Annotated in this window: 219 protein-coding genes, 1 tRNA gene and 3 riboswitches (1 of these 223 running past the window's edge); of the genes, 111 read left to right on the top strand and 109 right to left on the bottom strand. The window is 61.5% G+C overall.

Annotated elements, in window-relative coordinates; all coding sequences use genetic code 11:
- Positions 1 to 1276, top strand: partial view of an OmpA family protein gene (locus tag AMK02_RS12230; RefSeq protein WP_064803093.1) — the 3' portion only. 905 nt of this gene lie to the left of the window's left edge; 1276 of the gene's 2181 nt are visible here — the last part of the coding sequence; its start codon lies beyond the left edge, outside the window; its stop codon occupies positions 1274 to 1276.
- Between the two features lie 85 nt (positions 1277 to 1361).
- Here AMK02_RS12230 and AMK02_RS12225 read toward each other — a convergent pair whose 3' ends face one another.
- Both AMK02_RS12225 and AMK02_RS12220 read right to left on the bottom strand, forming a co-directional pair.
- Complete coding sequence (locus AMK02_RS12225; RefSeq protein WP_064803092.1) at positions 1362 to 2120, bottom strand: alpha/beta fold hydrolase; 759 nt, start codon at positions 2118 to 2120, stop codon at positions 1362 to 1364.
- A 54-nt stretch (positions 2121 to 2174) separates the two neighbouring features.
- On the bottom strand, positions 2175 to 3950 hold the full coding sequence (locus AMK02_RS12220) for a cytochrome c biogenesis protein DipZ (RefSeq protein ID WP_064803090.1): 1776 nt from the start codon (positions 3948 to 3950) through the stop codon (positions 2175 to 2177).
- A 356-nt stretch (positions 3951 to 4306) separates the two neighbouring features.
- Between AMK02_RS12220 and AMK02_RS12215 the strand changes: the two genes are divergently transcribed.
- The 5 genes from AMK02_RS12215 to maiA all read left to right on the top strand — a co-directional run bounded on the left by AMK02_RS12215 (position 4307) and on the right by maiA (position 8994).
- Positions 4307 to 5359, top strand: a complete 1053-nt coding sequence (locus tag AMK02_RS12215) for an alpha/beta fold hydrolase (protein ID WP_064803088.1) — start codon at positions 4307 to 4309, stop codon at positions 5357 to 5359.
- 113 nt (positions 5360 to 5472) lie between these two features.
- Positions 5473 to 6213, top strand: a complete 741-nt coding sequence (locus AMK02_RS12210) for a response regulator (RefSeq protein ID WP_064806182.1) — start codon at positions 5473 to 5475, stop codon at positions 6211 to 6213.
- Complete coding sequence (locus AMK02_RS12205; RefSeq protein WP_064803086.1) at positions 6210 to 7532, top strand: ATP-binding protein; 1323 nt, start codon at positions 6210 to 6212, stop codon at positions 7530 to 7532. The genes AMK02_RS12210 and AMK02_RS12205 overlap by 4 nt, the downstream gene beginning before the upstream one ends.
- A 178-nt stretch (positions 7533 to 7710) precedes the next feature.
- Complete coding sequence (locus tag AMK02_RS12200; RefSeq protein WP_064803084.1) at positions 7711 to 8127, top strand: organic hydroperoxide resistance protein; 417 nt, start codon at positions 7711 to 7713, stop codon at positions 8125 to 8127.
- 231 nt (positions 8128 to 8358) lie between these two features.
- Positions 8359 to 8994 (top strand): maleylacetoacetate isomerase, encoded by a 636-nt coding sequence (gene maiA, locus AMK02_RS12195; protein WP_064803082.1) that lies wholly within the window; start codon positions 8359 to 8361, stop codon positions 8992 to 8994.
- Positions 8995 to 9042: 48 nt separating this feature from the next.
- Here maiA and AMK02_RS12190 read toward each other — a convergent pair whose 3' ends face one another.
- Together AMK02_RS12190 and AMK02_RS12185 are read right to left on the bottom strand one after the other, a co-directional pair.
- A complete protein-coding gene (locus tag AMK02_RS12190) occupies positions 9043 to 10032 on the bottom strand; it encodes an aldo/keto reductase (protein ID WP_064803080.1) in 990 nt (329 codons plus the stop codon).
- Positions 10033 to 10045: 13 nt separating this feature from the next.
- Positions 10046 to 10441 carry a (R)-mandelonitrile lyase gene (locus AMK02_RS12185; protein ID WP_064803079.1) on the bottom strand — a complete coding sequence of 132 codons (396 nt, stop codon included), beginning with the start codon at positions 10439 to 10441 and terminating at the stop codon, positions 10046 to 10048.
- Between the two features lie 125 nt (positions 10442 to 10566).
- Between AMK02_RS12185 and AMK02_RS12180 the strand changes: the two genes are divergently transcribed.
- The gene (locus AMK02_RS12180) at positions 10567 to 11460 is read left to right on the top strand and encodes a LysR family transcriptional regulator (RefSeq protein ID WP_064803077.1); all 894 of its coding nucleotides are present in this window, start codon (positions 10567 to 10569) and stop codon (positions 11458 to 11460) included.
- A gap of 29 nt (positions 11461 to 11489) precedes the next feature.
- Here AMK02_RS12180 and mobB read toward each other — a convergent pair whose 3' ends face one another.
- Genes mobB through AMK02_RS12165 form a run of 3 tightly spaced genes read right to left on the bottom strand, consistent with a single transcriptional unit; the run spans position 11490 to position 13552 of the window.
- Positions 11490 to 12008: a molybdopterin-guanine dinucleotide biosynthesis protein B gene (gene mobB, locus AMK02_RS12175; RefSeq protein WP_064803075.1), complete on the bottom strand. Its 519-nt coding sequence runs from the start codon at positions 12006 to 12008 to the stop codon at positions 11490 to 11492.
- A complete protein-coding gene (mobA, locus tag AMK02_RS12170) occupies positions 12005 to 12634 on the bottom strand; it encodes a molybdenum cofactor guanylyltransferase MobA (protein ID WP_064806180.1) in 630 nt (209 codons plus the stop codon). The genes mobB and mobA overlap by 4 nt, the downstream gene beginning before the upstream one ends.
- A 9-nt stretch (positions 12635 to 12643) precedes the next feature.
- Positions 12644 to 13552 (bottom strand): DMT family transporter, encoded by a 909-nt coding sequence (locus AMK02_RS12165; protein WP_064803074.1) that lies wholly within the window; start codon positions 13550 to 13552, stop codon positions 12644 to 12646.
- Between the two features lie 86 nt (positions 13553 to 13638).
- Between AMK02_RS12165 and AMK02_RS12160 the strand changes: the two genes are divergently transcribed.
- Both AMK02_RS12160 and AMK02_RS12155 read left to right on the top strand, forming a co-directional pair.
- The gene (locus AMK02_RS12160) at positions 13639 to 13872 is read left to right on the top strand and encodes a hypothetical protein (RefSeq protein ID WP_064803072.1); all 234 of its coding nucleotides are present in this window, start codon (positions 13639 to 13641) and stop codon (positions 13870 to 13872) included.
- The gene (locus AMK02_RS12155) at positions 13869 to 14636 is read left to right on the top strand and encodes an SDR family oxidoreductase (protein WP_064803070.1); all 768 of its coding nucleotides are present in this window, start codon (positions 13869 to 13871) and stop codon (positions 14634 to 14636) included. The genes AMK02_RS12160 and AMK02_RS12155 overlap by 4 nt, the downstream gene beginning before the upstream one ends.
- Before the next feature lie 200 nt (positions 14637 to 14836).
- Here the strand turns inward: AMK02_RS12155 and AMK02_RS12150 are convergent, their stop codons facing one another.
- The 5 genes from AMK02_RS12150 to AMK02_RS12130 all read right to left on the bottom strand — a co-directional run bounded on the left by AMK02_RS12150 (position 14837) and on the right by AMK02_RS12130 (position 20208).
- On the bottom strand, positions 14837 to 15619 hold the full coding sequence (locus tag AMK02_RS12150; protein WP_064806178.1) for a glucose 1-dehydrogenase: 783 nt from the start codon (positions 15617 to 15619) through the stop codon (positions 14837 to 14839).
- 188 nt (positions 15620 to 15807) lie between these two features.
- The gene (locus tag AMK02_RS12145) at positions 15808 to 16596 is read right to left on the bottom strand and encodes an SDR family oxidoreductase (protein ID WP_064803068.1); all 789 of its coding nucleotides are present in this window, start codon (positions 16594 to 16596) and stop codon (positions 15808 to 15810) included.
- Between the two features lie 77 nt (positions 16597 to 16673).
- Positions 16674 to 18152 carry a sugar ABC transporter ATP-binding protein gene (locus AMK02_RS12140; RefSeq protein ID WP_064803066.1) on the bottom strand — a complete coding sequence of 493 codons (1479 nt, stop codon included), beginning with the start codon at positions 18150 to 18152 and terminating at the stop codon, positions 16674 to 16676.
- Between the two features lie 28 nt (positions 18153 to 18180).
- Complete coding sequence (locus AMK02_RS12135) at positions 18181 to 19110, bottom strand: sugar ABC transporter substrate-binding protein (protein ID WP_064803064.1); 930 nt, start codon at positions 19108 to 19110, stop codon at positions 18181 to 18183.
- A gap of 117 nt (positions 19111 to 19227) precedes the next feature.
- A complete protein-coding gene (locus AMK02_RS12130) occupies positions 19228 to 20208 on the bottom strand; it encodes an ABC transporter permease (RefSeq protein WP_064803062.1) in 981 nt (326 codons plus the stop codon).
- A gap of 211 nt (positions 20209 to 20419) precedes the next feature.
- On the opposite strand from AMK02_RS12130, the gene AMK02_RS12125 reads away from it, so the two are divergent.
- From AMK02_RS12125 to AMK02_RS12110, 4 genes are all read left to right on the top strand, one after another.
- A complete protein-coding gene (locus AMK02_RS12125; RefSeq protein WP_064806176.1) occupies positions 20420 to 21229 on the top strand; it encodes a transketolase in 810 nt (269 codons plus the stop codon).
- On the top strand, positions 21229 to 22185 hold the full coding sequence (locus AMK02_RS12120) for a transketolase family protein (protein ID WP_064803060.1): 957 nt from the start codon (positions 21229 to 21231) through the stop codon (positions 22183 to 22185). Before AMK02_RS12125 ends, AMK02_RS12120 begins: the two co-directional genes overlap by 1 nt.
- A gap of 64 nt (positions 22186 to 22249) precedes the next feature.
- On the top strand, positions 22250 to 23716 hold the full coding sequence (locus AMK02_RS12115; protein ID WP_064803057.1) for an FGGY family carbohydrate kinase: 1467 nt from the start codon (positions 22250 to 22252) through the stop codon (positions 23714 to 23716).
- A 21-nt stretch (positions 23717 to 23737) separates the two neighbouring features.
- Positions 23738 to 24688, top strand: a complete 951-nt coding sequence (locus tag AMK02_RS12110; RefSeq protein WP_064803055.1) for a sugar-binding transcriptional regulator — start codon at positions 23738 to 23740, stop codon at positions 24686 to 24688.
- Between the two features lie 196 nt (positions 24689 to 24884).
- Here AMK02_RS12110 and AMK02_RS12105 read toward each other — a convergent pair whose 3' ends face one another.
- The 3 genes from AMK02_RS12105 to AMK02_RS12095 are packed head-to-tail and all read right to left on the bottom strand — an operon-like array spanning position 24885 to position 27844.
- Entirely contained in the window at positions 24885 to 25637 is a 753-nt protein-coding gene (locus tag AMK02_RS12105) for an ABC transporter ATP-binding protein (RefSeq protein WP_064803053.1), read from the bottom strand.
- Positions 25631 to 26701, bottom strand: coding sequence for a FecCD family ABC transporter permease (locus tag AMK02_RS12100; protein ID WP_064803052.1), 1071 nt, complete (start codon positions 26699 to 26701; stop codon positions 25631 to 25633). Before AMK02_RS12100 ends, AMK02_RS12105 begins: the two co-directional genes overlap by 7 nt.
- Positions 26702 to 26707: 6 nt before the next feature.
- Positions 26708 to 27844 (bottom strand): ABC transporter substrate-binding protein, encoded by a 1137-nt coding sequence (locus tag AMK02_RS12095; protein ID WP_064803051.1) that lies wholly within the window; start codon positions 27842 to 27844, stop codon positions 26708 to 26710.
- Positions 27845 to 27959: 115 nt separating this feature from the next.
- On the opposite strand from AMK02_RS12095, the gene AMK02_RS12090 reads away from it, so the two are divergent.
- Positions 27960 to 28745, top strand: a complete 786-nt coding sequence (locus tag AMK02_RS12090) for a class I SAM-dependent methyltransferase (protein WP_064803050.1) — start codon at positions 27960 to 27962, stop codon at positions 28743 to 28745.
- A 183-nt stretch (positions 28746 to 28928) separates the two neighbouring features.
- Here the strand turns inward: AMK02_RS12090 and moaA are convergent, their stop codons facing one another.
- Positions 28929 to 29975 (bottom strand): GTP 3',8-cyclase MoaA, encoded by a 1047-nt coding sequence (gene moaA, locus AMK02_RS12085; RefSeq protein ID WP_064806174.1) that lies wholly within the window; start codon positions 29973 to 29975, stop codon positions 28929 to 28931.
- 181 nt (positions 29976 to 30156) lie between these two features.
- On the opposite strand from moaA, the gene AMK02_RS12080 reads away from it, so the two are divergent.
- A complete protein-coding gene (locus AMK02_RS12080) occupies positions 30157 to 30531 on the top strand; it encodes a gamma-butyrobetaine hydroxylase-like domain-containing protein (RefSeq protein WP_064803049.1) in 375 nt (124 codons plus the stop codon).
- 28 nt (positions 30532 to 30559) lie between these two features.
- Positions 30560 to 31750, top strand: a complete 1191-nt coding sequence (locus tag AMK02_RS12075; RefSeq protein ID WP_064806172.1) for a low temperature requirement protein A — start codon at positions 30560 to 30562, stop codon at positions 31748 to 31750.
- Here AMK02_RS12075 and AMK02_RS12070 read toward each other — a convergent pair whose 3' ends face one another.
- A complete protein-coding gene (locus AMK02_RS12070) occupies positions 31751 to 32218 on the bottom strand; it encodes a MarR family winged helix-turn-helix transcriptional regulator (RefSeq protein WP_064803048.1) in 468 nt (155 codons plus the stop codon). It lies immediately after the preceding gene.
- Positions 32219 to 32265: 47 nt separating this feature from the next.
- Between AMK02_RS12070 and AMK02_RS12065 the strand changes: the two genes are divergently transcribed.
- Together AMK02_RS12065 and AMK02_RS12060 are read left to right on the top strand one after the other, a co-directional pair.
- Positions 32266 to 33240 (top strand): alpha/beta hydrolase, encoded by a 975-nt coding sequence (locus AMK02_RS12065; protein ID WP_064803046.1) that lies wholly within the window; start codon positions 32266 to 32268, stop codon positions 33238 to 33240.
- Positions 33241 to 33276: 36 nt separating this feature from the next.
- A complete protein-coding gene (locus tag AMK02_RS12060; RefSeq protein ID WP_064803044.1) occupies positions 33277 to 33888 on the top strand; it encodes a pyridoxamine 5'-phosphate oxidase family protein in 612 nt (203 codons plus the stop codon).
- Positions 33889 to 34086: 198 nt separating this feature from the next.
- Here AMK02_RS12060 and AMK02_RS12055 read toward each other — a convergent pair whose 3' ends face one another.
- Positions 34087 to 35154: a GGDEF domain-containing protein gene (locus AMK02_RS12055; RefSeq protein WP_064803042.1), complete on the bottom strand. Its 1068-nt coding sequence runs from the start codon at positions 35152 to 35154 to the stop codon at positions 34087 to 34089.
- A gap of 349 nt (positions 35155 to 35503) precedes the next feature.
- On the opposite strand from AMK02_RS12055, the gene AMK02_RS31725 reads away from it, so the two are divergent.
- Positions 35504 to 35668: a hypothetical protein gene (locus AMK02_RS31725; protein ID WP_189636964.1), complete on the top strand. Its 165-nt coding sequence runs from the start codon at positions 35504 to 35506 to the stop codon at positions 35666 to 35668.
- A gap of 212 nt (positions 35669 to 35880) precedes the next feature.
- Here the strand turns inward: AMK02_RS31725 and AMK02_RS12050 are convergent, their stop codons facing one another.
- A complete protein-coding gene (locus tag AMK02_RS12050; RefSeq protein WP_064803040.1) occupies positions 35881 to 37488 on the bottom strand; it encodes a fumarate hydratase in 1608 nt (535 codons plus the stop codon).
- 246 nt (positions 37489 to 37734) lie between these two features.
- Here AMK02_RS12050 and AMK02_RS12045 point away from each other — a divergent pair, with 246 nt between their 5' ends.
- Entirely contained in the window at positions 37735 to 38562 is an 828-nt protein-coding gene (locus tag AMK02_RS12045) for a VCBS domain-containing protein (protein ID WP_064803038.1), read from the top strand.
- Between the two features lie 200 nt (positions 38563 to 38762).
- On the opposite strand, the gene fumC is transcribed toward AMK02_RS12045, so the two are convergent.
- Positions 38763 to 40154, bottom strand: coding sequence for a class II fumarate hydratase (gene fumC, locus AMK02_RS12040; protein WP_064803037.1), 1392 nt, complete (start codon positions 40152 to 40154; stop codon positions 38763 to 38765).
- On the opposite strand from fumC, the gene AMK02_RS31720 reads away from it, so the two are divergent.
- Together AMK02_RS31720 and AMK02_RS12035 are read left to right on the top strand one after the other, a co-directional pair.
- A complete protein-coding gene (locus AMK02_RS31720; protein WP_176439483.1) occupies positions 40153 to 40488 on the top strand; it encodes a hypothetical protein in 336 nt (111 codons plus the stop codon). The genes fumC and AMK02_RS31720 overlap by 2 nt on opposite strands.
- A gap of 68 nt (positions 40489 to 40556) precedes the next feature.
- Positions 40557 to 42458: a L,D-transpeptidase family protein gene (locus AMK02_RS12035; protein WP_064803035.1), complete on the top strand. Its 1902-nt coding sequence runs from the start codon at positions 40557 to 40559 to the stop codon at positions 42456 to 42458.
- Between the two features lie 306 nt (positions 42459 to 42764).
- Here AMK02_RS12035 and AMK02_RS12030 read toward each other — a convergent pair whose 3' ends face one another.
- Positions 42765 to 43469, bottom strand: coding sequence for an HAD family hydrolase (locus AMK02_RS12030; RefSeq protein ID WP_064803033.1), 705 nt, complete (start codon positions 43467 to 43469; stop codon positions 42765 to 42767).
- Positions 43470 to 43713: 244 nt separating this feature from the next.
- On the opposite strand from AMK02_RS12030, the gene rpiA reads away from it, so the two are divergent.
- The 3 genes from rpiA to AMK02_RS12015 all read left to right on the top strand — a co-directional run bounded on the left by rpiA (position 43714) and on the right by AMK02_RS12015 (position 45383).
- Positions 43714 to 44412, top strand: coding sequence for a ribose-5-phosphate isomerase RpiA (gene rpiA / locus AMK02_RS12025; protein ID WP_064803031.1), 699 nt, complete (start codon positions 43714 to 43716; stop codon positions 44410 to 44412).
- A 15-nt stretch (positions 44413 to 44427) separates the two neighbouring features.
- Positions 44428 to 45003 carry a DUF2059 domain-containing protein gene (locus AMK02_RS12020; RefSeq protein WP_064803025.1) on the top strand — a complete coding sequence of 192 codons (576 nt, stop codon included), beginning with the start codon at positions 44428 to 44430 and terminating at the stop codon, positions 45001 to 45003.
- Between the two features lie 95 nt (positions 45004 to 45098).
- A complete protein-coding gene (locus tag AMK02_RS12015; RefSeq protein WP_064803023.1) occupies positions 45099 to 45383 on the top strand; it encodes an acylphosphatase in 285 nt (94 codons plus the stop codon).
- A gap of 40 nt (positions 45384 to 45423) precedes the next feature.
- Here the strand turns inward: AMK02_RS12015 and AMK02_RS12010 are convergent, their stop codons facing one another.
- Positions 45424 to 45642, bottom strand: coding sequence for a hypothetical protein (locus AMK02_RS12010; protein WP_041678876.1), 219 nt, complete (start codon positions 45640 to 45642; stop codon positions 45424 to 45426).
- A gap of 203 nt (positions 45643 to 45845) precedes the next feature.
- Here AMK02_RS12010 and gor point away from each other — a divergent pair, with 203 nt between their 5' ends.
- Entirely contained in the window at positions 45846 to 47231 is a 1386-nt protein-coding gene (gene gor / locus AMK02_RS12005) for a glutathione-disulfide reductase (RefSeq protein WP_064806169.1), read from the top strand.
- A 6-nt stretch (positions 47232 to 47237) separates the two neighbouring features.
- Here gor and AMK02_RS12000 read toward each other — a convergent pair whose 3' ends face one another.
- Complete coding sequence (locus AMK02_RS12000) at positions 47238 to 48521, bottom strand: pilus assembly protein TadG-related protein (RefSeq protein WP_064803021.1); 1284 nt, start codon at positions 48519 to 48521, stop codon at positions 47238 to 47240.
- 188 nt (positions 48522 to 48709) lie between these two features.
- Here AMK02_RS12000 and AMK02_RS11995 point away from each other — a divergent pair, with 188 nt between their 5' ends.
- Entirely contained in the window at positions 48710 to 50083 is a 1374-nt protein-coding gene (locus tag AMK02_RS11995; protein WP_064803019.1) for a class II 3-deoxy-7-phosphoheptulonate synthase, read from the top strand.
- A 57-nt stretch (positions 50084 to 50140) separates the two neighbouring features.
- Here the strand turns inward: AMK02_RS11995 and AMK02_RS11990 are convergent, their stop codons facing one another.
- Positions 50141 to 51979, bottom strand: coding sequence for an ABC transporter ATP-binding protein (locus AMK02_RS11990; protein ID WP_064803018.1), 1839 nt, complete (start codon positions 51977 to 51979; stop codon positions 50141 to 50143).
- A 285-nt stretch (positions 51980 to 52264) separates the two neighbouring features.
- Between AMK02_RS11990 and AMK02_RS11985 the strand changes: the two genes are divergently transcribed.
- A complete protein-coding gene (locus tag AMK02_RS11985; RefSeq protein ID WP_064803016.1) occupies positions 52265 to 52666 on the top strand; it encodes a GFA family protein in 402 nt (133 codons plus the stop codon).
- Between the two features lie 17 nt (positions 52667 to 52683).
- On the opposite strand, the gene AMK02_RS11980 is transcribed toward AMK02_RS11985, so the two are convergent.
- On the bottom strand, positions 52684 to 53214 hold the full coding sequence (locus AMK02_RS11980; RefSeq protein WP_064803015.1) for a DUF1003 domain-containing protein: 531 nt from the start codon (positions 53212 to 53214) through the stop codon (positions 52684 to 52686).
- A gap of 189 nt (positions 53215 to 53403) precedes the next feature.
- On the opposite strand from AMK02_RS11980, the gene AMK02_RS11975 reads away from it, so the two are divergent.
- Together AMK02_RS11975 and AMK02_RS11970 are read left to right on the top strand one after the other, a co-directional pair.
- Positions 53404 to 55083 carry an NAD+ synthase gene (locus tag AMK02_RS11975; protein ID WP_064803013.1) on the top strand — a complete coding sequence of 560 codons (1680 nt, stop codon included), beginning with the start codon at positions 53404 to 53406 and terminating at the stop codon, positions 55081 to 55083.
- Between the two features lie 26 nt (positions 55084 to 55109).
- Positions 55110 to 55937, top strand: a complete 828-nt coding sequence (locus AMK02_RS11970) for a TolB family protein (protein WP_064803012.1) — start codon at positions 55110 to 55112, stop codon at positions 55935 to 55937.
- Here the strand turns inward: AMK02_RS11970 and AMK02_RS11965 are convergent.
- Positions 55934 to 56998: a 3-deoxy-7-phosphoheptulonate synthase gene (locus tag AMK02_RS11965; RefSeq protein WP_064803010.1), complete on the bottom strand. Its 1065-nt coding sequence runs from the start codon at positions 56996 to 56998 to the stop codon at positions 55934 to 55936. The two genes, AMK02_RS11970 and AMK02_RS11965, sit on opposite strands and share 4 nt — an antisense overlap.
- Positions 56999 to 57374: 376 nt before the next feature.
- Positions 57375 to 57560: riboswitch (cobalamin riboswitch) on the top strand.
- Between the two features lie 42 nt (positions 57561 to 57602).
- On the opposite strand from AMK02_RS11965, the gene bluB reads away from it, so the two are divergent.
- On the top strand, positions 57603 to 58292 hold the full coding sequence (gene bluB, locus AMK02_RS11960; RefSeq protein WP_064803008.1) for a 5,6-dimethylbenzimidazole synthase: 690 nt from the start codon (positions 57603 to 57605) through the stop codon (positions 58290 to 58292).
- A gap of 3 nt (positions 58293 to 58295) precedes the next feature.
- Here the strand turns inward: bluB and AMK02_RS11955 are convergent, their stop codons facing one another.
- Positions 58296 to 59393 carry a DUF2865 domain-containing protein gene (locus AMK02_RS11955; protein ID WP_064803006.1) on the bottom strand — a complete coding sequence of 366 codons (1098 nt, stop codon included), beginning with the start codon at positions 59391 to 59393 and terminating at the stop codon, positions 58296 to 58298.
- A gap of 281 nt (positions 59394 to 59674) precedes the next feature.
- Between AMK02_RS11955 and AMK02_RS11950 the strand changes: the two genes are divergently transcribed.
- The 4 genes from AMK02_RS11950 (at position 59675) to AMK02_RS11935 (ending at position 62420) form a co-directional block, all read left to right on the top strand.
- A complete protein-coding gene (locus AMK02_RS11950; RefSeq protein ID WP_064803004.1) occupies positions 59675 to 60037 on the top strand; it encodes a YciI family protein in 363 nt (120 codons plus the stop codon).
- On the top strand, positions 60034 to 61272 hold the full coding sequence (locus tag AMK02_RS11945; protein ID WP_064803002.1) for an RNA polymerase sigma factor: 1239 nt from the start codon (positions 60034 to 60036) through the stop codon (positions 61270 to 61272). Before AMK02_RS11950 ends, AMK02_RS11945 begins: the two co-directional genes overlap by 4 nt.
- A gap of 76 nt (positions 61273 to 61348) precedes the next feature.
- Positions 61349 to 61720: a VOC family protein gene (locus tag AMK02_RS11940; protein WP_082929660.1), complete on the top strand. Its 372-nt coding sequence runs from the start codon at positions 61349 to 61351 to the stop codon at positions 61718 to 61720.
- A 166-nt stretch (positions 61721 to 61886) separates the two neighbouring features.
- Positions 61887 to 62420 carry a ribonuclease H family protein gene (locus AMK02_RS11935; protein ID WP_064803000.1) on the top strand — a complete coding sequence of 178 codons (534 nt, stop codon included), beginning with the start codon at positions 61887 to 61889 and terminating at the stop codon, positions 62418 to 62420.
- Positions 62421 to 62511: 91 nt separating this feature from the next.
- Here AMK02_RS11935 and AMK02_RS11930 read toward each other — a convergent pair whose 3' ends face one another.
- The gene (locus AMK02_RS11930; protein WP_064802998.1) at positions 62512 to 64824 is read right to left on the bottom strand and encodes an NADP-dependent malic enzyme; all 2313 of its coding nucleotides are present in this window, start codon (positions 64822 to 64824) and stop codon (positions 62512 to 62514) included.
- A gap of 239 nt (positions 64825 to 65063) precedes the next feature.
- On the opposite strand from AMK02_RS11930, the gene AMK02_RS11925 reads away from it, so the two are divergent.
- Complete coding sequence (locus AMK02_RS11925) at positions 65064 to 66503, top strand: FAD-binding oxidoreductase (protein ID WP_064806165.1); 1440 nt, start codon at positions 65064 to 65066, stop codon at positions 66501 to 66503.
- A 176-nt stretch (positions 66504 to 66679) separates the two neighbouring features.
- On the opposite strand, the gene AMK02_RS11920 is transcribed toward AMK02_RS11925, so the two are convergent.
- A complete protein-coding gene (locus AMK02_RS11920) occupies positions 66680 to 67429 on the bottom strand; it encodes a histidine phosphatase family protein (protein WP_064802996.1) in 750 nt (249 codons plus the stop codon).
- Positions 67430 to 67613: 184 nt separating this feature from the next.
- Positions 67614 to 67946: a hypothetical protein gene (locus tag AMK02_RS11915; protein ID WP_064806163.1), complete on the bottom strand. Its 333-nt coding sequence runs from the start codon at positions 67944 to 67946 to the stop codon at positions 67614 to 67616.
- A 246-nt stretch (positions 67947 to 68192) separates the two neighbouring features.
- On the opposite strand from AMK02_RS11915, the gene AMK02_RS11910 reads away from it, so the two are divergent.
- Entirely contained in the window at positions 68193 to 69035 is an 843-nt protein-coding gene (locus AMK02_RS11910) for a UDP-2,3-diacylglucosamine diphosphatase (protein WP_064802994.1), read from the top strand.
- 164 nt (positions 69036 to 69199) lie between these two features.
- Positions 69200 to 70417 (top strand): MFS transporter, encoded by a 1218-nt coding sequence (locus AMK02_RS11905; RefSeq protein ID WP_064802993.1) that lies wholly within the window; start codon positions 69200 to 69202, stop codon positions 70415 to 70417.
- Here AMK02_RS11905 and dgcA read toward each other — a convergent pair.
- Entirely contained in the window at positions 70369 to 71352 is a 984-nt protein-coding gene (dgcA, locus tag AMK02_RS11900) for an N-acetyl-D-Glu racemase DgcA (RefSeq protein WP_064802991.1), read from the bottom strand. The genes AMK02_RS11905 and dgcA overlap by 49 nt on opposite strands.
- 100 nt (positions 71353 to 71452) lie before the next feature.
- On the opposite strand from dgcA, the gene AMK02_RS11895 reads away from it, so the two are divergent.
- The 4 genes from AMK02_RS11895 to AMK02_RS11880 are packed head-to-tail and all read left to right on the top strand — an operon-like array spanning position 71453 to position 75485.
- A complete protein-coding gene (locus AMK02_RS11895) occupies positions 71453 to 72622 on the top strand; it encodes an MlaE family lipid ABC transporter permease subunit (protein ID WP_189636963.1) in 1170 nt (389 codons plus the stop codon).
- A gap of 1 nt (position 72623) precedes the next feature.
- Positions 72624 to 73469 carry an ABC transporter ATP-binding protein gene (locus tag AMK02_RS11890; RefSeq protein ID WP_064802987.1) on the top strand — a complete coding sequence of 282 codons (846 nt, stop codon included), beginning with the start codon at positions 72624 to 72626 and terminating at the stop codon, positions 73467 to 73469.
- Positions 73470 to 73477: 8 nt separating this feature from the next.
- Positions 73478 to 74848 (top strand): MlaD family protein, encoded by a 1371-nt coding sequence (locus AMK02_RS11885; RefSeq protein WP_064802985.1) that lies wholly within the window; start codon positions 73478 to 73480, stop codon positions 74846 to 74848.
- Between the two features lie 25 nt (positions 74849 to 74873).
- Entirely contained in the window at positions 74874 to 75485 is a 612-nt protein-coding gene (locus AMK02_RS11880; protein ID WP_064802983.1) for an ABC-type transport auxiliary lipoprotein family protein, read from the top strand.
- Between the two features lie 125 nt (positions 75486 to 75610).
- Here the strand turns inward: AMK02_RS11880 and AMK02_RS11875 are convergent, their stop codons facing one another.
- Positions 75611 to 76486, bottom strand: coding sequence for a D-alanyl-D-alanine carboxypeptidase family protein (locus AMK02_RS11875; RefSeq protein ID WP_064802981.1), 876 nt, complete (start codon positions 76484 to 76486; stop codon positions 75611 to 75613).
- A gap of 369 nt (positions 76487 to 76855) precedes the next feature.
- Between AMK02_RS11875 and AMK02_RS11870 the strand changes: the two genes are divergently transcribed.
- On the top strand, positions 76856 to 77605 hold the full coding sequence (locus AMK02_RS11870; protein ID WP_064802979.1) for an aminoacyl--tRNA ligase-related protein: 750 nt from the start codon (positions 76856 to 76858) through the stop codon (positions 77603 to 77605).
- 81 nt (positions 77606 to 77686) lie between these two features.
- Here the strand turns inward: AMK02_RS11870 and AMK02_RS11865 are convergent, their stop codons facing one another.
- Positions 77687 to 78247 carry a cysteine hydrolase family protein gene (locus AMK02_RS11865; protein WP_064802977.1) on the bottom strand — a complete coding sequence of 187 codons (561 nt, stop codon included), beginning with the start codon at positions 78245 to 78247 and terminating at the stop codon, positions 77687 to 77689.
- A gap of 104 nt (positions 78248 to 78351) precedes the next feature.
- A complete protein-coding gene (locus AMK02_RS11860; protein ID WP_064802975.1) occupies positions 78352 to 85326 on the bottom strand; it encodes a hypothetical protein in 6975 nt (2324 codons plus the stop codon).
- 464 nt (positions 85327 to 85790) lie between these two features.
- On the opposite strand from AMK02_RS11860, the gene AMK02_RS11855 reads away from it, so the two are divergent.
- Complete coding sequence (locus AMK02_RS11855; protein WP_064802974.1) at positions 85791 to 86174, top strand: Hpt domain-containing protein; 384 nt, start codon at positions 85791 to 85793, stop codon at positions 86172 to 86174.
- A 206-nt stretch (positions 86175 to 86380) separates the two neighbouring features.
- Positions 86381 to 86701 (top strand): 2Fe-2S iron-sulfur cluster-binding protein, encoded by a 321-nt coding sequence (locus AMK02_RS11850; RefSeq protein WP_011425597.1) that lies wholly within the window; start codon positions 86381 to 86383, stop codon positions 86699 to 86701.
- A 357-nt stretch (positions 86702 to 87058) separates the two neighbouring features.
- On the opposite strand, the gene AMK02_RS11845 is transcribed toward AMK02_RS11850, so the two are convergent.
- Positions 87059 to 87685: a DUF922 domain-containing Zn-dependent protease gene (locus AMK02_RS11845; protein ID WP_064802972.1), complete on the bottom strand. Its 627-nt coding sequence runs from the start codon at positions 87683 to 87685 to the stop codon at positions 87059 to 87061.
- A gap of 102 nt (positions 87686 to 87787) precedes the next feature.
- On the opposite strand from AMK02_RS11845, the gene folP reads away from it, so the two are divergent.
- From folP to folK, 3 genes are read left to right on the top strand one after another with little or no spacing between them, the layout of a single operon-like run.
- Positions 87788 to 88657: a dihydropteroate synthase gene (folP, locus tag AMK02_RS11840; protein WP_064806161.1), complete on the top strand. Its 870-nt coding sequence runs from the start codon at positions 87788 to 87790 to the stop codon at positions 88655 to 88657.
- Positions 88654 to 89019: a dihydroneopterin aldolase gene (gene folB, locus AMK02_RS11835; RefSeq protein WP_008525873.1), complete on the top strand. Its 366-nt coding sequence runs from the start codon at positions 88654 to 88656 to the stop codon at positions 89017 to 89019. The genes folP and folB overlap by 4 nt, the downstream gene beginning before the upstream one ends.
- Positions 89012 to 89530 (top strand): 2-amino-4-hydroxy-6-hydroxymethyldihydropteridine diphosphokinase, encoded by a 519-nt coding sequence (gene folK / locus AMK02_RS11830; RefSeq protein ID WP_064802970.1) that lies wholly within the window; start codon positions 89012 to 89014, stop codon positions 89528 to 89530. The genes folB and folK overlap by 8 nt, the downstream gene beginning before the upstream one ends.
- A gap of 62 nt (positions 89531 to 89592) precedes the next feature.
- Here folK and AMK02_RS11825 read toward each other — a convergent pair whose 3' ends face one another.
- The 4 genes from AMK02_RS11825 to AMK02_RS11810 all read right to left on the bottom strand — a co-directional run bounded on the left by AMK02_RS11825 (position 89593) and on the right by AMK02_RS11810 (position 93475).
- Positions 89593 to 90144, bottom strand: coding sequence for a hypothetical protein (locus AMK02_RS11825; RefSeq protein ID WP_064802969.1), 552 nt, complete (start codon positions 90142 to 90144; stop codon positions 89593 to 89595).
- 209 nt (positions 90145 to 90353) lie between these two features.
- Complete coding sequence (locus AMK02_RS11820; protein ID WP_064802967.1) at positions 90354 to 91433, bottom strand: YcjF family protein; 1080 nt, start codon at positions 91431 to 91433, stop codon at positions 90354 to 90356.
- The gene (locus tag AMK02_RS11815) at positions 91430 to 92905 is read right to left on the bottom strand and encodes a YcjX family protein (protein ID WP_064802965.1); all 1476 of its coding nucleotides are present in this window, start codon (positions 92903 to 92905) and stop codon (positions 91430 to 91432) included. Before AMK02_RS11815 ends, AMK02_RS11820 begins: the two co-directional genes overlap by 4 nt.
- 75 nt (positions 92906 to 92980) lie before the next feature.
- Complete coding sequence (locus tag AMK02_RS11810) at positions 92981 to 93475, bottom strand: SixA phosphatase family protein (RefSeq protein WP_064802963.1); 495 nt, start codon at positions 93473 to 93475, stop codon at positions 92981 to 92983.
- Between the two features lie 275 nt (positions 93476 to 93750).
- On the opposite strand from AMK02_RS11810, the gene dksA reads away from it, so the two are divergent.
- Positions 93751 to 94170 (top strand): RNA polymerase-binding protein DksA, encoded by a 420-nt coding sequence (dksA, locus tag AMK02_RS11805; protein ID WP_008525884.1) that lies wholly within the window; start codon positions 93751 to 93753, stop codon positions 94168 to 94170.
- A gap of 90 nt (positions 94171 to 94260) precedes the next feature.
- Here the strand turns inward: dksA and AMK02_RS11800 are convergent, their stop codons facing one another.
- Positions 94261 to 94896 carry a DUF1062 domain-containing protein gene (locus AMK02_RS11800; RefSeq protein WP_064802961.1) on the bottom strand — a complete coding sequence of 212 codons (636 nt, stop codon included), beginning with the start codon at positions 94894 to 94896 and terminating at the stop codon, positions 94261 to 94263.
- A 403-nt stretch (positions 94897 to 95299) separates the two neighbouring features.
- On the bottom strand, positions 95300 to 96316 hold the full coding sequence (locus tag AMK02_RS11795) for a flagellar biosynthetic protein FliO (RefSeq protein ID WP_189636962.1): 1017 nt from the start codon (positions 96314 to 96316) through the stop codon (positions 95300 to 95302).
- 304 nt (positions 96317 to 96620) lie between these two features.
- Between AMK02_RS11795 and cckA the strand changes: the two genes are divergently transcribed.
- Positions 96621 to 99221, top strand: coding sequence for a cell cycle histidine kinase CckA (gene cckA / locus AMK02_RS11790; RefSeq protein WP_064802957.1), 2601 nt, complete (start codon positions 96621 to 96623; stop codon positions 99219 to 99221).
- 265 nt (positions 99222 to 99486) lie between these two features.
- On the opposite strand, the gene AMK02_RS11785 is transcribed toward cckA, so the two are convergent.
- Positions 99487 to 100413: a pseudouridine-5'-phosphate glycosidase gene (locus AMK02_RS11785; RefSeq protein ID WP_064806159.1), complete on the bottom strand. Its 927-nt coding sequence runs from the start codon at positions 100411 to 100413 to the stop codon at positions 99487 to 99489.
- Between the two features lie 88 nt (positions 100414 to 100501).
- On the bottom strand, positions 100502 to 101446 hold the full coding sequence (locus AMK02_RS11780) for a carbohydrate kinase family protein (RefSeq protein WP_064802955.1): 945 nt from the start codon (positions 101444 to 101446) through the stop codon (positions 100502 to 100504).
- Between the two features lie 229 nt (positions 101447 to 101675).
- Here AMK02_RS11780 and recA point away from each other — a divergent pair, with 229 nt between their 5' ends.
- A complete protein-coding gene (gene recA, locus AMK02_RS11775; RefSeq protein WP_011425583.1) occupies positions 101676 to 102764 on the top strand; it encodes a recombinase RecA in 1089 nt (362 codons plus the stop codon).
- 155 nt (positions 102765 to 102919) lie between these two features.
- Complete coding sequence (gene alaS, locus AMK02_RS11770; RefSeq protein ID WP_064802953.1) at positions 102920 to 105574, top strand: alanine--tRNA ligase; 2655 nt, start codon at positions 102920 to 102922, stop codon at positions 105572 to 105574.
- Between the two features lie 347 nt (positions 105575 to 105921).
- Here the strand turns inward: alaS and AMK02_RS11765 are convergent, their stop codons facing one another.
- The gene (locus AMK02_RS11765; protein ID WP_064802951.1) at positions 105922 to 106149 is read right to left on the bottom strand and encodes a hypothetical protein; all 228 of its coding nucleotides are present in this window, start codon (positions 106147 to 106149) and stop codon (positions 105922 to 105924) included.
- Between the two features lie 397 nt (positions 106150 to 106546).
- Here AMK02_RS11765 and AMK02_RS11760 point away from each other — a divergent pair, with 397 nt between their 5' ends.
- Positions 106547 to 107398: an AraC family transcriptional regulator gene (locus AMK02_RS11760; protein ID WP_064802944.1), complete on the top strand. Its 852-nt coding sequence runs from the start codon at positions 106547 to 106549 to the stop codon at positions 107396 to 107398.
- A 52-nt stretch (positions 107399 to 107450) separates the two neighbouring features.
- Here the strand turns inward: AMK02_RS11760 and AMK02_RS11755 are convergent, their stop codons facing one another.
- The 3 genes from AMK02_RS11755 to AMK02_RS11745 form a co-directional block, all read right to left on the bottom strand.
- The gene (locus AMK02_RS11755; RefSeq protein ID WP_064802942.1) at positions 107451 to 108077 is read right to left on the bottom strand and encodes a glutathione S-transferase family protein; all 627 of its coding nucleotides are present in this window, start codon (positions 108075 to 108077) and stop codon (positions 107451 to 107453) included.
- An 88-nt stretch (positions 108078 to 108165) separates the two neighbouring features.
- Positions 108166 to 108612 (bottom strand): GNAT family N-acetyltransferase, encoded by a 447-nt coding sequence (locus tag AMK02_RS11750; RefSeq protein ID WP_064802940.1) that lies wholly within the window; start codon positions 108610 to 108612, stop codon positions 108166 to 108168.
- Between the two features lie 70 nt (positions 108613 to 108682).
- Positions 108683 to 109894 (bottom strand): NADP-dependent isocitrate dehydrogenase, encoded by a 1212-nt coding sequence (locus AMK02_RS11745; protein ID WP_020921416.1) that lies wholly within the window; start codon positions 109892 to 109894, stop codon positions 108683 to 108685.
- Positions 109895 to 110086: 192 nt separating this feature from the next.
- On the opposite strand from AMK02_RS11745, the gene AMK02_RS11740 reads away from it, so the two are divergent.
- The 10 genes from AMK02_RS11740 (at position 110087) to AMK02_RS11695 (ending at position 120528) form a co-directional block, all read left to right on the top strand.
- The gene (locus AMK02_RS11740) at positions 110087 to 110629 is read left to right on the top strand and encodes a hypothetical protein (protein ID WP_064802938.1); all 543 of its coding nucleotides are present in this window, start codon (positions 110087 to 110089) and stop codon (positions 110627 to 110629) included.
- Between the two features lie 94 nt (positions 110630 to 110723).
- Complete coding sequence (locus AMK02_RS11735; protein WP_064802936.1) at positions 110724 to 112763, top strand: FUSC family protein; 2040 nt, start codon at positions 110724 to 110726, stop codon at positions 112761 to 112763.
- A gap of 4 nt (positions 112764 to 112767) precedes the next feature.
- Positions 112768 to 113598: an RNA methyltransferase gene (locus tag AMK02_RS11730; RefSeq protein WP_064802935.1), complete on the top strand. Its 831-nt coding sequence runs from the start codon at positions 112768 to 112770 to the stop codon at positions 113596 to 113598.
- Positions 113579 to 114379, top strand: coding sequence for a glutamate racemase (murI, locus tag AMK02_RS11725; protein ID WP_064802933.1), 801 nt, complete (start codon positions 113579 to 113581; stop codon positions 114377 to 114379). The genes AMK02_RS11730 and murI overlap by 20 nt, the downstream gene beginning before the upstream one ends.
- 128 nt (positions 114380 to 114507) lie before the next feature.
- On the top strand, positions 114508 to 116019 hold the full coding sequence (locus AMK02_RS11720; protein WP_064802927.1) for an ATP-binding protein: 1512 nt from the start codon (positions 114508 to 114510) through the stop codon (positions 116017 to 116019).
- A 224-nt stretch (positions 116020 to 116243) separates the two neighbouring features.
- Entirely contained in the window at positions 116244 to 116861 is a 618-nt protein-coding gene (gene rpsD / locus AMK02_RS11715) for a 30S ribosomal protein S4 (protein WP_064685423.1), read from the top strand.
- 72 nt (positions 116862 to 116933) lie between these two features.
- The gene (locus AMK02_RS11710; protein ID WP_064802925.1) at positions 116934 to 117863 is read left to right on the top strand and encodes a glutaminase; all 930 of its coding nucleotides are present in this window, start codon (positions 116934 to 116936) and stop codon (positions 117861 to 117863) included.
- A 58-nt stretch (positions 117864 to 117921) separates the two neighbouring features.
- Complete coding sequence (ttcA, locus tag AMK02_RS11705; RefSeq protein WP_064802923.1) at positions 117922 to 118794, top strand: tRNA 2-thiocytidine(32) synthetase TtcA; 873 nt, start codon at positions 117922 to 117924, stop codon at positions 118792 to 118794.
- Between the two features lie 48 nt (positions 118795 to 118842).
- Positions 118843 to 119670 carry an inositol monophosphatase family protein gene (locus AMK02_RS11700; protein WP_064802921.1) on the top strand — a complete coding sequence of 276 codons (828 nt, stop codon included), beginning with the start codon at positions 118843 to 118845 and terminating at the stop codon, positions 119668 to 119670.
- A 33-nt stretch (positions 119671 to 119703) separates the two neighbouring features.
- Positions 119704 to 120528 (top strand): inositol monophosphatase family protein, encoded by an 825-nt coding sequence (locus AMK02_RS11695; RefSeq protein ID WP_064802919.1) that lies wholly within the window; start codon positions 119704 to 119706, stop codon positions 120526 to 120528.
- A 43-nt stretch (positions 120529 to 120571) separates the two neighbouring features.
- Here AMK02_RS11695 and AMK02_RS11690 read toward each other — a convergent pair whose 3' ends face one another.
- From AMK02_RS11690 to AMK02_RS11670, 5 genes are all read right to left on the bottom strand, one after another.
- Positions 120572 to 121045 (bottom strand): GNAT family N-acetyltransferase, encoded by a 474-nt coding sequence (locus AMK02_RS11690; protein WP_064802917.1) that lies wholly within the window; start codon positions 121043 to 121045, stop codon positions 120572 to 120574.
- 34 nt (positions 121046 to 121079) lie between these two features.
- A complete protein-coding gene (locus AMK02_RS11685; RefSeq protein WP_064802915.1) occupies positions 121080 to 122360 on the bottom strand; it encodes a multidrug effflux MFS transporter in 1281 nt (426 codons plus the stop codon).
- Positions 122361 to 122395: 35 nt separating this feature from the next.
- Positions 122396 to 123601: a multidrug effflux MFS transporter gene (locus tag AMK02_RS11680; RefSeq protein ID WP_064806157.1), complete on the bottom strand. Its 1206-nt coding sequence runs from the start codon at positions 123599 to 123601 to the stop codon at positions 122396 to 122398.
- A 137-nt stretch (positions 123602 to 123738) separates the two neighbouring features.
- Entirely contained in the window at positions 123739 to 124074 is a 336-nt protein-coding gene (gene grxD / locus AMK02_RS11675) for a Grx4 family monothiol glutaredoxin (protein WP_009994514.1), read from the bottom strand.
- Between the two features lie 169 nt (positions 124075 to 124243).
- Positions 124244 to 124474, bottom strand: a complete 231-nt coding sequence (locus tag AMK02_RS11670; RefSeq protein ID WP_064802913.1) for a hypothetical protein — start codon at positions 124472 to 124474, stop codon at positions 124244 to 124246.
- A 163-nt stretch (positions 124475 to 124637) separates the two neighbouring features.
- Here AMK02_RS11670 and AMK02_RS11665 point away from each other — a divergent pair, with 163 nt between their 5' ends.
- Positions 124638 to 125828, top strand: coding sequence for a hypothetical protein (locus AMK02_RS11665; RefSeq protein ID WP_064802911.1), 1191 nt, complete (start codon positions 124638 to 124640; stop codon positions 125826 to 125828).
- Between the two features lie 90 nt (positions 125829 to 125918).
- Here the strand turns inward: AMK02_RS11665 and AMK02_RS11660 are convergent, their stop codons facing one another.
- Genes AMK02_RS11660 through AMK02_RS11645 form a run of 4 tightly spaced genes read right to left on the bottom strand, consistent with a single transcriptional unit; the run spans position 125919 to position 129082 of the window.
- A complete protein-coding gene (locus AMK02_RS11660; RefSeq protein WP_064802909.1) occupies positions 125919 to 126599 on the bottom strand; it encodes a transporter substrate-binding domain-containing protein in 681 nt (226 codons plus the stop codon).
- 13 nt (positions 126600 to 126612) lie between these two features.
- Positions 126613 to 127377, bottom strand: a complete 765-nt coding sequence (hpaI, locus tag AMK02_RS11655; RefSeq protein ID WP_064802906.1) for a 4-hydroxy-2-oxoheptanedioate aldolase — start codon at positions 127375 to 127377, stop codon at positions 126613 to 126615.
- Positions 127378 to 127384: 7 nt separating this feature from the next.
- The gene (hpaH, locus tag AMK02_RS11650; RefSeq protein WP_064802904.1) at positions 127385 to 128167 is read right to left on the bottom strand and encodes a 2-oxo-hept-4-ene-1,7-dioate hydratase; all 783 of its coding nucleotides are present in this window, start codon (positions 128165 to 128167) and stop codon (positions 127385 to 127387) included.
- Positions 128168 to 128188: 21 nt separating this feature from the next.
- Complete coding sequence (locus AMK02_RS11645) at positions 128189 to 129082, bottom strand: dioxygenase family protein (protein ID WP_064802902.1); 894 nt, start codon at positions 129080 to 129082, stop codon at positions 128189 to 128191.
- Between the two features lie 242 nt (positions 129083 to 129324).
- Between AMK02_RS11645 and AMK02_RS11640 the strand changes: the two genes are divergently transcribed.
- From AMK02_RS11640 to AMK02_RS11595, 10 genes are read left to right on the top strand one after another with little or no spacing between them, the layout of a single operon-like run.
- On the top strand, positions 129325 to 130059 hold the full coding sequence (locus AMK02_RS11640; protein ID WP_064802900.1) for a GntR family transcriptional regulator: 735 nt from the start codon (positions 129325 to 129327) through the stop codon (positions 130057 to 130059).
- The gene (locus AMK02_RS11635) at positions 130059 to 130880 is read left to right on the top strand and encodes a sugar phosphate isomerase/epimerase family protein (RefSeq protein WP_064802898.1); all 822 of its coding nucleotides are present in this window, start codon (positions 130059 to 130061) and stop codon (positions 130878 to 130880) included. The genes AMK02_RS11640 and AMK02_RS11635 overlap by 1 nt, the downstream gene beginning before the upstream one ends.
- A gap of 48 nt (positions 130881 to 130928) precedes the next feature.
- Entirely contained in the window at positions 130929 to 131597 is a 669-nt protein-coding gene (locus tag AMK02_RS11630; protein ID WP_064802896.1) for an amino acid ABC transporter permease, read from the top strand.
- 9 nt (positions 131598 to 131606) lie between these two features.
- On the top strand, positions 131607 to 132257 hold the full coding sequence (locus AMK02_RS11625; RefSeq protein WP_064802895.1) for an amino acid ABC transporter permease: 651 nt from the start codon (positions 131607 to 131609) through the stop codon (positions 132255 to 132257).
- A gap of 43 nt (positions 132258 to 132300) precedes the next feature.
- Complete coding sequence (locus AMK02_RS11620; RefSeq protein WP_082240298.1) at positions 132301 to 133125, top strand: transporter substrate-binding domain-containing protein; 825 nt, start codon at positions 132301 to 132303, stop codon at positions 133123 to 133125.
- A 7-nt stretch (positions 133126 to 133132) separates the two neighbouring features.
- Positions 133133 to 133906: an amino acid ABC transporter ATP-binding protein gene (locus AMK02_RS11615; protein ID WP_064802891.1), complete on the top strand. Its 774-nt coding sequence runs from the start codon at positions 133133 to 133135 to the stop codon at positions 133904 to 133906.
- An 18-nt stretch (positions 133907 to 133924) separates the two neighbouring features.
- Entirely contained in the window at positions 133925 to 134785 is an 861-nt protein-coding gene (locus AMK02_RS11610; RefSeq protein ID WP_064802889.1) for a shikimate dehydrogenase, read from the top strand.
- A 15-nt stretch (positions 134786 to 134800) separates the two neighbouring features.
- Positions 134801 to 135169, top strand: coding sequence for a 5-carboxymethyl-2-hydroxymuconate Delta-isomerase (locus AMK02_RS11605; RefSeq protein ID WP_064802887.1), 369 nt, complete (start codon positions 134801 to 134803; stop codon positions 135167 to 135169).
- 31 nt (positions 135170 to 135200) lie between these two features.
- Positions 135201 to 135650 (top strand): type II 3-dehydroquinate dehydratase, encoded by a 450-nt coding sequence (gene aroQ, locus AMK02_RS11600; protein ID WP_064802885.1) that lies wholly within the window; start codon positions 135201 to 135203, stop codon positions 135648 to 135650.
- A 2-nt stretch (positions 135651 to 135652) separates the two neighbouring features.
- Complete coding sequence (locus AMK02_RS11595; RefSeq protein WP_064802883.1) at positions 135653 to 136690, top strand: Gfo/Idh/MocA family protein; 1038 nt, start codon at positions 135653 to 135655, stop codon at positions 136688 to 136690.
- A 173-nt stretch (positions 136691 to 136863) separates the two neighbouring features.
- On the opposite strand, the gene AMK02_RS11590 is transcribed toward AMK02_RS11595, so the two are convergent.
- The 4 genes from AMK02_RS11590 to AMK02_RS11575 all read right to left on the bottom strand — a co-directional run bounded on the left by AMK02_RS11590 (position 136864) and on the right by AMK02_RS11575 (position 141640).
- Entirely contained in the window at positions 136864 to 137097 is a 234-nt protein-coding gene (locus AMK02_RS11590) for a BolA/IbaG family iron-sulfur metabolism protein (RefSeq protein ID WP_011425547.1), read from the bottom strand.
- Between the two features lie 19 nt (positions 137098 to 137116).
- Entirely contained in the window at positions 137117 to 139348 is a 2232-nt protein-coding gene (gene purL, locus AMK02_RS11585; protein WP_064802882.1) for a phosphoribosylformylglycinamidine synthase subunit PurL, read from the bottom strand.
- A 172-nt stretch (positions 139349 to 139520) separates the two neighbouring features.
- On the bottom strand, positions 139521 to 140099 hold the full coding sequence (locus AMK02_RS11580; protein WP_064802880.1) for an acyloxyacyl hydrolase: 579 nt from the start codon (positions 140097 to 140099) through the stop codon (positions 139521 to 139523).
- A 122-nt stretch (positions 140100 to 140221) separates the two neighbouring features.
- Complete coding sequence (locus AMK02_RS11575) at positions 140222 to 141640, bottom strand: aminotransferase-like domain-containing protein (RefSeq protein ID WP_064802878.1); 1419 nt, start codon at positions 141638 to 141640, stop codon at positions 140222 to 140224.
- 81 nt (positions 141641 to 141721) lie between these two features.
- Between AMK02_RS11575 and AMK02_RS11570 the strand changes: the two genes are divergently transcribed.
- Positions 141722 to 141976, top strand: a complete 255-nt coding sequence (locus tag AMK02_RS11570) for a DUF1127 domain-containing protein (protein ID WP_064802876.1) — start codon at positions 141722 to 141724, stop codon at positions 141974 to 141976.
- A 21-nt stretch (positions 141977 to 141997) separates the two neighbouring features.
- On the opposite strand, the gene AMK02_RS11565 is transcribed toward AMK02_RS11570, so the two are convergent.
- From AMK02_RS11565 to AMK02_RS11535, 7 genes are all read right to left on the bottom strand, one after another.
- Positions 141998 to 142396, bottom strand: coding sequence for a hypothetical protein (locus AMK02_RS11565; protein WP_064802874.1), 399 nt, complete (start codon positions 142394 to 142396; stop codon positions 141998 to 142000).
- Between the two features lie 90 nt (positions 142397 to 142486).
- Positions 142487 to 143158 (bottom strand): phosphoribosylformylglycinamidine synthase subunit PurQ, encoded by a 672-nt coding sequence (gene purQ, locus AMK02_RS11560; RefSeq protein WP_064802872.1) that lies wholly within the window; start codon positions 143156 to 143158, stop codon positions 142487 to 142489.
- The gene (locus AMK02_RS11555; RefSeq protein WP_064802870.1) at positions 143155 to 143709 is read right to left on the bottom strand and encodes an RNA 2'-phosphotransferase; all 555 of its coding nucleotides are present in this window, start codon (positions 143707 to 143709) and stop codon (positions 143155 to 143157) included. The genes purQ and AMK02_RS11555 overlap by 4 nt, the downstream gene beginning before the upstream one ends.
- A 48-nt stretch (positions 143710 to 143757) precedes the next feature.
- A complete protein-coding gene (gene purS / locus AMK02_RS11550; RefSeq protein ID WP_011425539.1) occupies positions 143758 to 144000 on the bottom strand; it encodes a phosphoribosylformylglycinamidine synthase subunit PurS in 243 nt (80 codons plus the stop codon).
- Between the two features lie 15 nt (positions 144001 to 144015).
- On the bottom strand, positions 144016 to 144780 hold the full coding sequence (purC, locus tag AMK02_RS11545) for a phosphoribosylaminoimidazolesuccinocarboxamide synthase (RefSeq protein ID WP_011425538.1): 765 nt from the start codon (positions 144778 to 144780) through the stop codon (positions 144016 to 144018).
- Between the two features lie 271 nt (positions 144781 to 145051).
- A complete protein-coding gene (locus tag AMK02_RS11540) occupies positions 145052 to 147349 on the bottom strand; it encodes a putative bifunctional diguanylate cyclase/phosphodiesterase (protein WP_064802869.1) in 2298 nt (765 codons plus the stop codon).
- Positions 147350 to 147443: 94 nt separating this feature from the next.
- Entirely contained in the window at positions 147444 to 147998 is a 555-nt protein-coding gene (locus tag AMK02_RS11535) for an RBBP9/YdeN family alpha/beta hydrolase (RefSeq protein ID WP_064802867.1), read from the bottom strand.
- Positions 147999 to 148170: 172 nt separating this feature from the next.
- On the opposite strand from AMK02_RS11535, the gene AMK02_RS11530 reads away from it, so the two are divergent.
- Both AMK02_RS11530 and AMK02_RS11525 read left to right on the top strand, forming a co-directional pair.
- Entirely contained in the window at positions 148171 to 148974 is an 804-nt protein-coding gene (locus tag AMK02_RS11530) for a DUF2189 domain-containing protein (protein ID WP_064802864.1), read from the top strand.
- A gap of 144 nt (positions 148975 to 149118) precedes the next feature.
- Positions 149119 to 149598 (top strand): low affinity iron permease family protein, encoded by a 480-nt coding sequence (locus tag AMK02_RS11525; RefSeq protein ID WP_064802862.1) that lies wholly within the window; start codon positions 149119 to 149121, stop codon positions 149596 to 149598.
- A gap of 508 nt (positions 149599 to 150106) precedes the next feature.
- On the opposite strand, the gene purB is transcribed toward AMK02_RS11525, so the two are convergent.
- From purB to AMK02_RS11495, 5 genes are all read right to left on the bottom strand, one after another.
- Positions 150107 to 151414: an adenylosuccinate lyase gene (purB, locus tag AMK02_RS11515; protein ID WP_004676261.1), complete on the bottom strand. Its 1308-nt coding sequence runs from the start codon at positions 151412 to 151414 to the stop codon at positions 150107 to 150109.
- A gap of 128 nt (positions 151415 to 151542) precedes the next feature.
- Positions 151543 to 152043 carry a hypothetical protein gene (locus tag AMK02_RS11510; protein ID WP_064802858.1) on the bottom strand — a complete coding sequence of 167 codons (501 nt, stop codon included), beginning with the start codon at positions 152041 to 152043 and terminating at the stop codon, positions 151543 to 151545.
- Between the two features lie 2 nt (positions 152044 to 152045).
- A complete protein-coding gene (locus tag AMK02_RS11505; RefSeq protein ID WP_064802856.1) occupies positions 152046 to 152771 on the bottom strand; it encodes a DUF2259 domain-containing protein in 726 nt (241 codons plus the stop codon).
- Entirely contained in the window at positions 152768 to 153445 is a 678-nt protein-coding gene (gene rpe / locus AMK02_RS11500; protein WP_064802854.1) for a ribulose-phosphate 3-epimerase, read from the bottom strand. Before rpe ends, AMK02_RS11505 begins: the two co-directional genes overlap by 4 nt.
- A gap of 63 nt (positions 153446 to 153508) precedes the next feature.
- Complete coding sequence (locus AMK02_RS11495; protein WP_064802852.1) at positions 153509 to 154591, bottom strand: ABC transporter substrate-binding protein; 1083 nt, start codon at positions 154589 to 154591, stop codon at positions 153509 to 153511.
- A 277-nt stretch (positions 154592 to 154868) separates the two neighbouring features.
- On the opposite strand from AMK02_RS11495, the gene AMK02_RS11490 reads away from it, so the two are divergent.
- Together AMK02_RS11490 and AMK02_RS11485 are read left to right on the top strand one after the other, a co-directional pair.
- Positions 154869 to 155363 carry a flavin reductase gene (locus AMK02_RS11490; RefSeq protein WP_064802850.1) on the top strand — a complete coding sequence of 165 codons (495 nt, stop codon included), beginning with the start codon at positions 154869 to 154871 and terminating at the stop codon, positions 155361 to 155363.
- 31 nt (positions 155364 to 155394) lie between these two features.
- A complete protein-coding gene (locus AMK02_RS11485) occupies positions 155395 to 155715 on the top strand; it encodes a TfoX/Sxy family protein (RefSeq protein ID WP_064802848.1) in 321 nt (106 codons plus the stop codon).
- 350 nt (positions 155716 to 156065) lie between these two features.
- Here AMK02_RS11485 and AMK02_RS11480 read toward each other — a convergent pair whose 3' ends face one another.
- The 5 genes from AMK02_RS11480 to AMK02_RS11460 form a co-directional block, all read right to left on the bottom strand.
- The gene (locus AMK02_RS11480; protein ID WP_064802846.1) at positions 156066 to 156488 is read right to left on the bottom strand and encodes an NUDIX domain-containing protein; all 423 of its coding nucleotides are present in this window, start codon (positions 156486 to 156488) and stop codon (positions 156066 to 156068) included.
- A 7-nt stretch (positions 156489 to 156495) separates the two neighbouring features.
- Entirely contained in the window at positions 156496 to 157995 is a 1500-nt protein-coding gene (locus AMK02_RS11475; protein ID WP_064802844.1) for a DEAD/DEAH box helicase, read from the bottom strand.
- Between the two features lie 157 nt (positions 157996 to 158152).
- Positions 158153 to 159466 (bottom strand): peptidoglycan DD-metalloendopeptidase family protein, encoded by a 1314-nt coding sequence (locus AMK02_RS11470; RefSeq protein ID WP_064802842.1) that lies wholly within the window; start codon positions 159464 to 159466, stop codon positions 158153 to 158155.
- A gap of 105 nt (positions 159467 to 159571) precedes the next feature.
- Positions 159572 to 160399 (bottom strand): ferritin-like domain-containing protein, encoded by an 828-nt coding sequence (locus AMK02_RS11465; RefSeq protein WP_064802840.1) that lies wholly within the window; start codon positions 160397 to 160399, stop codon positions 159572 to 159574.
- A complete protein-coding gene (locus AMK02_RS11460; protein WP_064802838.1) occupies positions 160396 to 160869 on the bottom strand; it encodes a peroxiredoxin in 474 nt (157 codons plus the stop codon). The genes AMK02_RS11465 and AMK02_RS11460 overlap by 4 nt, the downstream gene beginning before the upstream one ends.
- A 125-nt stretch (positions 160870 to 160994) precedes the next feature.
- On the opposite strand from AMK02_RS11460, the gene AMK02_RS11455 reads away from it, so the two are divergent.
- On the top strand, positions 160995 to 164393 hold the full coding sequence (locus AMK02_RS11455; protein ID WP_064802837.1) for a YhdP family protein: 3399 nt from the start codon (positions 160995 to 160997) through the stop codon (positions 164391 to 164393).
- Between the two features lie 12 nt (positions 164394 to 164405).
- Here AMK02_RS11455 and AMK02_RS11450 read toward each other — a convergent pair whose 3' ends face one another.
- The gene (locus AMK02_RS11450; protein ID WP_064802835.1) at positions 164406 to 166067 is read right to left on the bottom strand and encodes an alpha-amylase family protein; all 1662 of its coding nucleotides are present in this window, start codon (positions 166065 to 166067) and stop codon (positions 164406 to 164408) included.
- A 197-nt stretch (positions 166068 to 166264) separates the two neighbouring features.
- On the opposite strand from AMK02_RS11450, the gene AMK02_RS32115 reads away from it, so the two are divergent.
- Positions 166265 to 166546: a hypothetical protein gene (locus AMK02_RS32115; RefSeq protein ID WP_064802834.1), complete on the top strand. Its 282-nt coding sequence runs from the start codon at positions 166265 to 166267 to the stop codon at positions 166544 to 166546.
- Positions 166547 to 166881: 335 nt separating this feature from the next.
- Here the strand turns inward: AMK02_RS32115 and tyrS are convergent, their stop codons facing one another.
- Complete coding sequence (tyrS, locus tag AMK02_RS11440) at positions 166882 to 168138, bottom strand: tyrosine--tRNA ligase (protein WP_064802832.1); 1257 nt, start codon at positions 168136 to 168138, stop codon at positions 166882 to 166884.
- Between the two features lie 130 nt (positions 168139 to 168268).
- On the opposite strand from tyrS, the gene AMK02_RS11435 reads away from it, so the two are divergent.
- A complete protein-coding gene (locus AMK02_RS11435) occupies positions 168269 to 169381 on the top strand; it encodes an anhydro-N-acetylmuramic acid kinase (RefSeq protein WP_064802830.1) in 1113 nt (370 codons plus the stop codon).
- Positions 169378 to 169914: a GNAT family N-acetyltransferase gene (locus tag AMK02_RS11430; RefSeq protein ID WP_064802828.1), complete on the top strand. Its 537-nt coding sequence runs from the start codon at positions 169378 to 169380 to the stop codon at positions 169912 to 169914. Before AMK02_RS11435 ends, AMK02_RS11430 begins: the two co-directional genes overlap by 4 nt.
- A 33-nt stretch (positions 169915 to 169947) precedes the next feature.
- Here AMK02_RS11430 and AMK02_RS11425 read toward each other — a convergent pair whose 3' ends face one another.
- The gene (locus AMK02_RS11425) at positions 169948 to 170625 is read right to left on the bottom strand and encodes an alpha/beta hydrolase (RefSeq protein WP_064705075.1); all 678 of its coding nucleotides are present in this window, start codon (positions 170623 to 170625) and stop codon (positions 169948 to 169950) included.
- 217 nt (positions 170626 to 170842) lie between these two features.
- Here AMK02_RS11425 and AMK02_RS11420 point away from each other — a divergent pair, with 217 nt between their 5' ends.
- The 8 genes from AMK02_RS11420 to sufA all read left to right on the top strand — a co-directional run bounded on the left by AMK02_RS11420 (position 170843) and on the right by sufA (position 178122).
- On the top strand, positions 170843 to 172009 hold the full coding sequence (locus AMK02_RS11420; protein WP_064802826.1) for a cysteine desulfurase family protein: 1167 nt from the start codon (positions 170843 to 170845) through the stop codon (positions 172007 to 172009).
- Between the two features lie 144 nt (positions 172010 to 172153).
- A complete protein-coding gene (gene sufB / locus AMK02_RS11415) occupies positions 172154 to 173623 on the top strand; it encodes a Fe-S cluster assembly protein SufB (RefSeq protein WP_064802824.1) in 1470 nt (489 codons plus the stop codon).
- Between the two features lies 1 nt (position 173624).
- On the top strand, positions 173625 to 173858 hold the full coding sequence (locus tag AMK02_RS11410) for a hypothetical protein (protein WP_064802823.1): 234 nt from the start codon (positions 173625 to 173627) through the stop codon (positions 173856 to 173858).
- An 80-nt stretch (positions 173859 to 173938) separates the two neighbouring features.
- On the top strand, positions 173939 to 174694 hold the full coding sequence (sufC, locus tag AMK02_RS11405; protein ID WP_064802821.1) for a Fe-S cluster assembly ATPase SufC: 756 nt from the start codon (positions 173939 to 173941) through the stop codon (positions 174692 to 174694).
- Positions 174695 to 174718: 24 nt separating this feature from the next.
- Positions 174719 to 175993 (top strand): Fe-S cluster assembly protein SufD, encoded by a 1275-nt coding sequence (gene sufD / locus AMK02_RS11400; protein WP_064802819.1) that lies wholly within the window; start codon positions 174719 to 174721, stop codon positions 175991 to 175993.
- 13 nt (positions 175994 to 176006) lie between these two features.
- Positions 176007 to 177248 carry a cysteine desulfurase gene (locus tag AMK02_RS11395; RefSeq protein WP_064802817.1) on the top strand — a complete coding sequence of 414 codons (1242 nt, stop codon included), beginning with the start codon at positions 176007 to 176009 and terminating at the stop codon, positions 177246 to 177248.
- Positions 177249 to 177260: 12 nt separating this feature from the next.
- Positions 177261 to 177641, top strand: a complete 381-nt coding sequence (locus AMK02_RS11390) for an SUF system Fe-S cluster assembly protein (protein WP_064802814.1) — start codon at positions 177261 to 177263, stop codon at positions 177639 to 177641.
- Between the two features lie 88 nt (positions 177642 to 177729).
- A complete protein-coding gene (gene sufA / locus AMK02_RS11385) occupies positions 177730 to 178122 on the top strand; it encodes a Fe-S cluster assembly scaffold SufA (protein ID WP_064802812.1) in 393 nt (130 codons plus the stop codon).
- A 56-nt stretch (positions 178123 to 178178) separates the two neighbouring features.
- Here sufA and AMK02_RS11380 read toward each other — a convergent pair whose 3' ends face one another.
- The 5 genes from AMK02_RS11380 to gcvT all read right to left on the bottom strand — a co-directional run bounded on the left by AMK02_RS11380 (position 178179) and on the right by gcvT (position 184275).
- Positions 178179 to 178484 carry a flagellar basal body rod protein FlgC gene (locus tag AMK02_RS11380; protein ID WP_064802810.1) on the bottom strand — a complete coding sequence of 102 codons (306 nt, stop codon included), beginning with the start codon at positions 178482 to 178484 and terminating at the stop codon, positions 178179 to 178181.
- A 151-nt stretch (positions 178485 to 178635) separates the two neighbouring features.
- Positions 178636 to 179676: a glycoside hydrolase family 25 protein gene (locus tag AMK02_RS11375; protein WP_064802808.1), complete on the bottom strand. Its 1041-nt coding sequence runs from the start codon at positions 179674 to 179676 to the stop codon at positions 178636 to 178638.
- A 208-nt stretch (positions 179677 to 179884) separates the two neighbouring features.
- Positions 179885 to 182749 (bottom strand): aminomethyl-transferring glycine dehydrogenase, encoded by a 2865-nt coding sequence (gene gcvP, locus AMK02_RS11370; RefSeq protein ID WP_064802806.1) that lies wholly within the window; start codon positions 182747 to 182749, stop codon positions 179885 to 179887.
- Positions 182749 to 183111 carry a glycine cleavage system protein GcvH gene (gene gcvH, locus AMK02_RS11365; protein ID WP_064802805.1) on the bottom strand — a complete coding sequence of 121 codons (363 nt, stop codon included), beginning with the start codon at positions 183109 to 183111 and terminating at the stop codon, positions 182749 to 182751. Before gcvH ends, gcvP begins: the two co-directional genes overlap by 1 nt.
- Before the next feature lie 27 nt (positions 183112 to 183138).
- Positions 183139 to 184275, bottom strand: coding sequence for a glycine cleavage system aminomethyltransferase GcvT (gcvT, locus tag AMK02_RS11360; RefSeq protein WP_064802803.1), 1137 nt, complete (start codon positions 184273 to 184275; stop codon positions 183139 to 183141).
- A 75-nt stretch (positions 184276 to 184350) separates the two neighbouring features.
- Positions 184351 to 184431: riboswitch (glycine riboswitch) on the bottom strand.
- A riboswitch (glycine riboswitch) is annotated at positions 184432 to 184524 on the bottom strand.
- A gap of 158 nt (positions 184525 to 184682) precedes the next feature.
- Here gcvT and AMK02_RS11355 point away from each other — a divergent pair.
- Entirely contained in the window at positions 184683 to 185063 is a 381-nt protein-coding gene (locus tag AMK02_RS11355; protein ID WP_064802801.1) for a hypothetical protein, read from the top strand.
- Between the two features lie 73 nt (positions 185064 to 185136).
- Complete coding sequence (locus AMK02_RS11350) at positions 185137 to 186156, top strand: copper chaperone PCu(A)C (protein ID WP_064802799.1); 1020 nt, start codon at positions 185137 to 185139, stop codon at positions 186154 to 186156.
- Positions 186157 to 186218: 62 nt separating this feature from the next.
- Here the strand turns inward: AMK02_RS11350 and AMK02_RS11345 are convergent, their stop codons facing one another.
- A complete protein-coding gene (locus AMK02_RS11345) occupies positions 186219 to 186485 on the bottom strand; it encodes a hypothetical protein (protein ID WP_064802797.1) in 267 nt (88 codons plus the stop codon).
- 120 nt (positions 186486 to 186605) lie between these two features.
- Here AMK02_RS11345 and crcB point away from each other — a divergent pair, with 120 nt between their 5' ends.
- From crcB to AMK02_RS11310, 7 genes are all read left to right on the top strand, one after another.
- Positions 186606 to 186983 carry a fluoride efflux transporter CrcB gene (crcB, locus tag AMK02_RS11340; protein ID WP_064802795.1) on the top strand — a complete coding sequence of 126 codons (378 nt, stop codon included), beginning with the start codon at positions 186606 to 186608 and terminating at the stop codon, positions 186981 to 186983.
- An 87-nt stretch (positions 186984 to 187070) separates the two neighbouring features.
- A complete protein-coding gene (locus tag AMK02_RS11335; RefSeq protein WP_064802793.1) occupies positions 187071 to 188069 on the top strand; it encodes an RluA family pseudouridine synthase in 999 nt (332 codons plus the stop codon).
- Positions 188066 to 188719, top strand: a complete 654-nt coding sequence (locus AMK02_RS11330) for an HAD-IA family hydrolase (protein WP_064802791.1) — start codon at positions 188066 to 188068, stop codon at positions 188717 to 188719. The genes AMK02_RS11335 and AMK02_RS11330 overlap by 4 nt, the downstream gene beginning before the upstream one ends.
- Before the next feature lie 9 nt (positions 188720 to 188728).
- Positions 188729 to 189514 (top strand): ATP12 family chaperone protein, encoded by a 786-nt coding sequence (locus AMK02_RS11325; RefSeq protein ID WP_064802789.1) that lies wholly within the window; start codon positions 188729 to 188731, stop codon positions 189512 to 189514.
- Positions 189515 to 189581: 67 nt separating this feature from the next.
- Entirely contained in the window at positions 189582 to 190040 is a 459-nt protein-coding gene (locus AMK02_RS11320; protein ID WP_064802787.1) for a hypothetical protein, read from the top strand.
- 36 nt (positions 190041 to 190076) lie between these two features.
- Positions 190077 to 191609: an acyl-CoA carboxylase subunit beta gene (locus AMK02_RS11315; RefSeq protein WP_064802785.1), complete on the top strand. Its 1533-nt coding sequence runs from the start codon at positions 190077 to 190079 to the stop codon at positions 191607 to 191609.
- Between the two features lie 118 nt (positions 191610 to 191727).
- The gene (locus AMK02_RS11310) at positions 191728 to 192120 is read left to right on the top strand and encodes a DoxX family protein (protein WP_064802783.1); all 393 of its coding nucleotides are present in this window, start codon (positions 191728 to 191730) and stop codon (positions 192118 to 192120) included.
- A gap of 41 nt (positions 192121 to 192161) precedes the next feature.
- On the opposite strand, the gene sugE is transcribed toward AMK02_RS11310, so the two are convergent.
- From sugE to lipB, 8 genes are all read right to left on the bottom strand, one after another.
- Positions 192162 to 192476, bottom strand: coding sequence for a quaternary ammonium compound efflux SMR transporter SugE (sugE, locus tag AMK02_RS11305; protein WP_064802781.1), 315 nt, complete (start codon positions 192474 to 192476; stop codon positions 192162 to 192164).
- 154 nt (positions 192477 to 192630) lie between these two features.
- The gene (locus AMK02_RS11300) at positions 192631 to 193098 is read right to left on the bottom strand and encodes a YaiI/YqxD family protein (RefSeq protein WP_064802779.1); all 468 of its coding nucleotides are present in this window, start codon (positions 193096 to 193098) and stop codon (positions 192631 to 192633) included.
- Between the two features lie 10 nt (positions 193099 to 193108).
- The gene (locus AMK02_RS11295) at positions 193109 to 193582 is read right to left on the bottom strand and encodes a GNAT family N-acetyltransferase (RefSeq protein ID WP_064802777.1); all 474 of its coding nucleotides are present in this window, start codon (positions 193580 to 193582) and stop codon (positions 193109 to 193111) included.
- Positions 193582 to 194709 carry an S-(hydroxymethyl)glutathione dehydrogenase/class III alcohol dehydrogenase gene (locus tag AMK02_RS11290; protein ID WP_064802775.1) on the bottom strand — a complete coding sequence of 376 codons (1128 nt, stop codon included), beginning with the start codon at positions 194707 to 194709 and terminating at the stop codon, positions 193582 to 193584. Before AMK02_RS11290 ends, AMK02_RS11295 begins: the two co-directional genes overlap by 1 nt.
- Before the next feature lie 75 nt (positions 194710 to 194784).
- Positions 194785 to 196794, bottom strand: a complete 2010-nt coding sequence (locus tag AMK02_RS11285) for an acetyl-CoA carboxylase biotin carboxylase subunit (RefSeq protein ID WP_064802773.1) — start codon at positions 196792 to 196794, stop codon at positions 194785 to 194787.
- Between the two features lie 108 nt (positions 196795 to 196902).
- The gene (locus AMK02_RS11280; RefSeq protein WP_064802771.1) at positions 196903 to 197607 is read right to left on the bottom strand and encodes a hypothetical protein; all 705 of its coding nucleotides are present in this window, start codon (positions 197605 to 197607) and stop codon (positions 196903 to 196905) included.
- 97 nt (positions 197608 to 197704) lie between these two features.
- A complete protein-coding gene (locus AMK02_RS11275; RefSeq protein WP_064802769.1) occupies positions 197705 to 198625 on the bottom strand; it encodes a DMT family transporter in 921 nt (306 codons plus the stop codon).
- 80 nt (positions 198626 to 198705) lie between these two features.
- The gene (lipB, locus tag AMK02_RS11270) at positions 198706 to 199425 is read right to left on the bottom strand and encodes a lipoyl(octanoyl) transferase LipB (RefSeq protein ID WP_064802767.1); all 720 of its coding nucleotides are present in this window, start codon (positions 199423 to 199425) and stop codon (positions 198706 to 198708) included.
- A gap of 182 nt (positions 199426 to 199607) precedes the next feature.
- On the opposite strand from lipB, the gene AMK02_RS11265 reads away from it, so the two are divergent.
- Positions 199608 to 199692: transfer RNA gene (locus tag AMK02_RS11265), tRNA-Leu, on the top strand.
- Between the two features lie 181 nt (positions 199693 to 199873).
- Here the strand turns inward: AMK02_RS11265 and AMK02_RS11260 are convergent.
- The 3 genes from AMK02_RS11260 to AMK02_RS11250 form a co-directional block, all read right to left on the bottom strand.
- Complete coding sequence (locus tag AMK02_RS11260; protein WP_064802766.1) at positions 199874 to 200242, bottom strand: hypothetical protein; 369 nt, start codon at positions 200240 to 200242, stop codon at positions 199874 to 199876.
- A 303-nt stretch (positions 200243 to 200545) separates the two neighbouring features.
- Entirely contained in the window at positions 200546 to 201058 is a 513-nt protein-coding gene (locus tag AMK02_RS11255) for a BON domain-containing protein (RefSeq protein WP_064802764.1), read from the bottom strand.
- Between the two features lie 70 nt (positions 201059 to 201128).
- Positions 201129 to 201623, bottom strand: coding sequence for a peptide deformylase (locus AMK02_RS11250; RefSeq protein ID WP_064802762.1), 495 nt, complete (start codon positions 201621 to 201623; stop codon positions 201129 to 201131).
- Positions 201624 to 201864: 241 nt separating this feature from the next.
- Between AMK02_RS11250 and mgtE the strand changes: the two genes are divergently transcribed.
- Both mgtE and AMK02_RS11240 read left to right on the top strand, forming a co-directional pair.
- Positions 201865 to 203277, top strand: a complete 1413-nt coding sequence (gene mgtE, locus AMK02_RS11245; protein WP_064802760.1) for a magnesium transporter — start codon at positions 201865 to 201867, stop codon at positions 203275 to 203277.
- Positions 203278 to 203342: 65 nt separating this feature from the next.
- Positions 203343 to 203735, top strand: a complete 393-nt coding sequence (locus AMK02_RS11240) for a MerR family transcriptional regulator (protein ID WP_011425479.1) — start codon at positions 203343 to 203345, stop codon at positions 203733 to 203735.
- A 28-nt stretch (positions 203736 to 203763) separates the two neighbouring features.
- Here the strand turns inward: AMK02_RS11240 and AMK02_RS11235 are convergent, their stop codons facing one another.
- Positions 203764 to 204753 (bottom strand): heparan-alpha-glucosaminide N-acetyltransferase, encoded by a 990-nt coding sequence (locus AMK02_RS11235; RefSeq protein WP_064802758.1) that lies wholly within the window; start codon positions 204751 to 204753, stop codon positions 203764 to 203766.
- Complete coding sequence (locus AMK02_RS11230; protein ID WP_064802756.1) at positions 204753 to 205517, bottom strand: DUF599 domain-containing protein; 765 nt, start codon at positions 205515 to 205517, stop codon at positions 204753 to 204755. Before AMK02_RS11230 ends, AMK02_RS11235 begins: the two co-directional genes overlap by 1 nt.
- A gap of 267 nt (positions 205518 to 205784) precedes the next feature.
- Here AMK02_RS11230 and AMK02_RS11225 point away from each other — a divergent pair, with 267 nt between their 5' ends.
- Together AMK02_RS11225 and AMK02_RS11220 are read left to right on the top strand one after the other, a co-directional pair.
- Positions 205785 to 207188 (top strand): L-serine ammonia-lyase, encoded by a 1404-nt coding sequence (locus AMK02_RS11225; RefSeq protein WP_064802755.1) that lies wholly within the window; start codon positions 205785 to 205787, stop codon positions 207186 to 207188.
- 183 nt (positions 207189 to 207371) lie between these two features.
- Positions 207372 to 207809 carry a DUF1489 family protein gene (locus tag AMK02_RS11220; RefSeq protein ID WP_064802753.1) on the top strand — a complete coding sequence of 146 codons (438 nt, stop codon included), beginning with the start codon at positions 207372 to 207374 and terminating at the stop codon, positions 207807 to 207809.
- Positions 207810 to 207848: 39 nt separating this feature from the next.
- On the opposite strand, the gene AMK02_RS11215 is transcribed toward AMK02_RS11220, so the two are convergent.
- The 7 genes from AMK02_RS11215 to AMK02_RS11185 form a co-directional block, all read right to left on the bottom strand.
- Positions 207849 to 208124, bottom strand: coding sequence for a hypothetical protein (locus tag AMK02_RS11215; protein WP_064802751.1), 276 nt, complete (start codon positions 208122 to 208124; stop codon positions 207849 to 207851).
- A 112-nt stretch (positions 208125 to 208236) separates the two neighbouring features.
- Positions 208237 to 209763: a D-alanyl-D-alanine carboxypeptidase gene (locus tag AMK02_RS11210; protein ID WP_082929659.1), complete on the bottom strand. Its 1527-nt coding sequence runs from the start codon at positions 209761 to 209763 to the stop codon at positions 208237 to 208239.
- A gap of 140 nt (positions 209764 to 209903) precedes the next feature.
- Positions 209904 to 210650 (bottom strand): hypothetical protein, encoded by a 747-nt coding sequence (locus AMK02_RS11205; RefSeq protein ID WP_064802743.1) that lies wholly within the window; start codon positions 210648 to 210650, stop codon positions 209904 to 209906.
- A 258-nt stretch (positions 210651 to 210908) separates the two neighbouring features.
- Positions 210909 to 211514: a transglutaminase-like cysteine peptidase gene (locus AMK02_RS11200; RefSeq protein WP_064802741.1), complete on the bottom strand. Its 606-nt coding sequence runs from the start codon at positions 211512 to 211514 to the stop codon at positions 210909 to 210911.
- A gap of 352 nt (positions 211515 to 211866) precedes the next feature.
- Complete coding sequence (gene pip / locus AMK02_RS11195; RefSeq protein ID WP_064802740.1) at positions 211867 to 212838, bottom strand: prolyl aminopeptidase; 972 nt, start codon at positions 212836 to 212838, stop codon at positions 211867 to 211869.
- 357 nt (positions 212839 to 213195) lie between these two features.
- The gene (locus tag AMK02_RS11190) at positions 213196 to 213807 is read right to left on the bottom strand and encodes a PilZ domain-containing protein (RefSeq protein ID WP_064802738.1); all 612 of its coding nucleotides are present in this window, start codon (positions 213805 to 213807) and stop codon (positions 213196 to 213198) included.
- 124 nt (positions 213808 to 213931) lie between these two features.
- The gene (locus tag AMK02_RS11185) at positions 213932 to 214576 is read right to left on the bottom strand and encodes a PAS domain-containing protein (RefSeq protein ID WP_170965920.1); all 645 of its coding nucleotides are present in this window, start codon (positions 214574 to 214576) and stop codon (positions 213932 to 213934) included.
- Positions 214577 to 214836: 260 nt separating this feature from the next.
- On the opposite strand from AMK02_RS11185, the gene AMK02_RS11180 reads away from it, so the two are divergent.
- Together AMK02_RS11180 and AMK02_RS11175 are read left to right on the top strand one after the other, a co-directional pair.
- Positions 214837 to 215625 carry a rhomboid family intramembrane serine protease gene (locus AMK02_RS11180; RefSeq protein ID WP_064802735.1) on the top strand — a complete coding sequence of 263 codons (789 nt, stop codon included), beginning with the start codon at positions 214837 to 214839 and terminating at the stop codon, positions 215623 to 215625.
- Between the two features lie 95 nt (positions 215626 to 215720).
- The gene (locus AMK02_RS11175) at positions 215721 to 216155 is read left to right on the top strand and encodes a CBS domain-containing protein (RefSeq protein WP_064802733.1); all 435 of its coding nucleotides are present in this window, start codon (positions 215721 to 215723) and stop codon (positions 216153 to 216155) included.
- A gap of 50 nt (positions 216156 to 216205) precedes the next feature.
- Here AMK02_RS11175 and AMK02_RS11170 read toward each other — a convergent pair whose 3' ends face one another.
- The 3 genes from AMK02_RS11170 to folE all read right to left on the bottom strand — a co-directional run bounded on the left by AMK02_RS11170 (position 216206) and on the right by folE (position 218377).
- Positions 216206 to 217168: a patatin-like phospholipase family protein gene (locus AMK02_RS11170; RefSeq protein WP_011425465.1), complete on the bottom strand. Its 963-nt coding sequence runs from the start codon at positions 217166 to 217168 to the stop codon at positions 216206 to 216208.
- A 116-nt stretch (positions 217169 to 217284) separates the two neighbouring features.
- A complete protein-coding gene (hisI, locus tag AMK02_RS11165) occupies positions 217285 to 217737 on the bottom strand; it encodes a phosphoribosyl-AMP cyclohydrolase (RefSeq protein WP_064802731.1) in 453 nt (150 codons plus the stop codon).
- 25 nt (positions 217738 to 217762) lie between these two features.
- Entirely contained in the window at positions 217763 to 218377 is a 615-nt protein-coding gene (gene folE / locus AMK02_RS11160; protein ID WP_064802729.1) for a GTP cyclohydrolase I FolE, read from the bottom strand.
- Between the two features lie 309 nt (positions 218378 to 218686).
- On the opposite strand from folE, the gene AMK02_RS11155 reads away from it, so the two are divergent.
- The 4 genes from AMK02_RS11155 (at position 218687) to thrS (ending at position 222316) form a co-directional block, all read left to right on the top strand.
- Entirely contained in the window at positions 218687 to 219133 is a 447-nt protein-coding gene (locus AMK02_RS11155) for an iron-sulfur cluster assembly scaffold protein (RefSeq protein WP_064802727.1), read from the top strand.
- Positions 219134 to 219138: 5 nt separating this feature from the next.
- Positions 219139 to 219543: a membrane protein insertion efficiency factor YidD gene (gene yidD, locus AMK02_RS11150; RefSeq protein WP_064802725.1), complete on the top strand. Its 405-nt coding sequence runs from the start codon at positions 219139 to 219141 to the stop codon at positions 219541 to 219543.
- Positions 219544 to 219658: 115 nt separating this feature from the next.
- Positions 219659 to 220186, top strand: coding sequence for a DUF1697 domain-containing protein (locus AMK02_RS11145; RefSeq protein ID WP_064802723.1), 528 nt, complete (start codon positions 219659 to 219661; stop codon positions 220184 to 220186).
- Positions 220187 to 220309: 123 nt separating this feature from the next.
- Entirely contained in the window at positions 220310 to 222316 is a 2007-nt protein-coding gene (thrS, locus tag AMK02_RS11140) for a threonine--tRNA ligase (RefSeq protein ID WP_064802721.1), read from the top strand.
- The last annotated feature ends 250 nt before the right edge of the window (positions 222317 to 222566 follow it).

The raw sequence follows: 222566 nt of genomic DNA, 5'->3' as shown, positions 1-222566 counted from the left end.
CGAACAGCCCGCTGCGCCCGCCACCGACACGGCCCAGCCGCTGCCGGATGCCAGCGGCGGACAGCAGGTGGAGCAGGCTCTTCCTGCGCCGGAAAAGGTTTCTCCCGAGGAGCTGGAGCGCCGGAAAAAGATCGCCGCAGATCCGGCCAAGAGCAACGAGACCGTCGTGCTGCCGGTCGAGAACGGTGCCGCCGTGCTTGACAGCGACAAGGATGCCGATCGCAGCAAGGGGCGGGAAAGCCGCCGTGACCGCGACAAGCTTCGGGCCGAAAGCCAGGAGGTGAAGGTGCCGACCTCGGATGCGGATGCGCAGGCTCCTGCCGCCGCTGCGGCGCCGGCGATCAAGCTCGAGGCGGTCACCAGCGAGAAGGGCACGAGGCTTGACACCCGGCCGCAATTTGCCCGTCCCGAGGGAGCGCGCATCGATGATCAAACGGACGATAACCGGGTGATCATCCAGTACAACAATCAGGTGATCGTGCGTAGCGACGACGACAGAAGGTTCCTGCGCGACGGCGAACGGCCGATCTATGAAGAGCTCCCGGACAATCGCTATCGCGAGATCATCACCCGGCCGGAAGGCTATCGGATCGTCACCATCCGCAACCGCTACGGCGACATCATCCAGCGGTCGCGCGTCGATGCCCGCGGGCGCGAATACGTGCTCTACTACTCACCTGATCTCTACGAGGATCCTGATCGCGGCTATTTCGATGACCCGGGCGCTGATCTGCCGCCGATGCGGCTGCGTGTCCCGCTTAACGACTATATCATCGACACCAGCAGCGATCCTGACCGGGACTATTACGAATTCCTCAGCGAGCCGCCCGTCGAGCAGGTGGAACGTGTCTATTCACTGGACGAGGTGAGATATTCCGCCCGTATTCGCGATAAGGTGCGCCGTATCGACCTCGATACGATCACCTTCGCGACAGGCAGCGCCGAGATCCCGATGACCCAGGCGCGCACGTTGCGCAAGGTCGCCGACGCGATCAGCCAGGTGCTGAAGAAAGATCCGAGCGAGACCTTCCTGATCGAGGGCCATACGGATGCTGTCGGTTCCGACCAGAGCAACCTGGTTCTCTCTGACCAGCGGGCGGAATCGGTCGCCAATGTGCTCTCCGACGTCTATGGCATTCCGCCGGAAAACATGGCGACACAGGGCTACGGCGAACGTTACTTGAAGGTCAATACGTCAGGCCCCGAACAGGAAAACCGCCGCGTCACCATCCGCCGCGTCACTCCGCTGGTGCGTCCGGTGGCCGCCAACCAGTAGCTGCTTCCGCCCCTCCCTGGCGTCAGGGAGGGGCACTGACCTCCTCCGGCCGAGAGAAGGGGGAGTCGCCTTGTCTTACCCGTCTCTATCGGCCGGCTTTTGCAGCCGCCTTTTCGATGACGTCGGCGACTTTTTCCGGCTGGGATGCGAAGACGGCGTGGCTGCCCTTGATCTCGGTCACGTCGCTGCCGGCTCGTTTGGCCATGTCACGCTCCAGCTCGGGATTGATGGAGCGATCCTCCGTGGCGACGATCGACCAGCTCGGCTTCGTCCGCCATGCCGGCTCTCCGATCTTGGCCGAAAAGGCCTGCTTGGCGGCGAAGACCTGCGATCTTGCCAGGAAATCAGCTTCGGTTTTCGGCAGATCGGCCGCGAAAGCCGCTGCAAAGGCGCCGGGGTCGAGGTAAAGATATTTGCCGTCCTTCGTTTCCTTGATGTCCATACTGCCGGCCGGCTTCGAGCTGGCGAGGCTCAGCAGGCTTTCCCCCTTGTCGGGCTGGAAGGCGGCGACGTAGACGAGGGCCGCAACGCCTGGATTGTTGCCGGCTTCGGTGATGACCATGCCGCCATAGCTGTGGCCGACGAGCAGCGTCGGTCCTTCCTGGAGGTCGAGAATCCGCTTCGTCGCCGCCACGTCGTCGTCGAGCGAGGTGAGAGGCTCCTGGACGATGGTGACGTTGAAGCCGCGCTTTTCGAGGATCTCGGTCGCTTTGCGCCATCCCGAGCCATCGGCCAGGGCGCCGTGGACGATCACGATGTTCTTGACCGCGGCGGCCTCGGCCGCAAAGGCGATTCCGGCGGTGGCAAAGGCAAGGCTTGCGATGAAAGTCAGATGCTTGTTCATGGGGTCACTCCTTGTAGTTGATGTTGAAGGTCGGGATGCGAAATGGTTCTGGGTTCAGCCGAAGGTGAAGGCGTAGGCCTGGACGCCCGGATCGAGGAAGCGGATTTCGAAGGTGCGGGCGGCGACGGTGCCGGACTGGCGAACGAGTTGGTAAAGCCTCGTTGCGGTGACCGTACCGTTGCCATCGGCATCGATGTCGGAGCCATGATCGGCTCCAGGCGCTTTTCCATCGATTTGCACCTGGAAGCGGATCGGTTTGGCGTCGGCGCCGGGCCCGAGAACGAGATGCAGATCGCGGGCGCTGAAACGATAGGCGATGCCGCCGCCTGCCTGGTCGAGCGTTGCCTGATCCTTACCGATGGTCCAGGTGCCGGACAGGCCCCATGCGTTGATGCCGGGCTCGGCGATCGAATAGTTCTGCGAAGTATCGGCCTGCAGCCCTTCAGGCGAGACGAAATTTTCGGCCTGTGCGTAGCCTAGGTAGGTCTCGCCGGAGCCGATATCGGCGAGGTCGGGACCTGCTTCCACGCCCTTGGCATTAGGCACGACCGGTGCCGTTTCCGCCATCTGGCTGCCGGCTTCGCGCAGCAGATCCTGGATGGCTTTTTCGGTTCTGCCGTAATTGCCTTCGCCGAAATGGTGATAGCGGATCTGACCTTTGGAATCGATCAGATAGGCGGCAGGCCAGTAGCTGTTCTCGAAGGCGCGCCAGATTTTGTAGTCATTGTCGATCGCAACCGGATAGCCGATCCGAAAGTCGTCGACAGCCTTCTTGACGTTGTCGATCTTCCTCTCAAAGGCAAATTCCGGGGCGTGCACGCCGATGACGACGAGGCCCTGATCCGCATATTTTTCCGCCCAGGCCCTGACATAGGGAATGGTGCGAATGCAGTTGATGCAGGAATAGGTCCAGAAGTCGACGAGCACCACCTTGCCCCGCAGCTGCTCCTTGGTCAGGGGCTTCGAGTTCAGCCATTCGACCGCGCCGTCGAACGAAGGCGCATAAGCTTCGACCGGCAGATCACTGCGGAGAGGCTTCTTTCCATCGGCCGCTGGAATGGTCGTGTCGCTGCTCGCCGCCCCAGAGGGCGTGCCGCCGACCGGCTTGGCATGCAGCCTGTCCAGCACGGCCTGTTCCAGCGAGGCGGTGCTGGCATAGGAAAGGCGCGCCAGCAAGCTGGTGTCGAGACCGAACGCGATCACCGCCACACCCACCAACACCGCAGCGCCGACCGCCTGGCGAATTCGATCACCAATGCCGAGGGAGCGTTTCATCGCGGCGAAGATTTTATCGCCGACACGCAGGGCGACGGCAAGCGAAGTCGCAGCACCGGCTGCATAGGCGATCAAGAGCGCGGTTGTCTGCAGGTTGGCGCCCTGCAATGCCGCGCCGGTCAGCACGAGGCCGAGAATTGGTCCGGCGCAGGGCGCCCAGAGCAGGCCGGTGGCGACGCCGAGGATGAGCGCGCTCCTGACCGTCGGCGCAGTGCGTCCGCCGCCGCTGGCGTTCAGAAGATTGTTGCCGAAATCAACGATCGGGCGGGCAAGCGTACTTGCAAAGCGCTGAGACAGCAGGCTCACTCCAAACAGCGCGAGCAGGACGATCGCGGCGAGACGGCCATATTCATTGGCACGGATCGCCCAGCCGCCGCCGACCGCGGCGAGCGTGGCGACCAACGCGAAAGTGGCGGCCATGCCCGCCAGCATCGGCAGCGTGCTCTTGACGAAAGGCTGGCCGGCTCGGGCGAAGACGAAGGGGAGGATAGGGAGGATGCAAGGGCTGAGAATGGTCAGCACGCCTCCGAGATAGGCAATGATCAGAAGTGTCATCATCGTTTCCTTTGAACCGATTGATCGGGCTCTGGACGGCGATGGGCCTGAACCAGCAACGGCCGGGAGATAGCCGGGCGGAGGTATCTCCGATGTGTCTGGTTTGACGGGAAAATGTACCGAACTATTGCGCTGAGCGCGGGCGATACAAAAGAATACAAACTGCCTTCTCCGCGGAGGCGGCGGCGAAAACTGCGATAGCCCGCCGGATGCCCTGCTGAGGTGGCGCGTTTGTATCAGAATGTATCTCGGCAGGCGGAGGTTACACTCGCATTCAAAAACCGCAGCCTGTGACATATGGGCGATACAAGCCGAACGTCATCTGAGCGCCATGATCCATTCGACAGGAGAGACCGATGTCAGAGCAAATCAATCATCACCGCCGCCGTTTTTTCGGCATGACGGCAATCGCGCTTGCAGCCGTCGAATTCGGCGTGGCCGGCGCGGCCGCAGCCCAACAGCCGCAGTCTTCCAGCGCAGCGCTGCCTGACGTAAAGGCCGGGACCAATACGTCGTTTGAAGCGCTGAAGCAGCTCAAGACCGATGTGCTCGATATCGGTTATGCCGAGGCCGGAAAGGCCGATGCTCCGGTCGTGCTGCTGCTACACGGCTGGCCATATGACATCTATAGCTTTGTCGACGTCGCGCCGCTGCTTGCCTCCGCCGGCTACAGAGTGATCGTGCCTTATCTGCGTGGTTACGGCACGACCCGCTTCCTCGATGACAGGACACCGCGCAACGGCCAGCCTTCGGCGCTTGCCGCCGATATGATCGCCCTGCTCGATGCGCTCAAGATCGAAAAGGCTGTCGTTGCCGGTTACGACTGGGGCGGGCGGACTGCCAACATCATGGCTGCGCTGTGGCCCGAGCGCTGCAAGGCGATGGTCTCTGTCAGCGGTTACCTGATCGGCAGCCAGGAGGCCAATAAGAAGCCGCTGCCGCCCAAGGCTGAGCTTGCCTGGTGGTATCAGTTCTACTTTGCCACCGAACGCGGCCGCCTGGGCTATCAGAGCAACACGCACGATTTCGCAAAGCTCATCTGGCAGACGGCATCGCCGAAGTGGAATTTCGACGATGCGACTTTCGACAGATCCGCTGCCGCCTTCGACAATCCCGACCATGTCGAGATCGTCATCCACAATTACCGCTGGCGCCTGGGGCTTGTCGAAGGCGAGGCGAAGTATGATGCCTATGAGAAGAAGCTTGCCGCCTTGCCGATGATCTCGGTGCCGACGATCACGATGGAAGGCGATGCAAATGGTGCGCCGCATCCCGAGCCTTCGGCCTATGCCGGTAAATTTTCCGGCAGATACGAGCATCGCACGATCGGCGGCGGTATCGGCCACAACCTGCCGCAGGAGGCGCCGCAGGCCTTCGCCCAGGCGGTCATCGACGTCGATCGCTTCTGATCGGCAGCAGAGGCTCGTTGCTCGAACGGGCGGAATATGCGTAGGTCGCGTCTGGCGCTTCGACATGGTGAACGAGGCGGTGGCGCGGCCGCAATCGTTGAGGAATGGGCAATATGGATCATGTCGACCACATCCTGATCGTCGACGACGATCGTGAAATCCGCGAGCTGGTCTCGGGCTATCTGCAGAAGAATGGCCTCAGGACGAGCGTTGCGGCCGACGGGCGCCAGATGCGCAGCTTTCTGGAAGCCAATGCCGTCGACCTGATCGTGCTCGACATCATGATGCCGGGCGACGATGGGTTGGTGCTCTGCCGGGAACTGCGGGCCGGCCGGCACAAGGCAATCCCGATCCTGATGCTGACGGCCCGCACCGACGAGATGGACCGGATTCTCGGGCTGGAGATGGGCGCCGACGACTATCTTGCCAAGCCCTTTGCCGCGCGCGAGCTTCTTGCCCGCATCAAGGCGGTGCTGCGACGCACGCGCATGCTGCCGCCCAACCTGCAGATCAGCGAGGCGGGGCAATTGCTGACCTTTGGCGACTGGCGGCTCGATACGGTCGCCCGTCATCTTTTCGATAAGGACGGGACCGCGATTGCTCTGAGCGGCGCCGAATACCGCCTGCTTCGTGTCTTCATCGACCACCCGCAGCGCGTGCTCAATCGCGACCAGCTTCTGAGCCTGACGCAGGGCCGTGACGCCGAACTCTTCGACCGCTCGATCGATCTTCTCGTCAGCCGCCTGCGGCAGCGTCTCGGGGACGATGCGCGCGAGCCGACCTATATCAAGACGGTGCGCAGCGAAGGTTATGTCTTCTCTGTTCCGGTCGAAATTTCGGAGCCGCGCCGATGAGCGCGAGCATGTCTATCCTGTCGGGCCTGATGTGGCCGAGAACGCTGCGATCGCGGATCTTTCTCATCCTGCTGATCGGCCTGGCTTTCGCCTATGGGCTTTCCTTCAGCGTTCTCTACATGGAGCGCTACATGTCGGCCAAGGCGGTGATGCTGGGCACGCTGGAGAATGACGTCGCAACATCGATTGCGGTCCTCGACCGCCTTCCGGCAAGCGAGCGCGGCGACCTCCTGGACTGGCTGAGCCGCGGCAACTACCGTTTCGAACTTGGACCTGGCCTACGCGGTGTGCCCGACAGCTCCAGCAAGGCGAGGGAGATTGCAGGAAAGATAGAGGCGGCCGCTGGGCATCGCTTTCCGATCCGCGTCGAACGGATTCCGGGTGACGTGAACCGGCTGCAGGCGCATCTGACGCTGAGTGACGGCACTCCTCTGACGATCGATGTCACGCCGAGAGGCGTCATGCCGATCGCCGCATGGCTGCCCTATGTCTTCGCGATCCAGATGGCGCTGCTCGTTCTCTGCACCTGGTTTGCAGTCCGCCAGGCGATCCGGCCGCTCGGCGAGCTCGCCGCCGCCGCCGATGCGCTCGACCCAGATAAGGACGGTCAGGCTTTGAGTGAGGCCGGGCCGAGCGAGGTGGCGCATGCGGCAAGAGCATTCAATGCGATGCGGGAGAGGATCGCCCACTATCTCGAGGAACGGGTGCAGATATTGGCGGCGATCTCGCATGATCTTCAGACGCCGATCACCCGCATGCGGCTGCGCGCCGACATGGCGGAGGATTCACCCGAGAAGGACAAGCTGGTGTATGATCTCTCCGAGATCCAGCGCCTCGTCCAGGACGGCATCGCCTATGCGCGCAGCGCCCACGGCAGCGGGGAAAAGAACGCTCGCATCGACCTCGCATCGTTCATCGACAGCATAGCCTACGACTATCAGGACACTGGAAAGGCCGTGACCGTCGTCAGGCTGGTTGAAGGCGCCGCCTTCACCAGGCCGCACGCCCTTCGCCGCATCCTGTCGAATTTCATCGACAATGCCTTGAAGTTTGCCGGCGCCGCCGAGATCAGCGTCGAGCGCGGCGCCGACAATTCCGTCGTCATCAGCGTCATGGATCGCGGACCCGGCATTCCGGATGATATGCTCGAAGCCGCAATGCAGCCCTTCTTCCGGCTCGAGCAATCCCGTAACCGGGAGACGGGCGGCACAGGTCTCGGGCTGGCAATCGCCCAGCAGCTGACGGCGAAGATCGGCGGATCTCTGAGGCTCTACAATCGCTCGGGTGGCGGACTGGTGGCTGAAGTCACCATTCGGTGACGTCAAAATGTCGGAATGTTTTGTACGGGAAAATGTCATGGACGCCGGATGCTACCTTTTGTGACATTTCGGCCGTTTCCGGAAACATGCCGGATATATCGATCCGTCAAACCACACTCCGTCAACCCGGTCGCGTCGGCGGCCAGTCGCATGAAGCGACGCAACAAGGAGTGTTTCCATGATCAAGATCGACAAGGTTCTTTATACCGGCAGGACCCGCACAACCGGCGGGCGCGACGGCGCCTCGCAGAGCGATGACGGAGAGCTGGACATCAGGCTCTCGCCTCCCGGCAGCGCCCGCCCCGGCACCAATCCCGAACAGCTTTTCGCAGCCGGTTGGTCGGCCTGCTTCATCGGCGCGATCGGCATTGCCGCCGCCAAGTTGAAGGTCAAGGTGCCGGCAGAGACCGCCGTGAATGCAGAGGTCGATCTCGGCACGGCCGATGGCGACTATTTCCTGCAGGCCCGTCTCAAGGTCAGCCTGCCTGGCATCGAAGCGGATGTCGCAAAGGCGCTGATCGATGAGGCGCACCGGACATGCCCCTATTCGAAGGCCACACGCGGCAATATCCAGGTCGAATTGAGCGTTGCCTGACTGGCAGGAGCCGAAAGCAAAAGGGGCGAGGCCGGTCGTGGCCTCGCCGACGGAGGATTAAATGAGATTGATGATCATCTGCGCCTTGGGGGCGGCAGTGTTTGCCGCGCCTTGCATCTACGACATTCGCTCGCAGGAGCCTTCGCCGCTTGCAGGCCTCGTAAAAGCGGCATCGCCAACTTCTGCGGCGCAAGGGCGGCCATTCATCCGAGACCATCAGGGAGAAAGACAATGAAGCTCTATCAAAACGAAATCTCCTCGACGACGTCGCGCGTCAGGATCGCGCTGGCCCTGAAGGGGCTGACGGCCGAGGCCTTGCCGGTCACCATTCTTGGCGAGGAGGCCGAGAGCCGGCAGGCCGAATATCGCAAGATCAATCCGCAGGGGCTGGTGCCGGCCTTGCTGACGGATAGCGGCGTGCTCATCACCCAATCACTGGCGATCATCGAGTATCTCGACGAAATCAAGCCTGAGCCGCCGCTGTTGCCTCAAACGGCGGAGGGCAGGGCGCTGGCCCGCTCGATCGCGCTGGCGATCGCAGCCGAGATCCATGCGCTGCTGCCGCCGCGGATCGGGCTACATCTCAAGACCACCTTCAATGCCGATGCCGATGCGGTCGCCGCGTGGAGCCGTCACTGGGTCGACGAGGGAATGGCGGCTGTGGAGACGATGATTGCCGGCCGCCGGCAAGGCGCCTTCGCAGTCGGCGACCGGCCAAGCATTGCCGATATCTTCCTTTTTCCGCAAGCGATCAGCGCACGGCGCATGGGCTTCGATCTCGCCCGGTGCCCGAATATCGCGGGGATTGTGGCCAAGCTGGAGGGGGTACGGGCTTTCCAGGAGAACGCCCCGGCGCCGCGACGGTGATGCGGTCAATGAAAAAGCGGCCGTCAACGAAGGCGGCCGTTTCTCTTCTCAGCGGTTGACCCTTGCCTGCAGATGCGCGGGATACCGGTCGCCTTCCACCTTGATCTTGGCGAGCGCGCTTTCGATATTGGCAAGATCCTCAGCCGTCAATTCGACCTCGGCGGCCCGGATGTTTTCTTCCAGGCGATGCAGCTTGGTGGTGCCGGGGATCGGTACGATCCAAGGTTTTTGCGCCAGCAGCCAGGCTAGAGCGACCTGGGCCGAGGTGGCCTTCTTGTGCGCGGCGATTTCCGCGAGGAGATCGACGAGCGCCTGATTGGCTTTGCGCGCCTCGGTCGAAAAGCGCGGCACGATGTTGCGGAAGTCCTTGCTGTCGAAGGTGGTCGCTTCGTTGATTGCACCGGTAAGGAAACCCTTACCGAGCGGGCTGAACGGGACGAAGCCGATGCCGAGCTCTTCGAGTATCGGCAGGATATCCTGCTCGGGCTCGCGCCACCACAGCGAATATTCGCTCTGCAGCGCCGTCACCGGCTGGACGGCATGGGCGCGGCGGATCGTCTGCACGCCGGCCTCCGAGAGGCCGAAATGCTTCACCTTGCCTTCTGAAATCAGTGCCTTGACCGTGGCTGCAACATCTTCGATCGGAACATCGGGATCGACGCGATGCTGGTAGAACAGATCGATGACGTCAGTCTTCAAGCGCTTCAGCGCCTGATCGGCAACCGCGCGGATCTGCTCCGGCCGGCTGTTCATGCCGCTCTGGCCGCCGTTTGCATCGAAGTTGAAGCCGAATTTGGTGGCGACCACCACCTCGCTGCGGAAGGGAGCGAGCGCCTCTCCCAAAAGCTCTTCGTTCTTATAAGGTCCATAGGCCTCGGCGGTGTCGAAGAAGGTTACGCCGCGTTCGAACGCCTGTCGGATCAGCGCGATCGCTTCGCGCGTGTCGGTCGCAGGACCGTAGCCGTAGCTCAGTCCCATGCAGCCGAGACCAATGGCCGAGACCTCAAGCCCGCTCTTTCCCAGTTCACGAGTCTGCATAGGCGTTTCCTTTCTAAGCCTGATATTGGGCGTCGGTGACAGGTTCCATCCAGTCGACGACCTTGCCGTCGAGGTGTTCCTGGACGGCGATATGGGTCATCGCCGTCGTCGGTGCTGCGCCATGCCAGTGGCGCTCCCCCGGCGCGAAGCGGATGACGTCGCCGGGGCGGATTTCCTCGATGGGGCCGCCTTCGCGTTGGACGCGTCCGCAGCCCGATGTGACGACCAGCGTCTGGCCGAGCGGATGCGTGTGCCAGACGGTGCGCGCGCCAGGCTCGAAAGTGACGCTGGCGCCGGCGGCGCGGGCGGGCTCGATCGCCGCAAACAAAGGATCGATGCGCACGTTGCCTGTAAACCACTCAACAGGTCCCTTGGCCGAAGGCTGCGAGCCATTTCGCTTGATATCCATCTTGTCTTCCTTCCCTTATCGGAATGACGCCGTCCGGCGAACTTGCGGTGACAGGATAGTTAGCGCGTGTGCTTGGTTTCGATTAGATGGTATAAACGACAAGGACCCATGAGGGATTTTCATAAATGTCGCGCCCTGCCGTCAACGACCTTATCGCTTTCCTCGCCGTTGCCCGGGCGCAAAGCTTCACCAAGGCCGCGGGCAAGCTGGGTGTTTCACAATCAGCGCTCAGCCACACCATTCGCGGCCTTGAGGAGCGGCTGGGTCTGAGATTGCTGACACGGACGACGCGCAGCGTCTCGCCGACGGAGGCCGGCGAACGCCTGCTCGTCTCCATCGGGCCGCGGTTGGATGAGATCGAAAGCGAGCTGGCCGCATTGAGCGCTTTTCGGGAAAAGCCGGCGGGCACGATCCGCATCAATGCGGGCGAACACGCAGCCGATTTCGTCCTATGGCCAGTCCTGGAAAAGCTCCTGCCGAATTATCCCGACATTAATGTCGAGATCATCGTCGATTATGGCCTGACGGACATCGTTGCGGAACGTTACGATGCCGGCGTGCGGCTGGGGGAACAGGTGGCGAAAGATATGATTGCCGTCCGCATCGGCCCCGACATGCGCATGGCTGTGGTCGGCACGCCCGCCTATTTTGCCCACAGGCCGAAGCCGCTGATGCCGCAGGATCTGACCGATCATAATTGCATCAATCTGCGCCTCCCGACCTATGGCGGCGTTTATGCGTGGGAGTTCGAGAAGGACGGACGTGAGCTCAAGGTTCGAGTCGACGGGCAACTGGTCTTCAATAATATAGCGCTCCGGCTGAGCGCGGTTTCGGCGGGGATGGGACTTGCCTTTCTACCGGAGGACCTGGTCGAGGCGCCGCTGGCCGAGGGCCGGCTGGTGCGCGTCCTCGAGGACTGGTGTCCGCCGTTTCCGGGCTACCATCTCTACTATCCGAGCCGCCGGCATACCTCCCCGGCATTTGCTCTTGTCATCGATGCGCTTCGCTATAGAGGATAGATCTCGTCGCCGGCCGGATTCGAGACCCTCTATCGGATCTCCTCAAGCCCGACGGTCGCTGCGATGAAATCGGCGATGGCGCCTGTGTCGTCGAGATCGAAGACGGGCAGGAAGGTGTCCATGACGGCGTGATCGGCGGCGATCGCGCAGATATGAGGATCGCTCGGCGCCAGCGGCTCGCGATTGGCGGCTTCCAGGCGGCGGGCCTCGATCTTCGGGATCGGTTCGCGCTTGTAGCCTTCGATCAGGACGAGATCGCAGGGGGCGAGACGGGCGAGGATTTCTTCGAATGCAGGTTCTGGCGCGCCGCGCAGTTCGTGCATGATAGCGTAGCGGGTGCCGGAGACGATGGTGACCTCGTGGGCGCCGGCCTGGCGGTGGCGGTAGCTGTCGGCTCCGACCTTGTCGATGTCGAAATCATGATGCGCATGCTTGATCGTCGAGATCCGGTAGCCGCGGCGGGTGAATTCCGTCACCAGCCGGACGGCGAGCCCTGTTTTGCCCGAGTTCTTCCAGCCGGCGATGCCGAAGATTTTCGGTGCGGTCATGTGCGCAGGGCCTCCAGCCAGCGTTGCGCCTCGATGAGATCATCCGGCGTGTTGATGTTGAAGAAGGGGTCGAGCAGGCTGGCACGGGTCGGATGCAGTGGAAACGCCACTTCCGTAACGTCATGCCGCAACAGGAAGTCGCGCACGCGGCGTTTCTCGTCGGTAGCGATCCAGGCTTCCAGATCGGCCGCCAGTGTCACCGGCCAGAGACCGAAGACAGGATGACTGCGGCCCTCGGAGGCGGCAATGGCGATCTGCGGTGGGCGCTCCAGGGCTGCGGCCAGGCGGGCGACGAGATCGATGGGAAAGAACGGGCAATCCACAGAGACGGTGACGACGTGGGTAATCGCCGGAAGGCCGGCGCCGTAGACCATGGCCGCGTGGATGCCGGCCATCGGCCCGGCCTTGCCAGGAATGTGGTCGGGAATAGCAGGTACGTCCTCGGCGACTGCGTCGGCATTGACGGCAACGGAGCTGACCTGCTGCGAGAGACGGAGCAGTACATGGCGGAGCAGGCTGTCGGTTCCGAGCATCACCTCCGCCTTGTCGCGCCCCATGCGTTGCGAGCGGCCGCCGGCCAGCACGACGCCTGCGATTACGGATCTGTCGAGCGGGAATTCAGTCATCATCCTGCCTCAAACCGGTGAGCGCGGCGCCGATTCCTGCGCGATCGGGGGCACGCGGCGCGTGGCTTCACGATAGAACGTATAGAGGCCGGAAGCGATGACGATTGCGGCACCCAGGAGCGTCCAACTGTCGGGCACTTCGGCGAAGAAGAAAAAGCCCAGCAGCGAGGAGAAGATCAGGCTGGTATAGCGGAAGGGCGCGACGAAGGAAATTTCCCCGGTGCGCATGGCGAGGATGACCGATTGGTAGCCGACGAGCACCAGCACCGAGGCGAGCAGGAGATGTCCAAGGGAAGTGGCGCTGACTGGCTGCCAGCCGCCGAGTACGGGGATGAGAAGTGCGCCGAAGAAGGAGATGGAGGTCGCGGTGATGACGGTGATCATCAACGACGGAATCTCCGGATCGATCGAGCGGGTGGCGAGATCGCGGCCGGCCGTCGTCAGCACCGCGGCGACGCAGAGGAGCGCGGCGGGGGTGAAGCCTTCGGGGCCGGGGCGGATGATGATCATGACACCGAGGAGGCCGACGAGGATCGCCGACCAGCGCCGCCAGCCGACGGGCTCGTTGAAGAAGAGCGCGGCGCCAAAGGTGACGATCAGCGGCAGCGATTGCAGGATCGCCGAGGCATTGGCGATCGGCATCATGCCGAGTGCGGTGATATAGGTGACGGCGGAAAACATCTCGCAGATGATGCGCAGGATAATGATCGGCTGCAGCACGACGCGCGAGGAGCGCAGAGCGCCCATTTTCCTGGCGATGAGATAGACGAGCAGGCTGGTGAAGAGGCCGCGCAGGAACATGATCTCGCCGGCATTCATAGAGGCGACCACCGATTTGGAGAGGGCATCGCTCGCCGAAAAGCCGGCCATCGCCATGCTCATATAGATGGCGCCCTCAGTATTGCGTGACCGCGGCATGAAGAGATTCCCCTACCTGTGCGCCCCTTCTTAGTCGGGACGATACGTGAAGGGAATCGAATGAATGTCACACCCAGGATAAATCGATGGTGCGGCGCACAATGGTGCTGACGCAGCGCATGCGCGTCTGCGGAAACCGCGGCAACTTACCGTTTTATCTGATGAAACCGCTATTTCGGATCTGCCATACCGAGGGCACTGATCCGGCCAAAACCATCTGTCAGCGGCGGATTTTGTTTTTGCGCGCGGGAAACGGGTGGCTGCACCGTCAGATGTTTGAGATCTGGGATGTCTCAACAGCTGAGGAGAAACGGATATGACACTTCTTAATGGTAAAACCGCGATCGTCACCGGTGCAAGCTCGGGCATCGGCTGCGCGGCGGCGAAGGTTTTTGCACGGCAAGGCGCGAAGCTGGTGATCAACGGTCGGCGGCAGGATGCACTCGATGCCGTCGTCGCCGAAATCGAAGCAGAAGGCGGAGAGGCTGTCGCCGTTGCCGGCGATGTCAGGGACGAGGCGCTGCAGGCAAGACTGGCCGAAACGGCGGTCTCCCGTTTCGGCAAACTCGATATCGCCTTCAACAATGCGGGCGGTCTCGGCGAGATGGGGCCGGTTGCCGGATTGTCGCTGGAGGGTTGGCGCGAGACGATCGAGACCAATCTCACCGCCGCCTTCCTCGGCGCCAAACACCAGTCGGCGGCAATGGGAGAGGGCGGCGGTTCGCTGATCTTCACCTCCACCTTCGTCGGCTACACCGCCGGCATGCCCGGCATGGGGGCCTATGCGGCGAGCAAGGCCGGCTTGATCGGTCTCGTGCAGGTGCTGGCCGCCGAGCTCGCGTTGCGCAACATCCGCGTCAATGCCCTTCTGCCCGGCGGCACCGATACGCCCGCCAGCATCACCAACACGCCCGACGCGACGGCGGAACTGCTTGCCTTCGTCGAGGGATTGCATGCGCTGAAGCGCATGGCTCGGCCGGAAGAGATCGCCAATGCGGCGTTGTTTCTGGCGTCGGATCTATCGAGTTTCGTGACGGGGACGGCGATGCTGGCGGATGGTGGGGTTTCGATTAGCCGGACGTAGGACGGGTGAGGGGCCAGCGTATCTCGGAGGTAGAGCCACCCGCCCCCGTCCTTCGAGGCTCCGGCCTTTGGCCTCCACACCTCCAGGACGAGGGCTAATCGTGGATGTCGTGGACTGTGACCTCTCTCCAGCCTCATCCTTGCTGAGGTGCCCCGCAAAGGACGGGGCTGGCCACCATTGCGCCTGCGCTTGCGGAGGGCTCAGGACATGATCAACCCGCCATCGACATTGATCGTCTGGCCGGTGATGTAAGCGGCGTCGTCGCTGGCGAGGAAGGTGACCAGACCGGCGACGTCCTCGCCGGAGCCGGCGCGTTTCATCGGGATGCCTTCGACCCATTCCTTCATCAGTTCGCCGGGGGCATAGTTGCCGAGCAATTTGCCCCAGGCCTGGTCGTTATAGGCCCACATGTCGGTCTCGATGATGCCGGGGCAGAAGGCGTTGACGGTGATGTTTTCGGTGGCGACTTCCTTGGCCAGGCTCTGGGTGATGCCGACGACGCCCATTTTCGAGGCGGCGTAATGCGGCGTGTAGATGAAGCCGTCGCGTGCCTGGCCGGAGGCGGTGTTGATGATGCGGCCGCCGCGCTTGTGCTTGCGCATTCTTGCAATGGCCTCCTGGGCGCAGAGGAAGACGCCCTTGGTGTTGACGGCCATGACCTTGTCCCACTCGTTCTCCGTCAAGTTCTCGACGCGGGCGATGGTGATGACGCCGGCATTCTGGATCGAGACGTCGACCGTGCCGAATTCCTTTTCGGCCGCATCGTAGAGCGCGGTGACGCTCGCCTTGTCGGTGACATCGCCGATGAAGGAGAGCGCCTTGCCGCCTTCGGCCCTGATCCCTTCGGCAACGCCGTGGACCAGGTCTTCATTCGCCGAGACGACGAGATTGGCGCCCTCACGCGCAAAGCGCCTGGCGATCGCAGCGCCGATGCCGCGGCTGCCCCCGGTGATGACGACAGTCTTTTGATCAAAGCGTTTCATGCTCTTTCCTCGTATCCTGACATAAACAGCAAATCTCGGCGCAACCGCCCGTTCGATCGGCGCGAAGGGCGGGCAGACGACGATATCGCACGCCGTCATGCCCGTTACCCTCCGGCGCCTCGGTCTCAGCCAGGGAGGAGGCGAGACCGTTCATTTTCCAGTGGCCTGGCAATGAGCCTTCTTAGGCATCACCAGCAGCAGAAACCGCCATCGACGAGAAGATCGACGCCGGTCACGAAACTTGCCGCATTCGACAGCAGGAACACCGCCGGCCCTACCATCTCGTCGACCGTCGCCATGCGCTGCATCGGCGTCTGCTCTTCGAAGAGCTTGGTCTGGTGGACCATCTCCGCACGGGTGTTCATCGGCGTTGCCGTATATCCGGGGGAAATGGTGTTGACACGAATGCCACGGCCGACCCATTCCATCGCCAGTGACTTCGACATGTGGATGACGCCCGCCTTGGAGGCGTTGTAATGCGCCTGGCTCAGCCCGCGGTTGACGATCACACCGGACATGGAGGCGATGTTGACGATGGAGCCGCGTCCATTCTTCAGCATGGCGCGGGCCTCGGCCTGGCTGGACAGGAATATGCCCTTGAGGTTGATATCCATCAGCGTCTGATATTGATCCTCCTCCATCTCCTCTGCCGGATTGGCGTTGGCAATGCCCGCTGCATTGACCGCAAGCGTCAGTGCACCGAGATCGGCTTCGGTGCGTGCGACGGCATCTGCAAGGGAAGATTTGTTCGTGACGTCAGCCGCGATCTCGATCGAGCGGCGGCCGGCGGCGCGGATATGTTCGGCTGTCGTCGCCAGTCCGTCGTCGGTTCGGCGGTCGAGCAGGGCCACGTCGGCGCCGCATTGCGCGAGGCCGATGGCAATGCGCTGCCCGATGCCGCTCCCGGCGCCGGTAACGATGGCAACCTGGCCGCTGAGATCGAAAAGCTTCGGGGCATTCAGAGTGATGTCGGACACCGCTCTTCCTTTCTCTGTTGTTTTGTTTTCACGCAATTCCTGACGCAAAACCGCTGCACACTTTTGCTGGAATTGCTTTAGATGGTAGCCAGTTCCATGACCGAAACGTCATTGGCCTGGTCACGATCGAGGATCCCCGCCTGCTTGCCTTGCGCAAGCACGAGAATGCGATTGGAGACGCCGAGAACTTCCTCGAGGTCCGAGCTTACGACGATGACCGCCACGCCCTGTTTGGCAAGATTGACGATGATGTCGTAGATGCCGGCGCGGGCGCCGACGTCGATGCCTCTCGTCGGTTCGTCGAGCACGACAACCTTGGGATCGCGCATGAGCCACTTGGCGATCACGACCTTCTGCTGGTTGCCGCCGGATAGGTCCGAGGCATACTGCTCGGCACGGCCCTTGACACCGAACTTCGCCACCGCCTTTTCCGCAAAGGAGCGCTTGATGCGCGGCGTGATCCAGCCACGGCCCAGCTTGTCGAGATTAGCGTAGACAATGTTCTCGCTGATCCGGTGCCCGACGATCAGGCCCTGTTCCTTGCGGTCTTCCGGAACCATCACGATCCCCTTGGCGATCGCGTCCGCCGGGTCGTGCAGCCTGAGTTCCTCGCCTTCCAGCTTGATCGAACCGGCGCTGATCGGATCTGCTCCCGAAATCGCACGCACCAGTTCGGTGCGCCCGGCGCCGACCAATCCGGCGATGCCGAGAATTTCGCCGGCCCGCACCTCGAAGGTAACGTTGCGGAACGCGTTGTCCGGCGAGCTCAGGCCGGACACCTGAAGTACCGGGCGGTCTGTTGGAACGGGCAGGGTGGGGAACAAGCGGTCGAGCGGGCGTCCGACCATACTCTCGACAATCGTTCTCACCGGGGTCGCGCTGTCCGAGAATTCCTGCACCCGCTCGCCGTCGCGAAGAACGACGATGCGGTCGGTGATCTTCTTGATCTCTTCCATGCGGTGGGAAATGTAGACGATGCCGACGCCTTCCGAGCGAAGCTTGCGAACCTGTTCGAAGAGAGCCTCGGTCTCGGCGCCGCCAAGGGCGGCTGTCGGTTCATCGAGGATCAGCAGCTTTGCGTTGAGCGCCAGCGCCTTGGCGATCTCGATAAGTTGCTGATTTGCCGTGGAGAGGCCGGCGACCGTTCGCGTTGCAGGTATGTGAAGGTTCAAGCGAGCGAGCTGGTCCTGGGCCCGGCGAACCATCTGGGCACGGTCGATGGCGCCGTTCTTCATCGGCCAGCGTCCGATGAAGACGTTTTCGGCGATCGAGAGCTGCGGCAGAAGCTGCAGCTCCTGGTGGATCAGGACAACGCCCTTGTCGATCGCTTCCCTCGGGGTGGCCGGGGCGTAAGGTTGCCCCAGCCATGTCATCGATCCTTCGGAGGGCGTGCGGGATCCGGCAATGATGCCTGACAGCGTCGACTTGCCCGCTCCGTTTTCACCGAGAAGTGCAACCACTTCGCCCGGATAGACGTCCAGGCTGACATTCTTCAGAACCTGGAGCGGCCCATACCACTTGGATATGCCCCTCAGGGAAAGAACGGGATCAGTCATGGCACACCTCCTCAAGACCTCGGCTTCATCAGGGATGGTTGGCGATGAAGCCTGCAACGTTTTCCTTGGTGGTCAGCGTGGCATCCATGAGCTGGACCGGCGGTACTTTCTCTCCGGCGACAAGCTTGGCGGCATTTTCAACCGCGTCGCGGCCCATCTTCTGCGTCTGCTGAGTAGCCGTAACGTCGAAGACGCCCTTGCTGAGAGCTTCGAGCGCTGCGGTGTCGCCGTCGAAGCCCCCGACCACGATTTTCCCGGAAGGTTTCGCGACCTTGATTGCCTGGGCGGCGCCGAGTGCAAGAGCGTCAGCCTGAGCGAATACGATCGAGACGTCGGGGTTGGCCTGAAGCATGTTCTGCATGATCTGGAAGCCTTCATCCTGGCTCCAAATGTTGGAGTACTGCTCAGCGACGACCTTTACATCCGGGGAGGCCTTGAGAGATTGAGCGCAGCCCTTCGAGCGATCCACTTCCGGCGTCGTGCCCTTCTGGCCGTGGATGATGACCATCTTCCCCTTGCCGCCGGCTTCCTTCAGGATGTAGTCGCAGACAGCCTTGGCGGAGGCGACGGAATCCGTTGCAAGGAACGTATCGCCCGGCGCTCCTTCCGCATTGCGGTCAACGTTTACGACCGGGATGCCGGCGTTCTTCGCGAGCTTGACCGGAACGCTCGCCGCGGCCGCACCGGCCGGAATATAGATCAGCGCGTCGATTTTCTGGGTCAGAAGATCTTGGATCTGGTTGACCTGCGTCGGCCCGTCGCCCTTGGCGTCGACCGTAATGACTTCGATGCCGCGCTTCTTGGCTTCGGCCTCGACCGATTGCTTGATCTGGTTGAAGAAGTTTGCCTGAAGGTTGGCAACGGCGAGGCCCAGCTTCTTCAGTTCCGCCGCGTGTACGGGACCGAGCATAAGACCGAGCAGTGCGGCAGACGCGAGCATGGTGCGCGCTATTTTCATTGTATTTCCTCCGTTGTTTAATGGAACCCTCGGGTATGTCCTCCCCCTCGGGGTATAGATCCGTCCCGATTTTCCGGGGCGGAATTCCGGGTCCGCCAGTGCGGCGGATCCCGCTCGTCAGGCGCGACGCCGACGAATGGTCTCTGCGCCGACCGCAAGCACGATGACGATGCCGATGATCACCTGCTGAAGGAACGGCGAGACGTTGAGAAGGTTGAGACCGTTGCGCAGCACACCGATGATCAGAACGCCGATCAACGTTCCGCCGATGCCGCCGGCGCCGCCGGAGAGCGAGGTGCCGCCGATGACGACCGCAGCGATGGTGTCCAGTTCATAACCGAGACCACTGGACGGCTGGACGGAATCCAGCCGGGCGGCGAGCACGACGCCGGCAAGGCCTGCAAGGACGGCACTCATGACATAGACGCCGATCGTCACGAGCGGGACGTTGATGCCGGCGAGGCGCGCGACTTCGGAATTTCCGCCCACCGCATAGAGCATGCGGCCTTCGGAGCGGAAGTGCAGGAAAAGCCAGGCCGCCAGAACCACCGCCAGCATCAGAAAGACCGTGGCGGTCATGACGCCGAAATGGCGATCGATCGCCAGCATCATGAACCAGTCGGGGAAGCCGACGATCTGCTGGCCGTCGGTGATCATGTTTGCAACGCCGCGGGCAGCCGACATCATTGCCAGAGTGGCGATAAAGGCCGGAACCCTGAACTGCGTCACCAGCAGTCCGACAATCAGGCCCGATACCGCCGAGGCGATCAGCGCAAAGGCGATCCCGACGGGAAGCGGCAGGCCGGCGACGTTGGCTGTCCAGCCCATGACCATCATCGCCAAAGCGAGTGCCGAGCCGACGGAGAGATCGATGCCGCCGATCAGAATGACGAACGTCATTCCGACCGCCATGATGCCGAGAACGGTGATCTGGTCGAGGATGTTGAGCCCGTTTCGAACAGAAAGAAACGTGTCTGTGCTGACGCTCAGAAAGACGCACAGCACGAGCAATCCGACGAGCGGGCCGGTCGCTCCCTTGAGCTTGCTCAACCACGCACCGGACGAAAGCCTGTGTTCATTGATATCGAGCGCCACCATTGCTCCTCCCTCTGCGTAGGCCTGTATCCGATAATGGTTCAGGAGCGAATAATTATTCACTGCTGCTGGAAAATTCATTAACAACTTGCTTTCCAGCTGTCAACTAGATTTCGTTGACCGGATGTTTGTGATGCCGAGTACAAGGGGGTTGACTAATCGGCTTCTTATGCAAAAATATTGATTAGTGAATATTTATGCACACGAGGAATCGATGGATACGACAGAACTTGAGCGCATCGCCCGCGAGATCCGATTGCGCGATCTTCAGGCGGTCTTTGAAGCGGGCGCCGGCCATATTGGCGGGGAAATGTCGGTCATCGACATTTTGACGGCGCTCTATTTTCGTGTGCTGAATGTCTGGCCGGATCAGCCCAAGCATCCCGACCGCGACAGGTTCGTTCTTTCAAAGGGACATACGGCCTGCGCCCTGTATGTGACTCTCGCAAAACGGGGCTTCATTCCGGAGGAGGAGATTTCCACGTTCCTGCAGCCGCATTCGCGGCTGAACGGGCATCCGAATTGCAATAAGGTTCCGGGCGTCGAGACGAATACCGGGCCGCTCGGCCATGGTCTCCCGGTCGCAGTCGGAATGGCGAAAGCCGCCAAGCTCTCGGGCGCGAAATTTCACACCTACGTCGTCACCGGCGACGGTGAGATGCAGGAGGGCTCCAACTGGGAAGCGATCATGGCGGCAGCCCAATTCAAGCTCGACAACTTGACGCTGGTCATCGATCACAACAGGTTTCAGCAGGGCGCGGCGCTCGCCGAAACCAATGATCTCGCGCCGCTTCGTCCGAAGCTTGAAGCCTTCGATTGGGAAGTCACCGAGATCAACGGCAACACTATGAGTGAGATCGTTCCTGCTCTCGAACACCGGGGAACAAGACCGCATTGCATCGTTGCCCACACCAACAAGGGCCATGGGATCTCGTTCATGCAGGACCGGGTCGACTGGCACCATAAGGTGCCGAGCAAAGAGCAATACGAAATCGCATTGGCAGAATTGTCGGAGGCACTGTAATGAACGCGCCAATCAACCCACCCAAGCTCCACGATTGCCGCGACGCATTCGCCACCACGCTTGAGCGGCTGGCAACTGAAAACGAGAAGATCGTTGCTGTCTGCAACGACTCGGTCGGTTCTTCCAAGCTCGGCGGCTTCAAGTCGAAATTTCCCGAACGCCTCGTCAATGTCGGAATTGCAGAGCAGAACATGGTGGGCGTCGGAGCAGGCCTCGCCAACGGCGGACGTCTTCCATTCGTCTGCGCTGCCGCTCCGTTTCTGACGGGGCGGTCGCTGGAGCAGATCAAGGCCGACATTTCCTACTCGAATGCCAACGTCAAGCTGGTCGGCATCTCCTCCGGCATGGCCTATGGCGAACTCGGTCCGACCCATCACTCGATCGAAGACTTCGCCTGGACACGGGTCTTGCCCAATCTTCCGGTTATTGCGCCTTGCGACCGCATCGAAACCGCCGCTGCGGTTGCGTGGGCCGCGACTTATGACGGGCCCTGTTTCCTGCGCCTGTCACGGGTCGGCGTGCCCGACCTGCTTCCGGAAGGCCATAAATTCGAACTTGGCAAGGCAAATCTCCTTCGCCAGGGTTCCGACATCACCCTCATCGCCAACGGTACTTTGACGCATCGCATTCTGAAGGCTGCCGAAATCCTCGCTGAGCGCGGCGTCAGTGCCAGGGTGCTCAACCTTGCGACGGTTCGTCCCATCGATGAGGAGGCGATCATCGCCGCAGCCAGGGAAACCGGAGCGATCGTCACAGCCGAAGAGCATTCGATCTTTGGCGGGCTCGGCTCGGCGGTCGCCGAAGTGGTGGTCGACAATGCCCCGGTGCCGATGAAACGTCTCGGCGTTCCCGGCGTCTATGCCCCCACAGGTTCGGCAGAGTTCCTGCTCGACGAATTCGGGATGGCGCCGTCCGCAATCGCCGACGCCGCGCAGGCGCTGATCAAGCGGAAGTAACTGGGATCAAGACTGGCCGAACGCTTTTGCGGTTTCGGCCGTCGCCTGATCCGGGGAGGATAGAATGCGGGCAATTCTGGCAATCGACCAGGGCACGACCAATTCAAAGGCAGTTCTCGTTTCCGAAAAGGGAGAAATCGTCGGCAGAGGATCGGCGCCTGTCGGCATCTCCTATCCGAAGCCGGGCTGGGTCGAACAAGACCCGCGCCGGCTCTACGCCTCGGTCTGCGAAGCGGTTGATGCCTGCCTGAAGGCCGGCTCCGATGTTGTTATCGAGGCCGTGGCCATTTCCAACCAGCGCGAATCGGTCACCGCCTGGGACGCCGAAACGGGAGAGGCGCTTGGGCCGGTGGTCAGCTGGCAGTGCCGCCGAACGGCGCAGGATTGCGAACGTCTGATTGCCGAAGGCCGTCTTGACCGGGTGCAGGCGCTCACCGGCCTGCCATTGGACCCGATGTTTCCGGGTTCGAAATTCCGCTGGCTGCTCGACCGTATTCCGGCCGGGCGATCGGTGCGGCTCGGCACGATCGACAGCTGGCTCGTCCACTGCCTTACGGGTGGGCGCCGGCACGCCTGCGACGCCTCGAATGCCGGCAGGAGCCAGTTGTTCGATCTCAGGGAGCAGAGATGGAGCGAGGAACTCGGCGAGATCTTCGGCGTGGATATCGCGTTGCTGCCCGAGGTGCTCGACAGCTCCGCCGATTTCGGCAGAACGCAAGGATTGCCGGGGGTGCCGGATGGCACTCCGATCATGGCCGCGATCGGCGACAGCCACGCCGCCCTGTTCGGCCATGGGGCATTCAAGCCGAGCGACGGCAAGGTGACCTTCGGGACCGGCTCTTCGGTCATGACGACGCTTTCGCAATTCATTCCTCCACGCAACGGCGTCACGACCACAGTCGCATGGCGTATTGGGGGAAAGCCGACTTTCGCGTTCGAAGGCAATATTCTCGTTTGCGCCGCCAGTCTTCCCTGGATGGCCGATATTCTCGGCCTTGCGGATGTGGCGGCCCTCGTCGAGCTTGCGGCGAGCGCCGAGCCGGGCGGACCCGGCTTCGTGCCGGCATTCGTGGGGCTGGGGGCGCCTTACTGGAATGCCGATGCCCGCGCCCTGTTCTCCCAGATCAACTTTAATACGACACGTGCGCAAATGGCCCGGTCGGTGACCGATTCCATCGCTTTCCAGGTGCATGACGTGATCGCGGCCATGCGGACGCAGAACGGCGGCGAACTCGGCGCGCTCTATGTGGATGGCGGACCGAGCCAGAACCGCTTCCTGATGCAGTGTGTCTCGAACCTTATCGAACATCCCGTGATCCAATGCGAAGCACCCGAGGCATCGGCTTTGGGCGCTGCCTATCTGGCGGGGCTGTCACTCGGCTTGTGGAGCGATCTCGAAATTGTCGCGGCGTTGCCGCGAAACACGCAAACCATCGAGCCGCAACCCGTGGATCGTGGGGTGCTTCTCGATACTTGGAATGATGCGCTCGCCCGCTCGACGTGCCGCGAAACAAAGGCTAAAGGTGAATAAAAATTCAATCTGGGATTAGCGATGACTCGCCTCAACGAACTCCGCCTCATTTCAAGGGTCGCCCAGATGTACCACATAGAGGGACGGCGACAGGCGGAGATCGCAGAGCACCTTCGCCTGTCGCAGGCGACGGTGTCGCGCATGCTGAAGCGTGCCGAAGCTGAAGATATCGTGAGAACCAGCGTGATCCCGCCCGTCGGTACCTATAGCGAGCTCGAGGGCGCGCTTCGCGAAAAATACGGTCTGCCGGAGGCGATCGTCGTCGAGTGCACGGAAGACCGGGACGGCGCCATCATGGCCCGTATCGGCGAGGCGGCGGCACATCTCCTTGAGGTGACGCTTGCGCCGGGGGAGATCATCGGCGTTTCGAGCTGGAGCCAGACCATCTTCAAGATGGTCGAGAACATTCACCCGCAGAAGAGCGCTCAGGCGAAGTATGTCGTCCAGACCCTTGGCGGCATGGGCGATCCTTCCGTGCAGACGCATGCGACGCAGCTGACCACGCGGCTTGCACGGCTGACCGGGGCCGAGCCGAAACTGCTTCCCGTGCAGGGCGTGACGACGTCAAGGGAAGCAAAGCTTCTGATGCAGGCCGACCCGTTCGTCCGTGAGACGATGGACCTCTTCAGCAGCATAACGCTTGCAATCGTCGGCATCGGCGCCGTTGAACCGTCCGAACTTCTCGCACGCTCCGGCAATATCTTTTCCTCCCGCGAACTCTCCGATCTCGCTGAAGCAGGCGCCGTCGGCGATATCTCGCTTCGCTTCTTCGATAAGAACGGCAAACCAGTCAAGACGCCGCTGGACGACCGGGTCATAGGCTTGCCGCTCGAGGATCTGGAGCGGGTGGACCGGGTGATTGCCCTTGCCGGTGGGGCCAAGAAGACCGACGCGATTGCCGGCGCGCTCCGCGTCGGGGTGATCGATATGCTTGTGACCGACAAGTTTACCGCGCAGCGATTGATCGACTGACGGGCAGGGTGGAGTGCCCGCCTCGTCCTTCGAGGCTTCGCCCGATGGGCTACGAGGCCCTCTTGGCGTGACGGCATGCCCATCCACTCTCATCCTGAAATAGGCATCCCCGTCGCATAACCCACTATACAGCAACGGCAACGTACAAGGATGGGCTCTCTCGGGTATTGACGCCCTCCGGACAGGCTCCCCTGGGTCAATGCGCCGTCCCATCGACGATCACATGATCGTGGTCCAGCGAGCATCTCTCCACCCGGGCTTCGACTCTGTAGATTTCCCGCAGCATTTCGGCGGTAACGACATCTCTTGGCGCTCCGCAGGCGCGCATGCGGCCGTTGGCGATGACCAGCACCTTGTCGGCGAAGCGCAGGGCCTGGTTGAGGTCGTGGATGGCGATCAGGACGAGCATGCCTTTGGCGCGGGCCCTGCGGCGCATGAAGTCGAGGACTTCGACCTGGCGGTGGAGGTCGAGGGCGCTTGTGGGTTCATCCATCAGCATGATTTCAGGTTCGCGCACGAGCGCCTGGGCGATCGAGACGAGCTGGCGCTGGCCGCCGGAGAGCGCGCCGAAATCGCGGAAGGCGAGCGCGGTGATATCGAGCGCTGCCATGATCTCGTCGATGAAGCGCAGGTCGCCATCGCCGACGGCCCAGGACTGGCCCTGCTTGCGGGCAAGCAGGATGGATTCGTAGACGCTCAGCACCGCATTTGCCGACGTATCCTGCGGCATGTAGCTGATGGCGTTTTTCGCCTTCGAGCCTTCGACGACGACATGACCGGGCCCCTTGAGCAGGCCGGTGATGCGCTTGAAGAGCGTCGACTTGCCGGCGGCGTTCGGGCCGATCACCGCCACGACCTCGCCTGACCTCATCACCGGCGTCGTTACGTCTTCGACGAAGAGCTTGCGGCCGTGAAAGGCGCCGACCGACTGCAACTGAAGCGCTACCATGACCGGCTCCTGTTCGAGAGGATGAGCGAGAAGAAGAAGGGCACGCCGACCAGCGCCGTGATGATGCCGATCGGGAAGACGACGCCTGGGATGATCGACTTCGAGACGATCGAGGTCAGCGACAGCAGCAGGGCGCCCGAAAGGATCGAGCCCGGCAGGAAGAAGCGCTGATCCTCGCCGAGGATCATGCGCGCGATATGCGGGCCGACGAGGCCGACAAAGCCGATCGTGCCGACGAAGCTCACCGGCACCGCGGCAAGCAGCGAGACGACGAGCATGGTTTCCAGGCGGATGCGGCGGACATTGACGCCGAAGCTTGCCGCCTTGTCCTCGCCGAGGCGGATGGCGGTCAGCGCCCAGGCGTTGCGGGCAAAGAGCGGCAACGCTGCCAGCAGGACGGCGAGCGTCACCCAGATTTTCGGCCAGGTGGCCTTGGTGAGACTGCCCATCGTCCAGAAGACGACGGCCGACAGCGCCTGTTCGGAGGCGAGATATTGCAGGAAGGCGAGGGCGGCATTGAAGGTGAAGACCAGCGCGATGCCGAGCAGCACCACCGTCTGCACCGAAACACCGCGGGCCTGCGAGACGAAATGGATGAAGAGGGTGGCGATCAGCGCCATGATGAAGGCATTGACCGGCACCAGCAAGCCGGCTGCGACAGGCAGAAGCGGAACGGTGGTGACGATCGCAAGCGCCGCGCCGAAGCTTGCCGCCGCCGAAATGCCTAAGGTGAAGGGGCTAGCGAGCGGATTGGCGAGGATCGTCTGCATCTGCGCGCCGGCGACGGAGAGCGAGGCGCCGACGACGATCGCCATCACAGCGACCGGCATGCGGATGTCCCAGACGACGGCGCGGATCTGATCGGAAACGGAGGCGGGGTCAAGGAGGGCGGAGACGACCTCGCCGAGACTATAACGGGCCGGCCCCCAGGCGAGATCGACGGCGAAGGACAGACAAAGTGCTGCGGTCATGGCGAAAAGAATCAGCAGCTTGCGCCGGGCGAGGGCGCGGTAGCGCTCCCGCCCGGCTTCGGCTTCGATCGATATGGCGGCGATCTCGGCCATCGCGGATTACTTGCCCGCCTTGGCGTCGACCCAGTAACCTGGCTGATAGGCGACCGGCAGGAACTTCTCGTGGAATTCCTTGAAGGTGGCATCCGGGTCGAGATCGGCGAAGAGGTTCGGGTGGAACCATTTGGCGAGCTGCTGGACGGCGACGAACTGATAGGGGCTGGTATAGAACTGGTGCCAGATCGCATGGACATTGCCGCCGGCCACTGCCTTGGAGCCGGTGAAGGCCGGGTTTTCCATCAGCGTGTTGAGCGCCTTGCGGCTGTCGCCGAGGGTGGCTGCGGCATTCGGGCCGACATTGACGAAATCCTTGGCATCCTTGGTCTGGCTCCAGTTGGAACCGGTGACGACGATGACCTCCGGATTGGAAGCGACGACCTGTTCGGCATTGATGGAGCCGGTGTAACCCGGCAGGAAATCGGAGCCGAGATTGTGGCCGCCGGCCAAATCGACCATCAGGCCGAAATTATCGGGACCGAAGGTGCCGCAGCATTCGACCAGGCCTGCGGCGCGATACATGAAGACATTGGGCTTCGGCGGATTGGCCGCCTTCAGCCTGTCGGTGACGCGCGCCATCTGTTCCTTCCAGAAGCTGGCGACGGCCTCGGCGCGGTCCTCATGGCCGAAGAGCTTGCCGAGAACCCTCAAGCTCGGCTCGGTGTTGGCGAGAATATGTTCCCGGAAATCGATGTAGACGATCTTGACGCCGATGCCATTCAGCATCTCTTCGAGCTTCACTTCGTCGGCGGCCGTCTTGTTGCCGATCGGCAGCAGCAGCACGTCCGGGTGCAGCTTGACGACCGTTTCGGTCTGCAGTGTGCCGTCGGTCAGGTTGCCGAGGAAGGGCAGGTCCTTGCCCTTGGGAAACTTCTCGACATAGGCGTTGAAGCCGTCTTTGTCGGTGGTCCAGAGATCGTTGCGCCAGCCGACGATCTTGGCGAAGGGGTCTTCCTTCTCGATCGGCGCGACGGCATAGAGCATGCGGCCTTCCCCAAGGATCACACGCTCGACTGGCTTGTCGAAGCTCACTTCGCGGCCGGCCACATCCTTGACGGTGAAGGATTGGGCGAGCGCCGACAGCGGCATCAGGCTCGCAATCGCAGCAGCGGAGACTGCGAGCATTTTCACGAAATTCATCTGGAAATTCCCCCGAGGTCTGAATAATGTCCGCAGGCATAAGAAATATGACTTTGTGAATCAAGTTATATGTTTTAGAGCATTTCCAAACTGATGCCATGCCGGGGTGCCTGCGATGAATTCAATGAACACGAACTACTCCATCCGCGATGAAATCCGCGATTTCTGGTCGGAAAGGGCCGCGACCTTCGACCAGAGCGTCGGCCATGAAATTTTTTCGGAGGCCGAACGGAAGGGCTGGCAGCGGCTGATCCGAAAGCATCTCGGCGAGGGGCAGGGGCGTGCGGCGCTCGATCTCGCCTGCGGCACGGCCGTCATCTCGCATCTGATGAACGATGCCGGCTTCAAGGTGACGGGGCTCGACTGGTCGGACGCGATGCTGGCGCAGGCGCGCGCCAAGGCGAAGAAGCGCGGCACTGACATCCGCTTTGTTTCCGGCGACGCCGAGAATACCATGGAGCCGCGGGACAGCTACGACGCCATCACCAACCGCCATCTCGTCTGGACGCTGGTGGACCCGGCTTCGGCTTTCAAGGAATGGTTTTCAGTGCTGAAGCCGGGCGGCAAGGTGCTGATCCTCGACGGCAATATGGGCAAGGAGACGTGGGTCAAGGGCCTGCAGAAGCTCTGGACGAAAATTACGGGCAAGCCGCCGACGAGCCACATGTCGCCTGAAATGATGGCGCGCCATCAGAACATCCGCTCCCGTGTGCACTTCGCCAAGGAGATGCCGGCCGAAGCAGTGGTCGATCTTCTCAGCAAGGCCGGCTTTACGGATATCGTGGTCGATCGCAAGCTCGCGGATATCCACTGGGCGCAGGCGCGCAAAATGCCGTTCCTGCGGGGGCTGGAGCGCATGGTGCAGGAGCGGTTTGCGATTTGCGCGCGTAAGCCTGGGTGATGGGTTGGAGCAACACCGGGTGGCTAGGCGCTGACCGTCGTGCCGTGAGGCTCTCGCAGGTGTTGCTGGACACTTCTGGATACTAGTGGAGTTTGGCGCACCCCGGCCCTTCGCTTGGGCTCAGGGCGTTGGCCCTGCGATGATCACTGGATCGATCGCTCCCCGCTTTGCGCAGACCGGGCCTCACCCGCCGGTGACGCTCATATGCCGCGCCACGGCCGGCCTGTTGTGGGTGCGGTCGATGATGAAGTCGTGGCCTTTCGGCTTGCGGGTGATGGCCTCGTCGATGGCGGCGTGGAGGAGGGCGTCGTCTTCGGTGGCGCGGAGTGCGGCGCGGAGATCGGCGGCGTCGTTCTGGCCGAGGCACATATAGAGCGTGCCGGTGCAGGTGAGGCGCACACGGTTGCAGCTCTCGCAGAAATTATGGGTCATCGGCGTGATGAAGCCGAGGCGGCCGCCGGTCTCGCTGACCCTGACGTAACGCGCCGGGCCGCCGGTCTGGTAATCTATGTCGGTTAGTGTGAACTGACGTTCGAGATCGGCGCGCAGCTCGGAGAGCGGCAGATATTGATCGGTGCGGTCCTCTTCGATCTCGCCCATCGGCATGGTTTCGATGACGGTGAGGTCCATGCCGCGGCCGTGGGCAAAGCGCAGGAGATCGGGCATCTCGGCATCGTTGAAATTCTTCAGCGCCACGGCGTTGAGCTTGATCTTGATGCCGGCCTTCTGCGCCGCGTCGATGCCTTCCATGACCTTGGCGAAATCGCCCCAGCGGGTGACCTTGCGGAACTTGTCGGGATCGAGCGTATCGAGCGAGACATTGATGCGGCGTACGCCGCAATCATAAAGCTCGGCGGCATGGCGGGAAAGCTGCGAGCCGTTGGTCGTCAGCGTCAGCTCATCGAGGCCGGCGCCGATCTTTTCGCCGAGCTTGCGCACCAGATACATGATGTTCTTGCGCACCAGCGGCTCGCCGCCGGTCAACCTGATCTTCCTCACGCCCTTGGCGATGAAGGCGGAACAGAGCCGGTCCAGCTCTTCGAGCGTCAGCAGGTCCTTCTTCGGCAGGAAGGTCATATTCTCGGCCATGCAATAGGTGCAGCGGAAATCGCAGCGGTCTGTAACGGAGACGCGCAGATAGGTGACCGCCCGGCCGAAAGGGTCGATCATCTGATGTGCATCTGCCGCGAGCGGCGATGCGTTACCTATCGTTCCCACTCTCGTATTCACCAATTCCTCCGCGGCGGGATTGTAGCAGTGCAAGCCGGACACCAGCCCGTTTTCAAGCGGCATCTTCTATTTGTGCATATGTGATTGCCCCGTCAAGGGAAACGGATTTCGCACACGCTAATTTGCGCTTGCCTCGAAAAAGCCGAACGCCTACTTCTCCAGGGGAAAGAGGGTGATTGAGATGAGCGATATCTGGCCGAGCGAACTTCGCGTTTCGAAAGACCGGCAGCGGCTGGTGGTGACCTTCAATGACGGCCAGAGCTTCGACTTGTCGGCCGAGCTGCTGCGAGTGCTCTCGCCCTCGGCCGAGGTGCAGGGCCACGGGCCTGGGCAGAAGGTGACGGTATCAGGCAAACGCAATGTCGCGATTATCTCGATGACGCCAACCGGCAATTACGCGGTGCGGATCGGTTTCGACGACATGCACGACACCGGCATCTACACCTGGACTTATCTGCGCGAACTCGGCGAACGAGGGGCGGAGCTGTTTTCGGCCTATGAGGACGAGCTCCGGGAAAAGGGCATGAACCGCGACACGTCGGAAAAGCCGCGCTGAATTTCAATCCATGGCCATCGGGGGACACATGGCGAAAGCGAATAGCAAGAACTGGCTGCGCGCCAAGGGAAGTGCGGCCGGCAGCAAGGTGACCTTCCTCGAACTGTTCTTCGACTTGGTCTTCGTCTTTTCGATCTCGCAGCTTTCGCATGCGCTTGCCGCCCATTATACGCCGCTGGGTGCTGCCGAAGCGGCGCTGATGACCTTCGCCGTCTGGTGGGTGTGGATCTTCACCGCCTGGGTGACGAACTGGCTCGATCCCGAGAAAATGCCGGTGCGCGGCATGCTGGTGGCGCTGATGATGCTCGGGCTGCTGCTGTCGGCCTCCGTTCCCGAAGCCTTCGGCGACAAGGGGCTGCTGTTTGCCGGCGCCTACGTGGCGATGCAGGTCGGGCGTTCGCTGTTTACGACCTATGCGATGACGCGCGTCGACCGGGCCAATACGCTGAATTTCGTGCGCATCACAAGCTGGCTTGCGGTCGCCGCCGTCTTCTGGATCGCCGGCGGGCTCATGGAGCATGAAGCCCGGCTGATTGCCTGGGTGATCGCACTTGTCATCGAATATGCCGGGCCAGCCGCAGGCTTTGCAGTGCCCGGGCTCGGCCGTTCGGTTCCAAGCGATTGGGACGTGTCCGGCGCGCATATGGCCGAGCGTTGCGCGCTCTTCGTTATCATCTGCCTTGGCGAAGCGATTCTCGTTTCCGGCCGTACCTTTTCCGAACTGCCGATCTCGGGACTGACGAGCATCGTCTTCGTCACCGGCTTCGTCGGCACGGTCGCCATGTGGTGGCTCTATTTCCACTTCGGCCACGGGCGCGCCGCCCATCGCATCGAACATGAGGAGACGCCGGGTGCCTTGGCGCGGCAGGCCTTCACCTATGGGCATATCCCGATCCTGGCCGGCATCATCGTGCATGCGGTGGCGGTTGAATTCATGTTCTCGCATCCGCACGAGACGGGCGATATCGGCATCGCCGCGGCGGTGCTCGGCGGCTCCGGCCTATTCCTCGTCGGCAATCTCTGGTTCAAGGGCGCGACCAGCGGCCAGATGCCGCTGTCGCATCTTGCCGGCCTCGTGCTGGTGGTCCTGCTGGCCTTCGTGGCCCCCTTCATCGAGGTCTATCTGCTCGGCATCCTGGCGACGCTGGTGCTGATCATCGTCGCGGCCTGGGAATATCGCTCGCTGACCGGCACATCGACGGCGCCGTCGCTGCATTGATCAATCGTCGTCGCGCAGATCTTTCAGTAGTACGGCGATGATGCGCTCCATCGAGGTGGCGGTCGCCATGCATTGCTCGATCGGCTCCTCCGAGAGCGTACGTTCGATGAGGTCGGTCTGGATCGCCATCGCTGCCTCGGTTACTTTGCGGCCTTCTCCGGTGAGATAAAGGCGTAGCACCCGCTTGTCACGCTCGTCGCCGCGCCGCTCGATCAGACCCCGTTGCTCCATCTGCGGCAGCAGCATGCTCATATTGGAGCGGCCGACGAGGAGCTTGCGCGCCAGTTCCTGCTGCGAGATGGCCTCGAAACGGTAGAGATTGACGAGGATATCGAGATGCGGCGGCTTGATGTCGAGATCGGCAAGCGAGCGCGCCAGGGACTGTTGCATGAGCTGGCAGGCGCGAGCCACCGCGATCCAGCTGCGAAAACGCGGATGATCCCAGGGTAGGGATTGATTTTTGTTCATCGTTGTACTTTATTGTTCAGTGTTGAACAGTCTTTTGGATTCCCACTATGGCAAATTTCGCGCTTGAGGTCACCCGCCTCGGATTTCGGCTTCTGCAGGTAATTTCGCAGCGGCTGGCGGGCAGGGTAGCATTCCGGCTGTTCTGCCGCACACCATCGCCGCGGCCGAAGGGCGAGAAAGCGAAGGCGGCGCATGCGGCGGGCGCGGCACGGCTTGCCGGCGCCGAGCGCTTCGTCCTCAGGCTTGCCGGCGGCGCCAAAGCACATGCCTACCGGTTGAACGGCGGGGCGCTCGGTCAGCGCAAGCGCTATCTCGTCACACATGGCTGGGGCTCGAGCGCCGTCTACATGGCCGATCTCGTTTCGATGCTGGCGGCGACGGGTGCCGAGGTGATAGCGCTCGATTTTCCCGGCCACGGGTGCGCGGGCGGACGCTTCCTGCATATGGGGCTCGCGGTCGAGGCGCTCGCGGCGGCAGGCGAGCGGTTCGGTGCATTTGATGCGGCGATCGGCCATTCCTTCGGGGGCGCGGCGCTGATGGTTTCGGCGGCGGGTCTGATCCCGCATGCGGTGCCCGTTACCGGCGAGCGACTGGTGCTGATCGGCTCGCCGAGCGAGATGGCCTGGCTCTTTACCGATTTCGGCCGGATGGTCGGCCTTCGCCCCGTTGCCCAGGCCGCGCTGGAGATTGAGGTACATCGTGTCACTGGACGGAGACTCGAGGATTTCGACGCGAGCAATACGGCGGGCTCGATCGGCCGGCCGGTTCTGGTGGTCCATGCCGAGGACGACAAGGAGGTGTCAGCGGACCATGCCCGGCGTTACGGCGCGGCGGGAAATAGAGTGCGGCTGTTCTGTGCAAACGGATTCGGTCACCGGCGCATCATCGGCGCGGCTCCCGTGCTTGGCGCGATCGCAGCCTTTCTCGCAGACGGCGCAGGCGAGGAAGCCGGCGAAAGCATCAAAAAAGATGCGGAGATCATTCCATTTTTTGACCTTCCGGCGAGGCGCGCGGCATTGTAGCGTCCACCGCAAGATCCAGCCGCTGCGGAACGCCTCATGAAAATCATCGACAGCATCGAAGAGCTCAATACGATCTATGGCGCCGGCCTGTCGCAGGCCTCTGTCGACAAGGTGACCAAGCGGCTGACGCCGCTCTATCGCGAGATGATCGAGATCTCGCCCTTTGCCGCGCTTGCGACCGTCGGGCCGGAAGGGCTCGATTGTTCGCCGCGCGGCGATCTCGGCGGCGTGGTGCGCGTCGTCGACGACGAGACGCTGCATCTGCCGGACTGGCGCGGCAACAACCGCGTCGATTCGCTCTCCAACATCGTGCGCGACCCCAGGCTTGCGCTGATGTTCCTGATCCCCGGCTCGAATACGACGATGCGCATCAACGGCCGCGGCGTCGTCTCCGACGACGAGGCGCTGCTTTCTAGCTTCGAGATGGACGGCAAACATCCCCGCACCGTCATCGTCATTTCGATCGACGAGGTCTATTTCCAGTGTGCGCGTGCGGTGATGCGAGCCGAACTCTGGAATGTCGAGCACTTTGCCGATCTCGCGGCGCTGCCGACGCCGGGCCAGATGCTGAAGGCCGCGGTCGGTGATTTCGATCAGGAAACCTACGACCGGGAATGGCCGGGACGGGCGGCGAAGACGATGTGGTAAGGGGATGCCGAGAGGCCGTGATGGCGAGAGGTGGCCACGCACCTCTCCTCCCTCATTCCTGTGACGAGCAGAGGAATGAGGGAAGAAGCGGCCACCTCCCGCTCCTGATATCGAAAAAGTAATAGCCGTGGAGTGAACCGGACAACAGCTGATGCCGTCACCTGATGGCGACAGCGTGCTCATCATGAGGGTTCCGCGTCAGGCCTTGTATATCAGCCAGCTCTTGCTGAAGTCCTTCTGCATGCCGTCCTGATAAAGGACGATGCAGTTGCGGCCGGCGTTCTTGGCGCCGTAAAGGGCGATGTCGGTCTTGCTGTAGAGTTCGCCGGCATCCTCCGCATTCGAGGCCATGCAGATGCCGATCGAAACGGTGATCGGGCCGTAATTCACCCGGGTGCGGGAATTCTTGAACGGTGTGGTTTCGAGCGTGCGGCGGATGCGTTCGGCGATCGCCGTCACTTCCTCGGCTGTGTTGCCCTCGATGATCAGGGCAAATTCCTCGCCGCCGGCACGGGCAACGAAGACGTCTCGCCGAACATTGCTGCGGATGACGGAGGCGACAGTGGCGAGGATCTTGTCGCCGACGGGATGGCCGTAGGTGTCGTTTATCTTCTTGAAGTTGTCGATGTCGGCGAGCAGCAGGGCCGTCACCGGCCGCATGCCGGGATTGTTGAAGACCGCTGCCAAGCGGTCGTCGAAAGCGCGGCGGTTAGAAAGGCGCGTCAGCGAATCGGTGTTGGCGATGCGCTTGTATTCGTCGAGTTCCTTGCGGACCTGGTCCATCTCCTGCGAACGCTGGACGACGTCCTCGACGGTGCGTTCGCCATGCGCCATGGTGTCGCCAGTCGCCTGGCTCAAAAGTTCGATGGCGCTTTCGATCAGTTCGACGCTGGCATTGCTTTTGGAGGTAATGCGCTTATGGGTCTCGCCGAGCAGCCTTGTATAGCTTTCGAGTGAACTTTGCTCCTGCCTCAGAATCCGCAGCAGACCGTCGAGTTCGCCTGATATGCGCGAATGGGCATCGTCGAAGACGCGTGCGGGGCTGCCGGTGAAATACTGAGCGCCCAGCGCATCGAGTTCGGCCTGTGTAGCTTGGCTGCCAAGGGCTGCGAGTTCGCGGGTGAGGGCGGGATTGGAGCCGATATAGGCCTCGTAGAAGAGTTCGTAATTGCGCGGTATCGGCGCAACGCCCATCGAGCGCATGGCATAGGTGATCTGACCCGCGACGTCGGGAACCTGCACCTTGGGCGCGACAGCCGTATTCATCCGGCGAACTCCTCATATATTCAAAGGCAATATTTTAGTTGTTAGCTTAAATTTCTTGGGAAAAGATTAAAGCGACACATACCAAAGATTACATATGAAAACTCAGAAGTAGGGCAATACGTCGACCATTCCTATGATTTTCCATAGAAAAATGTATCTTCTGTCGAGTAGTCCTACCCGCTTTGCGGGAATGGTGTTTAAAAAAACTTACAGTTCTTTTTCTCGCTGGAGATCGTATTCATCTTGTCGACATCAGGTTTTGGTCGTCTCCTATTTCAGCGTGAATGTTTCGGAAAGATAATTTCCAGCACTAAACCCCACTGCTGCCAGAAAACCACGGCGTAAGCTCATGGAAAGGCCCCGCGCCATTTCTTTCGCCGTCGTCGTTTTCACCGTCCTCGCAGGCGGCGCCTTGCTGCTGGAGCACACCGGCTTTTTTGCCGGCGCATTCCGGACGGAGATTCTGGCGAGGGTGGATGATGGGGACATGGTAAGCGCTGCAGATATTCAGTAATGGTGCAGGTATCGGAAGGGGGTGCCGTGCGGCCCCCTCATCTGCCCGCCGGCATCTTCTCCCCGCTGGGGAGAAGGGACTCGTGGCAGCGCCTCACTCCCATTGAGACCTTTACGATAGGAAACGATGGTCGGCGGCTTGCACCCTCTTCTCCCCTGCGGCCCCCTGCGGGGAGAAGGTGGCCGGATGAGGGGGCTGCACGGCACGCCCAGTCACCCCAGATTCAACTCCTGGAAGAAATCATTGCCCTTGTCGTCGATGACGATGAAGGCGGGGAAGTCTTCGACCTCGATCTTCCAGACCGCTTCCATGCCGAGCTCGGGATATTCGAGTACTTCGACCTTGCGGATGCAGTCCTGGGCGAGACGGGCGGCGGGGCCGCCGATCGAGCCGAGATAGAAGCCGCCATGTTTCTTGCAGGCCTCGCGCACGGCGCGCGAGCGGTTGCCCTTGGCAAGCATCACCATCGAGCCGCCGAAGGACTGGAACTGGTCGACATAACTGTCCATGCGGCCGGCCGTCGTCGGGCCGAAGGAGCCGGAGGCATAGCCGGCCGGCGTTTTGGCGGGGCCGGCATAGTAGACCGGATGATTTTTCAGGTAATCGGGCATGCCCTCGCCCTTTTCCAGCCGTTCGCGGATCTTGGCATGAGCGAGGTCGCGAGCGACGATGATGGTGCCGGTCAGTGAAAGGCGCGTTTTGACGGGATGCCGGGAGAGTTCGGCGAGCACTTCGGCCATCGGCTTGTTGAGATCGATATGCACGGTCGATTCCGACAGTTTCGCCTCGTCGATCTCGGGCATGTATCTCGACGGATCGGTTTCGAGCTGCTCTACGAAAATGCCGTCGCGGGTGATCTTGCCCTTGGCCTGGCGGTCGGCGGAACAGGAGACGCCCAGGCCGATCGGCAGCGAGGCGCCGTGGCGGGGCAGGCGGATGACTCGCACGTCATGACAGAAATACTTGCCGCCGAACTGCGCGCCGACGCCCATCTGCTGCGTCAGCTTGTGGATTTCCTTTTCCATTTCGATGTCGCGGAAGGCATGGCCGCTCTCGGAGCCTTCGGTCGGCAGCTCGTCGAGGTAACGGGTCGAGGCAAGTTTGACCGTCTTCAGGTTCATCTCCGCCGAGGTGCCGCCGATGACGATCGCCAGATGGTAGGGAGGACAGGCTGCCGTCCCCAACGTCAGGATCTTCTCCTTAAGGAAGTCGATCATCCGGTCATGCGTCAGGAGCGAGGGCGTACCCTGGTAGAGGAAGGTCTTGTTGGCTGAACCGCCGCCCTTAGCGACGAAGAGGAAGTCGTAAGAGTCGGTGCCTTCCTCATAAATATCGATCTGTGCCGGCAGATTGTTCTTTGTATTCTTCTCCTCGAACATTTTTATGGGCGCAAGCTGCGAATAGCGCAGGTTCTTCTTCTCATAGGCGTCGAGAACGCCTTTGGAGAGTGCTGCCGTATCCTCACCCTCGGTCCAGACCCGGCGGCCCTTTTTGCCCATGATGATCGCCGTGCCGGTGTCCTGGCACATGGGGAGCACGCCGCCGGCGGCGATATTGGCGTTCTTCAGCAGATCGTAGGCGACGAAACGATCGTTGTCGGTCGCTTCAGGGTCGTCGAGGATGGCGGCAAGCTGCTTCAGATGGCCGGGGCGCAGCAGGTGATTGATGTCGGCAAAGGCGGTTTCGGCAAGCAGCCGGATACCCTCGGGATCGACCGTCAGGATTTGCTGGCCCTTGAAACTGTCGACCGAGACGTAGTCGCTGCTGATCTTGCGGTAGGGGGTGGCATCCTCGCCAAGGGGGAAGAGATCGTCAGCCATCTAAGTGACCTTTCTGCTGGGCGTGCGTCGCTAAAATTGGAACCGGTCTAAATCTGCTGCGAAGCAAATGCAATTGGGAACGGTGGAGTCTGGAGCTGGGGCTATGTCGTGCCACATTTGCAACCCGCCTGGCACACGCAATAAGAGAGAAGAAATCGACATTTGTCGCGAAACGGCCGACTTCAGGTTGCCTTCAACTCGAGCCCAGTTCATATTCCCGGCAGCGTTAACCTGCCGGGGCTTCCAATGACAAATGCAAAGCCAACTGCTGTCGACGACCTTCTCGTTTTTTTCGAACATGACTGGATCAGGGGCGATCTGCTGCGCCTTGCCAGCGATCCCGAAGGAGCGGACATGTATGTTCGCTTCGTCAATGGAGTCCGCATCGACGCCAAACATGGGCCTGACCACGAAACGATCATTCAGGGCGAGTACGGAATCTTCAAAGTGAAACCTGATGGTCACTTCACATATGAGCTGGATTATACGCTCGACGTGGTGAAGAATTTGGGGAAGTACGATCAGCTCATCGAAAAGCTGAGTTACAAGATGTCCGACGGCTGGGGAGGCACGGATGTCGGCGTGCTGACGCTGGCGATCGACGGCGTCAACGAAGGCGAAAAATATCACGAAGTCCTGGATTTCGATGATATGGGCGTCTTATCGAGGGCGGATAATTTCTCTCTCCCCAATTACCGGGGCTTTGCGCTCTCGGTGAACGGCAGCCACGACGTGACGCTTCTGAACGGCATCGTCTATGATAGTATCCCGGGCGTCGACGCCATTACCGAAGACGGTTTCAGCGATACCGTTCTATCCCCCGGTTCTGCCCCCGTAAGCTTGAAACTGCTCGATGGCGGGGAGTTCACCTTTCAGAGCGTCTCGATCGCCGAATTGTCGGCATCGCCCTTTCACCTGACGCTCACAGCCCTGAACGACGGCCAGATCGTCTATCAGCAGGAGCTCGAGGTCGCCGGCCCCAGTCTCGAGATAGATATCGAGGACATCGAAGAAATCCGGTTCGACTTCATGGGCAATTCTGTCGTGATGGACAATTTTTCGTTGTTGGTTTGACATTGCTCCCTTGTCTGCCAGGCAGACGAAGATCGCCCATCACCCTAACCCTCTCCCGTAAAGACGGGGCGAGGGAACGTGCCCTGCGAGAGGTTGGCGAGGGACGGGGAGGTTGCGGCTATCTCCCTTCGCCCCGCAAGCGGACGCAAGCGGGGAGAAGGTGCCGGCAGGCGGATCAGGGGCTGCGTATCGCGGCTCTTTTACTTCGGCCCGATCATCGTTTCCGGGCGCACGATCGCGTCATATTCTTCCGATGTCACCAGGCCGCTGGCAAGCGCCTCTTCCTTCAGCGTTGTACCGTTCTTGTGAGCCGTCTTGGCGATCTTGGCGGCGGCGTCGTAGCCGATCTTGGGGGCGAGGGCGGTGACCAGCATCAGTGAGCGTTCGAGGCCGGCTTTGATGTTGTCCTCGCGCGCCTCGATGCCGACGACGCAATTGTCGGTGAAGGAAACGGCGGCGTCGGCCAGCAACTGCACCGACTGCAGGAAATTGTATGCCATCATCGGATTGTAGACGTTGAGCTCGAAATGGCCCTGGCTATCGGCGAAAGTCAGCGCGGCGTGGTTGCCGAAGATGTGGATGCAAACCTGCGTCAGCGCTTCGCATTGGGTGGGGTTGACCTTGCCGGGCATGATCGAGGAGCCGGGTTCATTCTCCGGCAGCGCCAGTTCGCCGAGACCGGCGCGGGGGCCGGAGCCGAGCAGGCGGATGTCGTTGGCAATCTTGAAGAGAGCGGCAGCCGCCGCATTGATGGCGCCATGCGAAAAGACCATGCTGTCATGCGAGGCAAGTGCCTCGAACTTGTTCGGCGCGGTGACGAAGGGCATGCCTGTGATATCAGCGATCTCGTCCGCGACCTTCTCCGCAAAACCGACCGGTGCGTTGAGGCCTGTGCCGACGGCGGTGCCGCCCTGGGCGAGTTCGCAGAGGCCGGGCAGGGTCATCTCGATGCGTTTGATGGCGGAGCCAAGCTGGGCGGCATAGCCGGAAAATTCCTGGCCAAGCGTCAACGGCGTCGCGTCCTGGGTATGGGTACGGCCGATCTTGATGATGTGGCTGAATTCGGTGACCTTCATGTCCAGGGCGGCATGCAGGTGCTTCAGCGACGGCAGCAGGTGATGGGCGATCCGTTCGGCGCAGGCAATGTGCATGGCCGTCGGATAGGTGTCGTTCGACGACTGGCTCATATTGACGTGATCGTTCGGGTGCACCGGCTTCTTGGAACCCATGACGCCGCCGAGCATTTCTATGGCACGATTGGAGATCACCTCGTTGGCATTCATGTTGGACTGCGTGCCGGAACCGGTCTGCCAGACGACCAGTGGAAAGTGCTCGTCGAGCTTGCCGTCGATTACTTCCTGGGCGGCGTCGACGATCGCCTTGCCCAGCGCCGGATCGAGCTGGCCGAGTGACATGTTGGCGCGGGCGGCCGCCTGTTTGACGATGCCGAGCGCGCGGACGATCGACAGCGGCTGCTTTTCCCAGCCGATCTTGAAATTGCCGAGCGAACGCTGCGCCTGGGCGCCCCAATATCGGTCGGCGGCGACGTCGATGGGGCCAAAAGTATCGGTTTCGGTGCGGGTTGCGGTCATGAGCCTTGCCTTCCTATCACATGCTGTTTTCTGGCATCTTCGAAAGATGTGGTCTTATAGGTTGGAAACCAGGGCAAGAAAACCGGATGCGGTGCGAAATATTGATGATCACAGTCATGTTTGTGCCTGCCAGGCGGCGTGCTTTTTCGGCCACGTTGGAAATTTTATGCATCGGCACGTTTTTGCCGTACTGGCCCGGCGGCGAAAATTCGGTAAAAAATTAACTAATAATTTCATAATTTTGTGTGAACTGCTGTGCGGCGCCGCGCAGGATTCCTCTCACATGAAATTAGTCCGCCGGCGCTGGCGGCGAAGGCCGGTTTCTGATCAATGAGGCCCTACGCTGCTTGAGTTTCGCGGGATTTGAGCTGAGAACAGCATGACATCGGGACTGGAATATATATGACGTTCGTTTTGAAAAGCGCGGTATCCGCATTGGCAGTTTCTTGCGGCCTGGCAATGATGGCCGCTCCCGCGCATGCCTATACGCTGATGGATATGCTGCGCGGCGACAGGCAGCGGACTCAGAGCACCATTTTCATGGATCAGATGCCGCCCGGGCGTGTGGCGCCGCGTGGCGGAGAAGGCGGATCGCTTGGCGGGCTTGACCCGGAGGCGCCGCTGCCGAAGGTCAGCGGTCCGCGTTATTATACCTACAAGACCGAAGCCCTGCAGTTCGTCGATACCAGCAAGTTCGCCGATCCCATCGTTACGGGTGCGGTTGCCGAGGTTTCGCCTGGGAGCGATTCCGAACCGGTGGTGCAGCGCCGCTTCCTGGCGCAGGCCAAGGTTCGCGCCAATGCCGACGTCGCCAAGGCGCTGGAAACCTATTACAGCGATAGCCGCAATCCGCTCGTCTGGGTCGACGGCAACCAGATCAACGAGCGCGCCCAGTCGGCAATGGTGGCGCTGGCCGATGCGGCTTCCGTGGGCCTCGACCCTGCCGATTACGCCGTGCAGGCGCCGGCGGTCGATCCGGCCAATCCCGATCCTGCCGCGCGCGACCGAATGCTGACGCAATTCGAGCTGGAACTTTCGGCCAAGGTGCTTGCCTTCGTGCAGGACACGGTCCGCGGCCGCATCGATCCGAACAAGATTTCCGGCTATCACGATTTCCAGCGCAAGGTTGTCAATCTGGCACCGGTGCTGAAGCTTGCGCGCATGAGCCCGAATGCCGGCGCCTATATCGCCAGCCGTTCGCCCGATAGCCCGCAGTTCGAGGCGCTGAAGGCGGAGCTTGCCAAGCTTCGCGCCGCCGATAGCAATGAGGAGCAGATCGTCATTTCGCTCCAAGGGCTGCTCAAACCCGGCGACAGTTCGTCCGAGATCGCCAATATCGTCAAGGCGCTGCAGAAGAACGGGTCCGAGACGCTGAAGACCGATCATGCGGCGACGTTTGCAGCCTATGTGGGCGGCAGCGACTATTCGCCCGACATCGTCTCGCTGGTGGAGGACTTCCAGAAGGAGCACGGTCTGAAGCCCGATGGTGTCATCGGCCAGGCGACCGTGCGCGCCATGACCGGCGGTGACACCAATGCCTCGAAGATCGACAAGCTCGTCGTCGCCATGGAACAGGTGCGCTGGCTGCCGGAAGATCTGGGTTCCCGCTACGTCATGATCAATCAGCCGGCCTACATGGCCTACTACCATAATGACGGTAAGGAACAGCTGTCGATGCGCGTGGTGGTCGGCGGCAAGAACAACCAGACCTATTTCTTCAACGACGAGATCGAGACGGTGGAGTTCAACCCGTTCTGGGGCGTGCCACAGTCGATCATCATCAACGAAATGCTGCCGAAGCTGCGGTCGGACCCGAACTACCTCGATCAGCTCGGGTATGAGGTTGAGGTGAATGGCCATGCCGTCGCCTCGTCCAGCGTCGACTGGTACGGCTCGACCGCAAATGTTTCGGTGCGCCAGCCGCCAAGCAGCGATAACGCCCTCGGCGAACTGAAGATCCTGTTCCCGAACAGCCACGCGATCTACATGCACGATACGCCCTCGAAGAGCTTCTTCAAGCGCGACATGCGGGCGCTCAGCCACGGTTGTGTGCGCCTTGCCAATCCGCGCGCGATGGCAGCCGCCGTGCTCGGCACGACGGCCGACGATGTCGCCAGGCAGATCGCGAGCGGCCAGAATCATGCGGTGAAGGTGCCGCAGAAGATCCCGGTCTACGTCTCCTATTTCACCGCCTGGCCGAACAAGGATGGCGTGGTGGAGTATTTCGATGACGTCTACGGCCGTGACGCCTATGTCGACAAGGCTTTCGATGCGACGACCAAGGCGCGTGGGGCACAGATCTGACGCCTGATTTGTGGTGATTTTGACGGGCGGTCTTTGGGCCGCCCGTTTTGTTTTTGGGTGGCGGTGCTTCAGATAGGATGTGCCGTGTAGTACCCCCCTCTGTCCTGCCGGACATCTCCCCCACAAGGAGGGAGATTGGCTGGGAGCACCGGTTTCCCCAAACAATCGGCGCCGCAAGCTGCGCAACGTTAGTGATGCGCGAAGGTTAGGCTTCTGGCCAATCTCCCCCCTTGTGGGGGAGATGGTCGGCAGACCAGAGGGGGTGCCTCACCGAATGCCGCCAGAGGACAAGAGCCAGCCTCGTCTCTAAACGGCAACTTTGGCCGCAGAACCCTTCAGCAAACCTTCCACCAATTCCGGCGTCAGTTCATCGTAATGGGTAATGATGACATCCGGATCGAGGCTTGAGACGGGCACATCCGAGTAGCCGAAAGGAACTGCAATCGACGGCACGGCGGCGTTCCTGGCCACTGCGATATCGTTGATGCTGTCGCCGATCATCACGGTTCGGGAAATATCGCCGCCGGCGCGCTCGATGGTGCCGGTGAGGTGGCGAGCGTCGGGCTTGCGGTATTGGAAGGTGTCGCCGCCGGTGACGGCTTCGAAATAGCTGACGAGTTCGAGCTTGTCGAGCAGACCGAGCGCGAGGCTCTCCATCTTGTTGGTGCAGACGGCGAGACGGTAGCCAGCGGATTTCAGGCGGTTCAGCGCGGCGACCAGACCGGGATAGGGTTCCGTATGGCCGGGCATGTTGCCGGCATAATGGGCGACGAAGCGTTCCACCAGCAGCGGCAGGCCATCTTCCGCGAGCGAATGGCCGCGCAGCCGGCAGGCGCGCTCGATCATCACCCGCGCCCCCTGGCCGACGAGATGGGTGAGGTCGTCATAACTGACCGGTTCGAGGCCGAGCGCTGCGATCGTATGGTTCAGGCTTTCGACGAGATCGGCATGGGTGTCGAGGAGGGTGCCGTCGAGATCGAAGACGACGAGCGGGGCGGGGGCAGGGGTCAAGGGGTTTGCCTCTTTGTGCGATGGGCGTCTTGCGAGCGGCGTCGATGGAACGCGTCATTTCCGGGAATGATGATATTTTTCCTGAGGTAGGCGATCGCGGGGCGGAAAGCAACGGCCTGAGGATTAGCGGGAAGCCGCAGGCGTTTGTTTCGGCTTTTCATTTTCCGTGATGATTTTGACTTTCGTTTGCCAGGCGAGCCGTGTAAACAGCACATCCAACGTAATAATTCGGAGCTGGCGGCGCATGGATGCGCGCGAAATGAAGATCAAGGCCGCCGAGGCCGCGCTCGCCCATGTCGAAAGCGGGATGCGTCTCGGCATCGGAACTGGGAGTACAGCGGAAGAATTCGTCCGCCTGCTGGCGGAGAAAGTCGCAGGCGGCTTCCAGGTCGAAGGTGTTCCGACATCCGAGCGAACGGCGCGGCTCTGTGTCGAGCTCGGTGTTCCGCTGAAGTCGCTTGACGAGCTGCCGACGCTCGATCTGACGGTCGACGGCGCCGACGAGGTCGATCCAGCGCTCAGGCTGATCAAGGGCGGCGGCGGCGCGCTGCTGCGCGAAAAGATCGTCGCTGCAGCGTCGCAGAGGATGATCGTCATCGCCGACGAGAGCAAGCTGGTCGAAACACTCGGCGCCTTCGCGCTGCCGATCGAGGTCAATCCGTTCGGTCTCGTCTCGACGCGGATCGCCATCGAAAAGGTTGCCGCCCGGCTCGGCCTTTCCGGCGAACTCAACCTGCGCCAGTCCGGTGACGGAGAGTTTACCACGGATGGGGGCCATCACATCATCGATGCATCTTTTGGCCGCATTCCTGATGCAGAGGCGCTTTCGAGCGAGCTGAATTCCATACCCGGCGTCGTTGAACACGGGCTCTTTATCAATATGGCGGCACTTGCGATCATCGCCGGTCCTGCGGGTGCGCGCACACTGCAGGCAAACAGATAACAGGAGCATACACTCATGATGAACATTGCAGGTCTTGGCCGTCTCGCCGCTGCGACCCTCGTTCTTTCCGGGCTTGCCTTCGGCTCCGCCGTCAAGGCGCAGGAGGTCTCCGAGGAGCAGCTCAAGGCGTCTCGTGCCGCGATCGACGCCATCGGCGCCACTGCCCAGTTCGACAATATCCTGCCTGGCCTCGCCGAGCGCCTGAAGGCCGGCCTGATCCAGGATTCGCCGAACTATCAGGACATCATTTCATCGACGGTCGACGCGCAGGCGCTGAAGCTGGCGCCGCGCCGCGGGGATCTCGAAAAGGAGGCGGCGCTCACCTATGCCAAGGCTTTCACGGTCGACGAGCTGAAGGCGATTGCGGATTTCTATAATTCCGACGTCGGCAAGAAGCTGCTGCGCGATGGTCCGGTCGCCTCCCGCGAAACGGCCAAGGCTGCCGACATCTGGGCGCAAGGCATTTCGCGAGACTTGGAAAAGCAGAGCAATGCCGAACTGTCCAAGGTCATCAAGGCGCCGCCGCCGGCAACCGACAGCCCAGTGGCTCCGGCACCCGCTCCGGCGCCGGCCCCGGCTGCCCAGAAGTAAGGGCTGCCTCCGCAGATTTGCAAAAGCCCGGCATCGTCCGGGCTTTTTTGCTATGATGGACCCGGCAAATAGCGGCTAGGTTTTGGTGAGGCGATATGTCCGATCATGACGAGGCGGTGCGAGTGCGGATATCGGGCAGAGTCCAAGGTGTCGGTTTTCGCATGTGGACACGCGATGAGGCGCTGCGGCTCGGCGTAACGGGTTGGGTGCGCAACGAAGCGGACGGATCTGTCTCCGCCTTGATCGCTGGAGCGGACAACGCGATTTCGACAATGATCGAGCGTTTGAGGCGCGGACCTGCAGGGGCATCGGTCTCAAGCGTCGAGACGGAAGCGGCTCAGCTTGATAATATGCCGAGGGATTTCCGCATTACCGGCTGAGAGCGGCAAATCCCCGAGAGAGAAAATACGCCAAGGGTGATCAGCCCCAGTCCTTCGAACTCTTGGCCAACTGCCATACGCCAGTCTCATCCGGCTCTACGCGCTTGTTGCCGCGGTAGAAGATCGGCAGCCCTGTTTTCTTGTCCATGGCAAAGCGGCTGGGCGTGAATTTCTCGCCCTCGTGGCCCTGGATGGCGAGGTTGAGCGCTTCCTTGAACTTGCCGGCCCTGCACAGGTTGGCGAAGAGAGTTTGATCCATCTTTTGCTCCGGCATCCTTTCAGTCTCGTGCATTGCCTGCCAGCCTCTGCCGACGCGGTCAACCGTAAACGCTGACCGAGGCAACTTCCGATCAAGATTCGGCAATGGAGTACGGGAAGACGCAGGAGCAGGGCTTTTGTTTTCATGATGATCGCCCCTATATCAGGAACGTCCTTCCTGCGATTCCCCTTCCGGAGCTTCTCATGTCTTCCTATGATTACGACCTTTTCGTCATCGGCGGTGGTTCCGGAGGTGTGCGCGCTGCGCGCGTCGCCGCCTCGCTCGGCAAGAAGGTGGCGATCGCGGAGGAATATCGCTATGGCGGGACATGCGTCATCCGCGGTTGCGTGCCGAAGAAACTCTTCGTCTATGCTTCGCAGTTCCACGAGCACTTCGAGGATGCAGCGGGTTTCGGCTGGACGGTCGGCCAAAGCAGCTTCGACTGGAAGAAGCTGGTGGCCGCCAAGGATGCGGAGATCGCGCGGCTGGAAGGCCTCTACAAGAAGGGGCTCGCCGGCGCCAATGCCGAGATCCTGGAAACGCGCGCCGAGCTCGTCGATGCCCATACGGTGCGGCTCGTGAAAACAGGGCAGACGGTGACGGCCAAGACAATCGTGGTCGCGACCGGCGGACGCCCGAACCCGCATGTCGCGCTTCCCGGTCACGAGCTTTGCATTTCCTCCAACGACGCCTTTCATCTCGACGAACTGCCGAAATCGATCGTGATCGCAGGCGGCGGTTACATCGCCGTCGAATTCGCCAATATCTTCCATGGCCTCGGCGTGGCGACGACGCTGATCTATCGCGGCGCCGAAATCCTGTCTCGCTTCGACGAGGATCTGAGGCGGGGCCTGCACGAGGCAATGGTCGCCAAGGGCATCCGCATCCTCTGCCATGACACGCTGCAGCAGGTTTCGAACGCCGAGGACGGGCTCGTGCTGGAGACGCTGAACAGCGGCACGTTGCAGGCCGATGTCGTCATGCTGGCGCTCGGGCGCGATCCGAATACGGAAGGCCTCGGCCTCGAGGCAGCCGGCGTCGCCATGGACGAGCGCGGCGCCATCATCGTCGACGATTATTCCCGTACCAATATCGAAAATATCTATGCTCTCGGCGATGTCACCAATCGGGTACAGCTGACGCCGGTGGCGATTCACGAGGCGATGTGCTTCATCGAGACCGAGTACAAGAACAATCCGACCCGGCCGGACCATGAACTGATCCCCACTGCCGTCTTCTCACAGCCCGAGATCGGCACGGTCGGCCTGTCGGAAGAGGAGGCGGGCAAGCGGCACAGTGAGCTCGAAGTATACCGCGCCCAGTTCCGACCGCTGAAAGCGACGCTTTCCGGCCGGCCCGAGCGAATGATCATGAAACTGATCGTCGAATCTGCGAGCCGCAAGGTAGTGGGGGCTCATATCCTCGGGCACGATGCCGGCGAGATGGCGCAGCTACTCGGCGTCACGCTCAAGGCCGGCTGCACCAAGGATGATTTCGATCGGACGATGGCGCTGCACCCGACCGCGGCCGAAGAGCTCGTCACCATGTATGCGCCGAGCTACCGCATCCGTGATGGGCAGCGCCTCTGAGCCCTGTCAACTGGTGATGCGCGGCGCGCGGATGACTTTGAGGAAAAGTGCTTTCATCGCGTCGGCAATGCCGTCGGTCGGCGTGACTTCGAAATAAAGGCCGGGTGAGGCGCAGGCCTGCATTTTCGTCGGTATCTCGCTCTGGAAGGGCTTGATCCAGGTGTTGTACCAGTTGTTGCTGGGCAGCGGCAGGTAAGTGGTATAGAGCACGGCGATCTTGACGCCGCGGTCCTTCAGCGGCTTGCAGAAACTCGTGTCGATCGGCTCCTGGCAGCGACCGCCGGTCGTCTTTTTGGTACATGTCGAGGGCTTGTAGCTGTCGCCGACGCCGTCGGCGACGAAAAACAGGATTTTTTCAGGGCTGATATTCGAGGTTCCGTCGCCCGCAGGGTCTATGATCGTGTTGATCTGCGTCATCGCGCTGTCGAAGCTCGTGAGCTGGTCACTGTTGTAATTCTGGTAAGGAATTGTCATCAGGTCGACCGCGTCGGTATAATTCTTGACCTTTGTCAGGTCGGAGGTGAGGCCGGAAATCGTCGTCAGCTTCGCGTCCTCGGCCTTGGTGCCGAAAGTGTAGACACCCATCCGAAACTGATCGCTGCTGACGCGCTCGGCCTTGGCCGTATCGGTCAGCGCCTGGGTTGCCTGGCGAACCACGTCGATACGCATGGTGACGCCGAGGTTCTTGGCTATTGTGTAGTTGTTGGTGCTCTGGTCCATCTGGTGACAGGCAAAAGCGCAGCCGGTCTTGGCTTGCAGCTTCGAAACGTCGGTTGCGGTCGCGCCGACGCCCATGGAAGGCGTGTTGTCGAGCAGGATGTAGAAATCCATGAAGGCGGCAGTCTGGTATTCGGCTGTCGCCGTGCCGGAGATGGTGATCGAATCCCTGCCAAAAATGCGCATGAAGGTCGTCGGCACGGTCGCGGTGAAGGAAACCTGCGAGTTCAGCTTATTGGCGGTCTTGGTGACGTCGATGCCGAGATCGATATGAATGTCGGTCAGCTCACCCGACGTCTGGGACATGAAGATGTTACGAGCGTCGGTTTTGCCAAGCGAGACCGTGCCGTTGCCGCTCATTGTCATTGCGGCGGCGACCGCGCCCGATTTTTCGGCGATCGAACCGACGGCCGCAGCATCGGCGGCGGCGTAGAGCTGCGTTCTCAGGCTCAGTGCGTGGGCCACATCCACCGCCATGCCGGCCGCACCCACGAGCGGCACCATCAGCAATGCCGTCATGATGCCGAAATTACCCGAGCGGTCCAATATGAAGCCGGGCGAAAGGATCGCCATGACATGTCCCCGATGTTGAAACTCCTTCAGCTTCTACATGCAAAGTCTGAAATATGGGGAAATCGACATGGTATATGCTGGTTTAAAGCTTCCGGTGATTGGCCTTTGCAAGCTTGATCTAAAGGTCTATAAGCCGCCGGATATTAAGACAGGGCATCCGAGGAATGGATGTGAGTGAGGTTAGTGAAATGGCAGAGAACTGGACCCCGAGCAGCTGGCGGCAGAAACCGATACTGCAGGTTCCCGAATATCCCGACGCAGCTGCTTTGGCGGCGACGGAGGCCCAGCTCGCCAGCTATCCGCCGCTCGTCTTCGCAGGCGAAGCGCGCCGCCTGAAGAAGCATCTCGCCAATGTGGCCGAAGGCAACGGTTTCCTGCTGCAGGGCGGCGACTGCGCCGAGAGCTTCGCCGAACACGGCGCTGACAATATCCGTGATTTCTTCCGCGCCTTCCTGCAGATGGCTGTGGTGCTGACCTTCGGCGCGCAGCTGCCGGTCGTCAAGGTCGGCCGCATCGCCGGCCAGTTCGCAAAGCCGCGCTCATCGAACGTCGAGAAGCAGGGCGACGTGACACTGCCCGCCTATCGCGGCGACATCATCAACGGCATCGAATTCACCGAGGAGTCACGCATTCCGAACCCGGACCGGCAGGCCATGGCCTATCGCCAGTCGGCCGCGACGCTAAACCTTCTGCGTGCCTTCGCGATGGGCGGTTACGCCAATCTCGAAAACGTGCATCAGTGGATGCTCGGCTTCGTCAAGGACAGCCCGCAGGGCGAGCGTTACCGCAAGCTTGCCGACCGCATCAGCGAAACCATGGATTTCATGAAGGCGATCGGCATCACCTCGGAAAACCATCCGAGCCTGCGCGAGACCGATTTCTTCACCAGCCATGAAGCGCTGCTGCTCGGCTATGAGGAGGCACTGACCCGCATCGATTCCACCTCCGGCGACTGGTATGCCACGTCAGGCCACATGATCTGGATCGGCGACCGCACGCGCCAGGCCGACCATGCGCATGTCGAATATTGCCGCGGCATCAAGAACCCGATCGGCCTGAAATGCGGCCCATCGCTACAGGCCGACGATCTGCTGCAACTGATCGACATCCTGAATCCGGGCAATGAAGCCGGCCGCCTGACGCTGATCTGCCGCTTCGGTCATGAAAAAGTCGCCGAAAATCTGCCGCGTCTCATTCGCGCTGTCGAGCGTGAGGGCCGCAAGGTCGTCTGGTCCTGCGATCCCATGCACGGCAACACAATCACGCTCAACAACTACAAGACCCGTCCCTTCGAACGGATTCTGTCGGAAGTCGAAAGCTTCTTCCAGATCCACCGCGCCGAAGGCACGCATCCCGGCGGCATCCATGTCGAAATGACCGGCAAGGACGTGACGGAATGCACCGGCGGTGCTCGCGCAGTCACCGCCGACGACCTGCAGGACCGCTATCACACGCACTGCGATCCGCGCCTCAACTCCGACCAGGCGCTCGAGCTCGCCTTCCTGCTTGCCGAGCGCATGAAGGGCGGCCGCGACGAGAAGCGCATGGTCGCCAACGGCTGAGGACAGGCCGAAACGGATGACAAAAACCCGGCGTGACGCCGGGTTTTTTATTGCTTTTCAGATACTCGCCTGAACGCTGTGCAGGTTGGCGTAGACGCCGCCTTGCGCCATGAGCGCGTCATGTGTTCCCTGTTCAACGATGCCATCGCCCGTCAGGACCAGGATGCGGTCGGCATGGCGGACCGTCGAGAGGCGGTGGGCGATGACCAGGGTGGTGCGGCCGTTCGCCAAGCTCAGGAGCGCCTGCTGCACCGCCCGTTCGCTCTCATTGTCGAGCGCGCTGGTCGCCTCGTCGAAGATCAGGATTTCCGGATCTTTCAGGAAGGCGCGGGCGATGGTGATGCGCTGGCGCTGGCCGCCGGAGAGCTTGACGCCGCGCTGGCCGATGTCGGTGTCATAGCCATTGGGCAGGGCCATGATGAAATCATGCGCATTGGCGGCGCGGGCCGCCGTTTCGAGCTCGGCATCGGTCGCATCCGGCCTGCCGTAGCGCAGGTTTTCCGCAACAGTGCCGGCAAAGAGATAGACATCCTGCTGCACCACCCCGACATGGCGCCGCAGTGACGCCAGCGTGACGTCGCGGATATCGCTTCCGTCGATGCGGATTGCGCCCGCCTCGACATCGTAGAAGCGTGGTATCAGCGCGCAAAGCGTGCTCTTGCCCACTCCCGAAGGGCCGACCAGGGCGACAAACTCTCCGGGGGCGATGGTGAGGGAAAGCCGCTCCAGCACCCTCGGACCATCGGCTTCGTAGCCGAAGGCGACGTCGGAAAAGCTGATCTCGCCTCTCGGCGCCGGCATCGGACGCGCATTCGGCCGATCGGTGATATCGGGATCGATCTCGAGGATTTCCATGGCCCTGATAAAGCCGGTATATCCCTCCTGCCAGAGGCGCACGAAATTCGCGAGCCGCTGCACGGGATCGACCAGCACGCCGACGCAGAGCAGGAAGGTCAGCATATCCGGGACGGTCAGGTCCGCCGTCAGGATGCGCAGGCCTCCTGCGATGATCACCAATATGGTGACGAGCTGGGCGAAGGTTTCGGTGCCGACGGAAAACCAGGCCTCGCTGCGGTAGCCCTCGGCGCGGCTTTGCAGGAAACGCTGGTTCTGCGCCGCGAAACGCTGCCGTTCCAGCGCCTCGTTGGCGAAGGACTGGACGACACGGATGCCCGCCAGCGCATCCTCGACGCGCTCATTGACGGCGGCGATCTGCCGCTTGCTGGCTTCGAGCGCATGGTTCATGCGCCGGTTGAAATAGAGTGCATAGGCCACCGCCACCGGGGTGAGCAGCAGAATGAGGGTCGCCAGCAACGGGTCGATGAAGAACAGCACCAGCATGGCGCCGCCATATTTCAGAACGGCGATGGAGAGATCCTCGGGGCCGTGGTGAAAGAGCTCGCCCAGCCAGAGGGAATCGTTGGTGATGCGGCTCATCAATTGCCCGGTGCGCTGGCGATCATAGAAGCTGAAGGACAGCTTCTGGCAATGCTCGAAGAGTTCCTGCCGCACCGTCGCTTCGATGCGGGCGCCCATGACATGGCCGCGATAATCGACGAAGAAGATCGCCGATATCTGGACAGCGAGAACGGCCAGCATCACACCGCCCATGGCAAGGATCTGCGCGAAGGCCTCGGGGGCATCAGGCAGAGCCAGAAGCCGGCTCGTGACGATGTTGGCGCAGAGGGGCAATGCCACGGCGGTGCCGGCCACGAGTATGGCGCAAAGCAGATCCGCCAGCAGCAAAGGCAGATGCGGGCGGTAATAGGAGATGAACTTGCGCATGCGCGACCAGCGCTGCTCGCGTTCAGTGGCGCTCGAATAGTCGCGGAAGAAGTTCAGAAAGAGGTTATGGCGTCGCGAGCTTTTCCTCGCGCGAGAGAATGGCGTGTGCATGAAGCAGAATGTCCTTGTGGGCGATGTTTCCTTTCTGTCTGGACAGGGTCGCTCTCATGTCAGTCTCCCGGCGGTTGCATAAATTGAGCCTATAGTATCACCGATAACAGTGTCCGGTTCAACGCGGTGACGAGAGGAGATCGGCGGGTGTTGTCAAAGGGCAACATCCGAAGGCCGCCGCCACCCGTGAACGCTTCAAGATTTCTGATCATTCGTTCAGGGGAATGGATTTGACGACGAGGTCTCGTGGCCGCAAGTTTCTCCAGGAGCGAGGGGAGAGCGATCATGAGCGAACACCATACAGGCGGTTGTCTTTGCGGCGCCGTGCGATTTTCAATTCGGGCAAAGCCAGGGCCTGTCGTCGGTTGCCACTGTTCCCAATGCCGCCGGCAGACGGGACTCTATTATGCCGCGGTCAACGTGCCGCGCGTGGCGCTTTCGGTGGAGAATCCCGGCGCCGTCCGCTGGTATCGGTCGAGCGGTGAGGCGCAACGCGGCTTCTGCGCCAATTGCGGCTCCGCGCTGTTTTGGCAGGGGGATGAAGCCGTGGAGGTTTCGGTCCTGGCAGGCGCTTTCGACGAACCGAGCGGCCTAGCCTTCAGCCATCACATTTATTGCATCGACAAGGGGGATTTCTACGAGATATCAGATGGTCTGCCGCAATATGACAGGTATCCGCCCCGTTGATTTGAGGATGCCCCGCGTCAGGTCTTGGCTGCGAGCGCGGCGTTGAGACGAGCGACGTCTTCGCGCAGCGCCGTCAGCTCGGTCAGGACGCGCATATCGATCTTCTGGTGCAGGGAGAGCACTTCGAGTTCGGCTTTGAGATTGACTTCGTAATCCTTGGCTGCCTCGAAGCGGTCGCGCTCAGCCTGACGATTCTGCGACATCATGATGATCGGCGCCTGGATCGCGGCGAGCATCGACAAGATCAGGTTCAGGAAGACGAACGGATAGGGATCGAAAGCGCCACTCGCCAAAACGATGGTGTTGATTATCGTCCAGACGACGAGGAAGGCCAGGAAGCCGAGGATGAAGGACCATGAGCCGCCGACACGGGCGATGCTGTCGGCGATGCGTTCTCCAAAAGAGGCCTCGGCAGAAAAGGCGGCGTTGACATCGGTCGAGATGATCTTGCGCTCGTGCGCTTTCGCCAGCACGCGCTTTTCCGTGTCGCCGAGTTCGTCGGCCGGTTTGTCGAAATGATGGTGCACGAAGTTCGAAAAATTATTCATGGCCTGTTTCCGATGACCGTTAACGATGCTGCCGCTTTCGTGCGTCAGTATTCCGCTCCGCCGGTAAATTGCAATGCATCGGTGCCGTAAGCCTCCAGCGCGCCTGTTCACGAAAAATTCGTGAGCTCGGTGCAACGCTTTGGTCGCGAACGTGTTGCGGTAACGGGAGCCGCAGGCTAAACAAATGACATGACACAGGAAAACGCTCTCTCCGATATCTTCCGCATCGCTATCGGCCAGCTCAATCCCACGGTCGGTGATGTCGCCGGCAATCTTGCCAAGGCACGTGAAGCACGCGCTGATGCAGGCCGAGAGGGCGCGCATCTGCTCGTGTTGACCGAGCTTTTCATCTCCGGCTATCCGCCGGAGGACCTGGTGCTGAAGCCGGCCTTCATCCGCGCCTGCTGGAAGGCGGTGGAAAGCCTTGCGGCGGACACCGCCGATGGTGGGCCGGGCGTCGTCATCGGATTCCCCAGGCAGGACGAGAGGGGGCGTTATAATTCCGTCGCCGTGCTCGACGGCGGCAAGGTTATCGCAGTGCGCGACAAGGTCGATCTGCCGAATTACGGTGAGTTCGATGAGAAGCGGGTCTTCGTGCAGGGGGCGATGCCGGGGCCGGTCAATTTCCGCGGCGTGCGGCTCGGCATTCCGATCTGCGAAGATATCTGGGGTGATCTCGGCGTTTGCGAGACGCTGGCTGAAAGCGGGGCGGAGATCCTGCTGTCGCCGAACGGGTCTCCCTATTATCGCGGTAAGGTCGATATCCGTCACCAGGTGGTACTGAAGCAGGTGATCGAGACCGGCCTGCCGCTGATCTATGCCGCCCAGCTCGGAGGGCAGGACGAGCTCGTGTTCGACGGGGCGAGCTTCGCCTTCAACGCCGACAAATCGCTCGCCTTCCAGATGAGCCAGTTCGAGACAGCGCTTGCAGTGACGACATGGAAACGTGGGGAAGCCGGCTGGCACTGCGCCGAAGGGCCGATGGCGCGTATCCCCGAGGGTGAGGAGGCCGATTATCGCGCCTGCCTGCTTGGCTTCCGCGACTACGTCAATAAAAACGGTTTCAAAACTGTCGTTCTCGGCCTTTCCGGCGGCATCGACTCAGCGATCTGCACAGCGATCGCGGTCGATGCTCTCGGAGAGGAGCGGGTGCGAACGGTGATGCTGCCCTATCGTTACACGTCGGAAGATTCACTGAAGGATGCAGCCGACTGCGCCAAGGCGCTCGGCTGCCGCTATGACATCGTACCGATCGAGCAGCCGGTAACCGGCTTCAGCAGCTCGCTGTCCAACCTCTTCGAGGGTACGGAGAGCGGAATCACCGAGGAGAACTTGCAGAGCCGCGCGCGCGGCGTCATCCTGATGGCGATCTCCAACAAGTTCGGCGCGATGGTGGTGACGACGGGCAACAAGTCGGAAATGTCGGTCGGCTACGCCACGCTGTATGGCGACATGAACGGCGGCTTCAATCCGATCAAGGACCTCTACAAGATGCAGGTCTATGCGCTAGCCCGCTGGCGCAACGAGAATGTGCCGCCGGGCGCGCTAGGCCCGTCGGGTGAAGTGATTCCGCAGAATATCATCGACAAGGCACCATCGGCCGAGCTGCGTCCCGATCAAAAGGATCAGGATTCGCTGCCGCCTTATCCCGTTCTCGACGATATTCTCGAGTGCCTGGTGGAGAAGGAAATGGCTGTTGAGGAGATCGTCGCGCGCGGCCATGACGTAGCGACCGTTCACCGGGTCGAGCATCTGCTCTATCTCGCCGAATATAAGCGCCGGCAATCGGCGCCGGGCGTGAAGATCACCAAGAAGAATTTCGGCCGCGACCGGCGCTATCCAATCACCAATCGATTCCGCGATCGCTGACGCAATCGACATATCAGTGAGGCAACATGCGCAGCTCGGTCGAGATCTATAATGTGGGGACGGGCAGGGCTCGCGAGGTCTGGCAAACGGACAGGCTGGTGGAAGCGCCGAACTTCTCGCCTGATGGTTCCTACCTGCTGCTCAACGGCGACGGGCTGCTCTTCCGGCTGCCGCTCGATGGCGGCGAGGTGGTCAGGGTCGATACGGGCTTTGCCGTCAATTGCAACAATGATCACGGCATTTCACCTGATGGCACCGAAATCGTCATCTCGGACAAGACCGAATTCGGCAAGTCGGCCATCTATATCCTGCCGATCGAAGGCGGAACGCCGCGGCTCGTCACCCGGAACCAGCCCTCCTACTGGCATGGCTGGTCGCCTGATGGCCGCCAGCTCGCCTATTGCGGCATTCGCGACGACCTCTTCGATATCTATACGATCTCCGTCGACGGCGGCGCCGAAACGCGGCTGACGCATGGCGAGGGCCGCAACGATGGACCGGATTATTCGGCCGACGGACAATGGATCTACTTCAATTCCAGCCGCACCGGGCTGATGCAGATTTGGCGTATCCACCCCGACGGCACGGGCCTCGAGCAGGTAACGTCGGACAATCAGGGCAACTGGTTCGCCCATCCGTCGCCGAAAAATGACAAGGTGCTGATCCTGTCCTATGACCCCTCGGTTTTCGATCATCCGCGCGATCTCGACGTGCGGCTGCGGCTGATGGACATGGATGGCGGCAACCTGAAAACGCTGTTCGAACTTTTCGGTGGGCAGGGCACGATCAATGTGCCCTGCTGGTCTCCTGATGGCGAAGAATTCGCTTATGTGCGCTATTTCCCGGCTGATTAAGCCGCTGCCGCCTTGCGCCGCGCGCCAGCGGCTTTCGCCAGGTCTTCCAATACCGTCACCGACATGTTCCAGTCGATGCAGCCATCGGTGATAGACTGGCCGTAGACCAGCGGCTTGCCGGGAACGAGATCCTGGCGGCCGGCGACGAGGTTGCTTTCCACCATCATGCCCTTGATATGATAGTTTCCGGCGGCGATCTGCGAGGCCACGGAATGGACGACGAGCGGCTGGTTCATCGGGTCTTTGCCGCTGTTGGCATGGCTGGCGTCGATGAGGATGCGCGGGGCGACGCCGAGTTTAAGGCATTCCGCTGTGACGGCTTCGACATCGGCCGCCTCGTAATTCGGCCGCTTGCCGCCGCGCAGAATGATGTGGCAGTCCTCATTGCCCTTTGTCGAGGCGATTGCCGCCTGTCCGTCCTTGGTAACGGCCGGGAAGTGATGCGGTTGTGATGCGGCCATAATCGCGTCGAGTGCGACGCGAGCGCCGCCGTCGGTGCCGTTCTTGAAGCCGATCGGGCAGGAGAGGCCGGAGGCGAGCTGGCGATGGATCTGGCTTTCGGTCGTACGCGCGCCGATCGCGCCCCAGCTGACAAGGTCGGCAATGTATTGCGGCGTGATCGTCTCGAGGAATTCGACGCCAGCGGGCAGGCCCATTGCGTTGATGTCGAGCAGCAGGCGCCTGGCAATGCGAAGCCCTTCCTCGATGCGGTAGCTGCCGTCGAGATGCGGGTCGTTCATCAGACCCTTCCAGCCGACCGTGGTGCGGGGCTTTTCGAAATAGACGCGCATGACGATTTCCAGATCACTGGAGAAGCGCTGTCGCTGCTCGGCCAGCCGCGCGGCATATTCGCGTGCGGCAACCGGATCGTGGATGGAGCAGGGGCCGATGACGACGATCAGGCGGTCGTCTTCTCCCTCGAGGATCCGATGGATCGCATGACGGTTGCTGGTCACCGTCTCGCTGACGGCAACGGTTCGGGGGATTTCCGCGATGATATCTGCGGGTTTGGTCAGCGGGGTGATTTCGAGGATACGCAGATCATCAATGGTATCGGGCACGGTGTGGCTCCTGTTTGGTCATACCGTGCGGAAACAAAAAAAGCCGCCAGGTAGACTAGCGGCTGTTCGGGTGGTCGTCGCGTCGAATTCAGTTACGCACGGGCCCGCATCCGCTGGGAGCAGCGGTACCAATAAAATCGCGAGGCGTAGACAGAAGTGATCGACATGCGGCGTGTTTAGCGTGGCGGCCTTCCGTTGTCACGCAGAATCTGCGGCCCGAAAGAGGGCTTGGGCGTGCAGCAGTCTCTAATGCGTTTGCGAGCGTGGTCGTGACCAGCCGCCGCCTGTTCACCGGCATGTCAGGCGGAAAAATCGCTGTTTGCCTAACGGCCTCCTCGGGCTCGGCTGCCTCCGCTTGCCCGCGAAGCGCTTTCCTGAAATAGATACCTCGTCAGGTGCCCGCTTTCACGCGGGAGAATCGGGAATCCGGTGCAAGACCGGAACGTGCCCAACGCTGTAAGGCCGACGCTCGCCGCCTCATCATGCCACTGGCTTTTGCCGGGAAGGCTGCGGCAGACGGATGACGCCAAGTCAGAAGACCGGCCTGGCAAGATAGACCCAACCCGCGCGGACGGCGGGCGGTTGCGTTGTTGGGGATTTGACGATGCGACCCTTTGTTGAGGATGCCCTGTCGGAGGCATCCGGTTTTTCTCCGGCCGAACGCGAGGCCGTGTATCACGCGATCATGACCCGACGCGACGTGCGCAGCCAGTTCCTGCCCGATCCGTTGCCGGACGATGTCGTGGCGCGGCTTCTGACGGCCGCCCATCACGCTCCCTCCGTCGGCTTCCTGCAGCCGTGGAACTTCATCCTGGTGAAAAGCGAATCCGTGCGCGCGCGTGTCCGGGACGCTTTTGCAAAGGCCAACGAAGAGGCGGCACTGATGTTCGACGGCGAACGGCGGCAGGCGTACCGCTCCCTCAAGCTCGAAGGCATCGTGGAGGCGCCGCTCGGCATATGCGTGACCTGCGATCCCACCCGCGGCGGCAGCGTGGTGCTGGGACGGACGCACAATCCGCGGATGGATTCCTATTCGACCGTTTGCGCAATCCAGAATCTCTGGCTTGCGGCCCGCGCCGAAGGGGTCGGCATCGGCTGGGTCAGCATCTTTCGTGAAGGCGACCTGAAAACAATTCTCGGCATACCCGAGCATATCGAGGTGGTCGCGTGGCTCTGTGCCGGCTTTGTCGACCGGCTTTATGATGAACCGGAACTCTCGGTCAAAGGTTGGCGGCAGCGGCTACCGCTCGAGGAACTCGTGTTCCATGATGGATGGGGACGCAACGACCCTTAGCGATTACTGCTGTTGTGGTTGCGGGCCCGCCGTTGCCGGATTGGCAAGGTCGATCGAGCCCTGGTCGCCGGCAAGGAATTGCGGGCCGACCTGACGGACCTTGTTCTGCGTGGGGTCGTAGGGACGTTCGGGAACGGATGGCTGCGGCGGGGCTGATGCTGCCGCGGTATCTTTCGCCGGCGGATTGGTGCGGACCGTCGTGATCGAGCCCTGCTGCGGCGGTTCGCTCAGGGCCTGCTTGCCGCGCATCTCCTCGTAATAGGCGGTGAGATTGCAGGCGCAGGAATTTTTTTCGCCAGGCGCGCGGTTCTTGTAGGCAAAGGCGTTCTTCATGGCGCTATAGGGCGCACCCGTTGCGGCCGAAATCATGTTCGAGGCTTCGGTGCTGGTCACGTCGCGATAAAAGAGCTCGGTCTCGATGTCGGGGCACATCTTGGCGCAGGTCTGGGCATCGCGGCCGAAATCGACCGAGGTGGTGTTCGAACTGATCGGGAAGAAGCCGCCGTCGCAGCTGCGAACGCAGATGGTGCTGACCGGCGAAAACATTTCGGTCCTCGGCAGACCATAACGCGGATCGGCCTCTTCACCGCCGCCGAGCGGGATGAATGTGTCGGTGCGCATCGCCTGTTCCTCTACGCTTGGGGCGGGCTCGCTGGCGCTGCGCTCTGTCGGGGCATAGAAATTTTCGCTGTTGCAGCCATTGCGTTCGAGTGCCGCCGTCAATTCTCGGCGCGCGTCGTCATCGCCGGCCTGGCTGCGCAGCTCGTTGCGGCGGTCCTGGAGATAACGGATATTATCGATCATCCGGGCTTCGGCGTCAGAAAGCTCGGCGCAAAAATCGGCATTCTCACCGCCGATCACGACCATGCTGCCTGAGGTGCAGCCATAGCTGCGCAGATCGTTGCGGACTTTGCGCAATTCGAGGTTTTGCTCGGCGATTGCGCTGGCATATTGGCGCGCTTCCGGACCGTTATTGTTGCCGATCGATCGTGGTAGGTCGGCAAGGCGACCGCGCAAGTCATTGCAAATAGCGCTGCTTTGTGCGGCGGCCGGCGATGCCAGCGCAAGCACAAGAGCAAGAGACAGGTGTCGGCGTTTCACGGCGTTGTCCGGGAATGAGAAAGTGTCGATCGGTCAAGGGTGGCGTCCATCCGCCGTACCTTGTCTCTTAACGTGTTTCTCTTAATAAGCTTGGATCAATTCCTAGCGCATTTTCGAGATTTTATCCAGAAGACGCAGGTAATCTTCCGTCAGGTAAGTCGGCACAGCATTGCACCCGGAGGCGGACACTGCAGCCGTCAACAGCAGTTCCCTTCTTCATACGAATTGTTATTCTCGGCGCTCGTTCCTGTGGGGAATTGGCTTTCACTGAGGATGAAGCAATGCGCTACATGCTGATGCTGCATGCGGACGAAACTGCCGGGAACTCCATAGCGCCCGAGGACATGGCGCGTTTCATGGGGCAGATGTATGCCTATCAACAAGCGCTGGAGAAGGCGGCTGCGTTCGTCTCGAGCAATGCGCTCGTCAGCTCCTCTGAGGCCAGTCTCGTTCGTGTTCAAGGAAACGAGGTCAGCGTTCTGGACGGCCCTTATGCCGATGTTCGCGAACAGTTCGGTGGGTACTTTATCATCGACGTCGCCGATATGGACGAGGCCAACAAATGGGCGGCACGCTGCCCTGCCGCGACCTGGGGAACCGTTGAAGTTCGTCGCATCAGGGATGCGTCGGAATATGCAGGATGACGGTTTCGGCTTCTACCGTTGCCCGAGGTGTCGCAGAGCGAGTGGCGCGCGAGAGCTATGGCCGTCTCGTCGCCTATCTTGGAGGACGTTTGGGTGATATCGCGTCCGCCGAGGATGCGCTCGCGACGGCTTTCCTCACGGCTCTCGAAAAATGGCCGGTCGATGGCGTGCCCGACAACCCCGATGCCTGGCTGTTGACCATCGCGCGCAGGCGCAAGCTCGATGACTGGCGCAGGCACAAAGTGAAGGCGAAGAGCGCCGATCATCTTGCTCTCATTACCGAGGAACTCTCGACCGCGGCGGAAATGGACGAGGAGATTGCGGACAGGCGACTGGCGCTCATGTTTGCCTGCGCGCATCCTGGCATCGATGCGTCCGCGCGAACGCCGCTGATCCTGCAGACCGTGCTGGGCCTGACCGCTGCAGACATCGCCGCGCGGTTTCTTGTCTCTCCTGCGGCCATGGGGCAGAGGCTTGTAAGAGCCAAGGCGAGGATCAGAGATCAGAAAATTCCGTTCCTCGTGCCGACGAAGGAGCAACTGTCGCACCGCTTGCCGCCGGTACTCGCCTCCATCTATGCCGCCTATACCAGCGGGTGGATGGACATCGACGGGGCGGAAGCGCTTGGACAAGAGGCAATCTGGCTCGCAAGCGTGGTCGTATCCCTGCTTCCGCAAGAGCCGGAACCGAAAGGTCTTCTCGCGTTGATGCTTTATACGGAGGCGCGGCGATCGTCTCGCAGAGGCCCCGACGGCGCATTCGTACCGCTGGACAGCCAGGATGTCGCACTTTGGGATCGCAAGCAATTGCGCCTCGCCGAAGGACTCCTCAGAGAAGCAAATGCAAACGGTCCGACCGGCCGCTACCAGATCGAGGCGGCCATCCAATCTGCTCATGTCGCGCGCCGTTTGAGCGGTATCTCAAACTGGCAGGCCGTCGTTTCTCTCTATGACGTGCTGGGCAGGATTGCCCCGTCGCCTGTCGTGACACTCAATCGGTGCCTGGCCCTCATGCGGATAGGGCAGGTGGACGCGGCTCTTGATGACATACATGCGCTTGCCCGCGATCCGCGAATGGCCGACTACCTGCCGTATTGGACGGCCCGCGCGCAGATTTGCGCCGATCTAGGCAGGCATGTCGAGGCGGCGGAAGCTTTCACGATCGCTATCGGATTGTGTTGGTCGGAGGCAGAACGACGCCACCTCGAAGAACAGCGCTCAAAAGTTTTGTGTTGATGCGAGCTTTTTTGCGCGGCCTGTCGAAATCGACAACTCCTCCACGACATCCGTTTGTCCAACCAAGGAGTACGACATGACCACCACTTCAATAACTGTCCAGAGCATCTTCGCCTCCGCCGCCGTTTCCAACTTTGACGAGGCGCTCATCTGGTATGAGAAGCTCATGGGACGTCCCGCAGATAGCAAACCGATACCGGGCATGGCTCAGTGGCGTAATATGGGCGGAGCCGGCCTGCAGGTCTGGAAGGATGACGAACGCGCCGGCAACGGGATCATAACGATCGTCGTCCCCGAGCTCGAGGTTGAGCTCGAAAGGCTTTCGCGTCAGGGCTTGCAACTCGCCAACAAAATCGAAGGCGACTTTGGGCGCGTGGCTCAGATATTCGACGGTGAGGGCAACCGGATCAACCTGGCCGAGCCTCCCAAACGATCTGCGAACAACTGACGTCGCCGTCTCCAGACCGTTCAGCCTTTGGCCCAGAGCAATGCCTGCTTTGGGCCAAGGCCAGAAGCGGCTGCCAGACCATCGGCGTCGCTGACATCATTAGTTGACACAACGGAAGGTACAATTCCAATGTCCGCTTCGGGCAACGGGCTTAGCGAAGGCGAAAATGGCAGTCATTTCCAACGAGCTATGCTCCCCCGCAATGACAGCCGGGGTGCCGGAAGCTCAACACGGGCTCCACGTCTTCGTGGACGGTTGTTATGACCCCTGTTCCGGGCACGGAGGCTGGGCCTTTGTCGTCTATCGCGAGGCGGCGGAAATCGCGTCCAGCTTCGGCGGTGTGCGTGATTCCGCCAATAATTCGATGGAATTGACCGCCGTCTTGCAGGCAGTCATGTGGATCAATAGCGAAGCAACGGGCGAAGCCGCGACCATCTGGTCGGATTCGATCTATGCCGTCAAAGGCTGCAACGACAGGCGGCACATTTGGAAGAATAACGGCTGGAAGAAAAGCGGTCCGAATGGGAACGCCCGAACCCGGACCATCGCTAATGCGGAACTCTGGAAAGCGGTCGATCTTCAACTATCACAGAATGCCCTGGTAACCATTGCCTGGTGCAAGGGTCATTGCGGCATCGCCGGCAACGAACGCGCGGATGAGCTTGCGGATGGAGGACGGCTATCGGTACAGGGTGCGTGACATCTCTAGCATATCAACCGCTGGAGATGCTCGGGACAAGCCCGAGCATCACGAAATAGGCCCTGCCGACTTTATCAGCAGCCTGCAGCTTTCACGCCGGCTGCGATGCCTCGACGACGGCGAGTGCGGCCATGTTGACGACGCCGCGAGAGGTGACCGAGGGTGCGAGGATGTGGGCCGGCATGGCGGCGCCGAGCAGGATCGGGCCGACATGCAGGCCGTCGGTCATCGACTTCACAACGCCGAGCGTGATGTTGGCGGCATCGAGGTTCGGGAAGACGAGGAGGTTCGCCTCGTCATGCAGCGTGGTGTGCGGCATGACGCGCTTGCGTAGCGCTTCGGTGATGGCGCTTTCGCCGTGCATTTCGCCATCGACTTCGAGATCGGGGGCAGCGTCGCGTACAAGCTGTAGCGCGTTGCGCATCTTTGTCGCGCTTTCGGACTCGCGCGAGCCGAAGTTGGAATGCGAGACGAGGGCAGCGCGCGGCGTGATGCCGAAGCGGCGGATTTCCTCGGCCGCCATGACAGTCGCCTCGGCGATCTCTTCGGCGCTCGGATTGAAAGTGACGTAGGTGTCGGTGAAGAAGGTGGCGCCACGCTGCGAGATCATCAGGCTCAGCGCCGAGAAATCGCGGACATCCTTGCGTTTGCCGATGATCTGACGCACGTCGCGCAGGTGCTTTTCATAACGGCCTTCGAGGCCGCAGATCAGCGCATCGGCCTCGCCGCGCCTCAGCGCCAGCGCGCCGATGACGGTCGTATTGGTGCGCACGATGGTGCGGGCGGCTTCCGGGATGACGCCGCGGCGGCCGACGAGCGAGAAATAGAGATCGACATATTCGCGGAAACGCGGATCGTCTTCCGGATTGATGACCTCGAAATCCTGCAACGGCCGGATGCGCAGCCCGTAGCGTTTGAGGCGCGTCTCGATGACCTGCGGGCGGCCGATCAGGATCGGTTTGGCCAAGCCTTCCTCGAGCAGCACCTGGGCGGCGCGCAACACGCGCTCATCCTCACCTTCGGAGAAGATGACGCGCTTGCGCTCGGCGGTCTTTGCCGCCGTGAAGATCGGCTTCATGACGAAGCCGGAACGGAAGACGAAACGGTTCAGCTGATCGAGATAGGCGTCGAAATCCTGGATCGGGCGGCGCGCGACGCCGCTCCGTTCGGCGGCCTTGGCGACGGCAGGGGCGATGCGCAGGATGAGGCGCGGATCGAAGGGGGAAGGGATCAGATAGTCGGGGCCGAAGACCGGGGTCTCGCCGGAATAGGCGCGGGCAGCGACGTCGGAGGGTTCTTCGCGGGCAAGCGCTGCGATAGCGCGCACGGCCGCCATCTTCATTTCCTCATTGATCGTCTCGGCGCCGCAATCGAGCGCGCCGCGGAAGATGTAGGGGAAGCAGAGGACGTTGTTGACCTGGTTGGCAAAGTCCGAGCGGCCAGTGCAGATCATTGCGTCGGGGCGGGCGGCGCGGGCGAGATCCGGCATAATCTCCGGCGTCGGATTGGCGAGCGCCATGATCAGCGGCTTGTCCGCCATTTGCGCCAGCAGCTCCGGCTTTAGGACGCCTGCAGCCGAGAGACCGAGGAAGACATCGGCGCCGCCGATATTTTCGGCGAGGGTGCGCGTGTCGCTCTTCTGGGCATAGACGGACTTCCACTCGTCCATCAGCTCGGTGCGGCCCTCGTAGACCAGGCCTTCAATATCGTGGACCCAGATGTTTTCGCGTTTAGCGCCGAGCGTCACCAGCAGATTGAGGCAGGCAAGGGCGGCCGCTCCCGCGCCCGAGGCGACGATCTTGACGTTCTCGATCGCTTTACCGGCAAGTTCCAGCCCGTTCAGGATTGCGGCGGCGACGATGATCGCGGTGCCGTGCTGGTCATCGTGGAACACCGGAATTTTCATCTTCTCGCGCAGGCGCCGCTCGACCTCGAAACATTCCGGCGCCTTGATGTCTTCGAGGTTGATGCCGCCGAAGGTCGGCTCCAGCGAGGAAACGGTCGAGACCATCTGATCGACGCTTGCGGCGTCGATCTCGATGTCGAAGACGTCGATGCCGGCGAATTTCTTGAAGAGCACGGCCTTGCCCTCCATGACCGGCTTCGAAGCCAGCGGCCCGATATTGCCGAGACCGAGCACGGCGGTGCCGTTGGAAATGACGGCGACGAGATTGGCGCGCGAGGTATATTCGGCCGCCATCTCCGGATTGTCGCGGATGGCAAGGCAGGGGGCGGCAACACCAGGCGAATAGGCGAGCGCCAGGTCGCGCTGATTGCCGAGCGGCTTGGTCGCCTGGATCTCCAGCTTGCCGGGGCGGGGATAGCGATGGAAGAAGAGCGCCTGCTCGTCGAGATCGCCGCCCGGCAGGTTCTTGTCCGTCTTGGATTTATCCTGGTGATCCATTGCCGCCTCCGTGCACGTCTTTTTCTGGAGTTCCCTCCATACATCAATCAGATACGGGCGACAGTATGGAAATGAGGGATGGTAGAAGTTTTCGTCGAGAGCGAGTGCCGTGTACTGCGGGTAGGCCTGACGTACCGTCATCGCCGGTACTAATCCTTTTGGAAAACTTGTTTGACGCCCCCTGCGAGCGCAAGATGCCGGCCGCGACGGTGCGGGGCGCCGGTCGCATGGAGGAAATCATGGACAATTTGAACCTCACGACCCTGCAACGGGGTCAGACGATGGTCAATGACGTGGCCATGGATGCGTTTGCCGCTGGTTTTCGCGGCAGTCTCCTGACCAGCAAAGACATGAATTACGGCGAGGCGCGGGCGATCTGGAACGCGATGATCGATCGCCGGCCGGGTCTGATTGCGCGCTGCGCAGGGGCGGCTGATGTGGTGCGCGCGGTGCGCTTTGCGCGCGACAACAATCTGCTCGTTTCGGTGCGCGGCGGCGGGCACGGCATTGCCGGCAATGCGGTCTGCGAAGGTGGTGTCGTTATCGACCTATCGCCGATGAAGTCCGTGCGGGTCGATCCCGAGATACGCCGCGCCAGGATCGAACCCGGCGCCACGCTCGGCGATGTCGACAAGGAAACGCTGGCCTTCGGACTGGTGCTGCCAACCGGTATCAATTCCACGACCGGCATAGCCGGCCTGACGCTCGGCGGCGGTTTCGGCTGGCTCACCCGGAAATTCGGTCTGACGCTCGACAATCTGATTTCCGTCGATGTGGTGACGGCCGATGGCGAACTGGTGAAGGCGAGCGACACGGAGCGGCCGGACCTGTTTTGGGCGCTGCGCGGCGGCGGCGGCAATTTCGGTGTCGTGACCTCATTCGAATTCCAGCTCAACCCGCTCCATCCCGAAGTTTTCGCCGGACTGGTGGTGCATCCCTTCGCCGATGCGGAAAAAGTTCTCAGGGAGTATCGGGAGGCGCTGGAAACAGCACCCGACGAGCTGACCTGCTGGGTGGTGATGCGCCAAGCGCCGCCGCTGCCGTTCCTTCCGGCTGAGTGGCATGGCAAGGAGATCGTGGTGCTCGCCATGTGCTATTGCGGGGACATGGCGGCGGGCGAAAAGGCGGCGGCTGGATTGCGCGGGATCGGAAAGCCGATCGCCGACATCGTCGGCCCAATGCCGTTCATCGGCTGGCAGCAGGCATTCGACCCGCTTCTAACGCCAGGCGCCCGTAACTATTGGAAGAGCCAGGATTTCGCCTCCCTTTCCGACGCGGCGATCGAGGTTCTCATCGATGCGGTGCGGAAGCTGCCGGGGCCGGAATGCGAAATATTCATCGGCCATGTCGGCGGCGCCGCCGGTCGCGTGCCGACCGAAGCCACGGCATTTCCACAGCGCAGTTCGCATTTCGTCATGAATGTCCATGCACGCTGGCGGGAAACCGAGATGGACGGAAACTGCGTTGGCTGGGCGCGCGAACTTTTCGAGGCAACCAAGCCGCATGCTGTGGGTACTGCCTACATCAACTTCATGCCGGAGGACGAGACCGACCGGGTCGAAATGGCTTACGGGGCCAATTATGCGCGCCTTTCGGAAATCAAGCTGCGCTACGATCCCAACAACCTGTTCCGGATGAATCAGAACGTGAAGCCGATGGCGGCGGTGCGAGCTGCGTGAAGAGCGTAGAAAACCCCGCCCCAACCCCTCCCCACAAGGGACCACAAGGGGGAGGGGCTAGGATGCCGCACCGTCCTTCTTTAACTCACCGTTTCATCCGCGGAGAGGCCGGGGTTTATCACCGTTGATGCCGCTCGTTAGTCCCTCCCCCTTGTGGGGAGGGGTTGGGGAGGGGTCTATCCGCCGCGCTTCGGCGTCATCGTCACATCAGCGCCATATGCATCGCGCAGTCTGTCCTCCTGTCCCGGCTGCCGGTCGGCGGCCTGGTGCAGCAGTGTGGTGTCGTAGCCTTGCAGACGCGTTCCCTCGATCAGCGTGACGTCGGAATTCCCAGGATTGTCGGAGCGCTCGAACCAATCGACGGAGTGGTGCAGGAAATTCATTTCGACCGCCCGGTTGGTGACGCCATGGCCGACGATCGCGACATTGTGGTTGCCGCTTTCGGCCTCGCGCATGACGGTCTGGAGGAAGAGACGCACCCGCTGCGCCACATCTGCCCGGCTTTCGCCGTCCGGCGGCCGCGCATAGAACTTGCCGCTATTATTGCGCAGCCTCGCCCATTTTTCGAATTCCTCGGGGAATTTCTGTTTCTGCTCGGCATGGTCGTATATTTCGGTGAAGAGGCCGAAATCCTGCTCGCGCAGGAGATAATCTTCCCTGACATCGCCGACGAAGTTTTCCGGCAGCGCTTCGAGCAGCGCATCCTTGCTCTGGCGCGTGCGCAGAAACGGCGAATACCAGATATGCAGCTTCTGAAACCCCTGGCTCGGCAACCCTCTCAGGTACGAGGCGATGACAGCGCCTGCCTCCGCCGCCTGGCGATAGCCCCATTCCGTCAGCGGCACGTTATGATCGCCGAACTGGCGGTAGGCCTGCTCGTTGATATTGCCGAGGGATTCGCCATGGCGAACGAGAAAGAGACGCATCGGCCATCCCGCTTTTTCGAATATGAAATCGTCGCCATCATGAACGCGCTCGATCGGCAGGGCAACATCGCCGGCCGAAAGAGGGGCGAGCGTCCAGTGGCCGCTTTCCCCCCAATCCGCTTGGCCCGTCTAGCTTGTTCACGTCGGTTTCAAAATCGACGAGCGAGAGGTGTCTTCCGAGCTATCAGCGGCCCTGGAAGATCTTGATGAGCTTTGGCGTAAACCGGTGAGCCTTGATGTCGAGCAGATCCTGATACGTGGCGCGACCGGAGGTCGCGGCCATCAGATATCGCTGGCAGGCGACTCTCGGAGCGTCCTTGTCGGAGGCGTTTGTCACGATCCCTGCGGTGCGACGCGCATTTGCATCGAAATCCTTTGCGCACACTTTGACGAACTCATTTCTCGCTCTCGCGCTGCCCTGCAGCAGCGTGACTGTCGCATCATAGTCCTGCTGCGTCGGTGCGCAGCCTGCAAGCAGTGCAATAGAAATCATTATTGTCGCGGTGTGGGCGCGCATCATCAATCCCCCAGGTTACGCCTTGATCGGCAGCTGCTGTTAATTTGATTCTCGGTATACGGGAAAGATCCGGAACATCGCGGCGAGAAATTATGATGATCGGATTTCCGATGTCGGTATTGCGAGCTTCGCCACCGACGAGATCGGCGTTTACCATCCGGACGGAATGGGTGGGGTCTGAAGGGCTTTTCCCCAGCTTGTCATCTTCCTGAAACACGAGTCTGGTTTTGGAAGGCTAGATGAAAGATGGGGCATGAGCGGCAGCTCGTGATAGACATGATGGAACCCAGACATTTCCGCACGCTCTTCATTTCCGATGTCCATCTCGGCTCGAAGGCCGCGAAGGCTGATTTCCTGCTGGATTTCCTGCGCTACCACGAGGCGGACACGATCGTGCTCGTCGGCGACATCGTCGACGGCTGGCGCCTGAAGCGCAGCTGGTATTGGCCGCAGGTCTGCAACGACGTCGTTCAGAAGCTGTTGCGCAAGGCGCGCAAGGGCACGCGCGTCGTCTACGTCCCGGGCAATCACGACGAATTTCTGCGCGACTTCCCGGGCATGCATTTTGGCGGCATCGAGGTCGTCGAGCGTATGATGCATGACGGCGCGGACGGCAAGAAATACCTGATCCTGCACGGCGACGAGTTCGACGTCGTCGTCCGCAACGCCCGCCTGCTCGCCTATCTCGGCGACTGGGCCTATGATACGGCGATTCGGATCAATATCCTGCTCGCGGCCGTACGCCGCCGCCTCGGTATGCCCTATTGGTCGTTCTCCGCCTGGGCGAAGCTGCAGGTCAAGCATGCGGTCAATTTCATCGGCGAGTTCGAGCGCGTCGTGGCCGAAGAGGCCCGCAAGAGCGGCGCCGACGGCGTGATCTGCGGCCACATCCACCACGCCATCATCCAGGACATGGACGGCATTCGCTACATCAACACGGGTGACTGGGTGGAAAGCTGCACGGCGGTTGCCGAACATGCCGACGGCACCTTCGAACTGATCACCTGGCGGGCGCTTGCCACCGCCGTACCGGCGCTTACCGCCGTCGAGCGTCCCGAAGAGGCGGAACTCGCCCCGCAGGCGGCTTGATTTTGGCGCCGTCGCAGTCGCGGCGGCTCTCCAGCAATTTAGCCGTTACCGCGAGGTGACAGGCCCAATTTATTTCTTAAAACGTTTCCGGACGGCTATTTCTCGCAATAGTCGCTTTCCGGGTGGTGTGTTAGGACAACGTCCAGTTTCCTTCAGGTCCACCCATGATTCCCGCTCAACATTCCTCGGGTGAGGGAGCGCCGCAGCGCTTCCGGCTGCTCAGCGCGCTGTCCTATTGCGCGCCGCTGCTCGTCAACGGCGTCGTGCTGCCGTTCTTCCCCGTTTGGCTGGAAACCCACAGTTTCAGCGACCATGAAATCGGCATCATCCTTGCCATACCAATGGTGGTTCGTGTTCTGGTGGCGCCTATCGTCGCCATGATCGCCGACCGCCTGAAGGAGCGCGCCGACGTGTTGCTGTGGTCGGGCGGCCTGTCGCTGCTGACCGCAATCGCACTTTATTGGACGACGAGCTTCTGGCCGGTGACGATCGTCTTCGCGCTGCAGGGCGCCACCTTCGCGCCTTATCTGCCGGTCGTCGAATCGATCGTCATTTCGGGTGTGCGCCGCTGGGGGCTCGACTATGGGTCGATGCGGGTGTGGGGGTCGATCGCCTTCATCATCTCGACGCTCCTCGGCGGTCAGCTGATCGGCCGGTGGGGCGGCGGCATGGTGCTCGTCGTGATGGTGTTCGGCTTCACGATGACCGTGGTGATGGCGATCTTCTGTCCGCGGATCGGACCGACGCGGCGGCGCGGCCAGCCGATCGATCTTCCGGCCGCCACCGGCCGCGGTCTGAGCGAGCCGCATTTGCTGCTGCTTCTGATCGGCGTCGCCATCCAGCAGTCGAGCCATGCGGTGCTTAATGCTTTTTCCTCGATCTATTGGCATCAGCTCGGCTTTTCCGGCACGCAAGTCGGCCTGCTCTGGAGCGCCGGCGTTGCCTCGGAGGTGACGGTGTTCTTTCTGTCGAAGCGTCTCAATCGGCGCTTCAGCGCTTGGACGCTTATCCGCTTCGGCTGCGCCGTCAGCGTCTGCCGCTGGATCCTGTTTCCCATGAACGCCGGTTTTGCCGGCTTCTTCCTGCTGCAATGTTTCCACGGCTTCACCTATGCCTTCGTGCACACCGGCGTGCAGCGGCGGATCATGGCGACGGTGCAGGAAACGCAGGAGGCCTCGGCGCAGGGCGCCTATTTCTTTTATGTCGGCATGGCGATGGGGTTAATGACCATCGCTTCGGGCTATCTTTACGCCTGGCTCGGCCTCGTCAGCTATTACGTCATGGCGCTCGTCGCGCTTTCCGGCCTCGGACTCGTCATCTCAGCCTATTATCTTCAGCCCCAGAGGGCGCTTTCCGGTGGAAAGACCAGGGAAGCGGCGTAGCGCAGGCCGGGCTCGCGGTCGCGGGCAAGCAGCAGCGGGCCGTCGAGATCGACGAAATCGGCATTCTGCGCAAGCAGCACGGCCGGCGCCATGGCCAGCGAAGTGCCGACCATGCAGCCGATCATGATCGAAAAGCCGAGCCTCTCGGCTTCAGCCTTCATCGCCAAGGCCTCCGTCAGGCCACCTGTCTTGTCGAGCTTGATGTTGATCGCATCGTAACGGTCGGCAAGACTTGCGAGATCGCCGGTGTGATGCACGCTCTCGTCGGCGCAGACCAGCAGCGGGCGGCGGATTTCGGCAAGCAGCGCATCGCGGCCCGCCGGCAGCGGTTGCTCGACGAGGGCAACGCCCGCCTCTGCGGCGATCTGCAGATGACGTTCCAGCGCCGCCTCCGGCCAGCCCTCATTGGCGTCGAGAATGATGGCGGCGTCGGGTGCGGCCGCGCGGACGGCGCGGATGCGGCTTTCATCGTCGCCGGTTCCGACCTTCACCTTGAGCAGAGCGCGACCGGCATGTTCGCGTGCGTGCGCGGCCATCACTTCCGGCTCACCGAGCGAGATGGTGTAGGCTGTCGTGAGCGGTTTGAGGGCGGTGAGGCCGAGGCGGGCAGCGACCGTTTGGCCCGTCCGTTTTGCTTCGAGATCCCAGAGAGCGCAATCAACGGCGTTGCGTGCCGCACCCGGCGGCATCGCCGACAAGAGATCGTTGCGCGAAATGCCGGATTCGACCAGCGGGCGCGCTGCCTCGATCTGTGCGAAGACGCTCTCCATGGTCTCGCCGTAGCGGCGGTAGGGCACACATTCGCCGTGCCCTTGCGCGCCTTCTTCTGTGACTGTGCAGGTAATGACCTCGGCCTCGGTCTTTGCGCCGCGCGAGATGGTGAAGGTCCCGGCAATCGGAAAGGAATTCATCTGGATATCGAGGGTGCGCGGCATTATTGCTATCCTGCGAGCATGGAAATTGGACGTTGCTTCTGTATATTGACGCGCCGGCGGCGACGATCCGCTTCGCGAGTCGGCAATGTCGCCGTAAGCCTTGAGAGACACAAGTATCTTGAACGCCGAGAATCGCAACGCCGCCTCGCTGCAAGTGGACGACCGGTCAGATGGTTCGGGGCAGCATGTTCGTCTCAGCGGCAACTGGCTCAGCGCCTATGTGCATCTTGTGCTGCGCGACTTCGAAAAGCTTCAGCGAGAGAAGACCGGCAATCTGACGCTCGATCTCTCCGATGTATCAGACATCGATACCGCCGGTATCTGGCTTCTGTGCCGGCTGAAGAAGGAGGCGGAGGCGGCCGGACGCACGGTGCGCTTCGTCGGCACCAATCCGCATATCGACGAAATGCTGGAGATGTTTTCCGAGGAACCGGCCAAACCGGAGCCTGAACAGAAGGAAAAGGTCTCGATTGCCGCGCGTATCTTGGCGCCGGTCGGCAAGATGACCTACGACATCTGGGACAATCTCGCCGCCTCGATGTATATCCTCGGCTCGGCGGTGCGCGGGGCGCAGATGAAGCTCGGCCGCGGCAGCGGCGTTTCGCCGGCCTCGATCGTCAATCAGATCGATCACATGGGCGTGCGCGCCGTTCCGATCATCCTGCTGATGTCGTTTCTGATCGGTGCGATCATCGCCCAGCAGGGCGCCTTCCAGCTGCGGTATTTCGGGGCGGAGGTGTTCGTCGTCGATCTCGTCGGCATTCTGCAATTGCGCGAAATCGGCGTGCTGCTGACCTCGATCATGATTGCCGGCCGCTCCGGCAGCGCGATCACCGCCGAAATCGGCTCGATGAAGATGCGCGAGGAGATCGACGCGCTGAAAGTGATGGGGCTGAACCCGATCGGCGTACTGATCTTCCCGCGGCTAGTGGCGCTGACCATTGCCTTGCCGCTTCTGACGGTGCTGGCGAACTTCGCGTCGCTCGCCGGTGCGGCGGTTGTCGCCTGGGGCTATTCCGGCATCACCTTCGCCAATTTCCTGTCGCGGCTGCATGAGGCGATTACGCTGTCGACCGTGCTGTCGGGCATGATCAAGGCGCCGTTCATGGCGCTCGTCATCGGTATCGTCGCCGCCGTCGAAGGGCTGAAGGTCGGCGGCAGTGCGGAGTCGCTCGGCCAGCACGTGACGGCCTCGGTGGTGAAGGCGATTTTCGTCGTCATCCTGATGGACGGGCTTTTTGCGATGTTCTATGCAGCGATCGACTTCTAGCATGGCGGGCAGCGTGGACGAGCAACCGATCGAAAACGAAGGACAGGGCAGGGATGTCGTGCTTTCGGCGCGCGACGTCACGGTCGCTTTCGGCTCCAAGGTGGTGCTCGACAAACTGAACCTCGATATCTATCGCGGTGAGATCCTCGGCTTCGTCGGTGCGTCGGGCACCGGCAAATCGGTGCTGATGCGCACGGTGCTGAGGCTGCTGCCGCGCCGCTCCGGCACGATCAAGATCCTCGGCCAGGATTTCGACGAGCTCAACGAGCCGCAGCGCAACGCGCTCGACATGCGGCTCGGCGTGCTTTTCCAGCAGGGCGCATTATTTTCATCGCTCACCGTCAAGGAAAACATCCAAGTGCCGATGCGCGAATATCTCGATCTGCCGCACTCGCTGATGGATGAGCTGGCGCATCTGAAGATCCGCATGGTGGGGCTGGCGGCCGATGCCGCCGACAAATATCCGTCCGAGCTTTCGGGCGGCATGATCAAGCGTGCCGCGCTTGCCCGCGCCCTGGCGCTCGATCCCGAGCTCGTCTTTCTGGACGAACCGACTTCAGGTCTCGATCCGATCGGGGCGGCCGAGTTCGACGAACTCATTGCCAATCTGCGCGATAGTCTCGGACTGACCGTCTATATGGTGACGCACGATCTCGACAGCCTGTTTTCGGTTTGTGACCGTATTGCCGTGCTCGGAAAGAAGCGGGTAATGGTGGAAGGCACGATCGACGACATGCTGGCCTATGACGATCCGTGGGTGCAGGCCTATTTTAGAGGTAAGCGAGCACGGTCGATCGTGCCGCAGGACAATGGCGCGCGGCACGATAATGGCAGCGGCGGGAAGTGATCGGATAGATGGAAACCAAAGCCAATTATACGATTGTCGGTTTTTTCACGGTGCTGGTGATCGCGGCCGCCTTCGGCTTCGTCTACTGGATGGCCGAATATGGCCGCGGCGGCCCGATGACGGAGCTGATCGTGCGTATTCCCGGCTCGGCCAACGGGCTCAGCGTCGGCTCGCCGGTGCGCTTCAACGGTATCCAGGTGGGCTCGGTGCAGACGCTGTCGATCGATGCCGACGATCCCCAATATTCGCTCGCCTTCACCCAGGTGCGCACGGACGCACCGATTTATCCCTCCACCAAGGCCGCGCTGGAAATTCAGGGCCTGACGGGGGCCGCCTATATCGAACTGTCGGGTGGCCGTAAGGGTGAGGAGAGTATCCTTAAACATGCGATCGAAAACGGCAAACGCGCCGTTATCGTCGCCGACCAGTCGAGTGTCACCAATCTTCTGGCGACCGCCGACAAGATTCTTGATCGCGCCAATGACGCGGTCGGCGAACTTCAGGGTTTCATCGAAGATTCGCGTGCTCCGCTGACCCAGACGTTCAAGAATGCCGAAACCTTCTCGGATGCGCTGGCCAAGAATTCCGACAATATCGACGCCTTCCTGCAGAGCGTCGGTGAGCTCTCCAACACGGTGAAGGCGGTTTCCGGGCGTGTCGATTCGACGCTTCAGGCCGTGGAATCGCTGGTCAGGGCCGTCGACGCGCAGAAGGTCGACAATATCGTCTCCAATGCCGAGAAGATCACCGCCAATGTCGCCGATGCCTCGGGCGATCTCAAGGGCGCGATCCAGAAGTTCGACGAGACCGCCACCACCTTCAACGATTTCGGCAAGCAGGCGCAGGCAACGCTCGACCGCGTCGACACGCTCGTCGCCCAGATCGACCCGGCGAAGATCAAGGGTTCGGTCGACGATATCTCGCAAGCCACAAAGGATGCGCGTGCGGCCGTCGCCTCGATCCGCGACGTCGCCAACACCGTTTCGTTGCGCCAGAAAGATATCGACCAGACGATCCAGGACGTGTCGCAGCTTGCCAACAAGCTGAATTCGGCCTCGACACGCGTCGACGGCATTCTCATCAAGGTCGATGCGCTGCTTGGAACCGACAACACGCAATCGCTGTTCGCCGAGGCGCGCGGTACGCTGGAATCCTTCAAGAAGGTGGCCGACAATCTGAACTCGCGAATCGGTCCGATCGCCGATAATCTTCAGAAGTTCTCGAGCGGCGGCTTGCGCGACGTGCAGACTCTCATCAACGACATGCGCGGAACCGTGAGCAATCTCAACGATACGATCAGCAACTTCGACCGCAATCCGCAACGCCTGATCTTCGGCGGGGACACGGTCAAACAGTACGACGGCCGGACGCGGCGTTAACAGGGAAAGTCAGGGGTAGCCCAGTATGGTCGCATCGCATCTGTTGTCGCGCCGTTCGTGGATCAGGGGAACGGCGATCGCGCTGCCGCTGACTGCGTTGATCCTGTCGGGGTGTGGCACTTCAGCCAAGAACGATACCTATGATCTCTCTGCGGCCGTCGATGGCGATGGGCCTGCTGCCAAATCCCGCCAGATCCTGATCGCCGGCCCGACGGCACTCAGATCGCTCGATAGCGAGCAGATCGTCATCCGCGTCTCCTCGTCGGAAATCCAGTACCTGTCCCGGGCGCAGTGGGGCGACAAGCTGCCGCGCATCGTACAATCGAAACTGGTCGAGGCCTTCGAGAATTCCGGCAAGCTCGGCGGGGTCGGCATGCCGGGGCAGGGGCTGGCGATCGACTACCAGATCGTCACCGATATCCGCGCATTCGAGATCGACGCTTCGAATGGCAACCAGGCGGTAGTCGAAATCTCCGCCAAGATTCTGAACGACCGAAACGGCTCGGTGCGCGCCCAGAAGGTGTTCCGCGCCATGACGCCGGCCGGCGGCGACAATGTCGGCTTCGTCAAGGGTCTCGACCGCGCCTTTTCGACGGTGGTTTCGGAGATTGTCAGCTGGACGCTGCGCTCAATCTGACAAGACGTTTGTTAAACGCTGCGCCGACGTCAAAAATTGCTGATTGCGGAAAATATTGGCCCCATCAGGTTGGAGCGGCCACCCTATTTAAATTTCTTCATGAATTTGTGAGCTTGACTTGCCGGCTACTTCGTCGGCAGCGCATCCGTCATCGTCGCTGCAGGCTGGCTGCCTGGGATGGTGGAGGCGGTGGCGGTTGGTGATGACGGCAGGGTGCTGTCGAGGAGGCCCGCCATCTTGTCGTCGCGCAGGCTTGCAGTCTTTTCACCCATGACGACGCCGACGACGCGGCGGCCATCCTTCAGCGCCGAGGTCACGACATTGTAGCCGGATGCATCGGTATAGCCCGTCTTGATGCCATCGACGCCGTCATAACGATACATCAGATTGTTATGGCCGCGCAGTTTCATGCCGCGGAACTGAAAGCCGCGCATCGAGAAGAGCTTGAACTCCTCTGGAAAGTCCCGCATCAACGAAAGGGCGAGCGTAGCCATGTCGCGCGCCGTGGTAACCTGCTCCGGATCGGGAAGGCCCGACGGGTTCTTGAAGACCGTGTCCTTCATCCCCAGCTGGCGCGCCTTGTCGGTCATCGTTCTGGCGAAAGCCGGTTCGGAGCCGCCGAGCTGTTCAGCGATCGCCACGGCGGAATCGTTGGCAGACAGCACGACGATGCTTTCGACCGCTTCACGCAGTGTTACCTTGCGGCCGGCGCCGACGGCAAGCTTGAAGGGTTCCTTGCTCTCGGCATTTTCCGACATGGTGAGCTTCTGATCCCAGGTGAGGCGTCCATCGTGCAGCGCCTCGAAAGCGAGATAAAGCGTCATCATCTTGGTCAGCGACGCGGGATAGTTGAGATCATCCTGGTTGGAGGCTTCAAGGACCTGACCGGATTGCGCATCAATGACGAAGCTTGCCTGACCGGCCTTAGCCGGAATGAAAGCGCCCATCAGCAGGGTGGACGAGAGCGCGATGGCAAGGAGCCGGGATGTCGTCGTGGTCATCGGTATTGCTGTCTCTTTCGTTGCACGGCCGAGGCGCCGTTGGCTTTAAACGCAAGCGGATCGAAAAAGTTTGTGACGGAATGAAGGAAGGTGGGCAATAAAAAAGGCCTATCCACAGATGATACCTTTTGTCTCGGCCCCTGCGGTTTTGACAATCGCGCGCATGGCACGTAGAAATTTGTCATGAGCATGAAGCGCGCGCCTTTCTCCCACCATGACCGCACCTGCCCGCAGGTCGCGATCGCGCGCGCCATTGGCGGACGAGGTCTCCGCGTCCTGCTGTGACGTCCGGGCGCTGCATGCGTCCGGCGCGCGGCCGGACGTAAAGCCCTTCACCACGTCAACAGGGTTGCCCGGGAGACAGGCAGCATGCTCAATATTTATCACGTCAATTCGCTCGTCCATTGGGAGGAGCGCGAGATCAATCTGCGCGATCATATGATCGGCTTTTTCTCCCAAGAGGTCCGCAGCTTTCTCAGATCGGTTAATCCAGCCTGGGATATGCGAAGGGTCGAGGCGCCGGCGCTGACGCCGCGGTCGCTGGTTTCAAGTGCCTATTCGAATGCCGACATCTGGGTCCAGGAACAGCTCGCGGCCGGCGATACTGCGCTGGTGCTGAGGCCGGAGACCACGCCTTCGACCTATGTCTACATGCAGCATATTCTTGGAAACCATTCAAAGACGCGGTTGCCTCTGTGTGTCTGGCAGGCCGGCAGGTCCTACCGCCGCGAGCAGGAGCAGCCGACGAAACACATGCGGCTGAAGGAATTCTGGCAGCTCGAATTTCAATGCGCCTTCACCGCCGACAGCGGCAACGACTATCACGCGGCGTGCCTTGAGCCGGTGCGCCGCATGATCGCCTCGCTGATCCATCTGCCGACGCGGGTCGTGCCCTCCGACCGGCTGCCGGCCTATTCAGAGGTGACGATGGATGTCGAGGTCGATAATGGCGACAAGTGGATGGAGGTCTGCTCGATCTCGCGGCGTACCGACTTTCCATACCGTTACCGGTCGCAGCCCCGGAAGGCAGCGGCCGTCGATCACAACGTCCTCGTGCTCGAAATCCCCATCGGCCTCGACCGTTGCGTGTACAACTGGGGCATAGCGGCCGAGGCGTGAGGGACGGAAAACCGGGACCGCATGGCGATCCCGGTTTTAGCTGCAGTTGTTCGGAAGATATAAGCGGTTGTTGCCGGAGCCTTATGAAAAGGCAATGTCGGCGGCAGGGCGGACATCCACAATCGCCTTGCCCGCATCGAAACCATCAAGCGTTTCGTTGTGGTGGGCGACAATCGCGGAGAATTTAAGGGTCGCCGTGTCGCCAGTTGTATGGCCGTCGGCAACCAAGGTCACGCCATAGCCGAGCGAAACGGCCCGCCTGACGGTCGTGTCGACGCAGAATTGCGACATGCAGCCGCCGACGATGAGGTGGGTAACCGATCGCTCTTGCAAGCGGTCGGCAAGATCGGTCCCGAAGAAGGAGTCGGCGCTTTTCTTGCGCACGACGACCTCACCTGTTTGCGGCGCAATCTCCCCGCGCAGCGCCCATCCTGGCGTGCCCACGGCCAATCGGTGACCGCTGTCGCCATCATGCTGCACCAGCACGACCGGTACGCCGGCCTGACGCGCCTTTTCCTTGAGCAACGCCAATCGAGCGACGGTCTCATCAAGTGCGGAATCGACCTCGGGCTGGCGCTCCGGCGTGGCCTTTCCGGAGAGAATTGCGTTCTGTACATCGATAATCAGAAGGGCCTTGGTCATTTCGTTCGCGGTTCCGGGCTGGGCAGCAGATCATATCCCCATCATCAGGGAAAGCCGCCTGACACATGTTCAGGCGGCTTCAGCTCCACGATATCGGCCAGACTCTATCTCAGCCTGCCCGCTGCATGGGCGAGCATGGTGTAAACCTTGCCCGTATCCGAGGTCAGATAGGACTGTGTGACTGTCTGGTTCGGGTCGGTTCGGGCGACGTCGGCGAGCAGCTTTTCGAAATCGCCGATATAGCGGTCGACGGCGGTGCGAAATTCCGGTTCGCGGTCGTATTTGCGCTTGATCTCGTCGAAGGTCTGCTGGCCCTTCAGCGTGTAGAGCCGGCGGGTGAAGACGTCGCGCTCGCCGCGCTGGTAGCGGCGCCAGAGATCGACCGACGCATCGTGATCGATGGCGCGGGCGATATCGACGGAGAGCGAATTCAGCGATTCCACGACATGGCGCGGATTGCGGCTGTCGTTGCTGCGTGCGGCCGGTGCGGCGGTTTCCGCCGGGCGCGCGGGAGCACGGGCCGGCGCCACGTCCGCGGCGTCTTCGCGGGATGCGCCTCGCAAAAGATCGCTGATCCAGCCACCGCTTTCCCGCGCCGGTTCCTGGCGGCCCAATTCCTGGCGAGCGGGGGCTGGCTGCTGGGCGGCCCGCTGAGGAGCGGCGGCCGGAGCGGATGGCGCAATCGTTCCGCGCAGACCGGTGGCTTCGATCGGCGGAGGCGCTGCCGGCTGCGGCGGCTGGGCTGCGATCGGCGGGGTCGGGCGCGGAGCCGGCTGCGCCTGGGCAAGCGAGCGGGCGGCGGGTTCTGAGATTTCGAGCTGCTGGCTGGAGCGGCCGACAAGCTGCGAGATATCCTGCAGGGCCTTGATCTGTTCGGCGACGGCGCGGCGCATGGCCGAGGCGCTTTCCTTGGCTTCCTCGGGCAGGTCGAAGGCGCCGCGCTTCAGTTCGGCGCGGGTGGCGTCGAGTTCGCTGCGGATGTCGGCAGCGGAGCGGCGGATGTCCTCGGTGGCGCCGGAGAAGCGGCCGACGGCATCCTCGATCGCCTCACGGAGCGATTCCCGCATATGCTGGGCGGCGCCGTCGGAGGCGCGGCCGGCTTCGCCGAGCATGCGCTCGACTTCCGACAGCGAGGCGGTGAGGCCGCCGCGAATGCGATTGGAGAGATCACCGGAACGGCGCTCGACATTGGCGAAGGTGCTTTCGATCGTCGTATTGGCCTCGTCGCCGGCGCGGGTGATCGCCTCGCGCATGGTTTCGGCCGCTTCCTGGGCGCGCTTCTCGGTTTCCGTCAGAACGCGACCGATATCGGCAAAGGAGGACTGAACGCCCTGGCGCAGGTTGCCGGTGACCTGGTTGGAGCGCTGCTCGGCCCGCTCGAACACGGTCTCGATCATGCCGCCGAGCCCGCGCATGGTCTTTTCGATCTCGTCGGAGCGTTGGACCAAGCTGACGGAGAGGGCTTGCAGCGCGCCTTCACGCTCTTCGAGCGTCGAGGCGAGGTTAGACTGGGCGGCACCCAGAAGCTGCGAGGCCTGGGTCAGAACCTTGGAGTGTTCGTCGAAGCGGCCGATGATGCTGCCGACCTGGGCCAGAGTCTGGCCAGAGATGTCGGAGAGGCGGTCGACCTTGCCTTCGAGAAGCCTGGTCGAGGCGCTGACCATTTCGGCAGCCTTGGTGGCGGAGTCGGCAAAGCGGGTCGTGGTTTCGCCGAGACGCCCGTCGACGCTCGTCAGCTGCTCGGCGGCGCGGTTCATCATCATTGCCATTGCCGCGCTGCTTTCCGACATGCGCTGAACCAGGCCGTTGACGTTGCCGACCAGGCTGTTCTCGATGGCGCTGACGGCGTTGGCAACATTCTCGGTGCGGGCGGCCACGGCGCTGGCGAGCGCTTCGTTCTCGGCACGCAGGCGATCGGCGCTGAGATTGGCTGCGGCGGTGATGCGGGCAGCGGCCTGCTCGCCGGCATCGGTGTAGCGATCGATGATCGGGCGGGCCGTTTCATCGAGTATGCGGGTCAATTCGACAGAGCGGCCTGATAGCATCGAGTTGAGGTCGCGGGTGCGTTCCTCAAGCGTCGAGCGGATCGAGTTGCCACGCGCTTCGAGCGCCCGGTCGACATCTGAGAGGGAGGTATCGATCTCGCGGACACGCTCCTCGAGATTGGAGCGGATGGCGCTGCTGCGCGCTTCGAGCGCCCGCTCGACATCCGCCATGGTGGCGGAAATCTCGCTGCCGGCCCCCGACAGCGTCGTGCGGATGGCATTGCCGCGCGCCTCGAGAGACTGGCCGGCGTCCGACAGGGCCCTGGAAATGGCATTGACCTGCGTGCCGACAACGGTCTCAGCCTCGGCGACCTTGTTGACGATGGCATTGCCGGCTTCCGAGAAGGTCTGGGCGACGGCAGCGGCCTGGGTTGCCAGGCGGTTCTGAGCTTCGGCAACCCGCGTGACGATCTGCGACGAGCGCTCATCCATGGTGCGGGTGAATTCGTCGCTTTTTGCATTGAGATCCTCGGCGAACTGCTGGCCGGTCTTGCCGAGCAGTTCCGTGGTTCTCGTCGCTTCGCCTTCCATTCCCTGGGCGGCTTCGGCTACCGCGCTGCGTAGCGTCGAGGCGAGGCCGGCGGCCTTGCCCTCGATGGTGCGGTTGACGGCGTCGAGGCCGACGGTCAACGCGCGATCCATGGTGGAGAGGCGTTCCTCGATGCGTTCGTTGCCGCGGTCCAAGGTTTCGCCGAGACTTGCCGTGCGGCCCTCGATGGCGCCTGCAAGCGTGGTCGTGCGGCTGTCCAGCGTCTCGGCCAGATTGGCGGTGCGGCTGTCGATTGCCTGTGTAAGATTGGCGGCGCTGCCTTCGAGCGTCGCCGAGATGCGCCGGGTGGCGTCGTCACCGAGCGCGCCGAGCCGGGAAATGCCGTCGGTAAGCACGCCGGAGAGCTGGCTGTTGGCGGCCTCGACCTTTTCGGCAACGCCGCCGACGCCGTCACGGATGCGGGTCTCGATCGCCGTAAGGCCGGCTTCCATACGAGAACCGGTTTCTTCAAGACGGCCCGCAAGGTTTTCAACCGACTGGTCGAGATGGGCCGAAAGGTTCTGGGCGGAGCTCGAAATCGTGTTCGCCGCCTCCTGGAAGCGGCCGGCGATCTGGCCGGCGCCGGCGCGCATGCGATCTTCCAATGTCTGGGCGCCGGCGTCGATCGCCTGGCGGATCGAGGCTTCACGATCTTCAAGCGACATTTCGAGCATGCTGACGCTCGTCGCCACCGAAGTGCCGATGCTGGTCGCCTGTTCGGTCAGCGTATCGCTGATCTGCGCATGCGCCTGGCTCAGCGACAGCTCGATGGCATTGCCGCGATCCTCAAGCGTCGTGCGGATGCGCTCATGGGCAGAAGCGAGTCCGCCTTCGATGCGCGCCGCGGCTTCCTCGGCCAAGCTCCCGAGCCGCGCATGGGCATCGCTGAGGCGGCCTTCGATACGGCCGGTCAAGCCGCCGACGAGATCCTCGAAGCGGGCACCGCCCGCATCGAGAACGCCCGAAAGCGCCGCGCTGTGCTCGGAGAGGGCGGATTCAAGCCGCCGCTGATTGTCGGCGTAGGCGTTGTGGATGGCGTCTGTCTTGTCGGCAAAGGCGCCGGCGACGCGGGCCTCTGCACTGGTGACGGCCTCCATGATCGCATTGCTGCGGGCTTCGAGGGCGCTGTCGAAGCGGCTCTGGTTGTCATCGAGCGAAATGGCGAGCGCCATGGTCTTTTCATCGAGCGTATCGGTGAGCCGGTCATGGCTTGCCGTTACGGCACCGACGAGCGCGGCGGCGCGGTGTCCCAGGGCTTCCTCGAGGCGGACCTGCCCTTCGTTCAGCGAGGCGGCCAGGGCGCTGGCCTTCTGGTCGAGCACGCCGTTCAGGCGTTCATGTGTGCCGGAGACCGCATTGGTGATCGCATCGGCGCCTGATGTCAGCGTCTCCTCGAGGCGGCTCTGGCTCTCGTTCAGCGAAATGGCAAGGGCCATCGCCCGATCGTCGAGCGTCTCGGACAGGCGGTCATGGGTGGCGGAAACCGCACTGAGGAAGGATTCCGAGCGGCTCTCCAGCGTGTCCTGCAGGCGGCTCTGACCTTCGCTCAAGGAGGCGGTCAGCGCCGATGCCTTCTCATCAAGGGTTTCGGCGATACGCTCATGCGTACCGGAGACGGCCTTGAGGAAAGCTTCGGAGCGGGCTTCCAGCGTGTCTTCGATCCGCGTCTGGTTCTCGTTGAGAGAGATTGCGAGCGCCATCGCCTTCTCGTCCAGCGTTTCCGACAGGCGGTCATGCGTGCCGGAAACGGCATTCAGCAGCGCCGACGACCGGGTCTGCAGCGTGTCCTCGATGCGGGCCTGGCCTTCGCTCAGCGAGATGGCAAGCGCCATCGCCTTTTCATCGAGCGTCTCGGAGAGACGGTCATGAGTGCCGGATACGGCATTCAGCAGGGCCGCGGAACGGGTTTCGAGGGTATTTTCGATGCGTGCCTGGGTCTCATTTAGCGAGTTGGCAAAAGCTGCCGCCTTATCTTGCAGCGTCTCGGCAAACCGGTCATGGGTGCCGGAGACGGCGTTCAGCAGGCCTGCAGAACCATTTTCCAGCGTTTCCTCGATCCGGGCCTGGCTCTCGTTCAAGGAAATGGCAAGCGCCATCACCTTTTCATCAAGGGTTTCGGCAAGCCGGTCGCTCGTGCCGGACACGCTGTTCAACAATGCTTCGGCGCGGGTTCCGAGCGCGTCCTCGATGCGGGCATGGCGCTCGTCGAGCGAGGCCGTAAGGGACGCTGCCTTGGTATCCAGCGTTTCCGACAGCCGATCATGTGTGCCCGAGACGGCATTGAGGAAGGCTGCGGAACGGGTCTCCAGCGTGTCTTCGATGCGGCTCTGGCTTTCGTTCAACGAGATGGCGAGCGCCATTGCCTTTTCGTCGAGCGTTTCGGAGAGGCGGTCATGAGTGCCGGAAACGGCGTTGATGATGGCGTCGGAGCGGGTCGTCAGCGCTTCCTCGAAGCGGCCGTGATGGGTGGTCAGCGCATCGATCAGCGCGCCGCCGCGCTCCGCCATGACGCTGTCGATACGCTCATGGGCTGTGCCAACCGCGTCCCGGATTTCTGCGGCGCGCGCTGTCAATACGCTGGTCAGTTCCTCGGCGCGGCCGCCGAAGGCCGTCGTAACCTGCTCGGTGCCGGCGGCAACGGCGGCGGTCAAATCGGTGGTGGTTGTGCGCAGCGTATCGCGGAACTCGGCCGAGCGGGCCTGAAGATTGTTGTGCAGGTCGGAGGTGCCTGATGCAAGCGCCAGCGCGATGTCCGACGTGGCGCTCTGCAGCGCCGAGGTCAGCTCGCCGGTGCGGCTGGTGAGTGCGGTGGTGATTTCTTCGGTGCGGCTGCTGAGCGTGCTCTCCAGCACTTCATGACCGGTTGCGAGCGCCGCCGCGAGCGCCAGTGACTGGTCGGTCATCGAGGAGCCGAGCCGGTCGATGCTGGAGCTCAAAATGCCCTCGATCGAATCCGAACCGCCGCTCAGCGTTTCGTTGATGCGGGCAAGGCTCTCCATCAGCTTGGTGTCGAGCGAGCCGGTGCGCTTGTCGAAAGCGCTGGTGAATTCGGCGACACGCTCGTCGAAGGCGGTCGATAGCTGGGCAACGGTCGTCTGCAGGCGCTCTTCGAAGAAGCCGGAGCGCAGATCAAGATCCATGACGGCGTCGTCGGCGGTGTTCTGCAGGCTCTGGCGGAAGGTCGCGCCCTTCTCATCGAGCGCGCTGTTCAGCTTTGAGAGCACATCGTCGAGCGTCCCGCCGATGGTGCGTTCGCCCGATGTCAGGCTCTCGTTGATCTCGCGGGTGCGGGCGATCAGGATCTCGTTCAGCTGATGCGTACGCTCGTTCAGCGCCGCGTTCAGCTTCTCGGTGCTGCTGTCCATGGTCGAGGCGCGCGTCTCGAACTGGCTGAGAAGTCTTTCGCCGTGTTCGTTGAGGTTGACGGAGAGCGCCTCGAGGCGGTTGTCGAATTCGGTGGCGAGCGCAAAGCCGGAGGCGTTGAGCGCCTGGAGCAGGCTGTCGGTCTTGGCGGCAAGCAGGCTGCCCATCGACTGCAGGGCGCTGTCCGATTTCTCCAGGATGGTCGCTGCGCGCGTGTCGATCAGCGAGGCGAAGGCTTCGCCCGATGTGGCGAGTCGCACGGCGATCTCTTCGGTCGCCAGCGACAGTTCTTCCTTCAACTGGTCGTGGACGCTGCCGATCGAGGTGCGGATACGGTCGGCATGGTTGACGATCGCCTCCCGCTCCGAACCGAGTTCATGGACAAGACCGCGCACGCGCAACTCGTTGTCGGCATAGGAGCGTTCGAGCGCGTTGACTTCGGAATGGACCAGCGTTTCCAGCTCGGAAGCGCGCGCGATGGTGCGCTCGATGCCTTCGTTCATCGCCGAGACCTCGCGGCGCACCGCCTGGCCAACGGTCATGATGCGTTCGGAGGCGATGGTTTCCGGCTCCGCCAGGCGCAATGCCACCTCTGCCATCGAGCGGGCGGCGTTGCGCATGTCCTGGGCGCGGGAGATCATGATGGCAAAAGCATAGAACATCATCACCGGAATGATGATGCCGACCAGGCCAGCAATGACGCCGGGCAGGGCGACGAGATCGGCGATCGAGCGGATCTGCCAGATCTGCGGCGCATAAAGCAGCGACATCAGGCCGAGGCCCGCCATGACCCAAAGCACGGAAAACAGGGTAGCGGTGCGCATGGCCGAGCGGCTGGAAGCGCCGTCGAAGGATTTCAGGATCGAGGCGGGCGTGTTGCGGCTGGCATCATTGGCGGGCGCGAAGGACGAAGCCCTGGAAGCCTGCTCGGCCCCGGCGCCGCGGCGGCTGCGGCGCTGCGCTTCTTCCTGGGCTTGCTGATTGCGCGCATTCGATGGATCAGACACATTACCCTCCGGCGCCTGGGGCGCGTCGCCGCGGCGAGACGGCACGTTATCCTTGCCGAAGTCGATCTGGAGCGCCTCGTCCAACGCCTTGAACGCCTTGTCCTCGATCGACTCGTTATATTTGTTATTCGCCATTCGGTTACGCCTCGTTACTGTCGGCCGGCCCGGCAGCACATCCCCGGCTTCCACCTTGTCCGGGAACAACTTTGCCGTAACGGCCCTCCATCCCAACCGCGGACGGATAAGCATGTCATTTCAGAGTAGATAGCCGCTTTTTCAAACGGAAGGTATCAAAACACTACCATTATCCACTCACTCGGCAAAGGCGCGTACCATAAACCCGCTCCACCAGTATCGTAGTGACACATCTGGGCTCTGCACACAATTAATGAAGGCTTGAGATTCATGGCTCGTTAACCCGTTGTTAACATCTTTGGATCCGGGGCTCTGCTTAAAAACCAATAATTTAGGGATATTTAACGGATGTTAACCATATGGTGAGATTTCCGCGCCCGATGTGCCGGAATTTAACGCGATGGCCACCCTTCTGACGCAGAACTGTAGCAAGTGCGGACGATCTGAGACGGGAGAAATGGCAAATGGCGGCCCAGCTGGCAGCATTGAAGATCGTATTCGAGGCGCCTGATAATGCAAAGGGGTCGTGCCCCTCGAAGGTCCGGCCGATCGATCTCGTCCATCTCGCAAAGCAGACGATGGGCGACAAGTCTCTGGAAATCGAAGTCCTTCAAATGTTTGCGCGCCAGGCGCGGGCGTGCCTCCAGGACATGGCGAGCGGTGAGACCGTGCGTGTCGGCGCGGCCGCGCACCGGCTGAAGGGCGCGGCGAGCTCGGTCGGCGCATTCCGCGTGTCGCAGACGGCTGAGGTCGTCGAAGAGACCGGCGGCGATGCCAGCGCAATGGCGGCGCTCGGCGCTGCCGTCCTCGATGCCGAGAATTTCATTCTCAAGCTTTGCCGCGGCTGACCTCCAAGTCTTCTTTCGTTGATCGAACGAGGCCTGTTGTTTCATTGCGGAACCACGGGTCTTTTTGCGACGTCCCAGATGACGCTTTGAAGACGGCGGGCGAAGGCCCGATCTGCGAGGTTATGGCGGATTTCCGAATGTTGACTGACGCGTCGAATTGTCGGAAGAAACTTCGCCCACCCATTTGAAGACCGGAAATAGTCCTGATGCCCAAACTTACCATCGTCGCCTTCGACGGCACGCGCTTCGACCTCGACGTCGACCAAGGCTCCACCGTGATGGAGAATGCCGTGCGCAATTCGGTGCCCGGCATCGAGGCCGAATGCGGCGGCGCCTGCGCCTGCGCCACCTGTCACGTCTATGTCGACGAGGAATGGACGGAGAAGGTCGGCCAGCCGGAAGCGATGGAAGAGGATATGCTCGACTTCGCCTTCGACGTGCGCCCGACCTCGCGGCTCTCCTGCCAGATCCGGATGAAGGCCGCTTATGACGGGCTCGTCGTGCACGTGCCTGAACGCCAGGCCTGAGGCGCCCCGCGTTTCGCGCTAACGTATCGGCCCGAAAATCGGAACCGATTTTCGGAGTTGAATAACCGACACCATCACCACAAAAAAGACGCCTCGCGCGCTGGTGCGAGCGAGGCGAGGCGGGCGCATTACCAACGGATGAGGGAGGAACATCCGCGGCTTCGGAACGCGCCAGGAGAACCCAGCGAGGAAAGTCCAGACGCCGTAGCTGAACTTTCGAATGTGTTCATATTAACGCGTTACGGTTGAGTCGGCCAGGATGAAAAATGACCATTAAAACGCTGGGGAAGGGGTAAGTTTCGCACAAGTTTCGTTGCGCAGCTAAGTTTTTCCGCTCGTCACCAGTTCGAAAATGCCTTATTTTCCGCCGGCTCGACCGTTGATTCGATTTCTCAGCAATCTCAGCATGCGCTTCTGGAAGTTGACCGCCTCAACCCGGTCGAATCGCGCCTGCAGCCGATCGTGCTCCTCTATGCCGCGAGTTGATTCGTTGGAGACGAGCTCCTGCATGGCCTCGCAGCTGCGCTGCTGCGGCAATGCGCGGATGGCGCGCTCCATGGCGCGGGCCTGATCTCTGGCGATCTCGGCGTGACGCTCCTCGTGGCGCTTGATGTCACTCGACAGTGCGTCCCATATCATCGACAGCTCCTTACTGGCGCCTCTGCGGCTATTCCAGCGCGGCAGGATGATCTGGGTGTGAACGGTGACCTTGACATTGCCGACGCGGCATCTGCCATTATCCTGGATATAGGTGGCCTCGCCGCCGAAGCGAATCTTGGTGGCCCCGGGATGGCGTGCCGACGAACCGCTCGCCGTCGGGCCGCGCCGGCCGAGTTCCCGGTCTAGCTCATCGGCGGTTTTGCCGCGGATGTCGAAATAGGAATAACTTTTCGATGCGATCACTTCAGCTGCCGCTGGACTGCTGAGAGAAAGAGCAATGGAAAAGGCGACAGGAAGGCACATATAACGCATTGCAAGCGGCATTCTGAAGGCAACCCATGTTGAAATCGGCAGGAGCTTGGGGCATAGCCACCGTAAGCGCAATATCGGATGGCGGCTTTTTTCGTCATCAATAGGACAAGTCTGGTGACAGGGCTCGAAGGCAGTTTCTGGCGTGTCGGCCATGGCCGAGAAATCGAACTCGGCCGTCGGTCGGCGATCATGGCGATCGTCAATGTGACGCCGGACTCCTTCTCCGACGGCGGACGTTTTGAAACCGTCGATGCCGCCGTCGAACACGCATTGCAGGCGGTCAGCGACGGTGCTGCGATCGTCGACATCGGTGGCGAATCGACCCGGCCGGGTGCGGCGTCGGTCAGCCCTTCGGAAGAGCAGGCGCGGGTGTTGCCGGTCATCGAGGCGCTGCGCGGTCGCACCGAGGCGCTGATCTCGATCGATACCTATCGCGCCGAGACGGCGCGGCTGGCCGTCGGCGCCGGCGCCCATATTGTCAACGACGTCTTCGGACTGCAGAAAGATGCAGGTATCGCGGATCTGGCCGCGGCCACGGGGGCGGGGCTCTGCATCATGCATACCGGCCGCGACAGGGCCAAACTTGCCGATGTGATCGCCGACCAGGCGCATTTCCTCGAACGGTCGCTGGCGATCGCCGCCGCGGCCGGAGTCAACAGCGACCGGATCGTGCTCGATCCGGGTTTCGGCTTCGCCAAGGAGACGGCGGAGGAGAACCTGGAGCTGATGGCGCGGTTTTCCGAACTGTCGCGCTTCGGCCTGCCGCTGCTTGCCGGCACCTCACGCAAACGCTTCCTCGGCGCGGTCACAGGGCGCGAGGCGCCGGAGAGGGATGCGGCGACGGCCGCATCAAGCGCGCTGCTCAGGCTTCAAGGGGCTGCGGTTTTCCGGGTGCACAATGTCGCAATCAACAGGGATGCGCTTGCTATCGCCGATGCTATGCTCAATGCGCGCCAGGAATTCGAGAGGAAGCGGCCGACATGACGACCTACACGATCACGCTGCAGAACTGCGCCTTCTTCGCGCGCCACGGCGTGCATGACGAGGAGGAATTCCTCGGCCAGCGCTTCTTCGTCGATGCCGAGCTCGATGTCGTCGCGGGCGAGGCGCTGGAAAGCGATTCAATCAACGACACCGTCAATTACGGCATTGCCTTCACGGTGATCGAGGAGATCGTCACCGGCAAGCGACGCTATCTCATCGAGGCCCTGGCGCTCGATATCGCCAAGGGCCTCTGTCAGACGTTCCCGCAGGTGCGGCGGGCGAAGATCACGGTGCGCAAGCCGAATGCGCCGGTGCCCGGCGTGCTCGATTTCGTGCAGGTGAGTGTTGAACATTTTGCCTGAGGCTGCATCGCAATCAGCCACACTCGGCCTCGGCGGCAATATCGGCGATCCGGTAAAGGCGATGGCCGCGGCGCTGCAGAGACTGGACGGGCGCGACGACTGTCGTGTCACCGCCGTGTCGCGGCTCTATCGCACGCCGCCGTGGGGCAAAACCGACCAATCGTTCTTCTTCAATGCCTGCGCCGCCGTCGAAACCCGGCTCCCTCCAGAGGCGCTGCTCGACGTCTGCCTGTCGATCGAGCGCGAGATGAAACGCGAGCGTGTCGAACGCTGGGGGCCGCGTACGCTCGATATCGACGTGCTGACCTATGGCGACGTCGTCCAGCAGGCGCCGCGGCTGGAGTTGCCGCATCCCCGTATGACCGATCGCGGGTTCGTCCTGATGCCGCTTGCCGATATCGCCCCAGGCCTTCTCGTCAGGGGCCGGCCGGTAAGCGACTGGCTGCTCGACGTTGACGTGACCGGCATCGAGGTCGCCGATGACAGCGGCGACTGGTGGCGGAACGCCTAAGGCTCTAAAATGCGAAACGGCGGGAAACCCGCCGCTTCAAGAAAACCCGCCATGCAGTCCGTCTACTGAATGGAGCCAACCGCCATTTCGTCGACCTGACGAGTCAATGTCAGGCCGATAACCGGGATCATCTGGCTTTCGACCTTGACCGACACGGTGACGTTCATCGTCTTGTCGTCACGCACGCGAGCGATCATCGCGCCATTCAGCTTGGCGCGGTTGATGCCGACCACGACGGTATCCTCGGTTACGGCGCCGGAGACGACGTCAAGACCCTTGCCGGCGGCGCCGTCGAGGAACTTGCCCGTGTAGGTGGAGCCCGACTGCGAGATGACGGCGCTCATTGGCTGCTTGAAGACGCCGACGCGGCAGGTTCCATCGAGCTTGATGCCAGCAGTGCCGTCGCCGGTGGGTTCACCGGTCAGATTGCAGGTGAATTTCGTGCCCTTGTACTTGCCGGCGACGATCTCGCCGGGGCCCTTCCAGGAGCCGGTGACGGATTCGAAAAAGGCCTTGTCGCGGGTTGCGGCAGTGGCTGCCGGAGCGACGTCTGCGACAGGAGACAATGCCGCGGCGGCGAGGCCGCATAAGAAGAGAAACTGGCGCGAATACATGGATTTTCCTTGGCAAACACCACTCACGAAGTGGTGCCAAGTTTTGCCGAAGAATGGTTAATCCTTCCTTTCGATTGTGCCGAAATGCGAGGGATTGGATTTCTGTCGCGCCGCGCGGATCTTAGGATCCGGCGGCTACGGTGTTGAATCTGCTTAATTTCGCCAACTTCACCTACGGGAAGGTGAGAGCTACGGAATCGCCTCGTCGGTTAAGGATTGTTGCCGCGCGGCGACATTGAAGGTGTGAGATCGCCGATAAAATCGCCGATTCCCGGTCGCTTCACCGCACGAAAGGCAAGCGGGCGACAGAGATCCATCGCCGCGATTCCGATGCGAGCGGTCATCAGGCCGTTGATCACGCCTTCGCCGAGTCGGGCCGATAGCTTCGAGGCAAGCCCATGGCCGAGCACCTGCTGGACGAGACTGTCGCCGACGGCGATCGAGCCGGTGACGGCGAGGTGGGCCAGCACGTCACGCAGGAGGCGGAACATGCCGAGCGTGCCGGGGCGGCCGCCGTAGAGCTCGGCCATGGCGCGGATGAGGCGCACGGATTCGTAGAGCACATAAAGCAGATCGACGATCGCGCGCGGGCTGACGGCGGTGACGATCGAGACGCGCTTGGAGGCGTTGACGATGAGCGCCCGCGCTTTGCGGTCGAGTGGGGCCAGCAGCTCGCGTTCGGCCAAGGCGATCAGATGCGGGGGGTCGATGACCTCACCCTCGGTCGCCTTCAGCGTCGCGCGACCCTTCGATGTTTCGGGATTGGCCGCAAGAAGCGTGGTGAGTCGCGCAACGACGGCGCGCGCTTTCGCCGGCCGTGTTTCGAGGATCGCCGCCTCTGCTTCCGCCTTGATCACCTGAACAGCGGCAAGGCGCATCATGCCCGCGGTCTCGCGGATGACGAGGGCAAGCACGGCGAGGACGCCGATCGCCAGCACGCCAAGAGCTGCATAACCCAGCCAGTCGGCGCGGGTGAAGAGATCGCGAATCAGGCGGTCGGTCCAGAGGCCGATGCCGAGCGATAGCAGGATCCCGAAGGCGCCTAGCGCAATCTTGCCAAAAGAGGTGCGCCGCTTGCGCGGTGTTGCCACCGGCACTGCGCTCGCATCCCTGTCAGGATTGATGAAGGGATCCTCGTCGTCGGGCGTCAAGATGATCTCGTCCGAGAAGCTTTCCGGTTTGCGCCGGCCTTGCTGTTTCCGACCATTGTCGCGCGACACGGCAGCCTCATCCTCATAGGCGAAGGCGGCGGGTGGGCGGTGCGGCAAATCGGAGGGGGGCTTACTCATGCGAGACGGTCTCCGAACAGGAACTGCATGGCGCGGTCAAGGCGGATATGCGGCACCGACAGCTTGATGCCGCCGCCGGTCTCCTCGAGATGCGGCGGACGGAACCTGACGACGTTGACCTCGGGCAGGGTATCGGCGGTCTCGCCCGAGGCGATGCGATTGAACAGGCTTTCCGGATCCTGCGGCAGGTCTCCGGGGAAGATTGCGGTCTTTCTCTGGCCGTCGAATCGCTCGCCGGCAATGGTTTCGCCCTCCATTGGCGTGCCGACGATGACAGGCAGTTCATGGCCGTCGCGCTTGACCGATGCCTCGCGCGTGGCGCGCACGGAAGCGAGCGCCATCACGTCGATGCCGGCTCCGGCCATGCCGATGCGGGCGATGGCGCGATCGACGAGGCGGCGGGTCAGCGCATCGAGCCGATCATGGCTCTCATGATGGAGATGGTCGGCCTTGGTTGCGGCGACCAGCACACGGTCGATGCGGCGCCCCAGCAGCGACGAGAGCAGCGAATTGGTGCCTGGGCGGAAGCAGGCAAGCACGTCGGTCAGCGCGCGCTCCAGATCCTGGACGGCTTCGGGGCCGCGGTTCATCGCCTGCAGTGCGTCGACCAGCACGATCTGCCGGTCGAGCCGGGCGAAATGTTCGCGGAAGAAAGGTTTGACGACGACCGATTTATAGGACTCGTAACGCCGCTCCATCATCGTCCAGAGTGAGCCGCGATCGGGACGCGCGCCCGGCGACAGGACGAGCGGGGCGAAGGTCAGCGCCGGCGAGCCGTCGAGATCGCCGGGCAGAAGCAGGCGCCCGGGCGGCAAGGTGGAGAGCGAGCGTTCGTCGGCCTTGCAAGCCTTGAGGTAATCGGCAAAGGCGGTGGCAAGCTCGCGGGCTGCCATCTCGTCGGCGCCGGCATTTATATCGGCGGCACGGGTCAGCGCCAACCATTCCCGCGACAGTTCGGAGCGCACGCCATTTTGCGCAAGCGCGATCGTTTCCTCGCTGAAGGTGCGGTAATCCTTGCCGAGCAACGGCAGGTCGAGCAGCCATTCGCCTGGATAATCGACGATATCGATCGACAGCCGGCCGGGCGAGAACAGGCGATTCCAGCCGCTGGCGCTCTGATAATCGAGCGTGATGCGCAGTTCGGAAATGGCGCGAGTGGAATCCGGCCAGACGCGGTCCTTCACCAGCGCCCGGATATGATCCTCATATTGGAAACGGGGCACGGCGTCATCCGGCTGAGGCTCCAGCCGCACGGCTGAAACGCGCCCAGACTGCACCGGCTCGAACAGCGGCAGTCGGCCGCCATGCAGGAGATTGTGGACAAGCGAGGAGATGAAGACCGTCTTTCCGGAACGGGAGAGGCCGGTGACGCCGAGCCGCACGGTCGGATTGACGAGGCCGCTTGCCCTGTCGGCGAGATTGTCAAACGCGATGCGGGCGTCGTCGGCGAGGGATGTCAGGCGTGGCGGCAAGGCGCAATTCCGGTTGATGACTGCCGGCAATATAGGAAGACTGCGCTGCTCGCAAAAGAAGCGGAGCGAAAGACTTCAGACGACGAGGAAATCGATAAGCCGCCAACCGCTGGCGGAAGCGTCGAAATCGATAACGGCGAGGCCTGCCGTCGGAAAGCCGGCGGGAAGTGCGTTCACCATGGCCTCGTGGCCGATCAGCGCCTCAAGCGCCTGCTCGATCGTCGGGTTGTGGCCGACCAGCATGACGGCGGCATTATCCTGCGCGTCGACGATTTCGACATAGGTATCGACCGTGGCGTTGTAGAGCGCATCGACGTAACTCACGTCCAGTGCTACACCCATCGCCCGATGGACGGCATCGGCGGTATCGCGGCAGCGCAGCGCCGTCGAACTGATCAGAAGATCGGGACGGTAGCCCTTATCGGCGGCTTTGTCGGCGATAACCTCGGCATCGCCGTAACCTTTTTCGTTGAGCGGCCGGTCGAAATCGCGCTGTCCGGGTTCGGCCCAGGCGGCCTCGGCATGACGCAGGAGATAGATGCGATTGGGCGGAGGCAGCGGTACGGTCATGGGCAAATCCAGGATCGGCGGGTCTTTTCAGTAGCGGTTGCGATCATCCGCCGTCAACCGCCAGCCATGCCGCAACGGCCCAAAACGTGGCCGACAACACGGCGTTTTGAAGACCAAACGAAAATTGCGAACGCGAATAATCATGAGAAAATAGTCCGTTAGCCGAAAATTGTAACAGATTTAAAAATCTGTTTAGCTGTCGTATTTGGCTTGAATCGCGGCTAGCGCTTGGGATATACACCCCGCCAGATGAGATGTTCTTCAGGAGAATCGCGTTGAGTGAGAAGATCGATCTTAGCAATTACGTTCCCTCGGAAGAGGAAGAATTCATGAACGTAAACCAGCGTGCCTACTTCAGGGCAAAGCTGGTCGCCTGGAAAAACGATATCCTTAGAGAAGCGCGCGAAACACTCGACCATCTGGCCGAGGAAAGCGCAAACCATCCCGATCTCGCCGACAGGGCGTCGTCGGAAACCGACAGGGCGATCGAACTTCGCGCCCGCGACCGGCAGAGAAAATTGATCTCCAAGATCGACGCGGCGCTGCAGCGCATCGAAGACGGCACCTACGGCTATTGCGAGGAAACCGGCGAACCGATCGGTCTCAAGCGTCTCGACGCCCGTCCGATCGCGACGCTGTCGATCGAGGCGCAGGAACGCCACGAACGTCGCGAAAAGGTCTACCGCGACGAATGACCTTTCCCATGCAGAGATGAGACACATTCAGCGCCGCGATCCGATCGCGGCGCTTTTTGTTGAGCCATCTCCGGCGTGTCGAAGAGGCGGTTACGGGAAAGCGTCGGTCGCCAGAGCTTTCCAGAATGGCTCCCGCGCCGCCTGCGTGGCGAGATCGATTGTGACGAGGGTGCCATTCATGATCCGCCGCCGCATGATGTCGGCCCGCTCGGGTTCCGTTCGACAGAGGCCCCGATCGTGAAGAGCCTGCAGGCGGGAGCGTGACATCTTCAACTCGCCGGCCAGCAACCGGTCCAGGCGTAGGCTTGTTGGAAACGGGGCCGTTAGTTCGATTTCCAGGCTCGTCCAGCCTTCGGTCTCGTGCCGAATTTCCTTGGCGATCTCGAATTCGGCGAACTCGTCCACGCGCTGCGACTTGCGCCGCAGCGCATCAAGATTGAAGGTTTCCGCCCGAATCCAGTCCGGGTCGTTGGACTGCAGCGCGTCGAGAATCATCGGATCGACGTCTCGGATATTTCGGCGTTCGAAGATTGGTCGGTTCCACGTCCTGTCGCAGATCAGGCATTTGTAGATCAGCCAGGCGTCGAGCTTGCGACCGTTGGCATTGAGCCGGATCTTGCCGCTGGATCGGAAAGCTCTGAGGCCCCCGCATCCGCCGCAGGCGATCCATGGCTGGGGCGCCGTCTTGGGAGTGATGGTCCATCGGACCCGAAGTGTCTTGCACATATCGTCTTGGTCTTCCATTCGGAAGTCCACCAAGATGGTGCATGAGAAAACCCTTGCGGGCGCGGTATGGCGATGTCTTGGACGGCTGAAGAGCTGAGACAGCGGAGCTGCACATGGCAAGTTGTAACAATGCCAAACCGGTCTCTCGCCACCACCCGATGAACATGTTCGCATGCCGCCAGCGCGTCGCTTGCGACAATACGGGTGAAACTGGGGTGAGACCGGTATTTACTTAGGCAAAGTCTACCTCGAATGCGCCAACGCTCTTCAGCCTGATCGATAGCAAATGATCAGTGAGATAGGGAGTCCCCGAGGCATCGGTGACGTGAAAGCCGCAGCATTGCGGCTTTTATGCAACTTCATGACGAAGGCTGAGCGACGGCAACCGGATGTAAGCGTTGTCTTACTTGTCGCGATTGACACTCATTTCGCCGAAGATGCGGGCAACTTCTTTCTGCAGGTCGGTGTCGGCACCAGTGATGGGGGCAAGCTCGGGATCGCGGCGCGGCAGGTTGGCTGGCTGCGGTGCGGCCTGGCGAGCGGCCTGGTTTGCCGGGGCCGGCACGATGCGCTCGGCGGTCAGATTGTTCGACATTTCCTCTTCCAGCACCCGTTGGAAATCACGGCGGATCGCCGCTGCCGATTGCGCAGCCGCATCGTCCTCGGCCGTAGCGGCTGCGGCGCGGGGCGCCGGCATGTCCGGGGCGGAGACCTCGGGCTCGATGCGCTGCTGCGGCAGCACGCGCTGGCGGGCGGCATCCAGGATTTCGGCGGCGCTTGCGGTATCGCGGAACGATGCCGGTTGCACACCGGCGGGAGCAGAGGGACGCTCCGGCTCGCGCGCCTGGGGCGGGACAGCTCGTAGGGGTTGGTCGCGTTCGGCCGATAGAGGTGTCGTCGCGGGTTCTGGCGGAAGAGGGCTGGTGGCCACCGGCGGCGGCATGGTGGGTGGTGCCGGCGGCTCGGGACGCGGCCGCGGCTCCGCGGCGGCAGGCGCAGTGAAGGAGGGCTCGGCGGCGGGGGTGACCGGCGCACGGGCGGCGGAAACAGGCGGTGTTTCCGGCCGCGGGACTGCAATCGGCCGCTCGGCGGCAGACTCCGGGCGTGAGAGGCTTTCCGGCTGTTCGGCCGGCTCCGGGAGGATGCGGCTTTCGATGACGATATCGGTCGGCCCGCCGATCATGATAAGATGCTCGACATCATCGCGGCGCACGAGCACCAGCCGGCGGCGGGCATCGACGGCTGCCGCATCCAGCACCTGCAGGCGGGGCTGACGGTTGCGGCCGCCGCGTACGAAGGGCGACGGGGCGCGGCCTCGCATCAGCCAGAGTGCCAGAATGAGCAGGAGGAGCGCCAGGCCGACGCCACCGGCCGCAAGCAGGAAACGGCTGCCATAGGCTGCGACAAGATCATCGAACATAGTCACTCACTCCATTTCACATTCGGCACATATTGACGACTTTTTCGTTCCTTAGGCAAGGGCAGCCGGTCCTGTCCAGTCATGCACGAAGGCGATTTCGTGTTATGCCGAATTGCAGCTGCCGGCTTGGCGCGAGCACTTGCCGCGGGCATCAGGCGCAGATGGCGCTCTTGCCTGTGAATTCAAGCGATCTTGCCGGCGACCGGTGTTTTTGCCGGCGTGGCAAATTGCTAAGAAGGAAAGAGCGCCTGATTCCCGCTTCTTGTTCGTGCTACGAGGTGGGAGGGGCTTATGCGAGGAATATATGACGAAACCGCGTCAGGTCGACGACTATAACGCACCGCTTGTGGATCGTGGGGGGCGTTCTGGCACGGTTTTGCGCATTCTTCTTCTGGCGCTCGTGCTGATCGCGGCCGCCGGGGCTTTTGTCGTCTTCAAGCGATCGCTCGACAACGAGATGGTGCTCGGCGGTCTCGGCGTTCTCGCCATGGTCGGCATCTTCTTCCTGGTATCTTCCGTTATCGGCTTCATCGAAGTGATGCCGCAGCGCCAGTCCGACAGCCTGGCGCGCACCTTCCTCAACAGCCACCCGGACGGCACGCTGATCACCGACGATAAGGGCCGGATCATCTATGCCAACGCCGCCTATGGCGCGCTGACCGGCGCGCGCAAGGCAACAGAAGTGCAGACGCTGGAAACGCTGCTGTCGCGGCACCGTGAATCCAACGAGGCGCTCTACCGGCTGGTCAATGGTCTGCGCGAGGGCAAGGAGGGTCGGGAGGAATTCCGCCTGCTGCGCGCCGTCGGGCCCGGCAGCAACAGCTCGGGCGCGCATTGGTACCGGCTGAAGGTGCGGCTGCTGCAGCCGGAGGATGATGGCGGCAAGCCGCTGCAGATCTGGCAAATCACCGACATCACCGCCGAACGCGACGATCAGGAGCGCTTCTTCAAAGAGCTGCAGAATGCGATCGACTATCTCGACCACGCGCCGGCCGGCTTCTTCTCCGCCGGCAGGAAGGGCGAGATCTTCTACCTGAATGCGACGCTTGCGGAGTGGCTGGGTCTCGACCTGACCAAGTTCCTGCCGGGCTCGATGTCGATCGGCGACCTGGTGGCGGGCGAGGGGCTGGCGCTGATCCAGTCGGTGCAGGCCGAGCCCGGCCTGAAAAAAACCGTGACGCTGGATCTCGATCTGCGCAAAACCAACGGCCAGAGTCTGCCGGTGCAGATCCTCCACAGCGTCACCTCGATGCGCGACGGCGCGCCCGGCGAAAGCCGGACGATCGTGCTGGCGCGCGGAAAGAGCAGCGAGAGCGGCCAGTCCGCTTCGGCTGCGGCCATGCGCTTCACCCGCTTCTTCAACAATACCCCGATGGCGATCGCCTCGGTCGACGGCGACGGACGCATCCTGCGCACCAACGCGCCGTTCCTGAAGCTGTTCTCCGGCATCGTCTCGCGCGACGACCTGGAAAAGGCGCCGTATCTCGAAACCATCGTGCAGGAGAGCGACCGGCCGCAACTGGCCGCGGCGCTGACGGCCGCCAAGGACCGGCAGGGTGACATCCCGCCACTCGATACCCGCACGCCGACCGACGAGGCGCGCTATTTCCGCTTTTATGTCAACGCCGTCATCGATCAGAGCGACGAAGCGCCAGAAGAGGCGGCGATCGTCTATGCGGTCGAGGTGACCGAGCAGAAGGCGCTGGAAGCGCAGATGGCGCAGACGCAGAAGATGAACGCTGTCGGAACGCTCGCCGGCGGTATTGCGCATGACTTCAACAACGTCTTGACGGCGATCCTGCTTTCTTCCGATCATCTGCTGCTGCAGGCGCGTCCTTCCGATGCAAGCTTCGCCGATCTGATGGAGATCAAACGCAACGCCAACCGCGCCGCGGTGCTGGTGCGCCAGCTGCTCGCCTTCTCGCGCAAGCAGACGATGCGGCCCTCGGTGCTGAACCTCACCGATGTCGTCGGTGACCTGCGCATGCTGGTCGACCGGCTGCTCTCGGGCACCAATGTCAAGCTCGATGTGCAATATGGCCGCGATCTCTGGCCCGTCAAAACGGACCTTTCGCAGTTCGAACAGGTGCTGATCAATCTCTGCGTCAATGCGCGCGACGCCATGCCCGACGGCGGCACGCTGACGTTGCGCACTCGCAATCTGACCGCAGCCGACGTCGCGACGTTCAACTATTCGTACATGCCGGCCGAGGACATGGTGCTGGTCGAAGTCGCCGATACCGGTACAGGCATCGCGCCCGAGATCATGGACAAGATTTTCGAGCCCTTCTTCACCACCAAGGATGTCGGCAAGGGCACCGGGCTCGGTCTCGCCATGGTCTACGGTATCGTCAAACAGTCTGGCGGCTACATCCAGCCGGAATCCGAAGTCGGCAAAGGCACGACCTTCCGGGTCTTCCTGCCGCGCCACATCCCTGAGCCGGCGATTGCCGCGGAGGCGGGTTCGATCGACAACGCGATCAATGAAGTCCCAGCCGCGCCCGCGGTGGCCGCGCAGCAGCCGGAGGATCTGACCGGCTCGGCCGTCGTCCTTCTCGTCGAAGACGAGGAAGCGGTGCGCCGCGGCGGCAAGCGCATGCTGGAAACGCGCGGCTACACCGTGCATGAGGCGGGCTCGGGCGTCGAGGCTCTGAGCATCATGGAGGAGCTTGAGGGCAAGGTCGACATCGTCGTTTCCGATGTCGTGATGCCCGAAATGGACGGCCCGACGCTGCTGCGGGAGCTGCGTAAGAACTACCCCGATCTGAAATTCATCTTCGTCTCCGGCTATGCCGAGGATGCCTTCGCCCGCAATCTGCCGCCGGATGCGAAATTCGGATTTTTGCCGAAGCCGTTTTCGCTGAAGCAATTGGCTGTTGTGGTGAAAGAGACGCTGGACGGGTGAGGGAAGTGAGTGTTGGAGGGCACGCTGTGCCGTGCCGCACCCCCCTCTGCCCTGCCGGGCATCTCCCCCACAAGGAGGGAGATCGGCTGGGCGCAGCGGCTTCCCCAACCAAGTATCCATTGCAGCTTGGCGAAACGTTGATGTGAACCGAAGATTTCGCAGCTTGTAATCTCCCCACCTGTGGGGGAGATGCCCGGCAGGGCAGAGGGGGGCTGGAACGGCACCACCTATCTGGGCAAGGCGGTTCCGGCCAGCCCCGTAGGCCTCACTCCCCCAGCGCCACGGCAATCTCTGCCGCCAGCCGCGCATTGTTTTCAACAAGCGCAATATTCGTCTTGAGACTCTGGCCGTCCGTCAGGTCGAAGATGGTCGAGAGCAGATAGGGCGTCACCGCCTTGCCGGTCACTTCGTCGCGTTCGGCACTGTCCAAGGCCCGCTCGATGTAGATCTCCATCTCTTCGCGCGCGATCTCGTCGGCTTCCGGCACCGGATTGGCGACGAGCATGCCGCCGTCGATACCGAGCTGCTCGCGCACCGTCTGAAAATTGGCGATGGCCGCTGGGCTGTTCAGCGACAGCGGACTGCGGATGCCTGAGGAGCGCGACCAGAAGGCGGGGAATTCTTCGCTCTCATAGGTGACCACAGGCACGCCGCGGGTCTCCAGCACTTCGAGAGTCTTCGGAATGTCGAGGATCGCCTTGGCGCCGGCGCAGACGACGATAACGCCGGTGCGCGCTAGCTCCTCGAGATCGGCTGATATATCGAAGCTTTCCTCGGCGCCGCGATGCACGCCGCCGATGCCGCCTGTGGCAAAGACACGAATGCCGGCGCGGGCCGCCGCGATCATCGTCGCCGCGACCGTGGTGGCGCCGGTGCGGCGCTCGGCGATCGCGAAGGCAAGATCCGCGCGCGACACCTTCATCACCTCGGTTGCCTTGGCAAGCTGCTCCAGTTGCGCGGCTTCAAGGCCGATATGCAGCGTGCCGTGGATGACCGCGATCGTCGCCGGCACCGCGCCCTGTTCGCGAATGATCGTCTCGACGCTGCGCGCCATTTCGATATTGCCGGGATAGGGCATGCCATGGGTGATGATGGTCGATTCCAGCGCCACCAGCGGCGCGCCGCGCTGCTTGGCGCTGGCGACCTCCTTCGAATAGGCGATCGGCAGAAGAGGGGAGATGGGCTTGGTCATGATCTTGTCCTGTGATCGGCAGAGCATGATAGCGAAAAGCGTGGCGGCTCTCGAACGGCATCATGCTCAACTCTTTAATTCAGTCGCTTCAATGTAGAATTCTGACCTCGGGAACAAGGGCAAGCGCCTCATTCAAGAGGTCCGGCGTCAGATTTTCGTTGACGGCGTGCCGCGACTGCACCGTGAGCGCTGCCGCCGCCGCGCCGTGGCGAATGGCCTCTTCAAGCGGCAGGCCTGATATCAAGGCGGCGAGCGTGCCGGCGGCAAGGGAATCGCCGGCGCCCGTGACATCGGCGACGGTATCGGCGATTGGCGGCTGCAGCGCCACGGCGCGGTCTTTGCAAATCGCAACGAGCTCGCGCCGGCCGCGGGTGACAACGGCGTTTCTGATGCCGATCTCGTTCAGGAGCGGCAGCCAGCCGCCCGAATCCTCCGGCTGCACGCCGGTAACGGCAGCGGCTTCGGCCTCGTTCAGGAACAGATAGTCGATATCTCCAATGCAGGGTTTCAGCCGGACCACCTTGGCCGGCGAGATGGCGATGGCCGCGACGGGTTTGGCCAGGAAGTTCGCCTTGGCGACAATCGCCGCGATCGTCTCTTCCGGCAGATTGGCGTCGATGAGAATGAAATCATGGGCGGCGAAGGCCTCGCGCACCCAGCGGATGGACAGGCGCCGCGGCACGAAGAACCGATAGAGATCCATGTCGGCAAGGGCGATCACGAGGTCGCCGTTGTTCTCGATGATCGCTGTGTAGCTCGGTGTCTTGCGGTCGAGGAAGACGAAGGGGCGGTCGTCAATGCCGGCGAAATCGGCAGCTTCGCCGACCATTTCGCCGAAGGGATCGCCGCCGCGCGGCGAGATCATCGTCACGTGAAAGCCCAGTCTTGCAAGGTTGCGCGCCGCATTGAAACCGCCGCCGCCCGGCTCCTCGAACCAGGTGCCGGGATTGCTGGCGCCTGGCGCCGTTTCGCCGGAGATGCGGCCACGCCGGTCGACATGGGCACCGCCGAGAACGAGAATCTTTTTCATCAACTCACCCGCTCTCATAACCCGCGAAGGGCGAATCGAAGCGTTCCGCCTGGCTGCGACAAAGCCGGCTTATATGGTCTAAGCCGTTGCTTTGCATCGATAAAACAAAAGTAGAACACGGACCGTTTTGCCTTTCTCTTTCAAATGTTTGTGCGCCTATTGCGGGAATGGAACAAATCGGGTACAAACTCGACATTGCTTGAGCGGCTTCAATAACCTAAAGGTGGATCGGATGTCTCAGAATTCATTGCGGCTGGTAGAGGACAAATCGGTGGACAAAAGCAAGGCGCTTGAAGCGGCACTCTCACAGATAGAGCGGTCGTTCGGCAAGGGCTCGATCATGAAACTCGGTTCCAACGAGAACGTTGTCGAGATCGAGACGGTTTCGACGGGCTCGCTTGGCCTCGATATCGCGCTTGGCATTGGCGGCCTGCCGAAGGGCCGTATCATTGAAATCTATGGGCCGGAAAGCTCGGGCAAAACAACGCTTGCGCTGCAGACCATTGCGGAATCGCAGAAGAAGGGCGGCATCTGCGCCTTCGTTGATGCCGAACACGCGCTCGATCCGGTCTATGCCCGCAAGCTTGGGGTCGATCTGCAGAACCTTCTGATCTCGCAGCCAGACACCGGCGAGCAGGCGCTCGAAATCACCGACACGCTGGTGCGCTCCGGCGCCGTCGACGTTCTCGTCGTCGACTCGGTCGCCGCTCTGACGCCGCGGGCCGAAATCGAAGGCGAGATGGGCGACAGTCTGCCGGGCATGCAAGCCCGCCTGATGAGCCAGGCGCTGCGCAAGCTGACCGCTTCGATCTCCAAGTCGAACTGCATGGTGATCTTCATCAACCAGATCCGCATGAAGATCGGCGTCATGTTCGGTTCGCCTGAGACAACGACGGGCGGCAATGCGCTGAAATTCTATGCCTCCGTGCGCCTCGACATTCGCCGCATCGGCTCGGTCAAGGAGCGCGAAGAGGTGGTCGGCAACCAGACCCGCGTCAAAGTCGTCAAGAACAAGATGGCGCCTCCCTTCAAGCAGGTCGAGTTCGACATCATGTATGGCGAAGGCGTGTCGAAGACGGGCGAACTCGTCGATCTCGGCGTCAAGGCCGGTATCGTCGAGAAGTCAGGCGCCTGGTTCTCCTATAACAGCCAGCGTCTCGGCCAGGGCCGTGAAAACGCCAAGACCTTTCTGCGCGACAATCCGGATCTCGCCCGCGAAATCGAGCTGGCGCTGCGCCAGAATGCCGGTCTGATCGCCGACCGGTTCCTGCAGAATGGCGGTCCGGATGCCGATGACGGCGATGCCGCCGCGGAAATGTAATTTTCGCGCTTGAACTTGATCTGATATTTCAGCCGGCTGCATTCCCTCATCAGAATGCCGCCGGTTTTGTTTGTCTGCTGGACAGTGGCGGAGGCGAACGTTAAAAGCCGATGGATTTGTATTTACCGGCCTCGGGCCGCATTGAAGGGCATAGAATGAGCGGCGTGAACGATATCCGGTCGACCTTCCTCGACTATTTCAAGAAGAACGGCCACGAGATCGTTCCGTCCAGTCCGCTCGTGCCGCGCAACGACCCGACGCTGATGTTCACCAATGCCGGCATGGTGCAGTTCAAGAACGTCTTCACCGGCCTTGAGAAACGTCCTTATGCGACGGCGACAACTTCGCAGAAGTGCGTGCGCGCCGGCGGCAAACATAACGACCTCGACAATGTCGGCTATACCGCGCGTCACCTGACCTTCTTCGAAATGCTCGGCAATTTCTCCTTTGGCGATTATTTCAAGGAGAATGCGATCGAGCTTGCCTGGAAGCTGGTGACCGAAGGGTTCGGCCTGCCGAAGCATCGTCTGCTGGTGACCGTCTATTCCGAAGACGAGGAAGCCGCGGCTTTGTGGAAGAAGATCGCCGGTTTCTCCGACGACAAGATCATCCGCATCCCGACCTCCGACAATTTCTGGCAGATGGGCGATACCGGCCCCTGCGGCCCGTGCTCGGAAATCTTCATCGACCAGGGCGAGAATGTCTGGGGCGGCCCTCCCGGTTCGCCCGAGGAAGACGGCGACCGGTTCCTGGAATTCTGGAACCTGGTTTTCATGCAGTTCGAGCAGACCGAGCCGGGTGTTCGCAATCCGCTGCCGCGTCCGTCGATCGACACCGGCATGGGTCTGGAGCGCATGGCCTGCATCCTCCAGGGCGTTCAGAGCGTCTTCGATACCGATCTTTTCCGCACGCTGACCGGCACCATCGAGGATACGATAGGAGTCAAGGCGGAAGGCAGCGCCAGCCACCGCGTCATCGCCGACCATCTGCGCTCCTCGGCCTTCCTGATTGCCGACGGCGTGCTGCCGTCGAATGAGGGCCGTGGCTATGTGCTGCGCCGTATCATGCGTCGTGCCATGCGCCATGCCCAGCTTCTCGGCGCCAAGGAGCCGCTGATGTACAAGCTGCTGCCAACGCTGGTGCAGGAGATGGGCCGCGCCTATCCGGAACTCGTGCGCGCCGAGGCGCTGATCTCGGAGACGCTGAAGCTCGAAGAAGGCCGCTTTCGCAAGACGCTGGAGCGTGGCCTGTCGCTGCTCTCGGATGCGACCGCTGATCTCGACAAGGGCGACATGCTGGATGGCGAGACCGCCTTCAAGCTTTACGACACCTACGGCTTCCCGCTCGACCTGACGCAAGACGCCCTGCGCGCTCGCGAGATCGGCGTCGACATTGCTGGCTTCACCGATGCCATGGAGCGCCAGAAGGCCGAAGCCCGCTCGCACTGGGCCGGCTCCGGCGAGAAGGCAACCGAAACCGTCTGGTTCGAGCTTAAGGAAAAGCATGGCGCAACCGAGTTCCTCGGTTACGACACAGAGAGTGCTGAAGGCGTGGTGCAGGCGATCGTCAAAGACAGCGCCGTGGCGGAAGAAGCCAAGGCCGGCGACAAGGTGCAGATCGTCGTCAACCAGACGCCGTTCTACGGAGAATCCGGTGGTCAGATGGGTGATACCGGCGTCATCTCCTCCGACCACGGCAAGATCGAGATATCGGACACGCAGAAGAAGGGCGAGGGTCTCTTCGTGCATTCCGGCACTGTCGTCGAAGGTGCATTCAAGACCGGCGATGCTGTCGTTCTGACTGTCGACCACGCCCGCCGTTCGCGCCTGCGCGCCAACCATTCGGCAACCCACCTGCTGCACGAGGCGCTGCGCGAAGTACTCGGTACGCACGTTGCCCAGAAGGGCTCGCTGGTTGCGCCCGAGCGCCTGCGTTTCGACGTTTCGCATCCCAAGCCGATGTCGGCCGAGGAGTTGAAGGTCGTCGAGCACATGGCAAACGAGATCGTGCTGCAGAATGCGCCCGTCACGACCCGCCTGATGAGCGTTGATGACGCGATCGCCGAAGGCGCGATGGCGCTCTTCGGCGAGAAATACGGCGATGAGGTGCGCGTCGTTTCGATGGGCACGGGTCTGCACGGCGCGAAGACCGACAAACCTTACTCGGTCGAGCTCTGCGGTGGTACGCATGTGTCGGCGACCGGCCAGATCGGCCTGGTTCGTGTCCTCGGCGAAAGTGCAGTCGGCGCCGGCGTCCGCCGAATTGAAGCCGTGACCGGTGAAACGGCGCGTGAATACCTTGCCGAGCAGGACGAACGCGTGAAGATGCTCGCGGCGTCGCTCAAGGTGCAGCCGTCGGAAGTCTTGTCGCGCGTCGAAGCGCTGATCGATGAACGACGCAAGCTCGAGAAAGAATTGGCCGATGCCAAACGTAAACTCGCCATGGGCGGCGGGCAGGGCGGCTCGGGCGATGCCGTGCGCGAGGTTGCCGGCGTCAAGTTCCTCGGCAAGTCGATATCGGGCGTCGATCCCAAAGACCTCAAGGGGCTCGCCGACGATGGCAAGACCAGCATCGGCTCCGGCGTCGTCACGCTGATCGGTGTGTCCGATGACGGTAAGGCAAGCGCCGTCGTCGCGGTGACGCCTGATCTCATCGAGCGCTACAGCGCTGTCGATCTCGTCCGCATCGCCTCTGCCGCCCTCGGCGGCAAAGGAGGCGGCGGCCGTCCCGACATGGCCCAGGCCGGCGGCCCCGATGGATCGAAGGCAGATGAAGCGATCGAGGCAGTGGCCGTAGCACTCGCCGGGTGAGCTGCCGGTTCATTCCCAAGTTTCGAAAAGGCGGAAGCTCGGCTTCCGCCTTTGTTTGCTGACAGGCTTGTTCTTCATTCGTGGTTCCCCCAGCGCTCCTCGTTCCTGTCACAGGAATCCAGCGCGCCCGCATCCTTGGGCGCGGGAGACTCTCTTCAATGTCGCATAGGTTCATTCACCGCGCAGAGGCGCGGTGGCTAGATTTCTGTGACGGGCACAGGAATTGTGAGGAGAGGCGCGGCGGAGCCGGCATATCAAAGTAGACAATGGTTCGTTGCCGGCTTCCCAATACTTCAGCGTTTCCTGTCGTCCAACACTCGTCAGAGGAGTTGCGAACCTAAACCCCGCTATTTCTCGCCCCTCGCCATATCCATAAATTCAACCTGCCCGCGAACACCGAACGCCACCGAGAGAGCAATCGGTTCTGCCGAAAGCGGTTTCTTTATCTCGCACCCAATAAAGAAGCTGACGTTTGGAATTGGATCGATTTCTGACTCTTCGATTCTGAAGCAAGTCGCAAAACGCAATCGGTCGACTTCTCCGGATTCCGTAAGGTATTTTTTTAATATATCCATCGTCTGCTCTTCCGGGCTCTTATGTGCTGGAGAGTTTCTCCATAAATATAGATAAGCAGTATAAAAAATATAGATGACACTAATATTCCGAAAAGTAGAGTCTTACCAAGTGGAAACTTCATTGTATGCCTGTGGATTTGACTGATTTACGATAGCGTGCATTTTCTCAGGGTTCTGATTTAATCCTCAAGTCACTTGCTCAGAGCGACCAACATTATGAATATCAACCATTCCCTGCGAAAGCTGCCAGTTGGGTAGGGAAAGTCAACCTAGCGCAATTTCCTAGCCCTCGCTTAGCGGGTGATGGCGTTGGCGCTCCGGAGCGCCCGCAAGTCCGCAGGATTTATCAAATCGGGCTATGCTTTGTTGCAGCCGATCGATTTGCATGAGGTTTGACATGAATGGCGAAACGGCATGGGCACTCTATGAAAGCCGTCTGAGACGGGTTTCTGCCTATATTCACGACCACCTCGACGAGGAGCTGGATATGGAGCGCCTGGCTGAGATCGCCTGCCTGTCGAGCTATCACTGGCACAGGATCTACCGGGCGATTTATGGCGAGACGCTGGCGGCCACCGTCAAGCGGCTGAGGCTGCATCGCGCGGCGGGCGAGATCGTCGGCACGGAGCTTGCCGTCAGTGAGATTGCGAAACGATCAGGCTATCCCAATCTCCAATCCTTCAATCGCATTTTCAAGTCGGTCTACGGCATGCCGCCGGCCCGCTATCGAAAAGAGGGAAGCCACACAGCCTTTAAACCCTCACCTAACGGAAAGATCCAAATCATGTTCGACGTTACCATACGTGAGATCGCACCAACCGAGCTGATCGGCGTCGCCCATACCGGCTCTTATATGCAGATCGGCAAAGCCTTCGAGACATTGTTCGGCACACTTTACGCCCGCGGCCTCGCCAGGCCCGACATGAGGATAATCGGTGTCTATCTCGACGATCCCGATATCGTGCCGGCCGAACAGTTGCGCTCGATCGCCTGTGTAACCGGCTCCGCCGACGTTCCGGCCGAAGCGCCGTTCGAGAGACGCAGGATCGACGGCGGCACCTATGCCGTGCTGCGTCACAAAGGTCCCTATGCCGACATGCACAAGGCCTATCAGTGGCTTTATGCGGAATGGCTGCCCAAATCAGGACGGCAGTTGAAGGACAGCGTTATGTTCGAGGAATATCTCAACAACCCACGCGACGTGCCGCCAACCGAGCTGCTGACAGAAATCCACATGCCGCTTGCCTGAGCTCGCGCGAGGACGCGGCGGAGTTGCCGCGTCGTCGATCGTGCCTGAACGCTCAGGCGGCCTGCATCGTCTTGCCGGCCTCGTCGTCCAGTGCATTGGCGCGCTTATAGGCGTCACGCTCGCTGACGCGGCCGAAGTAATCGACGAACGCCTGGCGTTTTTCGATGGAACCGAAGCCGAGGCCCCAGCCGATATGCGCGCCGACATAGACGTCGGCGGCGGTGAAGCGCTCGCCGGTAACATAAGTCGAGCCGGAAACGGCCATTTCGAGCGTGTTCATGACGTCGCCGAAACCGCCGCAGCCGGCCATGCGCAGGCGCTCCGTCGGAATTTCGAAACCGAGCGCCTTCATCGTCACCGCCGATTCCAGTGGACCGGCAGCAAAGAACATCCAGCGGTAATAGCTGGCGCGCTCCTCCGGTCTTGGGGCCAGCCCCTTTTCCGGGAAGGTCTCGGCGAGGTAGGCGCAGATTGCCGCGCATTCGGTGACCACGGTGTTGCCGTGGCGGATTGCCGGCACCTTGCCCATCGGATTGACACGGAGATATTCCGGCGCCTTCATGCTTTCACCGAAGGTCAGGAGTTCGGTGCGGTAGGGCTGGCCGATCTCCTCCAGCATCCAGCGCGCGATGCGGCCGCGCGACATCGGGTTTGTGTAGAATACCAGTTCTTCGGCCATGACATTCCTCCTCCTGTTGTCGTGCTGGTCAGGCATTGCCGTCGCCCGGAATCAATAGCGCGGTGGGGTCTTTGTGCAAGTCCGATCGTCAGAGAGCTTTGCGATACTGGATGAAGCCTGAGCGTTCTGCGATCCGGTCGTACAGCCGCCGCGCCGTTGCATTCGTTTCGTGCGTCATCCAGTAGAGCCGGCCTGCGCCGTTTGCGCGCGCAAGAGCGGCGACCGCATCGATCAGTACGGCACCGGTGCCGAGGCAGCGCTGGCTATCGGCGACATAGAGATCCTGCAGATAGCAGGTCCATTGCGGCAGCCAGCAGGAGCGGTGAAAAATCGCATGCACGATGCCGACGAGGCGGCCGTCTTCATCAAAGGCGCCGAGCGCGTGCATCGGTTCGTCAGGATCATGGAAGCGGGCCCAGGTGAGATCCGTGGTTTCGGCAGGGATGAACACCTCGTAGAAGCGCTGATACGCCTTCCATAGTGGCTCCCAAGCGGTACGATCAGAGGGGTCGAGCGGGCGCACGGACGCCGTCATCTGCGGTTCTCCCAAAATGAAAACGGCGGGGAAATCCCCGCCGTTTCAATGCTATCCCGAAACGGCTGGCTTACGCCATCGCCTTCTGCAGGTTCTGGTCGATCTTGTCGAGGAAAGCGGTGGTCGAGAGCCACGGCTGATCGGGGCCGATTAGAAGCGCCAGGTCCTTGGTCATGAAGCCGGATTCGACGGTGTCGACGCAGACCTTTTCCAGCGTCGAGGCGAACTTGGCGAGTTCGGCATTGTCGTCGAGCTTGGCGCGGTGAGCGAGGCCGCGGGTCCAGGCGAAGATCGATGCGATCGAGTTCGTCGAGGTTTCCTGGCCCTTCTGATGCTGGCGGTAGTGGCGGGTAACCGTGCCGTGGGCGGCTTCGGCTTCGACCGTCTTACCATCAGGCGTCAGCAGAACCGAGGTCATCAGGCCGAGCGAGCCGAAACCTTGGGCGACGGTATCGGACTGGACGTCGCCGTCGTAGTTCTTGCAGGCCCAGACGTACCCGCCGGACCACTTCAGGGCCGAGGCGACCATGTCGTCGATCAGACGGTGTTCGTAGGTGATGCCGGCTTCCTTGAACTGATCCTTGAATTCGGTCTCGTAGACTTCCTCGAAGATGTCCTTGAAGCGGCCGTCATAGGCCTTGAGGATGGTGTTCTTGGTCGACAGGTAGACCGGCCACTTGCGCATCAGTCCGTACATCATCGAGGCGCGGGCGAATTCGCGGATCGATTCATCGAGATTGTACATGGCCATGGCAACGCCGGCGCCCGGCGCGTTGAAGACTTCCTTCTCGATGACGGTGCCGTCTTCACCGACGAACTTGATCGTCAGCTTGCCCTTGCCGGGGAACTTGAAGTCGGTGGCGCGGTACTGGTCGCCGAAAGCGTGACGGCCGACGACGATCGGCTGCGTCCAGCCCGGGACAAGGCGCGGCACGTTGCGGCAAATGATCGGCTCGCGGAAGATGACGCCGCCGAGGATGTTGCGGATCGTGCCGTTCGGGCTCTTCCACATTTCCTTGAGGTTGAATTCCTTGACGCGGGCTTCATCCGGCGTGATCGTCGCGCACTTGATGCCGACGCCGTACTTCTTGATGGCGTTGGCGGCGTCGACCGTGACCTGGTCGTTGGTGGCGTCACGGTTTTCGACCGAGAGGTCGTAATAATCGATGTCGAGGTCGAGATACGGATGGATCAGCTTATCCTTGATGAGCTGCCAGATGATGCGCGTCATTTCATCGCCGTCGAGATCGGCGACGGGATTGGCGACCTTGATCTTCTTCATGTATCTGCCTCGTTAAGCTTGGAAGGGGATATTGTCCCGGCTGGGTGATGTAATCCGGAGCGCTATAGCATTGTGAGCCGGGAACGCAAAGCTGCAACGGGCAGGGACATCACGTTTTTGCCGCCATTGCCAAGTGGCGGAAATTGGCTAACCTCCGCGGCATAAGCCCGCCCGAGTCCCGGACATTTTGCCATGAAGAAGATCGCCGTTCTGTTCGCCGGCCTTATTGCCGCCGTGTCTGTCGCACCTGGGCTTTTGCTTGCAGCCGATGCGACCGAGCCGGTCAAGGAAATCATGAAGGACACGCAGACGAACTGGGCGAGCGACGTCAGTGACTGGATCGATATTTTCGAGGAAAGCGTACTCGGCCGGCTCTACAGCAAGGACTTCGGCGACAAATACAAAGTAGCCGCCCAGAACCCGGCGGCCGACGAGGATGGCATTTCGCCCTTCGACTATGACGTGATCGTCAACGGCCAGGATGCCTGTCCGCTGCAGGACCTTTCCATCGAAAGCGGCCAGCCGGCAAACGGCACGACAGAGGTGACCGTGAAATTCAAGGCGGCGACCTGCATGGAAGGCGCCCCCAACAAGGATGACGTCACGACTGTGCGTTTCGAGGTGATTGAGGAGAACGGCAAATCCGTCATCGACGACATCATGGTTCAGGGTGAAGAGGGGCAGGGGCCGACCTCGCTCAAGGAAACCATGGTGCTGATCGCCAAGGGCCAGTAAGCGGGCGACATCCGATCGCATCGGGGGGCGCGTCAGCGGTTTGATTTCCGCTCCCGCGGCGGTATCTATCGATGCTTCATGGCATGAGGGGCTCATGCATTTGTTTTCCCGCTTTCAGTTCCGCGACTGGCTGCTTGCCAATGATCCGGCGCTTTCGCGCCTGCGCATGGCCTCGCGGGTGACGCTGACCATCGTCCTCGTATTCCTGATCCTGCTTGCCATAGAGGCTTTCATCTTGCCGCTGCCGACGGCGGCCTTCGGCCTCGGCATCGTACTGTCGATCGAAGGTGGGGTGGCGGTGCGCGACAAGGGTAATGCGCGCCAGCTGGTGACGCGGCTGTTCGGCTGTGCCGTAAGCCTTGTTGTCGTCGCCATTGCCGCAGGGCTCGAGGATCAGCGCGTTCTCTCCGATCTCGTTTTTCTCGTCATCATCCTGCTCGCATCGGCAGGCCGGGTGTTCGGGCCGCGCGGCTTTGCGATCGGAATGTTCGCCTTCACCTCCTATTTCATGGGGGCCTATTTCCAGCCGCCGCTTGCCGAACTGCCTGAGGTGGCGATCGGGCCGGTCGTTTCCGTGCTTGTCGGCCATGTGGTGAGGGCGGTGCTTCTACCTGATGACTGGCAGCGCGATCTGCTGCGCTCGCTCGAAAGTGTCAGCGGGCGGATCAATCAGATCCTCTTCAAGCTCGCTGCCCTTGCCGCCAGCGGCGACATCGGCGATGCCGACCGGCAGGAACTGCGCCAGCTGGAAGACCGGCTGAAGGAAGTGGTGCTGATGGCCGAGACCTTCATTCCGCGCCCATCAGCGGGCGTCTTCGACGGCGCTTCCAATCCCGCTGCAGAGCTGGCGATCCGGCTCTTCGATGCGCATCTTGCCGCCGAAAGCGCTATCGTGCTGAGCTTCCAGAGCCCGCCACCCTTTGCACTCGTTCACGCGGTGATCGAGGGCGATGCGGCAGAACTCGAAAGATATGAGGGAACGACCGAGGCCATCAAGGATCAGCCGCAGGGCGAAACCATACGGGCTTTGCTCTGGCTGGGCGAAGCGCGGCGGCAACTGACCGAGGCGATCAACACGGGACGGGCTTCCGGTTTCTCCGGCATTGATGCGGCCAAGGAAACAGCGCAAGCTCAGGCGATCGATTTTTCGCTGGCCAATCCGCTGCTGCGGTCAGCGCTGCAGATCACGCTCGCCTCGGCGATCGCCATGGGCTTCGGTCTGCTCTTGTCGCGCGAGCGCTGGTTTTGGGCGGTGCTTGCCTCTTTCCTTGTCTTTACCAACACCAATTCGCGCGGCGACACAGCCATGAAAGCTTTATCGCGTTCGCTCGGCACGGTGTTCGGCATCGCCATGGGCCTCGTCCTGGCGACCTTGATTTCGGGCGAGCCTGATATCGCTATCCCGGTTATGGCCATCTGCATCTTTCTCGCTTTCTACTTTCTGCAGGTTTCGTACGCGACGATGACCTTCTTCATTTCGATCGTGCTCTGTCTGGTCTACGGCATGACCGGCGTATTGACGCTTGATCTGCTCAAACTGCGCATCGGGGAGACCGTGATCGGCGCGGCGGCCGGAACGGCAGTTGCTTTCGTCGTTTTCCCGGCGCGCACCCGCGGCGCGCTCGATGCTGCGCTCGCCCGTTGGTTCCAGGCGCTGCGCGAGCTACTGGGCGCAATCGGCGAGGGCAAGGGCGGTTTCGAGTTGATCGCATTATCGCAGAAGATCGATGCCTGCTACCGCGACGTGACGGTGGCGGCCCGCCCGCTTGGCTCCTCCTGGTCGGTGGTGACGCGACCCGGCCAGATCCGCCGGACATTGGCGATCTTCCTTTCCTGCACCTATTGGGCGCGCGTCCTGGCGAGGAGCTACGAAGCACCGCCTGCGGGCAGTGATCAGAAGAGGCTGATCGCAGCGGATGTGGCACTGATCGATGACGCGGCGCCGCGCGGTGCGAGCTGTTTCTTTATCGAACGTAAGGCGTCGCGGGCGACGGGAAGGCATTTGCCAGTGTCGCGAGAGGGCGCCCGGGTGGGGCTCGAGATGATCGGTTCGGCGCTGGAAAGGCTCTATCCGCAGGCCGACACCTTGCCGTTTGCGTCGGGTGAGGCTATTGCGCGCTCGAAACAGGGATAAGACCATGGCAGGCACGAACAGCGAGCGTCAACTTCTGGCCGAAGGGCCGGCCATCATTCTGGTCGAGCCGCAGATGGGCGAGAATATCGGTATGGTGGCGCGCGCCATGGCGAATTTCGGCCTGGCCGAACTGCGTCTCGTCAATCCGCGCGACGGTTGGCCGAACGAGAAAGCGCAGGCGACGGCCTCCAAGGCGGACCACGTGATCGAGGGCACCAAAGTCTATGACACGTTGGAGCAGGCAATTGCCGATCTCAATTTCGTTTACGCCACGACGGCGCGCAGCCGCGACAACTATAAGCCGGTGCGCTCCCCGGTCTTTGCCGCGCAAACGCTGCGCACAAGGTTCCGGGCGGGCGAGGCAACGGGCATTCTCTTCGGCCGCGAGCGTTGGGGGCTGACCAATGAGGAAGTGGCGCTGGCGGACGAGATCGTGACCTTTCCGGTCAATCCCGCCTTCGCCTCGCTGAATATTGCTCAGGCCGTGCTTCTGATGTCCTATGAATGGATGAAGTCCGGCATGGAAGATCTGGAAGCGGTGCCGTTCCAGGCGCTCGAGCAGCGGCCTTCCACCAAGGAGCAGCTCTTCGGCCTGTTCGATCAGCTGGAAGAAGCGCTCGATTCGCGCAACTATTTCCATCCGCCCTCGAAAAAGCCGAAAATGGTGGACAACCTTCGCGCTGTTCTCTCCCGCCGGGCCTTCACGGAACAGGAAATCAGCGTGCTGCGCGGCGTCATCTCCTCCCTCGATCGCTTTTCGCGAAACAGTCCGCGCAAAGGCGGTTTCACCAGATCCGGCAAGGAAGCGGCAACCGATGACAGCGCCGACCAATGAGCTGAAACCCGTCCTCGTCTTCGATTCAGGCATAGGCGGGCTGACCGTGCTGCGCGAGGCGCGCGTGCTGATGCCGGAGCGCGGCTTCGTCTATGTCGCCGACGATGCCGGATTCCCTTATGGTGGTTGGGAAGAGCAGGCGCTGACGGAGCGCATCATCGGGCTCTTCGGCAAGCTGCTTCAGGATTACGATCCCGAAGTCTGCATCATCGCCTGCAACACCGCCTTCACGCTTGTCGGCGCCGACCTGCGCGCGGCCTTTCCCCAAATGACCTTCGTCGGCACCGTGCCGGCGATCAAGCCGGCGGCGGAGCGCACGCGTTCGGGCCTGGTCTCGGTGCTGGCGACGCCGGGTACCGTGAAACGTGCCTATACGCGCGATCTCATCCAGTCCTTTGCACAGCAATGCCACGTACGGCTTGTCGGCTCGGAAAACCTTGCGCGCATGGCCGAAGCCTATATTCGTGGCGAAGCGGTCTCCGACGAGGCCGTGCTTGCGGAGATCGACCAGTGCTTCGTCGAGAAAGAGGGGCACAAGACCGATATCGTGGTGCTTGCCTGCACGCACTATCCGTTCATGGCCAATCTCTTCCGCCGTCTTGCGCCCTGGCCGGTCGACTGGCTCGATCCGGCCGAGGCAATCGCGCGGCGCGCCCGCACGCTGGTGCCGCTGGTTGCCGATGCTGTGCATCCGAATAATTTCGACTTTGCAGTCTTCACATCAGGCAATCCCGATTTTGCCACGCGACGATTGATGCAGGGATTCGGCTTGAGAGCGTAAGCGGAATTGTCCTGTGGGTTGGCGAAATCCGGTCCTGAAAAACTGCAAATTCTTTGATAGACGGGGCTTTGCCGTTTCGGAAGAATGGCGCTTCATTCATGTGAGTCTCTTCGCCGCGAGGATCAGCATTGCAGGTTGGCATCGATATGGGATTGGCGTCCGGCGCTCCGGCGACGCTCGATATCGAGGAGCTGCTGGCGACGCGCCTGCTCGTGCAGGGCAATTCCGGGTCGGGCAAGTCGCATCTCTTGCGCCGCCTGCTCGAGCAGTCTGCACAATGGGTGCAACAGGTCATCATCGATCCCGAGGGTGATTTCGTCACCCTTAGCGACAGGTTCGGTCATGTCGTCGTCGACGGCGAGCGCACCGAGGCGGAATTGGCGGGCATCGCCAACCGTATCCGCCAGCATCGCGTCTCCTGCGTGCTGACGCTCGAAGGCCTCGATATCGAGCAGCAGATGCGCGCCGCCGCCGCTTTCCTCAACGGCATGTTCGATGCCGATCGCGAATATTGGTATCCGGTCCTCGTCGTCGTCGACGAGGCGCAGATGTTTGCGCCCTCCGTCGGCGGAGACGTCTCAGAAGATGCACGCAAAATGTCCCTGGGAGCGATGACCAACCTGATGTGCCGCGGCCGCAAGCGCGGGCTTGCCGGGGTGATCGCAACGCAGCGGCTCGCCAAGCTCGCCAAGAACGTCGCGGCCGAAGCCTCGAACTTCCTGATGGGCCGCACCTTCCTCGATATCGATATGGCGCGCGCCGCCGATCTGCTCGGCATGGACCGGCGCCAGGCGGAGATGTTCCGCGATCTCAAGCGCGGCAATTTTGTTGCCCTTGGGCCGGCATTGTCGCGCCGGCCGCTGCCGATCCAGATCGGTGCGGTGGAGACCTCGGCGCGCTCCTCCAGCCCGAAGCTGATGCCGTTGCCGGATGCGCCGCAGGACGTCGAGGACCTGATCTTCACGCCCGACCCGGAAGAGTTCCAGCGCCCGCTCGTGCGCCGCGCGCCGCCGGTGCCGCGACCGACGACCGATATCCTGGCCGAACTCTCGCGCTCGACGCCGGTGGCATCCCCGGCGCCGGTCGAAGCGAGGGCGAGCCAGGCGGAGATCTCGCCCGAGGAGCGGGAGGAGCGCCTTGCCGGCGTGCTCGCCGAAATACTCGACGATCCCGCATCCGCCTTCCGCACCGATTCCGTGCTTTACCAGGATTTCCTTGTCCGGCTGCGCATGCGCCGCGTGCCGGGGCCGCCGATCGCGCTGCCGGATTTCCGCCGGCGCGTGGCGATCTCGCGCTCCGGCGTCGATGCGGCAACAGCGGCGAGCGATGAGTGGGCGACGGCGCTGTTGCTGTCGGCAGACGTCACCGATGACCTGCAGGGCGTCTTCCTGATGCTCGCCAAGGCGGCCGTCCGCGGCGAAGCGTGCCCGTCCGACGCGCGCATCGCCCGCGCCTACGGCACGCATTCGGCGCGGCGCGCCCGACGGCTGCTCGGTTATTTCGAGGAACAGGGCATCGTCGTCGTGCATACGGATTTCTCCGGCAAGCGCATCGTGGCGTTCCCCGACATGAATTGTCAGACGGCGCCTGGCGACGCAAACGCGCCGGATACGGGCGATCAGCCTTTGGCGGCGGAATAGCGGCGTTTCTGGCTTTGGCGCAGTTGACATTTTCATGACGGGCCTCTAAAGACCGCGCCAAGCACCGGGCAGCAATGTCCGGTGTTTCATTTGACATGTCCCGTGGATCGTTTCTGTTCGCGTAACCGAAACATCCTGTCAGGTCTCGGCAGAGGTCAGAGGAGGGCGTGTTTCCTTCGCGCGGTTTGGAAACAAGCCGCCATAAACCTTTGAAAGGAAATACGATGAGCAAGCGCGAATCGTCCAAGTACAAAATTGACCGCCGTATGGGCGAAAACATCTGGGGTCGTCCGAAGTCCCCGGTGAACCGCCGCGAATACGGCCCGGGCCAGCACGGCCAGCGCCGCAAGGGCAAGCTTTCGGACTTCGGTGTGCAGCTGCGCGCCAAGCAGAAGCTCAAGGGTTACTACGGTGACCTGCGCGAGAAGCAGTTCCGCGCCATCTTCGCAGAAGCTGCCCGCCGCAAGGGCGACACCTCGGAAAACCTGATCGGTCTGCTGGAATCCCGCCTCGACGCGATCGTCTATCGCGCCAAGTTCGTTCCGACGGTCTTTGCTGCCCGTCAGTTCGTCAACCATGGCCACGTGACCGTCAACGGCGTGCGCGTCAACATCGGTTCCTACCGTTGCAAGGCCGGCGACGTCATCGAAGTTCGCGAAAAGTCGAAGCAGCTGGTGACCGTTCTGGAAGCCGTCAGCCTCGCCGAACGTGACGTGCCCGACTATATCGAAGTTGATCACAACAAGATGGTCGCCACCTACGGCCGCGTTCCGACCCTCAGCGACGTTCCGTTCCCGGTCGTCATGGAACCGCATCTCGTCGTCGAATTCTATTCGCGTTAAGAAAACCCAGGCGTTTTCGCATATGGAAAAGCCGCTCTTTCGGGCGGCTTTTTTGTTATCCGGAGAGAAGCGATGGCGGATTTGCAGGCGACCCTCGATAGCATCTACAGCGATATCCTGCCGCGTATCGGCGAGGGCAAGGTCGCCGACTATATTCCCGAGCTTGCCAAGGTGGACCCGCGGCAGTTCGGCATGGCGATCGTCACCGTCGACGGCCAGGTCTTTCGTGTCGGCGATGCCGATATCGCCTTTTCGATCCAGAGCATATCCAAGGTCTTCACGCTGACCTTGGCGCTCGGCAAGGTCGGTGAGGGACTGTGGAAGCGCGTCGGGCGCGAGCCATCGGGATCGGCCTTCAATTCGATAGTGCAACTCGAACACGAGAGCGGCATTCCCCGCAATCCCTTCATCAATGCCGGGGCGATCGCCGTCACAGACGTCGTCATGGCGGGCCATGCGCCGCGCGAGGCGATCGGGGAGCTGCTGCGTTTCGTGCGGTATCTCGCCGACGACGAGTCGATCACCATTGACGACAAGGTAGCGCGTTCCGAGACGCAGACGGGATATCGCAATGTTGCGCTTGCCAATTTCATGCGCGCCTATCGCAATCTCGACCATCCCGTCGATCACGTGCTCGGCGTCTATTTCCATCAATGCGCGCTCGCAATGAGCTGCGAGCAGCTGGCCCGGGCCGGGTTATTCCTGGCGGCGCGCGGCAGCAATCCGATGACCGGTCATTCCGTGGTCTCGCCGAAGCGGGCGCGGCGCATCAATGCGCTGATGTTGACCTGCGGCCATTATGACGGTTCGGGCGACTTTGCCTATCATGTCGGCCTGCCCGGCAAGAGCGGCGTCGGCGGCGGCATTTTTGCGGTAGCGCCCGGCATCGCCTCGATCGCGGTGTGGTCGCCGGGGCTGAACAAGGTCGGCAATTCGCAGCTCGGCGCCGTGGCGCTTGAGATGCTTGCGGCCCGCACCGGCTGGTCGGTTTTCGGCGATTGAGGCTGTGTTGCCGGATGACTTTCTGCTAAGGCAGGCAGACCTTCGATAGGACGGAGCAATGAATATCGCAGCCAACATCGCTGATGATCCGGAAACTAGCGAAATCGACGACGGCGCAGGCCCCGCACTCTTTGCCGATGCGCCACGTTCGGTCTCCTTTAACAAGCTGCGCAAGCGCCTGCTCAGGCAAGTACGTCAGGCTTTCGATGACTTCGACATGCTGAAGGGGCAGAATCGCTGGCTTGTCGGCCTTTCCGGCGGCAAGGATTCCTACGGTCTCTTGGCGCTGCTGCTTGATCTGAAATGGCGTGGGCTGCTGCCCGTCGAGCTCGTCGCCTGCAATCTCGACCAGGGACAGCCGAACTTTCCAAAGCATGTGCTGCCGGATTATCTGACGAAGATCGGCGTCCGGCATCGGATCGAATATCGCGACACCTATTCGATCGTGAAGGAGAAGGTGCCCGAAGGCGCCACCTATTGCTCGCTCTGTTCGCGGCTGCGGCGCGGCAATCTCTACCGCATCGCGCGGGAGGAGGGCTGCGACGCACTGGTGCTCGGCCATCACCGTGAGGACATTCTCGAAACCTTCTTCATGAATTTCTTCCACGGCGGACGGCTTGCCTCGATGCCGGCAAAGCTTCTGAACGACGAGGGCGACCTAATGGTGCTTCGGCCGCTCGCCTATGCCGCCGAGGACGATCTTGCCAGGTTTGCCGTCGCCATGCAGTTCCCGATCATCCCCTGCGATCTCTGCGGCTCCCAGGACGGGCTGCAGCGCAATGCGATGAAGGACATGCTCGCCGATATCGAACGGCGCATGCCTGGACGCAAGGACACAATGCTGCGAGCGCTTTCGCACGTGAACCCGTCGCATCTGCTCGATCCGAAACTCTTCGACTTTTCCAGCCTTGGTGTCACCGATCCTTCATGAAAGGCCGGCTAAGCAGGCTGGCTCTTTGCATGAAGGACAGCAATTCGCATGACCATTTCAGATCAGGATATTCTCTTTCTCGGCGAATGCGTAAAGGAGGCGGCGCGTGCGGAAATCATGCCGCGTTTTCGCAACCTCGGCGACACGGATGTTTCGGAAAAAACCTCGGCAACCGATCTGGTGACGCAGGCGGATCTGCTTGCCGAACACCGGATCACCGCGGCCCTGAAAGAGCGCTTTCCCTCGGCACTCGTGGTCGGCGAGGAAGCCTATGACGCCGACAAGTCGGTGGTGCCGGCGCTTGCCGATGCCGAGCTTGCCTTCGTCATCGATCCTGTCGACGGCACGTTCAATTTCGCCGCCGGACTTCCCGTTTTCGGAACGATGCTTGCGGTTACCGTCAGCGGCGAAACCGTTGCCGGCATCATTCACGATCCCGCTCTCGGCGACACGGTGACGGCGATCAAGGGGGCGGGCGCCTTTCTCATGCGCCGGGATGGACAATCGAGCAGGCTGAGGGTGGCTGAGCCTGCCGCCTTGAACCAGATGGTCGGCGGCATGTCATGGGGCCATATGGAAGAGCCCGATCGCTCGCGCATCTGCGCCAACATGGCAAAGGCGCGGATGACCTTCGCTTTCAACTGCTCGGCCTATGAATATTGGATGGTCGCATCCGGCAAGATGCATTTCATTGGTCATGCGAAGCTGATGCCCTGGGATCACCTGGCCGGCGTGCTCGCGCACCAGGAGGCGGGCGGCCACACGGCGAAATTCGATGGCACACCCTATCGTCCGGGCGAGACGACCGGCGGCATCATTTCTGCGCCTGATAGGGAAAGCTGGCAGCTGATCCGGCGCGAGATTGTCGGCATCTGATATAAGGCCTCGGCCGAAGTGAGAGGATTTGATATGACAACAAGCGTTGACGTGACCGTTCTTGCCGATCTCTTGCGCCGCGCGGCAAAGGCCGAGATCCTGCCGCGCTTCCGCCGGCTCGGCCGGGATGAAGTGCGCGCCAAGAGCGAGGCGACCGATCTTGTCACCGAGGCCGACGAGCAGGCCGAGCGGATGATCAAGGCGGAAGCGCAACAGCTCTGGCCGGACGCGCTGTTTCTCGGGGAAGAGTCGGTCGCGGCCGACCCGACGCTGCTTGGCAGGCTTGCCGATGCCGATCTCGCGATCGTAGTCGATCCGGTCGACGGAACGTTCAACTTCGCCGCCGGCATCCCGGCCTTCGGCGTCATGGCCTCGGTCATTTCAGGCGGCGAGACCATTGCCGGCATCATCTACGACCCGATGGGCGACGACTGGGTCATGGCAGAGAAGGGCGGTGGTGCCTGGCTGCGCAGACCGAATGGTGAGGCGCAACGACTGCGCGCAGCCGAGCCTGTCGCGCTCGCCCAGATGGTCGGCATGGCTTCCACCGGCTACCTGCCGGTCGAGAAGCGCGCCGAGGTCCTTGGCAATCTCGCCAAGGTGCGCTTCCTCACCAACTACCGCTGTGCTGCTCACGAATACCGCACTCTTGCGGGCGGGCACGTCCATTACCTGATGTATAACAAGCTGATGCCTTGGGACCATCTTGCCGGCACGCTGATCTCGCAGGAGGCCGGCGCCTATGCGGCCCGCTTCGACGGCTCGCCCTATTTACCGCAGCATCTCGACGGCGGACTGCTGATCGCGCCTGACAAGGCATCGTGGGATACGCTGCGGCGTGAGGTCGTTACCATCTAAACCGATGCGACCGGCCATCGCAAAGCCGGTCGCAAATGACAACTTAGGCGTAGAACTTTTCCATCAGGAAGTTTTCCAGGCCTTGTCCGCGCTTCTCGACGGTTTGCCGGGTTATCACGCGAAATCCTCTGCGTTCAAAGAACGGACGAGCAGTTCTGCTTGCTTCCGTATATATTCGGCGAAATCCCAGCTTGAGAGCTTCTTCTTCGACGCTGCCCAGCAGGCAGGTTGCTACACCGACCCCTTGATAGCCAGGGTGCACGAACATCATGTCGAGGCACCCGTCGCTGGTGAGATCCGAAAAACCCACGGGGTTTCCGGCGATCTCTGCCATCCAGGCCGGCCTGCTTATCCTTCGTTCCGCCCATAGGGCGCGATCCTCCACCTTTGCCCAAGCTTCGATCTCAGCGGCGGAATAGTCTTTTGACGAGACTTCCCGGATGGAGCGTACAAAAATCTCGATCGTGGCGTCCACGTCACCCGGTACATAAGGCCTGATCAGAATTCGCTCGTTCATCGAGAATGCCTTGAGTTGATCCGGTGCTCCTGCCTCAGAAGTGAGCCGCGCCCGGATCGAGTTGCGGATTGTCACCGGGATGGGTGAAGAGCTTGCCGTTCTCAGCCCACAGCGTGGCTGTGATCGTCACGAGACCGAACAGCGCGAATCCGCCGAAGAGCGGCTGCACCGTGCCGTTGAACATCTGGCCGACCATACCACCGAGGATGGCGCCGAAGGTCGTCGAGACAAAGCCGGTGATGGCGGTCGCCGTGCCGGCGAGATTGCCCATCGGCTCGAGGCTGATGGCGGTGAAATTGGTGGCGATCACCGCAAACATCATCAGAACGATAGTGAAGATGCTGTAGGCGGTGGCGAAGTCCGGCTTGCCCGCCAAGGCGATGACGAAGCCGAGAGCCGACAGCGCCGTGAAGATCAGCAGCGCGGCGTGCGAGATGCGGCGCATGCCGAATTTGCGGACGAAGAAGCCGTTGGCGAAATTGGCGACGGCAATGCCGCCGGCGGTCGCCGCAAAGGCGATCGGCAGCCAGTCGCCAAGGCCATAGACTTCGCCGAAAACCTGCTGCACGGAAATCACATAGGCGCTAATGACGCCTGTAAACATGGTCAGACCGATCATGTAGCCGCAGGTGATGCGGTTGGTGAGCACGGTCTTGAAGCCGTCTGCGACAGAGCCGACCGACAGCGGCAGGCGTTCTGCCGGGGGCAGCGATTCCTTCAGCCGCAGAAGAGCCCAGACGAACAGGATGCTGGCGACTGCGCCGAGCAGAATGAAGATCCAGTGCCAGTTGGCATAGAGGATGATGAGCTGGCCGACAGAAGGGGCAACGATCGGCACGATCATGAAGACGATCATGACATAGGACATGACGCGGGCCATTTCGCGGCCACCGAAGCAGTCGCGGACGATGGCCATGGTGGTGATGCGCACGGCCGCGCCGCCCACGCCTTGAATGAAGCGCATGAGGAGCAGCATTTCGAAGCTGCCGGTTGCTGCAGCGGCAAACATCGCGACTACATAGCAGGCAAGGCCGCCAAGCAGGATGTTGCGGCGGCCGAAGGTGTCGGAAAGGCTGCCGAAGAATATCTGCGAGACGCCGAAGCCGAGGAAGAACACGCCGATGATAAGCTGGGCGTCGTTGGTGTTGGTGACGCCGAGGGAATGGCCGATATTAGGCAATGCCGGCAGCATGCTGTCGATTGCCATGGCAATGCTGGCGGTCATGATGGCGATGGTGACGACGAATTCGCCGAAGCCCATGCCGATGCGGCGGGAACCCTGGTTTTCCTGGTGCGGTTTATGCGGCGGCGTCATGCGGTGAAATCCTGGATGCGGAAGGGACCGGCCGCTCAAACGGCCGGATTGTGCTGATGGAAGAGGCGGCCCTTTTCGGCGATCAGCACGAAGATGAGCCCGATGATCGAGACGATGAAATAACCGGCGACCATCGGCAGCGCCGTGCCGTCGAAGGCCTGGCCGATGCCGGCGCCGATAAGGGCGCCGCCGACCGTGCTCATGAAGCCGAGAACGGAGGAGGCGGTACCGGCGACGTGTCCGAGCGGCTCCATGGCAAGCGAATTGAAGTTCGAGCCGATCCAGCCGAACTGGAACATGGCAAGGCCGAAGAAGGAGATGAATAGCGCAAACGGCATCGGCTCGGAGCTTGCCATTTGGACGATCAGCCAGATGGTATTGATGGCGATGAAGCCGAGGAGCGAGCCGTGTGACAGGCGGCGCATGCCGAGTTTGCCGACGAAACGGGAATTGAAGAAGGACGACAGCGACATGAAGATCGCCACGCCGGCAAAGGCGAAGGGGAAATAGACGCCGAGGCCGTAGATGCCGACATAGATCTGCTGGGCGGAATTGATGAAGCCGAACAGCGCGCCGAAGATGAAGGTGCTGGCGATGGTGTAGCAGAGCGCCACGCGGTTGGTCAGCACCAGCTTGAAGGCGCCGAAGATCGAGCGGGCGGTGAAGGGGCGGACATTCTGCGGATGCAGGGTTTCCGGCAGGCGGACATAGGCCCAGACGCCGATCGCCGTCGCCATTGTGGCGATGAAGAGGAAGATCAGGTGCCAGTTGCCGAAGAACATGACGACCTGGCCGGTGCCGGGCGCAATCACCGGCACGATCATGAACACCATCATGATGAGCGACATGACCTCCGCCATCTGCCGGCCGCCATAGATGTCGCGGACGATGGAGATGGTGATGACGCGGGTGGCGGCCGAGCCGACGCCCTGGACGAAGCGCAGCACCAGCAGGCCGGCGAAGGAGGGAACGAAAACGATTCCGATGGCGGACGTGATATAGACGACGAGGCCGATCAACAGCGGCGTGCGGCGGCCGAAACGGTCGGAGAGCGGACCGTAGAACAGCTGGGCGCAGCCGAAACCGAGCAGATAAGAGGAGACGACGAACTGCCGGTGATTCTCGCTTTCGACGCCGAGGCTCGCGCCGATCTGCTGCAGCGCCGGAAGCATGATGTCGATGGCAAGCGAGTTGATGGCCATCAGGAAGGCGGCAAGCGCGATGAACTCACGCTTGCCCATGGGCAGGCGGCCCGCGGACACGGCTTGTGATGAATCTGTCACAATGAAATTCCCATAAACAGGCCAAGGCGCTGCTCACCGCAGCGCCTCGGACTCGAGAAACAGATTTGGAAACCGGGCGGACGTCCGGTGACCGGTCAGGCGGCGCCGCGAACGGTGACGCCGTTTTCCTGGAGATGCTGCTGCAGTTCACCGGCCTGGAACATTTCCCGGACGATGTCACAACCGCCGATGAATTCGCCCTTTACGTAGAGCTGCGGGATCGTCGGCCAGTTGGAATAATCCTTGATGCCCTGGCGGATTTCCGAATCGGCGAGCACATTGATGCCCTTGTAGTCGACGCCGATGTAATCGAGAATCTGCACGACCTGGCCGGAGAACCCGCACTGCGGAAACTGCGGCGTGCCCTTCATGAAGAGGACGACGTCGTTGCTCTTGATTTCGTTGTCGATGAATTCGTGAATGCCGCTCATGGGATCTGATCCTTTCAACAGGCGAGTTAAAGGCCCGCCGTTTCAATCGTTTCCCTTAGATAGCATGTGACAGCAGGAATTCCAGCCGCCCGAGCCAAAAAAAGACCATCTGGTCAGACCACTTTGCGATTGTTGCTGTCGCGTTACGGTCGGAAGTTTGCCTTGCTTCTCAGACGCGACGCTGACGGCTGCGGCCGGCGGCGGTGCGGCGCTTGCTGACCTGTTTGCGGGCGGGCTTGCGCTTGGCCGTAGCCGTCTTCCTGACAGCCGTCGTCGTCGCGCCGGGGCGCGCCTTGCGCCTCTTGCGTTTCGTCGAGACGCGACCTGTGGTTTTCTTCAGGATTTCCTTCAGCACGCTGTCGACGACACCCGATATCAATTCTTTTACAAGATCGGCCACAAAACCCCTCCGTTTGCGGTGAAAACGACGTGCCTGCTATTGAATTCCGGATGAGTTCGGTTAGCAAGACGGCTTTGAAATCATACCTGCTTTTTCGCGATATCGGCGGTCAGCAGGTGGTTTGCAGCAATATGCCGGCTATTTGCCCGGCCGGAACAGCGGAATGACATTGATAAAGAAGCGGGTCGTCCTGCATTTCCCGGGCTTCGAGCCGCTCGACGGCCTTGCCCATAGGGCGCGGTACGAACGCTCTGCCAGACAGAGTGCTGCCGTCTGGGGCTACTCCGTCGAAACCGGTGCGCCGGAGGCGGGAAGCGATCCTCTCAGCTTCGAGGTCACGACTGGCAGCGCGGGAGCCTACGAAACGGCGCCTGCGGCGGAGACCGGTTCCGCCGGCTGGCGGACGAAGAGCCGGATCCATATGGTTGATCACGACATGTTCGTGCGTCGGCTGCGCGGCCGCAATACACTGAGCCGGATCATTGCAGGATTTCGGAGCTGCGCCGAGATCATGCTGGAAGGTGGCATGCGGGGATATTTCAGGCATGCGTGGCGTTTCGGCCTGTTCTTCCTCTTTCCGTTCCTGCTGACGGCGCTGGCGATCGCGCTGACGGCCGAGATCGTCTTCCTGCCCTATAGTCTCGGCTTCTCCGCCTGGCACGTGCTCTGGAGTGGGTCACTGGCGCTCTGCTTCTTCATCTTCGCCTTCCTGCCTTTTTCCGAGCGTTTCCATACGCTGCATCTTTTTGCCGATTGGGAAATGGCAGTGGCGCTCGGCCGTATGGATCGGGCCGACTTCAACGACTGGCTGGAAGAGCGGGCGACTGCGGTGCGCAAGGCGCTCGCCGAGGAGGCGGACGAGTACGTGATCTCCTCGCACAGCATGGGATCGAGCGTCGCCGCCCATGTCATCGGCATACTGCTTGAAAGGGAGCCGGGGATCTTCGCGGGCAAGCGAGTGGTATTCGCCACACTCGGCAGCGCCGTTCTGCAATGCGCCCTGCTGTCATCGGCAACATTGCTTCGCGCCCGCGTTGGCCTGATCGCCCGCTGTCCGGAGATCTCCTGGCTTGACGTGCAATGCCTGACGGATTCGATCAATTTCTACAAGGTGCCGGTCGTTGCCGTCTCCGGCCATGCAGATGCGCCGCCGGCAAAGATCCTTCTTATCCGCGTCAAGCAGATGCTGACGAGCGAACATTACCGGAAGATCCGCAAGGACCAACTGCGGGTCCATCGGCAATATGTGCTCGGCCCAGATCTCAAGGCGCCCTTTGATTTCACCCTGATGACGTCAGGACCGATGCCGGCCTCGGTCTTTGCCTCTCCGGAGCAGAATAAGCTGCCGGCTTGAAGGCTGGGCTCCAGCGGTGTTGGCTGGTTACGAAATTGCCGTTCTGATCCCGCCAAGGCCAGCACGTGCCCAAGAGCCGAGGACGTTACTTTACGGCGCTCCAGCGCTTGCATTCAGACGGTGTACGAAATCCGCAAAGAAGGCTGAGGCATGAATGGCTCTTCGGTGCACGGCGATCGTCTGGGGAATTTCAGAGAACGCTCCCTCCACCAGCCTGAAGCCGGAAATTCGCTCCGAACTCTGAACGAGGAATTCGGTCAATCCCGCAGCCGCGTCGCATTGCGACCCGACAAGGAGATCGATGGCAGCTGCCGGGCTGTCCGTATGCGAGACAGTGGCCTTTTCAAGAATACGCTCGAGCTGCTTCGTATAGGCGGCGCTTCTTGCGGAGGCTATCCGTAGTCCTTCAGCATCGACATCTCCGACCGTTCGAAGCGCTGAGTCCTCCGGCACCAAATAGGTCGCTCTGACGGAGATGTAGGGAGGTGAAAAGGAGAACCGGTCGGCTCTCGATGCATCCGAGGCAATAAAAGCAATGTCCCACTCGCCGCGGTCCGCAGCGGCGAGGATGTCGGCGGCCGAGCTGTACTGAATCAGCGAGAGGCCGCGATCCAGTTGCTCGGCAATTTTGTGACCGATCCGAGCGCTTGGACCGACCAAGGTGCCCGCCTGATCGTCCCACTGGACCAACGCTGTATTCGACATGTTGACGGCGGCCCGGATCACACCCGCGGGCGCTATCTCGGACAGAACTTTCTTCCGCGTCGACATCGGCGCGAACTCCCTAAGATGCAAACCGGGCTGCGAGCGCCTCCGATCCTCTCGCAAGGAGGGCGACGTCTACGCCAACGGCGGTGAACAACGTCCCGAGCGAAATGCAGCGGGCTGCAAACGTCTCGTCCGGCGTGAGGATGCCTGCCGGTTTTCCAAGAATTTTCAGGCGTCCGATCGCGTCTTCAATGGCCGCGACCACCTCGGGATGCCCCGGTTGGCCGGGATGACCGAAACTGGCCGCCAGGTCGGCGGGGCCAATGAAGACGCCGTCGACGCCTTCGACCGCTGCGATGGCCTCTAGCTGACCGAGTGCCTCTCGGGTCTCGATCTGCAGAAGCAGGCAGATCTCCTGTTCGGCAATGCGCGCGTAGTTCGGCACGCGCCCGAAGCGGGTGGCGCGCGTTAGAGCGGAGACCCCGCGGACCCCGTGCGGCGGATACCGTATGGCGGCGACCGCCGCCTTCGCTTCCTCTTCGTTCTGAACATAGGGAACGAGGAGCGTTTGGACGCCGATATCCAGAAAGCGCTTGATCAACACGGGATCGTTAAATGCCGGGCGTACGACCGGGGAAACGTCGTAAGACGCGACCGCCTGCAATTGCGGTAGGACGGTGAGGACGTCGCTCGGAGAGTGCTCTGTATCGAACAGCACCCAATCGAAGCCCGACGGCGCGACGATTTCTGCCGCGTAGCTTCCGGGAAGGCCGCACCAGAGACCGATCTGGCTTTTGCCGGCTCTCAGTTTCCGTTTGAAGTGATTGACGGGAAGTTCCATCGGCGCCTCACACAAACGAGACGCCGATGGAGCCGACCGGACCATAGTCGGCTTGGATGACATCGCCCTTGACGATGTCCACAGGGCGGGTGAACGAGCCGGCAAGCACGATCTGGCCCTTCTTCAAACCGCCTCCGACGGCATGGAGCTTGTTCACGAGCCAGGCGATTCCGGCGGCCGGATGCCCCATGATAGCGGCGGAAACACCCGATTCCTCGATGATGCCGTTTTTTGAAAGCGTCGCGCCGACCCAGCGGATGTCGATGTCCATCGGCCGGATGATACGGCCACCCACGACGATCGCTCCGAAGGCGGCGTTGTCGGCGATCGTATCGGTGATGGCTCTGGGCACTTCGGTTCGGTAGTCGATGATCTCAAGCGCAGGAACGACAAATTCAGTCGCGCGCATGACATCATAGATCCGAGTGCCCGGTCCCTCGAGATCCTCGCCCATTACGAAGGCGAGCTCCACTTCGAGACGAGGCTTGATGAAGAGTTCCGCTCTGATCTGCGCTCCGTCGTTAAAAAGGGCGTCATCCAGAATGACGCCGTAGTCGGGCTCCGTCATTTTCGAGGCCATCTGCATCGCCCGCGATGTCAGTCCGATCTTATGACCCGCAATCCGCGCCCCCTTTGCAATCCGGGCCTGCGCCCAGAGTGCTTGGATCTCGTAAGCGTCTTCAAGTTCCAAATTCGGATATGTCCTGCTCGGCTGGACGATGGGCTTGCGTTCGGTTTCTGCCTTCAGCAGTGCGTCGGCTGCCGCCTGGCGTTCCTTTTGCGTAATCATGATTTGGCTCTGTTGGTTTCGTTATTTGATCGGGGGACGCGGCAGGATGGCCTCGCCTGGCTCCATGACGTAGGTGTAGTCGAGCGAGAACCACGGGCCAGTGACGTCCGTGTCGGACGGGTGCGGCTCGTCATGACGGACAAAGTCGCCTGTCAAAGCCGCGGTGACGCCGAACTGCACATCGGAATCAATGTTCGGATCGCTCGGGTCGAAGACCTGGGAAATGAGGGTTTTGTATCCCTCTTTGAAGATCAGGGCGTGCAGATGCGCAGGTCGGTAAGGGTGGCGACCTTGCGCCTGGAGAAGCCGACCGGCGACTCCGTCGACAGGGATGGGATAGCCCACCATCTTGACCGTTCTAAACCAGAATCGACCCTCGTCGTCCGTAGTGAACTTGCCGCGCAGGTTCATTTCCGCCTGATCAGGATCCTGGTTCTCGTAAAGGCCGACAGGCGAGGCGTGCCATACGTCGATCTCGGCGCCTTGGATGGGCTTGCCTCCTCGATCAACCACCTTCGCGTGGACAAACAGGGGTGTTCCCGGCGTTTCCGACCGGATGATGGTTCCGCCGTTTTCCACCCGCGGAGAGTTGAGCCGCCAGAACGGCCCGAGTAGCGACTGTGAAGTCTCGGTCTGCCCGTTGTCGCCGTTGTTGAGCAGGCACACAAGGGATGAGACGCCAAGCGATCCGGCGATGAGCACGAATTCGTTGTGGCTGTCGGTCTGCAGCTGGCCAATTTCGTTGAGGATGGCGGTCGCTTCGCGAAACTCGACTTCCGACAGCCTGACTTCCCGCACGAATGCGTGGAGGTGCTTCACCATTGCAACGAGTATATCCCGCAACCGTGGATCTTCCGTGCGGTTCATCACGGCGAGGACGGCCGGCGTCAACTCGCTTTCCATTCTTATTGCCATAAGGCTACCTCCCAATGAGGTTCGACTATCAAAATAATCGATTATTTGTCAAGCTGTCACTATGCGCTCAATGCTGGCTGCCAATGAAAGCATGGCCAGAATAATGCCGTAAGCATTGGAAATGACGTGATTAAAAGGCTTCTGAAGGCGAGAGATGGGAAGCTCGACACTTTTCTAGGTTGACATAAATAATCGTTTATTATACCGATAATCGAAACTTGCGCCGGATTGCTGGAGGAAGAATGGACACGGCCGACGACAGCTCTCTTGGGCCGTTGACAGAAGATGTGCCGTCAACCGGCTTTCTCGACGATGGTAAGAACACCATCGGCAGCCAGCTCGCATCGCGCCTTCGGGAGGCGATCATCTCCGGTGAGCTGGAAGCGGGCAGCAAGATCAATCTCGACAAGGCGCGGAAGACTTTCAACGTCAGCCTGAGCCCGTTGCGGGAGGGCTTGGCCCGGCTCATTTCAGACGGCCTGGTCGAGTTTCAGGACAACAGAGGCTATCGCGTCGCCCCGATCTCGCTGGCTAATCTGGAAGAGGTCACGAGCCTGCGCGAGGAGCTCGAGGTTTTTGCGTTGCGTGAATCCATGCGTCTTGGCGACGTCGAATGGGAGGGCAACATTATGCGTGCGCTTCATCGTCTAAACCGCTCGGAGCGCGACGCCGCGCGTCCCGAAACGCTGGAACAATGGGAAGCGCTTCACCGCGAATTCCACCTCACCTTGATCTCGGGCTGTGGCAAACCTCTGCTACTTCACTTCTGCAGTCTTCTGCTGAATCTCAACGACCGATATCGCCGCGTCTTCTTGATCCGTACGTCGGGGGATCGCAATGTAGGGCAGGAGCACAGCGAGATTGCCCAGGGAGCGGTCGCGCGTGATGTCGACTATGCCTGCGAGAAGCTCCGCCAGCACATCCATCGCACCGGCACCAATCTGCGCAACCATCTCGCGGCGAAGGGGATCGCGTGATGGCCGCCGTAACATCGAAATCGGCGCCACTGATTGGCGTCGCGCACTTCTCCGCGATATTGCTGTCTCCCATAGAATTTGCGAAGGCCGCTGCGTGCGCGGGATTTTCCAGGATCGGGCTCAGACTGAATCCGGCGTTCCCTGGTGCGCCCTACTACGAGTTGCCTGTCGGTGGTTCGGCTGCGCGCGAGCTGAAAACCGTGCTTGCCGGTGAAGGCATCGAGGTTTTCGATATCGAGTTCTTCGTAATCGACCCCTCGTTCGACGCGTCGTCGGTGGAGGCCACAGTCGCTGCGGCTGCGAACATTAGAGCACGCCGGCTCAGTGTCTGCGGAGATGATCCTGATCAAGCCAGATTGGCATCGAACTTCTCGGATCTCTGCGGCCTTGCGGACCGCTACGGCTTGGCTGTCGATATCGAGAACATGGGTTGGCGGGTGATTAAAACCTTTCAGGACAGCGTCAATCTTGTGAAGGCGAGCGGTGCCCGCAATGCCGGCGCCCTCGTCGACGGAGTACATTTCTTCAGGAATGGCGGTACGCTCGCCTCGCTCCGAACCGAGATTGGCAGGGTAAGGCACGTTCAGTTGTGCGATGTCACTGGACCAGCGCCGATGACACCAGAGGAGATGATCACTGAAGCTAGAGGCGGGCGGTTCGCACCGGGGGAGGGTGAATTGCCATTGAAGGAACTCGTTGCAGCGGTCGATAGCTCCGCGGCGATCTCGGTGGAAGTCCCACTCGCAGGGTCTGCCCCGCCTGAGACGCATTTGAAACATCTGTACGACAGGGCCGAAGAATTATTCGGGCCGGATCGCTGATCCGGCGCCGGCAAGGCGTGAGCCGCGCCGGAGGGAGGAAGTCAACATATGGGCTATACGTTCGATTTTGGTGCGGTCTTCGACCGCGCCCCGGAATTGTTTTGGGGTTCGCTTGGGACGCTCGGTCTCGCGGTTGCCGGAATGATCCTTGCGCTCACGATCGGTATTCTCGGCGTCGCTGCAAGAACGTCCAAGAACAAACTTGTCCGAGCTCCGGTGATTGCCTTTATCGAGATCGTTCGAAACACACCGTTCCTGGTGCAGATATTCTTTATCTACTTCGCCCTTCCGCTTATGGGCATCCGTCTAAACCCTACAGCTACTGCCATCATCGCGCTGGGGATCAATGGCGGCGCCTATGCGATTGAGATCATTCGAGGCGGCGTGGAAAGCGTGAGCAAGGGGCAGGTCGAGGCAGGCTTTGCGTTGGGGTTGCATAAGGCCGATGTCTTCCGGCTGATCGTTTTGAAGCCGGCTCTGCGGGCGATCTATCCGTCCCTGACCAGCCAGTTCGTGATGCTGACCTTGACGACTTCGGTCTGCACTTCAATCGCCGCCTACGAGCTGACCTCGGCGGCGCAGCGGATCGAATCCGACACCTTCCGAAGCTTCGAGGTCTATTTCAGCGTGACCGCAATCTACCTGGTCATCTCGAGCCTGATGATGGGCATCTTCGCCCTTATCTCCCGTTCCTACTTCAACTACCCGACCCGATAGGAGGCGTTCATGGGTCCCATCGGCGAAAACGAGCTGTTCTTCCTCTTGCAGGGTCTGAAGTGGACTGTGCTGCTGGCCATCATCGGCTTCCTCGGCGGAGGCATATTCGGAATCCTGATCGCTCTGGTGCGCACGTCGCAGAACCGTGTCGCACGCTTCGTATCGTCGGGCTACATAGCGCTCTTCCAGGGCACGCCGCTCCTGATGCAGCTTTTCGTCGTCTACTACGGCGTCGCGCTTTTGGGCGTCGACGTCAATGCATGGATCGCTGTGGCCATAGCGTTCACCCTGCATGCGAGCGCTTTCCTGGGCGAGATCTGGCGCGGCTCGATCGAGGCCGTTCCGAAGGGACAGACCGAAGCCGCGAACGCGCTCGGGCTGCATTACGTCTCCCGGATGAAGGACATTGTCCTACCACAGGCGCTGAAGATTTCGATGCCTGCAACCATCGGATTTCTCGTTCAGCTCATCAAGGGCACATCGCTCGCAGCAATCGTCGGCTTCATCGAGCTGACCCGTGCCGGACAGATCATTTCGAACCAGACCTACCGCCCGCTGCTCGTCTTTGGGATCGTCGGAATAGTCTATTTCATCATTTGTTGGCCTCTCTCCCACATCGGGAGCGGCCTCGAAAAACGGATGGCAAAAGCTGCCCGCTAACCTTGCTTCGCTCGAAGCAAAGACCACAGAGGAGGAGAATGGAATGTATAGCAATCGCAGACAATTTCTTGGAATGGCCCTGGCTACGGCCGCCTTCGCCACGGTAGGCGCTGCTGCGGCTTCCGCGGCGACCGTCGAGGAGATCAAGGCCAAGGGCACGATCGTCGTCGGCATTCAGGGCGACAACGCGCCATGGGGCTTCGTCAACACGAGCGGCAAGCAGGACGGGTTCGATGCCGATGTCGCGACACTCTTCGCTAGGGAACTCGGAGTTAAGGTCGAGTTCCAGCCGCTCGCTGTCGCCAACCGCATTCCGGCCCTGACCACCGGCAAGGTCGACATCCTGTTCGCCACCATGGCCATGACGGAAGAGCGCGCCAAATCGATCCAGTACAGCAAGCCATACGCGGCGAACACGATCTCACTTTATGCGGCAAAGGCCGATACCGCAAAAACGCCTGCCGATGTAGCCGGCTGGGAAATCGGCGTGCCGAAGTCCAGCTCGCAGGACAAGGCTATTACCGACGCGATGGGATCGACGGCGACCGTCCGCCGTTTCGACGACGACGCCGCAACCATTCAGGCGCTGGTCTCCGGACAGGTCAAGGCCGTCGGAGGCAACATGTTCTACGGACAGCGGCTCGATGCCGCCAGCGCCGGCACCTACGAGCGCAAGATCGACTTCCTGACGACTTACAATGGCGTTGGAACGCGACTGGGCGAGAAGGACTGGAACGAGGCCGTCAATGCCTTTCTCGACAAGATCAAGGCTAATGGCGAACTTGCAGCCATCACCAAGAAGTGGATGAAGATCGATCTGCCGACGTTCCCGGAATCCATCCCCAACATTCCGTTCACCGTTAAGTAAAGCATACATGGAGGGTGCCGTGCTCAGTTCCGCTAATGATCAGTCGACATTGATATCTTTAAATCAGGTGGAGAAGTGGTACGGCTCCTTCCATGCGCTGAAAAACATCAGCCTGTCGGTTCGCAAAGGTGAGAAGATCGTCCTTTGCGGACCTTCGGGTTCCGGCAAGTCGACGTTGATCCGCTGCATCAACGCTCTCGAGCTGATCCAGGAAGGCAGGATCATCGTCGAGGGGCAGTTGCTCGACGGCACAAGCAAGGCGGTTGATGCCATTCGGCGTGAAGTCGGGATGGTGTTCCAGAACTTCAATTTGTTCCCGCACATGACCGTTCTGCAGAACTGCGCGCTTGCACCTATGAGGGTCCGCGGAACCAGCCGGGCCGACGCCGAGAGGCTGGCGAGAAAATACCTCGAACGAGTTCGAATCCTTGACCAGGCGGAGAAATATCCCGCGCAGCTCAGCGGAGGGCAGCAACAGCGTGTCGCCATTGCCCGGGCGCTCTGCATGGAACCCAAGGCGATGCTGTTCGACGAACCCACATCGGCGCTCGATCCGGAAATGGTCAAGGAAGTGCTGGACACGATGATCGGACTCGCACGCGACGGCATGACCATGATCTGCGTCACCCATGAAATGGGCTTCGCCCGTCAGGTTGCAGACAGGGTCATCTTCATGGCTTCCGGCGAGATCATAGAGGAGGCCGAGCCCGAGGTCTTCTTCAAGTCTCCGAAGCATGAGCGCACCAAGGCTTTCCTTGGCGAGATCCTCGCACATCACTGAGCCGATTGGGTTTTTGAGATGAACAATAACAAATTCCTCGTCGGTCTCATCGGGGCCGACATCCAGATGTCGAAGTCACCCGCACTGCACGAAATCGAGGCGCGGCACCTGAAGCTGGATTACCATTATGAACTCGTCGATTTCGCCGAGCGCAGTTTACCCGCTTCTGCGCTGCCTGAATTGCTCGTAGAGCTCGAAGACCGCGGATTCGCGGGAAGCAACATCACGCACCCCTGCAAGCAGACGGTCATCGCTCATCTTACCAGCCTGTCGGAGGACGCCGAGATGCTCGGAGCGGTCAACACGGTTGTGCTTCGGGACGGAAAGCGGATCGGGCACAATACAGACTGGTATGGCTTCTACAAGAATTTCGAGCGCGGCATGCCCGGTGTCGCCAAAACGCATGCCGTCCTGCTCGGAGCCGGCGGCGCAGGGGTGGCGGTCGCGCACGCGGCAATTAAGCTCGGTATCGAGATGCTCTCGATCTTCGACCAGGACACAAATCGCGCCGCCGCGCTTGCCGATCAGCTCAACCGGCGCTTTTCAAGAACCTGCGCGCAGCCGGTCAGGGAAGTCGGTGCGGCGCTCGCTTCGGCCGATGGGCTGATTCACGCGACGCCGACGGGCATGCGAAGTCATCCGGGTCTTCCGATCGAACCGGAATGGCTTCACCCACGTCACTGGGTCGCCGATATCGTCTACATGCCGCTCGTGACGGAACTTTTGGCCCTGGCAGAGAAGAAGGGGTGCAGGACCTTGCCGGGCGGCGGCATGACCGTGTTCCAGGCCGCGGCGGCCTTTGAACTATTCACGTGTGTAAAACCGGATGCGGAACGCATGTCGCGTCACTTCGAAGAATTGTGCCGAGCTCCAGCCTGACCGGGAGGACATGCCTTGCCGCACATTATCATCGACTACAGCCGAGGTGCTGCCGAACGGGTGGCGATCGACGAATTGACCAGAGCGGTCCATCATCGAGTGCGCGACGGAGGCCTGGTGAAACCCACAGCCGTGCGGACGTTTGCCAGGGAGGCGACCTTCTCCTGCGTCGGCGACGAGCATCCGGACAATCACTTCATCCAGATAATCGTGCGCATGGCGCCTGGCCGGCCGGCAGAAACGAAGCGGCGGCTGTTGAAGGCAGTCCTCGAAGCCGCGTGCGATGTAGCGGCCCCCGCGCTGCAAGCGGGCCGGCTGGGGCTGCGGGCAGATCTTTACGAATCCGATCCGGACTTCGCATTCCAGCAAATAGCGTTCGCCTGAGCCTGGCAACGCCCTCACAAGGACAATTACAATGAGCTTGATCTACGTTCTCAACGGCCCAAACCTCAATTTGCTCGGCAAGCGTCAGCCTCACATCTATGGTCACGAGACGCTGGCCGACGTCGAAGCAGACTGCCGGAAACTGGCCTCGGAACTCGGCCACGAGATCCGTTTCCACCAGAGCAACCGTGAATATGAAATCATCGACTGGATCCACGAAGCGCGCGAAGACGGAGCCGGCATCGTCATCAATCCGGCCGCATTCACGCACACGTCGCTGGCAATTCTCGACGCCTTGAACACATTCGAAGGTCCCGTCATCGAGATCCATATCTCCAACGTGCATAAGCGTGAAAGCTTCCGTCATCATTCTTTCGTTTCCCACCGCGCCGATGGAGTCATCGCCGGTCTTGGTACGGAGGGCTATCAGCTCGGAATCCGCCGAGTCGCGACGATGCTCAAGGTGCCGAAGAAGGAGTGACAATGGCTCCCGCAGTCAGACTGGCGGTCCTCGGAGCGGGGCTTATCGGAAGGCGTCACATCAAACACGTGCTGGACGAACCGATGGCAGAGCTTATCGCTATCGTCGATCCGACCCCGGCTGGAGAGGCGATCGCAAGCGAGGTCGGCACCAAATGGTTTTCGAGCTTCGCTGAACTGGTCGCCGCGGGGCGCCCCGACGGCGTCATCATCGCGACGCCCAACCAGATCCATGTCAGAAACGGCTTTGAGGCCGTAGAGGCCGGCATCCCGGCCTTGATCGAGAAGCCAATCGCCGACGATATTGCCGCTGGCGAGAAGCTTGTTCAGATAGCCGAGGTCAAAGGCGTTCCGCTGCTGACCGGACATCATCGCCGACATAATCCGATGATGCAAAGGGCTAAACAGATTATCGAAAGCGGAGAGCTCGGGCGAATACTGGTCGTAAATGCCATGTTCTGGCTATTCAAACCGGAGGAATACTTCGACACTTCCTGGCGGCGCGAACGCGGCGCGGGACCAGTCTTTCTCAATCTGATCCACGACATCGACAACCTTCGTTACCTGTTTGGAGATATCGCTGCCGTCCAGGCATGCGAATCCAATGCAGTTCGCGGAAACGCCGTTGAGGAGACCGCAGTGATCCTCATCGAGTTCAAGAACGGAATTCTCGGCACTGCTTCCGTTTCGGATTGCGTCGTCGCCCCATGGAGTTGGGAAATGACGACCGGCGAAAATCCCGCCTATCCTAAAACTGGGGAGGCCTGCTACATGATCGGCGGCACCCGCGGGTCGCTGTCGGTGCCGTCACTCGAAATGTGGAGCAATCCCAGCAAGCGGAGTTGGACGGAACCATTCGAATGCAATCGCGCCGAAGTCGAGAATGAAGACCCGCTCATCTTGCAGATACGCCAGCTTTGCAGGGTCATCAGAGGCGAAGAAGCGCCGCTGGTCAGCGGACGTGAGGGACTAGAAACCTTGAAGGTTATCGATGCCGTGAAGCGATCCGCCGCAGCGGGCAAGCGTATCAGCCTGACCTAAATGGTTGCGCGCCAGCTCAAGGCGGTCGCAACTGTTTGACGTAGGGTGCATACGAGTTCGGGCGCCTTTGTCATCCAGAACCGCTTTGCAGAGAACCAAAGACCCGGCAGGAAGGAATGCTTCCACCCGGGTCTTGTTTCATTTCAAAGCTTCAACCGGGCGAAGCCGGCATATCAATCCGGCGCGGAGGTCTGCAGAGCGAGAGCGTGCAATAGGCCACCCATATTGCCCTTCAGCGCCTCGTAGACCATCTGGTGCTGCTGCACGCGGCTCTTGCCGCGGAAGGCTTCGGCGACGACTTCGGCGGCGTAGTGATCGCCGTCGCCCGCCAGATCGCGGATCGTCACCTTGGCACCGGGAATCCCAGCCTTGATCATGTCTTCGATATCGCCGGGTTTCATGGCCATGATCGTTACTCCTTGCGCATCATTCCGCGGCAAGTTCGCCGCGGCCTTCCATGAAATCAGGGAACCACGATTCATGGGCATCGCGCAATTGCTGAATCGGCAGTGAAATAAGATCGCCGACATCAAGTGTATCGCCCCCGACCGTGCCGAGGCGACGGAAGGGAACGCCAGCGCCTTCCGCATTGACGCAGACGAAATCGGCGACATCGGCCGGCACAGTCAGCACGTAACGGGCCTGATCTTCGCCGAAGAGCAGCGCATGCGCAGCACCCTTGCCTTCGGCGAGATCGATCTGAATGCCCTTGTCCGAGGCCATGGCCATTTCGGCAAGGGCAACGGCCAGGCCGCCCGAGGAAATGTCGTGGCAGGCGGTCGCCTGGCCGTTGCGGATGACGGAGCGGACGAAATCGCCGTTGCGGCGCTCGGCGAAGAGATCGACTTCCGGCGCCGGACCCTCGCGGCTGAAAAGGACATCGCGGAGGTAAATGGACTGGCCGAGGTGGCTGCCGTCGACGCCGATCATGATCACCTTGTCGCCGACATTGGCGCTGCCGATGCGGACCATCTTGCGCCAGTCCGGCAGCAGGCCGACGCCTGCAATCGTCGGCGTCGGCAGGATGGCGACGCCATTGGTCTCGTTGTAGAGCGAGACGTTACCGGAGACGATCGGGAAATCGAGCGCGCGGCATGCTTCGCCGATGCCCTTCACCGCCTGAACGAACTGGCCCATGATTTCGGGCTTTTCGGGGTTGCCGAAGTTGAGATTGTCGGTGGCGGCAAGCGGCTCGGCGCCTGTCGCAGTGATGTTGCGCCAGCATTCAGCGACCGCCTGCTTGCCGCCCTCGAAGGGATCGGCCTCGACATAACGCGGCGTCACGTCGGAGGAGAAGGCAAGCGCCTTGCTCTTGTGGCCATCGACGCGCACGACACCGGCGTCGCCACCGGGGAGCTGCAGAGAATTGCCCTGGATCAGCGTGTCATACTGTTCGTAGACCCAGCGGCGGCTCGACTGATTGGCGGAGCCGACGAGCTGGAGCAGCGCCTGGCCGTAATCCTTGGGGGCGGCGACGAGATTAGCGGGCAGGGGCGCCGGCTTGCCGGATTCACGCCAAGGGCGGTCATATTCAGGCGCCTGGTCGCCGAGATCCTTGATCGGCAGGTTGGCGACTTCTTCGCCCTGATGCATGACGCGGAAGCGCAGATCATCGGTCGTCCTGCCGACGATGGCGAAATCGAGGCCCCATTTGACGAAGATCGCCTTGGCCTGCTCTTCCTTTTCCGGCTGCAGCACCATGAGCATGCGCTCCTGGCTTTCCGACAGCATCATCTCATAGGCGGTCATCCGCTCTTCACGGACCGGTACCTTGTCGAGTTCCAGCAGAATGCCGAGATCGCCCTTGGCGCCCATTTCGACGGCCGAGCAGGTGAGCCCGGCCGCACCCATGTCCTGAATGGCGATGACGGCGCCGGTCTGCATCAGCTCGAGGCAGGCTTCGAGCAGGCATTTCTCGGTGAAGGGGTCGCCGACCTGAACGGTCGGGCGCTTTTCCTCGATCGATTCGTCGAATTCGGCCGATGCCATGGTCGCGCCGCCGACGCCGTCGCGGCCGGTCTTGGCGCCGAGATAGACGACCGGGAGGCCGACGCCCTTGGCTTCGGACAGGAAGATGGCGTTCGATTTCGCGATGCCGGCGGCAAAGGCGTTGACGAGGATATTGCCGTTATAACGCGCATCGAACTCGACTTCGCCACCGACCGTGGGAACGCCAAAGGAATTGCCGTAACCGCCGACGCCGGAGACGACGCCGGAGACGAGATGGCGGGTCTTCGGGTGATCCGGCTCACCGAAGCGCAGCGCGTTCATCGCGGCGATCGGCCGGGCGCCCATGGTGAAGACGTCGCGAAGGATGCCGCCGACGCCGGTCGCAGCACCCTGATACGGTTCGATGTAGGAGGGGTGATTGTGGCTCTCCATCTTGAAAACCACGCAATCGCCGTCATCGATATCGACGACGCCGGCATTCTCGCCGGGCCCCTGGATGACCCGCGGCCCCTTGGTCGGCAGCGTGCGCAGCCATTTCTTCGAGGACTTGTAGGAGCAGTGCTCGTTCCACATGGCCGAGAAGATGCCGAGCTCGGTGAAAGTCGGCTCGCGGCCGATCAGATCCAGAATGCGCTGGTACTCGTCCGGCTTCAAGCCGTGGCTTGCGATGAGTTCCGACGTGATCGGGATGGTGTTTGGAATGGTCATGAGCGGAAAGTCCCTGGCGCGGTTTGCGCTGTCTTTAGCTTATGTAGCGGCGGCGCGCGACAGAAAAAAACCACCGTCAACACAGTGAACTGATCTCCGAAGTTGGACACCCAACTTCGGGGTTCAGTTTACAGGGCGGACAGGCTTTTGTTCTCGTGAAGGCGGCAATCGCTCAGAACTTGTAGCCGATCTGGATGCCGGCGCGCGTCATACCGTCGTTCGGGCCGTCGCAGAGATCGGCATGAGAGGAGTGGGCGATCTGGGCCATCACGTTCCAATTGCGGGTGAAACGGTAGCCGGCGCCGACATATTCGTGGAACAGAACGCGACAGCCGAGTTCCGGGCCGTCATCATTGTCGTCCAGCTCGCCGGTATGGATGACCCCGCCGAATCCGGCTTCGGCAAAGAGCTTCTCGTTGAGATCGACCGTCCAGGTGAAGCCCGTGAAGAACTGCGTTGCTTCACCCGAGGTGCCGATCGAGGTGCCGAGATGGACGCGGGGATGCAACAGCTGTTGCTGCCAGCCGACGGCCTCCTCATATCCAAAAGGATCGAAGAGAGCGGTAATCTCCGGAAAAACGCCATCTTCCCCGGCACGACCCGATTGCACCGAGGCGGAGGCCCCGAATCGCAATTCATCGAATATCTGCTCGCCGGCATTGGCCGAACCCGCCATCGAAGTGACGGCTACGGCCGCCACGGATGCCAGCCCCAAGAAGCGTAACGCGATCTTTCCGAACTCGACCCTCATCTGCCGTCCTTTGATTCGCACCAAGCGGGAATAACAAAGAGGTAGCACGGGGGTCGGAGCGGTAAAGCGCTCTCGTCAGGCGTGTGCGTTTTTTCGGAATTATGGCGTGTATTTGCAACAGGTCATATTTCGCCGTCATAGGCGGAACCGCCATTTTCCAGCAGCCGGCGCAGGATCATCAGGCCTGCGGTCAATTCCTGGCCCGTTTTGGGTGAGGAGAAGCCGATGCGAATGCGGTAGTAGGTTTTCTCGCCGCGGGCCGCCTTAAACTCGTCTTCGTCATCGACCAGCACGCCGTCGCGAAAGGCGGCATTCTTGAAGGTGCCGGACATCCAGGGCTCCGGCAGTTTCAGCCAGAGGAAGGGCGCATGCGGGTGCGACGCGAAGTCGAAACCCCGCAGATGCTCGCGGGCGAGGTGGGCACGTCGGGAGAGTTCCCCGATAACTTCCTTGCGGATCTCGTGCGCCCGGCCGCTTTCGACCAGGCGGGCACAGGTCTCTGCCAGGATGAAAGGCAGGCCGCCGGTGACCATCCTGTGCGTTACCTTGATGCGCTGGGCAAAATGCGGCGGGCAGGCGACCCAGCCGCCGCGCACACCGGCGGCGACCGATTTCGACAGGCCGTTGACCAGGAAGGTGCGATCGGGCGCAAGCGCGGCAATGAGCGGCGTCTCATCGTCGGCCATGCCGCCGTAGAGGTCGTCCTCGATCAGCCAGACGCTGTGCTTTCTGGCAATTGCGGCAATTGCCGCGCGCCGCTCGTAGGGCATGATCGTCACTGTCGGATTATGCACGGTCGGCATCAGGAAGGCGATCTTCGGATGCTGCTGCTGGCAGAGCCGTTCGAAATCGTCGGGAATGATGCCGAATTCGTCGGAATCGACCGTCACCGTACGGCGGCCGAGAAGGCGGGCGCTGCGGCTGACCTGGGTATAGGTCAGATTTTCGAAGACGATCTTGTCGCCCGGCGCCGAGACAGCGGCAATAACGGCAACCGCCGCGGCATGGGCCCCGAGCGTCGGTACGATGTTTTCGACCTCCGGTGTCCAGCCGCTGCGGGCAAGCCAGCGGCGGCCCGCGTCGAACCAGTTCCGCGGAAAGCTACGGGAATAGGAGGAAATCTCGGTGAGATGCTGTTCGCCGATCTCGGCGAGGATGGCTGAGATGATCTTGCCCTGGCCGAGATCGGGGGCGGCTGTCGTATCGAAACGGATCTTGTCGGCCGGCGCGTCCTGAAAGCGAGTGCCGCCAAGCGAGACGGCCAGTGCATCGGTTTGTTCGCCGGGCGGCGTCTCGGCGCGGTTCAGCACGTAGGTGCCGCGGCCCACCTCGCCGGCAACCAGGCCGCGCTCGTGCACCAGCGCATAGGCGCGGCCGATCGTGCCGATCGTCACCCCGATATCATAGGCAAGATTACGCTGCGGCGGCAATTTGCTGCCGGCGGGCAGGGCGCCGCTCGCAATGGCGGATTCGATGCTGTCGGCAAGCCGGAGATAGACCGGCCCGGAGCCGCGGGAAAGATCAGGAAGCCAATTTGTCATGGTGACAATTGCTTATATTGTCACTGTGTGCCTGTCAAGATTAAGAGTCAATTGCACGGATGAGCCGAGAGGATTCCTGGAATGTCTGCATTGCCCGAAATCAATACGCCAATTGTGCCGATTGTCTCTTATGAGGACAGGCGCGTCATTCTTCCCAGCCCGCCTGCCGAGGCGACGATGCCTCTGGGACGGATCTGGGCCGCCATTCGTCTCTGGCATCAGAAGCGGGAGGGACGGCGCGCGCTCAGGGAGCTTACGGCGGCAGGGCTCAAGGATATCGGGGTATCGCAGTCCGAAGCCGCACGCGAAATCGGCAAGTCATTTTTCTGGGACTGATGCTGCGGGCGACCGCGGCGATCAATTGCAGGCTCTGTTGCCGCCGGACCAACGATTGACGTCGGCGGCGATGCGGCCGGCGACGGGGTCCGACATCATCGGACCAAAGGCCTGCAGACGGGCAGGGCTTCCCTCGGCCTGGACGACGAGCAGCGGCCGGCTTTCCGGGCTGGCCTTGTGGACGAGCAGGATGCGCGGCCGACCGGAGAAGGAGTTGAGCTCCGGAGCGAGCTTATAGGCTGCAAAGGCCGGATCGCCCGATTTGAACCAGCAGGCATTGGCACCGAGCGCTACGCGTTCCATCGTCGGCAACGCCGCCCGGTTTGGACCTGCTGCCGGGGCCGGTGATTGGCAGGCGGCGACAATGTTTGCCAGAGCAGTCAACAAGGCGGCGTTTGCGACGGAGAGGCGGGGACGCATTGATCTTGCTCCAGTGATCCGGATGAAGGTCTTCTCGGCTGCACGCCGTTGCCCGCGGTAGGCCTGCGGGCGGCATGGTTGAGGTGGGGGTCAGGCGGCGACGACGTCGAGCGCCGAGGCGAAGAGGCCCCGGCCATCCGAACCGCCATGGGCGGCCTCGATCAGGTTTTCGGGATGCGGCATCATGCCGAGCACATTGCCCTTTTCGTTCATCACGCCGGCAATGTCGTTGATCGAACCATTCGGATTGGTGCCCTCGGCATAACGGAACAGCACCTGACCATTGCCCTCGATCTTCGCCAGCGTCGCTTCGTCGGCAAAATAATTGCCGTCGTGGTGGGCGACAGGGCAACGGATGACCTGCCCTCGCGCGTAGGCGCGGGTGAAATCCGTCTCGGCATTGACGACTTCGAGCTTGATCTCGCGGCAGACGAATTTCAGCGAGGCGTTACGCATCAGCGCGCCCGGCAGCAGGCCGGCTTCGACGAGGATCTGGAAGCCGTTGCAGACGCCGAGCACCTTCACGCCCTTCGCAGCCTTGTCGATGATCGCCTGCATGACCGGCATGCGGGCGGCGATCGCGCCGCAGCGCAGATAATCGCCATAGGAAAAGCCGCCGGGGATGACGATCAGGTCAACGTCGGGGATTTCCGTCTCCGTCTGCCAGATCGTCACCGGTTGGTGACCCGTGATCTTGGTGAGAGCGGCGATCATGTCGCGATCGCGGTTGAGGCCCGGAAGTTGAACGACGGCTGATTTCATAGAGTCCCCGCATTTCGCGAAAGATATTGGACTGGAACGCTCTCGGCGAGCCATACTCCATTGTCCGCGACAAAGAAAGAATGGCCTTCTGAAAACATGGCGGCTGCGTCGACACGCAGAATGATATAGTCGCCCTTGCGGCGCACGGCGACAATTTTCGCCGTATCGATGTCGGCCGATAGATGGACATGGTGCCGCTCCATCTTCTTCAGGCCTTCGCGCTCGATCGACGGCCAGTTCGTGAGTGACGTGCCGTGAAAGAGAACTGCCGGCGGTTCAACCGGGATCAATGCCAGGTCGACCTCGACACTGTGGCCCTGATTGGCGCGGATCCTGTTATCGACAAGCGTGAAGCGTTTCTTCGGACTGTTGTCGATGACCTCGAGGATATCGGCGCGGGAGACGCCGTATTTCGACGTCAGCACCTTTTCGAGATCATCGAACGATACCCAACCCTCGGCATCAAGCGTCAAGCCTGCGGCATCCGGCGCATGGCGCAAAACATAGCTCATGAATTTCGAGACTTCCGTCTCCAGCTTTGCCTTCAGCATGACGCTCAATCCATAAGACCCGTCGGATGACGAGCAGGTCTGCAATGGTCAGTCGATCGCGATCGCGTAATTCTCGATGACCGTGTTGGCGAGCAGTTTTTCGCACATCGCCTTGAGGTCTGCCTCGGCCATGGCCTTGTCGGCGCCTTCGAGCTCCAGGTCGAAGACCTTGCCTTGCCTTACATGGCCGACGCCCGAAAAGCCGAGGGCGCCGAGCGCGCCTTCGATGGCCTTGCCCTGCGGATCGAGAACGCCGTTTTTCAGCGTGACGGTGACACGAGCCTTGATCACTTTGTCTTTCCTGCCTTACTTGACGAGAACCGGGCCGGTGCCGCGCACAGGCTCGTTTTCATTGATGATGCCGAGACGGCGTGCGACTTCGGAATAGGCTTCGAGTAACCCGCCGAGATCGCGGCGGAAGCGGTCCTTGTCCATCTTCTCGCGGGTTTCGATATCCCAGAGCCGGCAGCTGTCGGGCGAGATTTCGTCGGCGAGGATGATCCGCATCATGTCGCCTTCGAAGAGGCGGCCGCATTCGATCTTGAAATCGACAAGCTGGATGCCGACGCCGAGGAAGAGGCCGGTCATGAAATCGTTGACGCGGATGGCGAGCGCCATGATGTCGTCGAGCTCGGCCGGATTGGCCCAGCCGAAGGCGGTGATGTGCTCTTCGGAGACCATCGGATCGTCGAGGGCGTCGGACTTGTAATAGAACTCGATGATCGAGCGGGGCAACACGACGCCTTCCTCGATGCCGAGGCGCTTGGCGAGAGAACCGGCGGCGACATTGCGCACGACGATCTCCAGCGGGATCATCTCCACTTCCCTGATCAGCTGCTCGCGCATGTTGAGCCGGCGGATGAAATGGGTGGGGATGCCGATCTTGTTCAGATGGCTGAAGATATATTCGGAAATGCGGTTGTTGAGAACGCCCTTGCCGTCGATGACTTCGTGTTTCTTCTTGTTGAAGGCGGTGGCATCGTCCTTGAAGAACTGGATCAAAGTGCCCGGCTCCGGGCCCTCATACAGAATCTTTGCCTTGCCCTCGTAGATACGGCGGCGACGGTTCATCTTGGTCATTCTCTGTTGTTGGCGCTCTTGGGATAGCGCGAGTGGATCGATCTCGTGGCGTCCCCTTAAAGGAAAAGAGAGTGTTTCACAATCCGCCTGTCGCTCCTTCCCCGGTTTCCGGATTTCGTGGCCTCGGTTCCCGGATTTCATGGCCCTGTTTCCGGATTTTACGGAATAGCGCCAAGAGAATCGAATGAATTCGCGTTACGAGTCTAGCGGCTTTTTCTCTACGGTGGAATGAAGGCGAAATGGCGGGCCGCTTATACAGGTTTTATTTGGCGGTTCTGCTTGGCGTCGCGCGGAGAAGATGCGTCTGCAAGCCGCGCGCGGCGGTCAGCCCGTTTCGCCAGCTTCCGACGCGAATGAAGGAGGGGATCTGTATGGCCGGCATCGGCCGGGCGAGCGCATAGCCCTGCAGCGTGTCGCAGCCGAGTTGCTCCAGAATGCGCACATGATCAGCCGTTTCGACGCCCTCGGCAATGACGAGAATATTGAGCGAGCGCCCGATATCGATGATCGAGCCGACGAGTTTACGCTGCTCGGCAGACTGCGGCAGCATGCGGATCAGCTCGCGATCAATCTTCAGCGTGTTCGGGCTCAGGCGCAGAAGGCTGACGATCGAGGCGTGGCCGGTGCCGAAGTCGTCGATGTGAATGTCGATGCCGAGCTTGCGGATCTTTTTCAAATTGGCCGCCACCACCTTGTCGCAATCATCGAGCGGGATCGATTCCAGCAGTTCGAAGGCGATCGCGCCGGGCTCGATCTTCAGGGCGCGGAGCTTCTTGCCAAGATCGGGATCGGTCAGCCGCCGGGCGGAAACGTTGACCGATATTTTCGGGATCGACAGGCCATCCTTGATCCAGGCACGGCGGTCCGCCAGCGCGCGCTCGAGGATCAAGGCGTCGATCGTCGAGACGACGTCGAGATCCTCGGCGATATCGAGAAAGCGGTCTGGCGTCAGCAGGCCGTGCACGGGATGTTGCCACCGTGCGAGCGTCTCGACGCCTGTGACATCGAGCGTGCGGGCGTCGAACTGTAATTGATAGAACGGCACGAATTCATTGCGCTCCAGGCCGATCAGGATTTCATCGGCGAGCTGCTTGGCAGAGACGATATCGTTGCGGGCCGATGCCGAGAAGAATTCGAAGCGGTTTCGGCCGAGACCTTTGGCACGATAGAGTGCGATGTCGGCGTCGAGCAGCGTCTGCTTGGCGTCGAGCTTGGCGCCGCCATTGACCGCGATGCCGATGCTGGCGCCGAAACGGCAGTCATGCCCCTCATATCTGACGGGTCGGCGCAATTCTCGGATCAGGCGTTCGGCCAGGCTGGCGATCTTCTTCGATGCAGCATCGACGGCGCAGAGGATGACAAATTCGTCACCGCCGATACGGGCGACGAAATCGGCGGCGCGGACGGAATATCTGAGCACATTTGCGGTGTGCTGCAGCATGGCGTCGCCCGCCCGATGGCCGAGGGTATCATTGATCTGCTTGAAGCGGTCGAGATCGATATGCAGAACCGCCAAAGCGAGGCCTTTAGCCCGGCATTGCGCCGCGCCGTCGTCGAGCATCTTGTCGAGATAGCGGCGGTTCGGCAGGCCGGTGAGGTAATCGTGCAGCGCCAGGTGTTCGATGCTTTCCTTGGCGGCTTCGAGTTCGCGGTTGCGGGCTTCCGCCAGTTCCTTGGCACGCTGCAGCTCGTTGCGAAGCGCGACCTCCTCGGTGACGTCCCAATTGGCGCCGATCAGCTTGCGCTGGCCGTTGCCGTCGACGAAGAAGGCCGAGCGGGCACGGATGATGCGTTCGACGCCGTCGCCGCGGATTATGCGGTATTCCTGCTGAAAGTCGCTGCCGCTTTCGACGCTGCGGTCGGCCAGCCCGAGCACGCGCTCCCGGTCGTCCGGATGCAGGCTTTCGGCCCAGGCCTCGCCGCCGATCTTGCGCGCCGCACCCTGCAAGCCGTAAATGGCAATCAGGCGATCGTCCCATTCGACGCTGTCGTTTTCGATGTCGGCCTCGAAGACGCCGATGCGGGAAATTTCCAGCGCCAGATCGAGCCGGCGTGACAGGCGCGACAGCGTCTCCTCGGCTTCCTTGCGGGCGGTGATATCGATATCCGTGCCGACGATGCGCGTCGGTACCCCGTTCTCATCCCATTCGACGCAGGCGCCACGGCAGTCGATCCAGACCCAGTGGCCGTCCCTGTGGCGTTCACGATATTGGAAGATCTGATAATCCGGATCGCCGGCATTCTGCCGCTCGATCGCATGAGCGACGAAGTCGCGGTCGTCGGGATGGACGAGTTGCAGCCAAGCCTCGTAGTCGCCGGCGACGTCCTCGTCCGGCGCCATTCCGCGGATGATTTTCCACGTCGGCGAATAATATTTCCGGTCGAGACGGTAATTGTGATCCCATACGCCGAGGCCGGAACCAACAAGCGCATGGTTCCAGCGGCTCTCGCGCTCGGCCAGATCGGAATCGTCGGTCGACCCGTTGCCGACGCCAGCCTCAGCCGCTGCGAGATCGCCATGCGGTTTGTCGGCCTCCGGGCGGGCTTTCTTCACGGGCATTCTCGCTGATTTCATCTCGGCGCAGTCTGGGGGCTTTCTATTAAGAAATGCTTAGAAAGCGGTCGCTGAAATGGCGAGGGTCGGGGGTTCCAAATCAGGCAGAGAGGCGGCTGAGGAATTGGGCGAAGACCATTGTTCCTTCGGGCCACGGGCCGTGCCCGGACTCAGCATTGATATGCCCCGCCTCGCCGGCATCGACGAGGAAGGAACCCCAGCTGCTGGCGATATCGTCGGCATGGTCGTAGCTGCCGAACGGATCGTTGCGGCTGGCGACGGTGATCGAAGGGAAGGGCAGCGGGTCGCGCGGATAGGGCCCGAAGGTCATCAGGTGCTTGGGGCGAATGTCGGGATTGGTGACTTCAGGCGGAGCGACAAGGAAAGCGCCTGCCACCCGTTTGCGGAAATGTGGGATGGCATGGATTGCCGAGGGCACGCCGAGCGAATGGGCGACGAGCACGACCGGGCGGGTCGAGGCGTTCACCTCTTCGGCGATGCGGGCGATCCAGTCCTCGCGGACCGGCTTTGTCCATTCGGCCTGTTCGACGCGCCGCGCTGTGCTGAGCTTCGCCTGCCAGCGGCTCTGCCAGTGGCCGGGGCCGGAATTGGTGTAGCCGGGGATGATGAGAATATCTGCGTCTGAGGCTTTCATAGTGCCGCCGATGTGAGAAGGCTTGACCAAGATGTCAAGAGGGGGCGGCAAGGGAGCGACACGGGCGCTGAAATTTGTTATGTTACTCCAGTGCCGGTTGCGGATTTCGTATCGGCTTACCCGCCGATGCATGTCCGCGGCCGATCAAGTCTCGGCTGAGGAGGAGAAAGCCATGGCGGCATTTCATGTCATGACGGGTGCCAGTGAAAACCTGGCGCGGCCCGTGGTCAATCGCATCGGCATCGCCGACGTCTTCGATGCGCTCAAGCGCGGGCTCGACGATTTCAGTGAGAAGCCTTCCCATTACGTGTTCCTGTGCCTGATGTATCCGATTGCCGGCGTCTTCCTGACGCTGTGGACCTCCGGCGCCAATCTTCTGCCAATGGTCTTCCCGCTGATGTCCGGTTTCGTGCTCATCGGCCCGATTGCGGCGATCGGTCTTTATGAGATCAGCCGCCGGCGCGAGGAAGGCCTCGATACGTCATGGACGCATGCGCTCGAGGTGCGCCATTCGCCGGCGCTGCCTTCGATCATCGCGGTCGGGCTGATGCTCTTTGGCCTGTTCGTCGTCTGGCTGGTGACGGCACAGACGCTGTACGCCAATCTTCTCGGCGAAGTGTTTCCGCGCACCATGACGGACTTCACCCGCCAGGTTTTCGGCACGGCGCAAGGCCTACAGCTGATCGTCTGGGGCAATCTCATCGGATTCGGTTTCGCGCTGGTCGTGCTGGCGATTTCAGTCATCACCTTCCCGCTTCTGCTCGATCGTGATATCGGGGCGGTCGCCGCCGTCGTGACCTCGATCCGTGCGACGGTCATCAATCCGGTGCCGGTGCTGCTCTGGGGCCTGATCGTCGCAGCGCTCCTCGTCGTCGGCACCATCCCGGTCTTTGCCGGACTCGCGCTCGTCATCCCGATCCTCGGCCACGCGACCTGGCATCTCTACCGCAAGCTGATTGCGCGGGAAGCTGTATAGCTTCGGTCCTGCCCGCGGAAAACCTTGATACCGTGGGATCCCCGATTTTCGGGAACCTCGAACCTGCCTCGGAGTTTTTTGCGAGAGCATGATTGTAGCAACATCATGCTCCCGAGACTCCGAGGAGAGATTTCAGAGGTGACGATGACGCATCTGTTTGCCCGCTTCGCAACCAAGACATCGGAATGGGCGGGTAAGCCCGTCATCTTCATCCTGGCGCTGTGCGTCGTCATTATCTGGGCCTTGCTCGGCCCCTTCTTCGACTATTCGGAAACCTGGCAGCTCATCATCAACACGGGTACGACCATCATCACCTTCCTGATGGTCTTCGTGCTGCAGAACGCCCAGACGCGCGACACCCGGGCAATCCAGGCCAAACTCAACGAAATCATCCTGACAAGCCATGCCGAAAATCGCTTCATCGGCATCGAAAATCTCGACGAGGAGGAGCTGAAACATCTCGACCAGCTGGTCGCCAAGGCTGCCAAGGGCAGGGGCGAGACGGAGGCTTGCAGTACTGCGGAGACCGCGGAAGCCGCTGCGCCGAAAAAGACCGATGCGCGTAAGCGATCGGGGAATGCTAAGGGCTCGAAGATGAAGCAACGACCGCTTGAGAAGAGCTGAATTCCGCAATATGCTTTATAACGCATGTCGGGTCTAAAGCTGTTTTGCATTTCCTTTCTCAGAGAACCGCAGGTCGAATTGTTTTTTCAGGCCTATCTCATAGGGCTGCCATTGGGCCATTTGCCTTTTTTCTTCAGTGATCTAGGCCTTGGTCTGCTGTTCGCGAAGTTTTTTCTTTCGCTTCCGATCGTTTTTTTATTGTTTATTTTTTATCGCATTAAATATGCCGCAGTAAATTCACGGCCATTTTTGTGGGGATCCATCATCTTTATCGCAACGTTGGTGTTAATCGTTGCGTCGTTCTTTTTGATGTGCGGCGGGATAAATGATCTCACACGGAAGGACATGACAATATTGGAGATTATCCTGATTGTGTCCGCTCCTTCTCTCCTTGCGACATGCATCTACTTCCCGGTCATGATCAGGCTGCGGCTAAGACGGAGCGTCGGGTAGACAGCACAGGAGACAACGGCGCCGGAAGGCGCCGCCATGACGTAGAAAAGAATTCTTATGCAGCTCCAAACACCCGCCGGAAGATCGTATCGACGTGCTTGGTGTGATAGCCAAGGTCGAACTTTTCGCGAATATCCTCCTCGGATAGCGCAGCGCGGACCTCCGCATCCGCCAGCAGCTCTTCCAGGAAATCCTTGCCCTGTTCCCAGACCTTCATGGCGTTGCGCTGCACCAGGCGGTAGGCGTCCTCGCGGGAGGTGCCAGCCTGGGTCAGCGCCAGGAGGACGCGTTGGGAGTGGACGAGGCCGCGGAACTTGTTGAGGTTCTTCTCCATGTTCTCCGGGTAGACCAACAGCTTTTCGATGACGCCGGCCAGACGTGAGAGGGCAAAATCGAGGGTGACGGTCGCGTCGGGGCCGATCATGCGCTCGACCGAGGAGTGAGAGATATCGCGCTCGTGCCAGAGGGCGACGTTTTCCATGGCGGGCAGTGCGTAGGAGCGGACCATGCGGGCAAGGCCGGTGAGGTTTTCGGTCAGCACCGGGTTACGCTTGTGCGGCATGGCCGAGGAGCCTTTCTGGCCGGGGGAGAAATATTCCTCGGCCTCCAGAACCTCGGTGCGCTGCAGGTGGCGGATCTCGGTTGCGAGCCGCTCGATCGACGAGGCAACGACGCCGAGGGTGGCGAAATACATGGCGTGGCGGTCGCGCGGGATGACCTGGGTCGAGACCGGCTCGGCCTTCAGGCCGAGCGCCTCGGCGACATGTTCCTCGACGCGCGGATCGATATTGGCGAAGGTGCCGACGGCGCCGGAGATGGCGCAGGTCGCGACTTCCTCGCGGGCGGCGACGAGGCGCTGGCGGCAGCGCTCGAATTCGGCATAGGCGAGCGCCAGCTTGACGCCGAAGGTGGTAGGCTCGGCATGGATGCCGTGCGAGCGACCGATGGTGACGGTGTCCTTGTGTTCGAAGGCGCGGGTTTTCAGCGCTGCCAGCAGCCGGTCGAGATCGGCAATCAGAATATCGGTGGCGCGCACCAGCTGGACGTTGAAGCAGGTGTCGAGCACGTCTGACGAGGTCATGCCCTGGTGGACGAAGCGCGCATCCGGGCCGACGATCTCGGCGAGATGGGTCAGGAAGGCGATGACGTCATGCTTGGTGACAGCCTCGATCTCGTCGATCCGGGCGACGTCGAAGGTGGCCGCACCGCCCTTTTCCCAGATGGTCTTCGCTGCCGATTTCGGAATGACGCCGAGTTCGGCCAGCGCGTCGCAGGCATGCGCCTCGATCTCGAACCAGATGCGGAACTTAGTTTCGGGAGACCAGATGGCGACCATTTCGGGCCGGGAATAACGCGGGATCATGGGCGGCTGCCTTCACTTCAAGAGGTTAAGCATCGATGTTTTGCTTTTGCGCAATTTCGGGCGCAAAACCGCTGAACACTTTTGCTGAAATTGCTTCAGCGCCCCTGTAGCAAAGACGGGCGGCAATCTCAACGCATGCGCTTGGCAAGATGATAGCTGCTGACGACAAGGCAGACGAGGCCAAGCGGCAGGAAAAGGCGAAGGCCGATCACCAGGAACTGGTAGACGGCGCTGATGCCGGTAAAGACGAACTGGAAGGCCCAGGCGACGCTGCCGAAGGGCGCGTGCCAGCGCGAATAGAAGATCCGGTATTCCATGGCGAAGAGAAAGGCGGTCATCAGGATCGTGGCTGCCGTCAGCGTCACGAAAAAGGCGGCGAACCGCGCTTCCGGCGGTCTGTTATAGGCAAAAAAGCGAGCGACCGGCAGGGCGAAGGGCCAGGACAGCAGGCCGCCGAGAAAATAGAGTGCCGCCAGCTCGGCGAGCCGGCTCGTCTCGAGGCCGTTGCGGAGGTACAGGCCGAGCATCGCGGCGGCCAGCATCTGCACGCCCCAGAGCAATGCGCCGACAAAGAGATCGGAGGAGGGCGGCTTTGCCGCCCTTAGACGATCCGTCCTGGGGCGATCCACGCTCAGGGATGGACCGGGACGGCGATCCAGCGTCCGTTCCTCTCAGCATCGAAGGCGAGGACGAATGCAATGTGAATTTGATTTCCGCCCTCCGGCTGGTAGACCACCGCGCCGCCGATCCTGAATTCGACCGAGCATGTGCGCTCGGCCGGAACAGCTGTTGCCTGCCGCGCCGCCTGACGGTTCGGGACACCTTCCTTCTCGATCATCTGCAGGCTGAAGCCAAGGATCCGCTTGTCGACCGTTGCGCATTCCTTCGGCGTCGGCACCGGCATCTCGCCGAGTGAGAGCGTATAGGGCGTCTTCGGCGGTCCATCGATCGCAAGTGTGGTGTAGCGAAGCGTCTTCGAGGGCGAGCCGAGCTCGGTTGGCGGGTTGAAGGCGGCAATCAGACCCGGATTTGTCAGAAGGTCGTACTTATCCATCTGACTGCGCGCCGCCGTCAGGTTCTGGCGGCGGGCCTTGGAAAGATTGGCGTCCTTATCCGTCAGTTCGGTGCGGAAGGGGGTGCCATCGAGATATTGGCCGCTGTCGGTATTGATGAAGTAGGTTTCGGAATAGGGGACGCTGCCGCTTTCCTTGATGCCGAATTCCTGAAATGCAAAGATCTTGCCGTCGGCGGAAAAACCGATCGGCTGGATGCTGGCAATGTCGCCGGCCAGCGACAAGCCGGGCAGGCCGGCCAATGCGGCGGCAAGCATGCCGCCAATGATCAGACGCTTCTTCATGTTCGTGCCCCTTCGGCTGCCTGACGCAATTCGGCGACGGTCCTACGGTAGCTGTCGACCGTACCACCCTTGAAAATTGCCGAGCCGGCGACGAGCACGTTGCCGCCGGCTCGCGCGATATCAGGCGCCGTTTCCACGGTGACGCCACCGTCGACCTCGAGTTCGATCGGCCGGTCACCGATCAGAGACTTTGCCGCGGCAATCTTGGCCGTCATTGCGGGAATGAATTTCTGTCCGCCGAAACCGGGATTGACCGACATGATGAGAATGAGGTCGACGTCGTCGAGCACGTTCTCGATGGCGCTCAGCGGCGTAGCCGGATTGATCGTCACGCCGACCTTCTTGCCGAGATTGCGGATGGTCTGCAGCGAGCGGTGCAGATGTGGCCCGGATTCGGTGTGGACGGTGATGCGGTCGCAGCCGGCCTTGGCGAAGGCTTCGAGATAATCATCGACCGGAGAGATCATCAAATGGCAGTCGAAAGTGGCTGAAGTGTAGGAACGCAGTGATTTGATGACATCGGGACCGAAGGAGATGTTCGGCACGAAATGCCCATCCATCACGTCGAGGTGGATCCAATCGGCGCCGGCGGCGGTGACGTCGCGCACCTCCTCGCCGAGCCTGGCGAAATCCGCCGCGAGGATCGAAGGGGCAATGCGAATGGGCAGCGTCATCAAGTCTTACTCCCGTATGGGCGCCACTTGCGCACGGCGCCGAAATTCAGGGCTGGCAGCCGCTCATTGCGTCGGCGCAGCAGGTGGAAAAAAGCCATTGCCCCGCCATTCGAGCAGGCGGTAGGGGTTTTGCGAAAGCTCATGCGCGCCGGTGAAGGCGACGGCGCCGATCGGTGTCTGGAACGTCGTGCCGACAAGTGTCTCCCGCAGCGGCTTGCCGGCGGCAGCGGCGGCTTCGGCCGCCCGGCCGGCAATCAGGGCCGCCGCCAGGGATGGCAGGACATAACCTTCAGGCTCGGTGCCCTTGGCGCGCAAAGCGCCGGCCGCCGGCCCGCCTTCCGGTAAAAGCGCATATTCGGGCAGGGCGACGGCACGCACGCCGGGAGTGAGAGGCAGCGGCTGATCGGCGGCGCGCATGGCATCGCCGCCGAGGATCGACAGCGGAATGTTTTCCGCCTTGGCGTCGCGGGCCATGACGGCAACATCGTTGCGATCGCCGCCAACGAAGACCCTTGTGGCGCCGGCCCGTTTCAGGCGGCGCACCAGAGCGATCTGCTGCTCCTGTCCCGGCCGGTAGGTATCGGTGAAAACCGGCTTCAGGCCGTTCTGCTCCAGCGCATTGCGCACAGCTTCCGTCAGTTCGCGGCCATGAATGGTGCCGTCCTCGATCAGCGCGATCGGGTCGGCTGCCCAGTCCTTAAGGATCACCTCGATGATCTTTGCTGCCTCAGTGCCATCGGCCGGTGCCAAGCGGAAGAGCGGCCAGCCGTTTTTCAGCGCATCCTCCATCAGAATGCGCGAACGTGCCGAAACGGTGATCGCGGGAATATTGGCGTCCTTCAGCTTCGGCAGTGCGCCTTCCAGCGTCTCACTGCAGAGAAAACCGATTGCGATCTGAACCTTGGCATTGACGAGCGCATCGGCGACCGCCGCGCCGCTATTGTCCTCGCAGGTCTCGTTGACGGCGACGAGTGTATTACCGGACTGCTGGATCTCGAAACCGGCGCCGGCAGCGATCTGCGCGCCGAGGAGGCCGAGCGGCCCGCCCTGCGGGGCGACGACGCCGATCGTCACGCCGGCCGCATGGCCTTGGGCCGCCGTTCCGAGCAGCGTCAGAAAGGCTGCTATGCCACGCAGGTTGATCATGAAAGGCGAAGATCCCTAGCCATCGTCCATGCCCTTTTATCCGCAAGGCCGCAATCGTCAAAGAAAAACAAGCGGAACCCGACGCTTTTCACCGGTCCTATTGTAGAAAAGGTAACCGATGCTCGCCATATTGGCGCGATAGCAAGTCGAACTACGGTGTCGGACGTCATTTCAGTCGCGCAAAGGACACTGTAGCATTTTGAATTGCTGCATAGTTCTCCTAAATCGATCCCGATTTAAGGAACGACGCAGGCAGAAGAGCGCGCGGGAGAAGCACGTGTTGAACAGGCAGCATATCGACCCCGGCCTTTATCGCGATGCCATGAGCCGTTATGCCGGTCATGTGCAGCTCGTGACGACGGCGATGGAAGGTCTGCGCCGCGGCGTCACCATCACCGCCGCCTGCTCGGTCTCGGACAATCCGGCTTCGGTGCTGTTCTGCCTCAACAACACCAATCCGAAGAACGAGATCTTTTTCCGAAGCGGCATCTTCGTGCTCAACACGCTCGGCGCCCACCACCAGGGCGTCGCCGACGCTTTCTCCGGGCGCACCGCGATTGCCAATGACGAGCGCTTCGCCAGCGGCCGTTTCGATACGCTCGTCACCGGCGCCCCCGTTCTTGCCGATGCGCTCGCGGCCTTCGATTGCCGGGTGACAGACATCAAGGAAATGCCGACGCACAATGTCATCTTCGGTGAGGTTGCCGCCGTCCGCTTCAGCGAGAAGCACCCGGCGCTCATCTATATGAACCGGGATTATCACACGCTGTAATGCGGCTGGCGGGGATGCGAGGAAACAGAGAATGGATAATGCCGGGATCGAGGAAATGTTTCAGGGGCTCGGCCCCGTCACGATCAAGCGCATGTTCGGCGGCAAGGGCATTTATCATCTCGGGCGCATCGTCGCCGTCGAAGTGCGCGACGAGATGCTGCTGAAGGCCGATGAGAAAAGCGCTCCGGAATTTGCCGCAGCCGGCGCCACGCAATGGGCCTATGAGGGCAAGAAGGGTAAACCGGTGAAAATGCCCTATTGGTCGATCCCCGAAGAAGCCTACGACGATCCCGATCTGATGGCGAAATGGGTAAGGCTTGCCTATGAGGCGGCGCTGCGCGCAGAGGATTAGAGCCTTTCCTGGTTAGATTGAAGCATTCTGCCGGAGCAGGTTTTCGTCAGGGCAGAGGCGATTGGCGATGGGCATACCCCCAGGTATGTCCGAGCCGATCGCCTTTGATCCTGGCGGAAACATGCCCGGCCCACCGGCCGCACCGCTTCGCCACGGCGAAGCGACAAGTGCGTCCGGCGATTCCAAAGTCTTGCAGATTTGCCAGGCAAATCTGCGGGAGGGTTGGCTGAAATGGGCCGGCTGATCGACCGGCCGGCTTGGCCGTAGAACCGGGCTACGACGCGCGCCGGCCGGTCGACCATCCGACTCCGTTTGAGCCACAGAATGCTTCAATCTAACCAGGAAAGGCTCTAACCGCGTTCGGCAGTCGGCAAGGCTGCTATCGCCGCCCTGGTGAAGGCCGACAGCGGCGTGGGCAAATCCGTCAGGGCAAACCAGCCGAAATCCGAAAGCTTGTCCGGTTCTGTCAATTGCGGCTCGCCGCCAATGTCGTGGGCGAGATAAAGGATGGAGATCCAGTGCTGGCGGTCGGCATCGATGATCTGTTCGGTCACACCGATCCGTTCGATCCGACCGATCTTGAGGCCGGTTTCTTCTTCGGCTTCGCGTCGCGCGGCTTCTTCAGCCGGTTCCATGTGATCGACCTTGCCGCCGACGATGTTCCAGTAGCCAGCTTCAGGCGGGCGCACGCGCTTATAGAGAAGGATCCTGCCTTGGCGCAGGATCACCAAACCGACGCCGAGGCCCGGGAAGTCGACGCCGGGCCTGCTCATTGGATGCTCAGACCTTGGCGCTGCCGGCGATCAGCATGAAGGCCGGGATGTCGTCGCCGAAGCCGACCGGGGTCGGGCCGTCGTCGTGATCGCGATGACGGCGGCGGTCGCGGCTGTCGTCGTTTGCCGGGTAAGGCCGATTGTTGCGCGCATTGTTTTGCGGCTTCTGCTCTGCTTTGCGCTCGTTCTTCACGACTTCGGCCTTTGCTGGTGCTGCTGCGATCACTTGGACGTCATTATCCTGTATGTCGTTATCAGATTTATGACTCGCAGCACTTTGCCTGCCGCGCCCGCGCCCGCGATCCTTGTCGCCACGTTCGCGTCCGTTGCGGCGCGGACGGTCGCTGTCCTTGCCTTCTTCCGCCGGTGGCAGCGAGTTCAGGTCGCCATTCAGCCATTCGACATTTTCGCCGATCAGCTTCTCGATCGCGTCGACGAATTTCGTGTCGCGCTTGGTGACGAGAGTGAAGGCGGCGCCGGAGCGGCCGGCGCGGCCGGTGCGGCCGATGCGGTGGACATAGTCCTCGGAGTGGATCGGCACGTCGAAATTGAAGACGTGGCTGACATCGGGAATGTCGAGACCTCGGGCGGCAACGTCGGAGGCCACCAGCAGCTGGAGGTTGCCGTCACGGAAGTTCTGCAGCATCGTCGTGCGGGAACGCTGGTCCATGTCGCCATGCAACGCACCGACGGAGAAGCCGTGGCGTTCGAGCGAACGGAAGAGATCGGCGACATCCTTCTTGCGGTTGCAGAAGATGATGGCGTTCTTGAGTTCGGTCTGGGCGCGGACGAGTTCACGCAGAACCGCGCGCTTCTCGTAATCCTTGCTGTGCGAGGCGACGAAGCGCTGCGTCACGGTCTTTGCGGCCGAAGCGGGCTTTGCCACTTCGATGCGCTCCGGGTTCTGCAGGAACCGGTCGGCCAGCTTCTGAATTTCCGGCGGCATGGTGGCCGAGAAGAACAGCGTCTGCCGGGTGAAGGGAATGAGCTTGGCGATGCGCTCGATGTCGGGAATGAAGCCCATGTCGAGCATGCGGTCGGCTTCGTCGATGACGAGGATTTCGACGCCGCTCATCAAGAGCTTGCCACGCTCGAAATGGTCGAGCAGGCGACCGGGCGTGCAGATCAGCACGTCGGCGCCGCGCTCCAGCTTGCGATCCTGGTCCTCGAAGGAAACGCCGCCGATCAGCAGGGCGACGTTGAGGCGGTGGTTCTTACCGTATTTCTCGAAATTCTCGGCGACCTGGGCGGCGAGTTCGCGCGTCGGCTCCAGGATCAGCGTGCGGGGCATGCGGGCGCGGGCGCGGCCCTTTTCCAGAAGCGACAGCATCGGCAGGACAAAAGATGCCGTTTTGCCGGTGCCCGTCTGCGCGATGCCGCAAATGTCGCGACGCTCGAGCGCAAAGGGAATGGCCCCCGCCTGGATAGGTGTGGGGATCGTATAGCCCGCGTCTGTGACAGCGGATAGCACTTTTTGGCTCAAGCCAAGGTCAGCGAATGTCGTCAAAGGGAAAACAGTTTCCGTTCCGGTTCGGCCGAGCTCTGAACGAGTCGGCGGGATTGCATGCCGCAATGCAGCGCGACATAGCCCCGAATGGCCGGCAAGTCAAGAAATAGAGAGGCCGCACCCTGTGCAGAGTGAAGCTTTGGTTACCGGGTGGGTATTACTTGATATAGGTGGCGAGTTTAAGGCCGGCATTCATGAAATATACTGGATCGACCGCACGGCCGTTCTGGCGCACTTCATAGTGCAGATGCGTGCCCGTCGAGCGACCGGTGCTGCCGGCAAGGCCGATGACGTCGTTGCGGTCGACAGTATCGCCGGCCGTGACCAGGACCTGGGACATGTGGCCGTAACGCGTCGAGATGCCGTTGCCGTGATCGATCTCGACCATATTTCCGTAACCGCCTGTCCAGCCGGCTGATATCACCTTGCCGGGCGCCGTCGGCCGGATCTTTTCACCCGGCGAAAAGCGGAAGTCTATGCCGGAATGCAGCGCCAGGCGGCCGAGGAAGGGATCTCGGCGGTTGCCGAAGGGGCTGGTCATTTCCTTGCCGAGGGCGGGGTTGCGGAAGGGCAGGGATTCGGCGGCGCTGCGTACAGCTTCGAGCCGTGTCAACGCGCCGTCGAGAGCGATCAGCGAATTGTTGAAATCGTCATTGCTCTCCGGCTCGACATAGGGACCGCCGACGGCGCTGTCATCCCAGCCCTGCTTGGCAGCGGTCTCGGGCATGGGGATCTTGAACCGGGTCAGCACGCTCTCGATGGCGTTGGCGGCGTTGCCGGCGTCGCTCGTCAGCTGCTCGACGCGGTTGCGCTGGTCCTGTTCGACATCCTTCAGCGACAGCGTCACCTTGGAGAAGATGCGGTCGGCGCGATCGCCGACCGTCTCGGTGGCCGGCACGTAGGCGAGGGTCGTATTGTCGGGAGTGGCGTCGGCCGGTGCGCCGCCTGCCAGCTGTTTCTCGATCGCCTCAATGCCGCTTTCGCCGAGCGAAGCGCGCTTGTCCTTGATGGCGGGGGCATAGGATTGCGCAGGCGAAGACGGCGCGCTGTCCTTATCCGTGAGCCCGGAGCTTTCGGCGCGGTCGAGCAGATTGTCGAGCTTGCCGTGGCGTGAGGTGAGCGCCATCTGCTGCTCCATCAGCTTGTCGACCTTGTCTTCCACCACCTGCTGATCGAGAAGCTGGCGGGAGGTGATGCGATCGACCTGGGCGCGAAGGGCGGCGATGCGGTCCTCATAGTCGTGCTGCATGCGGGCCTGGCGCGCCATGGTGGCTCCGATCAGGTCGTCGCGCAGCACGAGATAGGAGGTCGCCAGGAGATAGCCGATGGAAAAGACGCCGACGAAGCAGAAGGCGAGGGCGGCCATCCACGGCCGAACCGTCATATGGCGAACCTTGTCACCGCTTGCCAGGATCAGAATATGTTCCTGCGCCCGCTTGCCGAATACCCGGTGCTGATGTCCGCCGTTCACGCAGGCTCTCCCGATTGATGCTCTACGCCTCTTTCGGAAAATTAGACACGTTTATGGTTAATGAATGCTTTCGTCGTCGGCGTTTACGTCAGAAAATCAATCAGCTCAGGCATGGCTGATCGATGCCAATGAGCGGTAGAAGGATGGCGTCAGCCCGGCTTCGGCGCGGGCGAGATCGTTGAAAGGCGGCTTCAGCGGTCCGCGGAAATTGGCGCGCACCAGCTCCTGAAAGGCCTTTGCCGGATCGCGCTTCTCCCGCGCGCAGAGGAAGCGGAACCATTTGGCGCCGACGGCGACGTGGCCTTTCTCGTCGTTGTAGATGACATCGAGCACCGCTGCGCTTTCGAGATCGCCGGTTTCACGCATTTTCGCCTGCAGCGAAGGGGTGACGTCGAGACCACGGGCTTCCAGAATGAGCGGCACGACGGCGAGCCTTGCCGTCAGGTCGTTGCGCGTCGAATGGGCCGCCTGCCACAGCCCGTCATGGGCGGGAAGATCGCCGTAATCGGCGCCGAGATCGTTCAGGCGGGCGCGCACCATGCGAAAATGCTTCGCCTCCTCGAAGGCGACCTGCATCCAGCCGTCGAAGAAGGAATTCGGCACCGGCTCGGACGCGAATCGCGCGACGATGTCGAGCGCGAGATCGACGGCGTTGAGTTCGATATGGGCAATGGCATGGAGAAGGGCGATCCGGCCTTTCAGCGTGTGCAGCGAGCGCTTTTCCACCTGGGTCGGCGGCGTCAGCACCGGTTTCTCGGGACGGCCGGGCCTCTCGGGCAGAGCTGCGTCGAGCGGTGAGCGCAGCGACACCCGGCGGGCGAACCAGCGGGTGGCGCTTTCCTGCGCAAGGGCGGTCTTGCGGTCGAGGTCGGCCGATCGGATGGCGTCGATAGCGCCGCCGCGCAGCGAGCTTATCGCGAGATCACCGGTCACGCGGCCAGATTCCTGACGGCCTCGAGCACGGTCTCGGCATGGCCCTGTACCTTCACCTTCTGCCAGATCGTCGCGATCGTGCCGTCCTGGCGGATGAGGAAAGTCGTGCGCTCCACGCCCATGAAGTTGCGGCCGTACATGCTCTTTTCCTTCCAGACGCCATAGGCCTGCAGCGTCGTCTTATCCTCATCCGAGGCGAGCGCGACCGAAAGACGGTGCTTTCTGATGAATTTGTCATGGCAGGCGGCCGAATCGGGCGACATGCCGATAACGGCGGCACCTGCTGCTTCAAACTCCGGCGCCAGCGCCGTGAAAGCCAGCGATTCGGCGGTGCAGCCCGTCGTATCATCCTTGGGATAGAAGAAGATAACGAGCGGCCGGCCATGAAAATCGGATAGCGAGACACGGCCGCCGCCATCGCGGGGGAGATTGAAATCGGGGGCCAGGGCACCGATGCCGGGAACCGCCATTGGGAAAACCTTTCTTTTGCCGGGTTTGTGGATGACACTCTCTCTCCCCGAATTATATAGTGGACGGAAACCCGTCCAGCATGGCCGGGTTCAATTCTTCGATTTAAGGGAGAGCCCGAGGGCGCATGTCAGCCATCCGCGGCGAAAAGGTCACGTTTCGCAAGAAGGATATCGTTGCGCTGGACCGCTTGCCGTCCGCTCAGGCCGAGGATCCGATCATCGTTCATTGTCCGCCGCCGCGTTCGCCGATGCGACGGACGGCGAAGCTGACGTCGGTTTTTCTCGGACTGATTCTCCTTATCCTTGCTGTCATCGTCTTCACCGTCGAAAGCGGCATGTTCGACAAGCCGCTGTCGCAACAGGCGCAGGCGGCGCTAGATGGCGTGGCCGGGCCGCGCTACCGTGCCGAAGTCGGCTCCACCGTCATCCGTTTCACCTCCGACTTCCGGCTGGCGCTGGAAGCGCGCAACGTCAACATGATCGATCAGAAGAGCGGCCAGCACCTGTCGACGACGGGTTCGGTGCGCCTGGGTCTCGATCCGCTGCAGCTTTTCCGCGGCCGTATCGCCGTTGCGGACATCGAAGCGGAGGACATCGCACTCGACACCGCGCTTCTGCCCTCCGGCAACCCGGTCAAGCTTGACGATCTGCGCATTGACGCCGTGCCGGCGGCGATGGAGACGATCTTCGAGCAACTCGACATGTTCGACAGCATCGTGACGCGCGGCTCGACGAATTCCGTGCGCATCTCCGGCATCGACATCAAGCTTGCCGATACGGCGAACGGTCCGCTGTCGCTTGTCGTCGACAATCTGGTATTCGCTCATGGCGGGCCATCCTCGCTGCAATTGAGAGGCGAGGTTGCGCTTAACGGCGAGGTGGCGGAACTCGACGTGCTGGCCGAGAAGGAAGGCGGCCAGGTATCGAAGGTGGTGGCGACGCTCAAGCACGCGAACCTCACGCCGTTTACGCTGAAACGCAACGATCAGGGCGTGATACGGCAGGGGCTTAACACTTTTGCCGACCTGACGGTGTCGGCCACGAGGACGCGCGATGGCGTCGAACCGGCCCTCGCGGCGACGATCGACATCGATCCCGGTCTGATCTATGCCGATGGCGATCCGCAGGAGCTGTCGGGCGGGCAAATCAATCTGGCCTATGACTTCATCAAGCAGACAGTCGAGATTGCTAAATCGAATCTCCGGTTCGGCGCGACCACGCTGCCCCTCAATGGCGCGCTGATCGATCTCGACAAACTCGACCCCAAAGCCGGCAAGGGCTTCGGCATCGATCTGCTCGTCAGCGGCGGCACCGCCGCCCCGAGCGGCTCCGGCGAACAGCCTGTTGCCTTCGACATCCAGGCGACCGGACGCTATATGGTCACCGACCGGGAATTCCTGTTCCCCAACATGACCGTCTCCAGCCCGCTCGGCGCGCTTTACGGGGCGTTGCACATCAGGCTCGGTGACAAATCACCGGAAATCAGCTTCGCCGGCCAGTCCAGAGAGCTGCAGACGACAGCGATCAAGCAGCTCTGGCCGTTCTGGATGGCGCCCAAGGTGCGCACCTGGGTGCATGGCAATCTCTTCGGCGGCACCGTCACCGATGCTTCGATTTCAGTCTTCATTCCCTTCGGCCGGCTTGACGAGGCAGCCGGCGGTAAAGGATTGAAGCTCGACGCCAATCAGATCCGCATCGGCTTCGATATTGCCGGCGCGCGGATGAACGTCGCCGGCGACATTCCGCCGGTCCGTGATACGGCGGCGCATTTCGATCTGACCGGTGCCGTTGCGACGATTTCGATCAAGAGCGGCATGTCCTATTTCCCCTCCGGTCGGTCCGTCGGTCTCGGGCAGGGGACGTTCGTCATACCGTCCGCCTACGACAAACCGCTGATGGCCGATATCGATCTTGCGGTATCGGGTGCTGCGGACGCCATAGGCGAACTCCTCACCTATAAGCCGGTCCGGGTGCTGCAGCGCGCCGGCTTTACGCCCGACGATTTCAAGGGACATATCGACGCGAATGTGAAGGCGCATTTCGGACTGCTTTCTTCGCAAAACCCGCCGCCGGCCGAGTGGAAGGCCGCCCTGAAGCTCGCTGACGTCGATCTTGCCAAGCCGTTTTCCGGCCGCACGATCAGCAATGTCAGCGGCATGCTGAACGGCGATCCGAAGCAGATCACGCTCGACGCCAAAGGCGAGATCGACGGCATTCCCGCCAATATCGATCTGACCGAGCCGGTCGAGGCGTCGTCTGGCGTGCAGCGGCAGCGCGTAATCACGGCGACGCTCTCCGATGAGCAGCGCAGCAAGGTAATGCCCGGGCTTTCCGATATCGTCAGGGGCAACCTGAAGATGGTGCTGACGCGGATCGACGACGACCGGCAAAACGTTCAGCTCGACCTCACCAAAACGATGCTCGACCTGCCCTGGATCGGCTGGTCGAAAGGCAGCGGCATTGCCGCCTCCGCCGAATTCGAGATGTCCGGCCCGCCCGAGAATACCGAGATCAAGAATTTCCGGCTGAAGGGTGACGGCTTCGGCGCCAGCGGATCGCTTGTTGTCGGCAAGGCCGGCCTTATTTCGGCGGATTTCGACAGTGTCAGGCTCTCCTCGCTCGATGATTTCGCTCTGTCGGTCAAGCGCAGCAAGGGTAATTTCGACGTCTCCGTTTCCGGCGACAGCGCCGATGCGCGGCCGGTCATCGCCCGATTAAAATCGGGCTCGGAGGGCGGCGAGGACGGCGACGGCGATAACACCAGCGTATCGGTGCGCGCCAAGCTGAAAAACGTCGTCGGCTTCAACGACGAGAAGATCGGCAATTTCCAGGCGCAGGTGTCGCTGCGCGGCGACAAGCTGCAGACGCTGAATTTTTCCGGCGTCACCGGCAGCGGCGAGGCGGTTGTCAGCCAGATGAAGGACGGAGGTGTCATCAATATCACCAGCGGCGATGCCGGTGCGGTATCGCGTTTTGCCGATCTCTATCAGCACATACAGGGCGGCCTGCTCAACTTGGCGATCCGGCTTTCGCCGCAGGGCGGATGGGACGGCTCGCTCGATGTGCGCCGCTTCTCGATCGTCAACGAACAGCGCCTGCATTCGATCGTCTCGACACCTGTCGGCAACGAGCAGCGAAGCCTCAACGAGGCGGTCAAACGCGACATCGACACCTCGTCGCAACGCTTCCAGCGCGGCTTTGCCCGCGTCATCTCGCGCAACGGCATGGTCGGTATCGAGAACGGCGTGCTGCGCGGCGACCAGATCGGCGCGACTTTCCAGGGCGTGGTGCGCGACCGCAAGGGCAATATGGATATGACGGGCACCTTCATGCCGGCCTACGGCCTTAATCGCCTCTTTGCCGAATTGCCGCTGATCGGCGTGATCCTCGGCAATGGCAGCGACCGCGGCCTGATCGGCATCACTTTCAAGCTCACCGGCAAGTTCGACCAGCCGAACCTGCAGATCAATCCGCTGTCGATCATCGCGCCTGGTGTTTTCCGGCAGATTTTCGAATTCCAGTGAGGGAAGCGAGACTTAGATTTCTTTCCGCCTGAGGAGATAGTCGAGGCCGCCGACCCGATACCAGCGGTAGCCATAGGCATCGAGCATGACCGTATGGCGCCCTTTGTCGTCGGCTTCACTACTTGCCCCATCGGCAATATCGATCAGCAATCGCCCGAGTTCACCAACATCAGGATCGAAGGTCACTTCCGTCGGGTGCGGATGCAGGTTGTGCAGGATGAGCACCGAATTGCCGCGCCAGTCATAACGCAGCGCCAGTAGGCCGGCGTCACCTGTGTCGACCGCTGAGAAATCGCCCCAGCCGATCTCGGGAGCCTCCTTGCGCATCCGGATCATCCGCTCGGTCCAGTTCAAGAGCGAATTCGGATCGCGCCGCTGGACCGCGACATTGATATGCTCGAAGCCGTAGGGGCCGTCCTTGATAACAGGCGAAACGGGCTTTGCGCTTATGGTGAAACCGCCTTCCGGTTCCATCGACCATTGCATCGGGGTGCGCGTGCAGTTGCGCTCTGGCAGGCACAAATCATCGCCCATGCCGATTTCATCGCCGTAGCGGATGACCGGCGTTCCGGGCAGCGAGAACAGCAGGCTGTAGGCCAGCTCGATCCTGCGACGGTCGCCGCCGAGCATAGGCGCCAGGCGCCGGCGAATGCCCCTGTCGTAAAGCTGCATGCCCTTCTCGGGTCCAAACGCGGCGAATACCGCGTCGCGCTGCTTATCCGTCAGGCGACCGAGATCGAGTTCATCGTGGTTGCGAAGAAACAGCCCCCATTGCGCGGTCGCCGGGCGCGGCTTCGTGGCCTCCATCGCCTTCTTCAGAGGTCGCGTGTCGGCCGTGGCGAGAGCATAAAACAGCGTCTGATTGACCTGGAAATTGAACATCATCTGCATGCGGTCGCCATCGTCGCCGAAATATTCGAAATTGTCCTTCGGCAGGATATTGGCCTCCGCCAGCACGATGGAATCTCCCATGCGCCATTGCAGGAATTCGCGAAATTTCCTCAGCATGTCGAACTGCTCGACCGGCTTGGTGACCTCGGCGCCCTTTGTGGCGATGATGAAGGGGGCGGCGTCCATCCGGAAGCCCGAGACGCCGAGCTGGATCCAGAAGCCCATGATCTTAAGGATCTCCGCCTGGACCTCGGGATTGGACGTGTTGAGATCGGGCTGGTGATCGTAGAAGCGGTGAAAATAATAGCCTTTAGCTTTTTCGTCATAGGTCCAGGTCGTTTTCTGTACGCCCGGGAAAACCATGCCCTGATCCGCGTTGGCGGGCTTTTTGTCTGACCAGACGTACCACTCGCGATAGCGTGAATGCGGGTCGCTCCTAGCGTCTTCGAACCAGGGATGATCCTTGGAGGTGTGATTGATCACCAGATCGATCAACACCCGGATGCCCCGCTGTTTGGCACCATGGGTGAACTCGACGAAATCGCCGAGCGAGCCGTAGCGTGGGTCGACATTATAGTAATCGGAGACGTCGTAGCCGTCGTCCCGACCGGGCGATGTCTGGAACGGCATGAGCCAGATCGCCGTCACGCCGAGGCCGGAGAGATAGTCGAGACGGCGCATCAGGCCCTGAAAATCACCGACGCCATCCCCGTTCGCATCCATGAAGGTCTCGACGGACAGGCAGTAGATGACGGCGTTCTTATACCAGAGGTCGTTGATCATGCCGGCGCTCCAAATGCATCTGGTCGCAAATCCCGTCGGGCGGAAAAGGTTCCGGAAGACGATATCGTGGCGCGGCCAGTTGGATAATTCCGACCTATGGCGAGAGGCTGGTCATTGATGCTTTGATTATTTTAGAGAATTCTGATGTAATATTGGTGCCAGCTGCGGCAGCGGCCGGCGCAATGTCGGAGGATGCCATGCAGTGCGCCCGGACAGTCTCTTTCCTATCGGCCACCGTGATGGCCGTGACAGTTGGCGAGGCCTCGAATTCTGCAGAAAAAGGCGGACGGCTGAAGCCGGTGAAGAGCACCCCCTCCGAGCATGTCCTCCTGGTTCCCCTCGACGCAAAGATGTCGCCGCCGATTTTCTCGATCGGCTGGTGGTCGCGCGTACGACCTGCTTCGGAGGTCAATCCGCCCGGACCTCTCCTTCGAGAGACGAAACAAGACGAAGCGGAATACCGATCGCGGGCCGACTGATCCGCGCCAAAAGAAAAGCCGGCGCGGTGGGCGCCGGCTTCAAGATACGTTCAGTTGAAGCCACCTAGAGCTTTTCCGGGTTAGATTGAAGCATTCTGTTGGCTCAAACGGAGTCGGATGGTCGACCGGCCGGCGCGCGTCGTAGCCCAGCTCTACGGCCAAGCCGGCCGGTCGATCAGCCGGCCCGTTTCAGCCAACCCGGAGGGCCGGGCATCTTTCCGCCAGGATCAGAGGCGATCGGCTCGGACGTACCGAGGGGTATGTCCGTCGCCAATCGCCTCTGCCCTGACGAAAACCTGCTCCGGCAGAATGCTTCAATCTAACCCGGAAAAGCTCTAGGCCGCGCGGCGGATCAGGATGTGCTTCTTCTTGCCGAGCGAGAGCTTGATGACGCCGTCGGCGGTAATTTCGCCGCTGCCGATCAGGCGGCGTTCGTCGCTGACGGCCTCGTCATTGATGCGCACTGCGCCGCCCTGGACGTGGCGACGGGCTTCGCCGTTGGAGCCGGCCAGGCCGGCGCGGACCATCAGCGACAGCAGGCCGATGCCGCCGTCGAGCTCGGTGGCCGGGATCTCGACCGAAGGCAGGTTTTCGGCGACGCGGCCTTCCTCGAAGGTAGTGCGGGCCGTTTCGGCGGATGCTTCGGCCGCCACGCGACCGTGGACGATCGCGGTCGCTTCGGTGGCGAGAATCTTCTTCGCCTCGTTGATTTCGGCGCCGCCGAGGGCCTCGAGCCTGGCGATCTCTGCCAGCGGCAGGCGGGTGAAGATCTTCAGGAAGCGGCCGACATCGGCATCCTCGGTGTTGCGCCAATACTGCCAGAAATCATAGGGGCTGAAGACGTCCTCGTTGAGCCATACGGCGCCGGAGGCGGACTTGCCCATCTTGGCGCCAGAGCTCGTCGTCAGAAGCGGCGTCGTCAGCGCATAAAGCTGCGGCGTTCCCATGCGATGGCCGAGATCGACGCCGTTGATGATGTTACCCCATTGATCCGAACCGCCCATCTGCAGGCGGCAGCCGTAGCGGCGGCTGAGTTCGACGAAGTCGTAGCCCTGCATGATCATGTAGTTGAATTCGAGGAAGGAGAGCGACTGCTCGCGGTCGAGGCGCAGCTTGACGCTGTCGAAGGAGAGCATGCGGTTGACCGAGAAATGCCGGCCGACATCCCGCAGGAATTCGACATAGTTGAGCTTCATCAGCCAATCGGCATTGTTGACCATGAAGGCGTCGGTCGGACCGTCACCGAAGCGCAGGATGCGCGAGAAGATCTTCTTGATGCCCTCGATGTTGGTGTTGATCGCCTCCGGCGTCAAAAGCTTGCGCTGCTCGTCACGGAAGGAGGGGTCGCCGACCATCGAGGTGCCGCCGCCCATTAGCGCGATCGGCCGGTGGCCGGTCTCCTGCAGCCAGTAGAGCATGGTGGCAGAGATCAAATTACCGATATGCAGGCTCGTCGCCGTTGCGTCGTAGCCGACATAGGCCGTCACGACCTCCTTAGCGAACAGGTCGTCGAGGCCGCTTTCATCGGAAACCTGATGAATGAAGCCGCGCTCTTTCAGCGTGCGGAGGAAATCGGACTTGAACTCGGACATGGCTTTCGTCTCTTCGTGCCTGCGCTGCGCCCACAGGCTTCACGCAACTTCGTTGTTGTTGATCTGTCGCGGCGCGTTTAGCACTGTTTTTACAAAAGTGCATCCGAGAATCGCATGGGAGACAAGCCTCATGGATGTGGTCAGAACCGCGATCGGCCTGATGAGCGGCACGTCGATGGATGGAATCGATGTCGCGCTGATCAGGACCGACGGCCGCGGCTTCATCGAGCGCGGGCCGTTTCTCGGCATGCCATATGAGGCAGAGTTTCGCGGACGGCTCAAACGGGCGCTGGAACTGGCACGGCCGCTCCGCGACAGGAACGAACGGCCGGGAGAACTTCGCGAGATCGAGCTCGAGCTGACCCAACGGCATGCAACTGCCGTTACGGCATTCCTCGAGCGTTTCGGGTTCGCTGCCAATGGCGTCGACGTTCTCGGTTTCCATGGCCAGACGGTGCTCCACCGGCCGGACGAGGGACTGACGATACAGATCGGCGACGGCTGGGAATTGGCGCGCCGGTCGGGCTTATCAGTAGTCTACGACATGCGTGCCAACGACATGGTGCATGGCGGGCAGGGTGCACCGCTGGTGCCGGCCTATCACGCAGCACTGGCGGGAAAATTCCAGCAGGCGGGAGAGGCGGTATGCTTCGTCAATATCGGCGGCATCTCCAACCTCACCTATATCGGCGCTGACGGCCGGATCGCCGCCTTCGACAGCGGCCCTGGCAATACGCTGATCGACCAATGGATAGAGATGCAGACCGGCAGAACCTACGATCCCGGCGGCGAGATCGGCGGACGCGGCAAGGTGATCCCCGCTTTGGCGGAGCGGTATCTCGACAGCCCGTTCTTCCGCGGCAATGTTCGCCGCTCGCTCGATCGCGGCGATTTCGTGCCGCTTCGGCCTGATGAGGCGAGCCTCGAAGACGGTGCCCGGACGCTTGCGCATGTCGCCGCCGCATCGATCGTCAAATCCGCCGGATTTCTGCCCGAATGTCCCTCGGCCTATATCGTCTGCGGCGGCGGGCGGCTGAACGGCACCTTGATGGCCGAACTCTCGGCGATGGCCGAGGGATCGAGAGTGTTGAGCGCCGAGGCCGCGGGCTTCGACGGCGATGCGATGGAGGCCGAGGCCTGGGCCTATCTCGCCGTACGCTCGCTGGACGGGCTGCCGCTGACCTTTCCCGGCACGACGGGAGTTGCGGCTCCCGTCAGCGGCGGCGTGCTGGCAATGCCATGACAAGCGAGAGCCCGATATTGAAGACGCCGCGGCTGCGCTTTGTCATGTGGGACGAAGGCGACGCTGCCCTGTTGCAGCAACTGCATTCAACGCCGGCGACGACGCGCTACCTTCCGGGCAACGCTCCCTGGAGTCTCGATAAGGCCGAGACCCGGTTGCGCGGCTGGTTGGAGGAGCAGGCGCGCGACGGCACGACCAAATATAAGCTTCTTGCCGAGGACGGCGGCTTCGTTGGCCGCGCCGGCATTTCTCGGTTCGGGAGCGAAGAATTCGAACTCGGCTATTCTCTGCGCGAAGAGACGTGGGGAAAAGGCCTGGCGACGGAGGCGGCGAGCGCGCTGGCCGACTGGTTCTTCGCAAGGGAGTTCGCGTCGGGCTTCATCGCCTTCACGCATCCCGAAAACATTGCTTCGCAGCAGGTCCTCAGGAAGATCGGCATGCGCGAACGCGCGCCGATCTTGATCGATGGAGTGCTCGACACGGCATTCGAGCTGACTGCCGGCATGCGGTCGTGGAAGCCCAGCGCGTTGTGACGATGGCGGTGGGCAGACGCCGGGGTTATGCGGTCAGCGGATCCGCTTGGCCGCCGGCTCTGGCACCAGCTCGCCGTTGAGGCGACGGTCGAGATAATCCTCGCATTCGCTCATCAGCGTCTCCACCTGACCATTGAAGAAGTGATTGGCGTTGGCGACGGTGCGATGGGTGATGAGGATGCCTTTCTGGGTCTTCAGTTTTTCCACAAGGCCGTTGACATCCTTTTCCGGCGCCACCTTGTCGGCCTCGCCGTTGATGATCAGGCCAGACGAGGGGCAGGGCGCCAGGAAGGAGAAGTCGTAGGTATTCGGCTGCGGGGCGATCGACATGAAGCCCTCGATCTCCGGCCGGCGCATCAGAAGCTGCATGCCGATCCAGGCGCCGAAGGAATAGCCGGCGACCCAGCAGGTTTTGGAATCGGGATGCAGGCTCTGCACCCAGTCGAGCGCGGAGGCGGCGTCGGACAGTTCGCCGGCGCCGTGGTCGAATTCGCCCTGGCTGCGGCCGATGCCCCGGAAGTTGAAGCGCAGGGTCGTGAATCCGCGCTTCTGAAACATGTAGAAGAGCTGGTAGACGATCTGGTTGTTCATCGTGCCGCCGAACTGCGGATGCGGATGCAGGATGAGCGCGATGGGCGCGCTTTTTTCCTTGGAGGGCTGGTAGCGGCCTTCAAGACGGCCGGCTGGGCCGTTGAAAATAACTTCGGGCATTGGTACTCCGGGTTTTATTTCGCGTTCGCGCTGCGTTGGACGACAACATGACTTGACTAATGTTGTCAGCTTTTCTAAAACGCAGTTTAGAACAATTCGAAACTTGCATGGCGATCCACGCGTCGTGGAACGTGTCATAAGGCAAGCCCGGCGGAAATTTCAAGAAAAATGCACCGCGGCCGCTGAAGCAAGCTCGTCAAGCGCAGGACTGAAGATCATGGCGCCGCCACGCCTTTATCTCGACTGGAATGCCACAGCGCCGCTGCACCCCGCAGCACGTGAGGCGATCATGCGCGCCATCGACATATTCGGCAATCCGAACAGCGTGCATGGGGAGGGGCGTGCCGCCCGCGCCGCCATCGAAGGCGCACGGCGCAAGGTGGCCGCTCTTGCCGGCACCGATCCGGGCAACGTGATCTTCACCAGTGGCGCGACGGAAGCCGCCAATCTGGTGCTGACGCCGGATTTTCGTATGGGCCGCACGCCGCTTCAACTCGGGCACCTCTATTTTTCCGCCGTCGAGCACCTGGCTGTACGAGAGGGAGGTCGATTCCCGAAGGACCGCACGACCGAGATCCCGGTGACCGACGCCGGTATCGTCGATCTGCAAGCGCTGGCCGCATTGCTCGATGCCCATGACAAATCGACAGGTCTTCCGATGGTGGCGATTATGTTCGTCAACAACGAGACGGGCATCGTCCAGCCGGTCGAAGAAGCGGCCAAGATTGTGCGGGCGCACGGTGGTCTCTTTGTTGTCGACGCCGTGCAGGCCGCCGGTCGTCTGCCGATCGAGATCGAACGCATCGGCGCGGATTTCATCATCGTCTCCTCTCACAAGATCGGTGGACCGAAGGGGGCGGGTGCATTGATCGCGCGCGGCGAGGCGCTGATGCCGAAGGCGCTGATCCGCGGCGGCGGGCAGGAGAAAGGTCACCGCTCGGGAACGCAGAATTCGCTGGCGCTGATTGGCTTCGGAGCTGCGGCGGAAGCGGTGCTTCAGGATCTTGAGGAACGGAACGCTGCGATTGCTGCGCTGCGCGGCAGGCTGGAAGCCGGCATGCACGCCGCAGCGCCCGATGTCATCATCCACGGCGCCGGTGGTCAGAGAGTCGCCAACACGATTTTCTTCACGCTCCCTTGCCTGAAGGCGGAGACTGGGCAGATCGCTTTCGATCTTGAAGGCGTCGCCCTTTCGGCGGGCTCCGCCTGCTCATCCGGCAAGGTCGGCGAAAGCCATGTGCTGACGGCGATGGGGCGTGACGCCAAGCTGGGGGCATTGCGTATCTCGCTCGGCTTTTCCACAACGGAAGAGGATATCGATAGGGCGATTGCCGCCTTCGCGAAGATCGCCTGCCGGCGCAGGTCGGCGGGCGAGGCGGCCTGACCGCATCATAAACTTGCGGAAACGCAAATTTCTGCTTGCCAATCGGGCTGAAAAGTCCCTTTTGGCCTCTTACATCAGGGCAAAGAGATTTGCCCTTGCGCTACAAGCTGCCGGACCTTGTATCCGGCGAGATTGGAGAATGAAATGGCTGCCGTGCAGGAAACGATCGACCAGGTCCGCCTGATCGATGTGGACCAGTACAAATACGGTTTCGAGACCGTCATCGAAATGGATAAGGCGCCAAAGGGCCTGTCCGAGGATATCATTCGCTTCATTTCGGCCAAGAAGCAGGAGCCGGAGTGGATGCTGGAATGGCGTCTCGAGGCTTATCGGCGCTGGCTGACGCTGGAAGAGCCGACCTGGGCGCGCGTCAATTATCCGAAGATCGATTTCAACGACATCCACTATTACGCCGCGCCGAAGAGCGCGCCGGGTCCGAAGTCGCTCGACGAGGTCGATCCGGAGCTCTTGAAGGTCTATGAGAAGCTTGGCATCCCGCTGCGCGAGCAGGAAATCCTGGCCGGCGTCGAGAAGCCGAAGATCGCCGTCGACGCCGTTTTCGACAGCGTCTCGGTCGTCACCACCTTCAAGGCGGAGCTGAAGAAGGCAGGCGTGATCTTCATGTCGATCTCCGAAGCCATTCGCGAACATCCCGATCTGGTTCGCAAATATCTCGGCTCGGTCGTGCCGACCTCGGACAATTATTACGCGACGCTGAATTCGGCTGTTTTCACCGACGGCTCCTTCGTTTTCGTGCCGAAGGGCGTTCGCTGCCCGATGGAGCTTTCCACCTATTTCCGCATCAACGAGAAGGGCACCGGCCAGTTTGAGCGCACGCTGATCATCGCCGAAGAGGGCGCCTACGTCTCTTACCTCGAAGGCTGCACGGCGCCGCAGCGCGATGAAAACCAGCTGCATGCGGCCGTGGTCGAGCTCGTGGCGCTCGACGATGCCGAGATCAAGTATTCCACCGTCCAGAACTGGTATCCGGGCGACAAGGAAGGCAAGGGCGGCATCTACAACTTCGTCACCAAGCGCGGCGATTGCCGCGGTCACCGCTCGAAGATTTCCTGGACGCAGGTCGAAACCGGCTCGGCGATCACCTGGAAATATCCGTCCTGCATCCTGCGCGGCGACGACTCCAGAGGCGAATTCTATTCGATCGCCGTCTCCAACGGCCATCAGCAGATCGATAGCGGCACCAAGATGATCCATCTCGGCAAGAACACGTCGAGCCGCATCGTCTCCAAGGGTATCGCCGCCGGCGTTTCCAACAACACCTATCGCGGCCAGGTCTCTGCCCACCGCAAGGCGTCGAACGCGCGCAACTTCACCCAGTGCGATTCGCTCCTGATCGGCGACAAGTGCGGCGCCCATACCGTGCCCTACATCGAAGCGAAGAATTCGACGGCGCAGTTCGAGCATGAAGCGACGACCTCGAAGATCTCTGAGGATCAGCTGTTCTACTGCCTGCAGCGCGGCATCCCGACCGAAGCGGCGATCGCGCTGATCGTCAACGGCTTCGTCAAGGAAGTGCTGCAGGAGCTGCCGATGGAGTTCGCCGTCGAGGCGCAGAAGCTGATCAGCATCTCGCTGGAAGGCTCTGTAGGCTGATATGGACGAGACGGACAAGAAGCGCATTCTTGAACGTCTGGAGAATATGCGCGGAGAAATATTGGCGAAAATTCGCCCCCGCGAAATCAGATATGAGACGGAAACGCGGCCGAAGCAACCTTACGTGTTTCTCCAGCAGCGCATGGAAAAACCAGGAAAGATTATTCAGATTCTCGAATGGTTTTGGTTCGTAACGCTCACGGTTTTCCGTGTCATTCGTTTTTTGGCGCGATAGCGCCGAGCGCAACAGGTCGATGTCCTTAGAAATTACGCGAGGCTCTGGTGAGCTACGCAGAGAAAACGCAGGAACCAAAGATGCTTGAAATCAGAAACCTTCATGCCCGCATCGCCGAAGACGGCACCGAGATCATCCGTGGCCTGAACCTGACGGTGAAGGCCGGCGAAGTTGCGGCGATCATGGGGCCGAACGGCTCCGGCAAGTCGACACTCTCCTACGTGCTGTCCGGCCGCGAAGACTATGAAGTGACCGAGGGTGACATCCTTTATAACGGCGAGAGCATTCTCGAGCTCGATCCCTCCGAGCGCGCCGCCAAGGGCATTTTCCTCGCCTTCCAGTATCCGGTCGAAATCCCGGGTGTCGCCACGATGCAGTTCCTGAAGGTGGCAATGAACGAGCAGCGCAAGGCGCGCGGCGAAGACGAGCTGACGACGCCGGATTTCATGCGCCGCGTTAAGGACGCTGCGGCCAAGCTGCAGATCAATACCGAAATGCTGAAGCGGCCGCTCAATGTCGGCTTCTCCGGCGGCGAGAAGAAGCGCGCCGAGATCCTGCAGATGGCACTGCTGGAGCCGAAGCTCTGCGTGCTCGACGAAACCGATTCCGGCCTTGACATCGACGCGCTGAAGATCGTTGCCGACGGCGTCAACGCGCTGCGTTCGCCTGATCGCGCCGTCGTCGTCATCACCCACTATCAGCGCCTGCTCGACTATATCGTGCCTGATACCGTCCACGTGCTCTACAAGGGCCAGGTGATCAAGTCGGGCGACAAGACCTTGGCCCATGAGCTGGAAGCCAATGGTTACGCCGACATCATCGGCACAGCGGCCTGAGTTCGGGTGGAAAGGACGACGTCCATGAACATGCAGACGACGAGCCGCCTGACCGCGGCCGAAACGGCGCTGATCGAGGCCTTCAATCAGCAGATCGGCGACCTGCCGGGCAATGGTGCGGTGACGGCGCTGCGTGACCGGCTTCTCGATGATTTGAAGAAGGCCGGACTGCCGACGCGCCGCATCGAAGCCTGGCATTACACTGACTTCAAAAATCTGCTGCGCGCCGTACCGGCGCAATTGGGTGATGCGGGCTCCAACGCGCTTGAGCCGGTCGTTGCCGGTTCCTCGGTGCTGGCGGTCATTCAGGGCCATGCCAATCAGAAGGCGGCCGTCGATGGTCTTGGCCTTTCGGCCTATTCCGAACGGCTGATCGACGGTTCCGCCGTCGAAAGGCTCGATGCGTTGGGCAGCGACGATGCGGTCGGTCGGATCAACGGCAGCTTCGTGCGCGACGGCTATGTGGTCGACGTGCCTGATGAAACCGAACTTGAAAATCCGCTGGAAATCCAGTTCATCCATGCCGGCGGGCAGACGCATACGCGTCTTCCGGTTTCCTTCGGCGCCGGCGTCAAGGGAACTGTCATCGAGCGTCACCGTGCGGTGACGGGCGATGCCGCCTTCGTGTCCCACGTCAGTGACATCACCATCGGCGAGGGCACGGAGTTGACCTGGATCATCCTGCAGCAGCAGGGCGCCGACGACACGCATCTCGGTCAGATCCGCGTCGATCTTGGCGCTAACGCCAAGCTTCGCCTGTTCGTCATCAACGCCGGCGGAAAGCTGGTGCGCCAGGAACTGAATATCAAGGTGACGGGTGAGGGTGCCGATCTGACGCTGCGCGGCATCAACCTGCTCGGGGTCGAAAGCCATACCGATGTGACGATGGTGCTCGGCCACGACGTCCCGCATACCGGTTCGACCGAAGTGATTCGCAACGTCGTCTTCGACCGCGCCAAGGGTATCTTCCAGGGCATGATCCGGGTCGCGCCCGATGCGCAGAAGACCGACGCCAAGATGGCTTGCAACACGCTGCTGATGTCCGACGACGCCGAGTTTTCGGTCAAGCCGGAGCTCGAGATCTTTGCCGACGACGTGCAATGCGGCCACGGCGCCACGGTCACCGATATCGACGCCAATCATCTCTATTACATGATGGCGCGCGGCATTCCGGAGAACAAGGCGCGGGCAATGCTCGTCAACGCCTTCGTCGCCGAGATCGTCGAGGAACTGGAAGACGAAGCCCTGGTCGAGGCGCTGGAAAGCGTGATTTCGGCCTGGCTCGAAAAGCACGCCTGATCGGATAAATGCCATGGACAAGATAGTGCCGGCCACGCAATACGACGTCGAAACCATCCGCCGGGATTTTCCGATCCTGGCGGACAAGGTGCACGGCAAGCCGCTGGTCTATCTCGACAACGGCGCCTCGGCCCAGAAGCCGCAGTCGGTGATCGACGCGATCTCGCATGCCTACGCCCATGAATACGCCAATGTGCATCGCGGCCTGCATTATCTCTCCAATGCCGCGACCGATGCCTATGAGGGGGCGCGCGAGAAGGTGCGGCGCTTCCTCAATGCCCCTTCGGTCAACGACATCGTCTTCACGAAAAATTCGACGGAAGCGATCAATACTGTCGCCTATGGCTGGGGCATGCCGAAGATCGGCGAAGGCGACGAGATCGTCCTGACAATCATGGAGCACCATTCCAACATCGTGCCCTGGCACTTCATCCGCGAGCGTCAGGGCGCCAAGCTGGTCTGGGTGCCGGTAGACGACGAAGGCGCCTTCCATATCGAGGATTTCGAGAAGAGCCTGACGGAGCGCACCAAACTCGTCGCCATCACCCATATGTCGAATGCGCTCGGCACGATCGTTCCGGTTAAGGAGGTCTGCCGCATCGCCCATGAGCGCGGCATTCCGGTCTTGATCGACGGCAGCCAGGGCGCCGTGCATCTGCCGGTCGACGTGCAGGATATCGATTGCGACTGGTACGTCATGACCGGCCACAAGCTCTACGGCCCGTCGGGCATCGGCGTGCTCTACGGCAAGAAGGAACGGCTTGCCCAGATGCGCCCATTCCAGGGCGGCGGCGAGATGATCTTCGAGGTCGCCGAGGACGCGGTCACCTATAACGATCCGCCGCATCGCTTCGAAGCCGGCACGCCGCCGATCGTGCAGGCGATCGGGCTCGGTTATGCGCTCGACTATATGGAGAAGATCGGCCGCGAGGCGATCGCCCGGCATGAGGCCGATCTTGCAGCTTACGCAGCCGAGCGCCTCCGGTCGGTCAATTCGCTGCGGATGTTCGGGACGGCGCCCGGCAAGGGGAGCATTTTTTCCTTCGAGCTTGCCGGCCTCCACGCCCATGACGTCTCGATGGTGATCGACCGGCAGGGAATTGCCGTGCGGGCCGGCACGCATTGCGCCATGCCGCTCTTGAAACGCTTCGGCGTCACCTCCACATGCCGTGCATCGTTCGGCATGTACAATACCCGCGCCGAGGTCGATGCGCTGGCTGATGCGCTTGATTATGCGCGCAAGTTCTTTGCCTGAGGAGTGTCCGTGATGAGCCTGGACGAAAGCGAACAGAAGATCGACGTGCGCGAAGGCATCGTGCATTCCAGCATCCCGGCCGATGAACTGGCGCGGCTCAGCGATGACGTCATCGCCGCGCTGAAGACCGTCTACGACCCGGAAATCCCTGCCGACATCTTCGAACTCGGCCTGGTCTACAAGATCGATATCGAGGACAACAGGATGGTGAAGATCATGATGACGCTGACCGCGCCCGGCTGCCCGGTTGCCGGCGAGATGCCGGGCTGGGTGGAGAATGCCGTTGGCGCCGTCGAAGGTGTGTCGGGCGTCGAGGTCGAAATGACCTTCGATCCGCCATGGACGCCGGACCGCATGTCCGAGGAGGCGCAGGTCGCCGTCGGCTGGTACTGAGCCGGTATTGATCCGTTTACCTCGGGCGACTACATTTGATTCACGAAGCACCGGATCTTGACCCCGGTTGTGGAAGGAGATGAAGCCGATGGGCTTTGCAGTGATGAGCATGACGGACGGGGCTGCCGCCCGCGTCAAGGCGATCGTCGAAAATTCCGGGCCGGAAGCGAAAGGGGTTCGTGTCGGCATCAAGAAGGGCGGCTGCGCCGGGATGGAATATACCATCGACCTGGTGACCGAGCCGAATGCCAAGGACGATCTGATCGAGCGCGACGGCGCCAAGGTCTGGGTCGAACCCTCAGCCGTACTTTACCTGCTCGGCACCGAAATGGGTTTCGAGCAGACGACGCTGCGCTCCGGCTTCACCTTCACCAACCCCAACCAGACATCGGCCTGCGGCTGCGGTGAATCCGTCGAACTGAAACCCGCCGATCTCGCTGCCCTTGCTGCACAGCGCCAAAACGAGCCGGCGCATTCCTAAGCCGTTCAGGCTGGCGAGAATTCTCAGCCGGCTAGCTCCCGGTGAAATACGGGCGCTCAGTCGCGCTTGATGCTCATCAGCATTTCCCACATATCAGCGCCGGTCTCGAAGACCACGGCGTTTGCCTTATAGCTCTGCTCGGCTTCGATCAGGTAGGTCAGTTCTGTGGCGGGATCGACGTCCGAATCCGTCGGATCGACGCTCGCCTGGACGCCGCTTGGTTCGACGGAGGTGAAGCTGGTGCTCAGCTTGGCATAACCTGACGTGCTGCTGTTTGCGATATTGCTGGCAATCGCGCCGACCCGTGCGGTCTGTGCCCGCATTCCCGAAAGCGCCGTGCTCGTAATACCCGATATGCTCATCGCTGTTTCCCCAGGACTGGATGAAATTCTTGTACATGCAAGGCTTAGGGAATGCTGAAGCCGTTGCGTTAGCAAAGACCTGCAGACGAGCAAGTCCTGCCGCTGCATCTGCTCCGAATTGGCACAGAGCGGGATCTGGAGGCGGCCTTTGCTATCGCGATGCCACCCAGTCGTGCCAATCGCTTTCACTGCCGTTGAACACATTGAGGTCAATCTTGCCGTCGACGCCATCGGAAAGGCCCGAGCCGGAATATTGCCAGAAGAGCCACTTCCTGCCGGGATAGACCTTGGACGGGTGAGCCGCGACCGAGCGCAGCCAGAAGGGATAGTCGAGCATCTGGCCCTTCAAATTGTCGCGGTAGAAGTCCGGTGCCGTGTAGATGATCGGGCGCTGGCCGTAATGACGCTCCAGCTTGTCCATGAAGACCTGCATCTTTTCCCGGACGCGGGCCGGGGAAATGCGCCGCTTGCAGCTCGATTCGCCGTTCCATTCGACGTCGATGACCGGCGGAAGCGCGTTGGCTTCCTTTGGAACGTTGCGGATGAACCAGTCGGCCTGTTCGCCGGCCGTCCGGCACCAGTAGAAGAAGTGATAGGCGCCGTGTTTCAGGCCGGCTTCCCTGGCGCGGCGCCAGTTCTTCTTGAACATCGGATCGAGGTGATCGCCGCCATCCGTTGCCTTGATGTAGACGAAGTTGGCCCCCTGCTGGCGCAAAGTTTCCCAGTCGATCTCGCCCTGCCAGCGCGAGACGTCGACGCCATGCACGGCAAGCTTTCTCGGCGAAGTCCTGCCGAAGTTGATCGGTTTGGCATCGCGGAAGCGGTGGCCGTAAATTCGCGAGCGCGTCGGTGATTTCGGGCCGGCATCCGGATCGATCGCCGGGTCAGCGGGCATGAGCATCGCCACCGGCCGTTCCGTCGGCATCGGCATGCCGACCGGCCTGTCTGCGGGCACGAGCGCCTGGGGCTCCGGAACCGGTCCCGTCCAGCTCAATGCTTCCTGCGGCGGGCTTGCCTGTGGGGCAGCTTCGCCAACGGCGGCGGACGGTATCGGACCGCTCGGCTTCGCGATGGCGTTTGTGGTTTCCTTGGACGGTACAGGGGTGAGCACGTCTTCGGCGCCAGAGCTCGTGGAGCATCCCGACAGGATCACGGCGGCGAGGAGAATTGCTGATACAGCCGATGAACGCATAAGAACCTGCACGCAAGACCAAGATCGACGGTGACGTTTTCGGTAAGGAAAACTGCCCATTTTGAATTGCTAACAGAGACTTGCTAAGAAAGGTTAAATTTGAATCCAATGCCGCGAAAGGTACATTGGTTCATTGCGCCGGTTGCAACCTGCGCAAGGCGGCGTGTCAGCCCTCCCGAACGGCGCGGGAGGGCCTGTACAATTGCTGTTATTCCGCAGCCTCCGCGTAGCTTTCCACCGGCGGGCAGGTGCAGATCAGGTTGCGGTCACCGTAGACATTGTCGACGCGGTTGACCGGGGACCAGTATTTGTCGACGCGGAAAGCGCCGGGCGGGAAGCAGGCCTGTTCCCGGCTGTAAGGCCGATCCCATTCGCCGACAAGGTCTTCCACCGTGTGCGGGGCGTTCTTCAGCGGGTTGTTGGCCTTGTCCATGCGGCCGTCCTCGATGGCACGGGCTTCCTCGCGGATCGCCAGCATCGCCTCGCAGAAGCGGTCGAGCTCGGCCTTGGTCTCGCTTTCCGTCGGCTCAATCATCAGCGTGCCGGCGACCGGCCAACTCATTGTCGGCGCATGGAAGCCGCAGTCGATCAGCCGTTTGGCGACGTCGTCGACGGTGACACCTGAACTGTCGACCAGCGGGCGGGTGTCGATGATGCATTCATGCGCGACGCGGCCGGTTTTCGATTTGTAGAGCACGTCATAAGCGCCCTTCAGCCGGGCGGCGATATAGTTGGCGTTGAGGATCGCCACCTTGGTCGCCTGGGTCAGACCTTCGCCACCCATCATCAGACAGTAGCTCCAGGAGATCGGCAGGATCGACGCCGAGCCGAAGGCTGCCGCCGAAACGGCACCCGGCCGGCCGTCGGTCTCCGGGTGGCCCGGCAGGTGCGGCGCCAGATGCGCCTTGACGCCGATCGGGCCCATGCCAGGGCCGCCGCCGCCATGCGGGATGCAGAAGGTCTTGTGCAGGTTGAGGTGGGAAACGTCGGAGCCGATGTCACCGGGGCGGGACAGGCCGACCATGGCGTTCATGTTGGCGCCGTCGAGATAGACCTGGCCGCCGTGCTGATGCACCAGTTCGCAGATTTGCTTGACCGTCTCTTCGAACACGCCGTGCGTCGAGGGATAGGTGATCATGCAGCAGGAGAGATTGGCCGCGTGCTCCTCGGCTTTGGCGCGGAAATCCTCCATGTCGATGTCGCCGTTTTCGCGCACCTTGACGACGACAACCTTCATGCCGGCCATCTGCGCCGAGGCAGGGTTGGTGCCGTGCGCCGAAGTCGGGATCAGGCAGACGTCGCGATGGCCTTCGCCATTGGCGATGTGGTAGTTGCGGATCGTCAGCAGGCCGGCATATTCGCCTTGCGCGCCGGAATTAGGCTGCATCGAGAAGGCGTCGTAGCCGGTGACGGCGCAGAGTTTTTCGGTGAGATCATCAAGCATCTCGCGGTAGCCGAGCGCCTGGTCTGCCGGCACGAAGGGATGGATATCGGAAAATTCCGGCCAGGTGATCGGCAGCATTTCCGCCGTGGCATTGAGCTTCATCGTGCAGGAGCCGAGCGGGATCATCGCACGGTCGAGCGCGAGGTCGCGATCGGACAGCCGGCGGATGTAGCGCGTCATTTCGCTTTCGGCCCGGTTCATGTGGAAGATCGGATGAGTGAGATACTCGCTGGTCCTGAGCAGGCCCTTCGGCAGGCGGTAGGACGGCTCGAAATCGGCGATCTTGAAATTGCCGCCGAAGGCGCGCCAGACGGCTTCGAGTGTCGCGGGGCGCGTGCGCTCGTCGAGGCTGATGCCGATTCCGGTTTCGCCGACCTTGCGCAGATTGACGCCCTCGGCGACGGCGGCGCGCAGGATCAGGCCCTGCATATGGCCGACATCGACGGTGATCGTGTCGAAGAAGCTTTCGGGCTCCACCTTGTAGCCGAGCTTTTCCAGGCCCTTGGCCATCAGCACGGCTTTCTGGTGCACCTGCTGGGCAATCGCCTTGATGCCCTTCGGACCGTGGAAGACGGCGTACATCGAGGCCATGACGGCGAGCAGCACCTGGGCGGTGCAGATGTTCGATGTCGCCTTTTCGCGGCGGATATGCTGTTCGCGGGTCTGCAGCGACAAGCGGTAGGCGCGATTGCCGCGGGCATCGACGGACACACCCACGAGGCGGCCGGGCATGGAACGCTTGATGGCGTCCTTGACCGCCATATAGGCGGCATGCGGACCGCCGTAACCGACGGGAACGCCGAAGCGCTGCGAGGAGCCGATGGCGATATCGGCGCCCATTTCGCCGGGTGATTTCAGCAGCGTCAGCGCCAGAATGTCGGCTGCGACCACGGCGATTGCGCCGGTCTGGTGCAGGCGGGAGATCAGGCCGGTGAAGTCATGCACGTGACCGTGCGTGCCGGGATACTGGAAGATCGCGCCGAAGACATCGACGGGATCGAGATCGGTGAAGGGATTGCCGACGATGACCTGCCAACCGAGCGGTTCGGCGCGAGTGCGAATGAGGGCAATGGTCTGCGGATGGCAGTCGGCATCGACGAAGAAGGCCTTGGCCTTCGACTTGGAGACGCGCTCGGCCATCGCCATGCCTTCGGCGGCAGCGGTCGCCTCGTCGAGCAGCGAGGCGTTGGCGACATCGAGGCCGGTCAAATCGCAGACCATCGTCTGGTAGTTCAAGAGCGCTTCCAGGCGGCCCTGGCTGATCTCCGGCTGGTAAGGTGTATAGGCCGTGTACCAGGCGGGGTTTTCCAGGATGTTGCGCTGAATGACAGGCGGCGTGATCGTGCCGTAGTAACCCTGGCCGATCAGCGAAACCAGCACCTTGTTCTTGTTGGCCGTCTCGCGCAGCTTGTCGAGCGCCTCACGCTCGGTCATCGGCGCGCCCCAGACGAGCGGCGCCTTCTGACGGATCGCGGACGGCAGCGTCGCGTCGATCAAGCCGTCGAGGCTGCTATAGCCGATCACCTTCAGCATGTCGGTCATTTCGGCCGGCGAGGGGCCGATGTGACGGCGATTGGCGAAATCGTAGGGCTGATAGTCGGTGAACTGGAATTCGGTCGGCGTCGTCATTACGCGGTGAGCTCCTTGTAGGCGGCCTCGTCGAGCAGGCCGTCGGCATCGGCGGGGTTCTTGAGCTTGAGCTTGAAGAACCAGCCGGCGCCTTGAGGATCGGAGTTGATGAGCGAGGGATCGGCAACGATCGCTTCGTTGACCGCGGTGATCTCGCCGTCGAGCGGACAATAGACCTCTGAGGCTGCCTTGACGGATTCGACGGTTGCCGCATCGTCGTTCTTCGCAAAGCTCTTGCCGACTTCGGGCAGTTCGACGAAGACGAGATCGCCGAGCTGTTCGACGGCGTAGGTGGTGATGCCGACGGTTGCGACATCGCCGTCGAGTTCGAGCCATTCATGTTCAGCGGTAAATTTCAGCATGGAAAAATCCTTTCGGAAAACAGGGTTTCAGCGTTTGTAGGTCGGTGTAACGAAGGGCAGGGCGGAGACAACGACGGGCAGGAACTTGCCGCGCACTTCGGCATAGACCTGGGTGCCTGCCGCCGCATGCGAGACCGGCAGATAGCCCATGGCGACGGGACCTTCGACGGTGGGGCCGAAGCCGCCCGAGGTGACTTCGCCGATTTCGGTCTTGCCCTCGGCATCGGCGTAAAGCTTGGCATGGCCGCGCACCGGCGCCTTGCCCTCCGGCTTCAGGCCGACCCGCCGGCGGGCGGCGCCGTTTTCGAGTTCGGAGAGGATGCGGCCGGAGCCCGGAAAGCCGCCGGCGCGTGCGCCGCCGGCCCGCCGCGCCTTCTGCATCGCCCATTCGAGCGCTGCCTCGACCGGCGAGGTGGTGGTGTCGATGTCGTTGCCATAAAGGCAGAGGCCGGATTCCAGTCGCAGGGAGTCACGGGCGCCGAGGCCGATCGCCTGGACGTCCGGATGTTCAAGCAACCGCATGGCGACATCTTCGGCCTTGTCAGCCGGGACCGAGATTTCGAAGCCGTCCTCGCCGCTATAGCCGGAGCGCGAGACAAGGCAGGAAACGTCATGCAGGCGGCAGTGGCGCACATCCATGAATTTCATCGCCGCGACGTCGGCCCAGAGTTCGGCGAGAACCTCGACCGCACGCGGTCCCTGCAGCGCGATCAGCGCGCGGTTCAAAAGGGTGATGTCGCACTGGTCGGCGATATGGGCCTGCAGATGGGCGAGATCGGCCTCCTTGCAGGACGCGTTGACGACGACGAAAAGGTGGTCATCGAGATGGGTGATCATCAGATCGTCGAGAATGCCGCCGGTATCGTCGGTGAAGAAGCCGTAGCGCTGGCGGCCCTGCGGGAGCCCGAGAATATCGACAGGCACCAGGCTTTCGAGCGCCAGCGCCGCATCCTCGTAGCTGCCCGACTTCGCCTTCACGATGACCTGGCCCATGTGGGAGACGTCGAAGAGGCCAGCCTCGGCGCGGGTATGAAGATGTTCTTTCATGACGCCCGCCGGATATTGCACCGGCATGTCGTAACCCGCAAACGGCACCATGCGGGCGCCGAGCGAAAGATGCAGGGCATGCAGCGGGGTTTTCTTCAGGGCAGCAGTATCGTCCAAACGACGCCTCCGGGGTTTGCGCCTTTTGCTAAGGCGCGGGCTCAAATCTGAAGGCGCGGCTGCGCGCTTCTCTCCTGAGCCCCCTCTGTCCCTTTGCCTGAGATTGTTATCCCTTCGGCGAGCGTTTCGAGAACGCTTCTCTCCAGAGTTCCGTCTGCCCCCTTGCTGGTCCTTTGGCCTGAGAGTTTCCGGGGCGGTTGCTCCTTCGGCACCGGTGGCACAAGCACCGGATTCTCCCAACAGGGTTGGCCGCAATTATCCGGCGGGCGCAGCGCTTGGCAAGGCCAAATGTCGTGACCTGACAAATTTTTGTCGCCATAGTCAGGGGAGGGCGCGATCTGCGGCAAATCTGCTTTTGCATTCGGCTGGGAAAACGGCTATCGCGACATGCTGTTGAAGGGGATCTCATGCGGCGGACAGGACTGAAAGCGACGCTCTTCCTGCGCATGCTTTGCGCCTTGGGCCTGCTTTTGCTCGGATTCGCCCATCAAGCGCCGCAGGCTATCGCTTCCGATGGTTATGATGCCGCGGCCTACATGCTGCCGGATGGCACCTTTGCCTCGCTCTGCGTCACCGTGAAGGAGGCCGAAGGCAAGACTGTCGGTTTCAAGCCGAATTGCGAAGCCTGCCGGCTGTCTGCCTCGGTGATTCTGCCGACACCGGATGCGTGTTCGTGGCTCGAGCGCAAGCTCGCCTCACTCGTCAATGCCCCGATCGAGGCCGCAGCCGTTGCCGGCGTCAGCGCCGTCAGCCGGGCAAATTCGCGTGCGCCTCCTTCCCTCATCTGATCTGCCTCCGCAACCTAAGACGCAGAATGCCGGTTCGCCCAAAAGAAGATCGCGGCCGGCGAGGAGATATCCGATGAAAACAATCAAGACTTTCGCGCTTGCCGCGCTTCTTTCCGCAACCGCCTTCGCCGGCGCCCAGGCGCATGTCAGCTTCCTCGACCGCGAGGTGCCGCTGGACACCACGATTCTCGCCACGCTGCAGGTGCCGCATGGCTGCGATGGCAAGGCGACCACGGAAGTGCGGGTGAAACTGCCGGAAGGTTTCGTCTTCGCCAAACCGCAGCCAAAGGCTGGCTGGGAGCTCGAAGTGATCAAGGGCGACTACCAGAAGACCTACGACAATCATGGCGACAAGGTGAAGGCAGGCGCCATCGAGATCCGCTGGAAGAACGGCAATCTTTCTGATGATTTCTACGATACCTTCGTCATCCAGGGGAAGGTTTCGGGCGTCGAAGCCGGCAGCTCGCTCGCCTTTCCGGTGACGCAGCTGTGCGGCGATGCGGTCACGGCCTGGGATCAGGTAGCAACGGCCGGCGGCGATGCGCATGAGCTGAAAAGTCCGGCGCCGCTGCTGAAAGTGGTTGCCGGCGAAGATCATGGCCACGACCATGACGACATGGCTGGGATGAGCATGCCCGGCATGGACACGACCGGCAAAGCCGGCATGGACATGTCCGCCATGGCGGCTGGGGCGCAGGCCGGAGAAACGGTCAAGGCCGGCGACCTTGAAATCTCCGGCGCCTTCGCCAAGGCGATGCTGCCCGGCCAGCCGGTCGGCGGCGGCTTTTTCACGGTGAAGAACAACGGCAAGACGGATGATCGCCTGGTATCGGTGTCTTCCCCGGTGGCCGGCGAGGTTCAGATTCACGAGATGGCGACGAAGGACAATGTCATGCGGATGCGCCAGCTGAAGGATGGCGTCGCCATTGCCGCGGGCGAGACCCTAAAGCTCGAGCCCGGCAACCTGCATCTGATGTTCCAGAAGGTGAAGACCCCGTTCAAGCAGGGCGATACGGTGCCGGTGACGCTGAGCTTCGAGAAAGCCGGCAAGATTGACTTGGTGTTGCAGGTACTTTCGCCGCAAGGCAAGTGAGTACAGGCCGGTTAAGACAGAAAAGCCCGCGGCGCGGGCTTTTCGCTGGAAAGGCGGTTTCCTCAGACGTCTTCGTAGGACTGCAGCGCCTGCTTGAGGCCGGCCTGCGGCTGGCGATTGCCCTTCTCCATCAGATCGAGCGCCACTTCGGTCGACTGGATGATGCTGGAGGGATCGTCGATTCCTTCGGTGCCTTCGGCCTTCAACTGCCGGTCGGCGAGACGGCGGGAGTCGCGGGCGGCGGTGCTCGTGGCGACGCGCTGCGGTATTCTCAGCGTTTCCAGGGCAATGGCGGCGGTGCTTGCCGAAATGGACAGGAGCTGGGTCATGCCGGCACAGTATCGACAGGATCTTGGCGCCGGCATAAGAAAGTCGCTGGCATTTTACTGAATTAAAAGAATTTCAGTCCGTCACGTTCGGATGCGCTCTCAAACTCGGATATCCCGCCCATGATCCAGGCTCTCCTCGTCGCCGTCGGCGGCGCCATCGGTTCCGTCCTCAGATATTTTGTCGGCCAATGGGCGCTGAGGCTCATGGGGCCGGCCTTTCCCTGGGGGACTCTCGCCGTCAATGTCGTCGGATGTTTCGTCATCGGTGTCTTTGCCGAACTGGTCGCGCGGAAGTTCAACGCATCGATGGAACTGCGCCTGCTGCTGATCACCGGTTTTCTCGGCGGCTTCACCACCTTCTCGGCTTTCTCACTCGACGCCATCTCGCTCTTCGAACGCGGCGAGGCGGTCGCCGGCGGCATCTACATAGCAGCCAGCGTCGGCCTTTCGATGGCGGCAGTGTTCACGGGCCTCGCCATCATGCGCGCTTTGGTCTGATTCCGGTTTCCGTTTTGCATGAAAATGCTCTAAGGCTGCGGCAAGAACGCCGGCTTGGCCCGCGCTGCAACTTCCGAAAGACTATCCATGGCTGGCATAGAACATATCAAGGTTGAACTCGACGAGGCGGGCATGCGGCTCGATCGCTGGTTCAAGGTGCATTTTCCCGGGCTCGGCTTCGGTCCGCTGCAGAAGCTTCTGCGCTCCGGCCAAGTGCGTGTCGACGGCGGCCGTGTCAAATCGGATGCGCGCGTGCAGGCCGGCCAGATGGTGCGCGTGCCGCCGCTCGATGTCGATGCAAAGCTGAAATCCGGTCCGATCGCCGGCAAGGATCTCAAGCATTCCAGCGATTTCGAACTCCTGTCGCGCATGGTGTTGCATGAGGACGAAAAGGTGATCGTTCTCAACAAGCCGCCCGGGCTTGCGGTGCAGGGCGGCTCGGGCGTCGCCAGGCATATCGACCAGATGCTCGAAGCCTGGATCAGCCCCAAGGGTGAGAAGCCGCGGCTCGTCCACCGCCTCGATCGCGACACGTCAGGCGTTCTCGTCATCGCCCGCACCCGCGGCGCCGCCCAGAAACTGACGGCGGCCTTTCGCGAGCGCGATACCAAGAAAACCTACTGGTCACTGGTCAAGGGCGTGCCGCGCAAGCGTGAGGACAAGATTTCGACCTGGCTCGTCAAGGAGCCGACCGCCGATGGCGACCGCATGCGCATCGCCAAGCATGGCGAAGAGGGCGCCGATCATGCGGTGTCCTACTACCGCATCGTCGAGACGGCGGCGCAACGTCTCGCCTGGCTGGAGATGGAGCCCTATACGGGGCGCACCCACCAGCTTCGTGTCCATGCCTTGCACATCGGCCATCCGATCATCGGCGATCCCAAGTATTTCGACGACGATCCGAACTGGGATTTTCCCGGCGGTATCCAGAAGCGGCTGCATCTACACGCCCGCCATATCGACATTCCGCATCCCTCGGGCGGCCGGTTGCGCGTCACCGCGCCTTTGCCGCCGCATATGGTGCAGAGCTGGAACCTGCTCGGCTTCGATGAAAATTCGGCCCCTATCCTGGACGATGAAGCATGAAACTTGCGCTCTTTGATTGCGACGGCACGTTGGTCGACAGTGCCGGGCTCATCCACGAAACCATGCGCCGCACTTTCTCGAAGTTCGGCAAGGCGGAGCCTCGATTTGACGACACCAAGGCCATTATCGGCCTGTCGCTGGATATCGCTATCGCGCGCATGCAGGGCAGGCCGCATGTCGAGCAGGAAGACATCGACATGACGGCGCATTATAAATCGCTGTTTACGATCGTACGTCAGGATCTCGACCACAGAGAGCCGCTGTTTGCCGGCATCCGCGAGATGATCGACGCGATCAGCGGCCGCGAGGATCTGTTGATCGGGGCGGTGACCGGCAAATCCCGGCGCGGGCTGAAGCTGGTGATGGAGACGCACGGCTTCGACAAGCATTTTGTCGTTGCGCGCACCGCCGACGACTGCCCCTCCAAGCCGCATCCGGCCATGGTGACGGAATGTTGCGACGAAACCGGGACGAATGCCGCCGATACCATTGTCATTGGCGACGCGGTTTACGATATGCAGATGGCAAAGGCTGCCGGCGCCAAGGCGATCGGTGTTGCCTGGGGCTATGCCAGTGTGGATGAGTTGATCGCCAACGGCGCCGATGCGATCGCCTACCATCCGAACGAGATATTGCGCCATTTTTCCTGAGGTGAGCCCATGCGCGATCTGCTGAACGATCTTTCCGAGGGCCTGAGCCATCCCGATCCCATCCGCCGGGCCCAGATCCAGATGAAGAAGCCGCTGCCGAAGCGTTTCTACACCGACGTGGCGGTCGCCGAGGACGGGGGCAGTTTCGCGATCACGCTCGACGGCAAGTCGGTGCGCACGCCGGCACGGCAGGTTCTTGCCGTTCCCACAGAGGCGCTCGCACGGCTTGTCGCCGCCGAATGGCGGGAGCAGGGCGAGGAAATCGATCCGACCACCATGCCGGTGACCCGGCTGGTCAACACTGCGCTCGACGGCGTGGCAACCAATACGCAGGCGATCTTCGAAGATATTCTCCGCTTTTCCTCGAGCGACCTCATCTGCTACCGCGCCGACGGGCCGGAGCTGCTGGTCGAGCGCCAGAGGCAACGTTGGGACCCGATCATCGACTGGGCGGCCAGCGATCTCGGCGCCCGTTTCATTCTCGTCGAGGGGGTGATGCATCACGAACAGCCGCGTGAGGCGACCGCGGCCTTTGCCGTGACGCTGGCGCGGCATCAGAGTCCGATGGCGCTCGCCGCCCTCCATACGGTCACGACGCTGACCGGCTCGGCGATCCTGGCGGTTGCCTTGGCCGAGGGCCGGGTGACGGTGGAGGAGGCGTGGTCGCTTGCTCATCTCGACGAAGACTGGACGATCGAGCATTGGGGGCGCGACGAAGAAGCCGAGGAGCGAAGAGCCAAGCGCTTTGCCGAGTTCAAGGCGGCAGCGGATGTTTTTTTCGCCCTAAGCGCCTGAAACATATTGCCTTCTCAGACATTATGGCGAAATCTGCGACTCCAACGGGGTGGTGCGGGATTTTGCGATGGATTGGCTGAGGTCGTGTTTTTGCCGGACCGTGCTCGTCTGTATTGCGCTGACGGCCTGCGGCAGCCTCTCGGCCAACAAGCCGAAGGCGCCGCTCTATGATGTGCGCAGCGCCGTCGTTCTCTCCGGCCCGAACATCCCGGCCGAGCTGCTTGCCGGGATCAACGACCGCGTCAATGCCGCGATCAATGCAACGATGCGCGACACCGTGCTGCCGCGGGTGGTGCTGACAATCCGCGTGGTTTCGATTCAAAAGGGACTCGGTTTCCAAAAGGACCGCAACGTCGCCAAAATCAGCGTCGACGCGGCTTCGGTCGAGGATGGCTCGGTGATTGCCGTCAGCGCCTTCGACGTAACCAGTATCGCCGCCGATCCGAAACTTGCCGACGACATCATGGCCGAGGACGTCGCTGCACGGATTCGCTCGGTTTTCTCACTTAGCGGACGCAGCCGCTAGCGCATATCGACCGCGAGAGCGGCGAGGAGAGATCGCATGAAGGAAATTCTCGAAGAACTGGAACGCCGCCGTGGCATCGCCCGCCTCGGCGGCGGGAAGGAGCGCATCGATGCTCAGCACAAGCGCGGCAAGCTAACGGCGCGCGAGCGCATCGACCTCTTTCTCGACGAGGGCTCCTTCGAAGAGTTCGACATGTTCGTGGAGCACCGCTCCACCGATTTCGGCATGGATAAGAGCCGTATCGCCGGCGACGGCGTCGTCACCGGCTGGGGCACGGTCAACGGCCGCACGGTCTTCGTCTTCGCCAAGGACTTCACCGTCTTCGGTGGCTCGCTTTCGGAAGCGCATGCGGAGAAGATCATGAAGGTGCAGGACATGGCGCTGAAGAATCGCGCGCCGATCGTCGGCATCTACGATGCCGGCGGCGCCCGAATCCAGGAAGGTGTGGCGGCCCTCGGTGGCTACGCCGAAGTCTTCCAGCGCAACGTGCTGGCCTCCGGCGTCATCCCGCAGATCTCGGTGATCATGGGTCCCTGTGCCGGTGGTGACGTCTATTCGCCTGCCATGACCGATTTCATTTTCATGGTGCGCGATACCTCCTACATGTTCGTCACCGGCCCCGACGTGGTGAAAACTGTGACCAACGAGACAGTGACGGCTGAAGAGCTCGGCGGCGCCGTGGTGCATACGGTGCGCTCGTCGATTGCCGACGGCGCCTATGAGAATGATGTCGATACGCTGTTGCAGGTGCGCCGGCTGATCGATTTCCTGCCGCTTTCGAACACTTCGCCGGTGCCGGAGATCGAATGTTACCAGTCGGTGACCGAGACCGATGCGTCGCTCGACACCCTGGTGCCGGCGAGCGCCAACAAGCCCTACGATATCAAGGAACTCATCCGGAAGGTGGCGGACGAGGGGGATTTCTTCGAAATCCAGGAGAGCTTTGCCAAAAACATCGTCTGCGGCTTCGGCCGCGTCGAAGGCTCCACCGTCGGTTTCGTCGCCAACCAGCCGATGGTGCTGGCCGGCGTGCTCGACAGCGACGCCTCGCGCAAAGCGGCGCGCTTCGTGCGCTTCTGCGACTGCTTCAACATTCCGATCGTCACCTTCGTCGACGTGCCGGGATTTCTGCCGGGCACGGCGCAGGAATATGGCGGCCTGATCAAGCATGGCGCCAAGCTGCTCTTCGCCTATGCCGAGGCGACGGTGCCGAAGCTCACCGTCATCACCAGGAAAGCCTTTGGTGGCGCCTATGACGTTATGGCGTCAAAACATCTGCGGGGCGACCTGAACTATGCCTGGCCGACGGCGCAGATCGCGGTGATGGGCGCCAAGGGCGCGGTCGAGATCATCTTCCGCAAGGATATTGCCGATCCGGAGAAGATCGCCGCCCATACGAAAATGTACGAGGACAGGTTCCTCTCTCCCTTCGTCGCTGCAGAGCGCGGTTATATCGACGAGGTGATCATGCCGCATTCGACCCGGCGGCGGCTGGCGCGCGGACTGAAGATGTTGCGCAACAAGGATCTCGCCAATCCCTGGAAGAAACACGACAACATCCCGCTCTGACATTTGGCCGCGTGTTGCCTGCTGTCGAAAAAGTGAACGGCCGTCAGCGATCCGTGTGTTCAATCAGGGCCGGGGACGGGCTAACGCTCGGCTGCAATTTCTTTAATGGAGAGGTTTAATGTCAACTTTCGAGCGTCTTTCCGCCTATCGCCCCTATGGGCTGGCCGCTCTCAGAATCATCACCGCGCTGCTGTTTATCGAGCACGGCACCATGAAGCTTTTCGCCTTCCCGGCTGAACAGATGGCGGGCTCGCTGCCGCCGCTGATGCTTTTCGCGGCTCTTCTGGAGCTTGTCGGCGGGCTCCTTATTCTCATTGGCCTGCTGACGCGGCCCGTGGCCTTCCTGCTGGCCGGCGAAATGGCGGTCGCCTATTTCATGGCGCATGCGCCGAAAAGCTTCTTCCCGGCCCTCAACCAGGGCGACGCGGCAATTCTGTTCTGCTTCGTCTTCCTCTACCTGTTCTTCTCGGGTGCCGGCGCTTTCTCCGTCGACAACCGCAAGGCAGCTTGAGCGATTGCTGAGGGGCGTCGACGACGCCCCTCAAGCTTATTTCAGGCTGTCAGCTTGAGACCGGCGATGCCGCCGACGATCAGCATGATGCAGGCAAGGCGGGAGACGCTTGCCTGATCGCCGAGCAGCCAGATACCGAGGAGCACGGTGCCGACCGTGCCGATGCCGGTCCAGACCGCATAGGCGGTGCCGATCGGCAGGTGCTTCACTGCCAAGCCGAGCAGCACGACGCTCACCACCATGGAAATGACGGTCAGCGTCGTCGGCAGCGGCCGCGTGAAACCCTCGGTGTATTTAAGGCCGATCGCCCAGCCACATTCGAAAAGACCAGCGAGAAAAAGCAGAAACCAGGCCATACGCCTCTCCGTATTCAAGAGCGAGGCCGTCCCCGCGACGGTTGCATCCTTGGGATGCCGCAGTCGTCTGCGATGGAACCTATATGCGTGAGGAAGCGGCCGGCTTCAAGATAAGAATCGGCATGGCGGCCATGCCACCCGTTTCTTGCCGGCCCTATGACCTGCCACCGGCCTCACCGGAAAGGTTCTTGGCGCGGCGACAGAGGCGATCGAACGTCTCGAGAAAACGCGAGCGGTCCTTCGGGCTGAAGGCGGCATTATAACCTTTGCTTTCCCCGGTTTCCCGCAAATGCGCACCGAGATCGCGCATGGCGCTCGCCATGCCGATATTGGTCTCGTCGAAGACACGTCCGGTCGGACCACTGACGAAGGCGCCAGTCGCGACGCAGCGCACGGCGAGCGGCACGTCGGCAGTAACGACGACGTCGCCCGTGCCGGCGCGCTCGGCGATCCAGTTGTCGGCGGCATCGAAGGCGTTGGAAACGATGACGTTGTGGACCATCGGATCGCGGGACGGGCGCAGGCCGGAATTGGCGACGAAGGTGACCTCGAGGCCGTGGCGTTCGGCAACCTTCAGAACTTCCGGCTTTACCGGGCAGGCATCGGCGTCGACATAGATCATGGCGGTGTCCTCATACCGGCTGACTGGCCGGCTGTCTGACCATATCGATATGGGGAATGCCGTCTTCCAGATATTCCTGCGACGTCCCGACAAAACCGAAGGATTCGTAGAAGCGGCGCAGATGGGCCTGCGCCGACAAGGCGATCGGATTTGCCGGATAAAGCCGCTCACAGGCGGCGGTTGATTCGCGCATCAATGCATCGCCCAGACGTTTGCCGCGATGGGCAGGCGAGACGACGACGCGGCCGATCTTTGACGGGTCCTGCGGCTCATGCGGTTTCAGGATCCGCACCGCCGCCAGGAGGTCACCGCCCTCCAACAGTCTGAGATGCAGGGCATCGATGTCCTTGCCGTCGAGTTCCGGATAGGGACAGTTCTGCTCGACGACGAAGACATCGACGCGCATTCGAAGGAGATCGTAGAGCTCCCGCGCGGGGAGCTCATCGAAATGCCTGAGATCGACTTGGTAGTTGGCTGCCGCCATCAGTAGACCACCACGCCGCGGATGCTTTCGCCCTTGTGCATCAGGTCGAAGCCCTTGTTGATGTCTTCGAGCGGCATCGTGTGGGTGATCATCGGGTCGATCTGGATCTTGCCCTGCATGTACCAGTCGACGATCTTCGGAACATCGGTGCGGCCGCGCGCGCCGCCGAAGGCGGTGCCCATCCAGTTGCGGCCGGTCACCAGCTGGAACGGCCGGGTGGAGATCTCCTGGCCGGCGCCGGCAACGCCGATGATGACCGATTTGCCCCAGCCGCGATGCGATGCTTCCAGCGCCTGGCGCATCACCTTGGTGTTGCCGGTGCAGTCGAAGGTGTAGTCGGCGCCGCCGATCAGGTCGCCATTACGCTTGGTCATGTTGACCAGATAGGGCACGATGTCGTCGCCGACCTCCTTCGGGTTGACGAAATGCGTCATGCCGAACTTCTCGCCCCAGGCCTTGCGATCCGGGTTGATATCGACGCCGATGATCATATCGGCGCCGGCAAGCCGCAGGCCCTGCAGCACGTTCAGGCCGATGCCGCCGAGCCCGAAGACGATCGCCGTCGAACCGATCTCGACCTTGGCGGTGTTGATCACCGCGCCGATGCCCGTGGTGACGCCGCAGCCGATATAGCAGACCTTGTCGAAGGGGGCGTCGGGATTGACCTTGGCCAGCGCGATCTCCGGCAGCACCGTGTAATTGGCGAAGGTCGAGCAGCCCATATAGTGATGGATCTTGTCCTTGCCGATCGAGAAGCGTGAGGTGCCGTCCGGCATCACGCCCTGACCCTGGGTGGCGCGGATGGCGGTGCAGAGATTGGTCTTGCGCGACGTGCAGGAATAGCATTCGCGGCATTCCGGCGTATAAAGCGGAATGACGTGGTCGCCCTTCTTGACCGAGGTCACACCCGGGCCGACATCGACGACGATGCCGGCGCCCTCATGGCCGAGGATCGCCGGGAACAGGCCTTCCGGATCTGCTCCCGACAGGGTGAAATCGTCGGTGTGGCAGATGCCGGTCGCCTTGACCTCCACCAGCACTTCGCCGGCCTTCGGCCCCTCCAGCTGCACGGTCATCACTTCAAGCGGTTTTCCGGCCTGAACGGCTACGGCGGCGCGAACGTCCATCTTTAGATCTCCCTGATTTTCTCTGTTTCTGATTGCCTGTATCCGGGCAAGCTTGGCATGGCCGGCGAGGCCGGCTCAAGCGAATTCCATGATCACCGCGTCGACGGCCAGGCTTTCGCCGGCCGCGGCATTGATCTTGGAGACAACGAGATCGCGCTCGGCGCGCAGGACGTTTTCCATCTTCATCGCCTCGACGATGGCAAGCGTCTCACCGGCCTTGACCTCCTGGCCCTCGGCGACCGCGATGGATACGACGAGGCCGGGCATCGGGCAGAGCAGGAGCCTGGAGGTATCCGGCGGCAGCTTCACCGGCATCAGCCTGTCGAGTTCCGCATGGCGCGGCGAAAAGACCTTGGCGGTCACCGACAGTCCCTGCCAGTCGACGCGCAGGCCGTTGAGGACGGGACGGATCTGCGCGGGAATATCCTGGTCGCCGACCCTGCCGCTCCAGACCGGATCACCCGGTCTCCAATCGGTGACAACGCTCCGGCTTTCGCCCTCGATCTCCATCTCCATATCGAAAGGAATGGTGACGAGGCCATCGAGCAATCTGACAGCGACGTAGTTCCCAGCTGTTTTGACCACCCAATGCTCCCGCAGCGTGGCCGATGCGGCGCGCAGGCGATCGGCGAAACGTTCGCGGCGGTTCGCTTCAATGAGCGAGGCAGACAGCGCGATTGCGGCAAGCGTGGCTTCCTCCTGCCGGTCCGGCTTCATCGGCGCGAAACCGTCAGGATATTCCTCGGCAATAAAGCCGGTCGACAGCCGGCCCTCGCGCCAGCGCGGATGTTTCATCAGCGCCGACAGGAAGGGAACATTGTGCTCGATGCCGTCGACGACGAAGCCGTCCAGCGCCTGGCCCATGGCCTCAATCGCTTCACTACGCGTCGGCGCCCAGGTGCAGAGCTTGGCGATCATCGGATCATAATACATCGAGATCTCGGCGCCCTCGAAAACGCCGGTATCGTTGCGAACGACAATGTTGCCGGTCCTGCCTTCCGCCGGCGGGCGGTAGCGCGTTAGGCGGCCGATCGAAGGCAGGAAGTTGCGGTATGGATCTTCGGCATAAAGCCGGCTTTCGATCGCCCAGCCATTAAGCCTGATAGCGTCCTGGCTGAAGCTCAGCGGCTCTCCCGCGGCGATGCGGATCATCTGTTCGACGAGGTCAATGCCGGTGACGAGTTCGGTCACCGGATGCTCGACCTGCAGGCGGGTGTTCATTTCGAGGAAGTAAAAATTGCGGTCGCGGTCGACGATGAATTCGACCGTGCCGGCGCTCTGGTAGTCGACGGCCTTCGCCAGCGCCACCGATTGTTCGCCCATGGCCTTGCGAGTTTTTTCATCGAGGAAAGGTGAGGGTGCCTCTTCCGCCACTTTCTGGTTCCGACGCTGGATCGAGCATTCCCGCTCGCCGAGATAGACGACGTTGCCATGCGCATCGGCCAGCACCTGGATCTCGATATGGCGCGGCTCAACGACGAATTTCTCGATGAAGACGCGGTCGTCGCCGAAGGAGCTCTTCGCCTCGGAGCGGGCGCGCTCGAAGCCGTCGCGCACCTCGGCCTCGTTCCAGGCAATGCGCATGCCCTTGCCGCCGCCGCCGGCAGACGCCTTGATCATGACCGGATAGCCAATCCCGCCAGCGATCGTTTCCGCATGCGCGGCATCCTCGATGACGCCGAGATGGCCCGGCACGGTGGAGACGCCGGCCGCATTGGCGAACTTCTTCGATTCGATCTTGTCGCCCATCGCCATGATGGCCTTCGGCTTCGGGCCGATGAAAACGATGCCCTGCTTTTCCAGCTCGGCGCAGAAAGAGGCGCGCTCGGAGAGAAATCCGTAACCGGGATGCACCGCCTCGGCGCCGGTCGCCTTGCAGGCGGCGATGATCTTTTCGGCAACCAGATAGCTTTCCGACGCTGCGGCGGGGCCGATATGGACGGCCTCGTCGGCCATTTCGACATGCAGCGCATCCCGATCCGCATCCGAATAGACCGCAACGGTCGAAATGCCCATGCGGCGCGCCGTCTTGATCACGCGGCAGGCGATCTCGCCGCGGTTCGCGATCAGGATTTTCTTGAACATCGAGACTCCACCCAGAAATGCGTTCCGGAGTTTTACGCATAAAACACAGGAACGCACAATCGGGCTTGGCGCCGGCACTCAGGAGACGTGGGATGACGTCGCGGAATGTCAGGCGACGGCGGCTTCCGCGACGGATTCCTCGTCGACGATGCGCAGCCAGCGGCTGCGCCGCGGTTCCGGTCGATCGCGCAGGGTGACGGCAGCCATGATCCCAGCCCAGTGCGGATGGTTGGCGCCCGGCAGCGTTGCCTGCTCGATCTGATGGAGGACGCCATATTCGGCCGGCGACACGGCGATGACGCCGCCTGCGGCGATGCTTCTGAAGATGCGCATCGCAAAATCGACGTCCTGGCGTGTGATGTTCTTACGGTCGACGGCGCGCGACAGCTTGTAGCCGCCGATGCCGTCGGTGATCGCTAGGCGAAGCTGGTCGAGGGCAAGCGCTCTCAATTCACCCGGCACATCGGCCGAAATCTCCATGACGTGGAGAATGAGCTCGAGCTCCAGCGCCGAGTTGACGACGCCGTCGGTCGTGAACATGCGCATGATCCAGGCAACGTTGATTTCATCAAGCGAGCCCTGCGGATAGGTGTAATGGACGATAAAACCGGCGATCTGCTCCACGAAGAAAGCGTTCCACTCGGCACATTTTTCGGGACAGGAATTGTTGAGCGCCAACATTGCGACGACATCCTGGGACGTCCGGATCCCCTCGGGGAAAGCATGTTTGCGCAGCAGCACGATATCTTCGGCCGTCAGCCGATGCTTGCCGGCCACGACGCAGGCCGGAAAAGCGAGACGGAATTCGCTCATGTTTTAACTCCAGGCTTCATCATGAAGCCGGAAACCGTTTTAGCGGCTGCGAATTGACGATCCCTCAAGAAGAGGAGTTAACCCGCTGTTGCGGATATCAGGACGATTTTAGCGACTGTGCCTGCAGCCGCTCGCGCCAGATGATGAAGAGGCCGGATGCGACGATGATTAAAATGCCGATCCATTTGGAGAAATTCGGGAAATCATTGAACAGCGCATAGCCGAGCACGGTGGCCGAGATGATCTCGAAATATTGAAACGGGGCAAGCAGCGACAGCGGTGCAAGCCGGAAAGCCCGCACCACCAACATATGCGCATATCCTGAGATCGAGCCGAGGGCGACAAGCAGCGCAAGGCCGAGGCCGGAGGAGGGCAGGGAAATGGCGAAATCCCCATTGCCTGCGCTGCTGCCGACGAGAAGGGCGGCCGCCATGAAGATCGTTCCGCCGATGCCGGCCATGGTCTGCATGGTGAGGGGCGAGTCGGCCTCGCCGATGGCGCGATTGAGGAAAAGATAGAGCGAGAAGAGAAAGGCGCAGGCCACCGGCAGCAGCGCCTTCAAGCCGAAAATCTCGTAACTCGGCTGAATGACGATCATCGCGCCGCCGAAACCGACGACGATCGCCATCCAGCGCCGCCAGCCGACCTTCTCTCCGAGAAGCAGGGCCGACATGACGGTCAGCATGAAGGGCTCGACGAAATAGATGGCAAAGACATCGGCAAGCGGCATGTATTTGACGGCGACGAAAAATAGCAGGCTCGCCGCCCCATGCAGCACGCCGCGCAGCAGATTCATCCACGGCCGCTTGGCGGAAAGCGCCTTGCGTCCAAAAATGACAAAGAGAATCGGCAGGGTGCAGGCGATCTGGAAGAAGAAGCGGTAGAAGGTGACCTGACCCGGCGACATCGATTCAAAGGTCGCCATGTATTTGGCGATGGCATCCATGATCGGCAGGATGAACATAGCGCCGGACATGATGGCCATGCCCTGCAGGGAATCTTGATGGGGCTTTGACATGGCTGCCGATTCTTGTGGGAACGGCGTCCATCAATCACGGGAAAGCCGGGCAAATCAAGCCCGTGAAACCGCTCAAGCAGTCAGAGATCATTCGCCGTTTCACCGAAAACCGTCTCGAACGCGGCGCGCAGCCGGATGTCGACATCCGCTATCATGACGGGAAGGCCGAGATCGACGAGGCTGGTGACGCCGTAGGCCGATATCCCGCAGGGCACGATGCCGCTGAAATGATCGAGATCGGGATCGACGTTGAGCGACAGGCCGTGGAAGGTCACCCATTTGCGCAGCCGGATGCCGAGGGCGGCAATCTTGTCTTCAGCCATCGTGCCGTCCGGCAGCAACGGCTTTTCCGGGCGGCGGACCCAGACGCCGACGCGATCCTCGCGCCGCTCGCCGCGCACGTTCATCATGTCGAGCGTGCGGATGACGACCTCCTCGAGAGCGGCGACAAAGGCGCGTACGTCCTGGCGCCTGCGCTTCAGGTCGAGCATGACATAGGCGACGCGCTGACCGGGTCCGTGATAGGTATATTCACCGCCACGTCCTGTCGCAAAGACCGGAAAGCGATCCGGCTGGACGAGGTCGCCCGCATTGGCGCTGGTGCCGGCGGTATAGAGCGGCGGATGCTCGACGAGCCAGACAAGTTCGTCGCCGCCTTCTCCGATCGCCGCCACCTCGCGCTCCATCGTCTCCACCGCCGCCTCATAGGCAACGAGTCCGTCGGCGATACGCCAGCGCACAGGCCGAGTACCGAGTTTCGGGAGCATGGAGAATTCGAGATCGGTGCGAAGCATGGCCATTCCTTACCGCCTGTCCGAAATGCCTGACGATATAGGGGCGGCAGGAGACCTATATGGACCCGTTTTCCGGCCAATTCAAATGCCGTGAAAGGTTTTCAAAAAAACTGTCATATCGCCCTTGTGCACCCCAAATGCTTTTGCTACATGCTGCCCCGCCGACGCAAATCGGCACCTACCACGATGCGGTCGTGGCGGAATTGGTAGACGCGCAGCGTTGAGGTCGCTGTGGGGCAACCCGTGGAAGTTCGAGTCTTCTCGACCGCACCAGATTATTTAAAAACCCTCGTGACCGCTTGGATCCACGAGGTTTTTTATGTCTCCATTTTCCCAGTTTACGCAAGAGTCCCGCCGCGCCGGAAGTCAGGCGTTCGCGGCCACACTACCGCACAGCTGAAGAGAAAAAAGGGCCGACTGCGGCCCTTTCGTCTCGATCGCATATTATAGCCGATCAATGCGTTGCGCGGCAGGCCTCGGTGCGCGAGGCGCCGCTGTCGGCACCTTTGGTATGGGAGCCGCTCGGGCCGACCATGCTGTGGCACGGGGGCAGGGGCTTGATGCTTGCGGTCGCGGTCTTGTCGATCGCGGGCGCTGCCATCGCCGTCGGCGCGAAACCGTCACTGTCATTGGTATAGTCGCTGGAATAGGCCGGAGCTTTGTGGTTGTTGCTATAGTGCACCGGGGCAGGCTGCGCCATCTTGGAGGGCGCAAAGCCATCGCTGTCGTTGGTATAATCGTCGGAATAAGTCGGCTGGGCGAAGGCCGCGCCGGCAAGGCTGACGGCAAACAGGGATGCGGCGAGGGCAAATTTGATGCGCATGGTTCTTCTCCTCAATCTGTTGTTGCATTCAACAACATAAACCATCCCCGGCAGATAAGATTTCGCGCGCCAATTGCGGCGATATTGTGAACGGAAGCCGGTCGCTTCATTGCCTTTTGTTCAAATGAAATCACGGTGTTGTCAACGAACGTGACGTTTCTGTTACGGCAGCCGCGTAGCAAAACAGACGGCAGGCTACCTGCTCCTGCTGCAATCGGAAATTGTTAACTTTTGGTAATGTCAGGAACCAATAGGAGGCAGTGTGCCCGCCTCCTGGCGATGGTCATCGTAATGCGCCTCTGGTCAGTCTTCGTTCGGGATATGCGCGTCGACCCCGGTCAGCTGCAGCCTGTTGCGCACGTGGTGGACGCCGTCGACCGATAGCGCGCCGAGCTCGACCTTGCGGGCAATGCCGATCGTCTCGACCGAGCCTTCGAGGGTGACGACGTGACCGTCCGCATGAACCTCGATACTGTTGATATCGACCTCGGGAATATTTTCGAGAGCGTCGTTCACCCGCGCCTCGAGCTCGTCGCTTTCATCGCGATCGATCATGCCGGCGCGCAACGAATCCTTGAGGCGATTCTCGTTGCCGTCTTGGTCTGTGCCGTCGATTCGGAAACCTGTGTTGGGATCGCTGTCGAAATTTGCCGCGGTCTCGCCATAGGGCCGGTTGGCGGGGTCGCTGGCGGCGGTGCCGTCGGCATAAGGCCAGCCGTCATCGAGATTGCGTTCTTCGAGGTCGCGATATTCTTCTTCACGGGAAAGCTCGGGGGCCTCGCGTGAAATCGGGGTCTTGTCACCGATCCTTGCCATTATAGTCGCTCCTAGTTTCTCTCGGGACAACGCCGACAGGGGCGAATGGTTCGGTGTGGCGGGCGATTTGTCAGCCTTGGGTTTTCTCCCATTTTTTGACGAGGCGTTCGCGTTTCAGCCGCGAAAGCCGCTGCAGCCAGAAGATGCCGTCGAGCTGGTCCACCTCGTGCTGGACGCAGATGGCGAGGAAACCTTCGGCGGCCTCCTCGTGCACGATGCCGCCGGCATCCTGATAGCGAAAGCGGATCGCCCGTGGACGTGTGAGCTCTTCGGTCGCGCCGGGCATGGAGACGCTGCCCTCGGCATGGTTCATCGTCTCCTGCGACATCCAGGTAATCTGCGGATTGACGTAGAGGCGCACACCGTCGGCCCGATCGAGCTCCAGCACCGTCACACGGCGGAAAACGCCGATATGGGCGGCGGTGATGCCGACGCCGGGGGCTGCGCGCATCGTCGCCAGCAGGTCGTCGGCGAGCGCGGCCAACGACGCATCGAAGTCCGTCACCGGTTCGCAGACGGTCTTCAGGCCCGGATGCGGATAGTGCAGGATCGGACGGATGGGCATGAAGCGGGTTCCCCTCTCTTTGAGCGGCGGGGAAACTATCGCCGGCCGCAGACATTGTCATCACGAAGCACGGTTGGCGCTTTACGACAAGGATGCTTTGAGCTAGCAGGGGCCAAGAATTCCGACTGCGGGAGCCTCGCGCGGGATTCGCTTATCCGCTTGTTGACAATGTGTTTTCGGCCGACATTTGCGAATGCGGTGCGGCAGTCGTTGAAATTCGAACCAGGTGCGAGGGCGGCAGATGACGACGACCGATGGGGAAGACCGCATTCGCCGGCGCGATGACGAAGAAGCGGATATTTACGACGAGGACGGCAATGTCCGCGGCGATTTCCTGGCGCTCGTCGGTGCGGCGATCGCCGATCGCGACACGCTGTTCCTGCGCGGGAATGTCGCCCGCCTGCATGAATCCGAGATAGGCGACCTGCTCGAATCGATCCAGCCGGATCAGCGCCTGGCGCTGGTGCGGCTGCTCGGCGAAGATTTCGACATGACGGCGCTGACCGAGGTCGACGAGGCAATTCGCCGCGAGATCGTCGACCAGATGCCGAACGAGCAGATCGCGGCCGCCATCGGCGAGCTCGACTCGGACGATGCCGTTTACATTCTCGAAGACCTCGACAAGGAGGACCGGGAAGAAATCCTCGCCCAGATGCCGTTTACCGAGCGGGTGCGGCTGCGCCGGGCGCTCGACTATCCGGAAAGCTCGGCCGGCCGCCGCATGCAGACCGAGTTCGTCGCCGTGCCGCCATTCTGGACGGTGGGCCAGACGATCGACTATATGCGCGACGAGGAGGATCTGCCCTATTCCTTCTCGCAGATATTCGTCATCGATCCGACCTTCAAGCTGCTCGGCGCCGTCGATCTCGATCAGATCCTGCGCACCAAGCGGCAGACGAAGATCGAGCAGATCATGCGGGAGACCAACCATCCGGTGCCCGCCGAGATGGACCAGGAGGAGGCCGCCCAGCTTTTCGAACAATACGATCTTCTGTCGGCTGCCGTCGTCGACGAGAACGGCCGGCTGGTCGGCGTGCTGACCATCGACGACGTCGTCGACGTCATCCACGAAGAGGCGGACGAGGACATCAAGCGCCTCGGCGGTGTCGGCGACGAAGAGCTGTCGGACAACGTGATCTCGACGGCGCGATCGCGGTTTCTCTGGCTTCTGATCAATCTCGGCACGGCGATGCTGTCGGCGAGCGTCATCGGCCTATTCGACGCTTCGATCGAGAAAATGATCGCGCTTGCGGTGCTGATGCCGATTGTCGCTTCGATGGGCGGCAATGCCGGCACGCAGACGATGACGGTGACCGTGCGTGCGCTCGCCACCCGCGATCTCGACATCTACAATGCCGGCCGCATCATTCGCAGGGAGGCAGGCGTCGGCATTCTCAACGGCGCCGTCTTTGCGACGATCATGGGCGCGATCGCCGGCATCTGGTTTCACGACTATCAGCTCGGCGGGGTGATCGCGGCGGCGATGATCATCAACCTGATGGCGGCCGCGCTTGCCGGCATCCTGCTGCCGCTGCTGCTCGACAAGGTGGGAGCGGACCCGGCGATTGCCTCGTCGGTGTTCGTCACGACGGTAACCGACTGCACCGGCTTCTTCGCTTTTCTCGGTATCGCCACCTGGTGGTTCGGCATCTGACGGTTCGCCGAAATTGACTATTACGTAAAAGTCAATATTATTGCCGGTTCGATGACGGGGAACACATGCCGGTGAACAAATATTATAGCATAACGGAGCTGACGCGCGAATTCGGTGTCTCGACGCGCACGCTCCGCTTCTACGAAGACGAGGGACTGATCCATCCGGAGCGGCGAGGGCGCACGCGTCTCTTCCGGCCGGCGGACCGACGGCTCATCGGAGAAATCCTGCGCGGCCGGCGGATCGGCTTCACCATCGCGGAAATCCGCGAGATCATCCAGGTCTATAAGGAGCCGCCTGGCGAGCTCGGCCAGCTGAAGCTCCTGATGAAGCGCGTCGACGAGAAGCGTGAGGACCTGCGCCAGAAGCGCAAGGACATAGACGACACGCTGACGGAACTCGACAATATCGAAGAGGCCTGCCTGGGCCGTCTTGCCGAAATCGGCGTCACCACCTGAGAATTGCCGCAGGGCGGTTGCCGGTCCTTTATTGCGCCTCGGCGCTGCATTCGCCGGCAATCGTCTGGACCCGCTCATCGTTCTGCAGATCGATCTTGCCCGCCTGCAGCGGTGTCAGCAGCGACTGCGCCTGCAATCTGTCGAGCGTGCACTGACAAAAGCTGCGGCAAAGCGCTTCGCCTTGCTGCATGACGCAGGCGGAGTTGCATTGCCTAAGGTAAGTTTCGACCGGATCCGGCTGCGGCGGTGGGACGACAAGGGAAAGACCGTAAGCGATCGCGATCAGCACCGGCTGATGAATGAGGTAGAAGGCAAGGCTGTGGCGGCCAAGCTTCGCCGGCCACCAGGGGCCTGTGCCGATGGCCGCGAGCCGATGCGGCAGCCTGGTTCTGATGGCAATCAAGGCGATGCTCAAGCCCACGAAGAACGGCGTAGCCCAAGGAAACAGCGGCACGTAATCGTTGGAGCGTTGCGGCGTTTCGGCAAGGCCGATCCAGGCGAGATATCTCGGATCGAAGAAGGATGAACGGAGCAGGCCCGGTGTGCCGAAATTATCGAGGATCCAGGCGGCAAGGAGCGCGACTGCGACGAGGAGCGTGAAAGCGATCGGCAATCTGACAAAAACGACGCCGATGAGCGTGAGCACCGCAATACAATGCAGGATGCCGAAATAGATCCAGGTGTCCGGCATTGCAACGCGGGTGGCGATTGAAATGACCGCGGCCGCCGCGGCAATCATGCCGAAACGTTTCCAGAAGGACGGCCAGCGAATCGTCGGCGTGCTGGAGAGCGCCAGGCTGATGCCGACGATGAAGAGAAAGGTCGTGGCGATCGCCCGGGCATAGATCTTCAGCCAGCCGGTCTCGGCCGTGCCCGGCGCCAGATAGGCCATGAACTCCATGTCCCAGGTGAAATGGTAGCTCGCCATGGCGATCAATGCGACGCCGCGCGCCGTATCCAATAGACCGATGCGCGGCGGTCTTGCCACCGCATCTGCCTGCATTGCCGGCATTGTCATCAAAGTCCCCCGGTCAAATCACTTCCGTCGTTCGACGGCGTGCCGTGGCGAATAGCAGAAAGGTGTGGATTTGATGGCGGGCCGGCATCCATGATCGCCAGCCGCGCCTGCGAGAAGAACTGCCGCCGTGTCAGCACGAAGATGACGGTCGCCGTCGTCAGCATGAAGACGTAGGGATTGATGAACCAGCCGAGATAGCCGATCGACAGGAAGATCGCCCTGAGGCCCTCGTTGAAATTGCTGCCCGCGATGACATTCATGCGGATGACGCGTTCGGCGGCCCGCTCCGCGGCGATGACGTCGCTGTCGGCTTCGCGCATCATCGGAATGGAGCCGAAAAGGATGGTGCAATAGTTGAACAGCCGATAGGACCAGCCGAACTTGAAGAAGGCATAACCGAACAGCGCCGCCAGACCGCCGACCTTCATCTCAAAGGCGGCATGGCCACCATGGAAGACGACGGGCAGGTCGGCAAAGACGGCGTCGACCTTTTCCGTCGCGCCGAGCAGGGCAAAGCAACTGCCGAGCGCAAAGATCGAGGTCGAGGCGAAAAAGGCGGTGCCGTTCTGCAGGCCGGACATGATCTGCGTGTCGATCATCTTCAGGTCGCGCCGCAGAGAATTATAGATCCACTCCCGCCGCCGTTCGGTCATCGCATGGGTCAGGCTGGTGCGGCCGAAGAAGGTGCGACCCTTCAGCAGCCAGGAGTAGCCCATCCAGACACAGGCAAAGAAAGCCAGAGCGATATAATCCGCCGTCGTCATCAATGATTCAGTCTCCGCATGATTGCGGCCACCTTACATATGCGCTGAGATGCTGCAATGACCGGTAAGCCGGGCTCACACGGATTTAGAGCGCTGCGCGTCCATAAGGGGACACTCACGGCGATATAGCTCTGAAAAGCGATTCCGATTTTCATGGCTCTGCGCTAGTGTGAAATGTCGCACCGACTCCAGGCGATGTCGGTTCGCCGCTTGGATCCGGCGCCGGCGGCGTTTAAATTTGCATTCCAGTGTTCAGAAGGCGCATCCATGTTTCTTTCGGTATTCGACGTGTTCAAGATCGGTGTCGGACCGTCGAGCTCGCACACGATGGGTCCGATGTCGGCCGCCAACCGAATTCTCGACCTGATCCTGTCGAATGAATGGCCGCGTCCGTCATCGGGCGCTCAGGTCGTCGCGATCAAGGTCAGCCTGCATGGCTCGCTCGCCCATACAGGGATCGGCCATGGCACGGGCAGGGCTGTCATTCTCGGACTGATGGGCGAGGCGCCCGACAGTGTCGATCCCGACAGGATGGACGGCATCATCGATACCGTGGAGCGCACCGGCCGCATCACGCCTGCGGGCCATCCGGCCTACCAGTTCCAGCCGAAGACCGATCTGATATTCGACAAGAAACAGCCGCTGCCAGGCCATGCCAACGGCATGATCTTTTCGGCGTTTGACAAGGACGGCCGGCTGCTCCTCAAGCGCATCTATTATTCGGTCGGCGGCGGCTTCGTCGTTACCGATACCGAGCTGGAACAGATGCGGGCGAAGAAGAATGCCACGGGCGGCGTGCGCGTGCCCTATCCCTTCTCGACCGCCAAGCAGATGCTGGAGATGGCGGAGCGCTCCGGGCTGTCGATCGCGCAGATGAAGCGGGCGAACGAGGAGAGCCAGCGCAGCCGAGAAGAGCTCGATCAGGGGCTCGACCGCATCTGGGAGGCAATGCGCTCCTGCATCGAGCGCGGCCTCAAGGTGGAGGGTGTCATGCCGGGCGGCCTCAACGTCAAGCGCCGCGCCCGCCGAATTCACGACAAGCTGCAGGAGGAGTGGCGCAGCAATCGCGTCAATCCGCTGCTCGCCAATGACTGGCTCAGCGTCTATGCGATGGCCGTCAACGAGGAGAATGCCGCCGGCGGGCGCGTCGTCACGGCGCCGACCAATGGCGCGGCCGGCGTCATTCCGGCAACGATCCGCTATTACGAGCACTTTCATGAAGACTGGGACCAGAACGGTATCCGCGATTACCTGCTGACGGCTGCGGCGATCGGCGGCATCATCAAGCACAATGCGTCGATCTCTGGCGCCGAGGTCGGCTGTCAGGGCGAGGTCGGCTCGGCCGCGGCGATGGCGGCTGCAGGCCTGGCAGCGGTGATGGGCGGCACGCCGGAGCAGATCGAAAATGCCGCCGAGATCGCGCTCGAACATCATCTCGGCATGACCTGCGATCCTGTCGCAGGCCTCGTGCAGGTTCCCTGTATCGAGCGCAATGCGCTTGGCGCCGTCAAGGCCGTCACGGCGGCATCGCTTGCCGTCAAGGGCGACGGTCAGCATTTCGTACCGCTCGACGCCTGCATCGAGACGATGCGCCAGACCGGCCATGACATGAGCGAGAAATACAAGGAAACCTCGACCGGCGGCCTCGCCGTCAATGTCGTCGAATGCTGAGCGTGCGAACTGATTCGCTAGAGCGGTTGAGCGCTTCACGCGAGCGCTGAACCGATCTAAGTTCTTGATTTTGCGTAACTATCGGCAAACGCTTGGCGCTTTGCCTGGGAAAACCGCTTCACACTTTTCCTGGAATTGCTTTAGACGCTTGACGCCTGCCGCCAAAAGGATTTCAACGGCGGCATGGCATTGCATCTCATCAAACTCTGTGTCGGCGCCGACTCGATCGAGGATCTGCGCGAATGGGTGGCGGAGCGCTCGCTGCGCGCTATTGCCGCCGGGCTCGAACCGCATTCGGTTCACACGACGCGCATGGTGCCCAAACGCATGGAGGAGCTTCTCGACGGCGGCTCGCTCTATTGGGTGATCAAGGGACAGGTGCAGGCGAGGCAGAGGTTGCTCGACATCAAAACGTTCACAGACGACGAAGGGATTTCACGCTGCCGTCTGATGCTCGGTCCCGAGGTGATCGAAACGGCGGTGCAGCCGAAGCGGCCGTTCCAGGGCTGGCGCTACTATACCCAGGACGACGTCCCAGCCGATCTTACGAGTCTGGGCGCCGGCATCGCCGAAATGCCGGCGGACCTGCGCCGCGAGCTGACCGAACTCGGCCTGCTCTAATCCTTATCGCCCGAAACATCGATTCCGGAAGACCGGATGTCAGCGCAGCCGCAGTTGCACCGGCGCACTGCCGCCCGGTGAAGTCACATGCAGATGAATGCGGGCTTCCGGCTGCGAATAGCGCCAGGCGCGGGCGCCATGGCAAAGCAGCAGATTGATGAGATCCCGGGTCTTGGCAGACTTCGCTCTCGGCCGTTGCAGACCGATTTCGGCAAGTCGCAGAGCCGCTTCGTGCAGCGGATGCAGGGATGAACGCCCTTTGGCCCCGCCGCGGCGGTCGCCTGGCATTCCCGGAACATTCTCATTGATCGCCATAGTTTTCCCCGTACGCATTACTGATCGAGTTCAAACCGATGGCCGGAAACGCAAACACCGATTCCGGCCGTTACGGATGCCGCCGGCATTGTCGCAGGCAGCACCGAATAACTCATTGTGCTGCGGCCCAGCACTTGATGCCGGCCTTCTTCAAGGCCTTGCAGGCATTGACCGCATCGCGCTGATCGTCAAAGCCACCAAAACGGGCGCGGTAGACCTGGTCGTTGCCAGCGCCGTAGGCGACGGCGAAGGGCTTTGCCGAGGCCAGCGCCTTGCCGCCCTTGCTCTTGGCGCTCTCCAGGAGGTCCATGGCCATCTGCCGGCTCGGCGAGACGCCGACCTGGACGACCCAGCCCGCAGGCGCAGCACTTGCCGGGGTGGCGTTGGTCGATGCGGTCGTGACGTGATCGACGGCGGCGTTATCCTGTGCAGCGGGTGCGGCGACCGGAGCCTGCTGCTTGAAGCTCGTGGTCTTGACCTTGGTCGGCGCCGGCATGGCCTGGGCAACCAGCGGATTGTCGGATTTCGTCGCGGAGGTTTCGGCAAAGGCGACTTCGGTCTCGGCCACCTGATAGCGGGCGTCCGGCAGCGGCCCTTTGCGCGGCAGGCCGAGGTCGGCGGCAGCGGCAGAAACTGGTGGCTGCGCCGCAGTGATCGTCTTTGCGACCTGTTCCGGGGCGACCTGCTGCCGAGCCTTCTGCGGCTGAACCGGAGCAGGCGTTTCGATCATTTCAGGGGCAGGGGCTGCCTGGGCCACCAGCGCCGAATTTCCGCCGCGGCTCGACGCCTTCGGCAGGTAGGCGGCGATCAGATTGCGCATCTGGGCATCGCGAGCCGACCCGGAAGTGCCGCCGAGCACGACGCTGACGATCGACTTCCCGTCGACCTGTACCGAACTCACAAGGTTGAAGCCGGCGGCGCGCGTATAACCGGTCTTGATGCCGTCGACGCCGCGCACGGAGCCGACCAGCCGGTTGTGGCTGCGGATCGTGCGAGTGCCGAACTTGAAGGCGCGGGTGGAGAAATAACCGTAATATTGCGGGAAATGCTGGCGAAGGGCGATGCCGAGGCGGGCCTGGTCGCGCGCCGTCGTCATCTGCGCCGTATTCGGCAGGCCGTTGGCGTTGCGATAGGTGGTGCGCGTCATGCCGAGCGCATGGGCCTTGGCGGTCATCATCTGGGCGAATCGGTCTTCGCTGCCGCCGAGCATCTCGCCAAGCGCGGTTGCCGCATCATTAGCCGACAGAGTGACGAGACCGAGGATGCCCTGTTCGACGGTGATGGTGCCGCCGGCACGCACGCCAAGCTTGGTCGGCGCCTGGGCGGCCGCGTGAGCGGAGAAGGGAACCGGCGTATCGAGGCGGATGCGACCCTGCTCCAAGGCCTCGAAAGTCATATAAAGAGTCATCATCTTGGTCAGAGAGGCGGGATATTGCAGCCGATCAGCATTCTCGCTGTAGAGAACGTTGCCGGTCTTGGCGTCGACGACGATGCCCGCATATTTCGGATTGGCCGCCTCCGCGTCGGCATTGACCGAATCAACCAGGACGACCGTGAGAGCCATCGAAAGGATCGCCAGGAGCTTTGCGAAAAAGCTGCCGGACCGGGACGATGATACGGAGGAGACTGACCTTGACACTATTCCACTCTTCGCTTTGCATTTCAGATATTGGGCAGGAACCGCACACCCCCCGCCGCACAGCTCGTCTTTTGAAATTACCGATTCAGCGTTACCAATCCGTTTATGATGAATCGTTTCATGCCTTCTCCGCCGGCATTTTAGGGACCTGTCACAGAACGGTTCACAAGACGCGGCTCCACAAAGAGTCTGATCGCGGCATCAATATGTTCCCAGTCGGCGAGATGGCTGCTGGAGAAGCGGTAGAGGACGCTGAGATCCTTGCCGACCTTGATGTCGCGCTGACAATCTCCGCTTGCAGCCTTGTCCGGAGTTGAAGGCAATATGCAGCGCACGACGTAGTCCGGCCCGCCTTTGACCGGTGCCGTGAGCAGCACTTCTCCGCCATAACCGGCGTCGGCGCGAAGTCGATGGAGTGTCAATCCGTCCCGGAAAGGCTCGGCTGTTCCTTCGATCAGATGCGAATAGATCGGCTCCAGCCGGCCGGACATGTCGCGTGACATGGTGCTCTGGGCGATCTGCAGGAAGATGAGGCCGGACGATTGGGCGACATCGTCGAATCGCAGATGGTTGTCCTTGCCGTAACCTTGCATGGAGGGCCAGGCGAGGTAGAGATCGACGCGCTCGGTGCCGCCGTCATGCCTCTGGCTCGGGAAGCGGATGGTATTTTCGGGGAATTTCACTGTGTCGCGACCGATGGTCAGCGTGATTTCAGCCGTGCTGTCGGTATTGCCGGCAAGGGAGATGTGTCGGCCGAACGAACGGCCGGCGATGCTGATGGCGACGGTCAGGACCGCCAGGACTGATATCGCCACCATCGTACGCAGGAGAAACCTCGTGGAAAGAAGCGGCTGCTCGTCGGGTGCGCTTTGGGCTGCTTGGCTCATGGCGGTTCTTCGCGTTTCGGTCCGCCGCAGGATGAACGTGAGCCGCCGGTGCCGATGATGAATCTCATCGACATGATCGAACCGGCACGGTTAATACTTCGCTAAGATTTCGGGGCGCAGTTGTGCCGGGATGGACCCCTTGTCCCAAAAAGGAGCGAGCCGTTCCCGGGACAGCGGGAACGGCTCTTGGGCACCGGTCGGGGACGGGATGCGGGGACTGACCGGGCCGAAACCTGTGCCGGCTTGGCCGGCGGTGGCCTACTTGACGCTACCGACCGCAACAGCGCGGCCGTCCTGAAGCTTCGACCAGCGGGCCGGATCGCTTGCGGACTGGCGCTTCAGATAGGTGTATTCGGTGTCCGACCACAGCAGCACCTTGTTGCGCATGTTGTCGAGAATGAAGTCGCCGTGATCGGTGCGGACCGTCAGCACCGCATGGCCTTCGCCGTTCGGCTGCAGCACGACCGTAATCAGCGTGTCGGATGGCGAGAAGCCGTCCTCGATCAGCATCTTGCGCTTCAGCAGGGCATAGTCCTCGCAATCGCCGACGGTGGTCGGATAGGCCCAGCGCTCTTCGACGCCGTAGATCTGTTCATCCGTCTCCGGCTGGATCGACGAATTGACGGTGTAATTGACCTTGAGGATTTCCTTCCAGCGATCCTCCGTGAGCACGGCCGGCCCGGCATCGCCGCCGGCATAGGTGCATTCCGCCGGATTGGCTTTGCAGAATTCATAGTGTCCGATCGGCGGGCTGGCATTGCCTGCCAGTGCCATGCTGGCGGGCGTTGCCTGTCCCGCGCCCGTCAGTGCCATCATAAGCGCACCGGCCAAAAGGCCGCCTTTCAGGATATTCGCAGCTGTCATTGCCGTCTCCCCTAAGTTGAGGTGACAATGACACGGACATTTTTATCTCACGCAAAATTACGTAATAGAATTAAATGCTTAGTTGAATCAAATGCCGATAAAACTTGGCTCGAATACGAATAAAATTCGGCACGCATTTGTGTCGAAGTCGATTAAAATTGTAGTGGACGCGGCAAGGACTTCGCCGACGGAAAGCCTGCGCTGCCGTCGCGTCGTTAAGAGCTGTCGCTGAGCCGGAAAAATGCCTGCGGCGCTGCGGCGCGATGCTTGCGGTGGCGATGCCGGCGGAATCGGCCGGTTGGAACCTGCCGAAAGCAGAATATCGCTCGGATTCCGGGGGGCGGCATTAAAATTATTTTTGAGGAAAATCGCGAAATCGATCGGTAGCGGCGACGATTGCCGCGCTCATATCGGGGTTTGCAGTGGAATGGGAAGCGCGCGGCAGGATTACGAGCTCGCTTTGCGGCCAGGCGCGGGCCAGTTCCCAGGCGGTGACGAGCGGCGCCTCGATGTCGAACCGTCCCTGCAGCAGGATGCCGGGAATGTCGGCAAGTCGCGCGGCGTTCTTCAAGAGCACGCCATCCTCCAGCCAGGCCCCGTTGACGAAGTAGTGGGTGATGATGCGGGCGCGCGTCAGCACATAAGCCGGATCGGCCCAGCGGCGCGGCAGTTCTTCCCCGGCGAGCAGGATCGAAGCTGATTCCCAATCATGCCAGTCTTGCGCCGCCTTGAGGCGCGTCTCAGGATCCGGATCGTTGAGGAGGCGGTGATAGGCGCTGGCCATGTCCTCATCCAATCGTGGCGCGCCGGATTGTATCCCTTGGCGGAAACGGTGCCATTCTTCCGGAAAGAGCGGCGCCATGCCGCGACAAAGCCAGTCGATTTCCGATCGCCGTGTGGTGGTCACGCCCGATATGATGATCGCTGTGACATGCTGCGGATGCGCTTCGGCATAGGCGAGCGCCAGCGTCGAGCCCCAGGAGTTGCCGAAAAGCAGCCATCTGTCGATGCCGAGAAAGAGCCGCAGCTTCTCGATATCGGCCACGAGATGCCAGGTCGTATTGAGGGAGAGATCGGTTTCGGGATCTGCAGCACTCGGCAGGCTCCGGCCGCAATTGCGCTGGTCGAAGAGGATGATCCGATAGGCGTCCGGATCGAACTGCCGGCGCGCCGCGCTCGAACAGCCCGAGCCCGGCCCGCCGTGCAGGACGAGTGCCGGCCGCCCCCTCGGGTTGCCGCAGGCTTCCCAATAGATCAGGTTGCCGTCGCCCGTATCGAGCAGGCCGTGATCATAGGGTTCGATTTCCGGGTAGAGGGCTGGCATCGGTGCACCTGCGGTCGAGGCGGACCTTATCCATCATCTTCATAACGAAGGGAAGACGGACGACGGCCGGAAATTCCTCGACCCAAGATTCTGCCCAATTTCGCGCGGCCTGCTCCGCCCGACCTGTGTCGCAGCTTGTTCCACTCATAACTCTATATGACTTACTGGTTGGAACGACTTGCGACAGGATTTGGCACCGGCCTTCCAAAGCCGGATTTACCGCCGCTTGCAGATCGCTTGCCGTGAGGCTCGCGCTTTCAACACGACCCGACCCGGTGTGCTCCGGACCTGGCAAGCGCTTTCGGAGCAATCGGCCTCGAATTGATCCGCCGCAAGGCATCGTGATTTTTCAGGCTGTCAAAGGAATTCGCGCAGTGTCTCGCGGGACTGGATCGACAGGAATTCGATCGCCACACCTTCGACGAAGTGACGCACGACACGGCCGCGCATGTTACCGAGGCGCACCGCCGTTCCGATCGTGGGACGCATTTCGACGTCGATGGCGGCGCCTGACAGCGACAGGTCCATGATGCGGCAGGTATAGCGCGTGCCATCCTCGAGCGTGAGTTCGGTCTTCGTATCACGCGGCGTCAGACGGTCGTGGCGACGATCTTCCGGCAGGCCGAGCTCGTGCTTGTTGGCAAGCCAGGTGAGCTGGGCAGCGAGCTTCTCGCGCTTGCGCTCGGTGGCATTGATCGACATGGTGAAGCCGCGGCCGTCGAGGGTCTGGACGTAACCTTCGACGCGCCCGAGATGGTCGATATAGGCGACGACGCGTTCGTTGGCGCGCGGCCGGCCGGAGCAGATGACGTACATGTCGCCGGGCGACATGTCGATCACCATGCATTCGAATTCCTCATAATTCGCAAGCATCAACCGGCCCTGCATATTGATCGGCACGCGCTGGAAAACGCCTTGTTCAGGGCGCGGCGCAGGTCGTTGCGTCTGAGCTGGCTGGAACGAGTGCATCAAAGGGCTTCTTCATAAAAACTGGAGAGATCAATCCTTACCTCCAATCCATTAACAGAAGGTTGTTTCGCCTTATTGTGACATAGCCGAAAACGAGTGCGCGCCTTGTGCTGAAACGAGACGCTTAACGCGCCTCGGCACTCAGCAGCTGTGACACCATGCGGCGCATGGCCTGGCCGAACCCGATGCCTTTTGCCGCGACGACCTCGTTGATCGAGCGCAGTTCGGCCGGCGTGGCGTTGCTGAATTTTTCGGGCAGCAGACGGCTGCGGTCGAGCGCCAGGAATTCCAGCGGCACGATCTCCAGCCAGCTCGCAGGCGCCTTCGGTGCGATCGCGCCGAGCAGCCGGTCGCAGGCGCCGTCCGACGAGCGCAGCGGCATCATGATGATCTCGAAGGAGGCCTGATGACCGACGGTGCTGTAGCCGGTGGTGTTGAACAGGGCCGGCATGGCATGGTCCATGACGCCCATCGCCGTGCGTTCGATATCAGCGTGCTGGCCATGCGCCCAAAGAGACGAAAAACGTTCACCGCGCAGGTCGCGCCCGAAGAAATCGCAGATGCGAGTGCCGGCGAGCCGGAAAACAATGTCTCCGCCGTCGCGCGTCTCGAGGATGAAGAGACTTTGCAGTAGATGGGGAACGGCAGAGGGTTCGACCTGTGATTTCAGCGGCGCATCGGCAGCGCCGCGGATACGGTTCCAATAGTCAAAAATTTCGATGGTCGTTTGCACACGCATTTCACACCAACCTGTCCCATTCCGGAGCATTTTCGGGCAGTCATTGCCCGTACAGCTTCTACCTTGCGGATTTCATGCCAGATCCAGGCCGTTAAGGTTAAGAAAGGGTTTCGGTTGAGGCGCGGCGTCTATCGTGACAATGTCCAGCCATCGCTTCGACTTTCGGAGTTCAGCACGATCTGCCGATCCCGGGTCTTTCCAGGAATTCGGGTTACGCCGCCCGGCACTACGGGCGGCTTTTTTTTTGACAGGCGCTCCTGTATGGCTGAGGCCTCAACGAGGCGATAAAAATGAACGAGCAGACGGGCGAGCCAGACAAGGCGCCCGAACCTTCCGAGGCCCGGCCGCCGGCGCGGCCCCCGCGCGTACCGGTCTTCAACCTTCCGCCGGCGCTGCTCTTCAGCCTTTGCCTGCTCATCCTTATCTACGCGGTGCAGGCGCTCGTTCTCTCGGACGATGCGGTGGGCTGGCTGCTGTTTACCTTCGGTTTCGTCCCCGCTCGCTACGTGATTCCGTTGTCGCAGCAGGGGCTGGAACTGTTCTGGACGCCCGTTACCTATTCGCTGCTGCACGGCAGCACCCAGCATATCGTCTTCAACGCCTTCTGGCTGATGGCCTTCGGCGCGCCGGTCGTGCGCCGCATCGGGACGTTGCGGTTCCTGTTCTTCTGGATCTTGTCCGCCGTCGCTTCCGCCGCCCTGCACGCGATCCTCAACTGGGGAGACGTATCGCTGCTGATCGGCGCGTCGGGCGTCATTTCCGGGCTGATGGGCGCCGCCTGCCGATTCGCCTTTCCGGCCGATCGGCGACCGATGCCGGTGGCGCATCTCAACGCCCGGCTTTCCATCATCGACGCCCTGAAGAGCCGGACCGTCGTCATCTTCATGCTTCTCTGGCTGGTCGGCAACGCGCTCATCGCCGTCGGCATTCCGCTCGTCGGCGACAGCGACCAGGAGATCGCCTGGGATGCGCATATCGGCGGCTTCGTCTTCGGCTTCCTTTTGTTTTCGCTGTTCGACCGGGCGCCACGGCCGCCTGCAGAACCGACGGGAGCGGCGAAGGATATGTTGCAATCCTGAGCGGGGCGGTGCACCATCGAACGATCCGCGATTGGGGGGAGAAACCGCCGCGGACGCCTGTGACAGATGTCACGGGCTCGACATAGGAGGTTCGAATGACCAGTTCAGTCAAAGCAATCCTCGACCTGAAGGGCAGGGACGTCATCACCGCCGGGCCGAACACCACCGTCGCCGAGGCGGCCGCAATTCTGAGCAAGAAGAAGATCGGCGCCATCGTGGTCGTCGGCATGGAAAACCGGATTTCCGGCATGTTCACCGAGCGCGATCTCGTGCATGCCATCGCCAAGCACGGCAAGGATAGCCTCGATCAGCCGCTCTCGCAGGTGATGACTTCAAAGGTCTACCGTTGCCACGAGGAGACGACTGTCAACGAGCTGATGGAACTGATGACCAGCCGCCGCTTTCGCCACGTTCCGGTGGAAAGCAACGGCAAGCTTGCCGGCATTATCTCGATCGGTGACGTGGTGAAGTCGCGGATCGCCGAAGTGGAGCGCGAGGCCGAGGATATCAAGGCCTATATTGCCGGCTGAGGGTTCGGCTGTTTGTTTAGACGTGCCCTCGTGCCCGTCGCGGCGTCGCTTCACGGGGGACTGGCGTAGACTTCCTGCATGCGCTTGATCTCGGGAAGCCTGGCTCTCGCTTCCTCGTAGCCGCGTTCGATCGCCTCACCGGCGCGGTGAAATTCCGAGAGGCCGATATAGCTCAGGCGCGGCTGCAGCGAAATGTCGGGCGGATCGCCGGCAAGGCGGGCGCGGGCAATCCTGTCCTGGATGATGTTGAAAGCCTGCACCATCACGCCGGTCATGCCGAGGCGGGCATAGGGCGCCTCTTCCTGTTTCTGCAATTCCTGCTGCGAGAGGCTGGCATTGTGCCGGACCACGGCCGAGCGGCCGTAGAGATCGTAATTGAGATTGACGGCGACGACCAGCGGCTGCTCATAGGCACGGCAGACGGAGACGGGAACCGGGTTGACCAGCGCGCCGTCGACCAGGGTGCGATGATTGCTGCGGACCGGCTCGAAGATGCCCGGCAGGGCATAGGAGGCGCGCAGCGCCGTGATCAGCGAACCATTGGCGATCCAGACCTCGTGGCCGGTATTGACCTCGGCCGCGACCGCGACGAACGGCCGGTCTAGATCCTCGACGTTCAGGCCCTCGAGATGCTCCTGCATGCGCTTGGTCAGCCGCATGCCGCCGAACAACCCGCTGCCGCCGATCGTCAGATCGAGCAGACTGGCGATGCGGCGCATGGTCAGCGAGCGTGCGAAGCTTTCGAGTTCATCGAGTTTGCCGGCGAGATAGCAGCCGCCGACCAGCGCGCCGATCGATGTGCCGGCGATCATGCCGATCTCGATCCCGGCCTCGTCCAGAGCGCGCAAGACGCCGATATGGGCCCAGCCGCGGGCTGCGCCGCCGCCAAGAGCGAGCGCGATCTTGATTCTGTTGACAGGCGCGGGCGCAGGGATTGTCTCGAGTATCGTCGACATGCCGGAACCGGAACCTTCGCCTTCAGCGCTTTGACGGTGCAGACTCCAGTTCAGCATTGCGCTCTCCCCTCCAGCAGAACACGTATGTTACGATAGTGTGCCCGATCGGTTGCCAAATGGTATATAGAACCGGTTTCTGGCACAATAAGGGGCAAATGCCCGGGACGGTCAGTCTATTTTCCGTAGACGTCCTGCGGATCGAAATGACGCTCGTCGTCGACGATGTCCAGCATCGGTTTTCCCTGGCGCAGCGTCACCGTCCGATAGAAGCAGGAACGGCGGCCGGTGTGACAGGTGGCGTCATGGCCGGCGACCTCGACCTTCAGCCAGATGGCGTCCTGATCGCAATCGGTGCGAATTTCCTTCACCGTCTGAAGGTTGCCCGAGGTCTCGCCCTTTTTCCAGATCTTGCCACGCGACCGGCTGAAATAATGGGCCGTGCCCGTCTGGATGGTCAGCGCCAGGGCCTGGGCATTCATATGCGCCACCATCAGCAGTTCGCCATCGCCGGCGTCGGTGACGATCGCAGTGATCAGGCCGCGGTCGTCGAAACGCGGCGTGAAATCGCCGGCGTCTTCCAACGCCGACTTGTCTTCGGATGGTTGATTGAAGATCAGTTGACTCATTGCGGCCCTCCTGAGGGAGCCGGTATCAGCGGCTCCGCACCATGCTCATGAAACGGGCCTGATCGGCCGGTTCGGTCTTGAACGTTCCGGTAAAGGTCGTGGTCAAGGTGGTCGAACCCTGCTTCTGAACGCCACGCATCGCCATGCACATATGTTCGGCCTCGATCAGTACGGCAACACCGCGCGGATTGAGCGTATCGTCGATGGCCCGCGCAATCTGGGCCGTCATGGTTTCCTGGGTCTGCAGGCGCCGGCCATAGATCTCCACGACTCGGGCAATCTTCGACAGGCCGAGCACGCGGCCATCAGGCATATAGGCGACGTGGGCCTTGCCGATGATCGGCACCATATGGTGTTCGCAATGCGAGTAGAACGGAATGTCCTTGACAAGGACCATGTCGTCGTAGCCTGCGACCTCTTCGAAGGTCCGGCCGAGCACGTCCTCCGGCGCCATATCGTAACCGGCGAACAGCTCGCGATAGGCCTTGGCGACACGGGCTGGGGTCTCGATGAGGCCTTCGCGTGTCGGATCGTCACCGGCCCAGCGCAGCAGAACGCGCACGGCTTCCTCGGCCTCCTGCTGGGAAGGGCGGTCCGAGTCCCGGTTCGGCTGCGGAAAGTTCTTTACGATGGCGTCCATGATCAATGGTCTCCTGGTCCGCACCGCGGACCCATCTGTCGGAATTGCCACTGGTCAGTCCCATGCGGGAATTCATGCACCTTTGGCAGGCTCCGGGGCTTTCAGGGCAAATTCAATGCCCGTCCGGCACGGTTTCCCAATCAAACTTACACAAGGCCATTGCATTTTCATGGCCTTGGAACGACATACATATAGGAAGACGGCCATTATATGTAAGTATCCTCAGATGACACGGTGTGTTTTTTGTTTCAATAACAATAACAGCACCATTTAGGCCGATCCGCAGCGATTTTGGAGCGGAAATCCAGCATGGACGACATCTACAACAGCAAAATCCTCGAATTCGCCGGCAATATTCCGTTGACCGGGACGCTCGATGATGCCGATGCGACCGCCCAGGCGCACTCCAGGCTTTGCGGCTCCAAGGTACGGATCTGGCTGAAGATGGATGGCGATGTCGTGACAGATTTTTCCCATGACGTGAAGGCCTGCGCGCTCGGCCAGGCTTCGTCCTCGATCATGGCCCGCCATGTCGTCGGCGCAACATCTGGTGAATTGCGGCAGGCGCGGCTGGACATGCTCGCCATGTTGAAGGCGGACGGGGCAGGGCCGACGGGGCGGTTCGAAGATATGCGTTACCTCCTGCCCGTGAGGGACTATAAGGCCCGCCATGCTTCGACGATGCTGACCTTCGACGCGGTCGTCGACGCGATCGGGCAGATCGAGGCGAAACGGGCGGAAGTTGTCGAGGCGTAACCGAGATGTGCGAGTTCTGCGTCCGGCAGGCTGACGATGAGGACGATGGCGGCGCGGCCGCATCGAGACAGCCGCACGCAAAGACTGCGCGCTACTCCCGCAATTACACCGGAGCATTCCGCAAGACTCCGGACCGCCTGCTCGGCATGGGGCTCCTCCGCCTCTATCAGCTGACGCTTTCCGGCTTTGTCGGCAATTCCTGCCGCCATATCCCGACCTGCTCGGAATATGGTTACGAGGCGATCGCCCGCCACGGATTATGGGCCGGCGGCTGGATGACGCTGTTTCGCGTCGGCCGCTGTGGTCCGGGCGGCACCAGCGGCCTCGACCAGGTGCCCGAGACACTCGGCAACGAGTTTCACTGGTGGACCCCATGGCGCTATCTCGCACTTGGACGCAAGAGAGGGTGACCGCGGTGACGATGCCCGGCGAACATCATTGTGTTTCGGAGGTCAGGGCAGCGAGGATGCGTGAGGCGCGGTCACTGTTCGGTGACTACGATCGCGAGGAGGAGAGCGAGTTGCTATGAGCATGTTTGTCGCCCTCCTGCATAGCATCGTGCTCTCGCCCGACCGCCGGGTGATCATGGAAGACCTGCGCGCGCTTGCCAGAGAGCTCGGCTATCGCGAGCCGCGCACACTGGTTTCAACGGGCAATCTCATTTTCGAGGCCGACGAAATACGTCCGCATGAACTCGAGGTCGCGCTGGAAGAGGGTTTCGAAGAGAAGTTCGGCAAACATGTCGATATCATCGTGCGCAGCGACTGCACCTGGATGGCGCTCTGCGGCACCAATCCCTTCCGGGACGGCAGCGGAGACCAGGTAATCGTCCGGGTGATGCGCCTGCCGATCGATCCTGAGAAGGTGGAGGCGCTGAAACCGCTGATGGCGGAAGGGCAACGTATCGCCGTCGTCGGCGGCGATCTCTGGATCGATTTCGCCGGCAAACCGAGTCAATCGAAACTGCTTTCGGCGCTGACGACCCAGCGGCTCGGCGTCGGAACGATGCGCAACTGGAACACCGTTTGCGGTCTTGCGCAAATGATCATGTGAGCCGGCTGCTTCTTTACTCCCAAGTGAAATCTGAGTATCAGGCGGCAGCGCATCCAACAAAGGGATGACGCTTCCATTTCAACCACCCGCATTCGTTGGCGGGACTGGACAAGGAGAATTTCGATGTCCCAATCCGTTTCCCTGACATTTCCCGATGGTTCCGTGCGCAGCTTCCCGGCTGGCGCAACCGGCAAGGATGTCGCCGAATCCATTTCCAAGTCGCTCGCCAAGAGCGCCGTCGCCATTGCCCTCGATGGCGCCGTGCAGGATCTTTCCGATGCCGTCACCGACGGCAAGATCGAGATCGTCACCCGCAAGGACCCGCGCGCGCTGGAGCTCATCCGGCATGACGCCGCGCATGTGATGGCCGAAGCCGTGCAGGAGCTCTGGCCCGGCACGCAGGTGACGATCGGTCCCGTCATCGAGAACGGCTTCTATTACGATTTCGCCAAGAACGAGCCTTTCACGCCCGACGATCTGCCGAAGATCGAAAAAAAGATGAAGGAAATCATCGCCCGCAACGCGCCGTTCACAAAGCAGATTTGGTCGCGCGAAAAGGCCAAGGAAGTCTTTGCCGCCAAGGGCGAACAGTACAAGGTCGAACTCGTCGATGCGATCCCGGAAGGCCAGGATCTGAAGATCTACAACCAGGGCGAATGGTTCGACCTTTGCCGCGGCCCGCATATGGCCTCCACCGGCCAGGTCGGCACTGCCTTCAAGCTGATGAAGGTCGCCGGCGCCTACTGGCGCGGCGACAGCAACAACGCCATGCTGTCACGCATCTATGGCACGGCATGGGCAGACCAGGCCGATCTCGATAATTACCTGCATATGCTGGCGGAAGCCGAAAAGCGCGATCATCGCAAGCTCGGCCGCGAAATGGACCTGTTCCATTTCCAGGAGGAGGGGCCGGGCGTTGTCTTCTGGCATGGCAAGGGCTGGCGCATCTTCCAGACGCTCGTCGCCTATATGCGCCGCCGGCTTGCCATCGATTATGAAGAAGTCAACGCACCACAGGTGCTCGACACCTCGCTCTGGGAAACCTCGGGTCACTGGGGCTGGTATCAGGAAAACATGTTCGCCGTGAAATCGGCGCATGCGATGACCCATCCGGATGACAAGGAAGCCGATAACCGCGTCTTCGCGCTGAAGCCGATGAACTGCCCCGGGCATGTGCAGATCTTCAAGCATGGCCTGAAGTCCTATCGCGAGCTGCCGATCCGTCTGGCGGAATTCGGGCTGGTGCATCGTTACGAGCCTTCGGGCGCTCTGCATGGCTTGATGCGCGTGCGCGGTTTCACCCAGGACGACGCGCACATCTTCTGCACGGACGAGCAGATGGCGGCCGAATGCCTGAAGATCAACGACCTGATCCTCTCGGTTTATGAAGATTTCGGCTTCAAGGAAATTGTCGTCAAGCTTTCCACCCGGCCGGACAAACGTGTTGGTTCCGATGCGCTCTGGGATCGCGCCGAAGCCGTGATGACCGATGTGCTGAAGACGATCGAGGCGCAGTCCGAAGGCCGCATCAAGACCGGCATCCTGCCGGGCGAGGGTGCCTTCTACGGTCCGAAGTTCGAATATACGCTGAAGGACGCGATCGGCCGCGAATGGCAGTGCGGCACGACGCAGGTGGACTTCAACCTGCCGGAACGCTTCGGCGCTTTCTATATCGACAGCAACTCCGAAAAGACGCAGCCAGTGATGATCCACCGCGCCATCTGCGGCTCGATGGAGCGTTTCCTCGGCATCCTGATCGAGAACTTCGCCGGCCATATGCCGCTCTGGGTATCGCCGCTACAGGTGGTGGTCGCAACGATCACCTCGGAGGCTGATGCCTATGGGCTTGAAGTGGCCGAGGCGCTGCGCGAGGCCGGTCTCAACGTCGAAACCGACTTCCGCAACGAGAAGATCAACTACAAGATCCGCGAGCATTCCGTCACCAAGGTTCCTGTCATCATCGTCTGCGGCAGGAAGGAAGCCGAGGAGCGCACGGTCAACATCCGCCGCCTCGGCAGTCAGGACCAGGTTTCGATGCAGCTTGACGCCGCCGTCGAGAGCCTCACCCTCGAGGCGACGCCGCCCGACGTCCGTCGCAAGGCCGAGGCAAAGAAAGCCAAGGCGGCCTGAAAATAGGGGGAATACGACAGCGCCGACCTCGGCGCTGTCGGAAATGTCTTTCGCGAGGGGCAGCCACTCGTGCGCCTCCCGTCTCCACTTTCAAATCTTCCTGCCAATGAATGAAATCCGCGCCTGGTCTAGCGGCATCGGCCGATGCGTAGATCCAAAATGATAGCGTCGTTTGCGCGTCTGATCAGACGCGCGGCGCTACAGAGCGCCGGCCGATCGGCTTGATCGCTGGTACGCCGGAGAAGCGTGC

The sequence above is a fragment of the Rhizobium sp. N731 genome (assembly GCF_001664145.1).
GTDB lineage: Bacteria > Pseudomonadota > Alphaproteobacteria > Rhizobiales > Rhizobiaceae > Rhizobium > Rhizobium esperanzae.
This window is presented reverse-complemented; position numbering and strand designations above follow the sequence as displayed.

What these genes read in the sequence shown, in the direction of transcription:
- rpiA (WP_064803031.1), top strand. Translation starts at nt 43,714, where the DNA reads ATGGATGCGCGCGAAATGAAGATCAAGGCCGCCGAGGCCGCGCTCGCC.
- AMK02_RS11625 (WP_064802895.1), top strand. Translation starts at nt 131,607, where the DNA reads ATGGGTCCCATCGGCGAAAACGAGCTGTTCTTCCTCTTGCAGGGTCTG.
- AMK02_RS11170 (WP_011425465.1), bottom strand. Translation starts at nt 217,168, where the DNA reads ATGCTGAACTGGAGTCTGCACCGTCAAAGCGCTGAAGGCGAAGGTTCC.
- hpaH (WP_064802904.1), bottom strand. Translation starts at nt 128,167, where the DNA reads ATGATTACGCAAAAGGAACGCCAGGCGGCAGCCGACGCACTGCTGAAG.
- AMK02_RS12065 (WP_064803046.1), top strand. Translation starts at nt 32,266, where the DNA reads ATGGCAAATTTCGCGCTTGAGGTCACCCGCCTCGGATTTCGGCTTCTG.
- AMK02_RS11750 (WP_064802940.1), bottom strand. Translation starts at nt 108,612, where the DNA reads ATGACGGCGTCCGTGCGCCCGCTCGACCCCTCTGATCGTACCGCTTGG.
- AMK02_RS11485 (WP_064802848.1), top strand. Translation starts at nt 155,395, where the DNA reads ATGGATAATGCCGGGATCGAGGAAATGTTTCAGGGGCTCGGCCCCGTC.
- AMK02_RS11450 (WP_064802835.1), bottom strand. Translation starts at nt 166,067, where the DNA reads ATGATCAACGACCTCTGGTATAAGAACGCCGTCATCTACTGCCTGTCC.
- AMK02_RS11765 (WP_064802951.1), bottom strand. Translation starts at nt 106,149, where the DNA reads ATGGATATATTAAAAAAATACCTTACGGAATCCGGAGAAGTCGACCGA.
- AMK02_RS11610 (WP_064802889.1), top strand. Translation starts at nt 133,925, where the DNA reads ATGAACAATAACAAATTCCTCGTCGGTCTCATCGGGGCCGACATCCAG.
- AMK02_RS11875 (WP_064802981.1), bottom strand. Translation starts at nt 76,486, where the DNA reads ATGACCACGACGACATCCCGGCTCCTTGCCATCGCGCTCTCGTCCACC.
- AMK02_RS11870 (WP_064802979.1), top strand. Translation starts at nt 76,856, where the DNA reads ATGCTCAATATTTATCACGTCAATTCGCTCGTCCATTGGGAGGAGCGC.
- alaS (WP_064802953.1), top strand. Translation starts at nt 102,920, where the DNA reads ATGAGCGGCGTGAACGATATCCGGTCGACCTTCCTCGACTATTTCAAG.
- AMK02_RS11880 (WP_064802983.1), top strand. Translation starts at nt 74,874, where the DNA reads ATGGTCGCATCGCATCTGTTGTCGCGCCGTTCGTGGATCAGGGGAACG.
- AMK02_RS11525 (WP_064802862.1), top strand. Translation starts at nt 149,119, where the DNA reads ATGACGCATCTGTTTGCCCGCTTCGCAACCAAGACATCGGAATGGGCG.
- mobA (WP_064806180.1), bottom strand. Translation starts at nt 12,634, where the DNA reads ATGACTGAATTCCCGCTCGACAGATCCGTAATCGCAGGCGTCGTGCTG.
- AMK02_RS11800 (WP_064802961.1), bottom strand. Translation starts at nt 94,896, where the DNA reads ATGTGCAAGACACTTCGGGTCCGATGGACCATCACTCCCAAGACGGCG.
- AMK02_RS11215 (WP_064802751.1), bottom strand. Translation starts at nt 208,124, where the DNA reads ATGGCGATCAATGAGAATGTTCCGGGAATGCCAGGCGACCGCCGCGGC.
- AMK02_RS11855 (WP_064802974.1), top strand. Translation starts at nt 85,791, where the DNA reads ATGGCGGCCCAGCTGGCAGCATTGAAGATCGTATTCGAGGCGCCTGAT.
- AMK02_RS11285 (WP_064802773.1), bottom strand. Translation starts at nt 196,794, where the DNA reads ATGTTCAAGAAAATCCTGATCGCGAACCGCGGCGAGATCGCCTGCCGC.
- AMK02_RS11595 (WP_064802883.1), top strand. Translation starts at nt 135,653, where the DNA reads ATGGCTCCCGCAGTCAGACTGGCGGTCCTCGGAGCGGGGCTTATCGGA.
- AMK02_RS11255 (WP_064802764.1), bottom strand. Translation starts at nt 201,058, where the DNA reads ATGGCAAGGATCGGTGACAAGACCCCGATTTCACGCGAGGCCCCCGAG.
- AMK02_RS11495 (WP_064802852.1), bottom strand. Translation starts at nt 154,591, where the DNA reads ATGATCAACCTGCGTGGCATAGCAGCCTTTCTGACGCTGCTCGGAACG.
- ttcA (WP_064802923.1), top strand. Translation starts at nt 117,922, where the DNA reads ATGAATATCGCAGCCAACATCGCTGATGATCCGGAAACTAGCGAAATC.
- AMK02_RS12050 (WP_064803040.1), bottom strand. Translation starts at nt 37,488, where the DNA reads ATGGCTGACGATCTCTTCCCCCTTGGCGAGGATGCCACCCCCTACCGC.
- AMK02_RS11635 (WP_064802898.1), top strand. Translation starts at nt 130,059, where the DNA reads ATGGCCGCCGTAACATCGAAATCGGCGCCACTGATTGGCGTCGCGCAC.
- AMK02_RS11280 (WP_064802771.1), bottom strand. Translation starts at nt 197,607, where the DNA reads ATGAGCGAATTCCGTCTCGCTTTTCCGGCCTGCGTCGTGGCCGGCAAG.
- AMK02_RS11905 (WP_064802993.1), top strand. Translation starts at nt 69,200, where the DNA reads ATGATTCCCGCTCAACATTCCTCGGGTGAGGGAGCGCCGCAGCGCTTC.
- AMK02_RS11865 (WP_064802977.1), bottom strand. Translation starts at nt 78,247, where the DNA reads ATGACCAAGGCCCTTCTGATTATCGATGTACAGAACGCAATTCTCTCC.
- AMK02_RS11355 (WP_064802801.1), top strand. Translation starts at nt 184,683, where the DNA reads ATGCGGCGGACAGGACTGAAAGCGACGCTCTTCCTGCGCATGCTTTGC.
- AMK02_RS11935 (WP_064803000.1), top strand. Translation starts at nt 61,887, where the DNA reads ATGGCAGTCATTTCCAACGAGCTATGCTCCCCCGCAATGACAGCCGGG.
- AMK02_RS11640 (WP_064802900.1), top strand. Translation starts at nt 129,325, where the DNA reads ATGGACACGGCCGACGACAGCTCTCTTGGGCCGTTGACAGAAGATGTG.
- AMK02_RS11980 (WP_064803015.1), bottom strand. Translation starts at nt 53,214, where the DNA reads ATGAATAATTTTTCGAACTTCGTGCACCATCATTTCGACAAACCGGCC.
- AMK02_RS11375 (WP_064802808.1), bottom strand. Translation starts at nt 179,676, where the DNA reads ATGCGTTCATCGGCTGTATCAGCAATTCTCCTCGCCGCCGTGATCCTG.
- AMK02_RS11460 (WP_064802838.1), bottom strand. Translation starts at nt 160,869, where the DNA reads ATGGCGGTTCCCGGCATCGGTGCCCTGGCCCCCGATTTCAATCTCCCC.
- sufD (WP_064802819.1), top strand. Translation starts at nt 174,719, where the DNA reads ATGAACATGCAGACGACGAGCCGCCTGACCGCGGCCGAAACGGCGCTG.
- AMK02_RS12215 (WP_064803088.1), top strand. Translation starts at nt 4,307, where the DNA reads ATGTCAGAGCAAATCAATCATCACCGCCGCCGTTTTTTCGGCATGACG.
- AMK02_RS12225 (WP_064803092.1), bottom strand. Translation starts at nt 2,120, where the DNA reads ATGAACAAGCATCTGACTTTCATCGCAAGCCTTGCCTTTGCCACCGCC.
- AMK02_RS12080 (WP_064803049.1), top strand. Translation starts at nt 30,157, where the DNA reads ATGAGCGATATCTGGCCGAGCGAACTTCGCGTTTCGAAAGACCGGCAG.
- AMK02_RS11430 (WP_064802828.1), top strand. Translation starts at nt 169,378, where the DNA reads ATGACAAGCGAGAGCCCGATATTGAAGACGCCGCGGCTGCGCTTTGTC.
- AMK02_RS11740 (WP_064802938.1), top strand. Translation starts at nt 110,087, where the DNA reads ATGAAGAAGATCGCCGTTCTGTTCGCCGGCCTTATTGCCGCCGTGTCT.
- AMK02_RS11820 (WP_064802967.1), bottom strand. Translation starts at nt 91,433, where the DNA reads ATGAGTAAGCCCCCCTCCGATTTGCCGCACCGCCCACCCGCCGCCTTC.
- hisI (WP_064802731.1), bottom strand. Translation starts at nt 217,737, where the DNA reads ATGAGTCAACTGATCTTCAATCAACCATCCGAAGACAAGTCGGCGTTG.
- AMK02_RS11735 (WP_064802936.1), top strand. Translation starts at nt 110,724, where the DNA reads ATGCATTTGTTTTCCCGCTTTCAGTTCCGCGACTGGCTGCTTGCCAAT.
- AMK02_RS12105 (WP_064803053.1), bottom strand. Translation starts at nt 25,637, where the DNA reads ATGGTAGCGCTTCAGTTGCAGTCGGTCGGCGCCTTTCACGGCCGCAAG.
- AMK02_RS11925 (WP_064806165.1), top strand. Translation starts at nt 65,064, where the DNA reads ATGGACAATTTGAACCTCACGACCCTGCAACGGGGTCAGACGATGGTC.
- AMK02_RS11860 (WP_064802975.1), bottom strand. Translation starts at nt 85,326, where the DNA reads ATGGCGAATAACAAATATAACGAGTCGATCGAGGACAAGGCGTTCAAG.
- AMK02_RS11240 (WP_011425479.1), top strand. Translation starts at nt 203,343, where the DNA reads ATGCCGGTGAACAAATATTATAGCATAACGGAGCTGACGCGCGAATTC.
- AMK02_RS12045 (WP_064803038.1), top strand. Translation starts at nt 37,735, where the DNA reads ATGACAAATGCAAAGCCAACTGCTGTCGACGACCTTCTCGTTTTTTTC.
- AMK02_RS12035 (WP_064803035.1), top strand. Translation starts at nt 40,557, where the DNA reads ATGACGTTCGTTTTGAAAAGCGCGGTATCCGCATTGGCAGTTTCTTGC.
- AMK02_RS11380 (WP_064802810.1), bottom strand. Translation starts at nt 178,484, where the DNA reads ATGAGCATATCGGGTATTACGAGCACGGCGCTTTCGGGAATGCGGGCA.
- AMK02_RS11760 (WP_064802944.1), top strand. Translation starts at nt 106,547, where the DNA reads ATGAATGGCGAAACGGCATGGGCACTCTATGAAAGCCGTCTGAGACGG.
- purC (WP_011425538.1), bottom strand. Translation starts at nt 144,780, where the DNA reads ATGAACCGTCGCCGCCGTATCTACGAGGGCAAGGCAAAGATTCTGTAT.
- AMK02_RS12150 (WP_064806178.1), bottom strand. Translation starts at nt 15,619, where the DNA reads ATGAAACGCTTTGATCAAAAGACTGTCGTCATCACCGGGGGCAGCCGC.
- AMK02_RS11300 (WP_064802779.1), bottom strand. Translation starts at nt 193,098, where the DNA reads ATGATCTATGTCGACGCCGATGCCTGCCCGGTAAAGCCGGAAGTTCTG.
- AMK02_RS12110 (WP_064803055.1), top strand. Translation starts at nt 23,738, where the DNA reads ATGACTCGCCTCAACGAACTCCGCCTCATTTCAAGGGTCGCCCAGATG.
- AMK02_RS11225 (WP_064802755.1), top strand. Translation starts at nt 205,785, where the DNA reads ATGTTTCTTTCGGTATTCGACGTGTTCAAGATCGGTGTCGGACCGTCG.
- AMK02_RS11295 (WP_064802777.1), bottom strand. Translation starts at nt 193,582, where the DNA reads ATGGCGGCAGCCAACTACCAAGTCGATCTCAGGCATTTCGATGAGCTC.
- murI (WP_064802933.1), top strand. Translation starts at nt 113,579, where the DNA reads ATGACAGCGCCGACCAATGAGCTGAAACCCGTCCTCGTCTTCGATTCA.
- sufC (WP_064802821.1), top strand. Translation starts at nt 173,939, where the DNA reads ATGCTTGAAATCAGAAACCTTCATGCCCGCATCGCCGAAGACGGCACC.
- AMK02_RS12130 (WP_064803062.1), bottom strand. Translation starts at nt 20,208, where the DNA reads ATGGTGGCGCTCGATATCAATGAACACAGGCTTTCGTCCGGTGCGTGG.
- AMK02_RS11235 (WP_064802758.1), bottom strand. Translation starts at nt 204,753, where the DNA reads ATGACAATGCCGGCAATGCAGGCAGATGCGGTGGCAAGACCGCCGCGC.
- AMK02_RS11990 (WP_064803018.1), bottom strand. Translation starts at nt 51,979, where the DNA reads ATGCACACGCCATTCTCTCGCGCGAGGAAAAGCTCGCGACGCCATAAC.
- AMK02_RS11850 (WP_011425597.1), top strand. Translation starts at nt 86,381, where the DNA reads ATGCCCAAACTTACCATCGTCGCCTTCGACGGCACGCGCTTCGACCTC.
- sufA (WP_064802812.1), top strand. Translation starts at nt 177,730, where the DNA reads ATGGGCTTTGCAGTGATGAGCATGACGGACGGGGCTGCCGCCCGCGTC.
- AMK02_RS11185 (WP_170965920.1), bottom strand. Translation starts at nt 214,576, where the DNA reads ATGCTCCGGAATGGGACAGGTTGGTGTGAAATGCGTGTGCAAACGACC.
- lipB (WP_064802767.1), bottom strand. Translation starts at nt 199,425, where the DNA reads ATGGCCATGCTTCGCACCGATCTCGAATTCTCCATGCTCCCGAAACTC.
- aroQ (WP_064802885.1), top strand. Translation starts at nt 135,201, where the DNA reads ATGAGCTTGATCTACGTTCTCAACGGCCCAAACCTCAATTTGCTCGGC.
- AMK02_RS11950 (WP_064803004.1), top strand. Translation starts at nt 59,675, where the DNA reads ATGCGCTACATGCTGATGCTGCATGCGGACGAAACTGCCGGGAACTCC.
- AMK02_RS11695 (WP_064802919.1), top strand. Translation starts at nt 119,704, where the DNA reads ATGACAACAAGCGTTGACGTGACCGTTCTTGCCGATCTCTTGCGCCGC.
- AMK02_RS12090 (WP_064803050.1), top strand. Translation starts at nt 27,960, where the DNA reads ATGAATTCAATGAACACGAACTACTCCATCCGCGATGAAATCCGCGAT.
- AMK02_RS11995 (WP_064803019.1), top strand. Translation starts at nt 48,710, where the DNA reads ATGGCAGAGAACTGGACCCCGAGCAGCTGGCGGCAGAAACCGATACTG.
- AMK02_RS12190 (WP_064803080.1), bottom strand. Translation starts at nt 10,032, where the DNA reads ATGCAGACTCGTGAACTGGGAAAGAGCGGGCTTGAGGTCTCGGCCATT.
- AMK02_RS11390 (WP_064802814.1), top strand. Translation starts at nt 177,261, where the DNA reads ATGAGCCTGGACGAAAGCGAACAGAAGATCGACGTGCGCGAAGGCATC.
- AMK02_RS11910 (WP_064802994.1), top strand. Translation starts at nt 68,193, where the DNA reads ATGGGGCATGAGCGGCAGCTCGTGATAGACATGATGGAACCCAGACAT.
- AMK02_RS12125 (WP_064806176.1), top strand. Translation starts at nt 20,420, where the DNA reads ATGGATACGACAGAACTTGAGCGCATCGCCCGCGAGATCCGATTGCGC.
- folE (WP_064802729.1), bottom strand. Translation starts at nt 218,377, where the DNA reads ATGGACGCCATCGTAAAGAACTTTCCGCAGCCGAACCGGGACTCGGAC.
- cckA (WP_064802957.1), top strand. Translation starts at nt 96,621, where the DNA reads ATGACGAAACCGCGTCAGGTCGACGACTATAACGCACCGCTTGTGGAT.
- AMK02_RS12220 (WP_064803090.1), bottom strand. Translation starts at nt 3,950, where the DNA reads ATGACACTTCTGATCATTGCCTATCTCGGAGGCGTGCTGACCATTCTC.
- AMK02_RS12020 (WP_064803025.1), top strand. Translation starts at nt 44,428, where the DNA reads ATGATGAACATTGCAGGTCTTGGCCGTCTCGCCGCTGCGACCCTCGTT.
- AMK02_RS12095 (WP_064803051.1), bottom strand. Translation starts at nt 27,844, where the DNA reads ATGAATTTCGTGAAAATGCTCGCAGTCTCCGCTGCTGCGATTGCGAGC.
- mgtE (WP_064802760.1), top strand. Translation starts at nt 201,865, where the DNA reads ATGACGACGACCGATGGGGAAGACCGCATTCGCCGGCGCGATGACGAA.
- AMK02_RS12100 (WP_064803052.1), bottom strand. Translation starts at nt 26,701, where the DNA reads ATGGCCGAGATCGCCGCCATATCGATCGAAGCCGAAGCCGGGCGGGAG.
- AMK02_RS12010 (WP_041678876.1), bottom strand. Translation starts at nt 45,642, where the DNA reads ATGGATCAAACTCTCTTCGCCAACCTGTGCAGGGCCGGCAAGTTCAAG.
- AMK02_RS11930 (WP_064802998.1), bottom strand. Translation starts at nt 64,824, where the DNA reads ATGGATCACCAGGATAAATCCAAGACGGACAAGAACCTGCCGGGCGGC.
- AMK02_RS12165 (WP_064803074.1), bottom strand. Translation starts at nt 13,552, where the DNA reads ATGCCGCGGTCACGCAATACTGAGGGCGCCATCTATATGAGCATGGCG.
- AMK02_RS11945 (WP_064803002.1), top strand. Translation starts at nt 60,034, where the DNA reads ATGACGGTTTCGGCTTCTACCGTTGCCCGAGGTGTCGCAGAGCGAGTG.
- gcvP (WP_064802806.1), bottom strand. Translation starts at nt 182,749, where the DNA reads ATGACGACGCCGACCGAATTCCAGTTCACCGACTATCAGCCCTACGAT.
- AMK02_RS11630 (WP_064802896.1), top strand. Translation starts at nt 130,929, where the DNA reads ATGGGCTATACGTTCGATTTTGGTGCGGTCTTCGACCGCGCCCCGGAA.
- yidD (WP_064802725.1), top strand. Translation starts at nt 219,139, where the DNA reads ATGTGCGAGTTCTGCGTCCGGCAGGCTGACGATGAGGACGATGGCGGC.
- AMK02_RS11260 (WP_064802766.1), bottom strand. Translation starts at nt 200,242, where the DNA reads ATGCGCATCAAATTTGCCCTCGCCGCATCCCTGTTTGCCGTCAGCCTT.
- AMK02_RS11320 (WP_064802787.1), top strand. Translation starts at nt 189,582, where the DNA reads ATGGATTGGCTGAGGTCGTGTTTTTGCCGGACCGTGCTCGTCTGTATT.
- rpsD (WP_064685423.1), top strand. Translation starts at nt 116,244, where the DNA reads ATGAGCAAGCGCGAATCGTCCAAGTACAAAATTGACCGCCGTATGGGC.
- AMK02_RS11685 (WP_064802915.1), bottom strand. Translation starts at nt 122,360, where the DNA reads ATGACGCCGCCGCATAAACCGCACCAGGAAAACCAGGGTTCCCGCCGC.
- AMK02_RS11570 (WP_064802876.1), top strand. Translation starts at nt 141,722, where the DNA reads ATGTCTGCATTGCCCGAAATCAATACGCCAATTGTGCCGATTGTCTCT.
- AMK02_RS11145 (WP_064802723.1), top strand. Translation starts at nt 219,659, where the DNA reads ATGAGCATGTTTGTCGCCCTCCTGCATAGCATCGTGCTCTCGCCCGAC.
- AMK02_RS11395 (WP_064802817.1), top strand. Translation starts at nt 176,007, where the DNA reads ATGGACAAGATAGTGCCGGCCACGCAATACGACGTCGAAACCATCCGC.
- AMK02_RS11345 (WP_064802797.1), bottom strand. Translation starts at nt 186,485, where the DNA reads ATGACCCAGCTCCTGTCCATTTCGGCAAGCACCGCCGCCATTGCCCTG.
- AMK02_RS11810 (WP_064802963.1), bottom strand. Translation starts at nt 93,475, where the DNA reads ATGACCGTACCGCTGCCTCCGCCCAATCGCATCTATCTCCTGCGTCAT.
- AMK02_RS11915 (WP_064806163.1), bottom strand. Translation starts at nt 67,946, where the DNA reads ATGCGCGCCCACACCGCGACAATAATGATTTCTATTGCACTGCTTGCA.
- AMK02_RS11555 (WP_064802870.1), bottom strand. Translation starts at nt 143,709, where the DNA reads ATGCTGAAGGCAAAGCTGGAGACGGAAGTCTCGAAATTCATGAGCTAT.
- AMK02_RS11785 (WP_064806159.1), bottom strand. Translation starts at nt 100,413, where the DNA reads ATGACCAAGCCCATCTCCCCTCTTCTGCCGATCGCCTATTCGAAGGAG.
- AMK02_RS11615 (WP_064802891.1), top strand. Translation starts at nt 133,133, where the DNA reads ATGGAGGGTGCCGTGCTCAGTTCCGCTAATGATCAGTCGACATTGATA.
- AMK02_RS12075 (WP_064806172.1), top strand. Translation starts at nt 30,560, where the DNA reads ATGGCGAAAGCGAATAGCAAGAACTGGCTGCGCGCCAAGGGAAGTGCG.
- AMK02_RS31720 (WP_176439483.1), top strand. Translation starts at nt 40,153, where the DNA reads ATGAGCCTTGCCTTCCTATCACATGCTGTTTTCTGGCATCTTCGAAAG.
- AMK02_RS11690 (WP_064802917.1), bottom strand. Translation starts at nt 121,045, where the DNA reads ATGAACGAGCGAATTCTGATCAGGCCTTATGTACCGGGTGACGTGGAC.
- AMK02_RS11325 (WP_064802789.1), top strand. Translation starts at nt 188,729, where the DNA reads ATGCGCGATCTGCTGAACGATCTTTCCGAGGGCCTGAGCCATCCCGAT.
- AMK02_RS11180 (WP_064802735.1), top strand. Translation starts at nt 214,837, where the DNA reads ATGAACGAGCAGACGGGCGAGCCAGACAAGGCGCCCGAACCTTCCGAG.
- rpe (WP_064802854.1), bottom strand. Translation starts at nt 153,445, where the DNA reads ATGACGCTGCCCATTCGCATTGCCCCTTCGATCCTCGCGGCGGATTTC.
- AMK02_RS11175 (WP_064802733.1), top strand. Translation starts at nt 215,721, where the DNA reads ATGACCAGTTCAGTCAAAGCAATCCTCGACCTGAAGGGCAGGGACGTC.
- AMK02_RS11310 (WP_064802783.1), top strand. Translation starts at nt 191,728, where the DNA reads ATGTCAACTTTCGAGCGTCTTTCCGCCTATCGCCCCTATGGGCTGGCC.
- AMK02_RS11755 (WP_064802942.1), bottom strand. Translation starts at nt 108,077, where the DNA reads ATGGCCGAAGAACTGGTATTCTACACAAACCCGATGTCGCGCGGCCGC.
- AMK02_RS11825 (WP_064802969.1), bottom strand. Translation starts at nt 90,144, where the DNA reads ATGTATTCGCGCCAGTTTCTCTTCTTATGCGGCCTCGCCGCCGCGGCA.
- AMK02_RS12135 (WP_064803064.1), bottom strand. Translation starts at nt 19,110, where the DNA reads ATGAAAATAGCGCGCACCATGCTCGCGTCTGCCGCACTGCTCGGTCTT.
- AMK02_RS11420 (WP_064802826.1), top strand. Translation starts at nt 170,843, where the DNA reads ATGGCGCCGCCACGCCTTTATCTCGACTGGAATGCCACAGCGCCGCTG.
- AMK02_RS11250 (WP_064802762.1), bottom strand. Translation starts at nt 201,623, where the DNA reads ATGCCCATCCGTCCGATCCTGCACTATCCGCATCCGGGCCTGAAGACC.
- AMK02_RS12070 (WP_064803048.1), bottom strand. Translation starts at nt 32,218, where the DNA reads ATGAACAAAAATCAATCCCTACCCTGGGATCATCCGCGTTTTCGCAGC.
- AMK02_RS12200 (WP_064803084.1), top strand. Translation starts at nt 7,711, where the DNA reads ATGATCAAGATCGACAAGGTTCTTTATACCGGCAGGACCCGCACAACC.
- AMK02_RS11710 (WP_064802925.1), top strand. Translation starts at nt 116,934, where the DNA reads ATGGCGGATTTGCAGGCGACCCTCGATAGCATCTACAGCGATATCCTG.
- AMK02_RS11845 (WP_064802972.1), bottom strand. Translation starts at nt 87,685, where the DNA reads ATGCCGCTTGCAATGCGTTATATGTGCCTTCCTGTCGCCTTTTCCATT.
- AMK02_RS11230 (WP_064802756.1), bottom strand. Translation starts at nt 205,517, where the DNA reads ATGACGACGGCGGATTATATCGCTCTGGCTTTCTTTGCCTGTGTCTGG.
- AMK02_RS11745 (WP_020921416.1), bottom strand. Translation starts at nt 109,894, where the DNA reads ATGAAGAAGATCAAGGTCGCCAATCCCGTCGCCGATCTCGACGGCGAT.
- maiA (WP_064803082.1), top strand. Translation starts at nt 8,359, where the DNA reads ATGAAGCTCTATCAAAACGAAATCTCCTCGACGACGTCGCGCGTCAGG.
- AMK02_RS11200 (WP_064802741.1), bottom strand. Translation starts at nt 211,514, where the DNA reads ATGACAGCTGCGAATATCCTGAAAGGCGGCCTTTTGGCCGGTGCGCTT.
- AMK02_RS11350 (WP_064802799.1), top strand. Translation starts at nt 185,137, where the DNA reads ATGAAAACAATCAAGACTTTCGCGCTTGCCGCGCTTCTTTCCGCAACC.
- AMK02_RS11425 (WP_064705075.1), bottom strand. Translation starts at nt 170,625, where the DNA reads ATGCCCGAAGTTATTTTCAACGGCCCAGCCGGCCGTCTTGAAGGCCGC.
- AMK02_RS11505 (WP_064802856.1), bottom strand. Translation starts at nt 152,771, where the DNA reads ATGAAGAAGCGTCTGATCATTGGCGGCATGCTTGCCGCCGCATTGGCC.
- AMK02_RS11645 (WP_064802902.1), bottom strand. Translation starts at nt 129,082, where the DNA reads ATGGCAATAAGAATGGAAAGCGAGTTGACGCCGGCCGTCCTCGCCGTG.
- AMK02_RS11680 (WP_064806157.1), bottom strand. Translation starts at nt 123,601, where the DNA reads ATGGGCAAGCGTGAGTTCATCGCGCTTGCCGCCTTCCTGATGGCCATC.
- AMK02_RS11480 (WP_064802846.1), bottom strand. Translation starts at nt 156,488, where the DNA reads ATGAGCAGGCCCGGCGTCGACTTCCCGGGCCTCGGCGTCGGTTTGGTG.
- AMK02_RS11580 (WP_064802880.1), bottom strand. Translation starts at nt 140,099, where the DNA reads ATGAGGGTCGAGTTCGGAAAGATCGCGTTACGCTTCTTGGGGCTGGCA.
- AMK02_RS11190 (WP_064802738.1), bottom strand. Translation starts at nt 213,807, where the DNA reads ATGCACTCGTTCCAGCCAGCTCAGACGCAACGACCTGCGCCGCGCCCT.
- sugE (WP_064802781.1), bottom strand. Translation starts at nt 192,476, where the DNA reads ATGGCCTGGTTTCTGCTTTTTCTCGCTGGTCTTTTCGAATGTGGCTGG.
- AMK02_RS11730 (WP_064802935.1), top strand. Translation starts at nt 112,768, where the DNA reads ATGGCAGGCACGAACAGCGAGCGTCAACTTCTGGCCGAAGGGCCGGCC.
- AMK02_RS11885 (WP_064802985.1), top strand. Translation starts at nt 73,478, where the DNA reads ATGGAAACCAAAGCCAATTATACGATTGTCGGTTTTTTCACGGTGCTG.
- AMK02_RS12210 (WP_064806182.1), top strand. Translation starts at nt 5,473, where the DNA reads ATGGATCATGTCGACCACATCCTGATCGTCGACGACGATCGTGAAATC.
- AMK02_RS12055 (WP_064803042.1), bottom strand. Translation starts at nt 35,154, where the DNA reads ATGAATACGGCTGTCGCGCCCAAGGTGCAGGTTCCCGACGTCGCGGGT.
- AMK02_RS12140 (WP_064803066.1), bottom strand. Translation starts at nt 18,152, where the DNA reads ATGACTGATCCCGTTCTTTCCCTGAGGGGCATATCCAAGTGGTATGGG.
- AMK02_RS11665 (WP_064802911.1), top strand. Translation starts at nt 124,638, where the DNA reads ATGACATTGATAAAGAAGCGGGTCGTCCTGCATTTCCCGGGCTTCGAG.
- AMK02_RS11330 (WP_064802791.1), top strand. Translation starts at nt 188,066, where the DNA reads ATGAAACTTGCGCTCTTTGATTGCGACGGCACGTTGGTCGACAGTGCC.
- AMK02_RS11660 (WP_064802909.1), bottom strand. Translation starts at nt 126,599, where the DNA reads ATGTCGACGCGGAAGAAAGTTCTGTCCGAGATAGCGCCCGCGGGTGTG.
- AMK02_RS11975 (WP_064803013.1), top strand. Translation starts at nt 53,404, where the DNA reads ATGACACAGGAAAACGCTCTCTCCGATATCTTCCGCATCGCTATCGGC.
- AMK02_RS11535 (WP_064802867.1), bottom strand. Translation starts at nt 147,998, where the DNA reads ATGAAAGCCTCAGACGCAGATATTCTCATCATCCCCGGCTACACCAAT.
- folB (WP_008525873.1), top strand. Translation starts at nt 88,654, where the DNA reads ATGACGACCTACACGATCACGCTGCAGAACTGCGCCTTCTTCGCGCGC.
- tyrS (WP_064802832.1), bottom strand. Translation starts at nt 168,138, where the DNA reads ATGTCCGAGTTCAAGTCCGATTTCCTCCGCACGCTGAAAGAGCGCGGC.
- AMK02_RS11275 (WP_064802769.1), bottom strand. Translation starts at nt 198,625, where the DNA reads ATGTCAAAGCCCCATCAAGATTCCCTGCAGGGCATGGCCATCATGTCC.
- AMK02_RS12160 (WP_064803072.1), top strand. Translation starts at nt 13,639, where the DNA reads ATGGTGCGGCGCACAATGGTGCTGACGCAGCGCATGCGCGTCTGCGGA.
- AMK02_RS11435 (WP_064802830.1), top strand. Translation starts at nt 168,269, where the DNA reads ATGGATGTGGTCAGAACCGCGATCGGCCTGATGAGCGGCACGTCGATG.
- AMK02_RS11920 (WP_064802996.1), bottom strand. Translation starts at nt 67,429, where the DNA reads ATGCGTCTCTTTCTCGTTCGCCATGGCGAATCCCTCGGCAATATCAAC.
- gcvH (WP_064802805.1), bottom strand. Translation starts at nt 183,111, where the DNA reads ATGCTGAAATTTACCGCTGAACATGAATGGCTCGAACTCGACGGCGAT.
- gor (WP_064806169.1), top strand. Translation starts at nt 45,846, where the DNA reads ATGTCTTCCTATGATTACGACCTTTTCGTCATCGGCGGTGGTTCCGGA.
- AMK02_RS11985 (WP_064803016.1), top strand. Translation starts at nt 52,265, where the DNA reads ATGAGCGAACACCATACAGGCGGTTGTCTTTGCGGCGCCGTGCGATTT.
- thrS (WP_064802721.1), top strand. Translation starts at nt 220,310, where the DNA reads ATGTCCCAATCCGTTTCCCTGACATTTCCCGATGGTTCCGTGCGCAGC.
- AMK02_RS11890 (WP_064802987.1), top strand. Translation starts at nt 72,624, where the DNA reads ATGGCGGGCAGCGTGGACGAGCAACCGATCGAAAACGAAGGACAGGGC.
- recA (WP_011425583.1), top strand. Translation starts at nt 101,676, where the DNA reads ATGTCTCAGAATTCATTGCGGCTGGTAGAGGACAAATCGGTGGACAAA.
- AMK02_RS12205 (WP_064803086.1), top strand. Translation starts at nt 6,210, where the DNA reads ATGAGCGCGAGCATGTCTATCCTGTCGGGCCTGATGTGGCCGAGAACG.
- AMK02_RS11155 (WP_064802727.1), top strand. Translation starts at nt 218,687, where the DNA reads ATGGACGACATCTACAACAGCAAAATCCTCGAATTCGCCGGCAATATT.
- AMK02_RS31725 (WP_189636964.1), top strand. Translation starts at nt 35,504, where the DNA reads ATGGAAAGGCCCCGCGCCATTTCTTTCGCCGTCGTCGTTTTCACCGTC.
- AMK02_RS11940 (WP_082929660.1), top strand. Translation starts at nt 61,349, where the DNA reads ATGACCACCACTTCAATAACTGTCCAGAGCATCTTCGCCTCCGCCGCC.
- AMK02_RS11530 (WP_064802864.1), top strand. Translation starts at nt 148,171, where the DNA reads ATGGCGGCATTTCATGTCATGACGGGTGCCAGTGAAAACCTGGCGCGG.
- AMK02_RS11575 (WP_064802878.1), bottom strand. Translation starts at nt 141,640, where the DNA reads ATGACAAATTGGCTTCCTGATCTTTCCCGCGGCTCCGGGCCGGTCTAT.
- AMK02_RS11700 (WP_064802921.1), top strand. Translation starts at nt 118,843, where the DNA reads ATGACCATTTCAGATCAGGATATTCTCTTTCTCGGCGAATGCGTAAAG.
- AMK02_RS12120 (WP_064803060.1), top strand. Translation starts at nt 21,229, where the DNA reads ATGAACGCGCCAATCAACCCACCCAAGCTCCACGATTGCCGCGACGCA.
- grxD (WP_009994514.1), bottom strand. Translation starts at nt 124,074, where the DNA reads ATGAGCGGCATTCACGAATTCATCGACAACGAAATCAAGAGCAACGAC.
- AMK02_RS11220 (WP_064802753.1), top strand. Translation starts at nt 207,372, where the DNA reads ATGGCATTGCATCTCATCAAACTCTGTGTCGGCGCCGACTCGATCGAG.
- AMK02_RS11455 (WP_064802837.1), top strand. Translation starts at nt 160,995, where the DNA reads ATGTCAGCCATCCGCGGCGAAAAGGTCACGTTTCGCAAGAAGGATATC.
- AMK02_RS11540 (WP_064802869.1), bottom strand. Translation starts at nt 147,349, where the DNA reads ATGCCCGTGAAGAAAGCCCGCCCGGAGGCCGACAAACCGCATGGCGAT.
- AMK02_RS11205 (WP_064802743.1), bottom strand. Translation starts at nt 210,650, where the DNA reads ATGAGCCAAGCAGCCCAAAGCGCACCCGACGAGCAGCCGCTTCTTTCC.
- bluB (WP_064803008.1), top strand. Translation starts at nt 57,603, where the DNA reads ATGCGACCCTTTGTTGAGGATGCCCTGTCGGAGGCATCCGGTTTTTCT.
- purL (WP_064802882.1), bottom strand. Translation starts at nt 139,348, where the DNA reads ATGACCATTCCAAACACCATCCCGATCACGTCGGAACTCATCGCAAGC.
- dgcA (WP_064802991.1), bottom strand. Translation starts at nt 71,352, where the DNA reads ATGCCGCGCACCCTCGATATCCAGATGAATTCCTTTCCGATTGCCGGG.
- AMK02_RS12180 (WP_064803077.1), top strand. Translation starts at nt 10,567, where the DNA reads ATGTCGCGCCCTGCCGTCAACGACCTTATCGCTTTCCTCGCCGTTGCC.
- purQ (WP_064802872.1), bottom strand. Translation starts at nt 143,158, where the DNA reads ATGAAATCAGCCGTCGTTCAACTTCCGGGCCTCAACCGCGATCGCGAC.
- AMK02_RS12115 (WP_064803057.1), top strand. Translation starts at nt 22,250, where the DNA reads ATGCGGGCAATTCTGGCAATCGACCAGGGCACGACCAATTCAAAGGCA.
- AMK02_RS11795 (WP_189636962.1), bottom strand. Translation starts at nt 96,316, where the DNA reads ATGTTCGATGATCTTGTCGCAGCCTATGGCAGCCGTTTCCTGCTTGCG.
- crcB (WP_064802795.1), top strand. Translation starts at nt 186,606, where the DNA reads ATGATCCAGGCTCTCCTCGTCGCCGTCGGCGGCGCCATCGGTTCCGTC.
- AMK02_RS11970 (WP_064803012.1), top strand. Translation starts at nt 55,110, where the DNA reads ATGCGCAGCTCGGTCGAGATCTATAATGTGGGGACGGGCAGGGCTCGC.
- AMK02_RS12155 (WP_064803070.1), top strand. Translation starts at nt 13,869, where the DNA reads ATGACACTTCTTAATGGTAAAACCGCGATCGTCACCGGTGCAAGCTCG.
- AMK02_RS11590 (WP_011425547.1), bottom strand. Translation starts at nt 137,097, where the DNA reads ATGGCCATGAAACCCGGCGATATCGAAGACATGATCAAGGCTGGGATT.
- AMK02_RS11565 (WP_064802874.1), bottom strand. Translation starts at nt 142,396, where the DNA reads ATGCGTCCCCGCCTCTCCGTCGCAAACGCCGCCTTGTTGACTGCTCTG.
- AMK02_RS12015 (WP_064803023.1), top strand. Translation starts at nt 45,099, where the DNA reads ATGTCCGATCATGACGAGGCGGTGCGAGTGCGGATATCGGGCAGAGTC.
- AMK02_RS11620 (WP_082240298.1), top strand. Translation starts at nt 132,301, where the DNA reads ATGTATAGCAATCGCAGACAATTTCTTGGAATGGCCCTGGCTACGGCC.
- pip (WP_064802740.1), bottom strand. Translation starts at nt 212,838, where the DNA reads ATGCCAGCCCTCTACCCGGAAATCGAACCCTATGATCACGGCCTGCTC.
- AMK02_RS12000 (WP_064803021.1), bottom strand. Translation starts at nt 48,521, where the DNA reads ATGGCGATCCTTTCGCCCGGCTTCATATTGGACCGCTCGGGTAATTTC.
- hpaI (WP_064802906.1), bottom strand. Translation starts at nt 127,377, where the DNA reads ATGGAACTTCCCGTCAATCACTTCAAACGGAAACTGAGAGCCGGCAAA.
- AMK02_RS11410 (WP_064802823.1), top strand. Translation starts at nt 173,625, where the DNA reads ATGGACGAGACGGACAAGAAGCGCATTCTTGAACGTCTGGAGAATATG.
- AMK02_RS32115 (WP_064802834.1), top strand. Translation starts at nt 166,265, where the DNA reads ATGCAGTGCGCCCGGACAGTCTCTTTCCTATCGGCCACCGTGATGGCC.
- purB (WP_004676261.1), bottom strand. Translation starts at nt 151,414, where the DNA reads ATGATCCCGCGTTATTCCCGGCCCGAAATGGTCGCCATCTGGTCTCCC.
- sufB (WP_064802824.1), top strand. Translation starts at nt 172,154, where the DNA reads ATGGCTGCCGTGCAGGAAACGATCGACCAGGTCCGCCTGATCGATGTG.
- AMK02_RS12060 (WP_064803044.1), top strand. Translation starts at nt 33,277, where the DNA reads ATGAAAATCATCGACAGCATCGAAGAGCTCAATACGATCTATGGCGCC.
- fumC (WP_064803037.1), bottom strand. Translation starts at nt 40,154, where the DNA reads ATGACCGCAACCCGCACCGAAACCGATACTTTTGGCCCCATCGACGTC.
- AMK02_RS11335 (WP_064802793.1), top strand. Translation starts at nt 187,071, where the DNA reads ATGGCTGGCATAGAACATATCAAGGTTGAACTCGACGAGGCGGGCATG.
- mobB (WP_064803075.1), bottom strand. Translation starts at nt 12,008, where the DNA reads ATGACCGCACCGAAAATCTTCGGCATCGCCGGCTGGAAGAACTCGGGC.
- AMK02_RS11290 (WP_064802775.1), bottom strand. Translation starts at nt 194,709, where the DNA reads ATGGACGTTCGCGCCGCCGTAGCCGTTCAGGCCGGAAAACCGCTTGAA.
- AMK02_RS12185 (WP_064803079.1), bottom strand. Translation starts at nt 10,441, where the DNA reads ATGGATATCAAGCGAAATGGCTCGCAGCCTTCGGCCAAGGGACCTGTT.
- AMK02_RS11315 (WP_064802785.1), top strand. Translation starts at nt 190,077, where the DNA reads ATGAAGGAAATTCTCGAAGAACTGGAACGCCGCCGTGGCATCGCCCGC.